The organism is Pseudomonas sp. 15A4 (genome assembly GCF_016925575.1).
Classification (GTDB): Bacteria; Pseudomonadota; Gammaproteobacteria; order Pseudomonadales; family Pseudomonadaceae; genus Aquipseudomonas.
Map to the genome: position 1 here is coordinate 237,116 of NZ_CP068986.1, position 230,686 is coordinate 467,801.

Annotated in this window: 165 protein-coding genes, 2 tRNA genes, 25 pseudogenes and 1 riboswitch (2 of these 193 cut by a window edge); of the genes and pseudogenes, 92 read left to right on the forward strand and 100 right to left on the reverse strand. The window is 61.0% G+C overall.

What is annotated here, in order from left to right; translation table 11 throughout:
• The 3 genes in view from JN403_RS01095 to JN403_RS01105 are tightly spaced (at most 46 nt apart) and all read left to right on the forward strand, a layout consistent with a single transcriptional unit that may run on beyond the window.
• A protein-coding gene (locus JN403_RS01095; RefSeq protein ID WP_205484848.1) for a methyltransferase domain-containing protein crosses the window boundary here: on the forward strand, window positions 1-496 show its 3' portion. Its footprint begins 254 nt before the window's first position; the window shows 496 of its 750 coding nt (coding positions 255-750); the start codon falls outside the window, past its left edge; it ends in the stop codon at window positions 494-496.
• 46 nt (window positions 497-542) lie between these two features.
• Window positions 543-1,172, forward strand: a complete 630-nt coding sequence (locus tag JN403_RS01100) for a DUF4136 domain-containing protein (protein ID WP_205484849.1) — start codon at window positions 543-545, stop codon at window positions 1,170-1,172.
• Between the two features lie 42 nt (window positions 1,173-1,214).
• The gene (locus tag JN403_RS01105; RefSeq protein WP_205484850.1) at window positions 1,215-1,781 is read left to right on the forward strand and encodes a DUF4136 domain-containing protein; all 567 of its coding nucleotides are present in this window, start codon (window positions 1,215-1,217) and stop codon (window positions 1,779-1,781) included.
• A 267-nt stretch (window positions 1,782-2,048) separates the two neighbouring features.
• Here the strand turns inward: JN403_RS01105 and pbpC are convergent.
• Window positions 2,049-4,384 (reverse strand): annotated as a pseudogene (pbpC, locus tag JN403_RS01110) (peptidoglycan glycosyltransferase PbpC).
• Window positions 4,385-4,545: 161 nt separating this feature from the next.
• Between pbpC and JN403_RS01115 the strand changes: the two are divergent.
• Window positions 4,546-4,839, forward strand: a complete 294-nt coding sequence (locus tag JN403_RS01115) for a hypothetical protein (RefSeq protein WP_074890469.1) — start codon at window positions 4,546-4,548, stop codon at window positions 4,837-4,839.
• A 148-nt stretch (window positions 4,840-4,987) separates the two neighbouring features.
• Here the strand turns inward: JN403_RS01115 and JN403_RS01120 are convergent, their stop codons facing one another.
• Entirely contained in the window at window positions 4,988-9,910 is a 4,923-nt protein-coding gene (locus JN403_RS01120) for an alpha-2-macroglobulin (protein WP_205484851.1), read from the reverse strand.
• Between the two features lie 139 nt (window positions 9,911-10,049).
• Between JN403_RS01120 and JN403_RS01125 the strand changes: the two genes are divergently transcribed.
• Window positions 10,050-11,390: an MATE family efflux transporter gene (locus JN403_RS01125; RefSeq protein ID WP_205484852.1), complete on the forward strand. Its 1,341-nt coding sequence runs from the start codon at window positions 10,050-10,052 to the stop codon at window positions 11,388-11,390.
• On the opposite strand, the gene JN403_RS01130 is transcribed toward JN403_RS01125, so the two are convergent.
• The 5 genes from JN403_RS01130 to JN403_RS01150 all read right to left on the reverse strand — a co-directional run bounded on the left by JN403_RS01130 (window position 11,380) and on the right by JN403_RS01150 (window position 16,636).
• Window positions 11,380-12,273: an alpha/beta hydrolase gene (locus JN403_RS01130; RefSeq protein ID WP_205484853.1), complete on the reverse strand. Its 894-nt coding sequence runs from the start codon at window positions 12,271-12,273 to the stop codon at window positions 11,380-11,382. The genes JN403_RS01125 and JN403_RS01130 overlap by 11 nt on opposite strands.
• Before the next feature lie 90 nt (window positions 12,274-12,363).
• Window positions 12,364-14,277, reverse strand: a complete 1,914-nt coding sequence (speA, locus tag JN403_RS01135) for an arginine decarboxylase (RefSeq protein ID WP_205484854.1) — start codon at window positions 14,275-14,277, stop codon at window positions 12,364-12,366.
• Window positions 14,278-14,460: 183 nt separating this feature from the next.
• The gene (locus JN403_RS01140) at window positions 14,461-14,832 is read right to left on the reverse strand and encodes a translation initiation factor Sui1 (protein ID WP_122533743.1); all 372 of its coding nucleotides are present in this window, start codon (window positions 14,830-14,832) and stop codon (window positions 14,461-14,463) included.
• A 163-nt stretch (window positions 14,833-14,995) separates the two neighbouring features.
• The gene (locus JN403_RS01145; RefSeq protein ID WP_205484855.1) at window positions 14,996-15,541 is read right to left on the reverse strand and encodes an NUDIX hydrolase; all 546 of its coding nucleotides are present in this window, start codon (window positions 15,539-15,541) and stop codon (window positions 14,996-14,998) included.
• A gap of 3 nt (window positions 15,542-15,544) precedes the next feature.
• The gene (locus tag JN403_RS01150; RefSeq protein WP_205484856.1) at window positions 15,545-16,636 is read right to left on the reverse strand and encodes a DUF2333 family protein; all 1,092 of its coding nucleotides are present in this window, start codon (window positions 16,634-16,636) and stop codon (window positions 15,545-15,547) included.
• 347 nt (window positions 16,637-16,983) lie between these two features.
• On the opposite strand from JN403_RS01150, the gene JN403_RS01155 reads away from it, so the two are divergent.
• The 13 genes and pseudogenes from JN403_RS01155 (at window position 16,984) to JN403_RS01215 (ending at window position 34,010) form a co-directional block, all read left to right on the forward strand.
• Window positions 16,984-18,699 (forward strand): diguanylate cyclase, encoded by a 1,716-nt coding sequence (locus JN403_RS01155; protein WP_205484857.1) that lies wholly within the window; start codon window positions 16,984-16,986, stop codon window positions 18,697-18,699.
• Between the two features lie 63 nt (window positions 18,700-18,762).
• The gene (locus tag JN403_RS01160; RefSeq protein ID WP_205484858.1) at window positions 18,763-20,547 is read left to right on the forward strand and encodes a protein-disulfide reductase DsbD; all 1,785 of its coding nucleotides are present in this window, start codon (window positions 18,763-18,765) and stop codon (window positions 20,545-20,547) included.
• Between the two features lie 152 nt (window positions 20,548-20,699).
• Window positions 20,700-21,152, forward strand: a complete 453-nt coding sequence (aroQ, locus tag JN403_RS01165; RefSeq protein ID WP_065987726.1) for a type II 3-dehydroquinate dehydratase — start codon at window positions 20,700-20,702, stop codon at window positions 21,150-21,152.
• A gap of 80 nt (window positions 21,153-21,232) precedes the next feature.
• On the forward strand, window positions 21,233-21,688 hold the full coding sequence (gene accB, locus JN403_RS01170) for an acetyl-CoA carboxylase biotin carboxyl carrier protein (RefSeq protein WP_074890450.1): 456 nt from the start codon (window positions 21,233-21,235) through the stop codon (window positions 21,686-21,688).
• Window positions 21,689-21,705: 17 nt separating this feature from the next.
• Complete coding sequence (gene accC, locus JN403_RS01175) at window positions 21,706-23,055, forward strand: acetyl-CoA carboxylase biotin carboxylase subunit (RefSeq protein ID WP_172610592.1); 1,350 nt, start codon at window positions 21,706-21,708, stop codon at window positions 23,053-23,055.
• Between the two features lie 300 nt (window positions 23,056-23,355).
• On the forward strand, window positions 23,356-24,234 hold the full coding sequence (gene prmA / locus JN403_RS01180; protein ID WP_172610591.1) for a 50S ribosomal protein L11 methyltransferase: 879 nt from the start codon (window positions 23,356-23,358) through the stop codon (window positions 24,232-24,234).
• 54 nt (window positions 24,235-24,288) lie between these two features.
• A pseudogene (locus JN403_RS01185) lies at window positions 24,289-25,679 on the forward strand (DUF3426 domain-containing protein).
• A gap of 277 nt (window positions 25,680-25,956) precedes the next feature.
• Window positions 25,957-26,969: pseudogene (gene dusB, locus JN403_RS01190) on the forward strand (tRNA dihydrouridine synthase DusB).
• On the forward strand, window positions 26,966-27,286 hold the full coding sequence (gene fis, locus JN403_RS01195; RefSeq protein WP_007907419.1) for a DNA-binding transcriptional regulator Fis: 321 nt from the start codon (window positions 26,966-26,968) through the stop codon (window positions 27,284-27,286). The pseudogene dusB and the gene fis overlap by 4 nt, the downstream one beginning before the upstream one ends.
• 77 nt (window positions 27,287-27,363) lie before the next feature.
• On the forward strand, window positions 27,364-28,971 hold the full coding sequence (purH, locus tag JN403_RS01200) for a bifunctional phosphoribosylaminoimidazolecarboxamide formyltransferase/IMP cyclohydrolase (RefSeq protein ID WP_205484859.1): 1,608 nt from the start codon (window positions 27,364-27,366) through the stop codon (window positions 28,969-28,971).
• A gap of 167 nt (window positions 28,972-29,138) precedes the next feature.
• Window positions 29,139-30,434, forward strand: coding sequence for a phosphoribosylamine--glycine ligase (gene purD / locus JN403_RS01205; RefSeq protein WP_205484860.1), 1,296 nt, complete (start codon window positions 29,139-29,141; stop codon window positions 30,432-30,434).
• Window positions 30,435-30,559: 125 nt separating this feature from the next.
• On the forward strand, window positions 30,560-33,346 hold the full coding sequence (locus JN403_RS01210; protein ID WP_205484861.1) for a hybrid sensor histidine kinase/response regulator: 2,787 nt from the start codon (window positions 30,560-30,562) through the stop codon (window positions 33,344-33,346).
• Between the two features lie 67 nt (window positions 33,347-33,413).
• Entirely contained in the window at window positions 33,414-34,010 is a 597-nt protein-coding gene (locus JN403_RS01215; RefSeq protein WP_205484862.1) for a MarC family protein, read from the forward strand.
• Between the two features lie 24 nt (window positions 34,011-34,034).
• Here JN403_RS01215 and JN403_RS01220 read toward each other — a convergent pair whose 3' ends face one another.
• The 11 genes and pseudogenes from JN403_RS01220 to JN403_RS01270 all read right to left on the reverse strand — a co-directional run bounded on the left by JN403_RS01220 (window position 34,035) and on the right by JN403_RS01270 (window position 42,539).
• A complete protein-coding gene (locus tag JN403_RS01220; RefSeq protein WP_205484863.1) occupies window positions 34,035-34,703 on the reverse strand; it encodes a hypothetical protein in 669 nt (222 codons plus the stop codon).
• Entirely contained in the window at window positions 34,696-35,442 is a 747-nt protein-coding gene (locus JN403_RS01225) for a hypothetical protein (protein ID WP_205484864.1), read from the reverse strand. Before JN403_RS01225 ends, JN403_RS01220 begins: the two co-directional genes overlap by 8 nt.
• Window positions 35,443-35,511: 69 nt before the next feature.
• A complete protein-coding gene (locus JN403_RS01230) occupies window positions 35,512-36,039 on the reverse strand; it encodes a hypothetical protein (protein ID WP_205484865.1) in 528 nt (175 codons plus the stop codon).
• A 35-nt stretch (window positions 36,040-36,074) separates the two neighbouring features.
• On the reverse strand, window positions 36,075-36,293 hold the full coding sequence (locus tag JN403_RS01235; protein ID WP_205484866.1) for a hypothetical protein: 219 nt from the start codon (window positions 36,291-36,293) through the stop codon (window positions 36,075-36,077).
• 260 nt (window positions 36,294-36,553) lie between these two features.
• Window positions 36,554-38,280: pseudogene (cobJ, locus tag JN403_RS01240) on the reverse strand (precorrin-3B C(17)-methyltransferase).
• A complete protein-coding gene (locus tag JN403_RS01245) occupies window positions 38,280-39,014 on the reverse strand; it encodes a precorrin-2 C(20)-methyltransferase (protein WP_205484867.1) in 735 nt (244 codons plus the stop codon). Before JN403_RS01245 ends, cobJ begins: the two are co-directional and overlap by 1 nt.
• Window positions 39,011-39,637, reverse strand: a complete 627-nt coding sequence (locus JN403_RS01250; RefSeq protein ID WP_108119017.1) for a precorrin-8X methylmutase — start codon at window positions 39,635-39,637, stop codon at window positions 39,011-39,013. The genes JN403_RS01245 and JN403_RS01250 overlap by 4 nt, the downstream gene beginning before the upstream one ends.
• Window positions 39,630-40,982: a precorrin-3B synthase gene (gene cobG, locus JN403_RS01255; RefSeq protein ID WP_205484868.1), complete on the reverse strand. Its 1,353-nt coding sequence runs from the start codon at window positions 40,980-40,982 to the stop codon at window positions 39,630-39,632. The genes JN403_RS01250 and cobG overlap by 8 nt, the downstream gene beginning before the upstream one ends.
• A 216-nt stretch (window positions 40,983-41,198) precedes the next feature.
• A complete protein-coding gene (locus JN403_RS01260; protein ID WP_205484869.1) occupies window positions 41,199-41,573 on the reverse strand; it encodes a hypothetical protein in 375 nt (124 codons plus the stop codon).
• Entirely contained in the window at window positions 41,566-41,940 is a 375-nt protein-coding gene (locus JN403_RS01265) for a hypothetical protein (protein ID WP_205484870.1), read from the reverse strand. The genes JN403_RS01260 and JN403_RS01265 overlap by 8 nt, the downstream gene beginning before the upstream one ends.
• Window positions 41,937-42,539: a hypothetical protein gene (locus JN403_RS01270; RefSeq protein WP_205484871.1), complete on the reverse strand. Its 603-nt coding sequence runs from the start codon at window positions 42,537-42,539 to the stop codon at window positions 41,937-41,939. Before JN403_RS01270 ends, JN403_RS01265 begins: the two co-directional genes overlap by 4 nt.
• A 256-nt stretch (window positions 42,540-42,795) precedes the next feature.
• On the opposite strand from JN403_RS01270, the gene cbiE reads away from it, so the two are divergent.
• From cbiE to JN403_RS01375, 21 genes and pseudogenes are all read left to right on the forward strand, one after another.
• Window positions 42,796-43,998 carry a precorrin-6y C5,15-methyltransferase (decarboxylating) subunit CbiE gene (gene cbiE / locus JN403_RS01275; protein WP_205484872.1) on the forward strand — a complete coding sequence of 401 codons (1,203 nt, stop codon included), beginning with the start codon at window positions 42,796-42,798 and terminating at the stop codon, window positions 43,996-43,998.
• Entirely contained in the window at window positions 43,998-45,095 is a 1,098-nt protein-coding gene (locus JN403_RS01280) for a cobalt-precorrin-5B (C(1))-methyltransferase (RefSeq protein WP_205484873.1), read from the forward strand. Before cbiE ends, JN403_RS01280 begins: the two co-directional genes overlap by 1 nt.
• Window positions 45,096-45,106: 11 nt before the next feature.
• Window positions 45,107-45,829 carry a cobalt-precorrin-6A reductase gene (locus tag JN403_RS01285; RefSeq protein ID WP_205487202.1) on the forward strand — a complete coding sequence of 241 codons (723 nt, stop codon included), beginning with the start codon at window positions 45,107-45,109 and terminating at the stop codon, window positions 45,827-45,829.
• A 143-nt stretch (window positions 45,830-45,972) separates the two neighbouring features.
• A complete protein-coding gene (locus tag JN403_RS01290) occupies window positions 45,973-46,263 on the forward strand; it encodes an addiction module antidote protein (protein ID WP_122533764.1) in 291 nt (96 codons plus the stop codon).
• A gap of 77 nt (window positions 46,264-46,340) precedes the next feature.
• The gene (locus JN403_RS01295) at window positions 46,341-46,766 is read left to right on the forward strand and encodes a DUF2946 family protein (protein WP_205484874.1); all 426 of its coding nucleotides are present in this window, start codon (window positions 46,341-46,343) and stop codon (window positions 46,764-46,766) included.
• Window positions 46,767-46,815: 49 nt separating this feature from the next.
• On the forward strand, window positions 46,816-47,292 hold the full coding sequence (locus tag JN403_RS01300; RefSeq protein ID WP_205484875.1) for a copper chaperone PCu(A)C: 477 nt from the start codon (window positions 46,816-46,818) through the stop codon (window positions 47,290-47,292).
• A 26-nt stretch (window positions 47,293-47,318) separates the two neighbouring features.
• Window positions 47,319-47,795 (forward strand): DUF2946 domain-containing protein, encoded by a 477-nt coding sequence (locus tag JN403_RS01305; protein WP_205484876.1) that lies wholly within the window; start codon window positions 47,319-47,321, stop codon window positions 47,793-47,795.
• An 83-nt stretch (window positions 47,796-47,878) separates the two neighbouring features.
• On the forward strand, window positions 47,879-49,252 hold the full coding sequence (locus JN403_RS01310; RefSeq protein WP_205484877.1) for a PepSY domain-containing protein: 1,374 nt from the start codon (window positions 47,879-47,881) through the stop codon (window positions 49,250-49,252).
• A gap of 264 nt (window positions 49,253-49,516) precedes the next feature.
• Window positions 49,517-52,981, forward strand: a complete 3,465-nt coding sequence (locus JN403_RS01315) for a DUF6543 domain-containing protein (protein ID WP_205484878.1) — start codon at window positions 49,517-49,519, stop codon at window positions 52,979-52,981.
• A gap of 247 nt (window positions 52,982-53,228) precedes the next feature.
• Window positions 53,229-54,494, forward strand: coding sequence for an urea ABC transporter substrate-binding protein (urtA, locus tag JN403_RS01320; RefSeq protein WP_122533769.1), 1,266 nt, complete (start codon window positions 53,229-53,231; stop codon window positions 54,492-54,494).
• Between the two features lie 185 nt (window positions 54,495-54,679).
• A complete protein-coding gene (gene urtB / locus JN403_RS01325; protein WP_122533771.1) occupies window positions 54,680-56,269 on the forward strand; it encodes an urea ABC transporter permease subunit UrtB in 1,590 nt (529 codons plus the stop codon).
• Complete coding sequence (gene urtC, locus JN403_RS01330; RefSeq protein ID WP_122625656.1) at window positions 56,269-57,348, forward strand: urea ABC transporter permease subunit UrtC; 1,080 nt, start codon at window positions 56,269-56,271, stop codon at window positions 57,346-57,348. The genes urtB and urtC overlap by 1 nt, the downstream gene beginning before the upstream one ends.
• Entirely contained in the window at window positions 57,345-58,199 is an 855-nt protein-coding gene (urtD, locus tag JN403_RS01335; RefSeq protein ID WP_205484879.1) for an urea ABC transporter ATP-binding protein UrtD, read from the forward strand. The genes urtC and urtD overlap by 4 nt, the downstream gene beginning before the upstream one ends.
• A gap of 129 nt (window positions 58,200-58,328) precedes the next feature.
• On the forward strand, window positions 58,329-59,027 hold the full coding sequence (urtE, locus tag JN403_RS01340) for an urea ABC transporter ATP-binding subunit UrtE (RefSeq protein ID WP_205484880.1): 699 nt from the start codon (window positions 58,329-58,331) through the stop codon (window positions 59,025-59,027).
• A 53-nt stretch (window positions 59,028-59,080) separates the two neighbouring features.
• Entirely contained in the window at window positions 59,081-59,926 is an 846-nt protein-coding gene (locus JN403_RS01345) for an urease accessory protein UreD (protein WP_205484881.1), read from the forward strand.
• 196 nt (window positions 59,927-60,122) lie between these two features.
• The gene (locus tag JN403_RS01350; protein WP_065987752.1) at window positions 60,123-60,425 is read left to right on the forward strand and encodes an urease subunit gamma; all 303 of its coding nucleotides are present in this window, start codon (window positions 60,123-60,125) and stop codon (window positions 60,423-60,425) included.
• Between the two features lie 61 nt (window positions 60,426-60,486).
• Window positions 60,487-61,038, forward strand: coding sequence for a GNAT family N-acetyltransferase (locus JN403_RS01355; RefSeq protein WP_205484882.1), 552 nt, complete (start codon window positions 60,487-60,489; stop codon window positions 61,036-61,038).
• A 26-nt stretch (window positions 61,039-61,064) separates the two neighbouring features.
• Entirely contained in the window at window positions 61,065-61,601 is a 537-nt protein-coding gene (locus JN403_RS01360; protein WP_205484883.1) for a GNAT family N-acetyltransferase, read from the forward strand.
• On the forward strand, window positions 61,598-61,903 hold the full coding sequence (locus tag JN403_RS01365) for an urease subunit beta (protein WP_065987755.1): 306 nt from the start codon (window positions 61,598-61,600) through the stop codon (window positions 61,901-61,903). The genes JN403_RS01360 and JN403_RS01365 overlap by 4 nt, the downstream gene beginning before the upstream one ends.
• Before the next feature lie 141 nt (window positions 61,904-62,044).
• Window positions 62,045-63,745, forward strand: coding sequence for an urease subunit alpha (ureC, locus tag JN403_RS01370; RefSeq protein WP_205484884.1), 1,701 nt, complete (start codon window positions 62,045-62,047; stop codon window positions 63,743-63,745).
• Window positions 63,746-64,001: 256 nt separating this feature from the next.
• A pseudogene (locus JN403_RS01375) lies at window positions 64,002-65,134 on the forward strand (HAMP domain-containing sensor histidine kinase).
• Between the two features lie 225 nt (window positions 65,135-65,359).
• Here the strand turns inward: JN403_RS01375 and JN403_RS01380 are convergent.
• Both JN403_RS01380 and cbpA read right to left on the reverse strand, forming a co-directional pair.
• Window positions 65,360-65,656, reverse strand: a complete 297-nt coding sequence (locus tag JN403_RS01380) for a chaperone modulator CbpM (RefSeq protein WP_205484885.1) — start codon at window positions 65,654-65,656, stop codon at window positions 65,360-65,362.
• A gap of 2 nt (window positions 65,657-65,658) precedes the next feature.
• Window positions 65,659-66,618 (reverse strand): curved DNA-binding protein, encoded by a 960-nt coding sequence (cbpA, locus tag JN403_RS01385; protein WP_205484886.1) that lies wholly within the window; start codon window positions 66,616-66,618, stop codon window positions 65,659-65,661.
• A 294-nt stretch (window positions 66,619-66,912) separates the two neighbouring features.
• On the opposite strand from cbpA, the gene JN403_RS01390 reads away from it, so the two are divergent.
• The gene (locus tag JN403_RS01390; RefSeq protein WP_205484887.1) at window positions 66,913-68,178 is read left to right on the forward strand and encodes an Hsp70 family protein; all 1,266 of its coding nucleotides are present in this window, start codon (window positions 66,913-66,915) and stop codon (window positions 68,176-68,178) included.
• Window positions 68,179-68,456: 278 nt separating this feature from the next.
• Here the strand turns inward: JN403_RS01390 and JN403_RS01395 are convergent, their stop codons facing one another.
• Together JN403_RS01395 and JN403_RS01400 are read right to left on the reverse strand one after the other, a co-directional pair.
• Complete coding sequence (locus JN403_RS01395; RefSeq protein ID WP_122533783.1) at window positions 68,457-69,467, reverse strand: hypothetical protein; 1,011 nt, start codon at window positions 69,465-69,467, stop codon at window positions 68,457-68,459.
• Between the two features lie 188 nt (window positions 69,468-69,655).
• Window positions 69,656-69,946: a PsiF family protein gene (locus JN403_RS01400; protein ID WP_205484888.1), complete on the reverse strand. Its 291-nt coding sequence runs from the start codon at window positions 69,944-69,946 to the stop codon at window positions 69,656-69,658.
• A 151-nt stretch (window positions 69,947-70,097) separates the two neighbouring features.
• Here JN403_RS01400 and JN403_RS01405 point away from each other — a divergent pair, with 151 nt between their 5' ends.
• Window positions 70,098-70,982, forward strand: a complete 885-nt coding sequence (locus tag JN403_RS01405) for a DMT family transporter (RefSeq protein ID WP_205484889.1) — start codon at window positions 70,098-70,100, stop codon at window positions 70,980-70,982.
• A 26-nt stretch (window positions 70,983-71,008) separates the two neighbouring features.
• Here the strand turns inward: JN403_RS01405 and JN403_RS01410 are convergent, their stop codons facing one another.
• Window positions 71,009-71,245, reverse strand: coding sequence for a hypothetical protein (locus tag JN403_RS01410; protein WP_037015625.1), 237 nt, complete (start codon window positions 71,243-71,245; stop codon window positions 71,009-71,011).
• A 58-nt stretch (window positions 71,246-71,303) separates the two neighbouring features.
• Window positions 71,304-72,193 (reverse strand): annotated as a pseudogene (locus JN403_RS01415) (triacylglycerol lipase).
• Between the two features lie 186 nt (window positions 72,194-72,379).
• Here JN403_RS01415 and osmE point away from each other — a divergent pair.
• A complete protein-coding gene (gene osmE, locus JN403_RS01420) occupies window positions 72,380-72,718 on the forward strand; it encodes an osmotically-inducible lipoprotein OsmE (RefSeq protein ID WP_122533787.1) in 339 nt (112 codons plus the stop codon).
• 283 nt (window positions 72,719-73,001) lie between these two features.
• Window positions 73,002-73,535 (forward strand): ferritin-like domain-containing protein, encoded by a 534-nt coding sequence (locus JN403_RS01425; protein WP_172610559.1) that lies wholly within the window; start codon window positions 73,002-73,004, stop codon window positions 73,533-73,535.
• 280 nt (window positions 73,536-73,815) lie between these two features.
• Here the strand turns inward: JN403_RS01425 and JN403_RS01430 are convergent, their stop codons facing one another.
• Window positions 73,816-75,885 carry an AsmA family protein gene (locus JN403_RS01430; RefSeq protein WP_205484890.1) on the reverse strand — a complete coding sequence of 690 codons (2,070 nt, stop codon included), beginning with the start codon at window positions 75,883-75,885 and terminating at the stop codon, window positions 73,816-73,818.
• A gap of 316 nt (window positions 75,886-76,201) precedes the next feature.
• Between JN403_RS01430 and JN403_RS01435 the strand changes: the two genes are divergently transcribed.
• The 7 genes from JN403_RS01435 (at window position 76,202) to JN403_RS01465 (ending at window position 81,207) form a co-directional block, all read left to right on the forward strand.
• Window positions 76,202-76,423, forward strand: a complete 222-nt coding sequence (locus JN403_RS01435; protein WP_205484891.1) for a hypothetical protein — start codon at window positions 76,202-76,204, stop codon at window positions 76,421-76,423.
• A gap of 248 nt (window positions 76,424-76,671) precedes the next feature.
• On the forward strand, window positions 76,672-77,304 hold the full coding sequence (locus JN403_RS01440) for a TetR family transcriptional regulator (protein ID WP_122533792.1): 633 nt from the start codon (window positions 76,672-76,674) through the stop codon (window positions 77,302-77,304).
• Window positions 77,305-77,513: 209 nt separating this feature from the next.
• Window positions 77,514-78,014 carry an urease accessory protein UreE gene (gene ureE / locus JN403_RS01445; RefSeq protein ID WP_122533793.1) on the forward strand — a complete coding sequence of 167 codons (501 nt, stop codon included), beginning with the start codon at window positions 77,514-77,516 and terminating at the stop codon, window positions 78,012-78,014.
• Window positions 78,011-78,685, forward strand: a complete 675-nt coding sequence (locus tag JN403_RS01450; protein WP_205484892.1) for an urease accessory protein UreF — start codon at window positions 78,011-78,013, stop codon at window positions 78,683-78,685. The genes ureE and JN403_RS01450 overlap by 4 nt, the downstream gene beginning before the upstream one ends.
• 58 nt (window positions 78,686-78,743) lie before the next feature.
• Window positions 78,744-79,358, forward strand: coding sequence for an urease accessory protein UreG (gene ureG, locus JN403_RS01455; RefSeq protein ID WP_122533795.1), 615 nt, complete (start codon window positions 78,744-78,746; stop codon window positions 79,356-79,358).
• A 29-nt stretch (window positions 79,359-79,387) separates the two neighbouring features.
• Window positions 79,388-79,963, forward strand: coding sequence for a HupE/UreJ family protein (locus JN403_RS01460; protein ID WP_205487203.1), 576 nt, complete (start codon window positions 79,388-79,390; stop codon window positions 79,961-79,963).
• Between the two features lie 107 nt (window positions 79,964-80,070).
• Entirely contained in the window at window positions 80,071-81,207 is a 1,137-nt protein-coding gene (locus tag JN403_RS01465; protein ID WP_205484893.1) for an AGE family epimerase/isomerase, read from the forward strand.
• A 167-nt stretch (window positions 81,208-81,374) separates the two neighbouring features.
• On the opposite strand, the gene JN403_RS01470 is transcribed toward JN403_RS01465, so the two are convergent.
• The 8 genes from JN403_RS01470 to JN403_RS01505 all read right to left on the reverse strand — a co-directional run bounded on the left by JN403_RS01470 (window position 81,375) and on the right by JN403_RS01505 (window position 91,344).
• Window positions 81,375-82,145, reverse strand: coding sequence for an SDR family oxidoreductase (locus JN403_RS01470; protein ID WP_205484894.1), 771 nt, complete (start codon window positions 82,143-82,145; stop codon window positions 81,375-81,377).
• Window positions 82,146-82,916: 771 nt separating this feature from the next.
• Entirely contained in the window at window positions 82,917-83,633 is a 717-nt protein-coding gene (locus tag JN403_RS01475) for an ABC transporter ATP-binding protein (RefSeq protein WP_065987777.1), read from the reverse strand.
• Window positions 83,630-84,505, reverse strand: coding sequence for an ATP-binding cassette domain-containing protein (locus JN403_RS01480; protein ID WP_172610552.1), 876 nt, complete (start codon window positions 84,503-84,505; stop codon window positions 83,630-83,632). The genes JN403_RS01475 and JN403_RS01480 overlap by 4 nt, the downstream gene beginning before the upstream one ends.
• On the reverse strand, window positions 84,505-85,800 hold the full coding sequence (livM, locus tag JN403_RS01485; protein WP_205484895.1) for a high-affinity branched-chain amino acid ABC transporter permease LivM: 1,296 nt from the start codon (window positions 85,798-85,800) through the stop codon (window positions 84,505-84,507). Before livM ends, JN403_RS01480 begins: the two co-directional genes overlap by 1 nt.
• 2 nt (window positions 85,801-85,802) lie before the next feature.
• Entirely contained in the window at window positions 85,803-86,717 is a 915-nt protein-coding gene (locus JN403_RS01490) for a branched-chain amino acid ABC transporter permease (RefSeq protein ID WP_037015668.1), read from the reverse strand.
• A gap of 184 nt (window positions 86,718-86,901) precedes the next feature.
• Window positions 86,902-88,038, reverse strand: a complete 1,137-nt coding sequence (locus JN403_RS01495; protein WP_122625637.1) for an ABC transporter substrate-binding protein — start codon at window positions 88,036-88,038, stop codon at window positions 86,902-86,904.
• 356 nt (window positions 88,039-88,394) lie between these two features.
• Entirely contained in the window at window positions 88,395-89,678 is a 1,284-nt protein-coding gene (locus tag JN403_RS01500) for an FAD-binding oxidoreductase (RefSeq protein WP_205484896.1), read from the reverse strand.
• A gap of 175 nt (window positions 89,679-89,853) precedes the next feature.
• The gene (locus JN403_RS01505) at window positions 89,854-91,344 is read right to left on the reverse strand and encodes an aldehyde dehydrogenase family protein (RefSeq protein ID WP_205484897.1); all 1,491 of its coding nucleotides are present in this window, start codon (window positions 91,342-91,344) and stop codon (window positions 89,854-89,856) included.
• A gap of 156 nt (window positions 91,345-91,500) precedes the next feature.
• On the opposite strand from JN403_RS01505, the gene JN403_RS01510 reads away from it, so the two are divergent.
• The 4 genes from JN403_RS01510 (at window position 91,501) to JN403_RS01525 (ending at window position 95,993) form a co-directional block, all read left to right on the forward strand.
• Complete coding sequence (locus tag JN403_RS01510) at window positions 91,501-92,406, forward strand: LysR substrate-binding domain-containing protein (RefSeq protein ID WP_205484898.1); 906 nt, start codon at window positions 91,501-91,503, stop codon at window positions 92,404-92,406.
• Between the two features lie 306 nt (window positions 92,407-92,712).
• Entirely contained in the window at window positions 92,713-93,912 is a 1,200-nt protein-coding gene (gene pncB / locus JN403_RS01515) for a nicotinate phosphoribosyltransferase (RefSeq protein ID WP_122533803.1), read from the forward strand.
• Between the two features lie 60 nt (window positions 93,913-93,972).
• Complete coding sequence (gene nadE, locus JN403_RS01520) at window positions 93,973-94,800, forward strand: ammonia-dependent NAD(+) synthetase (RefSeq protein WP_205484899.1); 828 nt, start codon at window positions 93,973-93,975, stop codon at window positions 94,798-94,800.
• Between the two features lie 164 nt (window positions 94,801-94,964).
• Window positions 94,965-95,993, forward strand: a complete 1,029-nt coding sequence (locus tag JN403_RS01525; RefSeq protein WP_205484900.1) for a DUF1338 domain-containing protein — start codon at window positions 94,965-94,967, stop codon at window positions 95,991-95,993.
• On the opposite strand, the gene azu is transcribed toward JN403_RS01525, so the two are convergent.
• Entirely contained in the window at window positions 95,994-96,440 is a 447-nt protein-coding gene (gene azu / locus JN403_RS01530; RefSeq protein WP_122533806.1) for an azurin, read from the reverse strand. It lies immediately after the preceding gene.
• Window positions 96,441-96,865: 425 nt separating this feature from the next.
• On the opposite strand from azu, the gene JN403_RS01535 reads away from it, so the two are divergent.
• Window positions 96,866-97,078 carry a hypothetical protein gene (locus JN403_RS01535; protein ID WP_205484901.1) on the forward strand — a complete coding sequence of 71 codons (213 nt, stop codon included), beginning with the start codon at window positions 96,866-96,868 and terminating at the stop codon, window positions 97,076-97,078.
• 159 nt (window positions 97,079-97,237) lie between these two features.
• Here JN403_RS01535 and JN403_RS01540 read toward each other — a convergent pair.
• The 3 genes and pseudogenes from JN403_RS01540 to JN403_RS01550 form a co-directional block, all read right to left on the reverse strand.
• Window positions 97,238-98,133 (reverse strand): annotated as a pseudogene (locus JN403_RS01540) (transglutaminase family protein).
• Entirely contained in the window at window positions 98,133-100,634 is a 2,502-nt protein-coding gene (locus tag JN403_RS01545) for a circularly permuted type 2 ATP-grasp protein (RefSeq protein WP_205484902.1), read from the reverse strand. Before JN403_RS01545 ends, JN403_RS01540 begins: the two are co-directional and overlap by 1 nt.
• A 138-nt stretch (window positions 100,635-100,772) precedes the next feature.
• Window positions 100,773-104,065, reverse strand: a pseudogene (locus JN403_RS01550) (transglutaminase family protein).
• A 353-nt stretch (window positions 104,066-104,418) separates the two neighbouring features.
• Between JN403_RS01550 and JN403_RS01555 the strand changes: the two are divergent.
• A complete protein-coding gene (locus tag JN403_RS01555) occupies window positions 104,419-104,676 on the forward strand; it encodes a hypothetical protein (RefSeq protein WP_205484903.1) in 258 nt (85 codons plus the stop codon).
• Between the two features lie 327 nt (window positions 104,677-105,003).
• Here JN403_RS01555 and JN403_RS01560 read toward each other — a convergent pair whose 3' ends face one another.
• On the reverse strand, window positions 105,004-105,624 hold the full coding sequence (locus JN403_RS01560) for a hypothetical protein (RefSeq protein ID WP_240356777.1): 621 nt from the start codon (window positions 105,622-105,624) through the stop codon (window positions 105,004-105,006).
• A 183-nt stretch (window positions 105,625-105,807) separates the two neighbouring features.
• Here JN403_RS01560 and JN403_RS01565 point away from each other — a divergent pair, with 183 nt between their 5' ends.
• The gene (locus tag JN403_RS01565) at window positions 105,808-106,296 is read left to right on the forward strand and encodes a type VI secretion system tube protein Hcp (RefSeq protein ID WP_205484904.1); all 489 of its coding nucleotides are present in this window, start codon (window positions 105,808-105,810) and stop codon (window positions 106,294-106,296) included.
• 49 nt (window positions 106,297-106,345) lie between these two features.
• Here the strand turns inward: JN403_RS01565 and JN403_RS01570 are convergent, their stop codons facing one another.
• The 8 genes and pseudogenes from JN403_RS01570 to rnr all read right to left on the reverse strand — a co-directional run bounded on the left by JN403_RS01570 (window position 106,346) and on the right by rnr (window position 116,082).
• Window positions 106,346-108,655 carry a YgiQ family radical SAM protein gene (locus JN403_RS01570; RefSeq protein ID WP_205484905.1) on the reverse strand — a complete coding sequence of 770 codons (2,310 nt, stop codon included), beginning with the start codon at window positions 108,653-108,655 and terminating at the stop codon, window positions 106,346-106,348.
• Between the two features lie 168 nt (window positions 108,656-108,823).
• A complete protein-coding gene (dnaB, locus tag JN403_RS01575) occupies window positions 108,824-110,221 on the reverse strand; it encodes a replicative DNA helicase (RefSeq protein ID WP_065987793.1) in 1,398 nt (465 codons plus the stop codon).
• Between the two features lie 149 nt (window positions 110,222-110,370).
• Window positions 110,371-110,817, reverse strand: a complete 447-nt coding sequence (gene rplI, locus JN403_RS01580) for a 50S ribosomal protein L9 (protein ID WP_122533812.1) — start codon at window positions 110,815-110,817, stop codon at window positions 110,371-110,373.
• Between the two features lie 19 nt (window positions 110,818-110,836).
• Window positions 110,837-111,732: pseudogene (locus tag JN403_RS01585) on the reverse strand (hypothetical protein).
• A gap of 38 nt (window positions 111,733-111,770) precedes the next feature.
• The gene (gene rpsR, locus JN403_RS01590) at window positions 111,771-112,001 is read right to left on the reverse strand and encodes a 30S ribosomal protein S18 (protein ID WP_037015707.1); all 231 of its coding nucleotides are present in this window, start codon (window positions 111,999-112,001) and stop codon (window positions 111,771-111,773) included.
• Between the two features lie 28 nt (window positions 112,002-112,029).
• Window positions 112,030-112,452 carry a 30S ribosomal protein S6 gene (gene rpsF / locus JN403_RS01595; RefSeq protein ID WP_065987796.1) on the reverse strand — a complete coding sequence of 141 codons (423 nt, stop codon included), beginning with the start codon at window positions 112,450-112,452 and terminating at the stop codon, window positions 112,030-112,032.
• Between the two features lie 265 nt (window positions 112,453-112,717).
• On the reverse strand, window positions 112,718-113,467 hold the full coding sequence (gene rlmB / locus JN403_RS01600; protein WP_205484906.1) for a 23S rRNA (guanosine(2251)-2'-O)-methyltransferase RlmB: 750 nt from the start codon (window positions 113,465-113,467) through the stop codon (window positions 112,718-112,720).
• Window positions 113,464-116,082, reverse strand: a complete 2,619-nt coding sequence (gene rnr / locus JN403_RS01605) for a ribonuclease R (RefSeq protein WP_205484907.1) — start codon at window positions 116,080-116,082, stop codon at window positions 113,464-113,466. The genes rlmB and rnr overlap by 4 nt, the downstream gene beginning before the upstream one ends.
• 213 nt (window positions 116,083-116,295) lie before the next feature.
• On the opposite strand from rnr, the gene JN403_RS01610 reads away from it, so the two are divergent.
• A tRNA-Leu gene (locus JN403_RS01610) sits at window positions 116,296-116,382 on the forward strand.
• Window positions 116,383-116,576: 194 nt separating this feature from the next.
• Window positions 116,577-116,663: transfer RNA gene (locus JN403_RS01615), tRNA-Leu, on the forward strand.
• Window positions 116,664-116,737: 74 nt separating this feature from the next.
• Here the strand turns inward: JN403_RS01615 and JN403_RS01620 are convergent.
• The 12 genes and pseudogenes from JN403_RS01620 to JN403_RS01675 all read right to left on the reverse strand — a co-directional run bounded on the left by JN403_RS01620 (window position 116,738) and on the right by JN403_RS01675 (window position 131,835).
• Window positions 116,738-118,672, reverse strand: a complete 1,935-nt coding sequence (locus JN403_RS01620) for a methyl-accepting chemotaxis protein (protein WP_172610538.1) — start codon at window positions 118,670-118,672, stop codon at window positions 116,738-116,740.
• Between the two features lie 149 nt (window positions 118,673-118,821).
• Window positions 118,822-120,114, reverse strand: coding sequence for an adenylosuccinate synthase (locus tag JN403_RS01625; protein WP_122533816.1), 1,293 nt, complete (start codon window positions 120,112-120,114; stop codon window positions 118,822-118,824).
• A 54-nt stretch (window positions 120,115-120,168) separates the two neighbouring features.
• Window positions 120,169-121,356 carry an ATP phosphoribosyltransferase regulatory subunit gene (locus tag JN403_RS01630; protein WP_205484908.1) on the reverse strand — a complete coding sequence of 396 codons (1,188 nt, stop codon included), beginning with the start codon at window positions 121,354-121,356 and terminating at the stop codon, window positions 120,169-120,171.
• Between the two features lie 290 nt (window positions 121,357-121,646).
• The gene (hflC, locus tag JN403_RS01635; protein ID WP_122533818.1) at window positions 121,647-122,516 is read right to left on the reverse strand and encodes a protease modulator HflC; all 870 of its coding nucleotides are present in this window, start codon (window positions 122,514-122,516) and stop codon (window positions 121,647-121,649) included.
• A pseudogene (hflK, locus tag JN403_RS01640) lies at window positions 122,516-123,696 on the reverse strand (FtsH protease activity modulator HflK). The gene hflC and the pseudogene hflK overlap by 1 nt, the downstream one beginning before the upstream one ends.
• Before the next feature lie 96 nt (window positions 123,697-123,792).
• The gene (gene hflX, locus JN403_RS01645) at window positions 123,793-125,094 is read right to left on the reverse strand and encodes a ribosome rescue GTPase HflX (protein WP_172610535.1); all 1,302 of its coding nucleotides are present in this window, start codon (window positions 125,092-125,094) and stop codon (window positions 123,793-123,795) included.
• Between the two features lie 12 nt (window positions 125,095-125,106).
• Window positions 125,107-125,367 carry an RNA chaperone Hfq gene (gene hfq, locus JN403_RS01650; RefSeq protein ID WP_019691505.1) on the reverse strand — a complete coding sequence of 87 codons (261 nt, stop codon included), beginning with the start codon at window positions 125,365-125,367 and terminating at the stop codon, window positions 125,107-125,109.
• A 104-nt stretch (window positions 125,368-125,471) separates the two neighbouring features.
• Window positions 125,472-126,443, reverse strand: coding sequence for a tRNA (adenosine(37)-N6)-dimethylallyltransferase MiaA (gene miaA / locus JN403_RS01655; RefSeq protein WP_205484909.1), 972 nt, complete (start codon window positions 126,441-126,443; stop codon window positions 125,472-125,474).
• Window positions 126,443-128,374, reverse strand: a complete 1,932-nt coding sequence (gene mutL / locus JN403_RS01660) for a DNA mismatch repair endonuclease MutL (RefSeq protein WP_205487204.1) — start codon at window positions 128,372-128,374, stop codon at window positions 126,443-126,445. The genes miaA and mutL overlap by 1 nt, the downstream gene beginning before the upstream one ends.
• 50 nt (window positions 128,375-128,424) lie before the next feature.
• A complete protein-coding gene (locus tag JN403_RS01665) occupies window positions 128,425-129,867 on the reverse strand; it encodes an N-acetylmuramoyl-L-alanine amidase (protein WP_205484910.1) in 1,443 nt (480 codons plus the stop codon).
• Window positions 129,868-129,880: 13 nt separating this feature from the next.
• Window positions 129,881-130,351 carry a tRNA (adenosine(37)-N6)-threonylcarbamoyltransferase complex ATPase subunit type 1 TsaE gene (gene tsaE / locus JN403_RS01670; RefSeq protein WP_205484911.1) on the reverse strand — a complete coding sequence of 157 codons (471 nt, stop codon included), beginning with the start codon at window positions 130,349-130,351 and terminating at the stop codon, window positions 129,881-129,883.
• Window positions 130,339-131,835 (reverse strand): NAD(P)H-hydrate dehydratase, encoded by a 1,497-nt coding sequence (locus JN403_RS01675; protein ID WP_205484912.1) that lies wholly within the window; start codon window positions 131,833-131,835, stop codon window positions 130,339-130,341. The genes tsaE and JN403_RS01675 overlap by 13 nt, the downstream gene beginning before the upstream one ends.
• Before the next feature lie 62 nt (window positions 131,836-131,897).
• On the opposite strand from JN403_RS01675, the gene queG reads away from it, so the two are divergent.
• A complete protein-coding gene (gene queG / locus JN403_RS01680; protein ID WP_240356779.1) occupies window positions 131,898-133,019 on the forward strand; it encodes a tRNA epoxyqueuosine(34) reductase QueG in 1,122 nt (373 codons plus the stop codon).
• A gap of 9 nt (window positions 133,020-133,028) precedes the next feature.
• Here queG and JN403_RS01685 read toward each other — a convergent pair whose 3' ends face one another.
• Window positions 133,029-133,640, reverse strand: coding sequence for a trimeric intracellular cation channel family protein (locus JN403_RS01685; protein ID WP_205484914.1), 612 nt, complete (start codon window positions 133,638-133,640; stop codon window positions 133,029-133,031).
• Between the two features lie 116 nt (window positions 133,641-133,756).
• Entirely contained in the window at window positions 133,757-134,293 is a 537-nt protein-coding gene (gene orn / locus JN403_RS01690) for an oligoribonuclease (RefSeq protein ID WP_065987811.1), read from the reverse strand.
• 113 nt (window positions 134,294-134,406) lie between these two features.
• Between orn and rsgA the strand changes: the two are divergent.
• Window positions 134,407-135,437: pseudogene (rsgA, locus tag JN403_RS01695) on the forward strand (small ribosomal subunit biogenesis GTPase RsgA).
• A 118-nt stretch (window positions 135,438-135,555) separates the two neighbouring features.
• On the opposite strand, the pseudogene motB reads toward rsgA, so the two are convergent.
• Window positions 135,556-136,610: pseudogene (gene motB, locus JN403_RS01700) on the reverse strand (flagellar motor protein MotB).
• 3 nt (window positions 136,611-136,613) lie between these two features.
• Window positions 136,614-137,465, reverse strand: coding sequence for a flagellar motor stator protein MotA (gene motA, locus JN403_RS01705; RefSeq protein WP_037015764.1), 852 nt, complete (start codon window positions 137,463-137,465; stop codon window positions 136,614-136,616).
• 213 nt (window positions 137,466-137,678) lie between these two features.
• On the opposite strand from motA, the gene JN403_RS01710 reads away from it, so the two are divergent.
• The 4 genes from JN403_RS01710 to JN403_RS01725 all read left to right on the forward strand — a co-directional run bounded on the left by JN403_RS01710 (window position 137,679) and on the right by JN403_RS01725 (window position 143,062).
• Entirely contained in the window at window positions 137,679-139,214 is a 1,536-nt protein-coding gene (locus JN403_RS01710) for an HDOD domain-containing protein (RefSeq protein WP_205484915.1), read from the forward strand.
• A gap of 46 nt (window positions 139,215-139,260) precedes the next feature.
• Window positions 139,261-140,076 (forward strand): rhodanese-like domain-containing protein, encoded by an 816-nt coding sequence (locus JN403_RS01715; protein WP_205484916.1) that lies wholly within the window; start codon window positions 139,261-139,263, stop codon window positions 140,074-140,076.
• Window positions 140,077-140,128: 52 nt separating this feature from the next.
• Complete coding sequence (gene asd, locus JN403_RS01720) at window positions 140,129-140,998, forward strand: archaetidylserine decarboxylase (RefSeq protein ID WP_205487205.1); 870 nt, start codon at window positions 140,129-140,131, stop codon at window positions 140,996-140,998.
• A gap of 279 nt (window positions 140,999-141,277) precedes the next feature.
• A complete protein-coding gene (locus JN403_RS01725; RefSeq protein WP_205484917.1) occupies window positions 141,278-143,062 on the forward strand; it encodes a molecular chaperone in 1,785 nt (594 codons plus the stop codon).
• A 42-nt stretch (window positions 143,063-143,104) separates the two neighbouring features.
• Here JN403_RS01725 and serB read toward each other — a convergent pair whose 3' ends face one another.
• Window positions 143,105-144,322: a phosphoserine phosphatase SerB gene (gene serB, locus JN403_RS01730; protein WP_205484918.1), complete on the reverse strand. Its 1,218-nt coding sequence runs from the start codon at window positions 144,320-144,322 to the stop codon at window positions 143,105-143,107.
• Window positions 144,323-144,451: 129 nt separating this feature from the next.
• Here serB and JN403_RS01735 point away from each other — a divergent pair, with 129 nt between their 5' ends.
• Entirely contained in the window at window positions 144,452-145,981 is a 1,530-nt protein-coding gene (locus JN403_RS01735) for a histidine kinase (protein WP_205484919.1), read from the forward strand.
• A 53-nt stretch (window positions 145,982-146,034) separates the two neighbouring features.
• On the opposite strand, the gene JN403_RS01740 is transcribed toward JN403_RS01735, so the two are convergent.
• From JN403_RS01740 to JN403_RS01780, 9 genes and pseudogenes are all read right to left on the reverse strand, one after another.
• Window positions 146,035-146,742: a PqiC family protein gene (locus JN403_RS01740; RefSeq protein ID WP_163022205.1), complete on the reverse strand. Its 708-nt coding sequence runs from the start codon at window positions 146,740-146,742 to the stop codon at window positions 146,035-146,037.
• A gap of 180 nt (window positions 146,743-146,922) precedes the next feature.
• Window positions 146,923-149,190 carry a DNA topoisomerase IV subunit A gene (gene parC, locus JN403_RS01745; RefSeq protein ID WP_205484920.1) on the reverse strand — a complete coding sequence of 756 codons (2,268 nt, stop codon included), beginning with the start codon at window positions 149,188-149,190 and terminating at the stop codon, window positions 146,923-146,925.
• A 10-nt stretch (window positions 149,191-149,200) separates the two neighbouring features.
• Window positions 149,201-149,682: pseudogene (locus JN403_RS01750) on the reverse strand (TIGR02281 family clan AA aspartic protease).
• Between the two features lie 33 nt (window positions 149,683-149,715).
• Complete coding sequence (locus JN403_RS01755) at window positions 149,716-150,693, reverse strand: esterase-like activity of phytase family protein (protein WP_205484921.1); 978 nt, start codon at window positions 150,691-150,693, stop codon at window positions 149,716-149,718.
• A complete protein-coding gene (gene parE, locus JN403_RS01760) occupies window positions 150,693-152,597 on the reverse strand; it encodes a DNA topoisomerase IV subunit B (RefSeq protein ID WP_205484922.1) in 1,905 nt (634 codons plus the stop codon). Before parE ends, JN403_RS01755 begins: the two co-directional genes overlap by 1 nt.
• Before the next feature lie 91 nt (window positions 152,598-152,688).
• Complete coding sequence (locus JN403_RS01765; RefSeq protein WP_240356781.1) at window positions 152,689-153,306, reverse strand: YqiA/YcfP family alpha/beta fold hydrolase; 618 nt, start codon at window positions 153,304-153,306, stop codon at window positions 152,689-152,691.
• Between the two features lie 143 nt (window positions 153,307-153,449).
• Window positions 153,450-154,259 carry a 3',5'-cyclic-AMP phosphodiesterase gene (gene cpdA, locus JN403_RS01770; RefSeq protein ID WP_172610521.1) on the reverse strand — a complete coding sequence of 270 codons (810 nt, stop codon included), beginning with the start codon at window positions 154,257-154,259 and terminating at the stop codon, window positions 153,450-153,452.
• A gap of 121 nt (window positions 154,260-154,380) precedes the next feature.
• Window positions 154,381-154,833: a DUF1249 domain-containing protein gene (locus JN403_RS01775; RefSeq protein WP_065987826.1), complete on the reverse strand. Its 453-nt coding sequence runs from the start codon at window positions 154,831-154,833 to the stop codon at window positions 154,381-154,383.
• Window positions 154,824-155,440 (reverse strand): annotated as a pseudogene (locus tag JN403_RS01780) (NUDIX domain-containing protein). The gene JN403_RS01775 and the pseudogene JN403_RS01780 overlap by 10 nt, the downstream one beginning before the upstream one ends.
• A gap of 219 nt (window positions 155,441-155,659) precedes the next feature.
• Between JN403_RS01780 and JN403_RS01785 the strand changes: the two are divergent.
• The gene (locus JN403_RS01785) at window positions 155,660-156,406 is read left to right on the forward strand and encodes an RsiV family protein (protein WP_205484924.1); all 747 of its coding nucleotides are present in this window, start codon (window positions 155,660-155,662) and stop codon (window positions 156,404-156,406) included.
• On the opposite strand, the gene cytX is transcribed toward JN403_RS01785, so the two are convergent.
• Window positions 156,375-157,664: a putative hydroxymethylpyrimidine transporter CytX gene (cytX, locus tag JN403_RS01790; protein WP_205484925.1), complete on the reverse strand. Its 1,290-nt coding sequence runs from the start codon at window positions 157,662-157,664 to the stop codon at window positions 156,375-156,377. The genes JN403_RS01785 and cytX overlap by 32 nt on opposite strands.
• A 143-nt stretch (window positions 157,665-157,807) precedes the next feature.
• Entirely contained in the window at window positions 157,808-159,709 is a 1,902-nt protein-coding gene (gene thiC, locus JN403_RS01795; protein WP_205484926.1) for a phosphomethylpyrimidine synthase ThiC, read from the reverse strand.
• Between the two features lie 171 nt (window positions 159,710-159,880).
• A riboswitch (TPP riboswitch) is annotated at window positions 159,881-159,985 on the reverse strand.
• A 182-nt stretch (window positions 159,986-160,167) separates the two neighbouring features.
• Here thiC and JN403_RS01800 point away from each other — a divergent pair.
• The gene (locus tag JN403_RS01800; RefSeq protein WP_122625610.1) at window positions 160,168-161,607 is read left to right on the forward strand and encodes a TolC family outer membrane protein; all 1,440 of its coding nucleotides are present in this window, start codon (window positions 160,168-160,170) and stop codon (window positions 161,605-161,607) included.
• Window positions 161,608-161,905: 298 nt separating this feature from the next.
• Here the strand turns inward: JN403_RS01800 and waaA are convergent.
• Window positions 161,906-163,179: pseudogene (gene waaA / locus JN403_RS01805) on the reverse strand (lipid IV(A) 3-deoxy-D-manno-octulosonic acid transferase).
• 162 nt (window positions 163,180-163,341) lie between these two features.
• On the opposite strand from waaA, the gene JN403_RS01810 reads away from it, so the two are divergent.
• The 4 genes and pseudogenes from JN403_RS01810 to JN403_RS01825 all read left to right on the forward strand — a co-directional run bounded on the left by JN403_RS01810 (window position 163,342) and on the right by JN403_RS01825 (window position 166,719).
• Window positions 163,342-163,674: a multidrug efflux SMR transporter gene (locus JN403_RS01810; RefSeq protein ID WP_122533844.1), complete on the forward strand. Its 333-nt coding sequence runs from the start codon at window positions 163,342-163,344 to the stop codon at window positions 163,672-163,674.
• Between the two features lie 63 nt (window positions 163,675-163,737).
• Window positions 163,738-164,912: pseudogene (locus tag JN403_RS01815) on the forward strand (FAD-dependent oxidoreductase).
• On the forward strand, window positions 164,909-165,718 hold the full coding sequence (locus JN403_RS01820) for an aldo/keto reductase (RefSeq protein ID WP_205484927.1): 810 nt from the start codon (window positions 164,909-164,911) through the stop codon (window positions 165,716-165,718). Before JN403_RS01815 ends, JN403_RS01820 begins: the two are co-directional and overlap by 4 nt.
• A gap of 36 nt (window positions 165,719-165,754) precedes the next feature.
• Window positions 165,755-166,719 (forward strand): annotated as a pseudogene (locus JN403_RS01825) (metal ABC transporter ATPase).
• Between the two features lie 7 nt (window positions 166,720-166,726).
• Here JN403_RS01825 and JN403_RS01830 read toward each other — a convergent pair.
• The 7 genes and pseudogenes from JN403_RS01830 to msbA all read right to left on the reverse strand — a co-directional run bounded on the left by JN403_RS01830 (window position 166,727) and on the right by msbA (window position 175,052).
• Window positions 166,727-167,539, reverse strand: coding sequence for a hypothetical protein (locus JN403_RS01830; protein ID WP_205484928.1), 813 nt, complete (start codon window positions 167,537-167,539; stop codon window positions 166,727-166,729).
• Window positions 167,540-167,604: 65 nt separating this feature from the next.
• The gene (locus JN403_RS01835; protein WP_205484929.1) at window positions 167,605-168,315 is read right to left on the reverse strand and encodes a hypothetical protein; all 711 of its coding nucleotides are present in this window, start codon (window positions 168,313-168,315) and stop codon (window positions 167,605-167,607) included.
• Complete coding sequence (locus JN403_RS01840) at window positions 168,315-169,289, reverse strand: glycosyltransferase (RefSeq protein ID WP_205484930.1); 975 nt, start codon at window positions 169,287-169,289, stop codon at window positions 168,315-168,317. The genes JN403_RS01835 and JN403_RS01840 overlap by 1 nt, the downstream gene beginning before the upstream one ends.
• Window positions 169,290-169,362: 73 nt before the next feature.
• Window positions 169,363-170,786 (reverse strand): annotated as a pseudogene (gene hldE, locus JN403_RS01845) (bifunctional D-glycero-beta-D-manno-heptose-7-phosphate kinase/D-glycero-beta-D-manno-heptose 1-phosphate adenylyltransferase HldE).
• A gap of 151 nt (window positions 170,787-170,937) precedes the next feature.
• Window positions 170,938-172,341 (reverse strand): PIG-L family deacetylase, encoded by a 1,404-nt coding sequence (locus JN403_RS01850; protein ID WP_205484931.1) that lies wholly within the window; start codon window positions 172,339-172,341, stop codon window positions 170,938-170,940.
• Between the two features lies 1 nt (window position 172,342).
• Window positions 172,343-173,239, reverse strand: a complete 897-nt coding sequence (locus JN403_RS01855; RefSeq protein WP_205484932.1) for a GNAT family N-acetyltransferase — start codon at window positions 173,237-173,239, stop codon at window positions 172,343-172,345.
• A pseudogene (gene msbA / locus JN403_RS01860) lies at window positions 173,233-175,052 on the reverse strand (lipid A export permease/ATP-binding protein MsbA). The gene JN403_RS01855 and the pseudogene msbA overlap by 7 nt, the downstream one beginning before the upstream one ends.
• 121 nt (window positions 175,053-175,173) lie before the next feature.
• Here msbA and JN403_RS01865 point away from each other — a divergent pair.
• A complete protein-coding gene (locus JN403_RS01865; RefSeq protein WP_172610505.1) occupies window positions 175,174-175,842 on the forward strand; it encodes a toluene tolerance protein in 669 nt (222 codons plus the stop codon).
• Here the strand turns inward: JN403_RS01865 and JN403_RS01870 are convergent.
• From JN403_RS01870 to JN403_RS01880, 3 genes and pseudogenes are all read right to left on the reverse strand, one after another.
• Window positions 175,829-177,289, reverse strand: coding sequence for a hypothetical protein (locus tag JN403_RS01870; RefSeq protein WP_205484933.1), 1,461 nt, complete (start codon window positions 177,287-177,289; stop codon window positions 175,829-175,831). The two genes, JN403_RS01865 and JN403_RS01870, sit on opposite strands and share 14 nt — an antisense overlap.
• A 37-nt stretch (window positions 177,290-177,326) precedes the next feature.
• Window positions 177,327-178,235, reverse strand: a complete 909-nt coding sequence (locus JN403_RS01875) for a glycosyltransferase family A protein (protein WP_205484934.1) — start codon at window positions 178,233-178,235, stop codon at window positions 177,327-177,329.
• Window positions 178,228-179,981 (reverse strand): annotated as a pseudogene (locus JN403_RS01880) (carbamoyltransferase). The gene JN403_RS01875 and the pseudogene JN403_RS01880 overlap by 8 nt, the downstream one beginning before the upstream one ends.
• A 391-nt stretch (window positions 179,982-180,372) precedes the next feature.
• On the opposite strand from JN403_RS01880, the gene JN403_RS01885 reads away from it, so the two are divergent.
• On the forward strand, window positions 180,373-186,420 hold the full coding sequence (locus JN403_RS01885) for a membrane-targeted effector domain-containing toxin (RefSeq protein ID WP_205484935.1): 6,048 nt from the start codon (window positions 180,373-180,375) through the stop codon (window positions 186,418-186,420).
• A 4-nt stretch (window positions 186,421-186,424) separates the two neighbouring features.
• Here the strand turns inward: JN403_RS01885 and JN403_RS01890 are convergent, their stop codons facing one another.
• The 8 genes and pseudogenes from JN403_RS01890 to glnE form a co-directional block, all read right to left on the reverse strand.
• Complete coding sequence (locus JN403_RS01890; RefSeq protein ID WP_205484936.1) at window positions 186,425-187,876, reverse strand: lipopolysaccharide kinase InaA family protein; 1,452 nt, start codon at window positions 187,874-187,876, stop codon at window positions 186,425-186,427.
• Window positions 187,877-187,982: 106 nt separating this feature from the next.
• Window positions 187,983-188,711: pseudogene (locus JN403_RS01895) on the reverse strand (lipopolysaccharide kinase InaA family protein); the annotation flags it as partial.
• Window positions 188,708-189,442, reverse strand: coding sequence for a lipopolysaccharide kinase InaA family protein (locus JN403_RS01900; protein ID WP_122625592.1), 735 nt, complete (start codon window positions 189,440-189,442; stop codon window positions 188,708-188,710). The gene JN403_RS01900 and the pseudogene JN403_RS01895, both read right to left, overlap by 4 nt.
• Window positions 189,442-190,248, reverse strand: a complete 807-nt coding sequence (gene rfaP, locus JN403_RS01905) for a lipopolysaccharide core heptose(I) kinase RfaP (RefSeq protein ID WP_122533862.1) — start codon at window positions 190,246-190,248, stop codon at window positions 189,442-189,444. The genes JN403_RS01900 and rfaP overlap by 1 nt, the downstream gene beginning before the upstream one ends.
• Entirely contained in the window at window positions 190,245-191,369 is a 1,125-nt protein-coding gene (locus JN403_RS01910) for a glycosyltransferase family 4 protein (RefSeq protein WP_205484938.1), read from the reverse strand. The genes rfaP and JN403_RS01910 overlap by 4 nt, the downstream gene beginning before the upstream one ends.
• Complete coding sequence (gene waaC, locus JN403_RS01915; protein WP_205484939.1) at window positions 191,369-192,433, reverse strand: lipopolysaccharide heptosyltransferase I; 1,065 nt, start codon at window positions 192,431-192,433, stop codon at window positions 191,369-191,371. Before waaC ends, JN403_RS01910 begins: the two co-directional genes overlap by 1 nt.
• Before the next feature lies 1 nt (window position 192,434).
• Window positions 192,435-193,469, reverse strand: a complete 1,035-nt coding sequence (gene waaF, locus JN403_RS01920) for a lipopolysaccharide heptosyltransferase II (RefSeq protein WP_205484940.1) — start codon at window positions 193,467-193,469, stop codon at window positions 192,435-192,437.
• A gap of 126 nt (window positions 193,470-193,595) precedes the next feature.
• Entirely contained in the window at window positions 193,596-196,547 is a 2,952-nt protein-coding gene (gene glnE, locus JN403_RS01925; RefSeq protein ID WP_205484941.1) for a bifunctional [glutamate--ammonia ligase]-adenylyl-L-tyrosine phosphorylase/[glutamate--ammonia-ligase] adenylyltransferase, read from the reverse strand.
• Window positions 196,548-196,931: 384 nt separating this feature from the next.
• Here glnE and aceE point away from each other — a divergent pair, with 384 nt between their 5' ends.
• From aceE to msrA, 4 genes and pseudogenes are all read left to right on the forward strand, one after another.
• Complete coding sequence (gene aceE, locus JN403_RS01930; RefSeq protein ID WP_205484942.1) at window positions 196,932-199,577, forward strand: pyruvate dehydrogenase (acetyl-transferring), homodimeric type; 2,646 nt, start codon at window positions 196,932-196,934, stop codon at window positions 199,575-199,577.
• Window positions 199,578-199,723: 146 nt separating this feature from the next.
• Entirely contained in the window at window positions 199,724-201,391 is a 1,668-nt protein-coding gene (gene aceF, locus JN403_RS01935; protein ID WP_205484943.1) for a dihydrolipoyllysine-residue acetyltransferase, read from the forward strand.
• 366 nt (window positions 201,392-201,757) lie between these two features.
• A pseudogene (locus JN403_RS01940) lies at window positions 201,758-204,448 on the forward strand (EAL domain-containing protein).
• Window positions 204,449-204,577: 129 nt separating this feature from the next.
• A complete protein-coding gene (gene msrA / locus JN403_RS01945) occupies window positions 204,578-205,240 on the forward strand; it encodes a peptide-methionine (S)-S-oxide reductase MsrA (protein ID WP_205484944.1) in 663 nt (220 codons plus the stop codon).
• Between the two features lie 338 nt (window positions 205,241-205,578).
• Here the strand turns inward: msrA and rlmJ are convergent, their stop codons facing one another.
• Entirely contained in the window at window positions 205,579-206,418 is an 840-nt protein-coding gene (gene rlmJ, locus JN403_RS01950; protein ID WP_172610490.1) for a 23S rRNA (adenine(2030)-N(6))-methyltransferase RlmJ, read from the reverse strand.
• A 331-nt stretch (window positions 206,419-206,749) separates the two neighbouring features.
• Between rlmJ and JN403_RS01955 the strand changes: the two genes are divergently transcribed.
• A complete protein-coding gene (locus JN403_RS01955; RefSeq protein WP_205484945.1) occupies window positions 206,750-207,007 on the forward strand; it encodes a hypothetical protein in 258 nt (85 codons plus the stop codon).
• Between the two features lie 120 nt (window positions 207,008-207,127).
• On the opposite strand, the gene JN403_RS01960 is transcribed toward JN403_RS01955, so the two are convergent.
• On the reverse strand, window positions 207,128-208,231 hold the full coding sequence (locus JN403_RS01960; RefSeq protein ID WP_122625583.1) for a GlxA family transcriptional regulator: 1,104 nt from the start codon (window positions 208,229-208,231) through the stop codon (window positions 207,128-207,130).
• Window positions 208,232-208,690: 459 nt separating this feature from the next.
• Window positions 208,691-210,067 carry an L-serine ammonia-lyase gene (locus JN403_RS01965; protein WP_205484946.1) on the reverse strand — a complete coding sequence of 459 codons (1,377 nt, stop codon included), beginning with the start codon at window positions 210,065-210,067 and terminating at the stop codon, window positions 208,691-208,693.
• Window positions 210,068-210,542: 475 nt separating this feature from the next.
• Here JN403_RS01965 and JN403_RS01970 point away from each other — a divergent pair, with 475 nt between their 5' ends.
• From JN403_RS01970 to yccS, 12 genes and pseudogenes are all read left to right on the forward strand, one after another.
• Window positions 210,543-211,490: a choline ABC transporter substrate-binding protein gene (locus JN403_RS01970; RefSeq protein ID WP_205484947.1), complete on the forward strand. Its 948-nt coding sequence runs from the start codon at window positions 210,543-210,545 to the stop codon at window positions 211,488-211,490.
• Between the two features lie 69 nt (window positions 211,491-211,559).
• Window positions 211,560-212,405: a choline ABC transporter permease subunit gene (gene choW / locus JN403_RS01975; RefSeq protein WP_205484948.1), complete on the forward strand. Its 846-nt coding sequence runs from the start codon at window positions 211,560-211,562 to the stop codon at window positions 212,403-212,405.
• Window positions 212,402-213,582, forward strand: a pseudogene (gene choV / locus JN403_RS01980) (choline ABC transporter ATP-binding protein). Before choW ends, choV begins: the two are co-directional and overlap by 4 nt.
• A gap of 199 nt (window positions 213,583-213,781) precedes the next feature.
• Complete coding sequence (gene betI, locus JN403_RS01985) at window positions 213,782-214,375, forward strand: transcriptional regulator BetI (RefSeq protein ID WP_122533875.1); 594 nt, start codon at window positions 213,782-213,784, stop codon at window positions 214,373-214,375.
• 74 nt (window positions 214,376-214,449) lie between these two features.
• Window positions 214,450-215,922: a betaine-aldehyde dehydrogenase gene (gene betB, locus JN403_RS01990; protein ID WP_205484949.1), complete on the forward strand. Its 1,473-nt coding sequence runs from the start codon at window positions 214,450-214,452 to the stop codon at window positions 215,920-215,922.
• 149 nt (window positions 215,923-216,071) lie between these two features.
• Window positions 216,072-217,769: a choline dehydrogenase gene (gene betA, locus JN403_RS01995; protein WP_240356782.1), complete on the forward strand. Its 1,698-nt coding sequence runs from the start codon at window positions 216,072-216,074 to the stop codon at window positions 217,767-217,769.
• A gap of 392 nt (window positions 217,770-218,161) precedes the next feature.
• Window positions 218,162-219,603: pseudogene (locus JN403_RS02000) on the forward strand (TldD/PmbA family protein).
• The gene (locus tag JN403_RS02005; protein WP_205487207.1) at window positions 219,603-220,928 is read left to right on the forward strand and encodes a metallopeptidase TldD-related protein; all 1,326 of its coding nucleotides are present in this window, start codon (window positions 219,603-219,605) and stop codon (window positions 220,926-220,928) included. Before JN403_RS02000 ends, JN403_RS02005 begins: the two are co-directional and overlap by 1 nt.
• A gap of 257 nt (window positions 220,929-221,185) precedes the next feature.
• Complete coding sequence (gene mdtD / locus JN403_RS02010) at window positions 221,186-222,628, forward strand: multidrug transporter subunit MdtD (RefSeq protein WP_205484950.1); 1,443 nt, start codon at window positions 221,186-221,188, stop codon at window positions 222,626-222,628.
• Between the two features lie 86 nt (window positions 222,629-222,714).
• A complete protein-coding gene (gene dbpA, locus JN403_RS02015) occupies window positions 222,715-224,094 on the forward strand; it encodes an ATP-dependent RNA helicase DbpA (protein ID WP_122625577.1) in 1,380 nt (459 codons plus the stop codon).
• Window positions 224,095-224,307: 213 nt separating this feature from the next.
• Window positions 224,308-225,485: pseudogene (locus JN403_RS02020) on the forward strand (NAD(P)/FAD-dependent oxidoreductase).
• A gap of 321 nt (window positions 225,486-225,806) precedes the next feature.
• A complete protein-coding gene (gene yccS / locus JN403_RS02025) occupies window positions 225,807-228,014 on the forward strand; it encodes a YccS family putative transporter (RefSeq protein WP_205484951.1) in 2,208 nt (735 codons plus the stop codon).
• Here yccS and JN403_RS02030 read toward each other — a convergent pair.
• Entirely contained in the window at window positions 227,995-228,732 is a 738-nt protein-coding gene (locus JN403_RS02030; protein ID WP_122533881.1) for a transporter substrate-binding domain-containing protein, read from the reverse strand. The two genes, yccS and JN403_RS02030, sit on opposite strands and share 20 nt — an antisense overlap.
• 205 nt (window positions 228,733-228,937) lie before the next feature.
• On the opposite strand from JN403_RS02030, the gene JN403_RS02035 reads away from it, so the two are divergent.
• The gene (locus tag JN403_RS02035; protein WP_122534360.1) at window positions 228,938-229,396 is read left to right on the forward strand and encodes a GNAT family N-acetyltransferase; all 459 of its coding nucleotides are present in this window, start codon (window positions 228,938-228,940) and stop codon (window positions 229,394-229,396) included.
• An 80-nt stretch (window positions 229,397-229,476) separates the two neighbouring features.
• Here the strand turns inward: JN403_RS02035 and JN403_RS02040 are convergent, their stop codons facing one another.
• The 3 genes in view from JN403_RS02040 to JN403_RS02050 are tightly spaced (at most 39 nt apart) and all read right to left on the reverse strand, a layout consistent with a single transcriptional unit that may run on beyond the window.
• A complete protein-coding gene (locus tag JN403_RS02040; protein WP_122533882.1) occupies window positions 229,477-229,773 on the reverse strand; it encodes a winged helix-turn-helix domain-containing protein in 297 nt (98 codons plus the stop codon).
• Window positions 229,774-229,804: 31 nt separating this feature from the next.
• A complete protein-coding gene (locus tag JN403_RS02045; protein WP_122625575.1) occupies window positions 229,805-230,323 on the reverse strand; it encodes a M48 family metallopeptidase in 519 nt (172 codons plus the stop codon).
• 39 nt (window positions 230,324-230,362) lie between these two features.
• Window positions 230,363-230,686: the 3' portion of an EAL domain-containing protein gene (locus JN403_RS02050; protein ID WP_205484952.1), read on the reverse strand. It continues 1,818 nt past the right edge of the window; the window shows 324 of its 2,142 coding nt (coding positions 1,819-2,142); its start codon lies off the right edge, out of view — the gene reads right to left on this strand; the stop codon is at window positions 230,363-230,365.

Below are 230,686 nucleotides of genomic sequence, written 5' to 3' on the forward strand. Positions count from 1 at the left end.
CGCGGGGCAGACGGCGAACTTCATTCAGGCGCCGTGGCAAGCACTGCCCGACATTCTGACCGAGCGCTACGACCTGGTGATCTGCCATGCAGTCCTGGAATGGCTGGACGAGCCGTTCACGATTCTGCCGGTGCTGCATCAGTTGACCAAACCCGAAGGCTGGCTGTCGCTGGCTTTCTACAACCGCGACGCGCTGATTTACCGCAACCTGCTCAAGGGCCACTTCCGCAAAATGCGCAAGAACACCCTGGCCGGCGAAAAACAGAGCCTGACGCCCCAGGAGCCTCTTGATCCCCGCGAATTGGCGGCGCAACTTGGCACCCTGTGGCGAGTCGAAACCCAGAGTGGCGTTCGGGTTTTTCACGACTACATGCCGGTCGAGTTTCAGGCCAGAGCCGACCTTGCGGACCTCTTGGAAATGGAGCTCGCCCACCGTCGCCACCCGGCCTTCGCCGGACTGGGACGCTACCTGCACTGGATGTGCCGCCCCTTATAACAGACGCTGGTTTACTCGCTGCTTAACGCACGCTGCGGAGACCCTCATGAAACGCCGTCTCGCTTTGCTTTCTCTCTGCCTGGGCCTCGCCGCCTGCCAGAGCCCCAATCCTTATCGCGCCGTGTCTGCGGCCATTCCACCGGCGCCGCCTCAGGCCGCCAATGCCATCGACATGAGCGCCTACCCTGCGGCGCCGCGCGACTATGGCCGCTATCGCAATTGGTCCTGGCTCAACGGTCAGTTGCCGCCGGGCACCCTGTGGGCTGACTCGGCTCAGCTGGCTGAAGCCGTCAGCAACGGGCTGGATCAACGGGGTTTGCGGCCTTCGCAGAACCCGCAGGCGGCGGACTTGCGCGTCGCGGCTGATGCCCATGCCGAAACCCGGATTCGTCAGGTGCGCGACGACTATTACGATCCGTACTACGGCGGTTCAGGTGTGGGCTACTACGGCGGCAATGGCTACCGTAACGGTTACGGCGGTTATGCCAGCGTCCCGATCGTGCGCACCTATCAAGAGCAGGTGGTCGTGGTGCGCATCAGCCTGTTCGATGCCCGCAGCGGCCAGCCGGTCTGGAGCGCGAGTGCCGAAACCGCCAGCGGCGGCGACCAGTCAACCCGCGCCAAAGCTCTGCGCCAGGCCGTACAACAAGCCCTGACGGCTTACCCGCCGTCCTGATTTCACGCCCGTTGGCGTTTTGTTTTCACGCTGGAGAAACCCATGTATCGCCGCATTGCTGTCCTCTGTGTCGCCCTCCTGCTCGGCGCCTGCCAGACCGATCGGGTCAACCGCGACTTCGACGCCCAGCGCGATTTCGGCGCCTACCGCTCTTGGGCGTGGAAAGAGCCGGGTTTGCAATATCAGCCGAACGACCCGCGCATCAAGAGTGACCTCACCGAGCAGCGAATCCGCCAGGCAGTCGGCGATCAATTGGAGCAGCGCGGCCTGCGCATGGCAGCGCCCGGCGTGAAAGCGGACGTCCAATTGCAGGCATGGCTGATCGTTGAGAACCGCCAGCAGACGGTCACCACCAACTACGGCGGTGGCGGTTATTGGGGCAACCCGTGGGGCGGCTACTGGGGCGGGCCGATTGGCACCGAGACGCGTAACGTCGATTACAAGGTCTCGACCCTGCAGATCGACATGCTCGACGGCAAGGACGGCAAGCTGGTCTGGCGTGGCAGCACCGAGCAGATGGTCAGCGACAGCAACGCCAACCCTGCTGCGCGCGAACAGGCGTTGCGCCAGACGGTGCAGAAGATCCTGCAGCAGTACCCGCCGCATTGAGGGTTGAATTACCCACTTGCAAGTGACTCATGTGCCTGGCCCATACCTGCTGTAATGGCATGCCACTTCCGCCCAGCCAACGCACGTTATGTGGGAGTGAGCTTGCTCACGAAGACGGCATTACGGCCGCCGAAGATTTAGTGGATGTAGCACTCATTCGCAAGCAAGCTCGCTCCCACAATCAGTGCTTCAGCAGATACATCTGCGGCGTCCGCCGACATCGCGCTTTCTCGCTGCAGACACATCTCAAGTGGAAGGTACCCTGCCTCAATCCACCACACTGAACTCCACCCGGGCGGTCTGTCCGCTTTCATCCAGCACGCTGAGTTGGTAGCGCCCCAAGCGGGTAAAGGTGTGGGTGTAGCTGTCCTGACTGGCGGTGTCGCCCACCGGCGTGCCATCAATGAACCACCAACGTCGACCACTTCCGCCCAGCGCTGACAGCGTGAGCCGCAACAGCTGCTGACTGCCGGCTGGCAAGCGCAACTGATCGCCCTCTCGCACGCCCACCACCGACAACGGCGGTGCCAGGCTCAGCCCCTGGGGCGGGCATGACGGGTCTACCTCCGGCAAACGTGCCTCGCGTCGCTCATTCTTCGGCAGCCAGGGCTCAAGCGGCGCAGGCCAGAGGGCGATGTCTTTGGGTTGAGCCTGTGGACAACTTGCCGCGACACGCAGGCCCTTATCGTTCAGCCAGACTTTCTCCGTGAGCCCCAACCCCAGCGGCTGATCGGTCGCCTGCAAGGTCGGCGGCGTCGTGCCATCCAGAGTCCAGGCGAAACGCTGACGCCGGCAGTTCGGATCGCTTTTGCTCATCGGCTGCCCCAACGGCCAGCAGATCGCCGCAACGCCTACGTTGAGCGGCACCGGCAACACGGGCGGCAGGATGTTGCGCTGGGCGTCGCGATTCACCAGCAGATCGTGAACCTGAAGCATCAGCGGCGCTGCCGACGCCAAGCCGAACTGGCCCGGCACCGGCGTCCCGTCGGGCCGGCCGATCCACACGCCGATCAGAAACCTCGGCCCGACGCCAATCGACCACGCGTCACGAAAGCCGTAACTGGTGCCGGTTTTCCAGGCCAGTTGCGGACGCTGCACAAGCTCGGCATGGGGATCGAGATCAGGCCGCGACTGGCCGCTGAGAATGCGTCGGATGATCCACGCCGCGCCCGGCGACATCATCGGCCGGTCACGCAGACGGTCATCGGGCTGCAAGCGAATGTCCGCGCTGCGCCCACCCCGGGCGAAAGCGCTGTAGCCGCCGACCAGGTCTTCCAGCCGACTGCCTGCACCGCCCAGAATCAGCGCCAGATTGGGTTCGGCCAGAGGCGGCAGGGTCAGCGGTACGCCGCCGTTGCGCAACTCGGCGGCGAAGCGTTTCGGGCCGTAGGCTTCCAGCAGCTGCACCGCCGGCAGATTGAGCGACATCGACAGCGCCGAACTCGCCGCCACCGCACCGTTGAACCCTGAGGAGAAATTGCCGGGACGATAGTCGCCATAGCGCCGCGGTACGTCCTGCAGCAAGGACTCGGAATGGATCAGGCCGGCGTCGATGGCCTTGCCGTAGAGAAAGGGTTTGAGCGTCGAGCCGGGGGAACGTAGCGCGCTGACCATGTCGACATGACCGAAGCGTTTTGCATCGCCAATGTCCACCGAGCCGACGTAGGCGCGCACGGCCATGTTCTGCGCCTCCACCACCAGAATCGCCGCGGACGTGCGCTCAGGCAAACGCGCGCGCCAGCCCAGAAGCAGGTCTTCGAGACGTCGCTGCAGACCGGCGTCCAGCGTGGTACGGATCAGCGGCGGGCTGTTCGGGCGGTTCAGGCGCCGGGCCAGCAACGGCGCCAGGCTCGGTTCCTGACGAGGCGCGAGCAGCAGCGGTTCTTCCAGCGCTTCATCAACCGCACCTTCGGGCCACGTGCCGAACTCGGCCAGACGCCGCAGCACTTTGTCCCGTGCGGCCTGGGCGCGTTGCGCGTGGCGATCCGGACGCAGACGACTCGGCGCCTGAGGCAAAACCGCCAACAGCGCCGCGTCGGCACGGGTCAGTTGTTGCGGGGACTTGCCCAGGTAGGCCCAACTCGCGGCGGCCACGCCCTGCAAGGTGCCGCCAAACGGCGCGCGATTGAGGTACATCACGAGGATGTCCTGTTTGGACAGGTGCCATTCCAGCTGCGCGGTGCGCCAGAGCTGTCGGAGTTTGCCCGCCAGCGTGCGCGAATGCGGGTCAAGCAATCGGGCCACCTGCATCGACAGCGTGCTGCCCCCGACACCACGTGGCCGCCGCTGAGGTTTTGCCAGGCGGCGCGCGCCAGCGCCATGGGGTTCACGCCAGGATGTTGATAGAACCAGCGGTCCTCGTAGGTCAGCAGCGCTTCGAGGTAATAGGGCGACACCTGATCGACCGTCACCGGGTAGCGCCAGACGCCATTGGCATCAGCGAACCGCCACAGCGGCGTGCCGTCTTCAGCGAGCACCACTCGGGCCAGATCGTCCTTGGGCAGGGGAAGCGGCCAGATCCGGTCAGCGAGCCAGAGCAGCAGGCACACGCTGAGCAGGCTGCCGAGGAGCCAAGCGCACGCGCGGGCAAAGCGTCGCCCCATTCGCGAGCAAGCTCGCTCCCACAATCCCGAGGAGGTCGGCCGTAGCAATAATCGGGTGATCTTCACAGAAAGCCTTTACCCGACAGGGAACTCGCCCGGACAATCGACAGCCAAAGCGAGCAATGCCGTTTTTGGTCCACGCCCCTCATCAGGAAGCAGATATGCAGGTAGAAAGCGTTTTCGAATGGCTCGGCCAAGTGATTGGCGCCGTGATCCGCTTCGTCGTCGACGGCTTAAGCTGGTTGTTCAACATGTTCACTCACGCGGGCGGCAATTTCGTTGATGGCCTGTCGCGCACGCTGGGCATGGACACTTCAATCGTCAGCATCGTGGCCCTGATCGTCGGGTTGATGCTGCTGTATTCAGCGATCCGCGCCTTCATGCGCGCCTCGATCATCATGGGGATCATCTGGCTGTTTCTGGGGTTGTGGCTGTTGAGCTGGATTATTCATTGATCGCGTTGATGCTGATCGTTCCCGCGCGGCGCTGATCGTTCCCACGCTCCGCGTGGGAACGCAGCCCAAGACGCTCCGCGTCCCCTGACGCAGAGCGTCGACCCAGGTGCTACCACGCAGAGCGTGGGAGCGATCATCAGCGTAATCCCTATTTCTTGCCCTTCACCACCAACTGCGCCGGCGCTTCGCCCAATGCCTGCCAGTTCGGCCGATACATCGACTCCACTTGCGGCGGCGGCACGCGGTACACGCCCGGCGTCACAGCCCGCGCCAGATACAGCAGGTGCACCGTGTTGAAACCCTCCAGATCCACCGCCGCCACATAACGATCGCCACGGAATTCCTGATGCTTCACCCCAGCGTTTTCCATCGATTCGCGCCACTGTTTCACCGACTCACTGGCGTCTTCCAGACTGGCCGAACTCTGCGCCAGATTCTGGTTTTCGATCTCCAGACCTGCGGGCAGCAGATCCACTACCAACGCATCCGGCACGCGCTCCTTGGCCTTGATCTCAAGGTGCACCAAGACCAGTTCACCGCTCTTCAGCCCATTGAGGTTCAGCGCCGCGCCGTCCATGCCCAGGTAATCACGGCTGATCGACAGATTCTCCCCGGCCGCAGGCGGCTGGGATGGATACCCGGAGATCGTCATCTGCTGATACAGCGTGTCGCCGCCGGTGTTCTGCACCGTCAACGGCGCGGCCAGCACTGAGCTGTCGAGTTTGACGCCCGGCTGATCGTTGCTCAGCTCGCGATTGTTGCTGCCGCTGGTCAAGGTCGCCGCCCATTTGGCTTCAGGTTTGCCGAGCAGATCGCGACCGGCGAGGAACAGGGAATTGCGCTCCTGGGTCGACAGATAGCGGTTCGCCGCGACCTGATCAGACAGCGCAAACAGCCGCTCTTCGACCTTGTCCGGTGCCAGTTTGTTTTCTTCCAGCAGTGACAGAATCAACGCCTGATCACGCAACGGGCTGCCGTAATCGGCGAGCCAGTCGTTGACCTTGCGACCCGCCGCCAGCCCTGCGAGCAAGGCCTGATCGGCGCGTGGCTTGTCGCCCATTTTCTCCAGCGCGATGGACAGCTGCACCAGCGGCAGGCCCGATCGCGCGTCGCTGCGGCGATCGAACAAGCTGCGCAGCGCACCCAGCGGCGCCTGCTGACTGCGCGACAGCACCAGACCGGCGTAGGCCTGCACGGCGAAGCGGGTGTGCTCAGCGTTTTCGCTGTAGTTGACCTCGATATGATTGCGCTCCTGCAAGTAACGCAGCAGCCGCTCGTTGGCTTTCTTCAGCGCATCCGGCGGCACGGCAAAGCCTTGGTCGCGGGCGCGCAGCAGGAAATCGGTGACGTACGCGGTCAGCCAGTATTCCTCTTCGCCGTCCGCCGCCCACAGGCCGAAGCTGCCGTTGTAACGCTGCATGCCGATCAGTCGCTCGATGCCCAGTTCGATCTTGCGCTTGCGCTCGGCATCTGACTCGCCTTCCAGGCCCAGACGCTTGAGCGTCGCGGCGTCAGCGTACAGCGACGGGTACAAGCCGCTGGTGGTCTGCTCCAGGCAACCGTAGGGATAGGCTTTGAGCGCGCGAATCTGTTCGCCGAGGTTGAGCGGCGGACGGCTCGACACCGACAGCAGCGCCTCGCGCCCCGCTGGCTCGAATGCCTCAAGGGCGCCCTCCGGCAGGCTCCACGCCTGATCCTTGAGCACCGCGCGGTATTGCTTGAGCATCGCCGGGTACGCAGGGCGCACGCCGATAGTCCATTCGCGGCTGAACGCCGGCAGGTTCTCACCCGGCAGGACCAGGCCGTTGACCGTGACCCGGATGACGCCCTGACCAAAACCGCCCAGCGCCTTGACCGGAATCTGCAACGTGGTGCGTTGCCCCTGATTCAGGCTGATGGCTTTGGCGCCGTCACCTTCAGCCAGACTCAACTGCCCTTCCGCCACGACTTGCACGTTGAGCTTCTGCGCCTTGCCGGACAGGTTCGACAGGTCCAGCGCCACCTTGGTCTGGTCGCCCCCCGCCAGGAAACGCGGGGCTGACAGCTCGGCAATCAGCGGCGCCGCCACCACGGTTTTGGCTTCCGCCATGCCGTAGCGCTCATCGGTCCAGGCCTGGGCCATGATCCGTAGCTCACCGTTGAAATCCGGGATGTCGACGCTCACTTCCGCGTCGCCCTGCTCGTTCAGGGTCACCGGCGCGCTTTGCAGGGCGACGATGGTGACGCTGGTTTCCGGCCGCTTGCCGCCTTTGGCCAGCGCCGCGTCGCCGCCGAAGGCCAGGCTGGCGAGACGATTACGCCCGGCCTCGATCAACTGCCCGTAAATGTCCAGTTGATCGGCGCCATATTCCTTGCGCCCGAACATCGCTGCGAACGGATCCGGCGTGGCGTACTCGGTGATATTGAGAATGCCCACGTCCACGGCCGCGACCAGCACATGCACGCTCTTCGGGATCGTGCCGTCTGCATTCTTCGCGTTGACGTTGAGCTTGAGCGGCTGCTTGGGCCGCATTTTTTCAGGTGCCGTGACGGTCAGCGCCAGCTTGCGCTGCGAGCGGTCCAGCGGCAGGTGCAGGACGCCCACGGCCCGCTTCGGCGTGACGTTGGCTTTGCGTTCGCCTGGACGAATCACCAGCGCGCTGACGTAGAGGTCATGCCGCGCCCATTTCTTGTCCATCGGGATGTCGTAGGTTTTACCTTCGGCGGGCACGTCGATCTCTTGCCACCACAGCGGCCCTTCGCTCGATTCCACCAACAGATAGCCCTTGCCCGCCGACGGCGGCGTCACCGTCACTTTCGCGGTGTCGCCGTCGGCATAGGCCGGTTTGTCCAGCGCCAGCTTGACCTGATCGGGACGCACGGCGCCGCCTTCGGCGTTGTCCTGCCAGCGGTAACCGGCCCAGAAACGCACACTGCTGATCAGGCCGGTGGCGGGATCCTCGACTTCGACGCGGTACGGGCCCCATTCGACCGGGAAGCTGATTTTCGCCGTCGAGTCCTTCTTCACGCTGAGGGTTTCTTCAGACAGGTTGAGAAACTTCTCGTTGAAGTGGTAGCTCCAGCCATCGCTGTCGGAATAGTTCCAGTAGTAATCGCGGCGCTCGCGCACCAGCCTCACCTTGAGGTTGTCGGCGGCCAGCTTGTGGCCCTGGGCGTCGGCCATCAGCACTTCGAACTCAACCGGGCCATCGCCGTCAGTGGCTTCGCCGTCGAACAAGCCACGCAGGCCCGGCATTGCGTCAGCGGGCCAGACCGGCTGGGTCAGACGCCGCGTGATCGGACGCCCACCCGACTCCTGCAAACTGGCTTGCAGCGCCAGCTCAAGCGGCGAACGGGCCTTGGCCCATTGGCTGTCGATGCTCAGGTCGAGCTTGCCGTTGGCATCCAGCGTGCTGTCTTCGATTTCCAGGTCCTGCTTGAGGTCTTCCTCGGTCACCGAACCAAACTGATAACCCGGCAGGCCGGGCACCGCTTCACGCAGCGGGCGCACATACAGCTGACCGTTCAGGCGATTGCCCGACGCGGGTGCGCCGTAGAGGTAACGACCGGTAATCGCCACATCGAACGGCGCATCGGGCGCCAGCGGGGTGTCGCTGCCCTTGAGTTCCAAGGCCATGCGTTCTGGCAGGAAGTCCTCAACCTGGAATTCATACAGCTGCGGCTTGCCGTCACCCAGATCAAACACCAGTTGCCAGCGACCCGTCGGCGCTTCTTCCGACAGCTGCAATTGATATTGATACAGCCCGGTGGCGTCAGCGTCCCACACGAACTTGCGACTGACCTGCTCATCCGGTCGGCGCACTTCCACGGTGATCGGCTGAGGCTTCACGCTCTTGCCGTCGCTGTCACGCAGCAAACCGTTGAGCAGCACCACTTCGCCCGGGCGATAGAGATCGCGCGGGCCGAAAATAAAGAATTGCAGCGGGTGGGCCTTGGGGCCGGTGATGTCGAATTCCGCCAGATCCAGCGCGGCGCTGTTGAGACGCAGCATGCTGCTCTGCTCGCCTTGATGGGCCAGCAGCACTTCAGCCTTGGCCGGCAGTGGCAGCTCGGCGTGGCCGGCGTTGTCGGTCTTGCCTTGGCCGATCACACGGCCTTTCTCGTCATACAGCTCGACGTCGACGCCGCTCAGGGCTTTGCCGCCTTCCAGCGCCTGGGTGAAGACGTCCAGGCGATTGGCGTAACGGTGCGCCGACAGACCGATGTCGCTGAGGGTGAACAGCGTGGCAGGTTGGGTGTAGTTGTAGGTCCCGGAGGCGCGCATCACGGCGAGATAAACGCCCGGTTGCTGCAGCGGTTTGAGGCCCGAGATCGGCAGCAGCACGGTCTCGCGGGTGTTGCGCGCAGGATTCAGGTCGAAACGGCCGCTGTAGACCAGATCGGCCAAGGGCAACAATTCTTTGGATTGGTAACTCTCCAGACTGGACGAGCCTTCCCACGAACCCAGAAACGCCGGCAATGACTCAGGCTTGATGCGGAAGAATTCGACGTCGACTTTATCGACGTTGAGGGCAATCACCGGCAGGCCTTCCGCGAGCCGGGTCGGCAGCAGGCTGCCGCGACTGGCGAATCCCACGGTCGCTTGCAGGTCAGCCGTTTCGATCCGCGCGGAATACTCCGCTGCCAAGGTGTTGTTGTTCACCGCCACCAGCCCCGGGTCGATGGTCAGCACCAGCTTGCGCTTGGGCTCGAGGTGACGAAGGCGCAGCTCCATGAGGTTGTCCGACAGCTCCCAGGCCCCATCCACCTTGCCGTCCTTGCTGTCGACCACGTGCACTTTTTCAGCGAATTTCTGATCGGGGCTCAACGGCACCGAGAAGCTCAACGACAGCGTGCTGGCGCCATCGAGCTGAACTTCGGAGACGTCCACCACCGTCAACTCGCGCCCGGCGTAACGCTTGCTTAGCGCGGGAATGTCCACTGCCGGTTTGGGCTTCGCCGACTCGGTGCTTGACGAAGCCACCGCAGCAGGAGGTGTGGCAGCAGCAGGCGCGGGTTTATCGGACGAAGAGGAATCGCAGGCACTGAGCAGTACCAGCGCGCAGGCCAGGAACAATCCTTTGTTTAGCATGAGGCACTCATTTGGACGACAGCGATGAGGGAGCAGAACTTATAGCACCGCTTTGGCAATCGTAAAGTGCGGCGCGCAGATAGACCGTGGGTTTGTGCGTTTGTTCTCGCTACACTCGCGCGCTTGCCCGGGAGCCTTCATGTCCAACTTTTTCAACGACTGGCGTCAGCGTGCGACGCATCGGCAAGTGTGGGCGCTGGCGGCGCCGATGATCCTGTCGAATATCTCCGTGCCGCTGGTTTCACTGGTGGACAGCACGGTCATCGGCCATCTGCCCCACGCCCACCAGCTCGGCGCTGTGGCGGTCGGCGGCACGCTGTACAGCTTTCTCGCCTGGGCCATGGGTTTCCTGCGCATGGGCACGACCGGTTTCGCGGCCCAGGCCGCCGGGCGCAACGACGGCGCGGCGCTGCGTCAGGTGCTGTTGCAGGGCTTGCTGCTGGCGATGGGATTTTCCGTGCTGCTGGGGCTGATCGGCCTGCCCTTCCAGCACTTGGCGCTGGAAATGATGCAGCCCTCGGACGATCTCAACGAGCTGACCCGCGATTTCTTCCATACGCGGCTGTTTGGATTGCCGGCAGCGCTGGCGAGCTACGCGCTGGTGGGCTGGTTCCTCGGGCTGCAGAACGCCCGAGCGCCGCTGGCCATTCTGCTGACCACCAACCTGGTCAACATCGCCCTGAACCTGTGGTTCGTCATGGGCCTGGACTGGGGCGTGGTGGGCAGCGCACGTGCGTCGGTTATCGCCGAATGGACCGGCGCCCTCCTTGGGCTCGCCCTCACCCACAGAGGTCTGCGCGCATACCCGGGGCAGCTGGCAGTGTCCGCGCTCAAGCGCTGGCAGAGCTGGCGACCACTGCTCACAGTCAATCGCGATATCTTCATTCGCAGCCTGATCCTGCAATCGGTGTTCTTTTTGATCACGGTGCAAGGCGCGCGACTGGGCGATGCCACTGTGGCCGCCAATGCGCTGCTGCTTAATGGGCTGCTGCTGATGGCCCACGCGCTGGACGGACTGGCCCATGCCGTCGAAGCCCTCTGCGGGCACGCCATCGGCGCACGGGATCGCGACGCGCTGCGGCGCTCGTTGAATGTCTCCGGAGGCTGGTCGCTGATGTGCAGCGTCGCGTTTGTAGGGCTGTTCCTGCTCGGCGGGCACCTGTTCATCGAGATGCAAACCGACATCACCGCAGTGCGCGACATCGCCTTCGTTTATCTGCCCTATCTTGCCGTGCTGCCCTTTGTAGCGGTCTGGAGTTACTTGCTCGACGGCCTGTTCATCGGCGCCACCCGTGCCCGCGAGATGCGCAACGCGATGGTCGTCACTGCATTGATCACCGCACCGTTCGCCTGGCTGGCAAGCGGGTTCGGCAATCATGGTCTGTGGCTGGCGTTTTTGCTTTTCATGGCATTAAGGGCGCTGACGCTGGGGTATCTGGCGTTGAAGCTCAACCGCAGCGGCGCCTGGTTCAATGGCTGACCGAGACGCTCGACACCTGCGCCTGATCCTGGGCGTGGATAAACGCTGCGACCTCCTCCAGTACCGGCGCCAAGCTGCGTAATGGGCGGGCAAGTGCACCCACTAACGTGCGGTGACTGGTGCGGGAAAAATACACCTCACGCACTGACACGCCCTGAGCGCGCAAACGACTGGCCATGCCCCCCGTATTGCGTTGCGGGTTCACTTCCGTGTCATCGGCGGAAGCGATCAGCAACGCCGGCGGTGACGCGGCGCTGACATGGTTGATCGGCTGCGAGTCGGGCGGTGAATTCGGGAAGTAAAACACTGGCTTCACTTCCGGGTCTTCGATGGGCAGAAAATCATAGGGCCCGGCCAGACCGATCCAGCCCTTGATGATGGAAGGTGTCGTGCCCGCCGCCGCCAGCCACTGCGGATCCAGAGCCAGCATCGCCGCGTTGTAAGCCCCGGCACTGTGGCCCATCACGTACAACTTTGCCGGATCACCGCCGAACTGACGAATGTGCGCGTGGGTCCAGCCCACCGCTTGGGCGCTGTCCTGCAGCAGCTCCTGATAATGCACTTGCGGGTACAACCGGTAATCGGCAAGTACCGCAACGATGCCCCGGGACGCCAGCGCCTCACCGACGAAGGCGTAATCACCCCGCGATCCGCTGATCCAGCTGCCGCCATAGAAAAACACAACGATGGGCGCGTCCGGCGCTGCATCTTTGGGCGTGTAGATGTCGAGTTTATTGCGCGGGTCCGGGCCGTACGCCAGATCGGACGTTCTGCTGAACGTGTCGCCCGGGTTAAACGCGTTGAGCACCTTCAACGGCGAGCAGGCCATCAACAAGGTCATCAGCCAGGCGGCGAACACCGCTTTGAGCGCCAGTTTGATCATCGTTCATGCTCCCGAAACAGTGAAAGACGCCTGACGGTGGAGACAACGAAAACGGGCCACAAGGGCCCGTTTTTGGAAGTCGCTACATCATCACGACGACAGGTAGGAAGACCGCGTCAGACCCAGACGCAAGGCGTCCAGAAACTGGGTGCGCTCGCGCGGGGTGATCTTGGCGCTGGCGACTTTGTCCCGGTAATGGGTCATCAGTTCTTCCGGCGACAAGTGCACGTAGCGCAGCATGTCTTCGATGGTGTCGTGGGTTTCGATCCCGGCCGAATACGCGCTGCCATCCTGGTTCTGATAGATGTTCACCGAGTCGGTGTCACCAAACAGGTTGTGCATGTCGCCCAGAATTTCCTGATAGGCACCGACCAGGAACACGCCCAGCAAGTAGTCCTCGCCTTCGTTCAACGAGTGAACCGGCAGGCTGGTCTCGATGCTCTGCTCGTCGACGTACTGATTGATCTTGCCGTCGGAGTCGCAGGTCAGGTCTTGCAGCACGGCGCGACGCAGCGGCTCCTCGTCCAGACGATGCAGCGGAATGATCGGCAGCACCTGATCGATCGCCCAGGTGTCCGGCAGGCTCTGGAACACCGAGAAGTTGCAGATGTACTTGTCGGCCAGCTTGTCGTTGAGTTCGTCGAGCACCTGACGATGAGAGCGCTGACGGGCTTTCAGCGAGTTGTGCAAACGGCGGCACACCGCGAAGTAGCACTGCTCGCCCAAGGCTTTTTGCGCCAGGGTGATCTTGCCATCGGAATACTGGGTAGCGATGTCACTCATGTAGTGCGTGGCGCGCCAGTAGGTCTCGGTGACCATTTCGATGTCGGTCGGGCCGAGCAGGTCGATCAGCCACTGCAAGGTTTCCGGCAGGCTTTCCTTGTCGGTGATTTCCGGCACTTCGTCGTTGTGACGCTCGACGTCCGTGACCTGGATCACCAGCATGGCGTGGTGCGCGGTCAGCGAGCGGCCGCTTTCCGAGAAGATGTGCGGATGCGGCAGGCCCTGCGCGTCGCAGAACTCCTTGAGCATCCCGACCACGACACCGGCGTAATCGTCCATGTCGTAGTTGATCGAACTGGCGTTGCGCGAATGCGTGCCGTCGTAGTCGACACCCAGACCGCCGCCCACGTCGATGTGATCCACCGGCAGGCCAAGGTTGCGCAGCTCGCCGTAGTAACGAATTGCCTCCTTGAAACCATGCTGGTAGTCGGCCAGGTTGGCGATCTGCGAACCCATATGGAAGTGCAGCAGACGAATGCCCTGATCAAGCCCTGCCTTGGTGAAGCGGTCGACGACCGACAGCAATTGCGCGGCCGACAGCCCGAACTTGGACTTCTCGCCACCGGTGTCGGCCCACTTGCTGGAAGCCAGGGACGACAGGCGCACGCGAAGACCCACTTGCGGCGCGACTTTCAGCTCGGCGGCTTCTTCGATGACCAGTTCGACTTCGGATTCTTTCTCGATGACGATAAAGACGTTGTGGCCCAGCTTCTGACCCATCAAGGCCAGACGAATGAACTCGCGGTCCTTGTAACCGTTGCAGACGATGGTGCCGCCCTTCGGCGCCAGGGCCAGCACGGCCATCAGCTCAGGCTTGGAGCCGGCTTCGAGGCCGATGGAAACGTTTTGCGTGGCGATGATATTTTCCACCACCGCCTCTTGCTGGTTGACCTTGATCGGGTACAGCGCGGTGTATTTGCTCTGGTATTCCAGGCGGGCGATGTTCTCATCGAATGCACCGGTCAGTTGGCGCACCCGGTCCTGCAGAATGTCTGGGAAACGCACCAGCAATGGCAGGGACAAGCCGCTCTTGCGCAGCTGATCGACCTGCTCGTAAAGATCGATGGGCGAGCTGGTCGGCCCGTTGGGGCGAACTTCAACGCGGCCGGCCTCATTGATTGCGAAATAACCGGCCCCCCAATGACGGATCCCGTAGACACTGCGGCTGTCTGCCACGGTCCATTGGCTGCCATCGTCTTTGCGTGTGCGTCGTACGGACATCAAAGTCCCCTATAGAAAAGTCATAAAGCCCCGGCCTGACCGGCTGGGCGCAGTGTAGAGCGTGGAAATGACGGTTTGGCGCCTGCTCGCTGTGGGGCAATAGACCCGCATTGCGCAGCAGAGTTTGCAGGGATGACTGCGGCCAGACCGACGACAAAAATAAACGGGCTTGAAACCGTTGGCTCAACCGCCTGACTTTTTCGCCTTGAAACCCTGCTTGACCAACTCGGCCAACAGCGTTTCGACGTGGTCACCCTGGATTTCGATCACGCCATCCTTCAGCGCGCCGCCGGTTCCGCAACGTTGCTTAAGGGTCTTTGCCAGGTCCTTGAGCGCGTCCTCGGCCAGCGGAACGCCGGTGACGGTCGTGACGGTCTTGCCGCCACGGCCTTTGCTTTCACGGCGCACGCGAGCGATGCCATCACCTTCCGGGATGAGTGTGCGTTTGCAGGTGCAGGCGTCGACGGGCTGACGGCAGTCGGGACAATGCCGACCGGCGTCGGTTGAAAATACCAGGCCACCGAGGGCGGCGAAGGATGCGGCTTTTTTGGCCACCGGCAATCCTCTTGTTGAGGAGCGAAGTCTGGCCGACGGGAGCCGACCGCGAAGCCCCACTCAGGCAGGGGCAGCGCAACCGGATCGCGAGGGCGGTCCGGCGTGAAAAGTCGCGCAGTGTAACGGCAAATGTCGCAGATGCTAAGTGCAAATATGCGCCAATTTACGGGACATTTGCGACGCCTTCCAAATAGCGCTTGAAGGCGGCCAGCGAGTCAGGGCAGTAAGGCTTTTCGGTGGTTTGGCGCAGTACTTGCTCGATGCGCAGAAAGCGCGCTTCCAGCACCTCTTCCGGCTGCAGTTTCAGCGGCCCGTCCCAAACCGCCGAGAACACCGCGCACCACAGTCGGTTGTCCGGCTGATCGAAGAAGAAACGTTCATGAGGGATAAGCGGTACGCCAGGAACGCCCAGTTCTTCCTCGAGCTCGCGCGCCGCCGAAAGCTCGTAGCTTTCATCGGCCTGCACCATGCCGCCCGCCGCCACATCCCAATACCCGGGATAGATCGCCTTGCTCAGCGTGCGTCGATGCACACACAGCTCGCCCGCCGAGTTGAACAGAAGAATGTAGGTGCCGCGTCCGATAAGTCCGCGCTCACGCAGCTCTGCCCGGGGCAGCGCGCCGAGGACTTGATCGTGACGATCAACCCAGGCAATCAGCTCGGCATCGGAGGCCGCACGGTGCGCAGCCTCTTGATTGGAAACATTCACCGATCAGCCTTGGGACAGCAGCTGACGCAGGTCAATCACCGCCGCGTTGGCACGGGACAGGTAGTTGGCCATGACCAGCGAGTGGTTGGCGAAGATACCGAAAGGGCTGCCGTTGAGGATCATTGGGCTCCAGATCGGCTCTTGCGAGGCCTCCAGTTCACGAATGATCTGACGCACGCTCACGGTTGCATTCTTCTTCGCCAGAACATCGGCAAAATCGACCTCGATCGCGCGCAGCAAGTGCGACAGCGCCCAAGCCTGACCGCGTGCTTCATAGAAGACGTTGTCGATTTGCATCCATGGGGTTTCGACAATCTCTTCGTCAACCTGCGGGACTTCTCCCGGCTTGACCGTGACCGTGGACTGCGCCTCGGTTTTCAGGGTGCTGTTCAGTTTGACCCGACCCACGCTGGCGGACAGCCGCTGGGACAAGGAGCCCAGACGTGTACCGACGTCGCCCAGCCAGTTGTTCAGGTTGTCGGCACGTGTGTAGAACAGTGCGCCCTTCTGATTCGGGTCAGACAGACGCGCCTGGTAGCGGCTCAACGCAGCGATGCCGTCGCGGTATTGGGACTCGCTGGAAGGCAGCACCCAGCTTTTGTTGTCGAAGTTGAACAGCGGCTCGGCGCGCGCCAGGTCGCCATCTTCGGCGGATTGGGACTGAGATCGAGCGAAGTCTTTGCGCAAGGCACGGCTCAGGTCCCGGACCTGAACCAGCACGCCGTATTCCCAGCTCGGCATGTTGTCCATCCACAGGCCAGGCGGCGAACGATCGTTGGAAATGTAACCGCCCGGTTTATCCAGCAAGGTAGACGCGACGGTCTTGAGGGTCTCGACCGTGGTGTAGCCCAGCACCATCTGCTTGCCTTCACTTTGCGCAGCAGCCTGGGCTTGCTGCTGGACTGGAAACAGGGGCGGCTCGCTGCTCCACCAGATGCCGAGCACCACGGTGACAACCAGATAAATACCCACCACAGCCCCGACGGCGCGACTGAACAACAGGCCGCCCCAATAACCGCGCGACGCCTTGCCCATGGGCTTTTCGTCAGCGCGTTCAGTTCCCGCGCTGCCCGAGCGCTTCTTCCAATCCAGCATGGCCTTGTCCTTTCAATCACGGAATTCAGTGCTTCTGACCGCAACCTTACAGCAAGGTGCGTTTGGCAGGAATGTGGTGGCAAGTGCATTTGTTTAGCAATCGAGTCAATCGGACTCTTAATCCTGCATCGCCTTTTCCGATGCCTCCCGGGCCTATGCCGGTCCTGCCTTCCACCTGGCGGTTCGCATTCGCTGCAGACAAACCAGGCACTTCAAAAGCTAAATATTTGACGGCCATAACCGTCAAAAATAACGAGAAATTGACGTGCGGCATCCTGACTTGAGAAAACTAGTGCTAGCATAGCGCCAGCATTGGTATGGGGGTTCCCCATTAAAGAAGTCAGAGCATGACCGAAGCAGCAGATCCGAGCCGCGACCGACTCAAACACCACTTTGCCCAGCGGGTAATCCATCAGGCTCGTCAGATCCTTGAGGTGTGGCAACGCCTGCAGCAAAGTGAATGGTCGGCAGCGGACATGGCTGAACTCATCGAGGCCAACCGGCGGCTGTTGCGATTCGCCGAACGTTTCGAGCAAGCCGAACACACGCAACTGGCTACTGCGATCGACTTGGCATTGCTTGACGTCGAGGCCAACCGTGGACGGTTGAGCAGCGCCCTGATTACCGACCTCAATCGCCTGATGCAACGCCTGTCCCGCACCGGCCTCCGGCATGGCGACCGTCTGGAGCAAACAGCCCTGCCGCCCCTGCGAAAGCCAATCTACCTCGCGCTGCAGGATCATGAACGCAGCGAGCGTCTGGCCAGGCAGCTGGAATTCTTCGGCTTGAGCGCGCAGTCCTTCGCAAGCATTGAGGCCTTCCACATGACCATGGCCGAACGCTTGCCCGCCGCCGTCGTCATGGATGTGGACTTCGGTGGCGCGGGCCAGGGCCTGAAGCTCGCTACCCGGATGCAGGAAGGACTGGAGCAAAAACTACCGCTGCTGTTTTTCAGCCATCACGAGACGGACACGCCCACGCGCCTTGCCGCCGTGCGCGCCGGTGGCGAAGAGTTCCTGACCGGCACGCTTGAGGCGTCCAGTCTGCTGGAGAAGATCGAAATTCTGACCCGGGTCGCGCAATACGCACCGTACAAGGTGCTAATCATCGACGACTCCCGCGCCCAGGCGACGCACACCGAGCGCTTGCTCAACGGCGCCGGCATCGTCACCCGCACCCTGCTCGACCCGATCAAGACCATGTCGGAGCTGGCCGACTTTCAGCCTGACCTGATCATCCTCGACATGTACATGCCAGCCTGCACCGGCACCGAGCTGGCCAAGGTGATCCGCCACAATGACCGCTACGTCAGCGTGCCGATCATTTACCTTTCGGCCGAAGACGATCTGGATAAACAGCTGGATGCGATGAGCGAGGGCGGCGACGACTTTCTCACAAAGCCGATCAAGGCTCGCCACCTGATCACCACCGTGCGCAATCGCGCGGCACGGGCGCGCAGCCTTAAAGCGCGCATGGTCCGCGACAGCCTGACCGGCCTGTACAACCACACCCACATACTGCAATTGCTCGAAGATTCCAGCTTCCGCGCGCGGCGTGAGAACAAGCCTCTGAGCTTTGCCATGCTGGACATCGACCACTTCAAGAGGGTCAACGACAGCCACGGCCATCCCATGGGCGACCGCGTCATCAAAAGCCTGGCGCTGTTCCTCAAGCAGCGTCTGCGTAAAACCGACTACATCGGTCGCTACGGTGGTGAGGAGTTTGCCGTGGTCATGCCGGACACTGATCTGGCAGACGCCCACGGTTTGCTCGACGAAATCCGCCAGCGTTTCGCCGAAATTCATTACCCTGCGCAACCTGTGGATCTGTTCTGCACGTTCAGCGCCGGGGTCGTGGAGATCGCCGAAGACGACGACGCGCTGATGATGGCGTCGCAGGCAGACGAAGCGCTGTACCGCGCAAAAAGGCAGGCCGCAATCAAGTGTATGGGCTGGCGGAGCGCGTTGCAGCGTCGCCATCAAACAAACACCCCCAGCCGGACACTGTTTGACCGCTGCTTCCTACCTCATTTTCAGACCGAAGTTCAGACCGAAGAACGCTAGCCCTCCCTGCACGCCCGCAGCCACTCCGCTATCATGCGCGGACTTCTGTGATGCGAGACCGCCATGCGCCGCCTGCTTTGTCTGTTACTGCTGATCTGTGCCCTGCCCGCCGTCGGCGCGAGCTTTCTGGAGAACAGATCAAGTCCCACACTGGGCGGCGCATCAGTCGACAACAGCAAGGATTTTCTCCCGGTTCGCCAGGCGTTCCAGTTGAACCTCAGCGACACCACTCCGGAGTCCATCAAGCTGCAGTTCGTCGCCACCGAAGGCTACTACCTGTATCGCCATCGCTTTCAGTTCCGCACCGAACCCGCTGACATCGGCCTAGGCGCCGCGCAACTGCCGGATGGCGAAAAGAAACACGACGAGTATTTTGGCGACGTCGAGGTCTATCACGGCATCCTCGACGTCAACCTGCCGCGCAAAGCCGGGGACACCCGCCCTTTCACGCTTGTCGTCACCTATCAAGGCTGCGCAGACAAAGGGCTCTGCTACCCGCCCGAAACCGAGCGACTGAGCATTGGCGGCGCGAGCCCCGCAGCGTCCGATACCCCACTCGCGGGCGATGTCACCAACGTCGAATTCAGCTGGAAACAACTGGCCCTGTTTTTCCTCGCCGGCATCGGTCTGACATTCACGCCGTGCGTGTTACCGATGCTGCCGATCCTGTCGGGTGTCGTCCTGCGTGGGCAGATCGGCGGGCTGCGCGGTTTCTCTTTGTCCCTGGCCTACGTGCTGCCGATGGCGATCTGCTTCGCCATCCTCGGCGCACTGATGGGCATCTTTGGCGCCAGCCTCAATCTGCAAGCACGTCTGCAATCGGCGTGGGTCCTCGTGCCGTTTGCCGGGTTCTTTGCGCTCTTCGCTATCGCCATGTTCGGCGCGTTCGAGCTGCGCCTGCCCCGTGCCCTCAATGACCGGCTGGACCGCATCGCCGGCAATACCCAAGGCGGGTCTCTGTGGGGAGCGGCAGTTCTGGGCGTGGTGTCGAGCCTGTTGGTGTCGCCCTGTGTCTCGGCGCCGCTGGCCGGTGCACTGCTTTATATAAGCGCCAGCGGCGATGCCATTGGCGGGGCCTTGAAGCTGTTCGTCCTGGGGCTGGGCATGGGCGCGCCGCTGGTGCTTGTGGCAACGGGCGGCGCGGCGTGGCTACCGAAAAGCGGGCCGTGGCTGGTCTCGGTGAAGAATGCGATCGGCGTGCTGTTGCTGGCGCTATCAATCGGCTTGCTCAGCCGCGTGATTCCGGGGCAAGCCACGCTGCTGTTGATCGGGCTGCTGGGGGCCGGCGTTGCGATCTTTCTAGGCGCGCTGGAGTTCGGCGAAAAGACCACGCGCGCGCGCCTCGCTCAATTGCTCGGCTTGCTCTTGCTGGTTTACGCCCTCGCGTGCTGGTACGGGGCGCTGAGTGGTCAGACGGACCCGCTGCGACCGCTGGGTCAATCCCGGATCATTTCAGCTTCTGCTCCACCTGCGTCAGAAAGCCACTGGCAGACCGTGACTCAGCCCAGTGAACTGGACCAAATCCTTGCGGAATCCAAAAGCGCGGGCCAACCCGTTCTGGTCGACTGGTACGCCGACTGGTGTATCAGTTGCAAGGTCATCGAGCACGAGGTTCTCTCTGATCCGAAAGTCGTTAGTCAGTTGGGCGGTTTCAGGCTAATCCGCTTCGACATGACCGACAGCAACGCCGAGCAACGCGCCTTGCTGGATCGCTACAAACTGTTTGGCCCTCCCGCACTGCTGTTCTTCGGAAAAAACGGCAACGAGCTTGGAAACGCGCGTGTCGTCGGCGAAATCGACGTCGAAGCGTTCGCAGAGCGGCTTTCTAGAGCAAATGACCAAATTTAGCGCCAGAGTCACAAACTTCGCGCGAACATCGGGCATCGTGCTGAATATTGTGGGTAACTGGACAGTCCATCGTACTTTCCGGCATAGTCGCTGCCCATCAGCGGCTCACTCTGTGCGTGAGCGTCGAAAACGCGAACAACAAGGAACACTCGATGGCGACTTTTCTGGTTCTTCACGGACCTAACCTGAACCTGCTGGGTACCCGCGAACCGGGGATCTATGGCTCGATCACGTTGGCCGACATCAACCAGGATCTGGAACAGCGTGCGCGCGAAGCCGGTCACCATCTGATGTACCTGCAGAGCAACGCTGAATACGAGTTGATCGACCGCATCCATGCTGCACGCGATGAAGGCGTGGACTTCATCCTGATCAATCCGGCTGCTTTTACGCACACAAGCGTTGCGATACGTGACGCGCTGCTGGGAGTGAGCATCCCATTCATCGAAGTGCACCTGTCAAACGTGCACAAGCGCGAACCTTTCCGCCATCACTCCTACTTTTCAGATGTTGCTGTAGGCGTGATCTGCGGCCTTGGCGCCAGCGGTTACCGACTGGCCCTGGAGGCCGCCCTGGAACAATTGGCCAAGCGTTCGGAGGCGTGAACGGCACAGTCCCGTACTGAGCCAGACCGCCGGAACCGGCTACCAAATCCCCCTGACCGTCCCTTGGGAGTTGATGATTAATGGATATCCGTAAAGTCAAGAAACTGATCGAATTGCTGGAAGAGTCCGGCATCGACGAATTGGAAATCCGTGAAGGCGAAGAATCCGTACGGATCAGCCGTCACAGCAAGACTCCAGCACAGCAGTACTACGCGCCGGCTCCGGTCGCCGCTCCGGCTCCTGCCCCTGTTGCAGCGCCAGTGGCCGCCGCCGCTGAAGCACCTGCTGCTCCACAGCACGCCGGCAATGTCATCAAGTCGCCAATGGTCGGTACGTTCTACCGCACCCCGGCGCCTGGCTCGCCAGCGTTCGTTGAAGTCGGCAAGACCGTCAAGAAAGGCGACACCATCTGCATCGTTGAAGCGATGAAAATGATGAACCACATCGAAGCCGAAGTCAGCGGCACGATCGAATCCATCCTGGTAGAAAACGGTCAGCCGGTTGAGTATGACCAGCCGCTGTTCACCATCGTTTGAACCGGGGAGAGCCTGCGATGTTGGAAAAAGTCCTGATCGCCAACCGCGGCGAAATCGCCTTGCGCATCTTGCGTGCCTGTAAAGAACTGGGCATCAAGACCGTCGCGGTCCATTCCACGGCAGACCGTGAGCTGATGCACCTTGGCCTGGCAGACGAAACCGTCTGCATCGGACCGGCGCCAGCCAACCTGTCGTATCTGAACATTCCGGCCATCATTTCGGCTGCAGAGCTGACCGGCGCCACGGCGATTCACCCGGGCTACGGTTTCCTCGCGGAAAACGCAGACTTTGCCGAGCAGGTCGAGAAATCCGGCTTCGCGTTCATCGGCCCGAAAGCCGAAACCATTCGCCTGATGGGCGACAAGGTGTCCGCCAAGGACGCCATGAAGCTTGCCAAGGTGCCGACCGTTCCCGGTTCCGACGGCCCGCTGCCGGAAGACGAAGAAACGGCATTGCGCATTGGCCGCGAAGTCGGCTATCCGGTGATCATCAAGGCCGCTGGCGGCGGCGGTGGTCGCGGCATGCGTGTGGTGCACAAGGAAGAAGACCTGATCGAAGCGGCCAAGCAGACCCGTGCCGAAGCGGCTGCCTGGTTCAGCAACCCGATGGTCTACCTCGAGAAATACCTGACCAACCCACGTCACGTGGAAGTGCAGGTGATTTCCGACGGCCAGGGCCAGGCGATACATCTGGGCGACCGCGACTGCTCCTTGCAGCGCCGTCACCAGAAGGTCCTGGAAGAAGCGCCCGCGCCATTCATCGACGAACAAGCCCGCAAGGACGTGTTCGCGGCCTGTGTCAAAGCATGCATCGACATCGGCTACCGTGGCGCCGGCACGTTCGAGTTCCTGTACGAGAACGGACGCTTCTACTTCATCGAAATGAACACCCGTGTTCAGGTGGAGCACCCGGTTTCGGAAATGGTCACCGGTATCGACATCGTCAAGGAGATGCTCAGCATCGCCGCCGGCAACAAGCTGTCGTACACCCAGGATGACGTGGTCATCACCGGGCATGCGCTGGAATGCCGGATCAACGCCGAAGATCCGAAGACCTTCGTCCCGAGCCCGGGCCTGGTCAAGCATTTCCACGCGCCAGGCGGCAATGGCGTGCGTGTGGATTCGCACCTGTACAGCGGCTACAAGGTTCCGTCCAACTACGACTCGTTGATCGGCAAGCTGATCACCTGGGGCGCCACCCGCGATGAAGCCATGGCGCGCATGCGTAACGCCCTGGATGAAATCGTGGTCGACGGTATCAAGACCAACATCCCGCTGCACCGTGATCTGACCCGCGATGAAGGCTTCTGCGAAGGCGGCGTCAACATCCACTATCTGGAACACAAACTGGCTGCTGACAAGCATTGATCCGCCAGTAACGTGCTGCAGACCAACAAAGCCGCTTTCGAGCGGCTTTGTTGTTTTTCGGTCGGGCCCTGGATTTTGGGACGCGCCCATCCTGTGGGACCGGCTTTAGCCGGGAAGAGGCCTGGGTGACCGACATCACCTTCGCGGTGTGACGCTTAACGCATTCCGGGCTAAAGCCGGTCCCACTTTCCCAGCCTCACTGCCACACCCTCTTTGTTGTTTCCCCGGGAACCCCGTAAACTTGCCGGTCTTTCGTGGCCGTCGGCCGCTTCTCATTTTTCAACTCGAAGGTCACCCGCCATGCCTTGGCTGCAAGTCCGTCTCGCCATTAGCCCAGAACAAGCCGAAACCTACGAAGACGCCCTGCTCGAAGTCGGCGCCGTATCGGTGACGTTCATGGACGCTGAAGACCAGCCGATCTTCGAGCCAGAGCTGAACACCACGCCACTGTGGTCGCACACGCACCTGCTGGCGCTGTTCGAAGCCGACACCGATGCCGATCACGTGCTCGCTCACCTGCGGCTGCTTACCGACGCCGAGCTGCCGGAGCACACCCACGAAGTGATCGAAGATCAGGACTGGGAACGCAGCTGGATGGACAACTTCAATCCGATGCGCTTCGGCCAGCGCCTGTGGATCGTACCGAGCTGGCACGCCGCGCCGGAACCCGAAGCGGTCAATCTGTTGCTCGATCCGGGCCTTGCATTCGGCACCGGTACCCATCCGACCACCGCGCTGTGCCTTGAGTGGCTCGACGGCCAGGACCTCGCCGGCTGCAACGTGCTGGATTTCGGCTGCGGTTCCGGCATCCTCGCCATCGCCGCGCTGTTGTTGGGCGCTGAACAGGCGGTCGGCACCGATATCGACGTCCAGGCCCTCGAGGCCTCGCGCGATAACGCCGGTCGCAATAACGTCCCGGCCGAGAAATTCCCGCTGTACTTGCCTGAAGACCTGCCCCAGGTGCAGGCCGACGTGCTGGTGGCCAACATCCTGGCGGGCCCGCTGGTTTCTCTGGCGCCGCAGTTGGCGAGCCTGGTCAAACCCGGTGGCCGCCTGGCGCTGTCAGGCATTCTTGCCGAGCAAGGCGAAGAAGTCGCTGCTGCTTACGCCGACGCGTTCGAACTGGACCCGATTGCCAACCGCGAGGGCTGGGTACGGATCACCGGTCGTCGCCGCTGACAGCCAGTTGTCCTAAGATCCAACCATCAGGCGCTCTTTAACCCGGATACCCGCATGACCGACAGCTTCGTCACTCAGTGCCCGCATTGCCAGACCAGTTTCCGCGTCAGTCACGCTCAGTTGAGCGTGGCCCGAGGCATGGTGCGCTGTGGCTCATGCCTGCAGGTGTTCAACGCTGCGAAGCAGTTGCTGGAACAACGCGGCGGGACGCCCCGGAAGCGCCGCTCACTTCCGCGCCAAATGCCGAAAGCGCTGAGAAGAAACCGGAAATCCTCGCGACTCAGTCACTCGTCGTGGCCCAACCAGCGTCACTGCCGGTGAAACGTGAAGAGCGTGATGTGGACCTGGACAGCCTGGATCTGGACGATCTCGACGTGGAATTGGCCCGTCTCGAACAGCGCGAGATTCAGCGGCCCGAGTCTTTCGGGCGGGTCAGCAAGGCGCGCGACCACGACGAAGTCGAGTCCTTCAGCGCCCGACGCGACGAGCCTGACGTCGCGCAGGAGTCGTGGGCCCACGGCATGAGCCACGACGATGTCGACCGGCTGCCCGAACTGCGCGCCGAAGTCGTCGAGGAACACGAAGCGCATACCGACCACACGATAGACGAAGGCCCGCTGGAAGAGCCCGTCAATCAACAGGACCGCCATCGTACCGAGCCGTCATTCTCGCGGACGCCTGACGATCTGGACGACCTGAATGACGAGCCGGCTCGCCCCCACTCGTTCAAGCATCAAGCAGAACCCGACGATGAACCGTCGTCGGAACGCTTTTCCGCCCTGGATACCCACGACGATCAGGATCACCTCAGCGCACGTCACGATGATGATGAGCACGACGAGGCCCCGCGCGCTGCTACCGACGGCAAGCGTGGCGGCCGCAACGAGCCGGGCCTGCGGGACAGAGCGCTGGTCGACATTACGGATGACCCGCTGCAGCTGTCCTGGCAAAAGCCCAAACCGCGCCGGGTTCGACGTCTGCTGTGGGTGCTGTTCGTCCTGATTGCGCTGGGCGCACTGGCCGGGCAATACATTGCGTACCACTTCGAAGAACTGGCGCGGCAGGATCAGTACCGTCCCCTCTTCATGGAGCTGTGCCCGACCCTCGGCTGCAAGGTCCCGTCCAAGGTCGATATCAAACTGCTCAAGAGCAGCAACCTTGTCGTGCGTAGCCACCCCGAATTTCAGGGGGCTCTGGTCGTTGACGCGATCATCTATAACCGAGCGTCCTTTTCACAGCCCTTCCCGCTGCTGGAACTGCGCTTTGCCGATGCGACGGGTCAGTTGATTGCCAGCCGTCGATTCAAACCGGGTGAGTACCTGAGCGGCGAGCTGGCGGGCAAGGACGAGATGCCGCCGCAGACGCCGATTCACATCGCACTGGACATCCTCGACCCGGGCCCAAAGGCGGCGAACTACAGCCTCAGCTTCCGCTCGCCGGAGTAAAGACGCCACGCACACCGGTTTCTCCGCACCGAAATGCAGCACCCTGCGCGGGAAGAGATGCCCGAATTTCGACGACGCTTTTATGACAATTCCGTCCTAAACCTAAACGTTTGCGATAAGAACGGAGCTGTTCAGATTTTATCCAATTCAGCCTTTATCCAGTCATCGAGAGCGGGTATCATGCCCACCCTTTTTCATACTCTGGGTCCCGTCTGAATTGGCGCTGAAGCACTTTTCGGACCAGACCTCGTGATTCGGCCCCACAACAGGTCACCCTATGTCGGCGGTACGCATCGGCCCTTACACATTGCAAAACGGCTTGATTCTCGCCCCGATGGCGGGTGTCACCGACCAGCCCTTCCGACAACTCTGTCGCCAGCTCGGCGCAGGCCTGGTGGTCTCGGAAATGGTCACCAGCGACATGAGCCTCTGGAACAGCCGCAAGTCGCGGTTGCGCATGATTCACGAAGGCGATCCCGAGCCCCGCTCGGTACAGATCGCTGGCGGGGACCCGCAGATGCTTGCGGACGCAGCACGCGCCAACGTCGAACTGGGCGCGCAGATCATCGACATCAACATGGGGTGCCCGGCAAAAAGGTCTGCAACAAGGCCGCCGGCTCAGCACTGTTGAAAGATGAACAGTTGGTGACCGAAATCCTGCACGCAGTGGTTGCGGCAGTCGAGGTACCGGTCACGCTGAAGATTCGCACCGGCTGGGACCGGGCGAACAAGAACGGTCTGACCGTCGCCAGAATTGCCGAACAAGCCGGCATTCAGGCACTGGCGGTGCACGGGCGAACCCGTGCCGATCTCTACACCGGTGAAGCCGAGTACGACACCATCGCCGCCATCAAGCAGGCGGTGTCCATCCCGGTGTTTGCCAATGGCGACATTGATTCACCGGAAAAGGCCCGCTACGTCCTTGACGCGACCGGCGCCGACGGGCTGTTGATTGGCCGGGCCGCCCAGGGGCGCCCATGGATTTTTCGCGAGATAGAACACTACCTGCAGACCGGAGAGAAACTTCCGGGCCTGCCCGTCGGTGAAGTGGAACGCATTCTGCTAGAGCATCTGGCTGCGCTTCACACGTTCTATGGCGACGTGATGGGCGTGCGAATCGCCCGCAAACACGTCGGCTGGTACCTCGCAACGTTGCCGGGCGCCAGGGAGTTTCGCGCCCTTTTCAACCGTTTGGACGATACAGAAGCACAGTGCGCCAACGTTCGGGAGTTCTTTTCCCAGCGCGATAAATCCCGCCCAGCAGGGAACGAAGAAGAGGTGGCCGCATGACGATGATGACTGAGACTTTAGTGAGTGGAACAACACCCGTGAGCGACAACGTCAATTTGAAACAACACCTCAATACGCCGAGCGAAGAGGGTCAGACCCTGCGCGGAAGCGTCGAGAAGGCGTTGCACAACTACTTCGCTCATCTGGAAGGTGCGGCCGTCACTGATGTCTACAACCTGGTGCTCTCGGAAGTCGAGGCGCCGTTGCTCGAGTGCGTAATGAACTACGTGAAGGGCAATCAGACCAAGGCCTCCGAGCTGCTGGGGCTGAATCGCGGCACCCTGCGCAAGAAACTCAAGCAGTACGACCTGCTGTAAGCATCCGAAAAACAAGCGACCTCACTTCAATGCGGTCGTTTTTTTGCAAAATTCTTTTGCTTTTGATGGAAGTTGAGATGACCGACCAGACGACCCGCCTGCCGATCCGCCGCGCCTTGATCAGCGTATCCGACAAGACCGGCATCCTTGAATTCGCGCGTGAACTCGAAGCCCTCGGTGTCGAGATCCTCTCCACTGGTGGTACGTTCAAGCTGCTCAAGGACAACGGCGTTGCCGCAGTAGAAGTCGCCGACTACACCGGCTTCGCTGAAATGATGGACGGCCGGGTCAAGACACTGCACCCGAAAATCCACGGCGGCATCCTGGGCCGTCGCGGCATCGACGACGCCATCATGAGCGAACACGGCATCAAGCCGATCGACTTGGTCGCCGTGAATCTCTATCCGTTCGAAGCGACAGTTTCCAAGCCTGGCTGCGACCTGCCGACCGCCATCGAGAACATCGATATCGGCGGCCCGACCATGGTGCGCTCCGCCGCTAAAAACCACAAAGACGTCGCCATCGTCGTCAACGCGAGCGATTACACCAACGTGCTGGAAAGCCTCAAGGCTGGCGGTCTGACCTACGCGCAGCGCTTTGACCTGATGCTCAAGGCCTTCGAGCACACCGCAGCCTACGACGGCATGATCGCCAACTACCTGGGCAGCGTCGACCAGTCCGCTGAAACCCTGAGCACCGAAGGCCGCAGTGAATTCCCGCGCACCTTCAACACTCAGTTCGTCAAGGCCCAGGAAATGCGCTACGGCGAGAACCCGCACCAGAGCGCGGCGTTCTACGTTGAAGCCAAGCCTGCCGAAGTGGGCATCGCCACCGCGACCCAATTGCAAGGCAAAGAGCTTTCCTACAATAACGTCGCCGACACCGACGCGGCGCTTGAGTGCGTGAAGAGCTTCGTCAAACCCGCGTGCGTGATCGTCAAGCACGCCAACCCGTGCGGCGTTGCAGTAAGCCCGGACGCGGAAGGCGGCATTCGTCAGGCCTACGAGCTGGCCTATGCCACTGACAGCGAATCGGCGTTTGGAGGCATTATCGCTTTCAACCGTGAACTGGATGCCGAGACGGCCAAGGCCATCGTCGAGCGTCAGTTCGTCGAAGTGATCATCGCCCCGAGCGTCAGCGCCGAAGCCCAGGCCATCATTGCCAGCAAAGCCAACGTGCGCCTGTTGACCAGCGGCCAGTGGGACGCAGAACGCGCGCCAGCCTGGGATTACAAGCGGGTCAACGGCGGCCTGCTGGTGCAGAGCCGCGACATCGGCATGATCGGCGCCGACGACCTTAAAGTGGTCACCCAGCGCGCGCCGACCGAGCAGGAAGTCCACGACCTGATCTTCGCCTGGAAAGTCGCCAAGTACGTGAAGTCCAACGCCATCGTCTATGCCAAGAATCGCCAGACCATCGGCGTCGGCGCGGGCCAGATGAGCCGCGTGAACTCCGCGCGCATTGCCGCGATCAAGGCCGAACACGCCGGTTTGCAGGTGCAGGGCGCTGTCATGGCTTCCGATGCGTTCTTCCCGTTCCGCGACGGCATCGACAACGCGGCCAAGGTCGGCATCACGGCAGTGATCCAGCCAGGCGGTTCGATGCGCGATGCTGAAGTGATCGCCGCAGCGGACGAAGCGGGTATCGCGATGGTCTTCACCGGCATGCGCCATTTCAGGCACTGAGTGCAGCGGCAAGCATCAAGCTGCAAGCGGTAAGTAAAAGCAGATTCGCGTCGCTTTACTCGCCCTTGCAGCCCTATTAATTCAGAGCAATGAGCCGTGATTAAGAGTTGTGCTATCCGCTTTTACTTGCCGCTTGTAGCTTGCAGCTTCTCCGAAGGAGTCCTTCTTTGAATATTTTAATCATTGGCAGCGGTGGCCGTGAACACGCTCTGGCCTGGAAGGTCGCGCAGGACGCTCGTGTCGAGAAAGTCTTCGTCGCCCCGGGCAATGCTGGCACTGCCACTGAAGCCAAGTGCGAAAACGTTGCCATCGACGTACTGGCGCTGGAGCAACTGGCGGATTTCGCCGAGAAGAACGTCGCGCTGACCATCGTCGGTCCGGAAGTCCCGCTGGTGGCCGGTGTCGTTGATCTGTTCCGCGCCCGTGGCCTGAAGTGCTTTGGGCCGACCAAGGCCGCCGCGCAGCTGGAAGGCTCCAAGGCATTCACCAAGGATTTCCTGGCGCGCCACAACATTCCCTCTGCCGACTACCAGAACTTCACCGAAATCGAACCTGCTCTGGCGTACCTGCAGGAAAAAGGCGCGCCGATCGTTATCAAGGCCGACGGCCTTGCAGCGGGCAAAGGCGTCATCGTCGCAATGACCCTCGCGGAAGCGGAAGACGCCGTGCGTGACATGCTGGCCGGCAATGCCTTCGGCGACGCAGGTTCACGCGTGGTGATCGAAGAATTCCTCGATGGCGAAGAAGCCAGCTTCATCGTCATGGTCGACGGCAAGAACGTGCTGCCCATGGCCACCAGCCAGGACCACAAACGCGTCGGAGACGGCGACAGCGGCCCGAACACAGGCGGCATGGGTGCGTACTCCCCGGCCCCGGTGGTCACCGCCGAGGTTCACCAGCGCGTGATGGATCAGGTCATATGGCCGACCGTCAGGGGCATGGCGGCCGAGGGCAACATTTACACCGGTTTCCTCTATGCTGGTCTGATGATCGACAAGGCCGGCAACCCGAAAGTCATCGAGTTCAACTGCCGCTTTGGCGATCCTGAAACCCAGCCGGTGATGCTGCGTCTGCAATCGAGTCTGGTGGCGCTGGTCGAAGCCGCTCTGGCGCAAACGCTGGATACAGTGGATGCTCAGTGGGACCCGCGACCGAGTCTGGGGATTGTGCTGGCAGCTGGCGGTTACCCGGCCGACTACGCCAAGGGCGACGAGATTCACGGGCTGGACGCTGCGGCCGCGTTGCCCGGTAAAGTGTTTCACGCCGGCACGGCGTTGCAGGATGGCCGCATCGTGACCTCCGGGGGTCGCGTGCTGTGCGCGACAGCGCTGGGCGACACCGTTGGCGATGCCCAGAAACAAGCGTACGCACTGGCTGCAAAGATTGACTGGCAAGGTTGTTTTTACCGCAAGGACATTGGCTACCGCGCCATTGCCCGGGAACGCGGCGACGATCTGGCATGAACCTCGGCCCACTGACGGCTCTTCTGGAGCAGCCAGTGGGACCGGCTTTAGCCGGGTAGGGCCAGGATGAGCAATCAGCCAGTGCGCCAGAGTTAAACAGGCTTCATTCACGAAGGGATTTCGCCGTGCGCTGGCTCAGGATTGCCACTCGTTTGACCGTCACATTGCTGACCCTGCTCTGGATATCCTCGGCCACCGCCGAGGTCAGTGCAGGCTGGTCAACCCTTGTCGACGATCAGGCGAACCTGAACCTCAGCGACATTCGCTCCCCTCACTACGAATCCCAGTTCAGCCCGGTCGAACTCGACAAGGTGCGCGCGACTAACCGCGACGCCGCCCTGTGGCTGCACTATCGCCTGCCCCCGACCACCCATGAACAACTGGTGCGGATCTTCGCGCCCGACCTGGCGACGGTCGATATGTACGTGCTCGACGGCGACACCCTGATCGATCACTCGCGCTCCGGTAACCGGGTGCCGCGAGAAGCCCAACCCCTGCCGTCACTGGACTTTCTGCTGCCAGTGCCCCACAGCGACAAGCCGCTCGACCTGTATTTGCGCCTCAAGTCCGAGCAGGAACTGCGCCCGAACATCACCTTGCAGTCAGCGGTCTCCAGCGCTGCAGACGAGCGCCGACCGCTGCTGCTCGGTCTGTTCTTCGGCTCACTGGCCATGTTGATCGTGCAGAACATCACGCGGTTCGCCCAGTCCCGCTCGATCAGCAGCTTGTGGCTGGCAGCCTGTGAAGCATTTCTGGGGCTGAGCGCGTTGCTGTTGCTCAACCTTCAGGCGCCGTGGCTGCCGCGCTGGCACCTGGCGCAGACGCCGAGTGCTCACCTCGCCCTGCTCCTCGCTGCCGCGACGGGGCTGATGTACACGTACTGTTTCTTCATTCAGCGCGGGGTCGAGATGCTCAACCGGCTGCTGATGGGCGTGCTGCTGGTGGTCGGCTTCGGCGCGCTGCTGGTGCTGTTCGTTGAAACGCTGCCGCTGAACATCATGACGTTCCTGCTGGTGGCACTGACCACGGTCAGCATCACGCTGGTTTCGATCTACCACCTGCAGAAAGGTTACTCCCCTGCCCGGCCGTTCGTGATCGCCATGATCGCGTTCAATCTCGGCAACCTGGTGGTGCTGCCGGCCATGCTCTGGCTGACGAGCATTCCTGCGCAGACCCTGATCATCGGGGTGCTGGCGGTGTTTTGCCTGTGCGGCTTGCTGATGAGCATCGCCCTCAGCGAGCGTCATCGCAGCATCACCGAAGACAACTTCAGCATCAGCCGTGAGCTGGCGGCGAGCACGGCAGAAATCAATGCCAAGGCCGAGTTTCTGGCGAAGATCAGTCACGAAATTCGCACCCCCATGAACGGCGTTCTAGGGATGACCGAGCTGCTGCTGGGCACGCCGTTGTCGGTCAAACAGCGCGATTACGTGCAGACCATTCACAGCGCCGGCAATGAACTGCTGACCCTGATCAACGAAATCCTCGACATCACCAAACTGGAGTCCGGGCAGATCGAGCTGGACGACGTACAGTTCGATCTCAACGCAATGATCGAAGACTGCCTGAGTATCTTCCGCGCCAAGGCGGAGCAGCAAAGTGTCGAGCTGATCAGCTTCATCCAGCCCCAGGTACCGCGCGTTATCAGCGGTGACCCGACACGCCTGCGGCAGACGCTGCTCAGTTTGCTGGAGAACGCATTAAAGAAGACCGACGAGGGCGAGATCCTGTTGGTCGTCGCCCTCGACTCTCGCGGTGGCAAGCCACGACTGCGCATCGCCGTACAGGACAGCGGCACGCCGCTGACGCCCAAGGAACGGGACGCGCTGCTGCACGCCGAGCTGCATAGCAAGAACTTCCTGGCGGCCAGCAAGGTCGGCGGTCACTTGGGGCTGGTCATTGCCCGGCAACTGATCCTGTTGATGAACGGCGAGTTCGGCATCCAGAGCGGCACCAATCAGGGCAGCACGCTATGGCTGAGTCTGCCTCTGGATGCGGAACGACTGGAGCAGCCTCCCGCCGATCTGGACAGCCCGCTCCAAGGCGCGCGGGTTCTGGTGGTCGACGACAACGACACCTGTCGCAAGGTGCTGGTCCAGCAGTGCAGCGCCTGGGGGCTGAACGTCAGCGCCGTGCCATCCGGCAAGGAGGCCCTGGCGTTGCTGCGAACAAAAGCTCACTTGCGCGACTATTTCGATATTGTCCTGCTCGACCAGAACATGCCCGGCATGACCGGCATGCAACTGGCCGCCAAGATCAAGGAAGACCCGAGCCTGAACCACGACATTCTGCTGATCATGCTCACGGGCATCAGCAACGCGCCGAGCAAGATCATCGCGCGCAATGCAGGGGTCAAACGCATCCTCGCCAAACCGGTCGCCGGGTACACGCTGAAGACAACACTGGCGGACGAGCTCAATCAACGCAACAAAGGCAATGCGCCCTTCTCTGCCGTACCCGGGTTGACCAGCGATATTAACGTGCCCAGCGACTTCCGCATTCTGGTCGCCGAAGACAACAGCATTTCCACCAAGGTCATTCGCGGCATGCTCGGCAAGCTCAACCTGCAGCCGGACACCGCCAGCAATGGCGAAGAAGCGCTGCTGGCGATGAAGACCCAGCGCTATGACCTGGTGCTGATGGACTGCGAAATGCCGATCCTCGACGGCTTTTCGGCGACGCAGCAGTTCCGCGCCTGGGAAACCGGCAACCAGCGCATCCGCACCCCTGTGGTGGCGTTGACCGCGCACATCCTGGCAGAGCACAAGGATCGCGCGCGCCAGTCCGGCATGGATGGCCACATGTCCAAGCCGGTGGAGATGTCACAGTTACGCGATCTGGTCGAATACTGGGTGGAGCAACGCGCTCGGGATGACGCCACCCGCGGCGAAGACCGTTATGAGCAAAACTGACCGCCAAGTGGCCGTGACGGGCTGATAGACTTGGCGCCGTCCCAGTCTGCTGCCATGAGCTCAAACCATGCTTCACGTGCTGTTCAGCGTTTACCTGAAGATGCTGGTGCTCTATAGCCCATTCTTCGTCCTGTCCTGTTTCATTTCCCTGAGCCGCGGTTATTCGCGCAAGGAACGTCGGCACCTGGCGTGGAAAATCGCCCTGGCGACTCTGGTTTCCAGCGTCTTGCTCTACCTGTTCGGACGGGTGATTTTCGGGGTCTTCGGCATCACCGCCGACGCCTTCAGAATAGGCGCCGGCAGCGTGCTGTTCATCTCAGCCCTGGCCATGGCCCAGGGCAAATCCGGCGTGCAGACCGACAACGTTCAGCAGGACGTTGCGATCGTACCGCTGACCATCCCCATCACCGTCGGTCCGGGCACCATTGGCGCGCTGCTGGTCATGGGCATCAGTCAGCCGCACTGGGATGACAAACTCACCGCCATCGTCAGCATCGCGCTGGCCAGTCTGACCGTCGGCGTCATTCTTTATCTGTCCAACAGCATCGAGCGGATTTTGGGGGATCAAGGGCTACAGATCGTCAGCCGCCTGATGGGTCTGTTCGTTTGTGCCCTCGCCGCCCAGATCATCTTTACAGGCATCAAAGGTTACTTGATCACCTGACGTGGGTACGACCGGGCGCAACCATCACGCAGACGGGGCTGCAGGCTTGCCTGACTTCAGTGCGTCGAAATACAGACGCGAGTACCGCTCCAGCGTACCCAGGACCTTCTCGCGGTAAGGCTCGAATGCTTTTTTATCGTAGAGATACGAGCCGCCATCAACATGGATGACCATGGTGAGCCGAGGTGCAGTTAACCAACCGTCAACGGCCGTTTCTACAATCATGTTCAGACCACAGACCATGACCTCGATGTGTCCGTCTGACGCTTTTCTGCACGGCACCACCTGAAAAGCTTCAGCCTTGCCCGTACTGAACCAGTCTTCGAAGAATGATTGGACCTCGCTACTGTGCAACATGGCTTCCAATGCCGAGCGACCCTGTGCGCCCAACTGAGGACTTCCCGTTGCCTGGATACTGCTTCTCACGACCTCAGGCAACTCTCGCCTGTGCTGAATGCGGATGACATTGCTCTCCAGCACACCGCCCAGTTTGAAACCATTGTTAAACAGACCCGCCTGATAGCGCTCTATCCATTTCTTCCACGCATGCTGGCGATCAAATTTCCGGCCAGCACGTGTCTCTGTGTAATTCAGGCAATCGAGAATGTCGTTCCTTTCCCGGTCTGACACCTCTGACGAAAAGGTCACCAGGCTCTGGCCAGTCAGTACCGTATTCGCGCGGGCCTCACCCATGTGACCCACCTTCGGGCTCTCCGGGCTCGACAGGGCAAAGTGGCAGAATCAAGCCATCACGCCTTCCCTCCAGAAATGTCTCGACTTTGTCCCGGACCCGTTTGAACGCGACGAGGTCCAGATCCCGTCTCATGAAACGAATATCGATAGACCCCGTGATCTCGCTGCTGGCAAACGATTGATCGAACAGATCATTTTGTATTTCAGCGGTGGTCTTGAACGCTATGACGCAACTGAAGAGCACCTCGCCAGCTGCTGCATAGCTCAGCATCAGGTGCACGAAAGTCGCTTGAGGCAATGGCACCTGCGCGGAATCAACGGCCGGCAACTCGTTCGCAGGTTTGTCAGTCCACGCTTTCAATGCGTGTGTTTTAAACAATATCTGCGTAGCTGCGTCAGGTTCGATCACAGCCAGACGCCTGAGCATTTGCCTCACATCATCCGCAGCCAAATCCGGCAGGCGGCGGCAAAGCTCATGATCTAGCACGCGGCTAATATTAAAGCGCTCTTCGGGTCCTGGCCTGATTGTGCTGGTGCGCAAGTCTGACAGCATCCACTTGAGGTTGCGCATAGCATTATCATGTTCATTCGACCACTGAACAGGCGAGTCCAACCGTGCGTATTTGTCATCGGCATACAGCTGCGAAAACAGTAGTGAGTCAAGTATGCTTTTTCGCACCGAAGACTCAATAGCTGTAGCACTGCAAACAAGGTGCCCTGAAACTACTGCGTTTTTCATTGAACATTCCATTGCTCTACTCCAATTCAGCACATAAAAAAGGGCCGCCCGGCAGCCCCTCCTACAGGTTTACTTTTTCTTCAGGCTTTCGAAAAATTCATCGGCCTCGGCGCCCATATACGCATTAATTTTATCTTTATTACGCTCAAAAGATGCCTGCGAGAATTGCACACCTTTCGCCAGACGCTTAACACTCATCTTCGAGATAGACCACTTCCAGAACAGCGCGCCGCCCGCGTCCGTATGATAGTTGGCATGTACGGAAACCAGGTACGTCATAGGAATACCTTCCGACGACTCGATGCACGGAACGACACGGAAGCTCGATGTATTCCCCGACTTCGCATTTCTTTCAAACAGCTTCATCAACGAGTCGGTTTTTTGAAGCCTGTCGAGAGCGAAATTCATCAGCGCTAACACGGTCGTCGCATTAGGACCTGCGATAGAGCTGACAAGCTCCATGACAATCGAATCCATAGTCAGCGACTTATTGCTGGTTGTGTATTCGCCATATTCGCTACCGCCCAAGGTCAACCAGCCCGCGTGACGCAGCGCCTCTGTGTACTCCCTAAGCCACTGTACTGGGTCGGATTCCACGTTGCTCTTGGAGTTAGCAACGGCTTCACCAAACTCTACACCCAGTAAAACAGCATCGCGATTTTTTTGCTGACTCCATCAGCGAACGCCACCATCACCGGTGATTTCTTGCTGATTTCCGCGATACTGTCGCTTTTATCTTCAGCTGCACTGCGAGTAGAAAGAGCACGCGGATGAATACGCGGAGGCAAGCTGTTCAAATAAGCAATGGTTTCGAGTTCAGTGGGGAAGACGGCATTAATATCAGTTGTCATAATTGCAATCCTTGCAGTGAGTTAGTTATTGCGATCTCGCTGACCGCACACGAAACTTAGTTGTGACGCGTCGGCACTGCAACAAAGAACACGTTACGACTTACGTCAAAGACTGACTTAACAATAAATCCAGAGCGCAAACAGGCGCCAGGGCTGGCTCTTCATTGCATTCGTTACTTCGGATGTGAAGAAAGAAGAACGCTCCCGCCTTATCAGCCCACGCTTGTTCCAGTGGGAGATAAAAGTCGGCAGGAGCGATATCAGGCGATGCCCGGCTTGGCGCCGTACCAACGCGGCGTGTAGACCCACGACTCACCATTGGCGCGAGGGAATACACAGGTGAGCGACGACCCCACCAGCACCATCGTGCGCATGTCGACGTGCTCCGGCGTCAGCTCGCCGAGGGTGATGACCCGCAACGTCTGCGCTGGCCGCCCCACGTCACGTCCCAGGGTCACCGGGGTTTCCGGGCCGCGATGCTGGCGCACGATTTCCAGGGCACGCCCCAACTGCCAGGGCCGGGCGCGCGAGATCGGGTTGTAGAACGCCAGGGCCAGATCGGCCTGACAGGCGAGATCCAGGCGCTTCTCGATGATCTCCCAGGGCTTGAGGTTGTCCGACAGGGACATGACGCAGAAGTCGTGGCCCAACGGGGCACCGGCCAGCGCCGCGGTTGCCAGCGATGCCGACACGCCCGGCAGTATGTGCAAGTCCACCCGGTGCCAGTCGGGATTACCCGATTCGTGCAGCGCTTCCAGCACCGCAGCAGCCATGGCGAATACGCCGGGGTCGCCCGATGAAACCACCACCACCGAACGGCCTTCAGCGGCCAGCTCGAAGGCATGCCGGGCGCGCAGCATTTCTTCGCGGTTGTCGGTGCAGTGCAACACTTGGTCGGCGCGGAACGGCCCGGCCATGCGTACGTAAGTCTCGTAGCCGAGCACGTCGTTTGCGCGTGCCAGCTCGGTCTTTACGGCGGGAATCATGAAGTCGGTAGCGCCCGGACCAAGGCCGATGACCGCCAGCCGCCCCCGTGCACAGCCGATTTGTGAAATGTCCAAAGGTTGCGGCGCGACGGCAATGGCGATGCCCGCCGCCGGGGTCAGCGGTGGCAACAGTTGCGGCAACACTTGCTGGGTCATGTCGGGGGCGTGCCAGCAGTGGTAAAACGCAGCGGTACGCCCAGCACGTCGGCAGCCGCGTGCAGCGCAGGATTGGCCATTTCGGCCTTGCTGGCCAGCAAGCAGCCCAGCGCCTGAACGGCAATGCGCGAATCATGCAGCGCGGCTTTCACGGCATCGGCCACTGCCTCGCCGGAATCGGCCAGATCCCCGCTCAGCGCCACCAGCACGTTGCGTGGGTAGATCAGCAATTCGTGGTCGCTGAGTTCTCGCTCGGCATAGCCGACGTGGATCGTCAACTGCGCCTGATCATCCTCAGGCAACTGCGCTTGCGCCAACCACGGCGCCGCGCCCTCGACGCGCACGCTTTCACCCGACAGCAAGTCGCTGACGAAGCGCTTGCCCAGCTCCAGATCCCCCAACGCATAGCCAGCAGGCGGATTGAGCAGGCAGGTGCCGAAACGCAACTCGCCGCTGGTGGTAATAGCCGCTGCAGTGTTCAGCACGGCCGCGATTTCCCGGGCCATCACATTGACGCCTCCCAGTCCTCCCAGCAGCGGCACGACTGCGCTGCCATCTTCAGCGACGGCCAGCACCGGCGGCTCTACGCCCTTTTCCAGCAGCACCGGCGCCAGCGTGCGAATGACGATGCCCGCTGCGCACAACGCGATGATCGGCGTGTCTTGCTGATACAGCTGGCGCAGCGTCGCGCCAAATTCTGAGTAGCTGCGGTCGGCGTCTTCGACGCGTCCGGCCAGCCCGTAAATCAGCGCTTGGGGGTACAGCTGCTGAATTCGTCGCGCCGTCGCCAGCGCGCCTTTGCCCAGAATGACAATGGCCGGGGCGTTGAGAGGGGTTGTGCTCATCAGCCCTGCCACCGTTCACCGGGGACAATGATCAGCGAGAAATACGGCGACGACATCGGGTCAACCTCGGCCAGCGGCACGATCTTCTGATTGGCCATGGTTGCGCGCTCGACGTACAACGCGCGATCCGCCAGGCCGGTTTCAATCAGCACCTGACGCACTTTCGGCAGGTTGCGCCCCAGTTTCATGATCACCGCAGCGTCGGCATCCTGAAGCTTGCGTTTCAGCTCGTCGGCAGACAACACACCGGACAGCACCGACAGGCTTTGATTGCGGTACACCAGCGGCGCGCCCAGCACCGACGCGCCGCCGAGCATCGAACAGACGCCCGGGATGACTTCGGCGTCGTAGTGATTGGCAAGACGATCGTGCAGGTACATGTACGACCCATAGAACATCGGGTCGCCTTCGCAGATCACCGCCACGTCGCGTCCGGCGTCCAGATGCGCCGCCACTTCGGCGCTGCTGCGGTCGTAGAAATCGCTGATCACTTGCTCGTAAGACATGTGAACCGGCAACGCCTCGGTGGTCACCGGGTACACCAGCGGCATCAGCGTCTGAGCCTGCTGCAAATGGCCTTCGATGATGCCGAACGCGTTGCCCTTCTTGCCCTTGGCGACGAAGTACGCGACCACCGGCGACTCTCGCAGCAGGCGCAGCGCCTTGACGGTAATGAGTTCCGGATCACCCGGCCCCACGCCCAGGCCAATCAGACGACCGCGTGGTGCCATCATTCGATCTCCGTGGCGAGTGAGTTGACCGCCGCGGCAGCCATGGCGCTGCCACCGCGACGGCCCTGCATGATCACGTAAGGCACGCCGCGACTGTCGGCAGCGAGCATGTCCTTGGATTCAGCGGCGCCGACAAACCCTACCGGGAAACCCAGAATCAGCGCAGGTTTCGGCGCGCCGGCGTCGAGCATTTCCAGCAGATAGAACAGCGCAGTCGGTGCGTTGCCGATCACTACAACCGCCCCTTCAAGGTGCGGGCGCCAGAGCTCCAGTGCCGCCGCCGAGCGGGTGTTGCCCAGCTCACGGGCCATCTCGGGCACGCGTTCGTTTTTCAGGGTGCAGATCACCTGGTTGTTGGCGGGCAGCCGCGTGCGCGTGACCCCTTCGGCCACCATGTGCGCATCACACAGAATCGGCGCACCGGCGGCCAGCGCGCGGCGACCTGCCGTGCCCGCGCCGGGCGAAAAGCGCAGGCCTTCCACTGCATCGACCATGCCGCAGGCATGAATCACCCGTACAGCGAGTTTTTCCAGGTCGGCCGGGATGGAGTCGAGCCGGGCTTCGGCACGAATGATCGCGAAGGAGTTGCGGTAGATCTCCTGGCCGTCGCGGATGTAATCAATCATGGGTGTTGCTCCGTGAGTCGGCGGTCAACAACGCGCCGACTGCTTCAATAGTGAGGTCACGTGCATGCAGATCGCCGAACCCGGACATTCCTGCATGACGAAAATAAAGGTCGTAACGACCGGGCAACGCTGCCAGCAGGGTCACCGGCATCACGTGGGCAGCGGCGCATGAACGCACGCAGCCGGTCAGATGCACTGCGCGGCTGACGGCGTTTTCTTGCAGCAATGCGGCCAGACGCAGCCCGTCGGCCTTGGTGTCGGCCAAGCCTTTTGCGCAGGCCGCGGAGCCGGTGCAGGCGACAATTTTGGTCAGCGACTGAGCAGCATCGACGAGCAAGCCCGCGTTGCTCAAGCCATCCATCACGGCTGCCGACTTGGCTGTCGGGACATTTCGCAGCATCAGGCTTTGCCACGGTGTCATGCACAACTGACCGTCGCCAAACGCAGTCGCCAATCGGGCGGCTTCACGCAACATGGAAGGCCGCAGACGCCCCAACGGCACGCCCGCGCCTACAGCCACGATGCCGGCTGATGCCTGGGAATAGGTGCCGATGTGCGCAAAAGACCGTGCAGGCGCGCGCCGCCAGTTGGTTACTTTTCGATCAATCACCAGTCGCTGCGGCAAATGCCCGGCAACGTGTTCGATGAATTGCGCAACGGTTACTTCTTTCAGCAAGTCCCGCATGCGTGCCTGATCGGGGCGAGCGAGAGCCAGGAATGTTTCCAGTACCGCAACGACCAACGCGTGCGCTGCATCCGGCGCCACCGCAGCCACCGGCGACTCGGTGGCCGAACAGCCCGCCAGCCCAAATCCCAGCAGCGTCTGGCCGTCGACCTGCAACGCGGACAGCCAGAGATCATGGGGATGCTCAAGCATCGCCAAGCCCTCGCCGCCGTCCAGCGACAGCGCGAACTTGGGCGACAGTTCATGGAAACGCGGGTGGTGCTCAAGAGAATGCAGGATTTGCCCGGCCAGCGGACGCACATCCAGCAGCTGCTGCGGATCGAGGCCTGCGGTGGGGCTGAGCATCAGGTTGCGCACGTCGTCACTGACGGGATTGCTCGGCCCCAGACCGGCATCGAGCAGGCTGGCAATCAGCCCGTCGTGGTCGGCGCCGATGCCGCGAATCTGCAGATTGCCGCGATTGGTCGCCTCGATCACGCCACCTGCGAACCCCTCGGCGGCACTTGCCACGGCCAGCGCCTGATCCGCTGAAAGCACCCCGCCCGGCAGCTTGATCCGGCAGATCCCGCCATCCAGCGCCGGGACGATACGCAGCAACCCCGGACAAGCCGAGGGGCGAAGGGGCGTAGCGGATAGGCGAGCGGACAACGGCTCGGTCAATGGGTCACCTGGTGCGAACGGGCGGACGCGTAGAGAAACGAAAAGTTACAGGGGCCGTATTATGCCTGCTTTGGCGGCGGGCATGAAAAGACGGTCTGTCGGATCGTTCATCCCGCAGATCTGCAGGCGCCCGGCTTGCCGCGAGTGGCGGGGCTGAAATCGCCGAACGCCCGCAAGCCGGACAGCTAAGGGTGGTGATTGTGATTGCCAGGTTTGCTACCAGAGCTTACCCAAGAGCGCCAATGCAGAGATGCCAGCGATGAATGCTGTCAAAGCAACTCTTTCGGGAATACAAATCCATCGGCGCTGATGGTCAGAGATGCTCTTTACCTCATTTATATCCACCATATCTTGTTGTCGCATAAGTTCGGTTGACGTCAGCGCCAGGTTCACAGCTACAAGCCGATAGCGTCGACCGACAAACCCCGAGTTATCCCAACAGCGCTTCGCATCAATCACGACACGACAGTTTTTTAGCCGTTCCTCTATTTCAGGAAGGATGAAGTATTTCACGTACACGTCTACGCAAAAGCTAACAAGGCTTATAACGCCAGAGACGATGACGACTCCCCCTAAAAGGTCGTCATTCATCGTCAACCAACTCATACAGCCAGTTACTAAAGTGCTCCCCCACTTTGCTACCTCCTGCTCCCCCCAACCATCCGCCAGTAGCTCCACCTGCGATACCACAAACAACCAGGCTGGCACCGCGACTGGGCCCGGCCATCCTGAAGCACATAGATACTGCTGCCTTCGCGCCAATACCTCCAATCGTAACCGACGTTGGAATCCCCACCATCATCTTCCCAACCTCCACAAACTTGGCCTTCGTGCACTGCTGCTCACGCCCGGCAGAACACGCTTCGCCGATCTCCATCAAACCCGCGCTGACGTCCAGCGCGACACCTATCGCCGTCCCGCCGCTTAACGTGCGGGCCACATTGTTGATGCGCTTCACGTTCCTGGCGTAGTTAGCGACTTCCCCGTGAGCAGGAAGCGCTTGCTGGAGATGCCCAGCATCTTCTTGATCGTTGAGTTGTTCTTGAGCCCCGTACCCCAGCGCCCAATACCCCGCAACTGGCCATCGAGGACGTTGAATAACGTCTGCCGCCGAGCCACAAACTGGTCCTTGGTCAGACTCCCGGCACGCCAGCGCTGGTAGGCATCGTTGATATCTTTCAAGGTGCTCTCGACCTGACTCAGGTGCGCGCTCCAGGCCGAGGTAACGCTGCCAATGCCGATAGAGCCGTAGGACATGATGCTTTGCAGCACATCGTAGTTTTGTATCAGAACCCTTGCGCTGGCGTGGTCGGTGGCGATCAGGGACTGGCGCACGTCACGGGCGTAGGACGCCAGCAGATTGTCCTCGGGCGTACACATGCGGGTGGAATCGTCGCCCACGACAATCAGCTGCCCCGGCAAAACGATAGAAAAGGGGCTGATGGCAGGATTGAGCTGATCAAACTTGGTCCGGGCACCACTGCCATTTGGCAAGTTGTCTCGGAACGAGGAGAGATTCTGTTTTTCGTCATTGATGAACGCGTAGGCCCCGGACATGCGCTCAGCATCCTGTTCGGCTTGATGAGCGGCGCACGATAGGTTTGGGGTTTGAACGTTGTCATTAAACGTTGCGTGTAAATCGGCGTGATTACGGCAATTTCAGAAACGCCCCACAAGCAAGCTCCCAACCGCCTACAAAATAAGGCTGATTGTCCCCAGCACGACGAGGCTACCTCAGCGAGGTATCATGCAGCCCTGGTGTTCACAGGCCGATATGACAGGCCTGTCGCACGTATTTGGTTGAGGGCAATTCATGTCACCGTGGCTGACAGTCGTGGGAATCGGTGAGGACGGCTATAAAGGTCTGGGCCGAAACGCTCGGCACGCGCTGTTGCAGGCGCGGCAGGTGTTCGGCGGCGCACGGCAGCTGGCCTTGCTGCCGCCGTGCATCCAGGCCGAGCAGCGCCAGTGGCCGAGCCCGTTTTCCCTGAGCCCGGTGCTGGAACAACGCGGCGCCCCGGTCTGCGTGCTGGCCAGCGGCGATCCCATGTTGTTCGGCGTCGGCGCAAGCCTGTCGAAACACGTCCCCCTCGCTGAGATGCGGGTAATTCCCGCGCCCTCTTCTTATTCGCTGGCGGCGGCCCGTCTGGGTTGGGCGTTGCAGGACGTGGTAACGCTGTCAGTCGTTGCCCGTCCCGTCGCCGCATTGAATGCCCACCTGCAAAACGGGCTGCGGCTGCTGGTGCTGAGCAACGACGGCTCCAGCCCGGCGGCCATCGCGGCGCAGCTCAGCGACCGCGGCTTTGGCCCGAGCCGTATGATCGTCCTCGAACACTTGGGCGGCAGCGCCGAGCGACAGATCGAAGGTACCGCGGGTGAGTGGAACGCCACCGATATCGCTGCACTGAATCTAGTGGCCATTGAATGCCGCGCCCAGCCTGATGCACTGCGTCTGTCGCCACTCGGCGGTCTGCCGGACGAGGCGTTTCGGCATGACGGCCAGCTCACCAAACGCGACGTGCGCGCGATTACTCTGGCCCGTCTCGCGCCCGTTCCCGGTGAGTTGCTGTGGGACGTGGGCGCAGGCTCCGGCTCCATCGGCATCGAGTGGATGCGCGCGCACCCAACCTGCCGCGCCATCGCGGTCGAGGCCGATGAGGGACGGCAACACCTGATCGAATTCAATCGCGATGCGCTGGGCGTGCCCGGTCTTCAACTGATTCGCGGACGCGCCCCCGATGCGCTTGAGGGCCTTGAGCAGCCGGACGCCATCTTCATCGGCGGCGGCGTGACGCGTGAAGGTGTGCTGCATGCCTGCTGGCAAAACCTGCGCTCGGGCGGGCGGTTGGTGGCTAATGCGGTCACGCTGCAAAGCGAGGCGATGCTGGTGAACTGGCGCGAGCAGCATGGAGGCGAACTGACCCGCATCCATCTGGCCCACGCCAAACCGCTGGGCGAATTCGACACCTGGCGTCAGGCGCTGCCGATCACCCTGCTCGAAGCGATCAAACCCTGATGCGCGACGAAACCGCCGAACAACCCGCTCCGCTGCGCAGTGGCTTGACCACCGGCAGCTGCGCCACGGCGACGTCACTCGCCGCCGCGCGCCTGCTGCTGGCCGGCGAAACCAACGATGCCATCGACATCACGTTGCCCAAAGGCAAGTGCGTGCAAATGCGCCTGGAATTCTGCCGGCTGATTGCAAACGGCGCCGAGGCCGGCACGCTCAAGGATGCAGGGGATGACCCGGACGTGACCCACGGCGCGCTGGTGTCTGCCCAAGTCAGGCTGATCCATGAGCGTGGCGTGCGATTTGTGGCGGGCGAAGGCGTCGGTACCGTCACCCGCCCGGGTCTGGTGCTGGGTGTCGGCGAGCCGGCGATCAATCCGGTGCCGCGCAGGATGATGGCCGAACACCTCACGCAACTGGCGCAAGAGGTCGGCTACGGGGGCGGGTTTGAAGTGACGGTCTGCGTCGAAAACGGCAGCGAGCTGGCGCTGAAAACGATGAACCCGCGGCTGGGGATTCTCGGCGGCCTGTCGATTCTGGGCACCAGCGGCATCGTCCGGCCCTTCTCCTGCGCGGCGTACATCGCGTCCATCCACCAGGGCATCGACGTCGCCCGCACCAACGGTTACCAGCACATCGCCGCCTGCACCGGCAACGCCAGCGAAGACACGATGCGTCGGGTGTATCAAATCCCCGACATCGCACTGATCGAGATGGGCGACTTTGTCGGCGCCGTCCTCAAGCACCTGCGCAAAACCCCGGTGGAGCGGCTCAGCGTCTGCGGCGGCTTTGGCAAGATCAGCAAACTGGCGGCGGGCCACATGGACCTGCACAGCCGCCATTCCAGTATCGATCTGGTTCAGCTCGCGCGATGGGCCGCCGACGTGGGCGCGGACGCCGAGCTGCAACAACGCATTTGCGGGGCCAATACCAGTCAGCAAGCGCTGGCCATGGCCTCGGCCGTCGGCATCGCGCTGGGTGATGCGGTGTGTCAGCACGCGCTGAATTTCGCCCGCAGCGTGGTGCCGACACAGGTTCAGGTCGAGGTCTTTGCCATCGACCGACAGGGCGGGATCGTCGGCCACGCGGGAGGCTTCATTTGAAACCACACACCATAAAACGCGTGTTGTTGCTCGGCGGCGTCACCGAAGCACTGGTGATCGCCCGCACACTTGGCCCTCAGCATATTTACAGCCTGGCAGGCGTGGGCCGCGTGCCCACCGACTTGCGCTGTGAAGTCCGTGTCGGCGGGTTCGGCGGCGCTGAAGGGTTGGCAAACTTCGTACAGCAGACAGGCATCGATCTGATCCTGGATGCGACTCACCCCTACGCTGCGCAGATCAGCCAGAACGCAGTGGCTGCTTCAAAGATGACCGGTGTCCCCTGCTGGGCATTGCGTCGCCCGGCGTGGCAGGCAGGGCCGGACGATGACTGGCGCGAAGTCGCGGACTGGGCAGAATTGATCGCCGCCCTCGCTCCCTTTCAGCGCCCCCTGTTCACCTTGGGCCGCGAACCTTTGCAGCATCTGCACGAGATTCCACCCCATCAGTTCTGGACGCTACGGGCCCTGGACATTTACGCCGGCAATGAACGCTGTGAAGTCATCGGCGCGCGTGGGCCTTTCCTTCTCGAAGAAGAGCGCGAGCTGTTCGAGACTCGCAACATCGACGTCCTCATCAGCAAGAACAGCGGCAGCACGGCGACCGAGCCGAAGCTGGAAGTGGCACGGCAGCGCGGGGTGCCGGTGCTGGTGTTGAAACGGCCGGTGCTGCCGGAGGTGGATCGGGCGTTGTGGAGTGTGGGCGAGGTGCTGGATGCGTTGCGGGACGTTGGCTGACGCATGCCAAAGATGCCGTGAAAATCGTCCGGGTTTGCGGATCGGTCCGACTTCCACCGTCGGACTCGCCTGACATCGGAAATGTGCTCTCCGGTATACCTTCCCGTGTGTTTTGCGGAACGCCTCACGGCGAGGGAACAATGATGAAAGAAGAATTCAAACCGTTCGACGCAGCGGAATACTTAGAGACGGTTGAAGACATGGCGGGCTATCTCGATGCCTGTCTCGATGAGGACACCGGTGACGGCATGCTAGTCCGACTGGCCCTGAAAGACATTGCGCGCGCATATGGGATGACGCAGATTGCACGCGACACGGGTTTAGGCCGCGAAAGTCTGTACAAGGCATTAGGCAGAGGCGGCAACCCCGAATTCGCCACCATCATGAAAGTCATCAAAGCCCTTGGCCTGAAACTCCACGCCTCCACCGCCTGAACCCTTCCTGAACCAAACCCGCCGCGCGACATAACGTCGCGGGCGGGATTTTTACATCTGGCGGCCGATCAGGCTAAATGGCCGACATGAAAAAACAACAAGATCAAATCATCACGCAGAAGCGGCGGCGGGCCTTTGCCTGGGTAGCCTGTTTCGCGTTGCTGTTCGGCGTACTGGCGATGCCGATGACGCCCACCATGCCGCGCCCCGAGGGTGAGCGGCTGGCTTGGGGAAGCGCCTGCATTGGCGCTGCGTCGCGACTGGCCATTACGCCCGTTGAAGTCATCAATAAACAAATGCCCTATCACCCCGGCATCGCGTTCGTGCGGCATTGCGACTGCTGCACCCACGCCACGCCATTGGTTGCGGTGCCGACCCGCGTCGGTTTAGGCCTCTTTGCCCTCATCGAACCGGTGCGCTTCCCTGTCGCGGTATTGGTGCTGCGCGCGCCGCCCCGTCAGCACTGGCCTGACCGTAATCCTCACGCATCGCCCAAGGTCTGATGTCCCGATCGTGCCGTCGCGTACCTGAATGAACCGGAGACCTGCGTAGATGCTGAACAAAATCCTCCTGCTGATCGCCCTCGCGCTGCCAGCCGGTTTCGTTGAAGCGCAGGATTACACCAAGGGGCAACTGACCGTCGCGCAGCCATGGTCCATGGCGCTGCCGCCCAACGCGCCCACCGTCGCGGCCTATTTTGTGATCACCAACAACGGTCCTGACGCCGACAGTCTGGAAGCGGTCGACAGCCCCATCGCCGGTGCCGCCCAGTTGCATCAACACGTGAGCCAGGACGGCCTGATGAAGATGCAGCACGTCGAGACGGTGAATATCCCCGCCGGTGGCACCGTGACCTTCGCCCCCATGGCCTATCACGTCATGCTGCTGGACCTGAAAGACCGCACCCGACTCATCGACGGCCAGACCTTCCCGCTGACCCTGCACTTTCAAAAAGCGGGCGACCTGACCGTTGACGTCGTGGTACTGAAACAACCACCGGTTGCTGCCGCTCCGGCCCACGCCCACTGACCCGCAGAAGACCGACACCGCCCACCTTGAACCGCCTGCCCGCGATTCGCGCCAGATCCGCCCCCGCCCCTCGTCATCCGCAGGGCGCCTGGCTGAGCCTGTTCGCCATGCTGATGATCTTCATCGGTCCGCTGATCTCGCAATCCATGCCGATGGAGCATCACAGCGGCATGGCGATGCCTGCGCCGACTTCCATGTCGATGCATGGCGAGATGGACATGTCGGCGTCGATGGACATGTCCATGGACATGGGCGCAGACGAGCACAGTAGTCACGTCAAGGCCGAGCAAAGCGCCGGCGTCGATCACGTCATCTGGGCCAAGTGCGGGTATTGCACGCTGCTGTTCAGCTGCCCGGCGCTGACCAAAACCGTGGCCGTCCTGGCGCCCGTCCCGCCGAGACCCGCCGACTTCTACAACGAGGCCACTCAACTCGGCCACGCCCAGCGCAATGTTTTCCCCAACGCCCGCAGTCGCGCCCCGCCCTTTTCGTCAGTCGCCTGAACACCAAATTTAATCGCACCCGCTGACGGCTTTATGGCCGTCCGCGGGTTGCGCCGTGTTTTCCCTGACGGGAGCGTTGCACCATGTCCAAACCGAATGTGTCTTTCTACAACCTGGCGTGGCGATGGCATTTCTATGCCGGCCTGTTCGTCGCGCCATTCATGATCCTGCTGGCGGTCACCGGGATCATCTACTTGTTCAAGCCGCAGCTTGACGCGCTGATGTACAGCGACCTGCTGACGGTCAAACCCGCTCACCACTCACTCAGTGCCGACGACCTGCAAAAGCGCGTGCTGACGGCTTATCCGCAGGCACAGGTGAGCAAATACCTGCCGCCGCTGAATGCCGAGGGCAGCGCGCAGTTCGTGGTCAAAAATGACGGCCGCGAGGTGAACGTGTTCATCGATCCGTACAGCGGCACGGTGCTTGGCACTCAGGACGCAAAGCAAAACCTGCAAGCCATCGCGCGCGAACTGCACGGCGAACTGATGATCGGCACGGTTGGCGATCGGCTGGTAGAACCGGCCGCCGGCTGGGGCATCGTGTTGGTGGTTTCAGGTGTGTATCTGTGGTGGCCGCGAGGTCGATCACCGGCCGGCGTGCTCTGGCCTCGCGTCAGCGCGCGAGGTCGCCTTCTCTGGCGTGACCTGCACGCGGTGACCGGATTCTGGGGGTCGATGGCGCTGCTGTTCATGCTGCTGAGCGGCATGACCTGGACCGGCATGTGGGGAAAGGTCTACGCCGATGTCTGGAACACTTTTCCGCCGGCCATGTGGAATGACGTGCCCAAGTCGGGCAAACAGGCTGGCGCCTTGAACAGTGCCAGCGTGCAAACGGTTCCGTGGGCCATGGAAAATACGCCGATGCCGGTGTCGTCGGGGGATCACGCCGAGCACATGAATCACGCGCACATGTCCAGCGCTCCTGCGGCGCCGGGCATTTCCCTTCAGCAAGTGGTGGACATCGCCAGGGCGCGCAATGTCGAACCGGGCTACAGCATCACCCAACCGAAAACGGCTGACGGCGTGTTCACCGTTTCCGTGTTCGCTGATGACCCGCGCAACGACGCCACGCTGCATGTGGATCAGTACACCGGCAAAGTGCTGGCGGATGTGCGTTACAGCGATTACAGCACCGTGTCCAAAGCCACCGAGCTGGGCGTGATGCTGCACGAAGGCAAAATGTACGGCTGGGTAAACCAGCTGCTGATTCTGTTCATTTGCCTGATGGTGCTGCTGAGTTCGGTGAGCGGAATCGTGATCTGGTGGAAGCGTCGCCCGCAAAACGGCTTCGGTGTTCCGCCGTTGCGTCATGACCTGCCGCGCTGGAAAACTGCAACAGTAGTGATGATCCTGCTGGGCCTCGCGTTTCCGCTGGTGGGCGTTTCAATGCTGGCGGTGTGGCTGCTCGATCGAATAGTGCGTTCGCGCTTTGCCAAAACAGCAACAACAGCTTAGATTGCGTCTCGCGGGGCCTGGAACCCTCTTTGGGTGGTTTAGTGATGAATTCCTCCTCATTTCGGGTTTCAGGTTCCGCACCTGTTTTTTCTGTTCGTTAAATGCCCACCTCCTCCGCGAAAAATCCTACCTGCCTGGTTGCGTTTCCTTCACGTCCAGAGCTGTCCCCACCTACAGACGCACGCCTCACGCCTTGACTACATGAAACGAGTCGCCGAACCCGTCGGTTCTGCGAGTCATCCCTCATGTATATGAACAGGCGCCATGAATTCCACGAACGTTACCGCCACACCCCTGCTCGACGTCGACAGCTCTGCCTTGACGGTTTACACCCTTCCCGATTTCAATCTGGCCCTGGAGCAGACGCTCACTGACTGCCTTCGCCTGAGCCACCCCGAGCTCGCGTTTGATTACGCCAGTGCATGGCTTGTCTGCCAGGAGCGAAGCATCGAACCCGGCGTCACGGAAGTCACCACCCACCGCCCGCTGCTTGCCAGCCTGACAGGACACTTTACCGGGTTCTTTCGATGGCAGAACGTCGTGTCTGCCGGGCTTTACACCACTGAGTTTCCTTCGGCTGAAACGTCCCCCATTGGCGGGCTGGACCGCGACGCACTGGCTGCTCTTTATGCAGCCGTCACGCAAGATCTGCCCGATCGCTATAAACAAACACTCTCGGATCACTGGGCAGAGGTTCAGCCCTCCGGAAAAACGCGGCGTGAGGACTTCCTCGCGGACCGGGTCAAACTGCTCAGGCTGGAAGGCCAGATGCGGGTCGAAAAAGGCGAGTTTCGTCCGCATCTGTTCAGCATGCTCAACGCCACACTGGATTACGGCATGGACACCTCGGCTGATCCCCTGCAGAAACACGACGTGTTCAACCTGTGGCTGGGGACAAGCTCTACTGCACTGTTTCCCCTGACCGGGGCATTTGTGATCACCGAGCAACGCACCGATCAGGTGCCGGCAAGCGACGACGAGTCAGTCGGCGAGGTCGTTCTTTACACCCCTTCCGGCAGTCTGGAACGTTTCGATTCAGTGCATCAGCTCACCGACACCCTCACCCGTCGCCTTGCCGACAAGACCCAACGCCGCCAATTGCTGGGCCATCTCAGGCTGGACGACGTCGTCGCAATGGCGCTTCCCAATGCTGACAGTGAGCAGCCCCCTATACGCTGGGGCTTGCAAAAGCTGGGCGATAATTTCATGAGCCTGCTGCTGACGTCGCAGGTCATCAAACAGAAGGCAGATTTCGATCACGCGGTGAACATCGCTCAGTCCCTGAGTCTCAATCCGCCGTCTTTTCAGCGCCTCATTCTTGAGTTGATGGCCTCGGATCAACTGTTCGACAACCACCGCATCGAGCGACAGCTGGACTGTGATGTGGTCCGCGAGCAGATGCCCGACTGGTGGGGAAAAATGAGTGAGGAGCAGCAGGTCGAATGGACCCGCGATGCGACGGCTTACGCTCAGTCTGTCCGGTCCATCCGGCGCATCAGCCTGGACCACTTCAACACGCCGCAAACTGACGGCGCCCACGTCATTACCGCATACGTCGATGCAACGGTCACCGCCGCACTGGCAGAGAAAAACATTCAACTGTCGTCCCGACAGATTCTGGTAACGGCAATATTCCACCAGCCGATTCCGGCGCGCTTTTATCCTATCGTCGTGATGGAAACCGAGACTCACTCGCAAACCTTCTCGCTGAACGCACTGGCCCACGACAACACACTGCGGGCGACAGCTCAGGATGCCAGCGAGCTGGGAGTTGCAGACGAACACGGTGCAGAGATACCGGGACTCTCAGAGGCGTTCGTGAAAGAGCTGCTGACGCGAATCGACATTCCAAAGCGGCTGGATGACTACCTTGCCGAACACCTTGATCACTCCGAGTACGCTGTGCAGTTGAAGCAACAGCACCGCGAGTTGTTGTTGGCACGACTGGGCATGGCGTATAGGGAGAGTCAGCTCAACGGATTTCCCGAGAATCGTCTGCGCTGGATCAAAGCGGCACTGGACGGTCCCGATTCGGAGCAGCGTCCGAAGGTGGACGGGGTCAGCATCGAAGTACGATTACTGCACATCGGTGGGGTCAAGATCCCGGACATCATGCTGATTGCCCCGGTCGGCAGATTCGACAAGGGGCCTCTGGCCCTTTGCACCCTCAATGCGCCAGATAACGTGGTGTTCCGCGCCTTCAACAGCATGTTCCACCTCACACAGACTTTTCTGGAACACGACACGTACAAATCCTACATGGCGAGGCTGCTGCCCCTGTCGGACAGGCGCCAGGCTCGGCAGATGCTCGATTATGAGGAGTGGCTCAAGCACTGGCGCCTCCCTGACGTACTGACGTCGCTGCCAGGGCCGGTTCCCGTTCCGTCCCACTTGACGCATCCGGTAGTGTTTGTGCCGCAGAAGGGCGATCTGTTCGACGAGTACTTCGCCGTCAGGATCCGCCAGTTGAAAGAGCAGGCGAAATCGCTGCTGACCCCGCCCGGCGATGGCGGGTCCCGCTGGCAAAACTTCGACATGGCCGTGAGCGTGTCGCTGTTGCTGTTGCCCGCGCCCGTCATGATTCCCATCGCGCTCGGGATGGGCCTGGCTAATGCCTGGAGCGGCTTTCAGAAAGTGGACGAAAACGACTGGGACGGTGCCGCACAGGAATTCCTCGACGCCGCCGGATATCTGCTGACGGCGGGTATCGGCAAGGCCAGCGGCGCCGTCGTGAAGGGCCATCAACTGACGATGATAAAACGTCCCCATCTGGTCCGCCGCACCGGACGCGGAGGACAGGTGCAGATCGGCTATCTGATGTCGCCCGCCGGAGCGCCCTACTTTGCCGAGTCCGGCATGATCACGCGGCTGGACCCGAATAAATTCACCGAGATTACCCTCGGTTCCGAAACCGGTTACGTGAGTCGACGCTTCAACCTGTTCGGACGGTCTCGCCTGTATCGCCTCCATCCACGGGACCCCGCGCTGCTGATCCATGAAGACGAGTACGTCGTGCGATCAAGCGCCGGGAGCTGGAGGAAACTTTCGCAGCCGTTCGCTCGCCTGAGCCCGCAGGCCGATCGACAGGCCCGACATGAGCTGAGGCTGTTGCTCACCGGATGGCCGTTCCCGTCTGAAGGCATCACCATCGTTGAGCCATCCCTTGATGAACCCCGGTTCCTGGCCCTGGCCGAGCGAGCGCGAGCAGAGCTGTACCCTGACTTGTTGGACTACATAGAAGGCGGTTCTGCAGAGATCAACCAACTCCTGAGAAGCGGAGCGCGAACGCCCAAGACGAAAGTGTTTCTCAACCAGTTCTACCGCCTGCGGTCCTGGAAAGGCGATGCATTCCGTGCCGCGCGCATCACGGACGAGGGTCTGCAGCAGCTGCGCCGCGAGCTGGGTGCAGTATTTGTCGACGCAGGGGTGCAGTCGGCTTCCATCAGCCGGGGAAATGCCGTGCGATGGAGCCTCGACGCGTTCGTAGCGGACCAGGCACCGAGCAATACGCATCCGGTGTTTCTGATCTTCGCGCCGTCAGTACCGAAGAAGAACATGTTCTCGGGCTTTCTTGCCGACCACGTCGCCATCCCGCCCGGCACCCGCGTACAACTCAGAGCGTTTCATGAAGTGAACGGACAGGCATTCGCCTACTTCACCGCGCCGGACACGATGGTGTACGAAACCTTTGATCTATTTACCGGGGAGCGCGAGCTTTTCGTGAGATAGCCGCGTTATCCGGGTGCCTCAACCCCCACCCCGCGGCACCGAACGGTGTCGCACCACTTGAGCGCGCAGGACGCACCAGCCGCCGTACACCGATCCACGTTGGTGCGCGGCGCCTGTCGCAGGCGACGTTTTCATTCCATTTTGCGACGTAAGCAGCCTTGGCCCAGCGTTTGCTAAAGCCTAAGCAGACTCAACTCTGCACCGCCAACAGCCGTCATCTAAAAAAATCAAAGAATGGAGCTAGCCAATGAAGCGTCGTAGTTTGCTGAAAGCGTTCACTTTGTCTGCATCGATCGCAGCGATGGGTTTGACCTGGACCGCTCAGGCGGCCGAGACCATCAAGGTCGGCATTCTGCATTCTTTGTCCGGCACCATGGCCATCTCCGAGACGTCGCTCAAGGACATGGCGCTGATGACCATTGATGAAATCAACGCCAAGGGCGGCGTCAACGGCAAGATGCTTGAGCCTGTGGTGGTCGACCCGGCGTCGAACTGGCCGTTGTTTGCGGAGAAAGGGCGTCAGTTGCTGACCCAGGACAAGGTCGCCGTGGTGTTCGGCTGCTGGACCTCGGTGTCGCGCAAGTCGGTGTTGCCGGTCTTTGAAGAGCTGAACGGCTTGCTGTTCTACCCGGTGCAGTACGAAGGCGAAGAGATGTCACCGAACGTGTTCTACACCGGTGCTGCGCCTAACCAGCAGGCCATTCCTGCGGTTGAATACCTGATGAGCGAAGACGGCGGCGCGGCCAAGCGCTTCTTCCTGCTGGGCACCGACTACGTCTACCCGCGCACCACCAACAAGATTCTGCGCTCGTTCCTGCACTCCAAAGGTGTCGCGGACAAGGACATCGAAGAGGTCTATACCCCGTTCGGTCACAGCGATTACCAGACCATCGTGTCGAACATCAAGAAGTTCGCGGCGGGCGGCAAGACGGCGGTGATCTCCACGGTCAACGGTGACTCCAACGTGCCGTTTTACAAAGAGCTGGGCAATCAAGGCCTGAAAGCCACCGACGTACCGGTGGTGGCGTTCTCGGTCGGCGAAGAAGAACTGCGCGGCGTCGACACCAAACCGCTGGTGGGCAACCTGGCGGCGTGGAACTACTTCGAATCGGTGAAGAACCCGGTCAACACCAAGTTCGTCGCCGACTGGAAGGCCTACGCCAAGGCGCACAACCTGCCGAACGCCGACAAGGCCGTGACCAACGACCCGATGGAAGCCACGTACGTGGGTATCCACATGTGGGCCCAAGCGGTCGAGAAAGCCAAGTCCACCGATGTGGATAAAGTCCGCGAAGCCATGGCCGGCCAGACCTTCGCCGCGCCGTCGGGCTTCACCCTGACCATGGACAAGACCAACCACCACCTGCACAAGCCGGTGATGATCGGCGAAATCAAGGCCGACGGTCAGTTCAACGTGGTCTGGCAGACCAAAGAGCCGATTCGTGCCCAGCCTTGGAGTCCGTTCATTCCGGGCAACGACAAGAAGCCTGACTATGCGGTGAAGAGCAACTAAGAAAAACAGGGTAAACGGTCGGTTGAAATGTTCCGGCTGAACCTATCCCTGTGGGAGTGAGCTTGCTCGCGAATGCGACCTGACCAAGACGAAGATGGCGTCTGGCATAACGCGATCGCGAGCAAGCTCACTCCTGCAGGTTCCCCGTCTGACGTTACGTCATGCGGGTGCTCCCAGGACTCGATATGCCCAGATACTTCCACCACCTTTTTCTCGCGCTGTGCCTGTGGCTGCCCTTCGCCGCCCACGCCAGCGATGCCGGCGACTTTGTCGCGGCCGACTCCTCCGCGCGCGCCCAACTGCTGGAAACCTGGGCCGCCAGGCCTGATCCGGCGCGCGTCGAGTTGTTGGTTGCCCTGCAGGATGGCCGCGTTGCTGCCGACAGCAGCAACCGGGCGTTCATCCAGAACGGCGACAGCTTCATCGCCGTCGACCCCGACGCTCCCGCGCTGGCCGATGCACCCAACCCCGATGCGCCCCAAGCCATCAGCCTGAACAACCGCCTTCGCGGCCTGATCAACACCGCGCTCGCAAGCCATCAGTTGCTCGCTGCCGACCCCAAGGTTCGCCTGGCCGCCGCGCAAATCCTGCAAAAAAGCGCCCGCCCGGCGCAGCTGCCCTTGCTGGTGCAACAAGTGGCGAGCGAACAGGACGATAGCGTTCACTCGGCGCTGAACCTGGCGCTGGCCAATCTGCAGCTGGTCGACGTCAGCCCCACCGTGCGCCTCGCCGCGGTGCGTCTCCTCGGTGAAACCGGTGATCCGCTGGCCCGCACCCGTCTCGAAACCCTGCTCGAACCCAGCGTCGAAACTGACCCCAGCGTGCGTCTGGCGGCGGAGACGAGTCTGGCTCAGGTCAAACGCAAATTGATGTTCGGCGAGATCCTCGGGCAAGCCTTCGCCGGCCTGTCACTCGGTTCGATTCTGCTGCTGGCGGCGCTGGGACTGGCGATCACCTTCGGCCTGCTCGGCGTGATCAACATGGCCCACGGCGAGATGCTGATGCTTGGCGCCTACGCCACCTACGTCGTGCAGATGATGTTTCAGCGTTACGCCCCCGGCGCGCTTGAGTTTTATCCGCTGGTGGCGCTGCCGATCGCGTTTTTCGTCACCGCCTGCATCGGCATGGCGCTGGAGCGCACGGTCATTCGCCACTTGTACGGTCGCCCGCTGGAAACGCTGCTGGCAACATGGGGCATCAGCCTCATGCTGATTCAACTGATTCGCGTCGTGTTCGGCGCGCAGAACGTCGAAGTGGCGAACCCGGAATGGCTGTCGGGCGGCATTCAAGTGCTGCCCAATCTCGTGCTGCCCTGGAACCGCATCGTCATCATCGCCTTCGCGCTGTTCGTCGTTGTGCTGACCTGGCTGCTGCTGAACAAAACCCGCCTGGGCCTGAACGTGCGCGCCGTGACCCAGAACCGCAACATGGCCGCCTGCTGCGGCGTGCCCACCGGGCGCATCGACATGATGGCCTTCGGGCTCGGCTCCGGCATCGCCGGGCTGGGTGGCGTGGCGCTGAGCCAGATCGGTAACGTCGGTCCTGACCTGGGCCAGAGCTACATCATCGACTCCTTCCTCGTGGTCGTGCTCGGCGGCGTCGGTCAACTGGCCGGCAGCGTCACGGCGGCCTTCGGGCTGGGCATCGCCAACAAGATTCTCGAACCGCAGATCGGCGCCGTACTGGGCAAGATCCTGATCCTGGCGCTGATCATTCTGTTCATTCAGAAACGTCCGCAAGGCCTCTTCGCACTCAAAGGACGGGTGATCGACTGATGAATCAGCCATTGATGGTCACTGCCGCGCAACGCGCCGGCACCCAAGTAACGGTCGCGGTCGGCGTGGTGATCCTTGCCCTGCTTATCGCACTGCCGTTGCTCTCCCTGCTGCCTGAAAGCAACAGTCTGCAAGTCTCGGCTTACACGCTGACCCTGGTAGGCAAAATCCTCTGCTACGCGATCGTTGCGCTGGCACTCGATCTGGTCTGGGGTTACGCCGGTCTGCTGTCCCTGGGCCACGGGCTGTTCTTCGCCCTGGGCGGCTACGCGATGGGCATGTACCTGATGCGTGAGGCGTCGGGCGATAGCCTGCCGGCGTTCATGACTTTTCTGTCGTGGACCGAACTGCCGTGGTACTGGGTCGGCACGCAGCATTTCCTCTGGGCCATGTGCCTGGTGGTGCTGGCGCCGGGGTTGCTGGCGCTGGTGTTCGGCTTCTTCGCCTTCCGCTCGCGGATCAAGGGCGTGTATTTCTCGATCATGACCCAAGCCCTGACCTTCGCCGGGATGCTGCTGTTTTTCCGCAACGAAACCGGCTTCGGCGGCAACAACGGCTTTACCAACTTTCGCAGCATCCTGGGTTTCAGCATCACCTCCCAAGGCACCCGCGCGGTGTTGTTTCTGCTCACGGTAGCGTTGCTCGCGGGCAGTCTGTTCGTCGGCTGGCGTCTGGCGCGCAGCAAGTTCGGGCGCGTGTTGACCGCCGTGCGTGACGCCGAAAACCGCCTGATGTTCTGCGGCTACGACCCGCGCGGCTTCAAGCTGTTCGTGTGGGTGTTGAGCGCCGTGTTGTGCGGCTTGGCCGGGGCGTTGTACGTGCCGCAGGTCGGCATCATCAACCCCAGCGAAATGTCGCCGACCAACTCCATTGAAGCGGCCGTCTGGGTCGCTCTGGGCGGTCGCGGCACGCTGATCGGTCCACTGCTCGGCGCCGGTGTGGTCAATGGCATGAAGAGCTGGTTCACCGTGGCCTTCCCTGAATACTGGCTGTTCTTCCTCGGCGCGCTGTTCATCGTGGTGACGCTGTACCTGCCCAAAGGCGTGATCGGCCTGATCAAGAAAAGGGGCGACCAATGAAAAGCACTCCGACGCCCGCATTCGATCCAGTGCTCGATCCGAACAGCGATGCCGGCACCAGCCGCGACGCCATCGGTCTCGGTCAGGTGGCTGGCAAAGGGCTGAACACGCTGCACGGCACGATCCTCACGCTGGAAGACATCAGCGTCAGTTTCGATGGCTTCAAGGCCCTCAACGATCTGAATCTGTACATCCGTGTCGGCGAGCTGCGTTGCATCATCGGCCCCAATGGCGCGGGCAAGACCACGCTGATGGACGTGATCACCGGCAAGACCCGCCCGAGTCACGGCAAGGCCTGGTTCGGCGAAACCCTCGACCTGACCAAGATGAGCGAAGTGCAGATCGCCCAGGCCGGGATCGGCCGCAAGTTTCAGAAGCCCACGGTGTTCGAAGCGCTGAGCGTGTTCGAGAACCTGGAGCTGGCACAGAAGACCGACAAATCGGTGTGGGCCAGCCTGCGGGCAAAACTCAATGGCGAACAGCGCGACCGCATTGACGAGGTGCTGGAAACCATTCGCCTGACGGCATCGATGGCGCGCCCCGCCGGGCTGTTGTCCCACGGTCAGAAGCAGTTTCTGGAGATCGGCATGTTGCTGGTCCAGGACCCGCAGCTTCTGCTGCTCGATGAGCCCGTCGCCGGCATGACCGACGCCGAAACCGAATTCACCGCCGAGCTGTTCAAGCGCCTGGCCGGCAAACACTCGCTGATGGTGGTCGAGCACGACATGGGCTTCGTCGGCACCATCGCCGACCACGTTACCGTCCTGCACCAGGGCAGCGTGCTGGCGGAGGGGTCGCTGGAAGACGTGCAGGCGGATGAACGGGTGATTGAGGTGTATCTCGGAAGGTAATGCGCTCCCTTGTAGGAGTGAGCTTGCTCGCGATTGCGGTGTATCTGACACATGAGCGTTGACTGATCCACCGCAATCGCGAGCAAGCTCACTCCTACAGGTCATACCTATTTGCTTGAGAATTCAGCCATGCTCCAAGTTGAAAAGCTCCACCAGTTCTACGGCGGCAGTCACATCCTTCGCGGTCTGTCGTTTGACGTGAAGATCGGCGAGGTCACCTGCCTGCTTGGTCGTAACGGCGTGGGCAAGACCACGCTGTTGAAAGTGCTGATGGGGCTGCTGCCGGCCAAAGAAGGCGTGGTGCAGTGGGACGGCAAGCCGATCACCGGCTTCAAGCCTCACCAGCGCGTGCATTCCGGGATCGCCTACGTGCCCCAGGGCCGGGAGATTTTCGGCCGACTGACCGTTGAAGAAAACCTATTGATGGGCCTGTCGCGGTTCCCGGGCTCAGAGGCCAAGGAAGTTCCGGCCTTCATTTACGAGCTGTTCCCCGTGTTGCTGCAGATGAAGCATCGGCGTGGCGGTGACTTGTCCGGCGGCCAACAACAGCAACTGGCCATCGGTCGCGCTCTGGCCAGTCGCCCTCGCCTGCTGATTCTCGACGAACCCACCGAAGGCATTCAGCCCTCGGTGATCAAGGAGATCGGCGCGGTGATCAAAAAGCTCGCGGCCCGGGGTGACATGGCGATCCTGCTGGTCGAGCAGTTCTACGACTTTGCCGCCGAGCTGGCGGATCAGTACATCGTGATGTCCCGCGGCGAGATCGTGCAGCAGGGGCGCGGCGAAAACATGGAGGCCGAAGGCGTTCGGGGTCTGGTCACCATTTAATTAATGCGCCGATCAGCTAAGGTACGGTCCTTCGATAAAACGATAATCGACTTATGAATCTTCCTGCCCACACCGCCCTGTTCACCCCCAGCTGGCATGCCGAGCTGGAGCTGGCGTATGGGCGTTTCGGCGACAGTACGCGCCCGACCCAGCGACGCCACAAAGGTCCGTTGCGGGTGCAAAAGCATCTGTACGCCGAAGGCCCGCAGGTCTGCCAGCACATCATCGTTCACCCGCCGGGCGGCATTGCCGGCGGCGATCGTCTGGACATCAGCGCCAGCGTCGGCGCCAATGCCTGGGCGCAACTGACCAGCCCCGGCGCCGCGAAGTGGTACCGCGCGGCTGGGCCGGCCTATCAACAGCTGGACATCAAGGTCGCTGCAGGCGGCACGCTGGAGTGGCTGCCGCAGGAGAGCATCGTGTTCAGCGAGGCCAAGGCTGAACTGACCACGCGGATCGATCTGGAAGGCGACGCCCGGCTGTTCTACTGGGACGTGGTGGCGCTGGGCCGGCCGGCCAGTGGCGAGCGTTTCGACAAGGGGCATTTTCAGGCGCATCTGGACATTCGGCGTGACGGCAGCCTGCTGTGGCACGAGCGCCAGCGCATCGTCGGCAATGACGGCTTGCTGGATTCGCCCATCGGCCTGGGCGGCAAGCCAGTGTTCGCGACGCTGATCGTGACCGGAGAAATCGACGCTGAATTGATGGAGCGCTGCCGCGATCTGGCGGAGCATTCACCCGTGCGCGGCGACCTGAGCCAGTTGCCCGGCCTGATCATCGCCCGTTGCCTGGCAGACGAAGCACTGCACGCGCGGGCCTGGTTGATCGAATTATGGAAACTGCTGCGCCCTGCCCTGTTGGGCCGGGAAGCGGTGGCGCCGAGGATTTGGAGCACCTAAACGAAACTGGCCATCTGTAGGAGCGTGGCTTGTCCCGCGATCGGCGACGAAGTCGTCGTAAACCGGCCCATACGGTCCTCATGACAGATCGAAGGACGGCCATGACTGCCGCTTCGCGTCAGATCGCGGGACAAGCCACGCTCCTACAGAGTTTGCGGCGATTTCTCTATTCGGAACTTAATAACGGACAAAACCCATGGATCTGACCCCACGCGAAAAAGACAAGATGCTGATATTCACCGCAGGTCTGGTCGCCGAGCGGCGGCTGGCACGCGGTGTGAAGCTCAATTACCCGGAAGCGATGGCCTTTATTTCCGCCGCCTTGCTGGAAGGTGCGCGGGACGGCCAGACCGTTGCCGACCTGATGCACTACGGCACCACCCTGCTGACCCGTGACCAAGTGATGGAAGGCATCCCGGAAATGATCCCGGAGATCCAGGTCGAGGCCACCTTTCCGGATGGCACCAAGCTGGTCACCGTGCATCAGCCCATCGCCTGAGCTGCCCATTGAACCTGAGATGTCCACTGAAACAGCCACACAGGAACCCGTGGAAACGAACATGACCTATTCGATTCGTGACGCTCTGCTGACTGACATGCCAGCCGTGCTGGCCATCTACAACGATGCCGTGCTCAACACCACGGCGATCTGGAACGAGCAGCCGGTGGATCTCGCCAACCGCGAAACCTGGTTCGCTGCGCGCCAGGCCCAGGCGTACCCGATTCTGGTGGCCGTCGATGCCGACAATCAGGTGCTGGGCTATTCGTCGTTCGGCGACTGGCGGCCGTTCGAAGGGTTTCGCCACACCGTCGAGCACTCGGTTTACGTGCGTGCCGATCAACGCGGCAACGGCCTGGGTCCGCTGCTGATGAAAGCGCTGATCGAACGCGCCCGCGCCTGCGACAAACACATGATGGTCGCGGCCATCGAAAGCGGAAACGCGGCGTCGATCCACCTGCACGCGCGCGAGGGTTTTATCACCACCGGGCAAATGCCTCAGGTGGGCACCAAGTTCGGCCGCTGGCTGGACCTGACCTTCATGCAGCTGGACCTGTCGCCCGGCGCCTCTGCTCCACCGTCGCAAGCGCCCGGCATCAAGCCTGACGCCTGAATGCTCATTCTGAAAGGATTTCGCCCATGAATGCCGCCCACTTACGCCGTGTCACGCCAGAAAGTTTTGCCCACTACCGCCCCGGCCTGGTGGCGCTATTGCTCGACGCCGTGCAAGACGGCGCGTCGGTCGGGTTCATGGCGGATCTAGGCGCCGAGGAGGCTGCCGACTGGTGGGACGGTGTCAAGGCTGAGGTCGAGCGAGGCAATGTGCTGTTGTGGGTGGTGGCAGAAGAAAACCAGGTGCTGGCCACGGTGCAACTGGCGCTGTGCCAGAAGGCCAACGGCCTGAATCGCGCCGAGGTGCAGAAATTGCTGGTGCTCAGTCAGGCGCGTCGGCGCGGGCTGGCAACGCAGTTGATGACCGCCGTGGAACAGGCAGCGCAGCAGCATCAGCGCGGGCTGTTGTTTCTGGACACGCTGGCAGGCTCCGATGCGGAAGATTTCTATCGCGCACTGGGTTACGAGCTGTCTGGCCTGCTGCCGGACTACGCCTGCAACCCCGACGGCGAATACAAGGCCACGGCCATTTACTACAAGTTACTGTCGAGGAAGAGCGCATGATTCCTGGTGAGTACCAGATCCAGCCCGGCGACATCGAGCTCAACGCCGGTCGCCGCACCATCACCCTCAGCGTCGCCAACAGCGGCGACCGGCCAATTCAGGTCGGCTCGCACTTTCATTTTTTCGAGACCAACGACGCCCTGACCTTCGATCGCGCCGCCAGCCGTGGCATGCGCCTGAACATCCCGGCCGGCACCGCCGTGCGCTTCGAGCCGGGGCAAGCGCGGGAAGTGGAACTGGTGGACCTGGCCGGGTTGAGGCGGGTTTTCGGGTTTGCAGGAAGAGTCATGGGTGAACTGTAGAACGCGTTCACTTTACAGCCAGGTCAAGCTGCAAGCGCCAAGCCACAAGCGGCAAGCACAGCAGTCCGCGGCGTACACAACATTCGCTTTTACTTGCCGCTTGCCGCTTGAGGCTTGCTGCTTTGATTCGAGGAACGAAGAATGAAGATCAGCCGACAAGCCTACGCTGACATGTTCGGCCCCACTGTCGGCGACCGTGTGCGTCTGGCCGACACCGAGCTGTGGATCGAGGTCGAGCAGGATTTCACCGTCTATGGCGAGGAAGTGAAGTTCGGCGGCGGCAAGGTCATTCGTGACGGCATGGGCCAGGGCCAGGGCGTGGCCGCGGAAGTGGTCGACACGCTGATCACCAACGCGCTGATCATCGATCACTGGGGCATCGTCAAAGCCGACGTCGGCCTCAAGGACGGGCGCATCGCGGCCATCGGCAAGGCTGGCAACCCGGACATTCAGCCCGGTGTGACCATCGCCATCGGTGCTGCGACCGAAGTCATCGCTGGCGAAGGCATGATCCTCACCGCCGGCGGCGTCGACACGCACATCCACTTCATCTGCCCGCAGCAGATCGAAGAAGCGCTGATGAGTGGCGTCACCACCATGATCGGCGGCGGCACCGGCCCGGCGACGGGCACTAACGCGACCACGGTCACGCCCGGCAAGTGGCACATGATGCGCATGCTGCAGGCCGCCGAAGCGTTTCCCATGAACATCGGCTTCACCGGCAAGGGCAACGTCAGCCTGCCAGAGCCGCTGATCGAGCAGGTCAAGGCGGGCGCCATCGGCCTCAAGCTGCACGAAGACTGGGGCACCACGCCTGCGGCCATCGACAATTGCCTGAGCGTCGCCGATCAGTACGACGTGCAGGTGGCGATCCATACCGACACCCTGAACGAATCCGGCTTCGTCGAAACCACCTTGGCGGCGTTCAAAAATCGCACCATTCACACCTACCACACCGAAGGTGCCGGTGGCGGTCACGCGCCGGACATCATCAAGGCGTGCGGCTTCCCCAACGTCCTGCCAAGTTCGACCAACCCGACCCGGCCGTTCACCCGCAACACCATCGACGAGCACCTGGACATGCTGATGGTCTGCCATCACCTGGACCCGAGCATCGCCGAAGACGTCGCGTTCGCCGAGAGCCGCATCCGCCGCGAAACGATCGCCGCCGAGGACATCCTTCACGATCTGGGCGCGTTCTCGATGCTCAGCTCCGACAGCCAGGCCATGGGCCGCGTCGGCGAAGTGATCATGCGCACCTGGCAGACCGCCGACAAAATGAAGCGTCAGCGTGGGCCATTGCCGGGTGACGGCGATGGCAACGACAACTTCCGCGCCAAACGCTACATCGCCAAATACACCATCAACCCGGCGATCACACACGGCATCAGCCATGAGGTGGGGTCTGTGGAGGTGGGCAAATGGGCGGATCTGGTGCTCTGGCGCCCGGCCTTCTTCGGCGTGAAACCGACGCTGATCCTCAAGGGTGGCTCGATTGCCGCCAGCCTGATGGGCGACGCCAACGCCTCAATTCCCACGCCACAGCCTGTTCACTACCGGCCGATGTTCGCCAGCTACGGCAGCTCACTGCATGCCAGCAGCCTGACTTTCATCAGCCAGGCGGCATTCGATGCGGGTGTTCCGGAGCAGCTGGGCCTGAAGAAACAGATCGGCGTGGTCAAGGGCTGCCGCAACGTGACCAAGGCCGACCTTATCCACAACAACTACCTGCCGAATATCGATGTCGACCCGCAGACCTATCAGGTCAAGGCCGACGGCGTGCTGTTGTGGTGCGAACCGGCCGAGGTCTTGCCGATGGCGCAGCGGTATTTTCTGTTTTAAGCGAAGAACTCAATGTCTTGTGGAAGCGAGCTTGCTCGCGAAGGGGCCGGCGCATCCGCCCTCTCTCTCAGCGGCTGAAAAGGCGTCTTCTTGAGCACACTCACTCCACATGGCTGGTTTCCTGCCCGACACTGCTCCAAATGAACGGCACGCCAACGCTTCGGGGAAGCCCACGCAAATGCGTGGTGCTTCCTGCAACAACATGGCGGTACTATGCGCGCTCTCATTCAGCGCCACGCCAGCAAGGTAGTTCCCCATGCGTCTTTCGGACTTCATCGTTCAGAATGTGGATCGCATCGTCGATGAGTGGGAACGGTTTGCGGCCACGCTGACGCCCGCAGCCGCCCAGATGAGTTCAATGGAGCTGCGCGACCATGCCGAGGCAATCCTCCTCGCTGCGGCCCGTGACATGAACACCGCCCAGACCAAAGCCGAACGCATCGCCAAAGCGCAGGGCGAAGCCATCGGCAAAACCCCGACACTCGATCAGGCTGCCTCCAGTCATGGCGAGTTACGGCATATCGTCGGGTTTGATCTGGTGCAGATGACTTCAGAGTTCCGCCACCTCCGGGCAACGGTGGTGCGCTTTTGGGCAGAAAGCCATATGGAGCCGAAGACCAGTCACATCACCGATATGATCCGCTTCAACGAGGCCATCGATGAAGCCCTGGCCGAATCGACTGCCGCCTACGCTGATCGCGTGACACGGTCGCGGGACATCTTTCTCGCCATTCTCGGTCACGACCTGCGCGCCCCTTGCAGGCCATCGGCATGTCGTCCGAAGTGCTGATGCGCAAGACCACGCTGGCAGAGGCCGATCTTGCTTACATCAAGCGCATCAAGAGCAGCAGCCTGTTGATGGGGACTATGATCAGCGATTTGCTGGAATTCGTGCGCAGTCGCCTTGGCGTCACCTTGCCGGTCGAGCGCAAGCCGATGGAGATGACCCTGGCCTGCCGCGAAGCCATTGATGCAGCCACGGCGGGGCAACCCGACTGCAACGCAGTGTTCACCAGCACCGGTGACACCCGGGGCGAATGGGATCAGGCACGTATCGCGCAGTTACTGCAGAACCTGATTGGCAACGCCTTGCAGCATGGCGCGGCAACGCGTCGGGTGAACGTGACACTCACCGGCAGCGAAAACCACGTCAGTCTTTCGGTGCAAAACGACGGCGAGCCGATTGCAGAAGAAGCCATCGGCAGTATCTTCGATCCGCTGGTGCGCTCGGCCAACGAAAAAGCCGGCATTCACAACCCGTCCACCAGCCTGGGCCTGGGGCTGTTCATCGTGAAAGAAGTGGTGAACGCCCATGATGGCAGCATCACTGTTGTGTCGAATGTCGGAGACGGCACGACGTTTACCGTGGAGTTGCCGAAGAAAGCCTAAACAGCGGTGGGGCAGCAAACACAGCCCATATGGGAGTGACCGGGGTGGCGCTCCACCTTGCTCACGAAGACGGGATTCCAGCCACCGGAGATGTAGCGACTGCACCGGCCTCTTCGCGAGCAAGCTCGCTCACACAGGTTCGTGATCAGCAGGAAAATCAGCGAGTCGATCCGATTCCTGATAGCAGGCGCCAGGCCGGCTCCGCAAACTTCCTGTGGCGGCCCTTCACTCGAGAAACCGCCCCAATCGCTGCCTGAGCATGCGATTTTCCGCTCTCACGCGTTCAAGCTCTTCGAGCAGGTTGAGCGCCAGGGCGACGCCGTCCCATTCCAGCTGCAATTCGTGATGCAATTTAACCGCACGCCTGGCGATCGACAGCGCTGCACTGTCGAACAGCCATTCCTCCGGCTGCCGTCCCTGGGGTTCGAGAATGCCGTGCTCGACAATCTCGATGACGTAGGCGGCCGGTAGATCGACCACCTCACAGAACTCCTGCATGTCGATGACCAGGGTGTTGCTCATGATCAGTTACTCCATTGAGCCCTCGGATCGAACGCGGCCTGCGCGGCCAGCTTCTCCCACAGCGCTTTGGTCGCCTCATCGGTGGATTTTGGCATGACGATTTTGAGCTGCGCGTACAGATCACCGCGCTGGCCCTGCTTGTTCAAAAGACCGTTGCCTTTGACCCGCAGCCGCTGCCCGTTCTGACTGTCTGGACGGATGGTCAGGTTGATCTTGCCGGTCAGCGTCGGTACGGCCACCTTGGTGCCGAGCGCCGCTTCCCACGGCGCGATCGGCACCGTGATGATCAGGTCATGGCCCTCGACGTCGAACATCGGGTGCGGCGCCAGACGGATGATCAGATACAGATCGCCCTTCTCGCCGCCGGCCACGCCGGGAGCGCCCTGCCCCTTGAGGCGAATGCGCTCGCCATCGGTGACGCCTGCCGGGATCTTCACGTTCAGCGTCTTGGTAATGTCCGCCATGCGCTGGCCGTTGGCGCTGTGCTGCGGCACCTTGAAGCTGATCTGCTTGGACTCGGTGGAGAGCGTCTCCTCCAGAAACACCGCCAGTTCCATCTCCACATCCTGCCCTCGACGCCCCGGGCTCTGGGCCCGACCGCCTTGCTGACCCCCGCGATTGCCGAAGATGGAACTGAAGAAGTCGGAGAAATCGCCGTCCTCGAAGCCACCGCCACCAAAGCCCGGACCCGCGCCCGCGCCACCGCGGCCCTGCCAGCCAGGCGGCGGTTGGAACCGGCCCTGACTGCCGTATTTGCGAATCTCGTCATATTCAGCGCGTTTTTCAGGATCGCTGAGCGCTTCATACGCTTCGGAGGCTTCTTTGAATTTGTCTTCCGCGCCAGGCTCTTTGCTGACGTCGGGGTGATACTTGCGCGCGAGCTTGCGATAGGCGGTCTTGATTGTCTTCTCGTCCGCCGTCGGCTCTACGCCAAGGATCTTGTAATAGTCTTTGAAGTCCATGTGACGGTCACCCAATTCTGGAATATCCAGCCCAGTTCGCACCGCGTTTCACAGGTGAACGCTGGCTGCGTTGAACGTTGCAAGGTTATCGGCACGCAGTCGCGCGAAATGAAACGCTGTCCAGACCGGCCAAAAGCATTAAGAGTTGCCTGCTAGATTGGGGCTAGACGCCGCAGTTCAAGACGCGCACGCGAAATAGATGCCGGACGGGCGATAAACCGACGTTTCGCGCTACGCATCCGGCGCGCACTCGCATACACTGCGCGGCCGTTTTTTGACTGGTATGCAAAGCAGATGAGCACTCCATCCCCGGCCCGTGCCCTTGGCATCGACTTCGGCACGTCCAACTCCACGGTCGGCTGGCTACGCCCTGGAGTGGAAACGCTGATCGCCCTGGAAGACGACAAGATCACGCTGCCTTCGGTGGTGTTTTTCAACATTGAAGAGCGCCGCCCGGTCTACGGTCGCCTCGCCCTTCACGAATACCTCGAGGGCTACGAAGGCCGCCTGATGCGCTCGCTCAAGAGCCTGCTGGGTTCCAAGCTGATCAAGCACGACACCAGCGTGCTGGGTACGGCGATGCCGTTCAAGGACTTGCTCGGGCTGTTCATCGGCGAACTGAAAAAGCGCGCCGAAGCCGCTGCCGGCCACTCCTTCGAGCAAGTCGTGCTGGGCCGCCCGGTGCATTTCGTCGATGACGACGCTGCCGCCGATCAGGAAGCCGAAGACACACTGGCCGACGTCGCGCGCAAGATCGGTTTCAAGGACGTTTCTTTCCAGTTCGAGCCGATTGCAGCGGCGTTTGACTACGAGTCGACGCTGGACCGTGAAGAGCTCGTGCTGATCGTCGACATCGGCGGCGGTACGTCGGACTTTTCGCTGGTGCGTCTGTCGCCGGAACGTCGTCTGATCGATGACCGTCATAGCGACATCCTCGCCACCGGTGGCGTGCACATTGGCGGTACCGACTTCGACAAGCAACTGAGCCTGCAGGGCGTGATGCCGCTGTTTGGTTATGGCAGCCGGATGAAAAGCGGCGCGTACATGCCGACCAGCACGCACATGAACCTGGCGACCTGGCACACGATTAACTCGGTGTATTCGCAAAAGTCGCAACTGGCGCTGGGCAGCATGCGTTATGACATCGAAGACACCCAGGGCATCGACCGGTTGTTCAAGCTGATCGAGCAACGCGCCGGTCACTGGCTGGCGATGGAAGTGGAAGAGACGAAGATCCAGCTGACCGAAGCGGACCGCCGTCTGGTGCCAATGGACCGCGTGGAGCCTGGCCTGAGCGTCGACCTCACTCGTCAGTTATTCGAATCGTCCATCGATACATTGCTCGAACGCGTGCGCGGCAGCGTGACGAACCTGCTGAATCAGGCAGGGGTTGGCGTCACCGATGTCGACACCGTGTTCTTCACCGGCGGTTCCAGCGGCATCCCGGCCCTGCGCAACAGCGTTGCCGCAATGCTGCCCAAGGCCCGCCACGTTGAAGGCAACATCTTCGGCAGCATCGGCAGCGGCCTGGCGATCGAAGCGAAGAAGCGCTACGGCTGATTCGCGGCTGTCCCGCTTTTTAGTGGGACCGGCTTTAGCCGGGAATGCGTCAGATGTCACGCCGCAAATCTAATGGTGCGCCAATTGGCCTCTTCCCGGCTGAAGCCGGTCCTACTGACTGACCGCGTGCACTCAGTGGGACCGGCTTCAGCCGGGAAGGCGTCAGGTGTCACGCCGCAAATCTTGGGGTATTCAAACCGGCCTCTTCCCGGCTGAAGCCGGTCCTACTGACCGCGTGCCGCCGTGAAACGGGGTGCACATCTTTTGAGCACCAATCGCTAAACCAACTCCGCCCGGCGCAGTTCGCTCTTCAGGTACGCGTAATAAATCGGTCCAGCCACCACCCCCGGCAGGCCGAACGCGGCTTCGAAGATCAGCATCGCCAGCAGCAATTCCCACGACTTGGCGCTGATCTGCCCGCCGACAATCCGTGCGTTGAGGAAATACTCGACCTTGTGGATCACGATCAGATACCCCAACGCCGCCACCGCCACCCAGATCGACAACGACATGCCGACGATAAAGATCAGCGTGTTGGACATCAAATTACCGACCACCGGAAGCAGGCCCAGCAGGAAGGTCAGGACGATCAGGGTTTTGGTCAGCGGCAAGTGAACGCCACACAGCGGCAGGATCACCGCCAGAAAGATCGAGGTGAACGCCGTGTTCAGGAGCGAGATTTTGATCTGCGCGAAGACGATATTACGGAAGGCCTGACTCAGCAGGTGCAGACGCTCGAACAGCGCCGCCGCCAATGGCTTGCGCTTGGTGACATCGGGGATGCGCTGCAGGGCGATGATCGCGCCCAGCACCATGCCGATCAGCAGGGTGACGAACATGTGCGCCGCGCCTTTGCCGAGCAACTGGAGCTCACCGAGGTGCTTGGTCAGCCAGGCGCTGAGCGACACTTGAAACTCGGTGGCGCTGGCCGGCAGGTAGTTGTCGATAAAGGGCGGCAGCTGACCGCGGGCGCGGTCCACCAGAATCATGAATTTATCCAGCGACGCGCCGGGGTTTTCCGCTTCGTGCAGCAAAAAACTGATCGCGCCGGCAAACAGCAACGCCAATACGGTCACCACCAGAGTGCCCAGCAACGCCACCGCCAGCCACCGCGCGCGTTCGCCGGCAATCAGCCGTTGCAGCTGCGGCGTGAGCATGTCGACCAGTTCGTACACCAGCAAACCCGCCAGCAGACTGGGCAAAAGATTGAGCGGCAGCACCAGCAGCAGCCCGCCGAACACGAGAATACAACTGGCCAGATAGACTTGACGGGGCGTAAACGTTGGCATACAGCCTCAAAACGAGCGGCGTGAAGGATGGGCAGTCTGCCAGCGTTCTGAGTGGAGAACCAGCGACGCGAAAGCCCTTGAGAGCTCAAGCGTTGGGAGGCTGCGATTGCAGGCCAGATCATCGGCCGCAATCGCTGAAAGTGCAGGGGCTGGCGCCGGAAATCGATGCCCGCGGTTGGCCTGGAAAATTATTTCTTTTTAAGACAATCGCTCATGAAGGCCTTGCGTGCGTCGCCCTTGAGCGCCTGAGTGCTGGCCGTGGCGTTGCAGGTCTTCATTTTCTCCTGCTGGGTCACGGCAGGCGCAGGCGCGGCCTTTAAACAGGTGCTCATGAATGCCTTGCGATCATCGCCCTTCAGCGATTTGGCCGAGGCATCGGCGTTACAGGTGGTCATCTTGTTTTGTTGCGCGGTGGCAGCAAAACCCTGAGCGCTCAACAGCAAGCCCATCACCAGCAGAGGAATACGCAGCATCGTCATCGGTTCTCTCCGGAAGCGCCACGCACCGGCATGGCTCTAAAGCCAGTGTAGCCAAAGAATGTTGCTGCGTATTTCTGCAAATGCGCAGCGTGCGCTGGACGTGCGGACTGGCAGGCCGATAATGGCGCCTCATTTAACAGCCGGTCCGCTCATGCAATACCTCTATCCACTGCTCACCGTCATGATCTGGGCGGGCAACAACGTCATCACCAAAGCCGCCGCCGGGCGTATTTTCCCGGCCGAGATCGGCTTTTATCGCTGGCTGTTGGCGGGCTTGCTATTCACACCGTTTCTGCTCGGCCCCGTGCTGCGCAATCGGGCGAAGATCAGGCCGATTATTGGCAAAGTCGTAATACTTGGCGTGCTGGGCATGGCGATTTATCAGAGCCTGGCGTACTACGCGGCAAACATCACCACGGCCACGAACATGGGCATCATTCTGTCGCTGGTGCCGGTGATGACTCTGGGCATGTCGATCGCCAGCCTTGGCACACGGCTGACAGCCGGCGCGCTGGTCGGCGCATTCGTGTCATTTGCCGGTGTGTTGTGGGTGGTGTCGCAGGGGAGCTGGAGCTTACTGGTTGCCCATGGCATCAACGTGGGCGATGTCATGATGCTTGTCGCGACGCTGGCGTATGCGACCTACAGCACGCTGCTGAAGAAATGGCAGTTGCGCATGCCGCCGTTGCAGCTGCTTTACCTGCAGATTCTGGTGGCGATCATTGCGCTTTTCCCGCTGTTCCTGGTTTCACCAAAAACCGGTTTAAACGCGAGCAACATTCCGTTGGTGCTCTATGCGTGTATTCCGACTTCAATGCTCGCGCCGTTGCTGTGGATGAAAGCGATTTCCATCCTCGGGCCAAGCCGTACCACGTTGTTTTTCAACCTGGTGCCGATCTTGACAGCGCTGGTTGCCGCACTCGCGCTGGGCGAGCAGCTGGCGTCGTATCACTTCATCGGCGGTGCCCTGACGCTGGGCGGAGTGATCCTGGCAGAACGCTGGACCACACCGCTGCGCAAGGCCGCGATCCGTTAAACCTGCCCGTCGGATGAACCCGACCGTCAGGCCTTGTCGTGATCCTCGGCAGCGTGAATCGACACATCGGTAATGCCCAGCACGTGGGGCAGACCGATGGTGTCTTCACCGGTATCGAACGGATCATCTTCAACGGCCACGTTGTGCTTGAGCGCCAGCTCGTGCACGACCTCGATGATTGGCACGTCGAGGTTTTCAATCAGATCGACATGGTGCTCACCGGCCAGCGTGTACTCGATTTCATAAAGCTCTTTATCGCTCATCGCATCACTTCCTACGCGACCTCACGGGTCGACAGATCACGAACTACGGCCAAATAAGTCAAAGACCGGCGGCTTTGAGGCGCACGGCATGTTCAAGGAACAACCCCACGGGATCGGCTCCCTTGCCCACCAGCCCGAAGTGCTGGTTGACGATGTCGAAATGGTCGAGGGGTAGTCGTCACCGATGACTTTGCCCAGGTGAGAACTGAATCTCCCGACCATGCCATCAGATTGACCTCGCTCTTTCGTGAACGTGCGAGCAAATATTCGGCAGGTGAGATTTGACGTATCGAAGAGGTTTTTACCCCGGTTGGTGCGTCCTGATTGCAGCGTCCCGGACCACGAGTAATAGCGCACGCCGTTGACCTCTTCGTCACCCTCCGCGCCCCAGTGTTCAGGCAGTCCTTGCGGGAACAGCCGGTTGAATCGCGCTACGCCGCTGGTGGTCAGCGAATGGTGCGCGGCGTTGACATCCACCGGCAGGCGCGAGCCGCGATAACCGGTGTCGAGCAGGCTGGTGATGAGGGTCGTGAGACGAATGGCAGCGTTGACCGCACGCCCTTTCATGGTATGAGGCGGGTAATGCTCCTCGAAGTAATCGGCCAGTTCGGAACCATGATTGGGCCCGGCGATTGAGGTGACTGAGGCGACCAGGTCCGGACGAACGCCCGCGACATACCGAATGGTCAGCGCACCCTGACTGTGACCGATCAGGTTGACCTTGGCCGCGCCGGTTTGCGCGAGGATTTCCTCGACGCGCGCCAGCAGTTGCTCTCCGCGAATCTCGGTGGAATTCACCGCCGAGACCATGACCGGAATCACTTGCGCGCCGCCCCGACGCAGGGCCGGTACGATGCCAAACCAATAGGGATAGATCACCAACTTCACGAACCCCATTAATCCCGGCACCAGGACGATTGGGTAACGCGTGGCCTGTTCTTGCGGCATGAGAGAGGCGATTCCTGGGGGGGTATCGTTGATCAAGGCAGTCAGGTGACGGTAGCCGGGAAACATTCATGGAACATGACAACCAACGGTAATGCCCCATCGCCATCAATTTGATCGAACTCTTTTGCCACTTCAACGCTCCTAACAGCAACGGGCCAACAATGGCCTTTTCGCGGAGCGATTCGAATGTTCAAGCAATCCCTGGCAGTAGTGATTTCCATGGCCGCATTGGCTGGTTGTGCATCGACCACCCTGCCGAACCCGGTTGATTACGCGACCTATCGCAATGAGCCGCTGGTCAAGCAAGTTGAAGAAGGCATGACCAAGGAACAAGTCCTGACCATCGGCGGTACGCCATCGACGACTGTTCAACGTCGCGCCCACCCAGGCACCTGCAACAACTATGTGCTGAACCGCGAAGGCCATCAGCAGGCTTACTACGTTACCTTCGACAACAATGGCCGCGTCAACAGCAAGGGTTTCATGACCTGCGAGCAGCGTGATACCAACGAACGCGCCATGTGATCTGACGCCATTCGTTTGAATGGTTGATCCGCCCGCGATCACGAGCGCAGGGGCATCGCAAGGATGCCCCGTATCGCCACGAACGCGGGCGGTCCGCTGTAATGGACCCTTCCCCGGCTCCAGCGACAACCTGCCCCCCGCGTCAAAAAGTCCTCGAACAAAAATCAAACTTTTGCCAGTTCCCACCACTCACACCTTAAGACCCGATCCTGCCGGGCGCCTGCTCTATGCATGGCGCAACAGAGCGCGACGGAAAAAACCGTAAAAGCCCTGGAGAAATCTGATGATCAATCTGCACCCAATGACCGACGTCGCTACCCTGCGAGAGCGCGCGCGCAAAAACGTGGAAGACGGCGCCGTCACTGAAAGCTATAACGCTGACCGTGAAGAGGTCCTGCGTTTGCTGAACGCGTCGCTCGCGACTGAACTGGTCTGCACCCTGCGGTACAAGCGTCACTACTTCATGGCCAAGGGCATCAAGTCCCACGCTGCGGCGGATGAGTTTCTGGAACACGCCAATCAAGAACTCGAACACGCTGACAAGCTGGCCGAGCGCATCGTGCAGCTGGGCGGCGAGCCGGAATTCAACCCGGACCTGCTGAGCCAGAATTCACACGCGCAGTATGTGGCCGGTAACACGCTGAAAGAGATGATCACTGAAGACCTGGTGGCCGAGCGCATCGCGATCGACAGCTACCGCGAAATCATTCAGTACATCGGCGATCAAGACCCGACCACCCGCCGCATCTTCGAAGAGATCCTGGCGCAGGAAGAAGAGCACGCCGACGACATGGCCGACTTGCTCGACGGCCTCTGATACGCACCACGCAATGCAAAAGCCAGGGCACATGCCCTGGCTTTTTTGTGGGTGACTTTCAGGCGGGATGTGTAGGATTCAAGGGTTCATTCGCGAGCAAACTCGCTCCCACAGGGCAGTGATTGACTCGATATCTCAGGCGTGCCGCTGGAATGGTGGGAGTGAGCTTGCTCGCGAAGAGGCCAGTACACCCCGGACATCTCATGTGCCTGGAATGCAGTCTTCGCGAGCAAGCTCACTCCTACACGAGCGGACTATGGCGCTGAATTATCTGCCGTACTTATTTCACTGTCTTCGGCGCCTTGCCCGAGCGCATCTGCTCCAGCAATGCGGTGCACTGGTTAGGCGCATCCCCGCTGCTGGGCGCTACGAGTGCCAGCAATCCCGCCGCCGGTCCGACGGCCGCGCCCAACAGCACCATGCCTGCGCCACGCAGCAACAGCGGACCTGACTCGACACCCGCATTGGGCTTGCTGAACGGTCCGCGCACATACAGCGGCGAACGCAGGGAGAAGACCCGGAAGCCTTTGGACTCCGGCGTCACCTTCATGTCCAGCTGCTCGGTCTTCAGGTTCGCCGTGCCATCGACGTAAATGATCGCGTTCTCGGTATCGAACACAAACACCTTGGTGCTCGCCAAACCGTCCTTGAAGCCGACATCGGTGGCCGCACAGTTGATCTTCACGTCCTTGTCGCCGAACAGCTTGCCTACGACGTAATTGCCAACGTTCAGTCCCGCAATCTCCATCAGGCCACGGCTGACGGCGCCGTCGTTGATCAGCATCTTCAGCTCGCCGTTAGACGTGCCCAGCAACGCTGCCACCGAATTGCCACGACCGCTGAGGTCCGCGTCACCGTTAAGCTCGCCAAAGCTGGTCTTCATCGGTTCGAAGGTCGGGAACAATTGCTTGAGCTTGAAGCCGCGTGCCGACAGCTTTGCGCGTCCTTCCAGTGGCTGGGTGTGACCGTTGAGCTTGATATCCGCGTCGAGCTTGCCACCCGCCACACCGAAACGTAGAGGCTCCAGGCTCAACACGCCGTCGTTAAGCACCACATGGGTATAAAGGTCGGTGAACGGCAGGTCGGCGCTCTGCACGATGCGCTTGCCAGTGAACTCTACATCGGCGTCCATGGCCGCCCAGCGATCGGTCTTGAACTCCTCGACCGGCAGCACTTTGTCCGAGGGTTGCTTGCTCTCGCCGCCCCGGGTTTTCTGCTCGGCGTTGGAGTCGGCGCCGATCAGCGGCTTGAGGTCCGCCATCAGCAACTGATTGGACACCAGCGCGCCGGTGAGCTTGGGACGGGGTTCGCTGGCGACAAAGCCCAGGTCGCCATGGATATCGCTGTCGCCGATCTTGCCGTTGAAGCCCTTGTACTGGAACGACGCACCCGCAGGGTCGTGCAGTTTGGCGATCAGACGGCCATCAGTGGAGTACGGCGGGGAATCCGGCAAGGTGACCCCCGTCAGCGGATACAGATTGCTGAGGCTGTCGCCGGAGAGTTTCAGGCGCAGGTCCAGTTCTCCCAGGTTCTGCGGATCGGTCACGGTGCCCGCGACGGCAACACGCAAGGCCCCTGCACTGACGTCCGCCTGGACCGGGAATGGCAGCGCTGCGTCTTTCAGCGCCAACAGCCCGCCTACCTTGCCGCTGCCGTTGAGTTTCTGGCCGTGGTACTGGCCTTTGGCGGTGAAGCCGAAGGCGTAGTCCTGCGCCGAAGCGCCCTTGTCTTGGACTTTCTTCGCCTCGCTACTGCCGACGATGTCGCTGTACGGAATCGGCTTGCCCAGCATATCGATGACGACATCGACGGCCGTATTGATCTTCTGGTCGTTGTAGCTCACGAAGCCTTTATCGAAGCCGATCGAGCCGATGTCGATCACCCAGCTCGATGGCTTGGCGTTCGGGTCGCTCTTGGGCAGATCAAACACCCAGTTGGCGCGGCCATCGGCCAGACGCTCGATTTTCGCATTGGGCTCGGTCAGGTTGATGCGCGGAATGACGACGCGCTGGGCGAGCAACGGCAAGGGAGACAAGCGTAGATCGACGCGTTTGAGCGTGACCATCTGCGGCGTCTTCGACCATTCCGGGTTGCCCAGTGCGATGTCTTCCGCCGACATGTGCGGCCACGGCACCCAGGCGCGCCAGCCGCCTTCATCCGGCTCACGGTGCCAGCTCACGGCCAGATTGCCGTTGATGGCAAAGGGGCGATGCAGTTCGGCAGACACCTTCTCATTGATGGTCGGCTTGAGCCGGTTCCAGTCGAAAGTCGCGATCACAATGATCAGAATCACCAGCAACAGCAGCAGGATTGCGGCTGTCCAGGCGAAGATTTTACGGCCTCGCGTCATTGCGTTGTCTCCCCAAAAACCGACGCGCCGTCCAGGGCGCGTCTCGTACGTCGTAACGGTTCGACTAAGAAAACCCGCGTGGGTTTGATGAAATCTGTATTCAGGGTCAGAAAAGTTCCGCCCCCTGCCCATACCGTACGTCCAGACGGGCTCAGCGATCGACCTGAAACACGTTGAAAGGCCCGCCGTGCAAGGGGTCGTAATTCGCATCATTTCTGTCGATGGTCACCATCAGCCCGCTGAACTTCTTTATCGAGGGGGCAGGGGTAAAATCGCCAGCACGTTCACACAACCCTTTACACCCGAGCATCCTTCCATGAAACGCCAATTGATTGCCCTGACCCTTTCCCTAATTGCCTCGAGTGCGTTCGCGATGCCTGCCAGCGAACAAGCGATCCTCGGCGAGGCGAAGGCGACGCAGCATTCCGGTTTGCCGACCGTTGCGCAGGACGGCCCGGATCGCTTGATCAATCAATACCAGCGCGTCGCAGACAACGGCCCGGATCGGCTGATTCAGCAGTATCAGCGCGTTTCCTGAGCGACACCCGCTGGGATCAAGAGCTTCCCGGCTAAAGCCAGTCCCACGGAAGACACGCGCACCCCGTAGGACCGGCTTCAGCCGGGAAGAGGCCTGTCAGATCACCCAAAAATCGGCACGACAAAAAACATGAGAACAGCCCGGCCCCGATCGTCGGGCTTTTTATTGCCCGACGCAAAACCGGGTTCGACGTCACGCAAACGCATTTGCTAAAGTTGCGGCCCATGCCTTCATCAGATACACGCCCCATGCTGCCCCGCGCCGAACAGAAACAGCAGACCCGCCACGCCCTGCTTGATGCAGCCCGGGGCCTGATGGAGAGCGGGCGGGGTTTCGGCAGTCTGAGCCTGCGCGAAGTGGCGAAAACCGCCGGCATCGTGCCCACCGGTTTCTATCGGCATTTCGATGACATGGACCATCTGGGCCTGGCGCTGGTCAGTGAAGTTGGCCAAACCTTCCGCGAAACTATCCGCCGCGTGCGCCACAACCACAACATCGACAGCGGCATCATCGACGCGTCTATCCGCATCTTTCTGGATGTGGTCGCTGCCAACCGCTCGCAGTTTCTGTTTCTGGCGCGCGAGCAATACGGCGGCTCGCTCAAAGTCCGTCAGGCACTCGGCGCGCTGCGCGAAGGTATCATCGCCGACCTCGCGACCGACCTGGCATCGATGCCCAAATTCCAGCACCTGAACACCGACGACCTCTCGGTCATGGCCGACCTGGTGGTGAAGAGCGTGTTCGCCATGCTTCCGGAACTGATCGACCCGCCGCCCCCGGCCCTGGCCAAGCACCTCACTCCCCGGGCGAAAATAACCCAGCAGCTTCGCTTCATCTTCATTGGCGCCAAGCGCTGGCAGGGTTTGGGCAGTACCGAGTGAATCGCGAAGCTTCGACGCGCTGCTTCAGTCTCTGATCAGCGCATCCCCGCACCACGGCGGTGCATCGCCACAACCGGCGCACCGATAAATCGCACCTTCGTGATCAGCCCTCCCTGACTGCACCGTATTCTGGCAATTTCTGTCCTGCGCGCCTGTTGGCAAGCCACTTGCTCTAGCACCTTGCATCGCACATTGCTGGAAGCTTTCTGATGCTGGTGATTCATCAACGGACCGAACCTCAGGCTGAATGGGCCGCAGAGCTGCATTTGATATTTGAGGCGCGCAGCAAAAGCCGACTGCGCTGTTTCAGTGCCGAGGGCGAAGACGTGGGGCTTTTCCTCGAGCGGGGTCAGCCCCCGTTGCGAGACGGCGACTTTCTCAAGGCTGAAGACGGCCGAATCGTCCGCGTCTGCGCGCGCCCTGAGCAGTTGCTGCACGTGACGTGCAGCAGCGCGTTCGAGCTCACTCGCGCGGCGTATCACCTGGGCAACCGCCATGTGGCGCTGCAAGTGGGTGATGGCTGGCTGCGCCTGCTCGACGACTACGTGCTCAAAGCCATGCTTGATCAACTGGGCGCCACCACCGAATCCCTCGAAGCGCCCTTCCAGCCCGAGCACGGCGCCTACGGTGGCGGCCATCATCACTCCCGCGCCGGAGAGGAAGACTTCAACTACGCCCCACGCATTCATCAGTTTGGCGTACGCACGTGAATGCGGCCTGGGCGCTGCTGCGTCTGGCGAGCCCCCAGCTGCCAATCGGCGGCTACAGCTATTCCCAGGGCCTGGAAATGGCGGTCGAGCAATCGACTGTCCACGATTCAGCCAGCGCCGCCCGCTGGATCGGCGATCAATTGCTGCTCAACCTCGCGCGATTCGAAGCGCCGCTTCTACTGGTGCACTGCACGGCGGCTGCCCAAAACGACTGGGCGGCCTTACTGCAATTGAGCGAGGCACACCGTGCCAGCCGCGAGACCCGTGAGTTGCATCTGGAAAGCCGACAGATGGGCTATTCGCTGCAGCAACTGCTCAACGGCCTGCCGGAAATGGATCAGCCCGCGCGGGACTTTCTACAGCGTGTGGGCGAGCCGCATCTGGCGCTGGGTTGGGCACTGGCTGCGCGCGCCTGGCAGATCGGTCCTCAGGACGCCCTCGCCGCCTGGCTATGGAGCTGGCTGGAAAATCAGTTGGCAGTGCTGATGAAGACCCTCCCGCTGGGACAGCAAGCCGCCCAGCGCCTGACCAGCGAATTATTGCCGCTGCTGCAAAACGCCCAGCAACACGCGACCGCTCTGAACCCTGACCACATCGGCAGCGCGCCATTTGGTCTGGCGCTGGCGAGCATGAACCATGAGCGGCAGTACAGCCGCCTGTTCCGATCATGAGGTGGCCGCCATCGGCGCAGCACCTCGAACCGCACAACATGCTTAACGGAGAGAACGAATGAACAGCCAACCTTTACGCGTCGGCATCGGCGGTCCGGTCGGTTCCGGCAAAACCGCGCTGACCCTCGCGTTGTGCCTGGCCCTGCGCGATCGCTACAACCTGGCGGTGGTCACCAACGATATCTACACCCGTGAAGATGCCGACTTTCTGGTGCGCAACGAAGCCCTGGCTCCAGAGCGCATCATCGGCGTGGAAACCGGCGGTTGCCCGCACACGGCGATTCGCGAAGACGCTTCGATCAATCTGGAAGCCGTCGACCAGCTTAATCGTCGCTTCGAGGGGCTGGATCTGATCATCGTCGAGTCGGGCGGCGACAATTTGTCTGCGACGTTCAGTCCGGAGCTGTCGGACCTCACCATTTATGTGATCGACGTGTCGGCAGGCGACAAGCTGCCGCGCAAGGGCGGACCCGGCATTTGCAAATCCGATCTGCTGGTGATCAACAAGATCGACCTCGCGCCGCTGGTGGGGGCATCGCTGGAGATGATGGACCGCGACACGAAGAAGATGCGCGGCGACAAGCCGTTCGTGTTCAGCAACCAGAAAACCGGTCACGGCCTGGAGCAGATTATTTCGTTCATCGAGCGTCAGGGCCTGCTGACTGCTGCCTGATTCGTACCTCCACAGGACTCAAGGAATTCATTCATGAACGGCAAAAAGTATTCGGCGCGTTGGCGCTGCTCCTCGTACCGGCAATCGCCTTCGCTCACCCCGGCCACGATGAAAGCGGTCTTGTGGCCGGTATCAGCCATCCCTTGGGCGGCATCGATCACCTGCTGGCGATGATCGCTGTCGGGCTGTGGGCTGCACAGCAAAAAGGCGCCGCGCGCTGGGCGCTGCCGTGCACATTTGTCGGCACCATGCTGATCGGCGGCTTGCTCGGATTTGAAGGCCTGGAACTGCCTGCACTGGAAAGCGGGATTGCGGCATCGGTGTTTGCGTTGGGCCTGGCGGTGGCACTGGCGGTGCGTCCGCCACTATTCACCGCCGTGGCGGCGACTGCACTGTTTGCGATGTTCCACGGCGTGGCCCACGGTCTGGAACTGCCGGAGATGTCGAGCCCGTGGGGTTACGCCCTCGGTTTCGTCGGCGCGACCGCTGCGCTGCATGCGGCGGGTTATGCCGTGGTGCGGTTTCTGCCGACAGCGGCGGCGCCGGTTGTTCGGATCGCAGGCGCACTGTCGGCCGCCACCGGCGTCTGGTTGTTCGCAGGGTAAGTCAGCGTCTGCTGCGCTCGAGCGGGGATCAATCGATCCCCGCTGCCCCGCCCGCCTCACCTCCTGCTACCATGTCGCGCAATTTGCCCTTGCCGTGACGCCATCCAATGCCTGACGCTTCCCTTCCCACCGCCAAGTCTGAACTGTCCGCCCTGTTCACTGAGCTGCAGCAGCACTTCATGCGTGTGGTCGTGCCGTTGTGGCAGGGCCCGGGATGGAATGCCGAGATGGCGCTGCCGTTCGAGGCGGTCGACGCTCAGCATCGGCCTCTGCCGCCCCAGCGCTACCGGGCCATGGCCTGTGCGCGTCAGCTGTTCCTGTTTTCAAGCCTGATCGATCACCCCGACGTGCCCGACGCCGCCACTCGGGCGGCTGCGCTGTTTCGTTCGCTGCAACAGCATTTTCACGATGCCGAGCACGGCGGCTGGTTCTACAGCATCGATCCACAAGGCGCGCCGCTGGACCGCCGCAAGGATCTCTACACCCACGCGTTCATCGTCTTTGCCTGCGCGCATTACTGGGGCAAGGTCCGCGAGCCGTTGGTGGAATCAGTGCTCAACGCCGCGCTGAACGTGGTCGGCGAACGCTTCGCCGATGGCGATGGCCTGTATGAGTCCGTGCTGGCCGAGGATTGGTCTTCGCTGAACGCCGGCCCGCTGCAAAACCCGCTGATGCACCTGGCCGAAGCATTTCTCGGCACGCTGGCCGTACGTGATGACGCTGACACGCAGGCGGCGCTGGATGCGCTGGTGGAAGGCATGCAGCGACGTTTTGTGGATGTCGAACACGGGGTAATGCTGGAGAAACCGCTGGACGCTGTGGATAACTGGTCCGAGCCGGGGCATCAGTTTGAATGGTTCTACTTGCTGGCGTCGTCCGCGCGGCTGCGGGGCACACCGCTGTACCGTTCGCTGGAGACTGCGTTCGCCCACGCCGAGGCACAGGGCGTCGGTCAAACGACCGGCGCGGTTGCGGCGATGCTGGAAGTGGACGGTTCGGTGAAAGACGGCACGCAGCGCATCTGGGCCCAGGCCGAATACCTGCGCGCGTTGACCTTGCGGCCTGATAGCGAGCACCTGCTGGCGCGTCAGTTGAAGGCGCTGCAAGCGCAGTTCCTGCACCCCACCGGCTGGAACGAGTGCCTCGACAGCCAGGGGCAGATCAGCCGCAGCGACATGCCGTCGACGACGCCGTACCACTTGGCGACCTGCTACATCGGGCTGGCCGAGTACTTCAGCGGCTGATCTGATTTCCCTGGAATGATCGTCCCCACGCTCTGCGTGGGGATGCAGCCTAGGACGCCCCGCGTCCCAGCCGCCGGTGACGCGGAGCGTCGGTCAGCGCATTCCCACGCGGAGCGTGGGAACGATCAGCGGAGCGCGGGAACGATCATCACGATCGGTAGAACTACTTACTTATCCCCACGACTGCGATCAATCGCGAACCCGGCCCAAGTCTGGCTCACGGGCATCAGTTCCAGGCTGTTGACGTTGACGTGGGCCGGGGTGTTCATGATCCAGAAGATAGTGTCGGCGATGTCTTGGGGCTGGATAGGCTCTGCACCCGCATAGGTCGCGTCGTACTTGGCCTGATCGCCACCGAAACGCACCAGCGAGAACTCGCTCTCGCACAACCCCGGTTCAAGGTTGGTCACGCGCACGCCGGTGCCGACCAGGTCATTGCGCAGGTTCAGCGAGAACTGTCCGACGAATGCTTTGGTGCCGCCGTAAACGTTACCGCCCGGGTACGGATAATTCCCCGCTACCGAGCCAAGGTTGACGATGCTGGCACCGCGGCCGTAAGCGATCAGACGCGAAAGCAGCGTGCGCGTCGTGTAGACCAGCCCTTTGATGTTGGTGTCGATCATGGTGTCCCAGTCATCCAGATCGCACTTGGGTGCAGGGTCGATCCCCAGCGCCAGACCCGCGTTGTTGATCAGGCCGCGGATCTTCGCGAACTCCGCCGGCAGGCTTTCCACAGCGCGCTCCACGCCCGCGCGATCGCGCACGTCCAGTGTCAGCGTGTGCACCTTGGTCTGCTTCGACAGTTCGGCGCTCAGCGCCTGCAAGCGGTCTTCACGGCGACCGGTCAGCACCAGCGACCAGCCCGCCTCGGCAAAACGACGGGCGCAGGCTTCGCCAAACCCGGAAGTGGCCCCGGTAATGAATACGGTAGAGGTCATTTCTTTCTCCTGACTAACGATGCGGGCTTATCAAGCCAAGCGGGAATGTCACGCAAGCAGCGTTGCGTGTAGGAAGGTTCTGGAGAATGCCCGCGCAGACAGGCCGGGATCAAGCACCATCAGCAACATCGTCATACGACTGCTTTGCTGTATAAAAAATAACCAATCGCTCCAAGTCCTTATGCCGTATGGCCTGCAGACACTTTTGCCCATCTTATCCACAGTCAGGCAACCCTTTTTTGGGGGCAACTCAAAATGCCAAGAGTCCCGGCATACGGGACATGTGGGCAACTCGAACGATGTTTTTACTTGACCGGCCATGGGCCATCTGCCGTCGACTTCGCCCAGGACTTGGGCGCATGGACAGGAATACGCGGGCGAGGCCACAGATTGCGCTACCTGCGGCGGTCTTTCCAACGGTTGCGCACAGACTTATCCACAGGCAGGCGCCGAATAAAGACTGTATAAAAAAACAGCCACAAGAACGTTGACAAACCTCATTAAAATACCGGCCGAAACAACTGGTCAAATATTGATCAACAGGCTGTAAGCCCCGTAAATAAAGGCCTCCAGCTAGCTGCTCCCAACTTATTCACAGTCACTTCCACAGTAAAACTGAACAAGTCAAAAGCGTGACAAAACAGCGATTTGCAGCGGCTATATGTCGCGTTTTCACTGCTCTTCAAAATTGTTTTCCACAATTCGGCTTTGCCATAAAAAAGCCCCGAAAGTTATCCACCCGGGGCTTGTTTTTACAGCAGTGATCAGGAATCAGTGACCGCCGAGATAGGCGTTCCTGACCTCCTCGTTCGTGAGCAATTCCTTACCCGTGCCCGTCAGACGAATCTCGCCGTTGACCATCACGTAAGCGCGGTCTGACAGCTTCAGCGCATGGTTGGCGTTCTGCTCGACCAGGAAGATGGTCATGCCGGTCTGCGCCAGTTCACGCAGCGTCGCGAAGATCTGCTTCACGATGATCGGCGCCAGACCCAGGCTCGGCTCGTCCAGCAGCAGCAACTTGGGACGGCTCATCAGCGCGCGAGCGATGGCGAGCATTTGCTGCTCGCCGCCGGACATGGTCATCGCCCGCTGATTGCGACGCTCCTTGAGCCGCGGGAACATCTCGAACATACGCTGCATGTCTTCGCTGGCATGTTTGTCGCCAATGGGGATGGTGCCCATCATCAGGTTTTCTTCCACTGACATGTCCGGGAACACGCGGCGGCCTTCCGGCGACTGCGCGATGCCGTTGGACGCAATGTAGTGCGACGACTTGTGGGTGATGTCGGTGCCCTGATAGATGATCTGGCCACTGGCCGCGCGCGGCTGGCCGAAGATCGACATCAGCAGCGTGGACTTGCCCGCGCCGTTGGAGCCGATCAGGCTGACCGTCTCGCCCTCATCAATGTGCATCGAGACTTTCTTGAGGGCCTGGATTGGCCCGTAATACACATCGATCTCTTTCAGTTCGAGGATCGGCTTGCTCATACCAACTCCTCTTCATCAGCGCCCAGATACGCCGCGATCACTTTCGGATCGTTGCGAATCTGCTCCGGTTTGCCCTTGGCGATCACGTTGCCGTGGTCGAGCACGACGATGTCGTCGGAAATGCCCATGACCATGCCCATGTCGTGTTCGATCAGCACGATGGTCATGTCGTGATCGTCGCGCAGGTGGCGAATCATGCCGCTCAACGCCTCGGTTTCCTGCGGGTTCAAGCCAGCGGCGGGTTCATCCAGGCAGATCACCTGAGGGCGCGTGCACATGGCGCGGGCAATCTCAAGACGACGTTGCTGGCCGTAGGAAAGCTCACCGGCCAGACGGTTGGCGCAGTCCACCAGATCCACCACTTCGAGCCAGTAGAACGCCGTGTTCATCGCGTCCTCTTCGGCCTTGCGATAGGCCTTGGTGTTGAGGATGCCGGCCAGCATGTTGCGGTTGACCCACATGTGCTGTGCGACCAGCAGGTTCTCGACGACGGACATTTCCTTGAACAGGCGAATGTTCTGGAAGGTACGCGCCAGCCCTGCACGGTTTACCAAGTGCGTGCCGCCAAACATCTTGTAGTACAGCCGGCTGCCGAAGCGCTTCGGCGACGCGAAGTCCGCGGCGCGAAATTGCTCTCCGAGCAACTGAATGACGTTGGTTTTCTTGCCTCGCGCATTGAGCTCGATACGCCCGCCGGTGGCTTTGTAGAAGCCGGTCAGGCAGTTGAACACGGTGGTCTTGCCGGCGCCGTTCGGGCCGATCAGGGCGAAGATCGAGTTGCGCCGCACTTGCAGGCTGACGTCGCTGAGGGCCTTGATGCCGCCGAAGTGCATCATCAGGTTTTCGACGGACAGAACGATTTCTTCGCTCATTACGCGCCCTCCACTTTGGCCAGCACGCCTTTGCGTGGCTGCACGCCGGTACGGCTGATGCGGATCAGGCCACGGGGACGCCAGATCATCATCAGCACCATGAGGATGCCGAACAGCAAGACGCGGTATTCCGCGAAGCTGCGCAAGAGTTCCGGTGCGACGGTCAGCACGAATGCCGCGATGACCACGCCGACGGTCGACCCCATGCCGCCGAGCACGACGATGGCGAGAATCAACGCCGACTCGAAGAAGGTGAACGAGGTCGGGTTGACGAAGCCTTGATAGCTGGCGAAGAACACGCCCGCCAGACCGGCCGTCGACGCGCCGATGGTGAAGGCCGACAGCTTGACCAGCACGTGATTCAGGCCCATGGAGCGGCAGGCGATTTCGTCTTCACGCAGGGCTTCCCACGCGCGGCCGACCGGCATGCGCGTCAGGCGGTGCTTGACGTACAGCACAGCCAGCACGACCAGGAACAGCACGGTGTAGATGAAGATGAATTTCAGGTCCGGGTTGTATTCGAAGCCGAAATATTCGTGGATCGGGATGCCGCCGTCTTTCGCTCGACGCCCGAATTCCAGACCGAAGAAGGTCGGCGCAGGCACCGGCACGCCGTTCGGTCCGCCGGTGAACGACAGCCAGTTGTTGAGCACCAGACGAATGATCTCGCCGAAGCCCAGGGTCACGATCGCCAGGTAATCCCCATGCATGCGCAGCACTGGAAAGCCGAGGATGCACCCGGCAAGCGCCGCCGCAATCGCTGCCAGCGGCAGCGCCGACCAGAACCCCAGGCCCAGATACTGATAGCCGAGCGCCAGGCCGTATGCGCCGATTGCATAGAAGGCCACATAACCCAGGTCGAGCAGACCGGCGAGGCCCACCACAATGTTAAGGCCCAGTCCCAGCAACACGTAGATCAGACCGAGGATGACCACGGTCAGCACGTACTTGTCGGCGAAGATCGGGAAGATCACCGCGATCAGGATCATCAGCGGAATGATAAAGCGCAGCCGTGTCTTGTAGCCCGGCGGCAGCACGTGCACGCCGGAGCCCGAATTTTCAAAGCTCTGCGCGATGGCCACGCCCTTCGGCGTCTGCAGGAACAGGCTCATGAAGAAACGACCGACAACGACCACGCCCACCAGCACGGCCACGCGTCCTGGCTGCAGGTTGAAGCCATAGCCGTCCAGCACGATGCCGACGATCGGACCGAACACGATCAGCGCCAGCAAGCCGGCGATTACCGCGTCGATCAGGCTTTGTTTGATATCAATGGGTTTAGTAGGTGCAGACATGGTTATACCTTCGCCACGAGTGGGCGACCCAGCAGGCCTTGGGGACGGAAGATCAGAATCACTACCAGCAGGCCGAAACTGAACACGTCTTTGTAGTCGGAATTGATCAGACCGGAGAACTGCGACTCGGCAACCCCGAGGATCAGCCCGCCGAGCATGGCGCCCGGCAACGAACCAATGCCGCCCAGTACCGCCGCGGTAAACGCCTTGATGCCAATGACGAAGCCGGCGAAGAAGTCGAATGTGCCGTAGTTCATGGTGATCAGCACGCCAGCCAGTGCCGCCATGGCCGCGCCAATGACGAACACGTAGGAAATGACTCGGTCGGTGTTGATGCCCAGAATCGAGGCCATCTTGCGATCCTGCTGCGTGGCGCGGCACATCCGGCCCAGCTTGGTGTACTTGATGATGTAGGTCAGTACGCCCATGCCGACGAAGGCGGCGATCAGGATGAAGATTTTGGTGTAGGTGATCTGTACGAAACCGCTGCCGACATCGAAGCGCATGGCGCCTTCGAGCAGGGTCGGTACGCCTTGCTGGCGTGGGCCCTGAGCGATCTGCGCGTAGTTCTGCAGAATCAGGGAGATGCCGATCGCACTGATCAGCGGCGCGAGACGGGTCGAGTTACGCAGCGGTTTGTACGCCACTCGCTCGATGACGAAGCCGTACACACCGGTCACCACAATGGTGAAGATCAGTGTGCCGAGAATCAGAAAGGGGAATGACTCAACGCCGAAGAACGACAGCACGGCGAGACCGATGGCTGCGAGGTAGGCGGAGATCATGTAAACGTCGCCGTGGGCGAAGTTGATCATGCCGATGATGCCGTAGACCATCGTGTAACCGATGGCGATCAGGCCATAGACCGAGCCCAGTGTCAGGCCGTTGACCATTTGCTGCAGGAAAATACCGTCCATCACGCACGCTCACGAACTTGAAAGGCCGACCTGGCGCGCGCGACCATTCCCTCGTGAGGAATAGAGCGGCGCACACAGTGGCAACAGAAGAAATCCGGCGCCGCCGTCAGACAGCGCCGATTACCGGATCAGGCTGTTTCCCGGCTCACCCCCGGGAAACAGCAGATCCGACTAAGCGCTTAACTCACTTCTGCTTTTCGAGCTGGTGGTATTTGCCGTCCTTGTCCCACTGGTACACCACGTAGTCAGAGACTTTCAGGTCGCCCTTGGTGTCCCAGGCTTTCTCGCCCATGACGGTTTTGACCGGGTGGGCTTTCAGGAACTTGGCAGCGTCTTCGCCTTTGTTCGACTTGGCGCCATTGAAGCCAGCGGCCAGGGCCTGAACCGAAGCGTAAGCGTAGAGGGTGTAGCCTTCTGGCTCGTAGCCGGATTTGCGGAACTGCTCAACCACGGCCTTGCTGTCTGGCAGCATGCGCGGGTCGGCGCCGAAGGTCATGTACACGCCGTCGACGTATTGCGCGCCGCCAGCGGTGGTCACCAGCTCGTCGGTCACAACGCCGTCGTCGGACATGAACTTGACGTCTTTCAGGCCTTGCTCACGCAGTTGGCGGACCAGTGGACCGGCTTCCGGGTGCAGGCCGCCGAAGTAAACGACGTCAGCGCCAACGGAGCGGATCTTGGTGACCAGGGCGCTGAAGTCTTTCTCGCCACGGGTCAGACCTTCTTCCAGCACCGGCTTCACGCCGCGAGCGGTCAGCTGCTTGGCGGTGGCGTCTGCCAGGCCTTTGCCGTAGGTGTCTTTGTCGTTGATGACGGCAATTTTCTTGCCCTTGAGCACGTCGACGATGTAGTCGCCGGCCACGATGCCTTGCTGATCGTCACGGCCGCACATACGGAACATGGCGCTCAGGCCGCGCTCGGTCACGGTCGGGTTGGTGGAGCCAGGGGTGATCGCGATGATGCCGGCTTCGTCATAGACTTCCGACGCAGGAATGGTCGAGGAGGAGCAGAAGTGACCGACAACGCCGGCAACTTTGTCGGACGCGGCCTTGTTGGCAACGGCAACGGCCTGTTTCGGTTCGCACGCATCGTCGTAGGCGGTCAGGACGATCTTATCGCCGTTGACGCCGCCCGCAGCGTTGATGGCATCGGCAGCTGCTTGAGCGCCCTTCATGTATTGCTCGCCAAACGAGGCGTTGGCGCCCGTCATCGGACCTGCAACGCCGATCTTGATGTCGGCTGCCTGCGCAAATGAAGCCGCACCCATGGCAGTAGCCACTGCGAGTGCGAGAAAGCCTTTTCTGTAGAACGTCTGCGACATGAGTTGGTGCTCCTGGGTTTTTTAATTAGCACTGCGACCACAGAGCTGCTGCGAGCAAGTGGCGTGCCATCGGTTTTTTATTCTTGAGAAACTGGTCGTTTTGTTGCTATCCGACTGATTTCTGCCCTTTTTCATAGGGCGTGCAACCGTCTAAACCGCGCAAGGTGCAACCTCACGACTTCAAAAGAGCAACCCTGGCGGCACGGGCGCGCAACCGCTTCATCCGCACCTGTACAACCCTGTTGTAACAGCACGCGTCACCGAACTGCACACCGTCGGTGCGGTTCCGCTACGGGCCGCACCATTTGAGGGTAGTGGATGTAGGAGAAAGCGTTGTTTTGGAGAGAGAATTCTTCTCAGATCACGATTCTGAGGCATTGGCCCGCATGGTATAGCGAGAAGCCAGCCTCGTACAAAGAGCTGCGCAGTCCGACGGCCGCCAGCGGCTGCATTCGCGCAAAGGGGATGGGTAGGACACTGGCGTTGCCGCTGCACAGATAATCGGCGAAAGCTTTGCCAACGACTGTCCCTGTGGTGTTGCCCCGGCCGTTGTAACCGGTGACAGCGACCAGTCCTGGTGCAGGCTCGAACATTCGCAGGAGGTGATCGGGCGTGAACGCGATGCAGCCGGTCCACGTGCATTCCCACTCAACCGGTTTGAGGTACGGGAAATAATGCTGCTGCACCCGATCAGCCCACGCCTTGAGAAACCAGCCGGGCTTCTGATTGCCATTGCCCAGACTGCCCAGCAACAGCCGGCCATCGGCATCGCGACGAATGCTGCTGAGCACTTGCCGCGTGTCCCAGGAGCCCTGCCCGCCCGGTAAGATCTGCTGCGCCGCGTCTTCGGCCAGGGGCGCCGAGGCCACTTGATAGTAGTAGCCGGGAAAGAAGTTACGCCGAAGCTCGGTCCACTCGCCCTCGGTGTAGGCGTTGGAGGCGATGACGACTTGCTCGGCAAGCACCGCGCCGTTTTCGGTGACCACGCACCAGCGCGCACCTTGTCGCTCAAGGCGTTTGACCGGCGAGTGATCGAAACGCTGGCCACCCAATTGCGTGACGGCCGCCGCCAGCCCGCTGGTGTAGGCCATCGGGTTGATGGTGCCCGCGCGGTGATCGAGTAAAGCGGAGGTAATCTCGGTGGTGCCGGTCGCTTCCTGGCAGGCTTTGCCGGTGAGCAATTCCACAGGCGCGCCGCGACGTTTCCATTGTTCTTCACGGCTGCGCAAGTCCTGCTCGCCTTTGGCGTTGTGGGCCATGTGCAGTGTGCCTTTGCGCGTCGCCTGGCAGTCGATGGCGTATTTTTCGATCAGGCTGAACACCAGCGACGGTGCATTGCCGAGCATGGTGTTGAGCTGGCTGCCGACTTTTTCGCCGAAGCCGGCTTCGATTTCGTCAGGCGGAATCCACAGGCCGGCGTTGACCAGTCCTACGTTCCGGCCGGACCCGCCCTGCCCGGTGCGATGGGCTTCGACGACAGCGACGGTCTTGCCCTGTTCGAGCAAATGAATGGCCGCCGACAAACCCGTGATGCCTGCGCCGATGACACACACATCGACAGTCACTTCCCCGCTCAACGCGGGCGCTTCCGGCCTTTGCGGCGTTAGCGTTTCCCACAGACATTCTTCGCGTAACGGCATCGCAAAACCTCGGAAAGAGACAACGATGATTCGAATTGATCGTTCCCACGCTCCGCGTGGTAATGCAGCCGATGACGCTCCGCGTCACTACAAGCAGGCGCAGAGCGCCTGGGGATGCGTACCCACGCAGAGCGTGGGCACGATCATCTATCAGAACGCGCTCGATCAGATGGCATCAATCAAACGTAATCCCCTGCGCCAGCGGCAGTTCGCGGGAGTAGTTCACCGTGGCGGTCTGGCGACGCATGTAGCCCTTCCACGAATCCGAGCCGGACTCGCGACCGCCGCCGGTTTCTTTCTCGCCACCAAACGCGCCACCAATCTCTGCACCACTCGGGCCAATGTTGACGTTGGCAATGCCGCAATCGCTGCCCAACGCCGAAATGAATTGCTCGGCCTCGCGCACGTCAGTGGTGAAGATGCAGGACGATAAACCTTGGGGCACGTCGTTGTTCAGGCGCACCGCCTCGCTGAATTCCTCGTACCCGACCACGTACAGAATCGGCGCGAAGGTTTCGCTGCGCACGACATCGCTCTGCTCCGGCATTTCGACGATCGCCGGCGAGACGTAGTAAGCGTTCGGAAATTTATCTTGCAACTGGCGCTTGCCGCCAAACACCTTGCCGCCTTCGCTTAGCGCCTGCTCCAGCGCCTCCTGCATGTTTTCATAGCTTTGCTTGTCGATCAGCGGACCGACCAGATTGCCTTCCAGCGGATGCCCGATACGCACCTTGGCGTACGCCGCTTTCAGGCGCTCGACGAACTCGGCCTTGACCGACGAGTGCGCAATCAGACGACGCAGGGTGGTGCAACGCTGACCGGCCGTGCCGACAGCGCTGAACAGCACCGCGCGCACGGCCAGATCCAGGTCGGCACTCGGGGTCAGAATCATCGCGTTGTTGCCGCCCAGCTCCAGAATGCTGCGGGCGAAACGTGCAGCGAGCTTCGGCGCCACTTCGCGGCCCATGCGCGTACTGCCAGTGGCGCTGATCAACGCGACGCGGGCGTCATCGACCAACGCCTCACCGGCTTCGCGGCCGCCGACGATGCATTGGGTGAGGTACTGCGGGGCGTCGGAAAATTCAGCGGCGACTTTATCGAACAATGCCTGGCAGGCCAGCGCGGTCAGCGGGGTCTTTTCCGACGGTTTCCAGATCACCGAGTTACCGCAGACCAGCGCCAACGCGGTGTTCCACGACCAGACCGCCACCGGGAAGTTGAACGCGCTGATGACGCCGACGACGCCCAGCGGGTGCCAGGTTTCACGCATGTGGTGGCCCGGGCGCTCGGACGCGATGGTCAGGCCGTACATCTGCCGCGACAAGCCGACGGCGAAGTCGCAGATGTCGATCATTTCCTGCACTTCGCCCAGCCCTTCCTGAGTGATCTTGCCGGCTTCCCACGACACCAGCTCACCGAGATCGGCCTTGTGCTTGCGCAGGGCTTCGCCAAACAGGCGGATCAGCTCGCCGCGACGGGGCGCAGGCACTTTGCGCCATGCCTCGAATGCGTGGTCGGCGCGAGTGATGCGCTGCTCGACTTCGGCAGCGCTTTCCCAGCTTACCGACGCAACCTGGCTGCCATCGATCGGCGTGTGAACAGGCTTGTCGCCCTCTTGATAAAGCGCGGCATCGACACCGAGTCGGGTAAGCAGGTCGTTGAGCATGGTTTCTCCTGAAACTGATCGTAAGCGCGAAAGCGGAATGCCAAATACTGATTATTTCGTCAGCCTCTAGTAATAGCTGGCCGGCGACACTGCAACAAACGACGATTAAGCGAGATATCATTCCGTTTTTTCATGCTGATGCTGAACGAGCCGATTATGCTGAGCAAACGCCATCTCCCGTCGGTCACCGCGCTGCAATGTTTTGAAGCGGTGACCCGTCACCTGAGTTTCACCCGCGCGGCCGAGGAACTGAACCTCACTCAGAGCGCCGTCAGCAAGCAGGTCGCCCAGCTCGAAGAATTGGTGCAGCACCTGTTGTTTCGAAGGGTTCGTCGGCGCCTGCAATTGACGCCAGCCGGCGCGCTGTACCTGGGCGAAGTGCGCAAAGTGCTCTCGCAGATGGAAATGTCGACGCACTTCCTGCGTTCCTACGGCGGCGAAACCGAAGTCTTGCGCGTGTCGACACCCTCGACCTTCGGCGCCCGCTGGCTGGTGCCGCGGCTGAAAGGCTGGCGCTTGCGTCATCCGCACATTCATCTGGACTTGGTCAACGAACAGGAGAGCGATGACCTGGCGCAGAGCCGCTGCGACCTGTCGTTCTATTTTGGCGGTGGCGCCCGACCCGGTGCCGAGAGCGTGAAGCTGTTCAGTGAAGAACTCGTCCCGGTCTGCGCTCCAGGCAGCGTGCCTGAGGAGCCCTTCACCGACCCTACGCAATTGACCGATCTGGTCCTGCTGCAAAACGCGCATCGTCCCCAGGCCTGGCATGACTGGTTCGAAAGTCAGGGCTACCAGACCGAACACAGCTATCACGGCCCCCGCTTCGAGACGATCTATATGTGTATTCGTGCGGCGCAAGTGGGTTGCGGCGTCGCGCTGCTGCCCCGGTTTCTGGTGGAAGAAGAGCTGGCGGACGGCAAACTGATCATCCCCTGGCCCCACGCATTGCCGAGCCAGGACGCCTATTACCTGGCGTACCCGGAGCACGCGGCCGAAGTGCCAAAGATTCGCGTGTTTGTGGAGTGGATGCTCGAACAGCTCAACGAACCAACGCCGCAGTAAAAACATTCCCGGCTAAAGCCGGTCCTACTGACGTCGCGCAATCTCATAGTAGGACCGGCTTCAGCCGGGAAGAGGCCAGTTTGCATACGATCACATCTGCGCCGTGACCACCGACGCCTTCCCGGCTAAAGCCGGTCCCACGATCGCTGAAACATTTCTGCCCCTCTTCCACGACGACTGGCATTATGTCGGCCATCGTCAATAACAAACCGGACGTACCGCCACAGCGCTACCGCAAGGTTGTATGCGACACCCAATTGAATCCCGGGCCGCACCTTGGCGGCCGCTGCTGGCTGGAGCGACACAATGAGTGAGAGCGCTTTCGCGGACCGCATCGTGCAGAACCTGCTCGATACCGACCTCTATAAGCTGAGCATGATGCAGGCCGTGCTGCACAACTACCCCAACGTCGAAGTGGAGTGGGAGTTTCGCTGCCGCAACGGTGAAGATCTCCGGCCGTACCTGACCGAAATCCGCCATCAGATCGAGCAGCTCTGCGAACTGTCGCTGAGCGTCGAGGAGACCGGTTTCCTGGAACGCATCAACTTCATGAAGCCCGACTTCCTGCGTTTCCTCGGGCTGTTCCGCTTCAACCTGCGCTACGTCCAGACCACCATCGAAAACGACGAACTGTGCATCCGCCTTTCAGGCCCCTGGCTGCACGTGATCCTCTTCGAAGTGCCTGTCCTGGCCATCGTCAGCGAAGTCCGCAATCGCCATCGCAACCCCGAAACCCTGCTCAGTCAGGCCCGCGACCAGCTGTACCGCAAATTCGACTGGCTGAATGCAACCGCCACTGCCGACGAACTGGCGGAATTGAAAGTGGCTGACTTCGGCACGCGCCGGCGCTTCTCCTACGCGGTGCAGGAGGACGTCGTTTCGGTGTTGAAAAAGGATTTCCCCGGCCAGTTCGTCGGCACCAGCAACGTGCACCTGGCGCGCAAATTCGACCTTAAACCCCTCGGTACCATGGCCCACGAATGGATCATGGCCCATCAGCAACTTGGCCCGCGCCTGATTGACAGCCAGATTGCCGCGCTCGATTGCTGGGTGCGCGAATACCGCGGCCTGCTGGGTATTGCGCTGACAGACTGCATCACCACCGATGCCTTCCTCGGCGACTTCGACCTGTTCTTCGCCAAACTCTTCGACGGCCTGCGCCACGACTCGGGCGATCCTGTGCAGTGGGCCGAAAAATGCATCCGGCACTATCAGAAGCTGGGCATTGAGCCGATGAGCAAGACGCTGGTGTTCTCTGATGGCCTGAACCTGCCGAAGGCGCTGGAAATATTCCGCGCGCTGCGTGGTCGCATCAACGTCAGTTTCGGGATTGGCACCAACCTGACCGCCGACATCCCGGGGATCCAGCCAATGAGCATCGTGCTGAAAATGACCGCCTGCGCCGGCCAGCCCGTCGCCAAGATTTCCGACGAGCCCGGCAAAACCCAGTGCAAGGACCCGGAGTTCGTGTCCTACCTGCTCCACGTATTCAAGGTGCCATCCTGAGTCGAGCACCGACCGCCGCCTCTTTTCCATGCCATTCCTTTTTTGCTCAAGGAGTCAATCATGCAAGACGTACAGCGCGAGATCGCCCGGCAGCTCAACGTCCAGCCGCCTTTCGCCAATGACGGAGCGCTGCAGGCGGAAGTCAGCCGCCGCGTGCAATTCATCAAGGACTGCCTGAATAACGCCCGCCTGAAAGTGCTTGTACTGGGCATCAGTGGCGGCGTGGATTCGCTGACAGCGGGTTTGATGGCCCAACGCGCCATCCGCGAGCTGCGTGAAAGTACAGGCGACGATGCCTACACCTTCATCGCCGTGCGCCTGCCGTATCACATCCAGCACGACGAACATGAAGCCACGGCATCGGTGGATTTCATCAACCCGGACGAGCGCCACACGGTGGACATCGCGCCCTCGGTGAAAGGGCTGGTTGATCAGATCAAAGCCTTCGAAGGCCAGGCCGCCAGTGCCGTGGATTTCGTCAAGGGCAACATCAAGGCCCGGGCGCGGATGGTCGCGCAGTACGCCATTGCCGGCGTAAAAGGCGGTCTGGTCATCGGCACCGACCATGCGGCTGAAGCGGTCATGGGGTTCTACACCAAGTTCGGCGACGGCGCTTGCGACCTGGCGCCGTTAAGCGGTCTGGTGAAGAACCAGGTCCGCGCAATCGCGCGCAGCTTCGGCGCGCCGCAAAACCTGGTCGAGAAAGTCCCCACCGCCGACCTCGAAGAACTGGTCCCCGGCAAACCCGACGAAGCGGCCCACGGCATCAGCTACGCCGAGATCGACGCCTTCCTCCACGGCGAACCGGTAAAGCAGGAAACCGCCGAGATTATTGTCAGCACCTACCGCAAGACCCAGCACAAACGGGATCTGCCGTACGCGCCATAACGCGTAGCAACGAATGCGTCCGATGGGTTTTGCATAAAAAATTCATCGGGCGGCAAACGCGCTGCATTCAAAAACGGAATGAACCCGTTATTTCTTTTCGCTTGATGGCGCTCGTCATCACGGCTTACATAGCGCTCTGACTTCCCCGCCCAGAGCCGCTATCCATGACTCCTTTCCAAGGCCTCTTCACCCTCGTAGCGTCCACCGTTGGCCAGCCCGCTGCGGCGTGGCTCGAACATCGCGTCGAGGTGCCACAAGCATTGGGTGGCTTCTCGTGGTCTGACGAGGCGGTCCATCGGGCCTGGCTGGCCGAAGCGTTAAACCTCTGCCTGTTCCACAAGCTGGTAGAGGCCGTGCCCGCTGGCCTTCGCTATGTGGACGAGCAATTCGAGGGCGGCCGCAAGGTGGTGTTCGACCATGGCGCCATTCGCACCGTCGATTGGGCAGACAACGGTGAATTACCGCGCGGGCGTCAGGCCTTCTCGCGCCTGCTGGAGCCGCTGGGCTTCACCGATGTGCGCACTTACCCGCTGACCAAACTGAATATGACCGGCTGGGGCTATCGCCAGATGGACCTGCCGGAAGACATCGCGCAGTTCTTCGTCTCCGAACTGCACCCCGGCCGACTCAGTCAGCCGTTTCAAGAGGCGGTCAGCCGTGTCGTCGGTTCGAGCCGCGACCCGTTGAGTCCTGAAGACCTGAGCATCCTCAATCGCCTGCGCACCACCCGGCATTGCAGTGTCGCCGAAGCCACCCGTCTGCTGCCGGCGCTGTATCGAGCGTTTGACCGCCAGCACGGCGTCGTTCGGGAAGATGACTATCGCCAACTGCTCAGCGAAAGCGCGGAAATGGCGTGGATCGCCACCGAAGGCAACAGCTTCAATCACCTGACGGATCGGGTGGTGGATCTGGAAGCGACGGTGGCCGAACAGCATCGGCGCGAGCGACCGATGAAGGACAGCATCGAGGTGTCAGGTTCGGGAAGGGTCATGCAGACCGCGTACAAGGCCTGCACGGTAAACCGAGGGCTGTTGAACGCCGAGGGCGCCGTGGTGACGCACAAGGTGCCGGGCTCATTCGTGGAGTTCATTCAGCGCAAGATCGACCCTGACAACGGCAAGATCGATCTCAACTTCGACAGCAGCAACGCCCAGGGCATCTTCAAGATGACCGACTCGAAGCAGGCCCAATGATCACTTCAGCGTGACAGTGCCTTTCATCATGCCGATGTGGCCGGGGAAGGAGCAGAAGAAGCCGTATTTCTCGGCCGGATCCAGTTTGGAGACGTCGAAGGTGACCGAATCCGACTCGCCTCCACCGATGACTTTGGTGTGTGCAATGACGCGCGTGTCACCGTCCTTCAGATAATCCTTATCGATGCCAACGCTCATGCCGTCAGTGGCGATCTGCGACATGTCATCGTATTTGCTGATGACCACGTTGTGGCCCATGACGGCCTTCGGCAGGCTGCCGGAGTGTTTCAGGTTGACGGTGAACTGCTTGCAGCTCTTATCGATTTCAATGGCCTTGGTGGTGAACGTCATCTGATCGGTGGAATCGACCTCGACCGAGCATTCGGCCGCCAGCAGGTGCCCACTGGCCAAAGTCAGAACGGATGCAGCGACAAGCTTGCGAATCATGGTGCGTCTCCTGGTGGGGTGGCCTTTGATTTCGTATACAAAGACAGCCCTGAATTAGAACAATTCAACAACCGTTATTGCCGGTCATCTCTGCGAGGCCTCTATCAGGGCCATCGAGACAATCAAACAGTCAGCGCTAAGATGGCTGCATAAGATCGCCCTGTCACCCACCTTCAGGACGATCCCATGCAATTTTCCAGCATTTTCCGCAGCCTGCTTGCCGCTTACGCCTGTGGCGCATCGGGTAGTTACGACCGCGCCAGCCAGGCTTACGGCGTCTATCAACGCGCTGTTTCCAACGGCTGAGACCTGTACCGGCGGGAGACTGACCGGCATCGATGACCGGGTGAGGAAAAATACCACGCCGGTTTTGCACCATTCTCAGGCAGAATGTGCTGACTTATCGTCTGCCTCGAGGACTGCCCATGGCCAAACCCAACTATTCCTTCGCCAAACGCCAACGTGATCTGGCAAAAGAGCAAAAGAAAGAGGAAAAAGCACAGCGCAAGCAGGCCGAGAAGGCTGAAGCAGAGGCTGGAGAAGGTACAGCCGTAGACGGCGAAAACGCTGAAGGCGCTACCGAAGCTGAAGGCTCCGTCGAAGTAAAAGGCTCCGCTGAAGAAAAGCCTGCCGAGTGATCGTCTGATTCAGCGCAATGGGATGGATGAACGCGAAAGCCTGTAGGCGTGAGCTTGCTCCCGACGAGGCTTTTACCGTGATCCATCCATTGGCTGACAATCCTGCTCGCACGACATGGCGCGCGTGCTCACCTCCCCCAACGGCGTCTCTTCATCCGCCTACTTCGCAATCGGCATTACCGTCACGCGCACTTCCGGGTCGTGGCTCCCGCCCCCAAGAATCACCCCCGCAACGGCGACACGTCCGAAAAATCCCTCCCCCACGCCAGACTGATGTGCTCAAGCGCAGGCTGAACGTTGTTGGTCGGATCGAAATCCACCCAACCCAGCACCGGACAGAACACCGACACCCATGCGTGTGAGGCATCGGCACCAATCAGCCGTGGCTGCCCGGGCGGCGGCTGGGTGAGCAGATAGCCGCTGACATACCGCGCCGCCAGACCGCGCGAGCGTACGCACGCCAGCATCAGGTGAGCGAAGTCCTGACAGACGCCACGGCGGGTTTCCAGCACTTCCACCAGCGGCGTGGCCACTTGAGTCGCCTCGCCATCAAAGGTGAATTCTTCGAATATCTTCTCCATCAGCGCCTGCGCGCACAGCAGCATCGGCCGCCCGGCGGGAAAGCAGCTGGCGGAAAACTCGACGAACGTCTGCTTCAGGTGAACGTACGGGGATTCGAAGCGATAGCGACAGGCCTCAAGGATGTCCGGTGCCATTCTCGACGCGCTGTAGGTCAGCTGGTGCTGCGCCTCATCCCACGAAGTGGAAACATTGAAATCCAGCCGCGGCCGTTCCAGCACTTCAATACGCAGGCGCGCGTTGACTTGAAGCTCATCGTGCGGGCGTTCGAATGCCAGGCGCGTCAGCGGATTGCCAAACACGTCCAGCTCATCGCGACGCGTGGTGGGCGTCGGGCTGATGATCAGGTGCTGCTCCAGGCAACGCTGCCAGGGACTGCGCCGCGGCCACAGATGCGCAAGCTGTTGGGCCAGGGAAACCGGGCTGTCGTACTTGTAGTGCGTGTCGTGGAGGATCTGATAATGGGCACTGTTCATCAGACCGACACCGTGCGCTGACTGACATCGTCGACGTGAGCAAAATGACGCAGCGCAAGTCGGTCAGAAACATGGCCGCTGGTCTCACCAATGGTCTGCAGCAAATCCGCCAGCCCGTCCAGCGCTGCCTTGACGCTGCTTTCACCGAACAGCCCTTCTTCCAGGCAACCCAGATCGAACACCGCCAGCCGCTGAATGAGCGCCGTGAGGCCGTTGTCCTGAGGCACGCCGAAATCCTCATTCATGCGTTTCACTGAGCGGGCCACCAACTTGAGCTGAAACAGCACCGCGTGGGGGTTCTGATCGTCCAGCACCAACAGGTCGAGCACCGGGATCAGCTGCGGCAGGGCCAGATAACGCGAGCGGTAAGTGATGCCGCTGTTGCCCAGTTCCAGGAGCCCGTCCAGGGCGTCCTGATGAAACACTGCCTCGCTGCGCAGGAATGCTGCCAGCGTCGTACAGAGAAACTGCAAGCGCTCGATGCGCCGCCCGATCATCAAGAAGCGCCAGCCCTCGTCGCGGGTCATGTCGTCCAGAGCGAAACCGGACAGCGCCGCCAGTGACATCACCAGGCGGTTGAGAAAGTCCAGCAGCTCGCCGAAATCAGGGCTCTCGGTTTCTAGATTCATGGCTTCGCGCTGCAATTCCACCAGCGCCTGCCAGTTCTCGCGGGACAACTTGCCGCGCACCTGGGACGCCGCCCACTGCAAGCGCTGCAAGTTGGAGCGCAGGCTGAACGGCCAGTCGTCACCCAACAACGCTTCAAGCAGACGTTCATGTAGCTCGCGCGGCTCCTCTTCGTCTTTGAGAGGAAGCAAATTAAGTCGCTCGGCCAGCTCGACCGCTGCTTGCAGGGCGACCGGATCATCGCCGTCGACATAGCGCGTGAGCATGATCCGCAGCAGGCGCGCGCTGTTGTCGCAGCGCTCGCAGTAGCGGCCGAACCAGAACAGGTTTTCCACCACACGCGACGGCAGATACGGGTCGCGACGAATCAGGTCGTGCACCCCCAGCGAGTGGCGGTTTTTCCACGGTTCGCTGCCCAGTGGGCGCTCGCCGAGAATCCAGGTGTCCTTACTCGCCCCGCCGCGCTGCATCGACACCACGTCCGCGTCGGCGTCGGCGGCCACACGGGTCAATCCGCCCGGCAGGACGCGATAGCCATCGGCCGTCGCCACTGCGTACACGCGCATACCGATGGCGCGGGGCTGCAGCTGACGGTCCTCGCCGTGCCAGACCGGCGCGTGGGACAACTGCGCCAGTTCCTGCGCGACGTAGGCATAAGGCCGGGCCTGCATGCGCGCGGCCAGGGCCTTGCGCTGTTCGTCGCTGAGGTCACGGCCGAATACCGGGGCGAAACTCTGGGACGGAAACGCGGGTTTGATGAGCAGCTCAGGCATCTTCTCCAGGGCTTGGGCCAGCACCGGGGGCTCGCCGCACCACCACGTGGCGATCGACGGCAGCAGCAGCTCTTCGCCAAACAGGTGTTCGTTGATCTTTGGCAGAAACCCGAGCAGCCCGGGCGATTCCAGCACGCCGCTGCCAAGGGCATTGGCGACCAACACCCGGCCCTGACGCACGGCTTGCAGCAGGCCCGGCACGCCCAGCGCCGAATCCGTGCGCAGCTCCAGCGGATCGCAGAAGTCGTCGTCCAGACGGCGCATGATCGCGTGTACACGACGCAGGCCGCTGAGGGTTTTCAGGTACACCGTGGCGTCGCGTACGGTCAGGTCGCTGCCTTCCACCAGTGGATAGCCCAGCTGACCGGCCAGATAAAGATGCTCGAAATAGCTCTCGTTGAAACGCCCGGGCGTCAGCAACACCACCAACGGGGCTTCGTGGCTGGTCGGTGCCTGACGCGCGAGAGTTTCCTGCAGCGACCGAAAGAAATTCGAGAGGTGCTGGACCTGCAGATCCCGGTACAGCTCGGGGAATGCCCGCGACACGATCAGACGGCTTTCCAGCGCATAACCGGCACCCGACGGCGCCTGAGTCCGGTCGGCGGTCACCCACCAGCGGCCATCGGGCGTGCGCGCCAGGTCAACCGCGTACACATGCAGAAAAGTGCCTTCAGGCGGTTTTACGCCTTGGCATGGCCAGAGAAAATTGTTGTGGCCGAACACCAGTTCCGATGGCAGCAGACCTTCGGCGATCAGTTCCTGCGGGCCGTAGAGATCGGCCAGCACGGCATTGAGCAGACGCGCGCGCTGGGCGATGCCGGCCGCCAATGGCTGCCATTCTTCCATTGGAATCACATGGGGCAGCATGTCCAGTTCCCAGGGCCGATCGGCACCCTTGGGGTCGGCGTAGACGTTGTAGGTGACGCCGTTTTCCTGAATCTGCCGGGCGAGCAGCGCCTGACGCTGGATCAGCTGCGCAGGTGTGCTGCGCTGGAGATGCTCGTACAAACGCTGCCAATGGGGCCGAACGGCGCCGCTGGCATCCAGCATCTCGTGGTAGGTACCCGGGGTGAGCGGATAGTGGTCAAGCAGGTCAGGCATGGAAGGCTCGGCAGACAACAAAGGGACTCGAATCAACTGCGCTCAGAGTAGCGCAGACAACATGACACGCAGGCGCCGCTTTCCACGTTTTATACGTGCGGCGCGGCGACCTGATCTCACGTCAGGTCGCCGGCGCGGCTACCGATGCAGGCGTAAATCCAGGGTCATCGGCAGTTCATCGTTGAGGGTCAGTGCAGGAACCTGCAGTTTGCCGGGGCTGTGGCCGACCCGGAAGAACCGCGCCAGACGTCGGCTTTCCGCCTCATTGGCGTTCACCGGCAGGGTTTCGTAATTGCGCCCGCCAGGGTGGGCGACATGGTACTCGCAGCCCCCAGCGAGCGCTGCATCCAGGTGTCGAGGATGTCGAAGACCAGCGGCGCATGGACCGGGATCGTCGGCTGCAAGGCATTGGTCGGCTGCCAGGCGCGGAAACGTACCCCTGCGACGAATTCCCCTACGCGCCCGGTCGGTCGCAGGGGTACCGGCACGCCGTTGCAGGTGAGCATGTAACGCTGCGGCGGCAGGCCGGTGACCTTCAGCTGCAAGCGCTCAAGGGATGAGTCCACATAACGAACCGCGCCACCCGCTGCACCCTCCTCGCCCAGCACGTGCCACGGCTCCAAGGCCTGGCGCAGCTCCAGCTCGATACCGCTGACGGTGTAATCGCCGACCTTCGGAAAGCGAAACTCCAGATGCGCCGCGAACCACTCCGCGCGCACGGGACAACCCGCGTCGTTGAGTTCGGCGATGACATCGGCGAAATCCTGCTGGATGAAATGCGGCAGCATGAAGCGGTCGTGCAGCTCGGTGCCCCAGCGCGCCAGTTTCGCCGGTGCATAAGGCTCGCGCCAGAAACGCGCGACCAGTGCCCGCAGCAACAGCTGTTGCGCCAGGCTCATGCGCGCGTGGGGCGGCATCTCGAAGGCACGCAGCTCAAGCAGGCCCAAGCGGCCGGTGGCTCCGTCGGGCGAATACAGTTTGTCGATGCAGAATTCCGCGCGGTGGGTGTTGCCGGTCACGTCGATCAGGAGGTTGCGCAGCAGCCGGTCCACCAGCCACGGCGCGCATTCTTCGCCCGGCTTGGGCATTTGTGAAAAGGCGATTTCCAGCTCGTACAACGAGTCGTTACGCGCTTCGTCGACCCGCGGCGCCTGCGAGGTCGGCCCGATGAACAATCCGGAGAACAGGTAGGACAGCGACGGGTGGTTATGCCAGTAGCTCAACAGGCTGCGCAGCAGATCCGGCCGGCGCAGGAAGGGCGAATCGCCCGGCGTCGCGCCACCGAGGACAAAATGGTTGCCGCCGCCGGTGCCGGTGTAGCGCCCGTCGATCATGAATTTCTCGGTGGTCAGTCGGGTCAGGCGCGCTTGCTCGTAGAGAAACTCGGTGCGTTCCACCAGCTCATCCCAGGTGGACGAGGGCTGTACGTTCACTTCGATCACGCCCGGATCCGGGGTGATGCGGAAGTTCGCCAGACGCGGATCGCTCGGCGGTTCGTACCCTTCCAGCAACACCGGGCAGCGCATGTCTTCAGCCGTCGCTTCGATGGCGGCGACCAGTTCCAGATAGGCCTCAAGGGATTGCAGCGGCGGCATGAACAGATACAACCGTCCGCCCCGCGCCTCGGCGCTCAATGCGGTGCGGGTCAGCCAATCGGCGGACTCGTCGATCTCGGGTTCGCGGTCGACGCTGGGGTCGCCCTGCTCTGCCAGGCTGTCCAGTCGCGACTGAACCTCGTCGCGGTCGGGCAACTCGGCAAATGCCTGGTTGTGGTCGCTCGGGTGTATGTAGGGGTACTCGGCCGCCTTGACCCACGGCTGCGAGGCCAGCGGCAAGCGATAGCCTAGGGCAGAATCTCCGGGCACCAGGCGGCAATGCTCGTCACGCAGGTACCAGCGACCACTCTGCCATTGATCGTCGGCAGCGGTTCGCGCCAGTGGCAGAACGTGGCCAATGACGGTGTCCAGCCCTTGGGAAAACACGTTGCGCAGGCGCGCACGTTCGAGGGGGTCCTCAAGGCGCGAAGCGTCGGCGCTGACGTTTTTGGGTAGCGCGCCCTCACGCCACAGGTAATAAAAACGGTCTTCGTAGGCCGGGAAAACGTAACGCGCCGGCAGCTTCAGCCGCTCGGCCACGCTGCGCAGGAAACTGCCCGCCATCTCGCTGTCGGCGCCGTAGTCCCGGGTTTCGTCAGCGACCAGCGCATTGTTGCGCCACACGGGCTGCCCATCTCGGCGCCAGAAGCAGTTCAGTGACCAGCGCGGCAGTTGCTCGCCGGGGTACCACTTGCCCTGACCGAAATGAACGATGCCCTGGGGCGCGTAATGGTCCCGCATGCGCCGATACAACTCGGCGGAGAGCAGACGCTTCTTCGGGCCCAGTGCGGCGGTGTTCCATTCATCACCATCACGGTCGTCGATGGACACAAAGGTCGGCTCGCCACCCATGGTCAGGCGCACGTCGCGTGCCATCAGATCGTTATCGATTTGCCGGCCCAGCGCCTGAATGTCCTGCCACTGCTCTTCGGTATACGGCTTGGTGACGCGCGGCGCCTCCCAGATACGCTCCACCGACATCTCGTGGGTAAACTCGGTGTTGCAGGGCTCGACCATGCCACTGATGGGCGCCGCTGAAGATGGTTCGGGGCTGCAGGCCAGCGGAATGTGCCCCTCACCGGCAAACAAGCCGGACGTCGCGTCAAGGCCCACCCAGCCAGCGCCCGGCAGATACACCTCACACCAGGCGTGCAAGTCAGTGAAATCGACGTCGGTGCCGGAGGGTCCATCCAGCGCTTTGACATCAGCCTTGAGCTGAATCAAATACCCGGACACAAACCGCGCAGCCAGCCCCAGATGACGCAGCAACTGCACGAGCAGCCACGCCGAATCACGGCAGGAACCAGAAGCGTTTTCGAGGGTGTATTCAGGCGTCTGAGTGCCCGGTTCCATGCGGATCAGGTAACCGATATCGTTGGCCAAACGCTGATTAAGGCCGACCAAAAAGTCGATCGCCGGAATCGGCGTGCGGTCGATGCTGTCCAGGTACGCCTGAAACCTTGGGGTCAGCGGCAGCTTTTCCAGATAGGGCTGCAGCTCGTGATGCTCTTCGCGGGCATAGGTGAACGGGATCTTCTCGGCGTAGGGCTCAAGGAAGAAGTCGAAGGGATTGAACACTGCTATTTCGGCGACCAGGTCCACTTCGATGCGCAGCTCGCTGGTCTTTTCCGGGAACACCAACCGCGCCAGATAATTACCCTGCGGGTCCTGCTGCCAGTTAATGAAGTGGTTTTCAGGAAGGACTTTCAGCGAATACGACAATACCCGCGTACGACTGTGAGCCGCCGGGCGCAAGCGGACGATTTGCGGCCCCAGCTCTACCGCGCGTTCGTAGCGGTAATGCGTGACATGGTGCAAGGCAATGTGAATCGACACGGCGTGCCTCCTGCGAGCCTGGACGGTAACGGAGCTGCGCAAGACTTATGCCACCCCGGCAAATCAGGCGCCTCCGGCCTGGAGGTAGCATGTTCAGCCAAGCACAGCACCAAAATCGCGCCCGCTTCAACGAATGGTGCAAGGGTCGCACGGAAATGAGGCGGGTGGGGTTATTTGCACCGTTCCGCCTTCAATCGGCGTAGGCGTGCCTTGTGAATCCCTTGAAGACGCGACCTTTTATGGCGGATTACAAGCAGGCTTTCCCTCATTGCTCGGTGACGATCTGAATTGAGAATTAACAAACCAAGCAGTGGAAATGACACCGCCGATAAGTAGATAATTTTGCTCGGACGATGCCCGATCATTGGCAATACCAGCGAGAGGCAAGCCAAAAAAGAATTGCAACTCCCCAAACCCATATCGGCCGTCCCCTTACTAGAAAAATGTGGCAAATGCACATCAGCGCCGTTGCGGTTATCATCACAGCAAATCCGAACATCAAGCATTTCTCCAATACGGCGCCTTGGCAGAAAGCGTCAAAATACAACACCGACGTCGTGGCGAATGAAAAAATCGCTGTAAATATCCCTGCGATAAAAACAGGGAAGTAACGCCGCATAAAGATTAAAAACTCAACGGACCTCATGGCTGTATGATCTCCTCGTGTACAGCGACGCCTATAGTGCGAATATTGCCTGACAACACACTTCCTCCAATCGCAAGTCTTCCAGCAACGAGATCTTTAATTTGCGTTCTGAGACCATCACCTACCTGACTTGGTGTGTACCGCTTTGGGAGTCTTTTGGAGACGCGCTGCAGCTGAATCATTTTTGCGCTAAGACTTGGATGTTTGAGGTTCAATAGCTCGGTTGTCAATTGATAGCGCTCTTGCCGACTTAGCCCGTTCAACGCTTGTCGCATTGACTTACCCGTCGTTTTCAACAAGGCTTTTTTAGTATTTGAGTTCCTACTATTGAAACGCTGCCTCCAGCTAAACTAATGGCATCGAGCATGCTCATTACCGCCTGATACCACTCACTTGAATCAAGAGCATCGTTGGCGGACGGAGTTGTTGACTCAAAAATCACCCGAGTAACTCCAACCATGCACTGAGCAGAACCCGCTATGGCCGTCGACCATCCCAGCACAGTCAAAACTCCGCTGCTGCCCATCGAAAATGGAACCAACGCGCTTCCACTAATCACGACTATCCAGCTGAGTACGGCACCTACACAAGCCACGCCGGTAACGATGCTCTCCTTGACCATCTCTGATTCACGCGAATTTGACTCCAGCGTCCTTACAAACTCCTGCGCACCCATGTACCGCGGCGCTTCTCGCAAGATCACCCGCTTTACCGCTACGCTGCAAATTGGCTGAAACTCCCTGAGCGTGACAACATTGAAATCGCTGTCGATAAAGACTACGCCAGCCCCCACTATCGCTGGATCAGCATCAATGACACGAAACAGCTTGTTAAGATCAATTGTGTTTTCAACGCGATCTCTCGTCCGGCTTCGCGCGACTGAAAAACCATCCCGTACCGATAGGCCGCTCATGCTTACTCTCCCGTCTTGGCTGAAGCGAGCGAGAATACGTAGTGAACAAACCGACTGCTGTAGGAAACCTCCCTACCTTCTGTGTGACGGGTCTCGATCCGCCTTCACCCCCTTGCGATCAACGCACTAGTAAGAAAAGGTGCCTCCGACAATTCGTCTAAAACTGTTTTTCCGGGAGCATTCATGGCTATAGATATGTTTTTGAAATTGGGAGATATCAAGGGTGAGTCCAGGGATAGCGCTCACAAGGAAGAAATCGACATCCAGACGCTGCAATGGGGCATGTCGCAGACGGGTTCGATGCACCAGGGTGGCGGGGGTGGCGCGGGCAAGGTCAGCATGCAGAACCTGAGTTTGAACAAGGCGCTGGACAAGGCGTCACCTAATCTCATGATGGCCTGCTCAAGCGGAATACATTATCCGGAAGCCACTCTCACTGTACGCAAGGCCGGTGGCAGCGCTCCCGTGGAATACATGGTCATCACGCTCAAGGAAGTAATGGTTGCCTCCTATCAGACCGATGCTGGCAACAGCGATGAAACGCTGAAGGAAACCATCGCGCTAAACTTCGGCAAAGTCGAAGTCAGTTACCAGCCACAAAAATCCGATGGCACCAAAGATGGCGGCCCGGTCAAATTCGGCTGGAATATTCGCGAGAACGTGAAGATGTAAAAGCAAAACGCCAGCTCGAAAGCTGGCGTTTGGTTTATTTCGTGATCACTTACCGTGGAAAAACCGGCTGGCGTGAAGGCTTCTTGCTTTTGCCGGCTTTACCACCCTTGGCGGCATCAGCGCGTTCCTTTGCGGCGTCCCTGTTACGAGCAGCCGCCGCAGCCTTGGCCTCTTCGCGCTTGTCCCAAGGCTTGCTGCCGTCGCTTGCGCGCTGAGGCAAGCCGGTGTGCTGCGTCAGGATCTTGGTGGTCCTGGCAACCTTGTGGCTACCAGCCGGCGTCGAGTTCTTGCGTCGCGCGCTCTGATAGGTGTCGGTTTCCGGCTGGTGCAGCGGGATCAGCTGATGCTTGCCCGGCCCGATCAGATCGGCACGGCCCATACGTTCAAGTGCCTCCCGCAGCATCGGCCAGCCCTTCGGATCGTGATAGCGCAGGAACGCCTTGTGCAGACGGCGTTGCTCTTCGCTCTTGACGATGGTGACCGAATCGCTCTTGTACGTGACCTTGCGCAGCGGGTTCTTGCCAGAGTGGTACATGGCCGTCGCACTGGCCATCGGCGAAGGATAGAACGCCTGCACCTGATCCGCGCGGAAGCCATTGCCCTTGAGCCACAGCGCGAGGTTCATCATGTCCTCGTCGGTCGTGCCCGGGTGAGCCGCGATGAAGTAAGGAATCAGGTACTGCTCTTTGCCCGCTTCCTTGGAGTACTTCTCGAACATGCGCTTGAACTTGTCGTAGCTGCCAATGCCCGGTTTCATCATCTGGTTGAGCGGACCTTCTTCGGTGTGCTCAGGCGCAATCTTCAGGTAACCGCCAACGTGGTGGGTCACCAGCTCCTTGACGTACTCGGGCGATTCCACCGCCAGGTCGTAACGCAGACCGGACGCGATCAGAATCTTCTTCACGCCGGGCAGTTCACGGGCGCTGCGGTACAGCTGAATCAATGCCGAGTGATCCGTGTTCAGGTTCGGGCAGATTCCCGGAAACACGCAGGACGGCTTGCGGCACGCGGATTCGATTTCCGGGCTCTTGCAGGCGATGCGATACATGTTCGCCGTCGGACCGCCAAGGTCGGAGATCACGCCGGTGAAGCCGGGGACCTTGTCACGGATTTCTTCGATCTCGCGGATGATCGAATCATGGGAACGGTTCTGAATGATCCGGCCTTCATGCTCGGTGATGGAGCAGAACGTGCAGCCGCCGAAGCAGCCGCGCATGATGTTCACCGAGAAACGAATCATGTCGTAGGCCGGAATCTTCTCCTTGCCGTACACAGGGTGCGGAATGCGCGCGTATGGCATGCCGAACACGTAGTCCATTTCTTCGGTGGTCATCGGAATGGGCGGCGGATTGAACCAGACGTCCACCTCGCCATGCTTCTGGACCAGCGCGCGGGCGTTGCCCGGGTTGGTTTCCAGGTGCAATACGCGGTTGGCGTGGGCATAGAGCACCGCGTCGCCGCGCACTTTCTCCATCGACGGCAGACGTATGACCGTCTTGTCGCGGGTCATGCGCGGGCTCGCCAGGATCTGCACGACCTTCGCTTCGTTCGGATCCTCGACGTCACCCTTTTCCTGCTCGATGGCACAGGCCTGGGTGTCTTGAGTGTTCACGTACGGGTTGATGATCTTGTCGATCTTGCCTGGACGGTCAATGCGCGTTGAGTCGACTTCGTACCAGCCTTCCGGCGTATCACGACGAATGAATGCCGTGCCGCGCACGTCAGTGATGCTTTCGATGGTTTCGCCATAGGACAGGCGAGTCGCCACTTCGACGATGGCCCGCTCGGCGTTGCCGTACAGCAGGATGTCAGCGCAGGCATCGATCAGGATCGAGTTGCGAACCTTGTCCTGCCAGTAGTCATAGTGAGCGATGCGGCGCAGCGATGCTTCGATGCCACCCAGAACGATGGGCACGTTCTTGTAGGCTTCCTTGCAGCGCTGGCTGTAGACCAGACTCGCACGGTCCGGACGCTTGCCCGCCATGCCGCCTGGGGTGTAGGCGTCATCGGAGCGGATCTTTTTGTCGGCGGTGTAACGGTTGATCATCGAATCCATGTTGCCGGCCGCGACGCCGAAGAACAGGTTCGGCTCGCCGAGCTTCATGAAGTCGTCTTTTGACTTCCAGTCGGGCTGCGCAATGATCCCGACGCGGAAGCCCTGGGACTCCAGCAGCCGGCCGATGATCGCCATGCCAAACGAAGGGTGATCGACGTAGGCATCACCGGTGACAATGATGATGTCGCAGGAATCCCAGCCAAGCTGATCCATTTCTTCCCGGCTCATCGGCAGGAAAGGCGCTGGTCCGAAACATTCGGCCCAGTACTTCGGATAGTCAAATAACGGCTTGGCTGCTTGCATATCGATGACCAGTGTTCGTGTCTGGGGGCGATTTTCGCTTGGAAATTCGCGGGCGCGGAGAATAGCACAAATTTTGATCAAGTCCGACGACAGTAGTCGGATTAATGATCGGCATGACTCTGGACTCTGGTGCCCTTTCGGCATCAAAGTCCCGGTCCAGAGCCCTACTTATTCATCATCATCAAAGTTGTAACTGCCCGGCGCGAGGTTCTCGAAGCGGGTGTACTTGCCGATAAACGCCAGCCGGATAAACCCGATCGGGCCGTTACGCTGCTTGCCGATGATGATTTCGGCAATGCCCTTGTGTTCGGTCTCGGGGTGATACACCTCATCCCGGTACACGAACATGATGACGTCGGCGTCCTGCTCGATCGCTCCAGATTCCCGCAAGTCGGAGTTCACCGGGCGCTTGTTGGGACGCTGTTCGAGGGAGCGGTTGAGCTGGGAAAGCGCAACCACCGGGCAATTGAATTCCTTGGCGAGCGCTTTCAGGGAACGGGAGATTTCGGAAATCTCGTTCGTCCGGTTATCGCCACTGGAGCCAGGAATCTGCATCAATTGCAGATAGTCGATCATGATCAGGCCGATATCGCCGTGCTCGCGGACCAGACGCCGCGTACGCGCACGCATCTCCGACGGACTGATGCCGGCCGTATCGTCGATGAACAGCTTGCGATCATTCAGCAGGTTGACCGCCGATGTGAGGCGCGGCCAGTCATCGTCATCGAGCTGACCCGAACGCACCTTGGTCTGGTCGATACGGCCCAGCGACGACAGCATACGCATGATCAGCGATTCGCCTGGCATCTCCAGTGAGTAGACCAAAACCACCTTGTCGCTGCGCAGCACCGCGTTTTCCACGAGGTTCATCGCGAAGGTGGTCTTACCCATCGACGGACGGCCTGCAACGATGATCAGGTCAGACTGCTGCAGACCGCTGGTTTTTTCATCAAGATCAGCGTAGCCCGTGGAAAGACCGGTGATGCCGTCGCCGATGTTGAACAGCGTATCGATGCGGTCAATCGCACGGGTCAGCAGGTCGTTGACGCTAACCGGCCCGCCTGTCTTGGGCCGCGCCTCGGCGATCTGGAAGATCTGCCGTTCGGCCTCGTCGAGAATTTCTTCGGCGGTACGCCCTTCCGGGTTGAACGCACTGTCAGCGATCTCGGTGCTGATGCCGATCAACTGGCGCAGCGTCGCGCGCTGACGAACGATCTGGGCATAGGCCTTGATGTTCGCGACGGACGGAATGTTCTTCGCCAGTTCCGACAGGTAACCCAGGCCACCGACTTGCGAGGTCTGGCCTTCCTTGTCGAGCTGCTCTGCCAGGGTCACGACGTCGATCGGCTGGTTCTGATCCGCCAGCTTGGCAATGGCGCGGAATATCAGACGGTGGTCATGACGATAGAAATCGCCATCCGACACCTGATCAAGCACGCGCTCCCAGGCGTTGTTGTCCAGCATCAGACCACCGAGCACGGCCTGTTCGGCCTCGATGGAATGCGGCGGCACCTTCAGGGCAGCGGTTTGCAGGTCATATTGCTCGGGAGCGGAGATGTCGTTCATGGCCACACGGAAATCAGGGGGTTGAATCAGGATACTCAGAAATGACAAAGGGCACGACCTGCGAACAGGAACGTGCCCAATGCTAACCGACCGAGGAGCGAGTCATCAGCCAGTCAGACTTCTGCACCGAAGCGCAGAAACCATACTGCTTAAGCAGCTACAACAACAACGCGTACGGTAGCTTCAACGTCGCTGTGCAGGTGCACGGCTACGTCGTATTCGCCAACGTTACGGATGGTGCCGTTCGGCAGACGAACTTCGGACTTGGCCACTTCAACGCCAGAGGCGGTCAGTGCGTCAGCGATGTCGTGAGTACCGATCGAACCGAACAGCTTGCCTTCGTCACCAGCGGTGGCAGTGATGGTCACTTCCAGCTCAGCCAGTTGAGCAGCACGAGTTTCAGCAGAAGCTTTCTTCTCGGCGGCAGCTTTTTCCAGCTCTGCACGACGCTCTTCAAACGCGGCCACGTTGGCAGCGGTTGCAGCGGTTGCTTTGCCGAAAGGCAGCAGGAAGTTACGACCGTAGCCAGCCTTAACGTTTACTTTATCGCCCAGGTTGCCCAGGTTGGCGACTTTTTCCAGCAGGATGAGTTCCATTTGGTAAAACCTCTTAACTTTAACCTTCACCGTTCGCAGAACCGTTATCGGCGTCTTTCGACGCCAGACGGCCGCGAAAATCAATCAGGCTGTCGACAATGGCAAACACCACCAGCAACGGATAGATCAGCTGCATGAACAGCAATAGCGTGACGTACAACCCTACCAGCCAGAACCGTGTCAGGCGCTTTGCAGCCACCAGACCGTGAATCAGGGCCAGCCCCGCGAACATGAGCGGCACGCTGCACAACGGTGTCAGCATCGCCAGTTGAGGACCGAAGTTCGGCCCCACCAACATGCACACCAGCAGCACCAGCATCGGTGCCCGCGGGAGTTTCAGGCTGCGAAATTCGCGTCCGAAACCGCCCGGGTTATACAACAACGCCTGCCAGTACCGCCCAAGGAGCAGGCATACCACGCTGACGATCTGCAACAACGCTGCAATCAGGCCATTGAGGACGGGAGTAATCAGTGCCCCCAGACGCGCTCGCTCTTCTACCGACATCTGCTGGTAGACATCACCAAAGACGTGGGGCAGGAGCTTTTGCAGCTCCCCCGCCATGGCTTCGATGGGCTCGCGAAACACTGCGCCCAGAACCACTGCATACAACAATCCAACCGCCACGCTGACCAGCAGCACGCGGACCCAGGACTCGCTGGCACGCAACACGGCGGCCAACCCCAGGAACCCAGCAACACCATCAGGGTGCGGGGTTCACCGAAATACCACCAGACCAAAGCCGGCAGCAGAGCCCAGGCAAGGACGCCTAAGGCGTCACTCATCCCGCGTCGCAGGAGCACAAGGCAACCTGCGGCAGCACTCAACCAGAACAACAGCGGCAATGCCGCACATCCAACCACTACGAGAGTGGCCTGCATGCGGCCGCGCATGATGAATTCAGCCATGGCGCGCATGCGATCTATCCCTTACTGCGTTTGTCGACTACCTGGTCTCAGCGGCCGTGGCTGTCGGTGTAGGCCAACAGGGCCAGGAAGCGGGCGCGCTTGATAGCGGTAGCCAGCTGACGCTGATAACGAGCTTTGGTACCAGTAATGCGGCTAGGAACGATCTTGCCGGTTTCAGATACGTAGGCTTTCAGGGTGTTGAGATCTTTGTAATCGATCTCCTTCACATTTTCAGCTGTGAAGCGGCAGAATTTACGACGACGGAAGAAACGTGCCATGTAATGGGCTCCTCAAAAGGTCCGTGGATTACTCGTCAGCGTTATCGCTGTTGTCGCTGTCATCACCATCGGCGCCATCGGCGTCGGAGTGCTCAGGACGGTCGCGACGCTCACGGCGCTCACTGCGGTTTTCTTCAGCCTTGAGCATTTCGGACTGGCCAGTAACAGCTTCGTCGCGACGGATGACAAGGTTACGGATCACGGCATCGTTGTAACGGAAGTTGTCTTCCAGCTCGGCCAGAGCCTTGCCAGTGCACTCAACGTTCAGCATCACGTAGTGAGCCTTGTGAACATTGTTGATTGCATAGGCCAGTTGACGACGGCCCCAATCTTCCAGACGGTGGATCTTGCCGCCGTCTTCTTCGATCAGCTTGGTGTAACGCTCTACCATGCCGCCGACTTGCTCGCTCTGGTCCGGGTGAACCAGAAAGATGATTTCGTAATGACGCATGAATGCTCCTTACGGGTTGTAGCCTGCCGCCAAAGCGGTCAGACAAGGAGTGAATAACACTGGTTTATCTTGCACAGGGACAGGCACATGAGCGCCTGCCATGACAGCAAGGGGCGCAATTGTAGAGAAGGGGTCGGAGGGGCGCAAGGAGATTGGTGAATATTTGAACAATGGCTACAAGCTACAAGCTACAAGCTACAAGCTACAAGCTACAAGCCGGAGCGTGATTGGCTCGAGCTTGCAGCTTGCAGCTTGCCACTGACAGCTACTTCTTGGCAGCGGCGCGTTGGCGCAGGGCTTCGAACAGGCAGACGCCTGTCGCGACCGAGACGTTGAGGCTGCTGACGCTGCCAGCCATTGGCAGGCGCACCAGGTAGTCGCAATGCTCGCGGGTCAGGCGGCGCATGCCTTTGCCTTCGGCACCCATGATCAGGATGGTCGGGCCGGTCAGGTCCTGCTGGTACAACTCCTGCTCGGCCTCACCTGCGGTACCGACAACCCACAAGCCGCGCTGTTGGAGTTTTTCCAGCGTGCGCGCCAGGTTGGTCACGGCGACGAGAGGAATGACCTCCGCTGCACCGCATGCCACTTTCCGAACGGTCGGCGTCAATGTCGCAGACTTGTCCTTGGGCACGATCACCGCCAGAGCACCGGCTGCATCGGCCGTCCGTAGACATGCGCCAAGGTTATGGGGGTCGGTGACGCCATCCAGAACCAGGATCAGTGGCGGACCCTCAGTGCGATCGAGCAACTCGTCGAGCATCGCCTCGCCCCAGACCTGGCTCGGGCTGACATCCGCTACGACGCCCTGGTGAACACCTTCTACCCAGGCATCCATTTCGCGGCGCTCGGCTTGCCCCACCGACACGCGGTTTTGCGCAGCGAGCTCGACGAGCACTTGAACCCGTGGGTCGCTGCGCCCTTCAGCCAGCCAGACCTGCTTGACCCGCTTGGGGTGATGACGCAACAGCGCCTCCACAGCATGAACGCCGTAGATTTTTTCCAGCTGACTCATGACTTGGCCTTAGGTTTGCGCACGCTGCCACCGCCTGAAGCAGAGGCCGAGCCCGACTTGGACGATCCCTTGCGATGTTTGCTGGTTTTACCGGAAGCGCCAGCAGGATCACTCGTCGACTTTCCCGACGATGCCTTGCTACCACCCTTGGCTTCAGTCAGCAGCGCTTTCTTCATTTCACGACTTTTGCGCACTTCTGCGTTCTTGGCAGCCGCATCACTAGGCCGATAAGCCTCGGCAACAGGCTCTTTCGCAGTGCGGCGACCGGACTTGGAAGCAGACGACGATTCCTTGGAATCCTTGCCCTTCTCTGCCGCGGCAGGCTCGGACGTCCGACGCTTACGGCCGATCGGCGCGCTGGTGGTTTTCTCGGACATTTCGAAGTCGATCTTGCGCTCATCAAGATCAACACGCATGACGCGTACTTCAACGGTGTCGCCCAAGCGGAAGCTACGGCCTGTGCGCTCGCCGGCCAGGCGATGATGGACCGGATCGAAGTGGTAGTAGTCACCCGGCAATGCGGTGACGTGCACCAGGCCTTCGACGTAGATATCGGTCAACTCGACGAACAGACCAAAGCCGGTGACAGCCGTGATCACGCCCGGGAACGACTCGCCAACGCGGTCCTTCATGAACTCGCATTTCAGCCAGTTCGTGACGTCGCGGGTTGCCTCATCGGCACGGCGCTCGCTCATCGAGCACTGTTCGCCCAGTTGCTCGAGCATCGCTTCGTCGTATGGGTAAATGCGGGCCTTCGGAATTGCTGCAGCGCCAGCACGGCGAACGTGCGGCGTTTCCTGCTTGGAGCGGATCACACTGCGGATCGCGCGGTGAGTCAGCAAATCCGGGTAGCGACGAATCGGCGAGGTGAAGTGGGTGTAGGCTTCGTAATTCAGGCCGAAGTGGCCGTGGTTATCCGAGCTGTACACCGCCTGGCTCAACGAACGCAGCATGACGGTCTGGATCAGGTGGTAATCCGGACGGTCCTTGATGGTTTCGAGCAGCGCTTGATAGTCCTTCGGCGTCGGGCCGTCTTTGCCCTTGTGCAGGGAAAGACCCAGCTCGCCAAGGAAGGCACGCAGCTTTTCCAGGCGCTCAGGCGGCGGACCGTCGTGCACGCGATACAGCGCAGGGATCTCGTGCTTCTTGAGAAACGCAGCAGTCGCCACGTTCGCAGCGAGCATGCATTCTTCAATCAGCTTGTGCGCATCGTTTCGAGTGGTCGGACGGATCTCGGCGATTTTGCGCTCGGTGCCGAAAATGATCCGGGTTTCCTGGGTTTCAAAATCGATGGCACCGCGAACATGCCGGGCGCCCAACAGCACTTTGTACAGCGCATAAAGCTGCTTCAGGTGCGGCACGACGTCGCCATACTGCTCGCGCAGCTGCTTGGCTTCGGCGGCTTTTGGATGCTCCAGCATCGAGCTGACCTTGTTGTAGGTCAGGCGTGCATGGGAGTGGATCACGGCTTCGTAGAAAACGTAGTCGGTCATCTCGCCGGTTTTGGAGATAGTCATCTCGCACACCATTGCCAGACGATCAACCAGCGGATTCAGCGAGCACAGCCCGTTGGACAGCTGCTCAGGAAGCATCGGGATCACGCGCTCCGGGAAATACACCGAGTTGCCGCGCACCTGAGACTCAGCGTCGAGCGCCGAGCCAAGCTTCACATAGCTCGATACGTCGGCGATCGCCACGTAGAGCTTCCAGCCGCCGGAGAACAGGCGCAGCTTGCCGGGCTTGGCTTCGCAGAAAACGGCGTCGTCGAAGTCGCGGGCGTCTTCACCGTCGATGGTGACGAATGGAAGGTGACGCAGATCGACGCGGTTTTCCTTGTCCTTCTCCTCCACTTCCGGCTTCAGCTTCGCGGCTTCTTTGAGCACCGCCTCTGGCCAGACGTGAGGGATGTCGTAGGTACGCAGCGCGACATCGATCTCCATGCCGGGCGCCATGTAATTGCCCACCACCTCAACCACGTCGCCCTGCGGCTGGAAACGCGGAGTCGGCCAGTGGGTGATTTTCACCTCGACGAACTGACCGACCTTCGCGCCGTTGTTACGGCCAGGGGTGATCAGCACTTCTTGCTGGATTTTTGGATTGTCCGGCTGAACGAAACCGATGCCGCTTTCTTCGAAATAGCGACCCACTACGGTTTCGTGCGCGCGGGAAATGACTTCGACAATCACGCCTTCGCGTCGACCGCGACGGTCCAGACCCGAGACGCGCGCCAGTGCGCGGTCACCGTCGAACACCAGACGCATCTGCGCAGGGCTCATGAACAGGTCGTCGGAGCCATCATCCGGGACCAGGAAACCAAAGCCGTCACGGTGACCGCTGATGCGACCCAGGATGAGGTCCAGCTTGTCGACCGGTGCGTACGTGCCACGGCGGGTGTAAATCAATTGGGCATCGCGCTCCATGGCACGGAGCCGACGCCGCAAGGCCTCGATCTGATCTTCAGTCGTCAGGCCAAACTCTTCCACCAACTGCTCCCGGGCAGCAGGCGAACCGCGCTCGGAGAGGTGCGCCAGAATCAGCTCACGGCTAGGGATGGGGTTTTCGTATTTTTCCGCTTCACGAGCGGCCTCGGGATCGAGGGACTGCCAATCGGCCATTAGAATGAATTCACCTTATCTGTATGTAATTAGTTTGGCATATACCAGATTGAAACGCGAAGACAGCGTTTGCTGGGGCTTTTCGCTATTTCAAATTATTTTCGCACGGGGGCTTTACAGCTCTCAATCTCCTCCGTAAGATGCGCCCCACAACGACGGCACTGCCAAGTTGTAGTTGAAATCAAACGAAATATCGAATGAAATCAACGAACTGCCCAGATGGTGAAATTGGTAGACACGCCAGCTTCAGGTGCTGGTGACCGCAAGGTCGTGGAAGTTCGAGTCTTCTTCTGGGCACCAATTCAACGAAACCGAGCTTAGGCTCGGTTTTGTGCATTTTGCGGTTTGAAAAGTCAAGCGTTGTAAAAATATCCGTTAGCGTAGACCACATCTCGTGCTCTGCCCCTCGCTGCAAATGCATCCCCCGCCGTGCCTCCAACAAATTCAAAAATTCAGTTGCACTCCCGCGAAAAATCTAATTAAATCAGCGCCATGCCCAGATGGTGAAATTGGTAGACACGCCAGCTTCAGGTGCTGGTGACCGCAAGGTCGTGGAAGTTCGAGTCTTCTTCTGGGCACCAAACAAACAAAACCGAGCCAAGTGCTCGGTTTTTTGTTTTCCGGGGGCTGCAATAACCCCCATCCGTGAAGGTGACTAGGCGCGGAACTGCCCGAGGCTGGCCTTGAGCTGCGCGGCCAGCCTGTCCAGCGTCTTGCCGCTGGCGGTCGTCTCGACCACGGCCTGGGCAGCCTTCTCGGCTTGAGCGTGAATGACTTCTACACGCCCCCGCACCGCTTGCGCGCCCTGAGCCTGATGTTCTGCGGCCCGAGTGGCCAGACCAATCGCCGCATGAACCTGCTCGACAGACACCTGCACAGACTGCTGCAATCGCGCGCTGTCTTTCAGCACCGCAAGCCCTTCTTTGGCCTGACGCCCGGCGAGACCAATCGTCGCCACGGCCTCTCGCGCCCCGGACTGCAGCTTGGCGATGTGTTCCTGGATATCCCCCGTTGAGCTTTGCGTCTTGCTCGCCAACGCGCGCACCTCATCGGCGACAACGGCGAAACCTCGACCGGTCTCGCCGGCGCGCGCTGCTTCAATGGCAGCGTTGAGGGCAAGCAGGTTGGTTTGCTCGGCGATGCCATGGATCACTTCCAGCACCACTTCGATCTGCTGGCTTTGCTGCGCCAGCCGCTCGATGACCTGGGCACCCGTCTCCACCTGCCCGGCCAGCGCCTCGATCAAACTGCCCACCTGATTGGAGGTGCGGGTGTTTTCATCCGTTGCCTGGCGAATGTCCACGACCTGCCGCAATGCTGCCTGCATCGCCTGGCTCTCGGCCTGGGCCTCGTCTGCCATCTGTGCCAGCGCTTGAAGGCTGGCAGCCACCTCATCGCGCTGCAATTCGGCCGCAGCGCCGGCGCCCGCGTTGCGCTTGCTCATGGCGCCAATCTCGACGCCCGTCTGCTGCGCCACATCCCCCGCCTCTCGAACGATCGGCTGCAACTTGTCGACGAAGCGGTTTACGGCCGCAGCCATGTCGCCTATCTCATCGTTGCTGTTGAGTTTGACGCGCTTGGTCAAATCGCCTTCGCCTGCCGCCAGATCGTCCAGCGCACGGTTGAGCAACTGCAAGCGCAGTACAACGCGGCGCCCCAGCACGATGGCCAAGGCCACCAGCACGCCGAGCCCCACCAGAGACAGCCCGACACCGATTCTCCAGCGCAGCGTGGTCGCGGCCTCCTGGACAGCGGAGCTGGTATTGGTTGCCATCGCAGTAGCCGACGATTGCGCCGTTTGCAGACGCGAGCGCAACGCGGCAGAGCTCTCGGCCGCCGCGCCGCCCAGGCTTTCCGAAACCAACTGATCACCGCTGCCGATCAACGCAATAAAGCGCTTGTCCAGCGCTGCCAGATTCTCTTCCACAGAGGTGGTCGACACACCCATGCGGACTTTGCCGATCTCGACGCCATTGGGGCTGATCGATGCTTCTACGTAATACACAGATGGGTCTTTCTGCGCCGCGTTCAGGACCTTGTCCATGGCGCGCTCACCTTCGCCTTTCGCCAGCAGAGCTTTGATGGATTCGTTCTCGCGATTCAGATAACGCGTCAAGTGCTCGCCCTGAGCGTCGTCGTAGACCACGAACAGCACATTCGGATTGCGTTGCGCACGGCGCGCGAACTCCGACAGCGTCGGCGTATCGCCATCCCACATCGCCCGTGGCGCGACCGCAGCCAGCAGCTCGGCCATGTCCGTCGCTGAATCCTGAAGGTCCTTCTCCAGCGTCGCACGCAGTTGCTTCTGTTCATCTTTCAGACGCGTCGACAGGCCGGCGCTCAGGCGCTGACGTGTATTTTGCGAAAGACTGTCCAGACTAGACGTTACGTCGCGGCTCGCCTGCTCCAGCTCGCCGGTCAAGTGTTGCGAATCTACACTCAGCCGCGCTGCCAGCTCAGCCTCAAGCGCCGTGACGGTGCTCCGTGTGAGGGCGACGGCAACCAGCACTTGCACCAGAAGCGCGATACCAAGAGCAATGAATACGGGTCGCAGCAAGCGACTGCGTAGAAGAGAAGTAACAGCCGACACAGGAATTCCCCCACAACACACGCCATTAAAATGATGGCATCGTTTTATACGTGGAATCACAGCAAGGGTCGTGCCGCAGTGCCCGACAGTTTTCAGGGGCAAAACAAAGGGCCGCCGAGGCGACCCTTTGTTTGTGTTTCAACGACTTATCAATCGAACGGATGACGCAGAACGATCGTCTCGTTGCGGTCAGGCCCCGTCGAAATAATGTCGATCGGTGCGCCGACCAGTTCTTCAAGGCGCTTGATGTAAGCGCGAGCGTTGGCAGGCAGCTCTTCCAGGGTCTTGGCACCCAGGGTCGACTCGGACCAGCCCGGCACTTCTTCGTACACCGGCTCCAGGCCGATGTAGCTGTCGGCGTCGGTCGGGGCGTCGATCACTGCACCGTTCTCGTTCTTGTAGCCCACGCAGATGTTGATGGTCTCGAGACCGTCAAGCACGTCCAGCTTGGTCAGGCAGATGCCCGAGATGCTGTTGACGTCGATGGCGCGACGCAGGATAACGGCGTCGAACCAGCCACAGCGGCGCGCACGCCCGGTAGTTGCACCGAACTCGTGACCGCGCTTGGCCAGGAACGCGCCGACGTCGTCGAACAGCTCAGTCGGGAACGGACCCGAACCCACGCGAGTGGTGTAGGCCTTGGTGATGCCAAGGATGTAATCCAGGTACATCGGGCCCATGCCCGAACCAGTGGCGATGCCGCCCGCAGTGGTGTTCGAACTGGTGACGTACGGGTAGGTACCATGGTCGATGTCCAGCAGCGAACCCTGGGCACCTTCGAACATGATGTCTTTGCCGGCGCGACGCATTTCGTGCAGCGTGGCGGTCACGTCGAGCATCATCGGCTTGAGCAGCTCGGCGTATTCCATGCACTCATCGAGTGTCTTCTGGAAGTCGATCGCTGGCTCTTTGTAGTAATTGACCAGGACGAAGTTGTGGTAATCCAGCAGTTCGCCCAGCTTGGCGGCGAAGCGCTCGCGGTGGAACAGATCACCAATGCGCAGGCCACGACGCGCAACCTTGTCTTCGTAAGCCGGGCCGATGCCGCGACCGGTCGTGCCGATCTTGTGCTCGCCACGGGCTTTTTCGCGGGCCTGATCAAGGGCCACGTGATAGGACAGGATCAGTGGGCAGGACGGGCTGATGCGCAGACGCTCGCGCACCGGAATGCCCTTCTCTTCCAGCTTGGTGATTTCGCGCATCAGTGCATCAGGCGCGACGACCACACCGTTGCCGATCAGGCACTGCACGCCTTCGCGCAGGACGCCGGACGGAATCAGGTGCAGGACGGTTTTTTCGCCGTCGATCACCAGTGTGTGGCCAGCGTTGTGGCCACCTTGATAGCGCACTACCGCGGTTGCATGTTCGGTCAGCAGATCAACGATCTTGCCTTTGCCCTCATCACCCCATTGGGTGCCCAGGACTACGACATTCTTACCCATAACACTTGTCCTCATTCGCGCAAACTTGGTGCCGGCAGCGGCCGGCGGGGAAACTCAAGAGGCCAGCGGCATTACCTGCCAACGCTCGCCCTGCTGAATCAATTGCCGATCGCAGTCAGCGTCTTGCGCCGCTGAAACCGGTTGGCCTGGCAAGGCCTGAACCACACGCTGACCCTCTGCGCGCAGCTGACAGACCTTTTGCCACAGCGCTGCATCAGTGCTGTCCGGCATCCAGATACCGCCAGACGGTAGCTCGATCTGCGCCTGGCCGCGTGTCACCAGGGTTTTCAAATCGGTGGAAAACCCTGTCGCCGGGCGCGCGCGACCGAAGTCGGCACCAATGTCATCGTACCGACCGCCCTGGGCAATCGACTGACCAACACCCGGAACGAAAACCGCAAACACCACACCCGTGTGGTAGTGGTAGCCGCGCAGCTCACCAAGGTCAAAGTACAACGGTAGCTCAGGAAACCGGGCCGACAGACGTTCGGCGATTTCCAGCAGATCGTCCAGCGCTTCGATGACCGGCGCCGGCGCATTCGCCAGACGGTCGCGGGCCTGTGCCAGCACGGTACGGTCGCCACACAGATCCACCAGCGCGCGCAGCATGCTGGCCAGATCGGCCGGCAGACCTTCGGTCAAGGCTATGACCTCGTCGATGGCTTTGCGCTGCAGTGCATCAAACAGCTGTTGCTCGACTTCACCGGACAACCCGGCAGCGCGGGCAAGACCGCGGTAAATCCCGACGTGGCCAAGGTCCATATGGACGTCCGGCACATCAGCCAGTTGCAGCATTGCCAGCATGAGGCTGATGACTTCAACGTCGCTGCTTGGGCTTGCGTCGCCGTACAGCTCGGCGCCCAGCTGGATCGGGCTGCGCGAGGACGAAAGCGCACGCGGCTGGGCATGCAGCACGCTGCCAGCGTAGCAGAGACGACTTGGGCCTTCGCGACGCAGGGTGTGGGCGTCGATGCGGGCGACCTGCGGCGTGATGTCCGCGCGGAAACCCATCTGCCGCCCCGATTGCGGGTCGACCACTTTAAAGGTGCGCAGATCCAGATCCTGGCCCGCACCGGTGAGCAGTGATTCGAGGTATTCGATGTGCGGGGTCACGACAAACTCGTAGCCCCATCTCTGAAACAGATCCAGCACCTGACGACGCGCGACTTCAATGCGCGCAGCTTCCGGCGGCAGTACTTCTTCGATGCCATCCGGCAGCAGCCAGCGGTCAACCGTTGCCATTACGCCTTTCCCCTATGATCCGGGCGGCCGGCCCTTGGGCAAGCCTTGAGTGAAGCAGACAGCATTCTGCGGACGCAGTGCAAGGGAATGCCCCCTGCCCGATGCGCCGCACTATCGTGAACACCGTCCTCGAAAAAACTGCCGCGCACGGAACACGCCACGGCCAATCAATCGTGCAGACGCAAAAAAGCCGGGAATTTCCCGGCTGCCGCATCATACACACGTTTTGTCGCGCGATCACCCCGACGGGCTGTTTTGCCGCCCGGCGGAGTGGTCAGGTGCCGATGCGATTACGGCTTGGATTTTTGCAGGTAGCGGAAGAACTCGCTGCCTGGGTCCAGCACCATCACGTCGCTTTTGTTTGCGAAGCTTTCACGGTAGGCGCGCAGGCTACGGTAGAACGCGTAGAACTCCTGATCCTGACCGTAGGCCTTGGAGTAGATCGCAGACGCTTGAGCATCCCCATCACCGCGCGCCTCTTCAGACTCGCGATATGCTTCAGCCAACAGAACGCGACGCTGACGATCGGCGTCGGCACGGATGCCCTCCGCCAACTCGTTACCCTTGGCGCGGTGCTCACGGGCTTCACGCTCACGTTCGGTGCTCATGCGCTCGAACACGCTGCGGTTCACTTCCTTCGGCAGGTCGATGGCCTTGACCCGAACATCGACAACTTCGATGCCCAGCTCTTTGCCAGCCATGGTGTTCAGCGACGCAGTGATGTCAGCCATCAACGCGTCACGCTCACCCGAAACCACCTCGTGCAGCGTGCGCTTACCGAACTGGTCACGCAGACCGGACTCGAGACGACGGGAGAGACGCTCATCGGCGATTTGCTTCAGGCCTGATGTCGCGGTGTAGAAACGCTCAGCGTCCTTCACGCGCCACTTGGCATAGGCATCAACCATCACGGCTTTCTTTTCCAGCGTCAGGAAACGCTGAGTCGGCGCATCCAGGGTCATCAACCGACCATCGAACTTGCGCACCTGATTCACGTAGGGAATCTTCACATGCAGGCCCGGCGAAACATCCGCTTGAACCACGCGACCGAATTGCAGCAGCACCGCGCGCTCGGTCTGAGCGACGATGTAAAAGCTGTTCCATGCGACCACGGCCAACACGACGCAGACAATCAGGGCAACCAGAGATTTATTGCTCATCAACGAGTCTCCCTAGTGCGCGTGTCGCGTTGTTGTTGCATGTCCGCTGCCCGCGAGCCCGGATCTGCCGGTGCAGCGGCAGCGCCGCCAGTGGCAGACGAGCTGGAACCGTTACGGCTGCTATCAATCATTTTGTCCAACGGCAGGTAAAGAAGGTTGTTCTGACCTTTCTCGCCAGTCACGAGCACCTTGCTGGTGTTGCTGAAGACTTCCTGCATGGTGTCCAGGTACAGACGCTCACGCGTGACTTCCGGTGCCTTGCGGTACTCGGCAACCAGCTTGGTAAAGCGATCCGCTTCACCCTTGGCCCGAGAGACCACTTCGTCACGATAACCGTTGGCGTCTTCGACGATACGCTGAGCCTGACCGCGTGCTTCCGGGATCACACCGTTGGCGTATGTTTCAGCCTGGTTGCGTGAGCGCTGCTCGTCTTCACGGGCGCGGATCACGTCATCGAACGCTTCCTGAACTTCGCGCGGCGCCGCAGCGCTCTGCACGTTAACCTGAGTCACGGTGATACCGGTGCGATAGGTATCGAGGAAGCGCTGCAACCGCTCCTTGATTTCGCTGGCCATCAACTCACGACCTTCAGTCAGCACCTGATCCATGGCAGTCGAACCGACCACATGGCGCAAGGCACTTTCAGTTGCGTGCTGGAGGCTGACTTCAGGCTGATCAACGTTCAGCACGAAATCCTGCAGATTGGTGATCTTGTACTGCACGGTCAGTGGTACTTCGACGATGTTCTCGTCTTCGGTGAGCATCTGGCCCTGCTTGCTGTACGCACGTTCACGGGTCACGTTTTCGAGGTACTTGCGATCGAACGGCGGGAAGTAGATGTTCAGACCCGGCCCGACAGTTTCGTAGTACTTGCCGAAGCGCAGCACAACGGCCTGCTCCTGCTCGTCGACCACATAAATTGCGTTGTACAGCCAGATGGCGAGCAGCACGACCAGACCGACGCCTAGCAGGCCGAGGCCACCGCCCTTGCTCGATCCACCGCCGCTGCCGCCACCATCGCCACTGCGTTTTTACCACCACCGAACAACCCATTCAGGCTTTCCTGCAGCTTACGGAAGGCCTCGTCGAGATCCGGTGGCCCCTTGCGGTCGCCGCCCTTGCGCTTACCACCCCAAGGATCCTGATTATTCGAGTTGCCACCCGGCTCATTCCAAGCCATAGCGCTCTCCATCTGATAAAGCAAAGACGCGCCCACGGCGCGCCGACCAATGCTACAGAATGCCCGTCGAAGCGGTACAACCGCTTTGTCAGGCTTTTATTGCAAAGTGTGTTGCTCGATGAATTCCAGCGGCTGCAGTCCTTCGCGACTCACCAGGCGATTGAATTCAACTCGGGGTAACCGTACAGCCAGAAGACTCTGGCCTTCTTCGTCATGCTCTTCGCTCTGCACCGCACCCAGATTGAAAAACTGGGCACGCAACCGGGCGAACTCCTGCGTGAGGCGCAGCGTCCCCACAAAGAGGTCATTGCCCAACACTTCGGCGATGGCTTGCTTGAGCAAATCCAAACCGCGACCGTCACGGGCAGAGACCCAGACCCGTTGCGGCTTGCCATCGGCATCGCGTTGAATCTGCGGCTCAACCCCTTCGAGCAGATCGAGTTTGTTATACACCTCGAGCATCGGCAAGTCCTGGGCCCCAATCTCGCCCAGCACCACCATGACCTGCTCGATCTGCTCGAGGCGATCGGGCTCATGAGCGTCGATCACATGCAAGAGCAGATCGGAGTTGCTCGACTCTTCGAGCGTAGCCCGAAAGGCCTCGACCAGCTTGTGCGGCAAATGGCGGATGAAACCCACCGTGTCAGCCAGCACAATCGGCCCAAGGTCTTTGAGTTCAAGGCGGCGCAGGGTCGGGTCGAGGGTCGCGAAGAGCTGATCAGCCGCATAGACGTCGGAGTCGGTCACCGCATTGAACAGCGTTGACTTGCCGGCGTTGGTGTAGCCAACGATCGAAACCGTAGGGATGTCGGCGCGGGAGCGGCCACGACGGGCCTGGTCACGCTGACTGCGGACTTTTTCAAGCCGGCCCTTGATCTGACGCAAGCGTACCCGCAACAGGCGTCGGTCCGTTTCGAGCTGGGTTTCACCCGGACCGCGCAGACCTATACCGCCGCCCTGACGCTCAAGGTGAGTCCAGCCACGTACCAGCCGCGTACTCATGTGCTCAAGCTGGGCCAATTCGACCTGCAGCTTGCCTTCATGGGTGCGTGCCCGTTGGGCGAAGATGTCGAGAATCAGGCCCGTACGGTCAAGCACGCGACACTCGAAAACACGTTCGAGGTTACGTTCCTGACTGGGTGTAAGGACATGATTGAAGATGACGATATCTGACTTTTCGGTTTTGACCAGGTCGCGTAATTCCTCGACCTTGCCGCTGCCTACCAGATACTTGGCCGTTGGCCGATGCCTTGGCACGTTGACGAACGAGACAATGTCGGCGCCAGCCGACAGCGCCAGCTCCCTGAACTCCTGCGGATCTTCGCGCGCCTCAGGGTCCTGACCATCCAAGTGAACGAGGATCGCCCGCTCACCACCACTGTGGCGCTCAAAGAACAAAGCAGACTCCTATCAGGCGTTACCTGGCTCGGCGTCAGCCTGCTCGGATTCGGTAGCGCTAGGCAGACGAATCGGGCGGACGGGAACGACAGTCGAGATGGCGTGTTTGTAGACCATTTGGCTGACAGTGTTCTTCAGCAAAATAACGAACTGGTCAAAGGATTCGATAGTGCCTTGCAGCTTGATACCGTTTACCAGGTAGATCGAAACCCCAACCTTTTCTTTACGCAAAGTGTTCAGGTAAGGGTCTTGTAGCGAATGCCCTTTTGACATGTGCCGCACTCCTTTAAGGATCAATAGAATAAATTCGAAAACATTGGCTTGGGCCGCTACCCCCCGAAGGCTATCCCCCAAGGATAGACGGCTATTGCAAGGACTCAGCTCAATATGGAGACCGACCCCAGGTATTTCAAGGCGCGTGGCAGATTGTCGCAAGCCAGGCTGTCCAACCAGTGCAAATCCTGCCAGCTGCGCAACCAGGTGAACTGCCTCTTGGCCAGCTGGCGCGTGGCAATGATGCCGCGCTCCTGCATTTCATCCCGAGTCAGCCTGCCGTCCAGATGATCCCAGACCTGGCGATACCCTACAGCTCTTATAGACGGTAAATTCGAGTGCAGATCACCCCTCGAACGTAGCGCTACGACTTCTTCAACGAATCCTTCATCAAGCATTTGCCTGAAACGCACAGCAATTCGGTCGTGGAGCACCTTGCGATCCGTCGGTGCGATCGCGAGATTTGCGACAGTATAGGGCAATTGATGACGCCCCGAAGCGCTCGCTTGAGCACTTTGCGCACTTTGTTGTTCACGGTGCGCGGTCATGCTCATTCCGCTCACCCGAAAGACTTCCAGCGCGCGAACCAGCCGCTGAGGATCGTTGGGGTGAATTCTCGCTGCCGACACCGGATCGATGCTCGCGAGCTCATCATGCAGTGCCTGCCAACCCTGACTGGCCGCTTGTGCTTCAATTTGCGCCCGAACCTCAGCATCCGCCGCGGGCATGTCGGCCAGGCCTTCCAGTAGAGCCTTGAAATACAACATCGTGCCGCCCACCAGCAGGGGAATTTTTCCCCGGGCGGTAATTTCCGCCATGGCATGCAGGGCATCGGTTCGAAAATCGGCCGCAGAGTAGTTCTGGCTCGGGTCGAGGATATCGATGAGACGGTGCGGGTACGCGTCCAGCAGCGCCTTTGATGGCTTGGCGGTGCCGATGTCCATGCCCCGATAAACCAGCGCGGAATCCACACTGATCAGCTCACACGGCAGCACTTTGGTCAGCTCGATGGCGAGATCGGTTTTCCCGGCGGCGGTGGGCCCCATCAGAAAGATGGCCGGAGGAAGCGCACTCATCAGCGACCGCGCAGGAACAGTTTGTCCAGATCATCCAGACCCAGCTGGGTCCAGGTGGGACGTCCGTGGTTGCATTGACCGCTGCGTTCAGTGTTTTCCATGTCACGCAGCAGGCCGTTCATTTCCGGAATGGCGAGCCGGCGATTGGCGCGAATCGCGCCATGGCACGCCATGGTACCGAGCAGTTCATTCATGTGCGCCTGGACGCGATCGCTGGTGCCGTACTCCATCAGATCGCCCAGCACATCGTGCACCAGTCGATTCGCCTCAGCCTGCTTGAGCAGTGCAGGTATCTGCCGTATCGCGAGCGTCTCTGGCCCCAGGCGCTGTAATTCGAAGCCCAGTTGCTGGAACGTCGTCATATGCTCTTCGGCGCAGTCGGCCTCACGCTGGCTGACCGCGATGGACTCCGGCACCAGCAGCGGCTGACCGCTCAGGCCTTCGCTGGCCATGGCGATCTTCAAACGTTCGTACATGATCCGCTCATGGGCGGCGTGCATGTCCACCAGCACCAGGCCGTGGGCGTTTTCCGCGAGGATATAAATGCCCTTGAGCTGAGCGAGGGCATAACCCAGCGGCGGCACATCGCCTTGGGAGTCGGGCAACGCGACGCTGCCTGCGCCCGCCGGAGACTGCGCGCCGGGCAGCGGGGCAAAGAATTCGGTGTAAGCGGCACGCGCCTCTTCAGCCGGAAGCACCGACGACGGCCGCGGCGTGTATTGATATTGGTAACCCGCACCACTGCCAGAGCCGGGCGCAGATCCTGCGGGCGGACTCCAGGTCTGACCTTGCGGCGTTTCCAGCACGTTGTTGGCCAGACGCATTTCGCCCTGGGGCCCGAACTCGCCGGCATCCGGGCCAGTTGGGCGCACCAGCGCGGTGACCGATGTGGTGCCAGCGAGCTGATCTTCAGGTCGCACATCACCGAGGGCCCGATGCAGGGTACCGTAGAGAAAATCGTGCACCATGCGTCCGTCGCGGAACCGAACTTCGTGCTTGGTCGGATGGACGTTAACGTCGACGACCGCCGGATCGACTTCAAAAAACAGCACGAAGGTCGGATGTCGGCCGTTGAACAGCACGTCGCGGTAAGCCTGACGCACCGCGTGGGCAACCAGCTTGTCGCGCACCGCACGGCCGTTGACGAAGAAATACTGCAAATCGGCCTGGCTGCGCGAGAACGTCGGCAGTCCCACCCACCCCCACAACCTCAACCCGTTGCGCTCGACCTCGATCGGCAGCGCCTGCTCTAGAAAACCGGGCCCGCAAATGGCCGACACCCTTCTCGCGCGCGAAACGTCGTCGCGAGCTTCGTGCAGGCTCAGGACGGTCTTGCCGTTGTGGCGCAAATGAAAGGCCACGTCGAAACGCGCCAGCGCCATGCGCTTGATCACTTCCTGGAGATGATCGAACTCGGTTTTCTCGGCTTTGAGAAACTTGCGTCGCGCCGGGGTGTTGAAAAACAGGTCGCGGACTTCCACGGAGGTGCCGACCGGGTGCGCAGCGGGCTGAACCCGAGAAGCCATGTCGCGGCCTTCGGTCTCGACCTGCCACGCCTGATCAGCGTCGCGTGTGCGCGATGTCAGGGTCAAACGGGCCACCGAGCTAATCGACGCCAGCGCCTCGCCCCGAAAGCCAAGGCTCATGACGCGCTCAAGGTCTTCCAGATCGCGGATCTTGCTGGTGGCATGTCGGGCCAGCGCCAGGGGCAGGTCATCCGAAGAAATGCCGCCGCCGTCGTCGCGAACACGTAGCAGCTTGATGCCGGCCTGTTCAACGTCGACATCGATGCGACGCGCGCCGGAATCAAGGCTGTTCTCGAGCAGCTCCTTGATCACCGACGCAGGCCGTTCGACGACCTCGCCCGCTGCAATCTGGTTGGCAAGCCGCGGGCTCAACAGCTGGATACGCGCGGCTTCTGCCGCAGGTATATCGGAGATTACGCTGACATCCAGTTCCTGATCACCGAGCAACAGGTCGGTCACGGCTCACCTGCCAGTTCTGCGCTGGGGATTCTCAATTGCTGGCCGACTTTCAATTCGTCAGAGCTTAGATGATTGGCTGTACGCAGCATTGGCATGGTCATGTCGTAGCGCGCCGCGATCATGCTGAGCGATTCGCCGGGCCGGACCGTGTGCTCGCGGGCGCCCATGGCCAGCTTGCCGTTGTCCCGTAACCAGGCGATGTAGGTGCCTTGGGGCGGATTCTGCTGGAAGAACTGCTTCACGCCCGCGGTGATGGAGCGCGCCAATGCCTGCTGGTGACTTGCGCCTTCCAGCTTGTTCGCTTCGGCCGCGTTGGAGATAAAACCGGTCTCAACCAGAATCGAAGGAATATCCGGCGACTTCAGCACCATAAAGCCCGCCTGCTCGACGCGAGACTTGTGCAGCGAGGTCACGCGGCCGATGTTGGTCAGCACCTTCTGACCGACGTTCAGGCTTGAGGTCAGCGACGCAGTCATCGACAGATCAAGCAGCACGCCAGCGAGCATGCGGTCCTTGTCATCGAGGCTCACGGCCCCGGCGCCACCGATCAAGTCGGAACGGTTTTCACTGTCCGCCAGCCAGCGTGCTGTCTCCGAGGTTGCGCCGCGCTCGGACAAGGCAAACACAGAAGCCCCGAAGGCCGCCGATGAAGGCGCGGCGTCGGCGTGAATGGAGACGAATAGATCAGCGCCCTTGGCGCGCGCGATTTCCGTGCGCTTACGCAGTGGGATGAAGTAATCGCCGGTACGGGTCAATTCAGCGCGATAGCCCTTCTCGCCGTTGATCTGGCGCTGCAGCTCCTTGGCAATCGCGAGCACGACGTTCTTTTCTTTCTCACCACGGCCGCCGGACGCGCCCGGGTCTTCACCGCCGTGACCGGCATCAATAACGACGACGATGTCGCGCTTGCCGTTTGGCACAGGGGTGAGTTTGATCTCAGGCTTGGACGGGCTGATCGGCACCACCGCCGGCGTCGCAGGCGCGGCGGTGGCCGGGGTATCAGCAACAGACGGCGGCGGATTGGCATCGGCGGCATTGTCGTACAGGTCGACCACCAGACGGTTGCCGTATTGCTGGTTCGGCGCGAGGGTGAAGCTCTTGGGCGTCACCGCCTTTTTCAGGTCGATGACCACGCGCAGGTCGTCAGGCGTGCGTTGCGCCGAGCGCATGCTGGTGATCGGCGTGTTGGCCGTCGGCACATTCAATGCGCCGCCCAGGGTAGCGCCGTTGATGTCGATGACCAGACGATCAGGGGACTGCAGCGTGAAGACACTGTGCTGAACGGGGCCAGACAGGTCGAAAACCAGTCGAGTGTTATCCGGAGCACGCCATAAGCGGACACTTCGTACCTGTGAAGCGGCCAACGCGTCGACAGCCAGTGTCGCCAGCAGCAGTCCAATCACAGTAACCAGCGCGCGCATGCGCATACCAAACCCCATATCTATTGAATGTCTATTTAAACGAAGGCGCCAAAGCTGCACACCACATCTCGCCACGCGAGCTTTTTGGGCTCAGCGTCAACGCTCGACCTTCATCGAGCGGCCTTATGGTAATGATCAGGTCAGGCTTTGGCAAAAGGCCTGCACCCAGATTGGGCCATTCGATGAGACAAAGGGCATCGCCTTCGAAATAGTCCCGGATGCCGAGGAATTCTAGCTCTTCTGGGTCAACAAGTCGGTAGAGATCAAAGTGATACGCGCGGTTTCTCCCAATTTCGTAAGGTTCTACCAGCGTGAACGTCGGACTTTTTACCGCACCAGTATACCCAAGGCCGCGAATGATCCCTCGGGACAGCGTGGTCTTACCTGCCCCCAAGTCGCCCTCCAGAAAAATAATCCCATTGCTTTCAGTTACTTGGGCTATACGTGCGCCGAAGTGGGTCATGGCCTCTTCACCCATGAGCTTCAGGGTTAGCTCAGACACGGTTGGTGCTCCTCCAGAAGCTGACGAATAACAGGAATCAGATCAGCGGCAGCGAGCCCTCGCCCGCTGGCGCCGCATTGCTCACCGGCGAGGGCGTGCAGCCAGACGCCCAGACAGGCAGCGTCGTAGGCGCTCATCTTTTGCGCCATCAACGCGCCGATGACACCCGACAGCACATCGCCCAGCCCGCCGGTGGCCATCGCCGGATGGCCGTGATCGGCCAGTGCGAGGTCACCGGCAGGGTTGGCGATAAGACTGCCGCTGCCTTTTAGAACGCATACAGCGTTAAATTTTTTAGCCAGCGCCCGCGCCGCAGCCGGACGATCGGCTTGAATATGTTTGGTATCGGTGCCCAGCAGCCGCGCGGCTTCGCCAGGATGCGGGGTGATTACGCTGCCCTCGGGCAGTTGCACCGTGCCGGTCGCCAGCTCATTCAATGCGTCGGCGTCCCAGACCTGCGGCAATGTCGCGTTGGCAGCCGCCGACAACAGGCTTTTCCCCCAACTGTGCTGACCGAGGCCCGGACCGACCACCAGCACCGACGCGGGCTCGATCAAGGCTCGCAACTGGTTGGCCGAGCTGATACCGGCGCTCATGACTTCGGGGAATCGCGTCAGCGCGGCGCTGACATGTTCCGGCCGCGTTGCCAGCGTGACCATGCCCGCGCCGGTGCGCAGCGTGCTTTCGGTGGCGAGCAATGCAGCGCCGCCGAAGCCCCGATCGCCGCCCACCACCAGCACGCGGCCGAACATGCCCTTGTGCGCGGTGCGTGAGCGAGGCGCCAGGGTGGGCAGATTGAAAGTATCCAGCCGTCTGACGCTCACTGGCGTCTGCCGGATGATCTCGGCGTCCGCCTGCAAGTCATCGAACACCAGCTCACCCACCAGCTCGGGCGCATCGCCGGTGAACAGCCCGACCTTGAGGCCGATGAAGGTGACGGTGAGATCGGCGTGAACTGCGCAACCGAGGGTTCGTCCGGTATCCGCGCAGAGTCCCGAAGGGAGATCGACGGCCACGACCGGCAATCCACTGTCGTTGATGGCGTCAATGGCTGCTGCATAAGGCGCGCGCACGTCGCCCGTCAGTCCGGTGCCCAACAATGCATCGACGACAATGCCGGCCAGCGCCTGCTGTTGCCATGGCTGGATATCGACGTTGGCAGCAACCGCCTCTTCATAGGCGGAACGGGCATCGCCGGCCAGCGCGTCGCTGTCACCCACGGCCAGCACGTTAACCTGCCAGCCGGCACGCCGGGCCAGCGCAGCGACGAGATAGCCGTCGCCGGCGTTGTTGCCGCGACCGGCCATCACCGTTAGTTGTCTACTCTCGGGCCAGCGACGACGTATTGCCCGCCATGCCGCATGGGCGGCACGTTGCATCAGCTCGAAGCCGGGCGTGCCGGCGGCAATCAGGCGCGCGTCGAGGTCGCGCACTTGGGCAGCGCTGTACAGTGCGTCGGGAAATGAGGGTTTGCTGTGCAACATGCGTCTTTGGGCTCCGATGTCTGGCAGAATTATACGCACCTGCGCCCCGGTGTCCTCTTTGCATGTCCGCGATAACTGTAGATCCATCCACAGCCTCAGTGCCTTTAACGGAAGCCGGGCTGACAGACCTTGCCCAATCGATCAAGGCATGGGGGCGCGAGCTCGGCTTTCAGCAAGTCGGGATCTCGGGACTGGACCTGGCCGAGCACGAGCAGCACCTGGAGCGCTGGCTCGACGCCGGGTATCACGGCGAGATGGACTATATGGCAGCGCATGGCAGCAAACGTTCGCACCCGGACGAGCTGGTGCCAGGAACGCTGCGTGTGGTGTCGTTGCGCATGGACTATCTGCCCGGCGACACGCAGATGGCTCAGTTACTGGGACAGCCCGAGAAAGCCTACGTGTCCCGTTACGCGTTGGGCCGTGATTACCACAAGCTGATTCGCAAGCGCGTGCAGCAACTGGCGGAGCGCATTCAGCAGGCGATCGGGCCCTTCGGGTTTCGCGCGTTCGTCGACAGCGCGCCGGTGCTGGAAAAGGCCATCGCCGAACAGGCCGGGCTGGGCTGGATCGGCAAGAACACCCTGGTGCTCAATCGCAAGGCCGGCAGTTATTTCTTCCTCAGTGAGCTGTTCGTCGACCTGCCGCTGCCGGTAGACGCGCCACACACCACCGAGCACTGCGGGCGCTGCACGGCGTGCCTGGACGTATGCCCGACCAATGCGTTCGTCGGGCCCTACGTGCTGGATGCGCGCAAATGTATTTCCTACCTGACCATCGAGCTGAAGACGTCGATCCCCGAAGACTTGCGCCCGCTGATCGGCAATCGGGTGTTCGGCTGTGATGACTGTCAGATCGTCTGTCCGTGGAATCGCTTCGCCCGTCCGACCGATCAAACAGACTTCAAACCCCGCCACGGCCTTGATAACGCGGAACTGACCACGTTGTTTTTGTGGGATGAAACGACATTTCTCAGTAACACCGAAGGCTCACCGTTGCGGCGTGCCGGGTATGAGCGCTGGTTGAGAAATCTGGCCGTGGGGCTGGGCAACGCACCGTCTACCATTGCGGTGATCGAAGCGCTGAAGGCACGGCTGGAGCACCCGTCAGAGATGGTGCGTGAACATGTGGAATGGGCGTTGCGGCAACATGAAGCCAGGTCCGCAGCGCGCTTGCCGTCATAGCGCGCCGGCTCAATGCCCGTCCTTGTAAATAAACTTGGGCATTTCCCAGCGAAACCGAATCGCCAGCAACCGCAGCAACAATCCACCAAACAGCGTGATCAGCGTGCCCTGCTCCACCGGCAAGCCGGCGTACTGACACAGCAAAAAACACCATGCGGCGGCAAACGACACGCTGGCATACAGCTCGCGGCGGAAGATGAGGGGGATGTCGTTGCAGAAAATGTCCCGCAATATCCCGCCAAACACGCCGGTGATCACCCCGCTCACGGCGGCGACGGTCATGCTCAAGCCCATATCCAGCGCGGTCATGCAGCCGATCAGGGTGAACGCCACCAACCCCAAGGCGTCGAGCACCAGAAACAGTGAGCGCAGATGACGCATCAGCGGAGCGATGAAAATCGTCACCAGCGCTGCGACACTGGTGAGGATCAGATACTCCGGGTGCTTGACCCAGGTCAGCGGGTAATGCCCCAGCAGCACGTCGCGAACCGACCCGCCGCCCAACGCCGTGATGCACGCGATCAGCACCACGCCGAACCAGTCCATGCCGCGACGGCCTGCGGACAGCGCGCCGGTCATGGCTTCGGCCGTAATAGCGATCAGGTAGAGCATCAACAACATGGCGGCAGTCCCTGCGAGAAAGGGGCGCAGTCTAACCACTCAGTCGGGGCACCAAAAGAGAGCGTTAACTTTGCGCCCTCTCCAGGCGACCGCGATTGGCCGCCGTCGCCCTGTCATCAAGACTTGATGAAGTGCTCGCGGTAGAAACGCAGTTCGGCAATCGACTCACGGATATCGTCCAGCGCCAGGTGCGTGCTGCCCTTCTTGAACTTGAGATCCGGCGACCAGCGTGCGGCCAGTTCCTTGAGGGTTGAGACGTCGAGGTTGCGATAGTGAAAGTAGTTTTCCAGCGTCGGCATGCGCTTGTACAGGAAGCGACGGTCCTGACAGATGCTGTTGCCGCAGATGGGCGAACTGCGCTCGGGCACCCACTGCTTGATGAACTCAAGCGTCATGGCCTCAGCTTCGTCGTTGGAGATTTTGCTTTCGCGCACGCGCTGAGTCAGGCCGGAGCCACCGTGCTGACGGGTGTTCCACTCGTCCATGCCGTTCAGCAGCTCGTCGCTCTGGTGAACCGCGATGACCGGGCCTTCGGCCAGGGTGTTGAGCTCGCTGTCGGTGATGATGGTTGCCATCTCGATGATGACGTCGTTATCAGGGTCCAGACCGGTCATTTCCAGGTCGATCCAGATCAGATTCTGTTTGTTCTGCATATGTCGGCTCCTCAGCGTTGGCGCGCAGTTTAGCCCACCCGGGCGTGCTAGACTCGCCCGCGCTTTATCAAATCAGCACCTTTATGCGTCTTCAAACGGAACACTGAACACCCATGGCCAAACGCCAACTCAATCGCCGCCAGAACTGGCGCATCGAAAAGATTCAGGGCGAACGCGCAGCGCGTGCCGCCAAACGTGAATCAACCGCTCTCGAAACGCTGGAAGGCGGCGATCTCGGTCCCGAGCAAACGGGTCTGGTCATCGCGCATTTTGGCGTGCAGGTAGAAGTCGAAGCGCAGGACGGCGAGCTGCAGGGTCAGGTTTTCCGCTGCCACCTGCGCGCCAACCTGCCGGCGCTGGTCACCGGCGACCGCGTCGTCTGGCGCGCCGGCAATCAGGGCATCGGCGTCATCGTTGCGCAGTTGCCCCGCGATACCGAGCTGAGCCGCCCGGACAGCCGAGGCCAGCTCAAGCCGGTCGCCGCCAACGTTGACCTGATCGTCATCGTTTTCGCACCGATGCCCGAACCCCACGCCAACCTGATTGATCGTTATCTGGTTGCCGCTGAGCACGCGGGTATTCGGCCGTTGCTGCTGCTGAACAAGTTTGACCTTATCGACGATCAAAACGCGCCTGCGCTGAATGCGCTGCTGGCCGTTTATCGCACGCTGGGTTATCCGGTGCTGGAAGTGTCGGCCCACCACGGCGACGGCATGCAGCAATTGCAGGACCAGCTGGATGGCCACATCAGTGTGTTCGTCGGTCAGTCCGGCGTCGGTAAATCCTCGCTGGTCAACAGCCTGCTGCCGGAAGTCGGCACGCGCGTCGGGCCGCTGTCGGAGTATTCGGGCCAAGGCACGCACACCACGACCACCGCGCGTCTGTTCCATTTCCGCGCGGCGGCGACCTGATCGACTCACCGGGTATACGTGAATTCGGCCTGGGCCACGTCAGCCGTGCCGACGTCGAAGCGGGCTTTATCGAGTTCAACGACCTGCTCGGCCGATGCCGCTTCCGCGACTGCAAACATGACCGCGAACCCGGTTGTGCCTTGTTGCAGGGCCTTGCAGACGGCCGCGTGCAACAGCAGCGCATGAACAGCTATCGCTCGATCATCGCGAGCTTGCCGGAAAGCAGTTACTGATTCAGCGGTAGTGGCCAATCCGATTTAGGTCTTCCCGGCTGACTGCAGTCCCAGCGCTTGAACTGCGCAAACAAAAACGCCGCGATCATCGCGGCGTTTTCGTGCCTGCAACCCAGTATCAGTTCTTGGTTTCGTCGATCTTCAGCTGGCCCTGATCGAAGATGTTCAGCTTCTGCCGAATCTCGTGGGGCTGGGCGTAAGCCTGTGGATCAACGGCAGGTGTGGAGGTCGATGCCCCCGGCGGGTTGGCCGGTCCGGCATCGCCAGGCACAGGTGCTGGCGAAGCGGCTCCCGGTGCATCCGGCGTTTGCGGTGCCTCACCTGAATTCTGCGCACCCTCGATACGCTGCTGCGCTTTCTTGGTCATCACCACAATGTCGATGCGACGATTGATCGGATTTTGCGGGTGCTCCTTGTCATACAGTGCCGAAGACGCATAACCCACTACGCGCGCCACCTGCTGATCCGGATACCCTCCTGCGAGCAACGCCCGGCGAGCGGCGTTCGCTCGACCCGACGACAGCTCCCAGTTGCCGAAGCCGTTGTTGCCGACAAAAGGCGTCGCGTCGGTGTGACCACTAACGCTGACTTTGTTCGGCACCGCTTTGATGGTGTCGGCCATGGCCAGCAAGATGTCTTCAAAATACGGTTTGAGCTTCGCACTGCCGATGTCGAACATCGGGCGGTTTTCGGCGTCCGTGATCTGAATACGCAAGCCGTCCTGAGTGATCTCTAACAGAATCTGGTCCTTGAACTTCGCCAGTTGCGGATTCTCGTTGATCTTGGTCTGCAACTCTTGCAACAGCATCTCCAGACGGTCCTGCTCGACCTGCTCGGCGGCGGCGTCCTGTTGATCAGCGTCGACCGGCACGCGATCCGGCGCAGGCGTGGATTTCACCTCCGGGTTCAGCGTCTGGTCAGGGGACATTTCCGGCGACCCCCCAGATCAATCACATAGGGCGAGCCGCTGTCGGAAAACCCTACAGGGTCTTTGAAGTAACCGGCGATGGCGATCAATTGCTCGGGCGTGGCCGACGACATCAGCCACAGCACCAGGAAGAACGCCATCATCGCCGTCGCGAAGTCGGCAAATGCGATTTTCCAGGCGCCGCCGTGATGCCCTCCGCCGTAGCGCTTTACACGCTTGATGATGATCGGCTGATTATTTTCCATGGATCAACGACCGCGAACAGCTTGTTCCAGCTCGCTGAAGCTGGGGCGATGGGCCGGATAGAGAACCTTGCGACCGAACTCCACGGCCAGCGAAGGCGGAACGCCAGACGCCGACGCTACGAGCGACGCCTTGATCGATTCATAGACGTTCATTTCTTCCTTGGCATCGTGGGCCAGGGAAGTGGCCAGCGGGCCAAAGAAACCGTACGCCGCAAGAATACCGAAGAACGTACCCACCAGCGCCGCACCGACGTGCATGCCGATCGCGGCTTTGTCGCCGGAACCCAGGGAGGCCATGGTCACGACGATACCCAATACTGCAGCAACGATACCGAAGCCTGGCATGGCATCGGCGACACCGGTTACTGCGTGGGAAGGATGCTCGAGCTCTTCTTTCATGCTCAGCAATTCCATGTCGAACAAGCCTTCCAGCTCGTGGGGCGCCATGTTGCCGGAGGACATGATGCGCAGGTAATCGCAGATGAAGGCGATCATGCGGGTATCTTTGAGCACGCCAGGGTATTTAGCGAAGATCGGGCTGTTCTCGGGCTCTTCGATGTCGCCTTCAATGGCCATCATGCCTTCGCGACGACTTTTGTTGAGGATCTCGTAGACCAGCCCCAGCACTTCTAGGTAGTAGCCGTGGGTGAACCGGGTGCTGAACATCTTCAAAGACTTCTTGATGACCAGCATGGTCATATAGCCCGGGTTGGCTTGCAGGAATGCACCCAGCGCCGCACCGCCGATGATCATGACCTCGAAAGGCTGGATCAACGCAGCGATCTGACCGTGGGACAGTACGTATCCGCCGAGAACGCTCGCGAAAACGACGATGATGCCGATAATTTTTGCCATAGGTAGAAAATACTTACTGAGTCGGGTTCATGGTCATTGTGCGAGAAGCGCTTGAAACTCTTGTCCTGCTTATCGGCATGAATGCGCCAGACTATAGTCAGATCACAGGAAAATGCTGATCGATGCATAGCCCAGGACGTTGCGTCCATGAGGGCCAGCATGATGCCAGTACCCTACATTGATCAAAACCTCCCAGCCGTACGGGTGTTGTGAATGCAATCAGATAAAGCTTCTTCGCTCCCTGTTCCGCGCACCCTCGATACCTGGATAAAGCAGCTCGACGGCATCGCCTTGCCGGTGCCCGCCGTGGCGTATAAACGCGTGCAGGCGGCCTTGACCGATAGCCGCCGCTCGCTGCGCGATATCGCCGACCTCATGCAGGACAGCCCGGCGCTGGTGCTCAATGTATTGCGCGAAGCCAACTTGAACAGCCCCGCCACCGCTCAGCCTGCGGAGAGTCTGGAAGTCGCCATCAACCGATTGGGGCTCGCGCGCACTGAAGCGCTGCTGGCGCGGCTACCCTGCGTCGATGCACGGGATATTCCGGTGGCGTTGCGTCAAATACAGCTGATCAGTCAACACGCCATGCAACAGGCTTACGGCCTGTTCGCCAATCAACTGGCCCGGCTGTGGCAGGACATCCATCTCGGCAGCCTGCTGTTTCTGTCGCCGCTCTGGCCGATGGCGCTGGCGCACCCCACATTGCTGGAAGCGTGGGAACTACGGGTTATCCACAAGGGCGAGTGCGCGAAGACTGTGGAAAACACGCTGTTTGGCGTGCGGCTGGTGGATTTGTGTCTGGGGCTGGCACAGCATTGGCGCCTGCCGATCTGGGTGACCCAGGGTTACGAACTGCTGACCTCACAGCAACGCAATCTGGTAAGCGTGCTGCGCATCGCCCACAGCAACGACGACCCGCTCAAGCAGCAACAGCAACTCGACGCCGACCTCCCGCTGCGGCGCTGGCTCAACCAGCCCGCCAATACAATTTTGCTGGCCAACGGTGTCGCGCTGTCGGCGCACCAGGCGTGGGACACGCCGCATAGTCTGCGCTGGCAGCTATTGACCAGCCTGTACCTGCAGCAGCCACTCGACGAGCTTCAGCAGCAGGTTCATCAGAACGCGGCGGCCAGCGCTCGTCAGCATTCCGGCCCGGATATCTGGCACCCGGCGCAGGCGTTGCTCTGGCCGTGGAATAGCCGTCGGGTTCATAAAGGCCTGCTGCCCGCCCCGCCGCCATCGCCCGATGCCTTGCAGCTGTGGCGCAAGCACTGCGCCGATCTGCTGAAAGAACCCGGCATTTTTATCAACGCGATGCACCTGACCACCTGCGCCCGGGATGCGCTGGTGGCAGCAGGCATGCAGCGGGTGGTGCTGTTGATGACCGATCGCAAGACCGACAGCCTGCGCGTGCATCAGATCGCGGGTGTAGACAAGTCGGCCGCCGCGCTGCTGGTCCCCTACAAGGACAGCACTGTGTTGCAACGCCTGTTAGCCCAGCCCACGCAGTTGCGTCTGACGCCGGCCAACAACGCCCAGTTTTCTGCGTTGCTCCCGGCGCAACTGCGCAATTTGTTCAGCGGCGAAAACCTGTTGATCCGCTCGCTCGCCAGCAATGGCCGCGTGGTGATGATGGTGATGGCCGATCAGGGCGGCGGACCGTTTTCCGAAGTTTCCGTCCAGGCTTTCGGCAAAACCGGCCAGTGCATCGAGAAAGCACTCACCACCTTTAGCCATCGCAATGGCTGACGGCTGAGCTACAATTCGCAACCTTTTCGCGATCCGGAGACGCTAGATGTCTGCCTTTTCAAGCTTGCCGCTGGTCATCGAGCCCGCAGACCTGCAAGCACGCCTCAGCGCGCCAGAGCTTATCCTGGTCGACCTGACCAGCCCGGCCCGCTATGAGGCCGGCCACATTCCCGGCGCGCGATTCGTCGATCCGAAACGTACGCAACTGGGCCTGCCGCCTGCGCCGGGGCTGCTGCCCTCGCACACGCAGCTCCAAGCGCTGTTCGGCGAACTGGGGCACAATCCCGACGCTGTGTACGTGGTCTACGACGACGAAGGCGGTGGCTGGGCCGGCCGGTTCATCTGGCTGCTGGACGTCATCGGACACAAAAAGTATCACTATATCGACGGCGGCCTGCTCGCCTGGCAAGCCGAGGGCCTGCCACTGTCGACAGAGGTGCCAAAAGCCGTCGGCGGTCCGGTTTCGCTGACCTTGCACGACGAGCCCACCGCCACTCGCGAATACCTGCAAAGCCGCCTGGGCGCCGCTGACCTGGCGATCTGGGACGCGCGAGCGCCGACGGAGTACTCAGGCGAAAAAGTCGTCGCTGCGAAGGGAGGCCACATTCCCGGTGCCGTGAACTTCGAATGGACCGCCGGCATGGATCAGGCGCGCAACCTGCGCATCCGCAAGGACATGCCGCAGATCCTCGAAAACCTGGGCATTACCCCGGAGAAAGAAATCATTACCCACTGCCAGACCCATCATCGCTCGGGCTTCACCTATCTGGTGGCCAAGGCGCTGGGTTACCCGAGGGTAAAGGGCTATGCAGGCTCGTGGGGCGAGTGGGGCAACCATCCGGACACGCCGGTCGAAAAATAAATAGGCGCCCATGTTGCGTCGATTCGTATTCCCTTTTTCAAACGTTTTAGGAATTTTGATGAAACAGCGTCTATTTATCCTTTTCCAGTATCTGCTTCCCCATCATTTGCTGTCGCAACTGGCGGGCTGCGTGGCCGAATGCCGCGTTCGCTGGTTCAAAAACGCGTTTACCCAATGGTTTGCGCGCCGCTATCAGGTCGACATGTCCCAGGCTCAGGTCGAGGACATCACCGGATATCAGCACTTCAATGACTTCTTCACCCGTGCCCTCAAGCCGGGCGCTCGCCCCCTGGACCCGACACCGGGGGCGATCCTCAGCCCTGCGGACGGTGCGGTCAGCCAGTTGGGCCCGATCGAACACGGCCGAATTTTCCAGGCCAAAGGCCACAGCTACAGCGTGCTGGAGCTGCTGGGCGGCGATGCGCGTCTGTCCGCGCCGTTCATGGGTGGCGAGTTCGCGACGGTTTACCTGTCGCCGAAGGATTATCACCGCGTTCACATGCCGCTCGCCGGCACCCTGCGCGAAATGGTCTACGTACCAGGCCGCTTGTTCTCGGTGAACCAGACCACGGCGGAAAACGTGCCGGAACTGTTCGCCCGTAACGAGCGCGTCGTGTGCCTGTTCGACACCGAGCGCGGTCCGATGGCCGTCGTGCTGGTCGGCGCCATGATCGTTGCCTCGATCGAAACCGTGTGGGCGGGCCTGGTCACGCCGTACAAGCGCGAGCTCAAGACTTTCCGCTACGACGAAGCAGCGCGCGCCCCCATTCACCTGGAAAAAGGCGCCGAGTTGGGTCGCTTCAAACTGGGCTCTACCGCCATCGTGCTGTTCGGGCCCAATCAGGTGAAATGGTCCGAGCTGCTGGCCGCCGGTTCGCCCGTTCAGATGGGTCAGGGCCTCGCGCTGCCATTGCAGGCCTGATTCTTGCCTTAACTCATACCTGAGGGGCGTGATGCTGTTTTTCTGGCGCGAACTGTCATCGACAGTCGTGTTTTCACGCCTTACTCAGGATGACGCGTCTGGCCGGGGTACACCGCCCCAGACTGCGACAGTTGCAGGATGCTGCTAGAGTCCCCTGTCAGTGCTGTAGGAAACTTCGCTTTCAGTGGACGTAAACGTGCTTTTTCGCTCGGCGAGGGTCCTTGACCCAGAGTTCCACGCCGCCGTTCAGGCCTGTGTTTGTTGGAGTTTGCCTGTCACATGAGTTATTTAAGCCTCCCACTGTTGTTGCGCGCACCTGTGCCGACGCAGTCGAGCCTGTCGTTCTGTGACGCGACGCCAAAAGACATGAAGCGCTGGATCGCCACGCTGCCCAAGGCCAATCTCGGTGAAATGGCACGCCAGCTCTATCAAGGGCTCGGCGAGCTGAACCAGTTGCTCACTCCCAGCGACAATCGCATGCAGCTCCTTGAACTGCTTCGCCCGGAAGTCTTTTTCGTGTGCAGGCACCTGGAGCGTCACTTCCTGAACCAGTCGGTCGTTCTCGAAGAGCGTCCGCGCAAGGTCGCGAACCTGTGTCAGGCCCTGCAGAACCACCTTGCCATTGGCTACAAACAGATCATCGCCCGGGTCGCCGTAAAGCTCACCAAGGACCGCATCAGCTTGCTGACCACGGCCCTTCAGCGCGCACTCAGCTGCCTGAACGGCCCGCTGATCCGCGCCAACCAGCTTTACTGCCCGGTGCAGGACGGCCTGTGGCTGGAGATGCATCAGATTTACCAGATCGCCCGCCAGCATCAATTGCAGAACGTGCCGGTTGCCGACAGCCTCGCCCACAACACCCAGGCGATGAGCGTTGAACAGACGTACACCGTTGCGCTGCTGATGGGCTGTTCGCGCTGCAATCAGATGCGCCAGCACAACATCGGCAAGCTGGCCGAGGCGCTGGATGCGTGGAGCGCGATGGTCACGCTGCAGCAGCCGCTGACCAGCGACAGCCTGTACGCGGTGTCGCCCGGCACGGACACGGCGCCGCGCTACGCCGCACTGTACGACGACAATCAGCGCCCGAATTTGCTCGGCATCGACCCCCGCCCTCTGTCGGCTGCACTGGAGCGCTACACCGAAACGGCCGTCGAAGAGCGCTCGAAGTCTGCGCTGAAAGTGCCGCCAGGGTTGTCCATCGACGTCTTGCAACACCTCGCGGCCGCTTGGGGCGATGTGTCGGAACGCGCGTTTCAGCGCACGCCAGGGCAAGGGACCCTGACCGTTTGCGTGGGCATGAGCGCTTTGCACTATTACGTCGGCGGCCAGCAGTCCTTCAGCGACCTGCTGCAAATGTCGACCCTGTCCCGAGTCGTCGATTACACCCTGCAGCCCTTGAAGCCGGTGAAGCATGATCCATGGGCGCAGACGGCAGACGCGCAGCGCCATGGCACGTCCGACAGCATGTTGCCGTTCGAGGAAATCGAATACAGACGTGACGATGCCGACGGCAGCGGGGCGTCCGACGGGCAAAAGAGTTTCCCGACGTACGCCCTGCATATCGTCAATCACAGCCCTGGCGGCTACTGTCTCGCCTGGCCGAAAGAAGTACCTGATCAACTTCAGGCCGGAGAGATGATCGGCATTCAGGACCATGGCCACGGCTGGAGCATCGCGGTGGTGCGCTGGGTGCGGCAGGTCCGTGGCGGTGGCATGCAGATGGGCGTCGAACTGATCGCGCCCTTCGCCCAGGCCTGCGGCATGCAGCTGACACGCGCCGAGCAGAGCAGCCAGTTTTTGCGCGCGCTGCTGTTGCCGGAAGTTCGCGCCATCGATGTACCCGCAACGGTAATCGCACCCAGGCTGCCGTTCGAGGATGGCTCAAAGGTGCTGATCAATACCAGTGGCGAACAGCGACGCGCGAGCCTGAGCAATCGCCGTGCGACGACGGGCAGCTACAACCAGTTCGAGTATCAGATTATTGAAGGGCCGAAAAAGGCCGCCGCGCCAGACGGCGGGGGCCCTGAGCAGGAATTCGACTCGCTGTGGACGGTGCTGTAAGCCATCGAGGCATCCCTTGCAGATGCCTCAACGTCCACGCCTTTAAGCGCTGCGCCCTTCCCGGTCGCGGAATCCCAGCAAATACAGCACGCCATCCAGACCCAACGTGGAGATGGCCTGCTTCGCCGACTGCTTGACCAACGGCTTGGCACGAAACGCCACACCCAGCCCGGCTATCGCGAGCATCGGCAGGTCATTGGCGCCATCGCCCACTGCGATAGTCTGCTCCAGACTCAACCCTTCCTTGCCGGCGAGTTCGCGCAGCAGATCGGCCTTGCGCTGGGCGTCGACAATCGGCTCGATCGCGTTACCCGTGCACTTGCCGTCTACCACCTCCAGTTCGTTGGCGAAGATATAGTCGATGCCCAGTTTGGCCTGCAGCTGGCGAGCGAAATACGTGAAACCGCCCGACAGGATCGCGGTTTTATAGCCCAGTCGCTTGAGCTCGGCGAACAGCGTTTCAGCGCCTTCGGTCAAACGCAACGAGGCGCCGATCTCGTCCAGCACCTTCACATCCAGGCCTTTGAGCAGCGCCAGTCGCTCTTTGAAACTGGCGCGGAAGTCCAGTTCGCCGCGCATGGCGCGCTCGGTGATTTCCGATACGCGCTCGCCGACGCCGTGGGCTTTGGCCAGTTCGTCGATGACCTCGGCTTCGATCAGCGTCGAATCCATGTCGAACACCGCCAGACGACGGTTGCGGCGGAATAGAGAGTCCTGCTGGAACGCGATATCGACGTTCAGCTCCTGGGCAACATGGAGGAATTCGGCCTGCATCTGCTGAGGATCGACTGGCTCGCCGCGCACGGAAAACTCGATGCAACCCTTGCTCTTCTCGGTGGGCATGTCGAGCGGCATACGCCCGGAAAGACGGTCGATGCGGTCGATGTTCAAACCATACTTGGCAGTGATCGCGCTGACCGTCTGCAGCTGCTCGGCGGTGACCTTGCGGGTCAGCAGCGTCACGATATGCCGCGCCTTGCCCTGGCCGTCGACCCAGTGCTGATAATCAGCTTCTGACACGCGGGTAAAGCGCACTTGCTGACCCAGTTGGTCGACGGTCACTTGCACGTTCTGGCGCACTGCCGCGCCTGCCTCGGTGTCGGGGATTTCGACCAGGAGGCCGAACGACAGCGCGTCGTGAATCACCGCCTGACCGATGTCGAGAATGTTCACGCCGCCTTGGGCCAGCACACCGGTGATGGCCGCAGTGAGACCCGGACGGTCTTCACCGGTGATGTTCATCAGGACGATTTCGCGCAAGGCGCACCCCCGCAGTGGAAAAAACCGCATTCTACGCACTTTCAGTGACCGCCGGGCACAGCCAGCGCTTTGCCGCCACAGGGTCGCTCGCTATACTGCGCCCCAACTTCACCACGAGAGCCGTGCTCAGTGAACCGGCCCACGCCAGTAAAAACCGATAATTTCTTCTTGCTGATCTTCCGGGCATTGCGTCATCGACGTGTACCGATTGCTTTGCGCATCGCCAGCCATAACGTGATCCTCGTCGCGCTGGCTCTGGTGATCTACGCCTGCGTCATGGGTTTGCAATTCAAGCAAGCCATGCACGAACAGGCCGACGCATTGGGGCAAGCCCTGACCACGCAGACCGCCACGTCCGCCACCGAATTGCTGGTGTCCAACGACATCCTCAGCCTCAATGTGCTGCTGGGCAATCTGGTGAAGAATCCGCTGGTGGCCCACGCTGCTATTTATAGCCCCGACAACCGCATTCTTGCCGAAGCCGGTCAGCGTCCGAAGAACGGCTTGCTGGGTGAGGCGGAAGGTCTCTACGAGATCAAGATCACCTTCCAGGATGTGGTCGCCGGCACGCTGCGTATCAGCCTGGACATGGCCCAGTTCCAACAGCCGCTGACCATCAGCTTGCAGAGCATGGCGATTCTGGCCGGTATCCTGCTGGCACTGGCACTGGCCTTGAGTCTGCGCCTTGGGCGTCATATCTCCACGCCGATGCTGCAGCTGCGCATGTGGCTGCGCTACATCGATCCGTACACGCCGGCCACTGATCGTCAGGACGAAATCGGCGATCTGGCGCGTCAGTTGAAGACCTCCTACGCGCCGCCGGAACCGGAACCGGCGCCCATTCCCGAGCCTGCACAGGTCGAGGACGAGGAAGACACTTCGCCGGAGTTCGACAGCAGTGACCTGAGCGACCCTGACTTCGATGACGTGCCAAAGCCGCGCGCCACGGTGATCCCGGCACGACGCATCTCTGCCGAGGAAGATGAAGAAGACGAAGAGGATCCGTTTGCGGACCTTCGCGACCACTCCCCTGCCGCACCAAAACCCGCACAGCGTCCGATCCTTCCGGTCGTTCCATCGCAGCCTCAGTACAGCGCCGTGCTGGCCGTGCAGCTGGGTTCGCAGGAGCAACTGCGCCGTCTGCCGCGCACACGCCTGACCGAGCTGCTCGAGCGCTACCGTGACTGCATTGATCAGGCCGCGTCTCTTTATGACAGCGAGCTGCACACCCTGAACGATGGCAGTTCACTGATGGTTTTCAGCACTCAGGACAGCGGCGATGACTACCTGACCAATGCGATCTGCTGCGGCGAGTTGCTGCGCGCATTGAGCCACGCGTTGCAGATCGAAGTCGCCGACAGTGGCATTACCCTGCAATTGCAGCTGGGCCTGACGCTGGGCGAAGGCTTGCACGGCATGAACCAGATCGATCTGCTGCTGACTGAAACCGCGCAGGACGCCCTGGCGCTGTCGCAGCACAGCCGCAATCTGCTGTTGGTGGAGCGCAAGATCAGCGAAGACCCGACCATCCGCCAGCGCGCCCGCATTCGCCCGATTGCAAGCCCGGAAGGTGCAAGCTGTGTGGAGCGTCTGATGGAGCCGTACCCATCGATGCTGGAACGCCAACTGGCGCGCATGCACGAGGCGCGCAAGGCCTAAGCGTCGCCCACAAAAAAGCCCGCATTGCTGCGGGCTTTTTGTGGGCGCCAATCTTAGAAGCGGAACACTTCAAGATCGGTGCGGATCGGTGATGCCATCGGGATCTTGGGCTTGTCCTGATCGGTGCGGGTTTTCGCCGGCGCCGTGGCCTTTTTAGGCACATCCGCCACCCAGGGTTGATTGGCGATTGGCTTGACGGCCACGCTCAGCTTGTCCGCCAGGCGCTGCAGCAAAATCCCTTGCGCCCTGACCTGTGCAGCTGAAGAGCCTGCGTGCGGTTCTTCCAGATGGATCAGCTTGCTGTCGCGAACGTTTCCGCGGCGGTCAAGCAAACGCCACTGTGCATCCAGTACCGCTGGCTGCTTCTCGCCCGAATCCAGACGAGTGATGGATAGCACCACCTGGGCATCCGGCGTGAAGCTGGCCGCTGCGGGGGCCATAACCACACGTTGACTGTCGAGTTTCCAGGCCAGTTGGCGCAGAAGCAGTTGATCGATGTCAGCAGACAGGCTGCCGGCCCAGCGACCATCGGTGGATGCCTTGAGGCTGCCATCGGGTTGGCGCTGCAATAATGTTTCACGTTGCAGATAGTCGGCAACTGTCACAGGGCCCAGCAAAACGGCGACCCCGCCGCTGTGTTTCGGTTGCCCAGGATCGCCGCTGTCCAGTTGATAGAGCGACGTGGGCTGATGAACGCTGCACCCGGCCAAACCTAGAACGCCGGTCAACAACAGAACACAGGGAACACGTAGAAAATTCATCATCCCGTCCAAGTGGACGCCGTGTAACGCGTCCACGCTGTTAAATACTTTGAAAACATGAAGGCATTCCGCCATGGCGGCGCCGGAGGACGTCATATCATCCGTGAATATGCGCGTTGACTCCAGCGATTCTGCGTCGCTCTCGTGACGAAACGAAGAGCGACCGCCGAACCAACCGCTTTAGCCTGCGGTTTCCACCAACAGCGCATCGACGCGCTGGAATCCACGCGGAAGTTTGTTGCCCCGTCGTCCGCGTTCGCCTTTGTAGTGCTCCAGGTCGTCGGGTTTGAGCGACAGGTTGCGTTTGCCGGCCTGCAGCACCAGCGTGGCACCGTCAGGGACAACGGCCAGGTCGGTCACGTACTCTTCTCGACTGGCAACGCGCTCGCCCGGAATGCCAATGATCTTGTTGCCTTTGCCCTTGCCCAACTGCGGAAGATCGCTGATTTTGAACACCAGCAAACGGCCTTCGGTGGTCACGGCGGCGAGCCAGTTGTGTTCACGATCCGGCACCGGACGCGGCAGGATCACCTTGGCCCCGGCCGGCAGGCTCAACAACGCCTTGCCTGCTTTGTTCTTGGCCTGCAGGTCTTCACCCTTGACCACGAAACCGTAGCCGGCATCGGACGCAACCACGTACAGCGCGTCATCTTCGGGCAACAGCACGCATTCGAATGTCGCACCGGGCGGCGGCGTCAGACGACCGGTCAGCGGTTCGCCTTGGCCACGGGCCGATGGCAAGGTGTGCGACGGCACCGAGTAACTGCGACCGGTGGAGTCGATAAACACCGCAAATTGGTTGGAACGACCCGGCGCCAGGGCCTTGAAGCCATCCCCGGCCTTATAAGAGAGCCCGGTGGCATCGATTTCATGACCTTTGGCGGAACGAACCCAGCCTTTTTCCGACAGCACGACCGTCACTTTCTCGTTCGGCAGCAGATCGTGTTCGGTAAGGGCTTTGGCTTCGGTACGCTCGACGATAGGCGAACGACGGTCGTCGCCATAGGTTTCGGCATCCTTGATCAGCTCGGTGCGTACCAGTTTCTTCAGCTTGGCCTCGCTGCCCAACAGGGCTTGCAGCTTGGCTTGTTCCTTGAGCAATTCATCCTGCTCGGCGCGCAACTTCATTTCTTCCAGTCGCGCCAACTGACGCAAACGGGTGTCGAGAATGTAATCAGCCTGGATTTCGCTCAGGGCGAAACGCGCGATCAGCGCGGCTTTCGGGTGCTCCTCGGTGCGGATGATGTGAATCACTTCATCCAGGTTGAGGTAAGCGATCAACAAACCATCCAACAGGTGCAAGCGACGCTCAACCTTGTCGAGGCGGAATTGCAGGCGGCGACGCACGGTCTGTACCCGGAACTCCAACCATTCGACCAGCAGGGCGCGCAGGTTTTTCAGCTGCGGCTTGCCGTCCAGGCCAATGATGTTGATGTTGACCCTGTAGCTCGACTCCAGGTCGGTGCTGGCGAACAGGTGCTGCATCAGCGCATCGTGGTCGAAATGCTTGCGGGCGCCCGGGATGATCACGATCCGGCACGGGTTTTCGTGGTCGGATTCGTCACGCAGATCAGCGATCTGCGGAGCCTTGGACGGCTTGGCCTGCATCATCGCCGCGATCTGCTCCAGCACCTTGGCACCGGACACCTGATGCGGCAGCGCGGTAACAATGATGTCGCCGTCTTCGATGTGGTACACGGCGCGCATACGCACCGAGCCCTTGCCGGTTTCGTACATTTTCAGCAGATCGGCGCGGGGCGTGATGATTTCCGCTTCGGTCGGGTAGTCCGGGCCCTGGATGTGCTCACAGAGCTGTTCGACCGTTGCCTTGGGCTCATCGAGCAAACGCACACAGGCTGTCGCGACTTCACGCAGGTTGTGCGGCGGTACGTCGGTGGCCATGCCCACGGCGATGCCGGTGGTGCCATTGAGCAGAATGTTCGGCAGGCGCGCGGGCAAAACAGCGGGTTCGTCCAGAGTGCCGTCAAAGTTCGGCACCCAGTCCGCGGTGCCCTGCCCCAGTTCGGAAAGCAGCACTTCGGAGTAACGCGACAGACGCGCTTCGGTGTAGCGCATGGCCGCGAATGACTTGGGATCGTCCGGCGCACCCCAGTTACCCTGGCCGTCGACCAGCGTGTAGCGATAGCTGAAGGGCTGCGCCATCAGCACCATGGCTTCGTAGCAGGCCGAGTCGCCGTGGGGGTGAAACTTGCCGAGCACGTCACCGACGGTACGTGCCGACTTCTTGTGCTTGGCGTCAGCGTCCAGGCCCAGCTCGCTCATCGCGTAGACGATGCGTCGCTGCACAGGCTTCAGGCCATCACCGATATGCGGCAACGCCCGGTCCATGATCACGTACATGGAATAGTTGAGATAGGCCTGTTCGGTGAAGTCAGCCAGCGATCGGCGTTCTACGCCATCCAGGCTGAGGTCAAGGGAGTCGCTCATGCGGGCCTCATCATTTTGTCGTCTGGCGCAGCAACAATGTGCCGCCGCGCTGTGTGAATTCGAGTTGTTTCACGGCGCTCATACCCAGCAGCACCTGTTCACCGTCCAGACCGGGCACCACCAGGGCGCGCACGTTGTTCAGGACGATGTCGCCAATCTGCAACCGTTGCAGGGTGGTCCGGAATGCATCGGTGCGTCCGTTGGCCGTGCTCACCTGAACGCGCTCGCCGCGTTCGAGGCGCAGCGTCTGCGCGACGCTCTCCGGCACGGCGACATTGGTCGCACCGGTGTCGAGCATGAACTGCACGGGGCGGGTATTGATCTGCCCGGTCATGACGAAATGTCCGTCACGATTGCTCGCCAGTTTCACCTCGACGTAACCGTCTCCGTGTTCGGAGGCGACGATGGTATTCGGATTTTCCTGACGCTGCTCCCACTCGCCAAAAACCGCGTCGCCAGAAACAGCGCCGCCGCCCAGGCGATGATCAGCATCAGCCGCCCGGCGCGTTTGCCGGGGAGCCTGGGTCAAGGCTTGCCGCTCCAGCCACCCTCGGGCGCGGCAAAGCGCCAGACGACGGGACGTTTTTCGCCATCGGCGCGGACACCGAAGTTGTTGTCCGTGCCCACCCATGCGCCTTTTTCGTCGACGATCAGCGCTTCGGTCAGGCCGTATTTCTGGTCATACAGCCGGTTGGGCTGAAGTGCCTCTTTGGCAAACGACCAGCAGGCTTCCAGCTGACCGGTCGCCAGCGTGCGGCGGCAGATTCGGTAAGCCGCGCGCTCCAGGGTGAACAGCTTGCCCTTGTACAGCGAGATGTCGGCAAAGTCCTTGGAAACTGGTTTGCCACCCAACTCGGGCGGCAAAATATCATTGCCGGACTCGACTCGCAGAATGCAACTGGCGTCACAGGCCCAGCCGTCCTTGCCGAGCCTGGCGGTCAACAGGCCACGCTTGTCACGCTCGGCGGCGAGCCATAGCTGATCGCCTCCCGGGTTGACCGCGATGCCTTCGAAGATGGCGTTGAAATGCTGCAGCATCCCGGCCGACTGCGCTTCCTCGATGACTTTTCTGGGCAGTTCCAGCCAGACCGGCGCGCCTTCAACCGGCACTTTCAGGACGGTGGCATAGGCTTCGCTGACGATGTAACGGTTGCCCGCCGCGTCGCAACTCACGCCTTCGAAATCCAGATCGCCGCCCCGGATCAGCGCCGAGGCCTTGGCCATGTTGCGCAGCGTCGCCGACAGCCCACTGTCCGGGATCGGCGGGATTTGCAGCGTCTGCGCCTTGGCTTTCCAGACCGTTGCCGAGGTGTCGAGGCTATAGAGCAGCGTGTCGTCGCGATCCGAAACGGTCCACAGCACGCCATTGCAGGACGCGAGCCCGGACAGGTTGCCGCCGATCATGTCGTCGACCGGGTGCTCCGACAGCAGCTTGAGCTCGGGCAACGGCGCAGCGAAAACAGGCGTGGCGATCAACAACAGCGCTGCAAACCAACCCCGCATCAGACCAGCACCTCGGCCAGATTGCCCTTGGATTCGAGCCAGCTCTTGCGGTCGCCCGCGCGTTTTTTGGCCAGCAGCATGTCCATCATTTCCGACGTGGCTGCGAAGTCATCCAGGGTCAGCTGCACCAGGCGACGGGTGTTCGGGTCCATGGTGGTTTCGCGCAACTGCGGCGGGTTCATCTCACCCAGACCTTTGAATCGGGTGACCTGGGGCTTGCCGCGTTTCTTCTCGGCCACGAGCCGGTCGAGAATGCCGTCGCGCTCGGCTTCGTCCAGGGCGTAATAAATGTCTTTGCCCAGGTCGATGCGGTAAAGCGGCGGCATGGCGACATAGACGTGACCCGCATCCACCAGCGGGCGGAAATGCTGGACGAACAAGGCGCACAGCAGCGTCGCGATGTGCAGGCCGTCGGAGTCGGCGTCGGCGAGGATGCAGATTTTGCCGTAGCGCAGCTGGCTCATGTCCGCAGCGCCCGGATCAACCCCGATCGCCACGGCGATGTTGTGCACTTCCTGGCTGGCGAGTACTTCGCCGCCATCGACTTCCCAAGTGTTCAGGATTTTCCCGCGCAACGGCAGGATCGCTTGAAATTCCTTGTCCCGTGCCTGTTTGGCGGAGCCGCCCGCAGAGTCACCTTCGACCAGGAACAGCTCGGAGCGCATCGGGTCCTGACCCGCACAGTCCGCCAGCTTGCCCGGCAGTGCCGGGCCTGACGTGATGCGTTTGCGCTCGACCTTCTTGCTGGCCTTGAGACGACGGCCGGCGTTGCTGATCGCCAGTTCGGCCAGTTGCATGCCCAATTCCGGGTGCGCGTTGAGCCACAGGCTGAAGGCATCCTTGACCACACCGGAGACGAACGCTGCCGCCTCACGGGACGACAGCCGCTCTTTGGTCTGGCCGGAAAATTGTGGCTCTTGCATCTTCATCGACAGCACAAAAGCGATGCGCTCCCAGACATCTTCGGGCGCCAGCTTCACGCCGCGCGGCAGCAAATTACGGAACTCGCAGAAGTCTCTCATCGCGTCCAGCAGGCCCTGACGCAGCCCATTGACGTGAGTGCCGCCCTGGGCGGTCGGGATCAGGTTGACGTAGCTTTCCTGAACACTGTCGCCGCCCTCCGGCAACCACAGCAGCGCCCAGTCGACGGCCTCTTTGTTGCCTGCGAATACGCCACAGAACGGCTCATCGGGCAGGCGCAGAAAGTCAGACACCGAATCCTGCAGGTACGAGCGCAGGCCGTCCTCGTAATGCCACTCGACTTTCTCGCCGGTGCCTTTGTCCTCGAAACTGACCAGCAGGCCCGGGCACAGAACGGCCTTGGCCTTGAGCACGTGCTTGAGGCGGCTGACCGAGAATTTCGGGGTGTCGAAGTATTTGGGGTCCGGCGCGAAGTACACGCTGGTGCCGGTGTTGCGCTTGCCGACGGTGCCAACCACGGCCAGTTCGCTGGCCTTGTAGCCATCGGCAAAGGTCATTTCATATTCGTTGCCATCGCGTTTGACCCGTACCCGTACCTGGGTCGAGAGCGCGTTGACCACGGAAATCCCGACGCCGTGAAGGCCGCCGGAGAACTGGTAGTTCTTGTTGGAGAACTTGCCGCCGGCGTGGAGCTTGGTGAGGATCAGCTCGACGCCCGATACGCCCTCTTCCGGGTGGATGTCCACGGGCATGCCTCGGCCGTCGTCGGAGACTTCCAGCGAATTGTCGGCATGCAGAATGACCTGCACGGAGCGGGCGTGGCCTGCCAGCGCTTCGTCGACGCTGTTGTCGATGACTTCCTGCGCCAGGTGGTTGGGGCGTGAGGTGTCGGTGTACATGCCCGGCCGTTTGCGGACCGGGTCGAGGCCCGAGAGGACTTCGATGGCGTCTGCGTTATAAGAGCTAGCGCTGGGATTGGCCATGGGGTCTCGTCATCAAGTCGTTCATGAAATTTCGGAATAGCACTGGTTTTTAAAAGACTGTTCTACATATTTGTTGCAGTAATGGCTCGGGTCAAAGCCCGCTCAGGTCAACGCCCTGGAGCAATGCGGGAGCGAACCCGGCGAAGCTCAACAGCGCTGGAATCTTTGCAGCGAAATCCTGAAACCCGTGATCGCCACCCGCTTCGATGCGCAATGCACAGGCCCGATAGAAGCTCTGGGCACGGCGGTAATCCAGCGTCTCATCGCCCGTTTGCAGCCACACCTGAATCCGCTGCGGATCCTGTGGAGCAGGCACTTCCAGCTCGGCCAGCGCCGTCACGTGGTCGTGCGTGAGCTCCCAGCTCTCGCCGGTATAAAGGTTTTGTTGGGTGCCGAGAAAACCATCGAAGAGCTGATGCGGATTGACCGCCGGGTTGATAAGCACAGCCTTGAGGCCGTGGCGCTCAGCCAGGTGAGTCGCATAGTAGCCTCCGAGCGAGCTGCCGACCAGCAGCGGCCGACCGAGCTCCTCGATCGCGGCCTCCAGTTGAACCAGCGCCTGACGCGGATGGTGATGAAGCTCGGGCACGCGCAAGTATTGGCTCAGCCCCAGACGCGCCATCAGCGTCGTCAGCTGCGTGGCTTTCTGCGACTGGGCCGAGCTGTTCAGGCCGTGAATATAAAGAAGCGTCGATTGATCCTGGTTCACGCAGTTGCCTCCCAAACGGCAATCGATACATCCCGGACGGGCTGGCCTGTCGGCGCTCATCAGGGCAAAGCCACGCAGTTTACAGGGTCAACTGCGCGAAGACTCGCCTGTTGATGAATCGCTGCACATTAAGGAAATGTCGTTCAATAGCCCGCGCCATTGATGTCGACGTCAAATAGGTCAGGGGCGATGCGGGAAACACCGGTGTCGATCCTGCCGTCGTCGTGAAGACGCAACCAGCGGTAGCCCGGCGCGAGGTCATCCAGGCCGAAATCCACGCTGTTCGGCGCGAACTGAATGCAGGTTGAAGGCGACGCCATTAGCCGAACGCCGTCGCGAAGCTGATCGAATTCCTGATGCACGTGCCCCCACAGCACCGCACGCACCTGGGGAAACCGCTCCAGCACAGCGAACAGCGCCTCGGGATTGCGCAAACCAATGGGCTCCATCCACGCCGCACCGATGGGCACCGGGTGATGGTGCAGACACACCAGATGATGCCGCTCCGGCGCTTCGCTCAAGGCTTGGGCGAGCAGTTGAAGCTGGCCGTCTTGCAGATAACCGGGAACAGACCCGGAAACAGCGGAATCCAGCATGGTGATCCGCCAGTGCCCGATGTCGACGACAGGCTCCAGAAAGTCGCTGTTCTGCGCGGCAATCGCCATTTCCCTCAGCTCATCGTGATTCCCAGGAATCCAGCGCGTGGGGGCGCTCAGCCGATTACTCGCGTCGCGGAACGCCTGATACGACTCAACCGTGCCGTCCTGAGACAAATCGCCGGTCGCCAGCACCAGATCGATCGCCGGCTGCTCGCCGAGCACACGTTCAACAACCGCATCGAGACTGGCGCGCGTGGGCATGCCCAGCAGCGCGCCGTCCGCTTCGGCGAACAGGTGACTGTCGGTCAGTTGCACGACCAACACGGATGAGGGATGAGAGGATGCGCTCGACAATGGCCATCTCCTTGGGCGGATGTGGCCGGATTATGGTGTGAGATCGGTGCGGCGGCAAACCTGGAAAGAGGGTCTGGTTCTCATCTGCATGCAGAAGGTCCAGTCGCAGCGGCGCGCCGTCTCAGCGCACCGCCTCAAACTCATGCCCGCAGGCCAGGCAATGGCTCAGCCACTCACCGAGAAACACGTTGAGCTGGGCCTTCTCATCGGGCTGGTGCATGTCGGCGTTGGGATAGGGATAGATACCCTGAAAACGACGCGCATGTTCGGCGCCGATGACTTCGGCCATGCGCGCGTCGTGGTATACCTGCACTTCCAGCACGGGCACCGGCAGCCAGGGCAGGCTGTGTTCCTGACGGACTTGCAGCGTGGTGGTGTACGGGCAATCGAGGATGACCTCGACCGCCAGCACGCCCAGCATCTGGTCGCCTTGGGTGACGGCGACACGGCGTGAGCGTTGTTGATTGCGCATATCGGGCAGCAAACGCATCAAGCGCGCGTAGTTCGCCTCGCAGGCTGCTTGCAGCCCGGCGAGGTCGACACGATAGCGCTCGCGCAGAAGATTCACGACCATAGCCCCCTTACTTCGGCGCGATTGAGCGCCAGCCACTGCATTGCAATGATAGTTGCGGCGTTGACGATGCGCCCGTCCTTGACGGCTTGCATCGCATCGTCGAATGACCAGACCGAGACCCGGATGTCCTCGGCCTCTTCTACCAGACCGTGCAACCCACCTGCCCCTCGCTGTCGCATTTTCCCAGGTACAGATGCACGAACTCGTTGCTGCCGCCCGGCGATGGAAAGTATTTGGTGATCGGCCAAAGGGCGTTGAACGTCAGCCCAGCTTCCTCTTGTGCCTCGCGGTGAGCAACCTCTTCGGGCTCCTCTTTCTTATCGATCAGGCCGGCGACCATTTCGATCAGCCACGGGTTATCGTGCTTGCCAATAACGCCGACGCGGAACTGCTCGATGAGCACCACTTCATCGCGTTTGGCGTCGTAGGGCAGCACGCACACCGCATCATGGCGAACGAACAGCTCACGCTTGATTTCCGGGCCCATGCCGCCCGCGAACAACTCATGGCGCAGTTGAAGACGGTCGAGCTGGTAAAACCCCTTGAAGCAGGTCTCACGGTGTGTAATTTCGTGCTTCGTCGGTGTCGATCTGTTGCTATCCGTCATAGATTTCTCACTGCTTGAGCACTGTGTCCGGGCCCATCCTAACGCGCTGTGGTGCGGGATGCAGCCCTTTGAATTGGCAAAACCGGTCACCGGGGTAGACGACTGCCGGGGAAAGCACTCTAATCCGCCCGATGGCGAACTGATTGCGCCACCCACAGTCGAAGGACGTTGCCGTTACCTCCCACGTGACGCCCCCTTATGCCGATGCCAAGGATCAACATGTCTTTTCTGAAGATCATTTCACTGGCCTGCGTGGCCCTGATTTTGGGCGCCTGCCAAAGCCTGTTCCAACCCAATCTGCGCAGTCCGCTGACCGTTCAGCGTGACGCCTCCGAGCTGATCAAGCCCGGCTGCACCACCGATGATTGCCCGCTGGTGAACATCGACACCGTGCATTTCCCTGACGAGCCAAAGCTTGACGAGATCGTCCAGCGCACGCTGCTGCAACTGACCCGCAGCGACAGCGATGGTCCGGTGCCGCCGACACTGAAGGCGTATCAGGAGCAATACCTGAGCCGAGCGCCGGCGCGCAACAGCAGCTACCTGCAGGCCAAGGTACGTGAGCAGCATGACGGAATCGTGGTCGTCGAGCTGTCCAGCTATGTTGATTCCGGCAGCGGCCAGGGTAATCCGGGGCGCGCATTCATCAACTACTCCCGCCAGCAGCAGCGCGTGCTGACACTGGCCGACATGCTGGTCCCGGGTCAGGAAGCTGCCTTCTGGGACAAGGCCCGTCTGGCGCATCAGGCCTGGCTGATCAGCAGCAAACTGGACAAGGACACCGAGTTCCAGAACACGTGGGCTTTCAAGCAAACTTCCAACATCGCTCTGACGTACGGTGCGGTGATTCTCAAGTACCCGGTGACAACCATCGCTCCTTACGCCATGGGCCATATCGAGCTGAAGATCCCGTATCCGCAGCTGAACGGCATCATCAAGCCTGAGCTGTTTCCTGGCCGGAGCTGATCGCCTTATTGAATATCAGCTGTAACACGCCAGCGACAATCAGCGCTGGCAGTGTTGCACCGATGTCCGGATACAGGTTAGCCAGCAGATGGTAGGTGCAGATCCCGCCGATCCACGCCAGTAGCGTCATCCAGCGCAAGCCCGCTGTTGCAATGCCGTGACGGCGGCGGCGCAGGATGAAGTGATCCACCAGTACCACGCCGAATAGCGGCGCGAACACGGAAGCGATCATCAGCAGGAAGTTCTGGTACTGCGCCAGCGGTGCGAAGCAGGCGATCAGTGTGCAGATGATGCCGATGGCCAGCGCCAGGTGTTCGACTTTGGCCTTGAGCAGGATCCCGCTCGACACTGCAGCGGAGTGGATATCGGCGAACGCGTTTTCCGACTCATCCAGCAGGATGAGCAGCAACGGGATCCCCATCCCCGCGCCAGCCAGCGCCAGCAGCAGCGCATTGGCTTCACCGCTCGGCGCGAAGGCCAGGGTGTACGCCACGCCAAGGGACATCAGCCAGACATTGCCGATCAAGAAGCCCAGCGCGATGCCGCCGAAGACACCGGCGGCGCGCTTGCCGAAGCGGGAATAGTCCGCAATCAGCGGCAGCCACGACAGCGGCATGGCGATGGCAATGTCGAAGCCGACGGCAAACGGCATCGAACCGTCGCCCGCGCGTGACCACAACGCAGTCAAATCAGCCTTGCTGAACAGATTGAACGTCAGCCAGGCGCATGCCGCCAAGAGCAGCCAGATGCCCCATTTGCGCAGGATTTGCCGGACGAAGGCCAACGGACCGCTCACGGCGAGCAAGGTCGCGAGGGCGCCGAACACGATTGTCCAGAGCATCGGGCTGGCCCAGAGGCTGCCTTCGGAGAAAGCGCCCGCGCCTAACAGGCTGGCGGCGTCGCGCATGACGATGATTTCGAACGAGCCCCAGCCCACCAGTTGCAGCAGATTGAGGATCGCCGGAACGCCTGCGCCCTTGCTGCCGAGGCTGAGCTTGAGCGCCGCCATCGACGACAGACCCGTGTCGCTGCCAATGACGCCAACAGCAGCGAGCAGCAAGACGCCGACCAGCGTGCCAAGAAGAATCGCCAGCATGGAGCCGGACATGCCCAGCCCCGGCGCAAGCAATGCGCCGGTCTGCAGGACCATGAGGCCGATGCCGAGGGAAAACCACAGAGAGAACAGATCGCGCCCGCCAAACACCCGCTTTGCGGCGGGTACGGGGGCGTCGGGTGAATAGGTGCCGGGTGTGTTCACGTTTTTTATCTCGAAGAGACTAATTGCTGATCGTTCCCACGCTCTGCGTGGGCACGCATACCTGGACGCTCTGCGTCCTGCGTGACGCAGAGCGTCAGAGGCGGCATTCCCACGCGGAGCGTGGGAACAATTACGATTGCCGCTCAGACCTTTTTATAAAGCTGGCTGCCTTCCTGCCTGAACCGCTCGGCCTGCTCGCGCATGCCTTGGTCCACCGACACGTCTACCGCGCTGATCTTCTGGTTGGCGGCGTATTCGCGCACTTCCTGGGTGATTTTCATCGAGCAGAATTTCGGCCCGCACATGGAGCAGAAATGCGCGACCTTGGCCGAGTCTTTCGGCAGCGTCTCGTCGTGATAGGCGCGCGCGGTGTCCGGGTCCAGCCCGAGGTTGAACTGGTCTTCCCAGCGGAATTCAAACCGTGCCTTGCTCAGGGCGTTGTCGCGAATCTGGGCACCGGGATGACCTTTCGCGAGGTCCGCTGCGTGGGCGGCGATCTTGTACGTAATGATCCCGGTCTTGACGTCGTCCTTGTTCGGCAATCCCAAGTGTTCCTTGGGCGTGACGTAGCAGAGCATTGCGCAGCCGAACCAACCGATCATGGCCGCGCCAATGCCCGACGTGATGTGGTCGTAACCCGGCGCGATGTCGGTGGTCAGTGGGCCGAGGGTGTAGAACGGCGCCTCGTCGCAGCACTCCAGCTGCTTGTCCATGTTCTCTTTGATCAACTGCATCGGCACGTGGCCCGGGCCTTCGATCATGCATTGCACGTCGTGTTTCCAGGCGATCTTGGTCAGCTCGCCGAGGGTTTCCAGCTCACCGAACTGCGCTTCGTCGTTGGCGTCGGCAATCGAGCCCGGGCGCAGCCCGTCGCCGAGGGAGAAGCTGACGTCGTAGGCCTTCATGATTTCGCAGATGTCGTCGAAGTGGGTGTAGAGGAAGTTTTCCTGGTGATGGGCCAGGCACCACTTGGCCATGATCGAACCGCCGCGGCTGACGATCCCGGTCACGCGCTTGGCGGTCAGCGGCACGTAACGCAACAGCACGCCGGCGTGAATGGTGAAATAGTCGACCCCCTGCTCCGCCTGTTCGATCAACGTGTCGCGGAACAGCTCCCAGGTCAGGTCTTCGGCGGCGCCACCGACCTTTTCCAGCGCCTGATAGATCGGCACGGTGCCGATGGGCACCGGCGAATTGCGAATGATCCACTCGCGGGTTTCGTGAATATGCTTGCCGGTGGACAGGTCCATGACCGTGTCCGAACCCCAGCGAATGCCCCAGGTCAGTTTCGCCACTTCTTCTTCGATGGACGAGCCCAGCGCGCTGTTGCCGATGTTGCCGTTGATCTTCACCAGAAAGTTGCGCCCGATGATCATCGGTTCAAGCTCAACGTGGTTGATGTTGGCGGGGATAATTGCGCGACCACGGGCGATTTCTTCGCGCACGAACTCGGGGGTGATCTCTTTGGGAATGCTCGCACCGAAGCTCTGGCCGGGATGCTGCTGGGTGAGCAGACCGGCGGCGCGGGCTTCCTGCAGCTTCATGTTTTCGCGGATGGCGACGTATTCCATCTCGGCAGTGATGATGCCCTGACGCGCGTAGTGCATCTGGCTGACGTTGGAGCCCGCCTTTGCCCTGCGCGGATTGCGCACGTGGGCGAAACGCAGCTTGGTCAATTCGGCATCGGCCAAGCGCTGCTGGCCGAAGTTCGAGGTCAGTCCCGGCAGGCGTTCGGTGTCGGCGCGGGACTCGATCCATGCCGAACGCACGTCGGCCAGGCCTTTGCGCACGTCGATGATGACGTTCGGGTCGGTGTACGGGCCGGAGGTGTCGTACACGCAGACCGGTGCGTTGAACTCGCCGCCGCTGTTTGTTCCAGAGAACCCTGTAGGCGTGACGTCCAGGCTGATCTCACGCATGGGCACACGGATGTCAGGACGCGAGCCCTGAACATAGATTTTCTGCGAGCGGGTAAACGGTTGAACCGACCCCGAATCGACTTGGGCGGATTCACTCAGATTGGCGTTTTTTAGTGTTGTACTCATCACGGGCTCTCCAGACATCATCCAGCAGCGGAATGAATTGTCGGAGCTTGAGCCTGATGAATACGGACGGATGCACCCTGAGACGGCATGGATGCTGAGAATCGAAGAGGCACGGACTGTTCAGATTTTGAACAAAGACGACCCCGGACGACACTCAAGAGGACTCGCCGGGAGACGAGAAATCTTGTTCCCTACGCAGGCGTTAACCTGATCAGGTTCAACGGGATCCGGATTATCCGATCTCAGCCTCATATCAAGGCACCCCGACAAGAACGGCGTCAGTCTAGTCGCGGCGCAGGCCCAACGCCAAGCGTCAAATTCAAACGCGCGTTAAATGGCTGATTTGCCCGATTGTTGTCCCTACCCGCTGGAACTACACTCGCTACGCGTCGCCAAAGCCATCTGGATCGGACGCAACGTCACCGTCTTCATACCGTTTGAATTACTAGGGAATGTCTATGCTGCGCAAACTTTCACTGGCCATTGCCGTGTCGTGTGCTTCGAGTGCGATGGCCGGGGCAGCAGACATGCCGCTGCCCACCAGGACCGGTTTGGTCAGTGTGTATCAGGAAGCGGTCAACAATAACGCCGACCTGGCGGCAGCCCGCGCCAGCTACGACGCGCAGAAGGAAATCGTGCCTCAGGCACGCGCCGGCCTGCTGCCGAACATCTCCGGTGGCGCCGACATCAATGACACCCGCACATCGATCGACCAGCCCTCGGCCGTTATCAGCCGCAGCGGCACGGTCTATCGCGCGACGTTGAGTCAGCCGATCTTCCGCGCTGACCGCTGGTTCCAGCTCAAAGCCGCGAAGGACGTCAACGAGCAGGCCATTCTGCAGCTCTCGGCCACCGAGCAGAATCTGATTCTGCAAAGTGCCGAAGACTACTTCGCCGTGCTCCGCGCACAGGACAATCTGGCCTCGACCAAGGCAGAGGAAGCGGCCTTCAAGCGCCAGCTTGATCAAGCCAATGAACGCTTCGATGTCGGCCTGTCGGACAAGACCGATGTGCTTCAGGCGCAAGCCAGCTACGACACCGCCCGCGCTGCGCGGATCGTCGCCAAGCGCCAGGTCGATGACGCCTTTCAGGCGCTGATCACCCTGACCAACCGCGATTACAACTCCATCGAAGGCATCGTGCACACCCTGCCGGTGCTAGCGCCTACACCCAACGACGCGAAAGCCTGGGTCGACACCGCAACCCAGCAGAACCTGAATTTGCTGGCCAGCAACTACGCCGTCAGCGCCGCGGAAGAAACCCTGCGTCAGCGCAAGGCAGGCCACGCACCCACCGTCGATGCGGTGGCGCAGTACGAGAAAGGCGACAATGACCCGTTGGGCTTCACCAACCCCAACTACACCGGTCAGAGTTTCCACGGCAGCGTCGAGCAACGCACCATCGGCCTGCAAGTGAACATCCCGATCTACAGCGGCGGGCTGACCAGTTCTCAAGTCCGCGAGGCTTATGCCCGCCTCGGTCAGAGCGAACAGCAGCGTGAAGGCCTGCGCCGCCAGGTGGTGGAAAACACCCGCAACCTGCACCGCGCGGTGAACACTGATGTCGAGCAGGTGCAGGCGCGCAAACAGTCGATCATCTCCAACCAGAGCGCGCTGGAAGCCACAGAGATCGGTTATCAGGTGGGGACCCGCAACATCGTCGACGTGCTCGATGCACAGCGCCAACTGTACGCATCGGTCCGCGACTACAACAACACCCGTTACGACTACATCCTCGACAACCTGCGCCTGAAACAAGCCGCCGGCACGCTGAGCCCTGGGGATTTGCAGGATCTGTCACGCTTCCTGAAAGCCGACTACAACCCCGACAAAGACTTCCTGCCGCCGGATCTGGCGAAGGAAGCGGCGAAGAACTTTGAGCGGCCGACGGAGCGGTGAATGTCGCGCGGTCGCGTAGCTATTACTGCACTTGTGGGAGCGACCCGGGTGCCGCTCCACATTGCTCTCGAAGAAGGCACTTCAGCCGCTGAAGATTTGGCGGATGTACCGGCCTCTTCCCGAGCAAGGTGGAGCGCCACCCCGGTCGGTCCCACAGGTAATCAATCGGCAGACACAGCGGTGGTGTTGGCAAGTTTGATGAGTCGGATTGGTGGCGTCCCGAGACTCCGCTGTCGCGCGGTAAATACCGTACTTGTGGGGAGTGAGCTTGCTCACGAAGACGGTATTTCAGGCGCAATCAGTGCAACAACCTTCCAATCCCATCCAGCAACTTCTGCAACGCACCCTGATTCGCCTTCATCACGGCCAGCCCGGCATCGGCCATTGCCTTTGCTTTGTCAGGCTGTTCGATCAACCCCGGACCGCGGCGGCCAGTGCAGCCGCGTCACTGACCTCCTCCAAAGCGCCGGCATGACGCAGCATCGCGGCGATTTCGAGGAAGTTGAACAAGTGCGGGCCGCTGAGAACGGGCTTATCCAGCGCCGCTGGCTCCAGCAGATTATGGCCACCGTTGGGGACCAGGCTGCCGCCGACGAACGCGATGTCCGTCAGCGCATACAGAAACAGCAACTCCCCCATGGTGTCCCCGACCAGAACCGAGGTTTCCGGCGTCACCGGCTCGGCCGTCGAACGACGAACGCTGGCGAATCCCTGCTGCTGGCTCAGCTCAAACACGCTATTGAACCGCTCGGGGTGGCGGGGCACGAGGATCAACAGCGCATCGGGATGGGCTTGCATTAGCGTGCGATGGGCCGCCAATACCACTTCGTCTTCGCCAGCATGGGTACTGGCGGCAATCCAGACCGGACGCTGCAAGGTCTGCCATTGCTCACGCTGCTGAGCGGCGCGCTCCAGCAATTGCGGATCAATGGTCAGGTCAAATTTGATCGAGCCCGTCACGGTCACGCACTCGGGCCGAGCGCCCAGATCACGGAAGCGCTGGGCCTCGGTTTCGGTCTGCACGGCAATCAGGTTCATCTCCGCCAGCATCGGCCGAGTCAACCTGGCGAAGCGTCCGTAGCCGCGAGCCGAACGCTCTGACAACCGCGCATTCGCCAGCACCGTCGGAATGCCGCGTTTCGCACACTGGTGAATGTGATTGGGCCACAGCTCGGTTTCCATGATCACGCCAATCTTCGGCTGGATGTGATCGAGAAAGCGCCCGGCGGCCCACGGAAAGTCGTAGGGCAGATAGCAGTGCTGGACGCGCGGCTCGTTGGCGAACAGCGACTGAATGCGCTCCGAGCCGGTCGGCGTCATGCAGGTAATGGTGACCGGCAGTTGCGGATAGCGGGCCAGCAACGCGCGAATCATCGGCGCGGCGGCGATGCTCTCGCCCACCGACACCGCATGTACCCAGATTCCGCCGCGCTGCATGGCAGGCAAGCCAATGGCGAAGCGCTCGCCGACCCGTTGCGCGTAGGCCGGCGCCTTGCGCGAACGCAGCCACAGGCGCAGGGCGATCAAAGGGAGGCCGAGATGAAACAGGATGCTATAGAGGGTTCTATTCATGGGCGCGGAGTTTATCAGCCAATTGCTGTCAGATTTCCATCGAGCTTCGCACATATCTTGGCCGGCGATTTCCGCTAGCCACCACCGCTCCCCACTTGAGGGTTCGGTTGTTACACGCCGGGTAAGCCGCTTTAATGACGGCCATTGAAAAGGAGCGACACCATGTCTGCGTACTACCTGCTGGCCATCGCCATCTGTGCCGAGGTCATCGGCACCGTGTCCATGAAAGCCGTCAAAGGCCTGAGCACGCCGATCCCGCTGCTGCTGGTAATCGTCGGTTACGGCATTGCGTTCTGGATGCTCACGCTGGTGGTGCGCACCATCCCGGTTGGCGTGGCCTACGCCGTGTGGGCGGGCATGGGCATCGTCATGGTCAGCATCGCTGCGCTGTTTATCTACGGCCAGAAACTGGATCTGCCTGCCATTGCCGGCATGGGTCTGATCGTCGCAGGTGTCGTGGTCATCCAGCTGTTCTCGAAGACGGCCGGTCATTAAGGGGGTTACTGAAAACAGCCTTCCCCTATAATGCCGGCATTCGTTTCGCCATTTGAGGTGCCCATGTCATCTGCTATTTCCACTGACGTCCTGATTGTCGGCGCGGGCGTTGCCGGTCTCTGGCTCAACGCGCGGCTGCGGCATCAGGGCTTTTCGACGGTGGTGGTGGAAAAGGCCAGCCTCGGTGGCGGCCAGACATTCAAATCCCAGGGGATCATTCACGGCGGCGCCAAGTACGCGTTGCACGGCGCGCTGTCCGGTGCGTCCGAAGCCATCGCCGACATGCCTCGTCGCTGGCGTGAAGCCCTGGCCGGTAAAGGCGAGCTGAACCTGTCGGGCGTACGCCTGCTGTCCGAAGCTCACTACCTGTGGTCGCCCGGCACCATCGCCGGCAATCTCACCAGCTTCTTCGCCAGCAAAGCCGTGCGCGGTCGCGTTGATCAGGTCAAGGGCAGCGACCTGCCACCTGCACTCCAGGATCCGCGCTTCAAAGGCAAGGTGTACCGTTTGGCCGAATTGGTCATCGACATCCCCAGCCTGGTGAAAAAACTGGCTGAGTTGGCGGGCGACAGCTTGCTGGCGGGCCAGGACATCCAGCCGCTGCGCCACGAAGGCGAACTGATCGGGCTGCGTGTCGACGGCCGCGACATCCACGCCCAGCGAGTGGTGCTCAGCGCCGGTGAGGGCATGGCTGATCTGCTCAAGGCGCTGAACGTGAGCCAGCCAACCATGCAGCGCCGTCCGCTGCACATGGTGCTGGTGAAGGGCCCGACGCTCAAACCGCTGTACGCCCATTGCCTGGGTGGCGGGCCGAAGCCGCGAATCACTGTCACGACCCACCCGGCGGCCGACGGCCAGTGGGTCTGGTACTTGGGCGGCGACATCGCCGAAGCCGAAGGTGTTGCCCGCAATCCCGCCGAACAGATCGCCGCCGCGAAAAAGAACTTGCGAACCTGCTGCCCTGGGTTGACCTCAGTCAGGCGCAGTTTGCAACCTTGCGCGTGGACCGCGCCGAGCCGCAGCAAAGCGGGCTGGTGCGCCCGGACAACGCCTTTGTCGACGAGCAGGGCCGGTTACTGGTCGGCTGGCCCACCAAGCTGGCGCTGGCCCCTGACTTTGCCGACCGCGTGCTGGCCTCGTTGTCCCGCGACGACATCCACCCCACGCCGCAACCGCCGCACACTGACTTCCCCAAGCCGCCACTGGCCATTCCTGTCTGGGATCAACTGTTGCCATGAACACCCTGCACGATCTGCATCGGCCGCTTGGCACCCTTGGCATCAACGTTTCCCCCTTGGGCCTGGGCACGGTGAAGCTGGGCCGCGATCAGGGCGTGAAGTACCCCAATGGCTTCACCATTCCCGACGACGTCGAAGCGCAGATGTTGCTGAAGCTGGCGCGGGATCTGGGCATCAACCTGATCGACACCGCCCCGGCGTACGGTCGCAGCGAAGAGCGCCTCGGCCCGCTGCTGCGCGGGCAGCGCAAGGACTGGGTGATCGTCAGCAAAGTCGGCGAAGAATTTGAAGCGGGCCAGTCTCGGCACGACTTCAGCGCCGCCCACACGCGCCTGTCGGTGGAGCGCAGCCTTCAGCGCCTGGAAACCGACTTCATCGATCTGGTGCTGGTGCATTCGGACGGCAACGACCTGCACGTGCTCAACGATTGTGCCGTCTATCAAACGCTGGACGCGCTCAAGCGCGAGGGCAAGATTCGCGGGTTCGGCTTCTCCGGCAAAACCGTCGAAGGCGGGCTGCAGGCCTTGCAGGGCGGCGACTGCGCGATGGTCACGTACAACCTCAACGAACAGAGCGAAAAACCGGTCCTCGACTACGCTGCTGCACACGGCAAAGGGGTATTGGTCAAAAAAGCGCTGGCCAGCGGGCACGTTTGCCTGAGCCCCGGTGTCGACCCTGTGCGTGCCAGTTTCGAGTTGCTGTTTGACCATCCCGGCGTCACCGGTGCTATCGTCGGCACCATCAATCCGCTGCATCTGGCCCATAACGTGGCAACCGCCGCTGCCGTGATCCGTCGTCAGCCCTGAGACGTACGGCCGACCCCAACGCAAGAAGGAGCCGATATGCCGCGAACCCTGATTCGGAAAAACCCCAGCAACTTCAAGACCCTGCCGTTATTCGTCGAAGCCACCCCGGAAAGCCTGACCTACCAGAGCATCGGGATGCCGCTGAATTTCACCCAGACCCTGGCCCGGCGTCGCAAGATCGACGTGGAGAACAGCGAGCGGTTCTCCACCGAACTGGCCAACCTCGGCGTCTCGGTGCGGCTGACCCTGCGCTGGCAGAACCGCGATTACTGGGTGCTGGTTCGCCAGCGCCGTCAGGACCGTGGCGATGTCGTGCTCAAGCTGATTTCCGGCTACGTGCCCGCCCACGAACTCAACCTGCCGTTGCACACGGCAGTGCAGGAAGTCGCCGAGGAATGCCTGATCGAGACGCCCCAGGGCTGGCTCGGCGGGCGCTTCAATGAAACCTGGCTGCCAGCCCCTACGCGGCAGCACTGCATTACCGCGAAGCGATGCCCTTTCGACTCACGCCGCTTTCCGGCGCGGCGCTCCCGGTACGCTGCGGCAGCCTGACCCTGATTGAAAGTCCCCGCGCCTACGTGCACTTACCGACCGCGTCATTGCAGTTGATCTACGACATGCGCCTGGAGGTGCCGAAAGAGGCTCGTCCGCTGAGCCTGTTCCACGTCGATGAGAGCCTGGAGAACAACGAGCTGGTGGCGCGCCTCAATCGCAGCAAACCGGATCTGTACCTGATGCCGCTGGAAAACGGCTCGCCCCTGCCCGAGCTGTACACCCTGAAGAACGACAAGCTTTCGCCCGCCGGGACGCGAGGGCTTTATCTGGCCGAGAGCTTCGCTCCGCAAGAAGGTTGGGTGGTGCGCGAGGAGCGAATTCGCTGGAAGGACTGGCTGGTGCAGCAGGGCCTGACGCCGAAGAAGAAGCCCAAGTCAGGTCTGACCAAGCTGCGAATCAAGGCACGGCGGCTGGTCAGACTGGTTCGTGGCGGCCTGCACAAATAGCCGCTGCTTAGCCCTTCTCGGTGAGGCGTTTGTCACGCCAGGTGCGCAGCCGGGCGAAGAAGTGGAAATAGCGGTTTTCGCGTTTGCCCATCCCGCGCTTCGGTGAGAACGACTCCTCGGCGAAGGCACCGGTGATGCGCACTCGTGAGGCAGTGGTCGGCAGCGTGCACACCCGGGCATCTGCCTTAAGTAGCGCGTATTTGAGCAAGCGCTCCGAGTGCAGCTTGCGGCCTGTCGCCTCGCAGAATTCGAAGATGCGCTCAATCCGCTTGCCATAGGCCCGATAGACGTCGCGGCCACAAATGGCGAAGCGGTCATTCAGCCCGCCCCACCACTGCCAGTCCGGAATATAGGCGTTCAGCCGCCGAGCTTGCGGCGAATGAAAGACATAACCCGGCAGCGGCGAATGGAAGAAGTTGTCCGGACGCACGAACACCACGAAGTCTGGATCGAACGACTCCATCATGCCCGTCACGGTGTGCAGGGAATTGAGCTGATAGATCAGGTTGCGCAGGGAAACGTGCTCGTCCCCCCATGTGTCACCCATCGCCTTGACCCGCTCGAAATCCCAGCGATCCAGCACGCCGTCTGTGGATTCGAGAACGCCTGTCATCGCTTGGAAAACGTCGTAATTCTGCGCTTTGAGCTCGCCCTTCTCCGCCGAACGCTGGTTGTGCACTTCGTCGATCTTGTAGAGGTGGTAGAAGCATTTGACGTTGCTGCCCTTGGGCAACTGGCCAAGGACGTTTTCCTCGATGGAGGGAAAACAGATTTCCGAGTTGCGCGGGATACCAAAAAACGCGACCGCAATGTTCAGCACTGACAAACTCTCCGGGATCAATGGCGATGTGCCTGGACACGCGCGCTAGCGGCGGACGGCCTCGTTCATTTGCTAAATAGCAGCTTGCGCCACCAGCTGCGGGGCTTGAGGGCGATCACTTCGACGTCTGCGCCCAGCAACCATTCGCGCTCATAGTCCCAGGCATGGCCGCCCCAGAGCTTGCCGGCTTCATTGGAAAAACCCAGGGTCATGAGCCTGTAGCTGTAGTGGGCATGGGCGCGTAGCCAGTCGAGCAGCACCAGCACGTTGAACCCCGTGGAGGGCCCGACGAAGCGCTTGCCATTGGGACGATTGACCGGGTAAAGCTCGGCCAGCGCGGGCAATGGAATGCGGTCCCAATACAGCGCAACCTCAGGCATCGGGCACAGCGGCACGGCGCAGCCCACCAGCAGCGTGAAGCGGCGCGAGTCAGGCCGGGCAAGGAACTTCTGTACGTCAGCGGTGGCAGGCAGGCCGAAGAAGTAACGGTCCGGCGCATTGAAGCCGTGGACGAACAGGTTGACGCTTTCTGGCTTCAGCAGAGCGGCCTTGGTGCACAGGTTGAAGCTGACCACCACATCGTCAGCGCCTACGCCCAACGCATCGAAATCGGCCTGAGTAATGGCGGGGTTGTTGGCGATCAGGATGACCCGTGAAGCGTTCGCCAGGCACTGGCGCAGTGCGGCCGGAAGCGCGCCGAACACGTCCTGATCAGCGCCCGGCAATACAAAGGGCTCATTCGGCGCGGTACGATCGTGGCCCGCCGGCAACGTCATCAGGCCGGCACCTGCATGCCATGGCGCAATTTGACCCAGGCACGGGTCAGCGCCGACGGACGTTGCCACGGGCGCATAGGCCGCTGAATTTCATCGGCCAGATCGCGACCCACGCGGGCAAAGGCATAGCGTTCTTCGGCGAATCGCTGCCCTTCGCCCGCGATACGCGCAGCGAGATCAGGGTCGCTCTGCAGCAGGCGGATGTTCTCGACGGCTTCGTCTTCGGAGCGGTAGAACATGACGTTGCGCCCCTCTTCGAAACCCAGCAGATCGTCCTCTTCGCCCTGACTCCACGCGAGCAGCACACAACCGCAGGCCATGGCTTCGAAATTCTTGATCATGAACTCGCCCATGCCGATGTCGGCACTGACGAAAATCCTGATGCGATTGAGGGTTTCGAGGTATTCGGCGCCAGAGGCCGTGCGCGTCACCAGCACGCCGGCGCGCTGCGCAAGGTTTTCCACCAGCTGTTTACGCTGTGAATATTCACGGCTTTTCAGGCTGCCCAGAAAGCCCACCGGAATGTCCCGGGGCTGGCCGAGGTTGCGCAGCATTTCCTGGTCGTAGCCCTTGGACACGAACACCGCATCAAGGCCTTCGCCGCGCATTCGCCGCGCGACAACCGCACCGGAAACCAGTGCGCGACTCCACGGCAGCTGCCGGTACAAGCGTGAATACATGCCGTGGTATTTGCTGGCGCTCATGTAGTTCTGATACGCATCGTGCTCAAGAAAGATCAGCCCCGGAATGCACTTGAGCACCGCGCGCTGGCGAGCAAGCCGTTTGACCCGGGAGAAGATCACCACCCGGTCGTAACGCTGATAATCGACCGAGGCGAGAAATGGCCCGAGATTCAGCTGCTGTTGCTTGCTCAGGCGAAAGATGACGCAGTCGTCGCAATGCTGCCGCACGGTTTCGTACAAACCGTCCAGTATGACGCGCTGTTCATCCATCACCAGTAACATGACTTTCATACGTTCATATACCGAACTGCGAATACAAAAATGGCAGCGGCAAGGGGTGCCACTTTGCGCTGCGGGCGTCGGATCAGTCTTGGCTGCGGATCTTGTCGACGATGGCTGTCGTCGAGCTGTTGGCAACCAGTCCCAGCACTTTCACGGTGCCACCATAAGAGGCGACGATGTCAGCGCCGACGACCTGGTCAACCGAGTAGTCCCCGCCTTTCACCAGCACGTCCGGACGCACATGGGCCAGAAGGTTTTCCGGGGTGCCTTCCGGGAAGCTGATGACCCAATCCACCGCGCCCAGACCGGCCAGCACGGCCATGCGCCGATCAACGCTGTTGATCGGGCGGCCCGGACCTTTCAGGCGACTCACCGACGCATCGTCATTGACCGCCACGATCAGACGATCGCCCTGCGCGCGTGCCTGCTCCAGGTAGGTGACATGGCCGGCGTGGAGGATGTCGAAGCAGCCGTTGGTGAAGACGATGGTTTCTTTGTGGGCACGGGCGTCGTCGATGGCCAGCAGCAACTGATCGAGCGTTAGCACGCCGCGCTCAGGACCCTCGGCACGCTGGATGGCGCGACGCAATTCGGGCGCGCTGATCGCGGCAGTACCAAGCTTGCCTACGACGATGCCCGCGGCAAGGTTCGCCAGGGCGACGGCGTGAGGCAATTCCTCACCCGCTGCGATGGCCGCGGCCAGGGTGGAAATAACCGTGTCGCCGGCGCCGGTCACGTCGAAGACTTCCCGGGCGCGGGCCGGAAGGTGCAGCGTCGGCTGGTCCGGGCGCAACAGCGTCATGCCGTGTTCGCCACGGGTGACCAGCAGCGCACCGAGATCAAGGTCCTTCATCAGCGCGGCGCCTTTGGCGACCAGCTCTGCCTCGTCGACGCAGTGGCCAACGATCGCTTCGAATTCACTGAGGTTGGGGGTGATCAGACTGGCGCCGCGATAGATCGCGAAGTCTTTGCCCTTGGGGTCGGCCAGCACGGGGATACCACGGTCCCGGGCTGCCTTGATCAGGACTTGATGGTTCTTCAGTGCACCTTTGCCGTAATCGGACAGGACCAGCACTTTGATGCCGTCGAGCAAAGCATCGACCTCACGACTCAGGGCGTCGGGGTCGGTGGCGAAGGGTTCTTCGAAGTCGATACGCAGGAGCTGCTGGTGCCGGCTCATGACGCGCAATTTGACGATGGTGGGCTGGTGGGCGATGCGTTGGAAGCAAGCGGTGACACCAGCGGCCTTGAGGCTGTTGCTCAGGCTGTCAGCGGCTTCGTCGGTGCCGGTGACACCGACCAGGGACGCCTTGGCGCCCAGCGCTGCAATGTTCAACGCCACGTTGGCAGCACCGCCCGGACGGTCTTCGATCTGGTCGACTTTGACCACCGGAACCGGCGCTTCAGGGAGATTCTGGAAGTGCCACCGTGCCAATAGCGGTCGAGCATGACGTCGCCGACAACTAACACTTGAGCCTGATCAAAACGCGGCATGGACAACTTCATCGAACAACCCGTGGCAGAAATGGACAAGGACGGAATCTTAGCACAGCGATCAGCGCTGGCTGGCCGGTTGGCCTCGAATCCCTTAGTGCTTAAAACAGCGCTTCGAATGGCGCTTCAAAGGGTGCAACAAACGGCGTGTCGACTGGAGCCATCAGGGGCGCGGAAAGCGGCGGACCCAGAACACCTCATGCCGGCGCACGGCCTTGCGGAAGAATTCGTCGTCTCCCGTCAGCGGCCATTCGCGACCGGCCAGCCAGCGTTGAATCTGCCGACGCAGGCGCTTCTTCAAAGGTGGCAGGCCCTGTAGGTCATGCTGCATCCCCAGGGCCATGGCCTTATCAAGCTGCACGTCCGAACTGAGCGACGTACTCCAGAGCTGATCAACCGACGGTGCTTCAACGAATGGCGGCAGGGCGACACCTTTACCGGCCAGCCCCATGGGCCAGCGATCGTTGTCGTGCAGGTGGTTGGCGTAGAACAGCGCCACCTGGGGCGTATGTGCGCTTCTGCTTACCGCCTCATACAGCGCTTGAGTCGTGGCGATGTGGTCGGCGTGAGGGTCGAGTTCCGGGTGCGGCATGACGATCACGTCAGGCCGATAAGCGTCGAGCAGCGCTGCGAGATCGGCCACAAGATTGTTCCAGGTGGGCGCGCCGTCCTGATCACCCGGCAACGGCAAAGGATTGTGCTGCCGCGCACTGCGGATGTCGGTCTCTGAGGAGTCGCGAGAACCAAACGGCTGATCCGGCGACTGGGCCATGGCCGGCAGTTGCAAGCAGTAGTAACCCAGTTGCACGCATTGGCTCTGGGGCACACCGCCCCACAACGGAATCGCCAGACTGTCCCACGTGCGCAGGCGGCCCTTGAGCCGCGCGGCGTCGGCGCGGTTGAGCCCCAGTTGTTCGTAGCGTTCGGCCTCGATTTCGCCCTGAGTCAGGGTGACGATGCTGCAATCGGCGGCCTGGCTGTACAAGCCAAACGCTGCCAGCTCGGCGTCGTCCGCGTGGGGCGCAAGGATCATCAACCGTTGCTGGCGGTAATCCGGGTTGCTCAGCACGTACAAACGAGCTGCGCTGGAGATGCGGCAGAACCCGCCCTTCAGGCGCAGCGTGCTGTCTGCGACCACGTCTCGCTGACCGGTGAGGTTCACGTAGCGACGCCCGGCAAAACCTCGCTCGAAATCCTGGCGATCGTCACCTGCCAACACATACGGGTCCAGCCAGCGACCCAGCCAGGTGCTGCGCAGATCGAGCTCCAGCAGCAGCGTTTCGCCTTCGGCCAACGGCTCGCTCAGCTGCAGCATGCCGTTGACGACAGAGACCGGCTGCGCCTGGGCCGCGTCGGGAAACTGATAGTGGTAATCGCTCTTGGGCGAATAAAACAGATGATCGGAGAACCAGGCTTCGTGGGCGATCCAGGCGGCGACGATCAGCAACGGCACCAGCCACCACGCGACCCAGATACCAATGCCGATCAGCAGCACCAGACCGATGATCAGCGCCAGACGCTTGTTGCGCCGATGTCTTTTCAGAAGCTGCTGCTTGCGCCCGGACATGTCATCCAACCTTGTAGACAGGCACCGTCTGGCACCAGCGGTCTTTGTATTCGCGATCAGAGCGGCCGAAGGAATAGCGCAACGGCTTGTTCACCGCCCTCGCATCGGCCCAGGCATTCTGGGTGTTGACGAAGCTCAGCACGCTGCCAGCGCTCAACGCCTGGTGGGCCGGATCGACACCGCCGTTGATGTACTCGACGGACACCCAGTGCGGCGACTCGACCCTGTACAGGACCTGAGCGGCAATGGGCTTGCCTTCCAGCAGGATCATCGAGCCGGTCATGAACTCGCGCATCAGCTCGAACACGTTGGCCAGGTGATCCTTGCCCGGCACGTCGAAGCCCCAGCGCGCATGGAACAGGCCTGAGTAAATGCGCGCTTGTTCCTCGGACGTGAAATCCAGCATCGGCTGCACGACCCCGCCCGCCTCCTCAAGCAAACGCTGCTCACGGCGCTGGTTGTAGCGGAATTTCTTGGAATAGTCCTCAGGGGCGCGGGCGATCGCCAGGCTCTCGGCTTGCGGCTTGAGGGTGTCGATCTGATTGGCGTTCAACTCGGACACATAGCCCATGCGCTGGCGCACCGGCACTGTCACGCCCGGGGCGATCGGCAAAATGATTTCCGCGTTGCCCAGATCGAACACCCGCCGATCACGCTGCTTGAGCACTTTCTTGGCCAGCGCCAGATCCCGGCCCCAGCAGGCAACGGCAGCGACAACGTTGCCGTCTTGCAGCCACCCCAAATACCGAACCGGAATGTCAGCCAGCCCGGCCAGACGCTCGATCACCTGCGGATGCGTGGCAACGCTGCCGCCGAACTGCTGCCACGCGGTGGCGTAGGTCGTTGCATCGATCGGGGTCCAGCCTCGCTCACGCCATGCGCGCAAGTGACTCAGCATGCATCGACTGCCCGGTCGATTTCGGCAGGCTCGTCTTCTTCGAACTGCTTGGCGTGCAGGCGTGTGTAGTAACCGTTCTGCGCCAGCAGCTCCTCATGGGAGCCGCGCTCGACGATGCGCCCTTCGTCCATCACCAGAATGACGTCGGCTTTTTCGATGGTGCTCAGGCGGTGGGCGATCACCAGCGTGGTACGGCCCTGCATGACCTTCTCCAGCGCCTTCTGGATGTGGCGCTCGGACTCGGTATCCAGCGCCGAGGTGGCTTCGTCGAGAATCAGCAGCGGCGCATTTTTCAGCAGCGCGCGGGCAATCGCCAGACGCTGGCGCTGGCCGCCGGACAGCAGCACGCCGTTCTCGCCGACGAGGGTCTGGTACTGCTGAGGCAACTTGTCGATGAACTCGTCGGAATAAGCATCGGCCGAGGCTTTTTGATCTCTTCCAGCGGCACGCCCGCCAGATCGCCATACGCGATGTTGTTGGCGATGGTGTCGTTGAACAGCGTGACGTTCTGATTCACCAACGCGATCTGCCGACGCAGGCTGCGCAGGGTGTAGTCCTGAGTTTCGACGCCATCAAGGAAGATCTTGCCCTGCACGTGATCGTAGAAACGCGGAATCAGGCTCGCCAAAGTAGATTTGCCGCTGCCGGAGCGGCCCACCAGCGCGACCATCTGGCCGGCTTCGGCGACAAAACTGACGTCGTTCAGCACCCGCTTTTCCGTCCCCGGGTAGGTGAACGTAAGATTTTTGACCTCCAGACGGCCCGAAACCTTATCGCGTTCCACGGTACCCAGGTCCTGTTCGGTCTGCTCATCCAGCTGCTCGAAGATGCTCTCCGCACCGGCGACGCCTTTCTGGATGGTGGAACTGACTTCAGACAACTGACGGATCGGCTTGGGCAGCAGGCCGGCCATGGTGATGTAGGCCACCAGATCGCCAGCCGACGAATCGCCGCGCAGATAAAGGACGAGAAACATCACAATAGCCATGCCGCTGTAGGTCACCAACTGCAGCATCGGCGTGTAAACGGCGCCGGTCTTGGTCATCGCCAACTGCTTTTTGGTGTTGCTGCGGCTGGCCTTTTCGAAGCGGGCCTTTTCGTAGTCTTCGCCGCCAAAGCTGCGGACTACCCGGTAGCCGTGAATGGTCTCGGACGCCACGTGGGTGACGTCGCCCATGGCCACCTGAATCTTCTTGCTCTGTTTGCGAAACTTCTTGCTGGTGCTGTTCACCATGACCGCGATGAGCGGCAGTATCGCCAGCATCACCAAGGTTAGTTTCCAGTTCATCCACAGCAGCGCGCCAAACAGGAAGATGACCGTCATGCCTTCGCGAATCACGACCTTGATCGCGTCAGTGGCAGCGCCGGTGACCATGGTCACGTTGAAGGTGATGCGCGAGATCAGGTGCCCGGAGTTGCTGTTGTCGAAGAAGCGGTTGGGCAGCGTGAGCAGTTTGTTGAACAGCACGACACGCAGGTCATGCACCAGCCCGAGGGAGACACGGGCTAGGAAGAAGTTGCCCAGATACGAGCCGGCACCTTGCCACGCCGCGATCAGCACGATCATCAGCGGTACCGCCTGCAGCAACTGCAGATGGCCGATATAGGGGTTGCCGGGGAATAGACTGGCTTCGGGATTGGCCAGGCCATCGACGAAGTATTTGAGGATGTAGGCGAGCATCGGCTGGGTGGATGCAAAGATAAGAAAGCCGACAATACTCAAGCAGAAAAGGCCGATGTACGGCCGCACATAGGTCAATAGACGAAAGTAAATCGCCAGGGTCGTTTTAGCTTGAGGATCAGGACTGCTCATGGGAATCCGCACGAAAAAATTAGGCGGGCATGGTAGCACAACCCATATTTGTCGACCCCTGCCGCGACCCAAGCGGAGCCGACTCGGGTAACATGCCGCATTTGTTCAGGTAAGTATGCCGATGCACCCAATGGAACACAGCGCCTATCTGGCCTTGCGAGAAAACGCCACCGTGCTCGAAGCGGACGGATCCGGGGACAAGGTTCTGTTGCTTGAGGACGGCACCATTCTCAAACTGTTCCGCCGCAAGCGCCTGATCAGCTCGGCCTTGCTGTTCCCCTACGCGCAGCGCTTCGCCGACAACATTGATGCCCTCAAGAAGCGCGGCATCCCCTGCCCCGACGTTATCGCCACTTACCGAATTGCCAGCATCAGCCGCGATGCCGTGCGCTACACGCCGTTGCCCGGCCTGACCATCCGCCAGGTATTGAAAGAGCACGGTGAAAGCGCGCCGCTGCGGGCTGAGCTGGGTACGTTTATCGCTCACCTGCACGATCGCGGGGTTTACTTTCGCTCGCTGCACCTGGGGAACGTAGTGCTCACGCCGGCCAATGAACTCGGCTTGATCGACATCGCGGACCTGCGCTGCCAGAAACTCGCGTTAAGTGACAGCAAGCGCCTGCGCAACTTCGCCCACTTATTACGTTACGAACAGGACAAGCAGTGGCTGCTTGGCAGTGATCAGGGCGCGGCATTTTTGCAGGGTTATACCCAGGGTATGCCAACTGACAGACAGTCGACGATGACCGAGCGCCTGCAACTGCTACTGACGGCCCCTATCGACCGATAGCCAGAACGGTTGCGCCCTTGCGATTGGCAAAGTGCGCCAACACCCTGAGATGGCGTGCTTCTAGCCACTCGACGAGCCATGGCTCGTTCCCTTTGGCGTCGATGAGGAAGTATTGATACTCGTCCGCGTGCTGCGGGGACATCGCTTGCTCCCGAGTCAATCCGGGAATCACATAACCTCGGCCGGCGTAATAGCTGATGCGCCCGTCGTCAAAGAAGGCCGGAGCGCTCGCCTCGACGTGGGTCGACATCCAGCGGCCTGCCTCCACGTAATGGGTCTTCCCGCCACCGGTCGTTATCACGTTTGAGAGCATCACGAGCAGCGCTACAACAACAAGCGCCTTGCCGAGGCGCGGGAACTGCCCAACAAACGATGCCAATCCCATTGCCATCAACGGCACAAAAAGCAGACTCAGAAAGCTCATGTAGCGGCTGTTCATGAACTGCTCTTTGACATAAAACAGCACCAGCACGATCAGGTAGAGCAGCGCCGCCCACGCGAACGGCCGATAATCGCGCCAGTATGCACCCAGCACGCCCCAGTTCCTGCGCAGCACGAACGGCAACGCGAAGGGGCCCATCAGTTTGACGAAAGTGATCAGCATGGAGGCCAGGATGCCGAAGAAAATGATGCGTCCCGCTTCGTCCTGCGAATACTTGTTGATCAGCGAGTTGGCAAACTGGTTCGACAGCAGATCAAAGGACGCCAGGACAGTGTGGGGATTGAGCATATCCAGATAGATCATCAGACGTCCGGACAGGAACGCGCCTGAGACCGCGACCGCGATTAAGCCAAGCGCTGGCAGCAGTGCAAACTGAAACACCTGCTTGCGGCTGGCGCTATCCCTTAATCTCGGCAATTGCCAGAGCGCCAATGCCGGAATCAGCAGCAGTGCCTCAAGCCGGAACAGCATGGCGCAGAGAATAGCCACGTGGACAAAAGCTGCGCGCAGCCAGCCGCCACGGGCATCCCAACGCAGTGCGAGCCAGATCGCAAGCGTGCAGAAGAACCAGAACCCGCATTCACGAATGATGTCGTTGCGAAATGAGTTAACGGCTGGCATCGCCAGCATCACCAGGCAGGCCCAAGGGGCGAGCGCTGCCGAACGCTGACGAACACAATCCACCATCAAAGCGCTGACGCCGGCGAAGAAAAGGCCACACCAGAGGTAGGCGCTCAGTTCCAGAGGCAGGTGCAGCACGCTGTGGGTGCCGGCCAGCAGGAGGGAGAACCACGGCCAGTCAAAGGATTGCCAGGCAGCTTGAGTGCCGTGCTCGGCGACTCGTTGCGCGGTATCGATGTACAGGGCTGCGTCACGGCCGACTGTTGCGGTGCCCAGGACTGCAATCAACGAAAGGAGGATGCTGCCCAGGAATGCCAGCCGAACCGGATGCTCGCGGACCCACCCAGAGACATGGGCGCCGGTTTTAACAACTGCCGCTTTCATTACCTTTCCTCAGCTACATGCGCAAAACTGAAACCGGTTATCGAAACAACGAACGCAAGGCTTTGCGTGTATATGACCAGCGCGCGAACGTACGCCAGTGGGCCTTCAACGCCATGAAATAAAACTTCCTGGCCAGCGTGTACTCGCCGTGGGAATAACAGTCGCGAAACAATGAAAGGCAACGCTGCGCCATGAATGCCTGACGCAGGTCGTGAAACTCAACCGGCATCCGCTGGACCGAGAACACCTCGCACACCACTTGCACGGCGCCGGCCGCAAGGCTCTGACGCAAGTCATGACGCATGCTGTCGGGGTGTTTGTGAATGAACGCCAGCGGCTGATCCAGCACCGTGCAAGGAAAGCGGGCCAATACCTGAGCGAAGACGGGAAGATCTTCGACATTACGCAGATGCTCAGGATAGTTACCCGGCGCAAAGACGTCACGATGCATGGCACAGGCACCGTTTGAAATGGAGATTGTCTTGTCCAGCAAGTAGCCTTTGACTCTCTGTCGCGCAGTCGCCGGTAGTGGCCTGGCAACCTGCAAACTGCGTCGGCCATCGACGAATACCGACCAGTGCGCGCCGATCACTAAATGAGTGTCGGGGTGGCGTGCGATATGACGGGTAATCCCCGCCAATGCGCCGGGCGCCATTTCATCGTCTGCGTCAAGAAACACGAGGTATCGACCCGTGGCTTCTTCTATCCCGAGATTGCGCACTGATGACAAGCCACCATTGAGCTTGTGCAGTACCCGAAAGCGCCCGGGGTTCTCAGCCGAAAGCCCCGCGAGCACCTCTAATGTATCGTCGGTTGAACCGTCATCTATCACCAATAGATCAGCAGCAGCATCGTCGATTTGCGCCAATACCGAATCCACTGCGCGACGCAGGGAATGGGCATAGTTGTATGCGGGAATGACGACGCTGATCAGTGTTTCAGTCAAGTCCAGACCCTTCCACGCCGTCTTTGACTACCAGGATGTCTTCCATGATCAGGTACTCGAGGTCAGAGCCGAAGAACATGTTCAACGCATCGGTCGGCGAGCAAATCATCGGCTCGCCGCGGCGGTTGAGCGAAGTATTGAGCGAAACGCCGTTGCCCGTCAGGTTTTCGAGCGCCTTCATCATGTCGTAGTAACGCGGGTTGTATTCGCGCTTGAGCACCTGGGCGCGGGAGGTACCGTCTTCATGGACGACTTCCGGCACACGGGTTTTCCACTCTTCAGCTACTTCGAAAGTGAAGGTCATGAACGGCGCCGGGTGATCGATCTTGATCATCTGAGGAGCGACGGTGTCGAGCATCGACGGGCAGAAAGGCCTCCAGCGCTCGCGGAACTTGATCTGATGGTTGATGCGATCGGCAACGCCGGCAATGCTCGGACAGCCGATGATCGAACGACCACCGAGGGCGCGAGGACCAAATTCCATGCGGCCCTGGAACCAGGCGACCGGGTTGCCCTCGACCATGATTTTGGCGATACGCTCGGGGGTGTTGTCGATCTGGCGCCAGGCCGGCTTGCTCGGGTGTCGGGCGCAGGCAGCGATAACGTCCTCGTTGCTGTAGGACGGGCCGAGGTAGACGTGCTCCATCTTCTCGACCGGCACGCCACGCGCGTGGGAACGTAGGCGGCGGCGCCGACAGCAGTGCCGGCATCACCCGACGCTGGCTGAACGAACAGCTCTTTGACGTCAGGGCGCGCGATGATCTTCTGGTTCAGTTTGACGTTCAGCGCACAGCCGCCAGCGAAGGCGAGCTTGCCGGTTTCCTTGAGGATGTCACCCAGATAGTGGTCGATCATCTGCAGCGACAGCTTCTCGAACAGCGCCTGCATGCTGGCGGCGTAATGGATGTACGGCTCGTCGGCGATGTCGCCTTCGCGCTTGGGACCCAGCCACTCGATCAGTTTCGGCGAGAAGTAGAAGCCTTTGCCCTTCTCTTTGTAACGACGCAGGCCGATGACGTTGGCGTATTCGGTGTTGATCACCAGTTCGCCGTTTTCAAAGGTGGCCAGGCGGGAGAAATCGTATTTGGTCGCGTCGCCGTAAGGTGCCATGCCCATGACTTTGAATTCGCCGTCGAGCATCTCGAAGCCGAGGAATTCGGTGATCGCGCCATACAGGCCACCGAGGGAATCCGGATCGAAGAATTCCTTGATCTTGTGGATCTTGCCGTTTTCGCCATAGCCGAAGAAGGTAGTGGCGTACTCACCCTTGCCGTCGATCCCGAGGATCGCGGTTTTCTCCTGAAAACCGGAGCAATGGTAAGCGCTGGAGGCGTGGGCCAAGTGGTGCTCGACAGGCTCGATTTTGATCTTTTTCGGATCAAAACCCAGCTGCTCCAGGCACCAGACGATTTTGTTGCGATAGCGCTTGTAGCGGCGGTTGCCCATCAGAATCGCGTCGAGGGCGCGGTCCGGTGCATACCAATAGCGTTTGGCGTAGTGCCAGCGCGCTTCGCCGAACAGGCTGATGGGTGCGAAAGGAATGGCGACGACATCAACATCCGAAGGCTTGATGCCTGCTTGTTCGAGGCAGAACTTCGCTGATTCATAGGGCATGCGGTTCTTGGCATGCTTGTCGCGAACGAAACGCTCTTCTTCGGCCGCAGCAACCAGCTTGCCATCGATGTAAAGGGCTGCGGAAGGATCATGGCTAAGTGCGCCGGACAGGCCAAGGATCGTCAATGCCACTAGGGTCTAGCCTCTTAAGTCTGCATGCAGGCATCACGCGCCTGACAAATAAGGTGTGTCTGGCGCAAAGGCGGCAGACAGCTAAAGGGCGGGATTATAGCGTAATGGCTCTGGAAGTGGTCGCAGGGAATGAAGTGCCGCGCGATGCGTCTGCAGGACTGCCTTCAGCCGGGAACAGGCCAGCGTGAGCGCCATCGTTGTTGTGGCATGGCACCTGGCCCCTTCGCGGCTGAAGCCGGTTCTACAGGTTCGATGCCCATTCAGTGCGATAACTATTTAGCACCACGCGCCCCGGCGTTCTGATTGATTGATCGTTCGACGAATCATCGGGCTGCTTGCCCGCTCTCGCGCAACCTCATTGCGCGGAGATCACTCAGGAATGCTACACGCCATGGAAACATTTTCACCCAACCCGCCTGCGCTTGATCGGCTGACAACGCTGACGACCGTACTCGACGCCGAGCTTCAGCATCTTCCGGATGCAGAGGCGTATCTCAATACCCCGCCTCAGCCAGTGAGCCCGGAGCAGAAAGAGCTGTTGCACTCGGCAATCACCCGCTTCTGGGCCGAGGCGAGCGCGCGTGAGATTTCGCGGCGCGAGCTCTTCGTGACCTGCCTCGAATTGACCCTTCGCGATGACCTGCTGCTGAACATCGAAGAGGGCGAACTGCACCGCGACTATGGGCGCTGTCTGCCGGGCATGGACGCCCAGGAGCACGTCGTGTTCAGCGCGCTTGAACTTCGACTCGATGCACAGCGTGGTGTCGAACTGGCCGGGGCGCTTGTTGCAACCGCTCAGCCGGGGCAGACCTTGCTCTGGTTGCCCGGACAGGCCGTAGAAGGCTTTGTGTCAAACGCCGCCTTACAGCAAGAACTCGCCCGTCGCGTCAATCACCCACTCCTGCGCCTGCCTTTGCTGCGCTTGATGCAAGACAGCACGCGCGACGCCTGGCTCGAGATTGCCTCGGGCGGCGACGTGTTTCTGGAGCCGTCGACCCCTTCGGACTTTCAGCTCATCCCCATCAAAGGCTCGCCCTACGATCACGTCTTTGATCGCTTGCTGGCAAAGCAGCGTGTGGACATCGACGAGCTGTTCGACGCGGCGCCCAGCCTGTCGACTCAAACCCTCCAGACGCTACTCGAAGACCTGCTCCACCAGCCGAAATCCTGGGGCCCCGACGGGGCTGTTGCCGCTGCGCAGGATCGTCGCGCCCGCCGCGACGAGCGCCGCGCACGCCCCGACTGGCTGGAAATGGCCAGCGCCGAACAGCGCGAGCGATACGCGGCCGGGATGATGGATTACGAGCGCGCACGCAGTGCCTTGCTGAGCGTGATGGACAGCGGCGCGTCGCCGGAACAGTTCGCGCGAAGCCACCTCCGTGCGCGGCTGGCCAATGAGCTGGGCATTGATATCAATCCCGATCATGTCCTGATCAGCACCGAACGCGCTCTGCCAATGACGGCTGAAACCTACACCGTCAGCCGATCACTGACGCAACTGGCACTATACGGCCTGCATCCGGGCGACACGGCGCAGTATTCTGCGTTTCAGACCCGAAGCCAAATCACCTACGCCGACCAGCCGCTTGAGCCCGAAAACAGCGGGCTGACCCCGGCTTACCTCGCCCGTGTCATCAACGAGCTGGACTTGCGAAGCCGTTTCGCCCCTGCGCAACGCCAGGCCCTAGGCTCGCCAACCACTCAGCGCCTGATGAGCGAAGCGATGCACCATCAGCTCATCGCGCAGGCCCGTGGGGCCGAGCTGCAAGGCCATATCCAAGCCTCGGACCTGGCGCTCATCGAGTCGCTGAACCCAGATACCGTCGCCCCGCGAAATCCCGCCGTTGCCGTGCAGCAGATCAAGCTGAATGGCCATGACACCCTGAGCAGCGTGCTGCTATTGCGCAAGCTCGATGCATCGGGTCTGCCGGACGGACTGCTGATGTTCACCCCGGACAGCCCTCGGCATCAGCATTTTCAGCGCTTCGACAACGAACGTCAGTTGCTCGGCGAGCTTGTGAGCTGGAGCCGCTCCGCCGAGATGAGCCACTTCCTGCTGGGACAGATCACCGCGAACAGAAGGGACGCCCTGAAAGACCAACTGCATGATTTAAGCGAAAAGCCGGCGCCTGCTCAGGGATGGCTCAGCTACGCAACCCTCCCCGATTACAACAGTGGCTTGCGTACACTGGTGTCCGCGCGCGTTGACGTCATGCTCTCCGAGCAACGGCTGCACACTCCGGATTGGTTCCTGCGGGCATCGGCCGAGCAGCGTCAGCAAATGGTGGCACTGGAAGATGCACTCGTGGCGGCGGGTAAAATCTACCAGGCCGCTCCGCACACGCAGGTCATCGACTTCGATGCTTACGTCCACCAGACCGCCAGCCGCAAGATCAACGCGCTGCTCAGCCTGCCTCCGGGAACGGTGGACCCTGACCGGATGATCGTTCACACACCTCGCGAAACCCTGTCCTACACGCACATGCTGCGCGACGGCTACGACGACACACTTGGCCTGCTCAACGCGGCAGCCGATACCACCGCCACGTTCAGCGGCCCCGAGGGCGTCGATCTCACACCACTGACCCCGGAGAACGTCGCCGGCTCGGTCCGCGGTCAATGGGTCGCCGATCAGTACATCGCGATGATTCGCGGGCAACTGCTGGCGCCTGGAAGCGAGGACTACAATTGGCGCCGTCAACAGAGCCTGCTACTGACGCAATTGCAAATGCGCGCCGACGCCTTGCGCAGCTTCCTTGAAGGCCACATCGACGCCTCGCAATTGCACTGGCTCACCCTCTCCATCGTCAACATGCACCAGAGCAGCCCGGCGGACCGCCTGCGCTACCCCATCTATCCACTGCAATTGAACGTGGACGTCATGGCCATCGCCTCCCGTGCAGAGGTCATTCACGGCTGCTTCCTGCTCGCACCGCCTGACGCGAGTACCCTGGAGCAGGTTCTGCTGTATACACCGCAGGCACCGGACGGCCGCGCTTTCCGATCACTCAGCGCGTTCAGTAACACGCTGCTGAGTGCCGGCATGGGCGATTACTACCTGAGCCGCGCCCGGGTCAAGGCGGGCATGCCGCTGGCGTTTGCCCTGGCTGAATTGAAGAAAGGCGGGGGCCGCAAACCTGCGCTGCCAAGGGAGCCATTCAGCAATCTGTACGACGTGTGCTTCGATCAGGTGATCGAGCGCAAGATCCAGGATGTCGCGGACACCCAGACCGGTCGCGCAGACATGCTCCGCCGACAGGTCTGGAGCAGCCTCGAGCTGATCGCCACCGCCGTCACCTTGCCCTTCCCGCCCGCGAGCTTTGCCGTCGGCATGATCATCGCGAGCGCTGAGGGTTATCGCGCGCTAGAGGCCCTCGACGAGCGGGATCACGCCACCGCCAGCTTCTACGTGCTCAGCGCCTGGCTGAACACGGCGGGGGCTGCGGGCGATCTGCACTCGGGAGTGAAAGGACTGGGCGGTGCGCTGAAGGACCTGACGGGCCGAAAAACGGCCGGCCGGTACGCCCGCTCGGTTGCCCATGCCACCGACGAGACGCTGCAGCCCGTCGCGGTAGAGAACGAACTCTTCTGGGCCGCGCCTCAAGCCGCCAACCGACATGTTCCGCTGTACCGGACCCGCGCGCTGATCCCGGAAACCCTTCAGCCCACCGGGCGCTATGCGCAAACCGATGTCACCGGCGTATGGAGGGCACTGCAGCAGGACACCGCGCCAGTGCCGGTCGGGAATACCCCTGTCCATCCGTTGCACGCCGTGGATGTGTCTTTGGCGGACGCCCTCCCGTTGAATCGCCCGCATGGGCAAGGGATCAGCGTGGTTCGTGGCAATTGTTACGTTGTCATGCAGGGCCAGACCTACCAGGTCCAGTACGACGTCCGGTTGGCCGTATGGCAGATCGTCGATCCGCATAACCCGTTCGCCTTCTTTGGCCGGCAAACGGTACATCTCAACAGCCAGGGCCAGTGGCAACTGCTTGAGCCAGCGCGGTTGCAGGGCGGCGTTCTGCCTTCGTTCAGCCGGCTGGACGAAACCCCTGCCGGCCCCTCCACGGCGGTGGGCGACTTGAGCGATTACGAAATGCCGGAATCGCTGCAGCCCTACGTCTTCGGCATCGTCAGCCCAAAGCAGGCTGAACACTTTGAAGAAGGCCCGTTTGGTCTGCATGAGTTTTTCGACGACATTTTCCAGGGCGGGCGGTCGACTTACAGGACGTTGCGTCAGAACCTTTACCGCGATGCGAAGGCATTCTTCGATCAGCCGTCTCTCCCGGGCAAACCTGAGTTGCCGGTGCTGGAAGAGGGCGCGACAGCCCAAGGCTTCTTCGATGCAGTACTTGAGAAATCCAACGGGTTGGTGATTGGCGAAGCACCCACGTCCATCGCCAGCAAGCAGCTGCTCATCGACAACATGCCGTTGCTGGCGCAGCGCAAGGTCGAGGTGCTGTACATCGAGCATCTGCAAACCGACCAGCACACGCACAAGCTGCAGAAATACAGGGCACTCGGCAGCAAGACGCGCAGCGGCTCGCACATGATCAAGCACTACCTGGATACCGTGAACGAGGGCGCGCTCAAGAACGGCAGCGACAAATACGATTACTACCACCTGATCAAGGCGGCCCACCGACACGGCATCGACGTTCGGCCGTTCAGCTCCTCGGTCAGCTATGACTACGCTGGCAACGAAGTGGCATCCGCTGCAGGTGACGCACTCGCGCCGCAAAAGATGGCGGTTTTCTTCGGTAACAAAGTCATCAGCGGCGATGTGCAGACGCGCCCCGGCAGACGCTGGGTCGCGCTGCTCGACCACCGCACCGCCAACACCTGGCAGCAGCAGCCAGGCATCAGCGAACTGCAAGGCGTACTCAGCCTGCGCGTCGAAGACGTGCCATCGGGCGCGCCGATTCAGATATCCGTGGACAGCGATGCCGTCATCAGCAGCGCTGCGTCGCGCGCGGACTTCAAGGCACAGATCGGCAACCCGAACATCGACAATGGTGCTGGGGCATCCTCACCCGTCAGTCCTTCCGGCACATCAATGGACGATGCGCTGTATGGCTTCTTCGAACGACGTTCACCCATGGAGTGGGGCCTGGACCCCAACCGCCGCGCCATCGTTTCCCACCGCAGAAGCGAAGGGAACCCCTATGTCGGCGATCACGGTTTTGAATGGAATCCGGCCGGCTATTGGACCCGCGCCGATGCGGCCACCTGGAGCAACGACTACCCACTGGGCGCCATTCAGCAGTCGCTGATCGACAACCGCTACCAGATGCCTGCCGACATGCAGAGCATCTTTCATGACCTGGCCAACTTCCGTCACAGAGGCCTCAACCCTGATTACTTTTTCCTCGAAAGTCATCTAGTGGACGTGCGTGAAAAGTTCTTCGAGCTGGCGAACACGCTGCAAAAAGATGCGCGTTCGGTGCTCAACCTCGCCCTCCCTGAACGCGTGATTCTGCCCGAGGTAAAGGCCGACACGCCGTTGAGCATGTTCATCGAGGAGCTATACGAAAACACATCCGGTGTGGTCATCGGCGAATCCCATTCGGCACGCGCCAGCAAGCGCTTCATCCTCGACAACATGGAGCATCTGGCGCGCCAGGACGTAAAGACGCTGTACATGGAGCATTTGCTGACGGATGTCCATCAGGCCGATCTTGACCGCTTCGCCGAGACGGGGCTGATGAGCAAGCGTCTGCTGCACGACCTCAAGCGCATGGACCATACGTTCCGAACCGACCCGACAGGCCTCTACTCGTTTGAAAGGCTGGTGGTCCAGGCCAGGCGGTACGGCATTGAAATCCGCGCGATCGACTGCGCCGCCAGTTACTTCACCCGTCATCTGCCAACTCACTCCGGCACCACGCGCCAGCAGGTGCTCAGCTATTTTGCGTCTCGCACCATACGCAAGCATCAGGAGGTGATGGGGTCGCACAAGTGGATGGCGCTGGTGGGTGAAACCCATGCCAGTACCTTCAAGAACAGCGTGCCGGGCCTTGCCGAGCTGGAACAGGGGATTGGCGTGCGCGTGATGGATGTGGCGCCGGGCAAAGGCCACGGCATCATGATTGACCCGGGCGAGCAGGTGCCGGCGGGGCTGGGGCACGAGGCCGTGCGGGTGAAGAATGACTTCCGCGTGGAGATCGAACTGGCGCCACGCCCTCAGTTGGCCGCGCCCGTCGGCGGTAGGCTGCACAGCCCGGGCATGTTCATGCTCGACGAGTCCGCACCCTTGCGCCCAACGATCGTGCATCGCTCAAGGGACCGCACCCTCAAGCACACCCCTGTGCGGTTCAATACCGCGGGCAAAGCCTACGTCGAGCGCGAGTCATGGCCGCAGGTGCATCGTCAACCGTTCGACAATGTGCAAGCACTGATCGACGCACTGGTGGAGATGAACCTTAAGCACGCGGACTGACGGGTCACTCAGGGGTTTTTAAAACCGTCGGGATGCGCTGTTCCAGCAACTGGTGCAGCGCGCTGTCGACTGGCCAGTTGCGCATGAAGCGTGCGCGATCTTTAGCGAACGCCGCCGCGAACGAGCTCTGGGAACTGTGCTGACACATGGCGTCCAGATCGATGAGCGACCAGCGGTCGTTGTGCCAGAACACGTTGTGGCCTTTGAGATCGCCGTGGCTGATGCGCTCGCGGATCATCTGCGCAAACAGAGTGTCCAGCGCCTGCAACTCAGCTTCTGGCGCATCGCCAGACGCTACGTAGGGCGCGAAGCGCTCAATGATGTCGGGCCCCGGCAGGAACTCGGTGACCAGATACGCTTCACGGCGCAGCCACATGAAGCGTTTTTCCAGCAGCGCCAGCGGTGTGGGCGTTGCGATGCCGAGGAACCGCAACCGATTGCCTTCACGCCACGAGTGCCAGGCACGGGACGGACGCCAAAAGCGCTTGAGCCAGTGGGCCAGGTTCTTGATGTTGTAGCGCTTGATCACCAGCTCGCGGCCGGCGACGTCTACCTTGGCGACGCTGGCCGCACCACCGGTCTTGTACAGATGACCGCCATCGACCAGCGCGTCGGCCTGTTCCAGTACCGGCAGCATTCCGGCGACTTCCTCGCGACGAATCGCACGCAGGGCAAACGGCCCGTCTTGGACGCTGAACAGGCTGCATTCACGGCCGATCTTGATCAGGTAATCCCGCAAGCGCCAACTGCGCACCTTGTCGATCTGCTTTTGCAGCGCTTCGACCGGCAAGCCGTGCTCGCCGTTGCTCAGCAGGTAATAGACGAGTAATTCTTCGGTGAACGGCTCCAGCGACTTGGGCAACTGGGCGAAGAACACGCCGAGATTTTCCAGCACTTTCTGACGGGACAGCGGCTTGCCCGCTTCTTCGACGCGAATGCCCGCGCCATCGATCAGATACAACGTGGAGCCCTGACGCAGCAGGTTGTCCAGGTGCAGGTCTTCCTGCCACAGCCCTTTGGCGTGCATCTGGCCCACAGCGGACAGCGCATCGCCGAGCACTGACTGTTGCTCATCGGCCAGCGGTGGCAGGTTTTCCACTGATTTCCAGGTATCGCCCAGGCTCTGGGCTTGATCCAGAAACTCGAACAACAGCCAGCCGCCCTCGCCTTCCTGCAGCCCGTCGGCCAACAGCAACGGCGTTGGCAAGCCCTGTTTCGCCAGCGCCTGTACGCCGTCGCGTTCACGCTGGAAATGCCGAGGGGCTTTGGGGCCAACCAGCAATTTCGCCAGCACCGTCCGCCCGCGCCAGATGCCGGCGCCGACGTACCGCTGACCGGGCAAGACGCGCAGCAGGCTGAGCAATTGCAGCTCGGCAGGGCCGGCCGCATCCTCCAGCGCAATGTTCATCGGCAGCGCCGGGGTGCGACCGGCGTTTTTCAGTTCAGACAAACGCATCGGCGCCCTCTTTGATCAAGCCCAAATCCAGATCGCAGATCTGACAGGCAGTAAATCTCGTGTGCATCAAAAACCAGAAGTCACCGCTCACGGCGCTTGTGACTCCCCGTTTGGCGACACGCTGCCACCAGGCGTCGACCAGCCCGCTGTCGGTCGGGGCCTGCAGATACGTTGCAAGCAGCTCACGGATTTCCGTTTCGTTCCAGACCGGTGCGCGGCGCAGCAAGGGCTCGATGTCCTTGACCCGGTCGCGTTGGCCGAAGATCGACTTGCGCGTCTTCTCAAGGTCGATCAACTGGGCCAGATACTCTCCGCCGCGCGCCCGCATGAAAATATGCTTGGGGTAGAAACAGCCATGCACCTGCCCGGCCTTGTGCAGCGTGCGCGCCAGTTGCCCGCACGCCTGCAGAATCGCCAGCCGCTCGGTCGCCGGCCGCTCGTGCCAGTCCTGCAACAGCGTGTCCAGATCGGTCCAGCCATCCAGGGCGCGGGTCATCAGAATCGCGCGGCGCTCGCCGTCGACTTTTCGGTCCGCGTAAAACACCGCATGCAGCGCCGGAATGCCCAGCTTCTGATACAGGCTGATGTTGCGAAACTCCCGGGAAAACGAAGGCTCGCCAAACGGGTGATGCAGGGTGTACGTCAGGTAATTGCTCTGGCGCTTGAGGTAATAACCGGAGCCTTCCAGCTCCAGGCGAAACACACTGCTCCAGCCGCCGCGACCGGTGTTGGGCTCATCCACCGCGTCGAGCTCGACGTTCCACAACGCATCGAAGTCCGCCAGACCGTGCCGCCCCAGCAGGCCCCGGTCGGCGTCAGCAATGAAAACACTCATTCGCGACCCTCAAAAAAACTGACGATGTGGCGGATGCGCTTCTTGTCAGAATCATTCAAGCGTTCACGACCACGGTATTGCAGGTAGAACCGCAGGCGCTGGGTGGCCGACAGGTGATATTTGGCAACCTTGTCCAGGCAGGCGAGGTCCTTGGTGATCCGGTAGCGCAGCATGAAGCTGACCCAGAACGCACCGTTGGGGCAGTCGATCAGAAACACCGTCGCCTGATCGTCCACCAGCAAGTTGCGCCACTTCAGATCGTTATGGGTGAAGTGATGATCGTGCATGGTCCGGGTATAGCGCGCGACCTGCTGGCTGACGCCGTTGACCCACGCGCGGCTGTCCAGGCGCGTGTCGTTGGCCCGTGCCAGTTCCGACAGGTCTTCGGTGCGCGGCAATTCGCGGGTGATCAATGCGCCGCGATCATACGCAGCGCCATTGCGCTCCAGGCCCCAGGCGACGACTTCTGCCGTCGGGATGCCCCACTTGGCGAAACGCTTGAGATTCTGCCATTCGGACTTGACCCGTGGGCGCCCCAAATAACGACGCAAACCCTTGCCGGCCGCGACGTAGCGCTTGACGTAGTAGTTCACGCCACCGCGTTCGACGCGGATGACTTCGGAGAGTGGATCACGGGTCAGGCGCTCGCCTTTGAGGGCGAACACCGCGTCGAGGGTACCGAAGTCTTCCGTCAGCGCGGCGTAGCCAGACTCCAGCTTCCAGCCCGCCATCAGAGCGCGTCCCCGTAGCGCAATTTGCGCTGATAGAGCTTCTCGGCCTTGCCTTCGAGCCAGCTCAACAGCGCCGATTCCTGCGCCAGAATCTGCCGCAGCGGCTGCTGGAAATAGCCCTTGAGAAACCGCAGTTTGTCGCGCCGGGTCAGGCCGATGTCCATCGCCGAGAAATACAGCGCAGCCAGGTCCTTGTTGCGCCAGCGCTGGGTAATCGCCGGGCGCGTCTGGGCGCGGTGCAGGTCGATCACCGAAAGCCTGAAATCTTCAGGTGTGACCGGCTTGTCGGTGTGCAGCAGAAAATGGCAGATGTAGCAGTCGCGGTGGTTGACCCCGGCGCGGTGCATCATTCCGACCAGCCGCGCCACTTCAGCGATGTACGCGCGCTTCATGCGGGGTTCGGGCGGCTCGTTGCGCCAGTTCAGGCTGACGTCTTCCAGGCTCTCGGTCGGCGCCAGCTCTTCGGTGATGATGAACGAGTGCTGCATGGCCGGATTATTGCCGCGCTCGCCGTAGGCCACGGCAGTCATGGTCGGGACACCGACTTCATGCAGACGGTTGACCGCGTCCCACTCCTGCCCTGCGCCGAGCACCGGCAATTTGGCGGTCAGCAGGTTTTTCGCCACTTCACCCCAGCCAATGCCGCGATGGATCTTGACGAAATAACCGCGCCCGTCGACTTCGGTGCGCAGCGTCCGCCGGTTCTCGAGTTCGCGATAGACCTGGCCTTGCAGCGCCTCAACGGCCTCGAACGCATCGCGCCCCGCCCAGAGGCGCTTGAAGGGTTCAGCAAGGATCAGTTTCATCCGTGGTGCTCCGCCAGAATCACATCCGCAGCGTGCTGCGGCATGCTGTAAAGATCAGCCGTGTCGGCGAATGCCAGCCCGTTGCGGCTCCAGGTGCTGCGCGCGGCGTCATCCATGAGCATGCGGGCCAGGTACTGATTGAGCTGGTTCTGGTTGAACGGCTCATCAAGCACCAGGCCGCTGTCGGCTTCGGTAATGTAATGGGCATATCCACACACTGCGCTGACCAGCACCGGGAGTCCTGCCACCAGCGCTTCAAGCAGCACGGTGCCGGTGTTTTCGTTGTACGCCGGATGTATCAACAGGTCGGCGCCCAACAGAAAACGTGGGATGTCGCTGCGTCCCTTCATGAAGGTGACGTGATCATCCAGGCCCAGCGCCGTGCTCTGCAGCTGGAATACCTTGGGGTCGTCCTGGCCGATTACAAACAGGCGTGTGCGTTTTTTCAATTCAGCAGGCAGCGCCGCGAGTGCCTTGAGGGTGCGATCGACGCCTTTTGTCTTGAAGCCGGAACCGATCTGCACAAGCAGCAAGTCATCGTCGGCGAACTTGAATTCGCGACGGAACTCAGCGCGAATCTCGGCCGCATTGGCCGGCGCGCGCCGGTCCAGGGAGATCCCCGGCGGCAACAGATGAAAGCGCGCAAGCGGCGTGTCGTAGTGCTTGATGAACAGCGGCTGCTGCACTTCGGAAATCATCAGGACTTCGGTCTTCGCGTCTTTGGCGAACACCGCGCGCTCGTAGTCGGCGAAGTGACGGTAGCGGCCCCAGTATTTGTACAGGCCATGGCGCAGGTTCTGCGCTTTGTCTTCGTAGCAGCCGTCGGCGGCGTAATACACGTCCAGGCCGGGCATCTTGTTGAAGCCGATCAGCCGGTCCACGGGACGTTTGGCCAGGTCGGCGTTCATCCAGTCGGTGAGCTTTTCGTTGCGGCGGTGATTGGAGATCGCCTTGACCGGCGCCACCAGCACTTCGAAGCCAGGCGGTACGTCACCCTCCCAGATCAGCGTGTAGACGCGGATTTTATGGCCGCGCTGCTGACACTCCAGGGCGATGCGCATGAAGTCACGCTGCAGGCCGCCGAACGGGAAGTATTTATAAAGCACGAATGCCAGTTGCATCAGGGATGTTCCTTTGCCAGCAATAGCGCGCCTAAGTGGTTCGCTACCCGCTCGGGATTCAAGCGAGTAAAGCACATGGGCCACTCGCGTTCGGTATCGACCTGACGCTGATCTTCAGGCGTCGGTCGGTAGGTGCATTTCTTTTGCAGGCACGGCGCGCAAGCGGGGTAATCGGCCGCCAGATGAACCTGCGACCGGCCGTACGCGCCGGTCAGGCCCGGATTGGTCGGGCCGAACAGCGACAGGGTCGGCACGTCCAGCGCGGCGGCCAGATGACCAAGACCGGTGTCCACCGCGACACAGCCCTGAGCGCTCGCCAGTACGCGAGCAACCCCTGCCAGATTGAGTTTGGGCAACACGACGGCATTATCAAGGCCATCGGCAATACGCTCGGCCCGAGCCTTCTCGGCCGGATTGCCCCACGGCAGTCGCACCTCAAACCCCTGGCCGATCATGCGCTCGGCCAATTGCCGCCAATACAGCTCGGGCCAATGTTTGGTGTCCCACGTGGTGCCGTGCAGAAACAGTACGAAGGGCGCGTCGTTTGTGGCAGTGAGCAGGCGGCTGCGATCGAGGCCGTAATTACCCAATCCCGCAGGCACCTGATAGCCCAATGCCTGGGCGAACAGCTGACGCAAACGCTCGACCGCATGCTGGCCGCGGGCAACGGCATAGGGGCGATCATAGAAACGAGCGGCCAGGGGCTCGCGCGCGGAAGTCTTGTCCAGGCCGGCGATGGGCGCCTTGACGTAGCGGGTCAGCCAGGCGCTTTTCAGCAGGCCCTGGGCGTCGATCACCAGGTCGTAGCGAGTGTCTCGCAGGCGCTGCTTGAACTGGCGCCATTCGCCATTTTTGAGGGTCTGCCAGAGGTTCTTGCGCCAGCGACGGATGGCCACCGGGATCACGTTGGCGACCGCCGGATGCCAGGTCGGAATCTCGGCGAAGCCCTCTTCCACCACCCAGTCGAACTGGATGCCCGGCAGCGCGTCCATGGCGTCGGTCAGCGCGGGCAGGGTGTGAATCACGTCGCCCAGTGACGAGGTTTTGATCAGCAGTACCCGCAAGTCAGGCGACCTCGACCGGGGCGGCGCCAATACGGCCGAGGGCCTGGATCACCGAATCCGGCTCCAGCAGTCGCAGGCAGTTGTAATGGCCGAAGCGGCAGGTGCGCTCGAAGCACGGGCTGCACTCGATGCCGAGGCGGACGATCTCGACTTCATCGGCCAGCGGCGGCGTGAACCCCGGCGAGGTCGAGCCGTACACCGCCACCAGCGGGCGATTCAGCGCAGCGGCCACGTGCATCAGCCCGGAATCGTTGGAGACCACGGCGTCCGCGCAGGACAGCAGATCAATGGCTTCAGCCAGTGAGGTGCCGCCGCTGAGGTTCATGGACTCTTCGCGCAGGCCTGGAATCAGCCGCTCGCGGATGCTTTCACCCACTGCATGGTCGTTCTTCGAGCCGAACAGCCAGACTTGCCAGCCTTCACGGATCTTCGCTTCGGCGACCATGGCGTAATGCTCGGACGGCCAGCGCTTGGATTCACCGAACTCGGCGCCAGGGCACAGCGCGAGCACCGGCCGATCAAGGCTCAGGCCGAACTTGCCCAACGCCGCGTCGCGGCTGGCGGTTTCGATTTGCAGGCTGGGCTTGGGATACGGGCGCGGCAGCTCGGCGCCTTTGTCGTAAGCCAGCGCCATGAAGCGCTCAATCATCAGCGGATAACGCTGTTTGTCGAGGGTGCGCACGTCGTTGAGCAGGCCATAGCGAAATTCGCCACGCCAGCCGGTGCGTTTGGGAATACCGGCGAAGAACGGCACCAGCGCCGACTTCAGCGAGTTGGGCAGCAGAATCGCCTGATCGTACTGACCCTTGAGGGATTTGCCGATGCGCCGGCGCGTGGCCAGCTCCAGCGCGCCATGGCCGAGCGGGAAGCTCAAGGCCGTGCGCACTTCAGGCATGCGCTCAAGGATCGGCCGGCTCCACTCGGGCGCCAGCACATCGATTTCGCACTGCGGGTGACGCTGCTTCAGGCACTGGAACAGCGTCTGCGCCATCACCATGTCACCGACCCAGCTGGGCCCTACGATCAGAATTCTCATGCTCTTCCAAAAACGACCAGAAACGAGCAGGGAGGCCCACCAAACAGCGTGATGCATGCACACGCCGCCTGACGCCTCCCTGTCATAGCTTTATATAGATCCGTTAGATCCGAACCCTGCCAGCAATCAACTCAGCCCCAACTGTGCCCAGATCCGCATCACTTCACGCCGTTCGGTGGCGAACTGGTCGCCAGCCACAACACCCGGATCGTTCTGCAACGCCTGTCGATGAGCGGCCGAGCGGTAGGCCTTGTACGCCTCACGCAGCAGACCGGCATCAGCGGCGGCCATCAGACCGACCTCTTCAAGGCCTTCGAGAATACGGATGTTATCGGTGTAACGAAGCAGCGCGGGATGCTCTCTGGACCACGCCAGGGCCGCGTATTGCACCATAAATTCAATATCGACGATACCTCCGGCGTCCTGCTTGAGGTCGAACCGCGCCGTCGGTTCGAACGCATTCGCCCCCTTGCCTGCCGCCGTTGTGCGGGTGCCGAGGTTGTCGCGCATCTTGGCGCGCATCTCGCTGACCTCCTGGCGCAACTTTGTCAGATCACGCTCGCGGCCCAGTACCGAAGCGCGCACGGCCTCGAACTGCCGGCCGACATCGGTGCTGCCCACCAGCACCCGCGCGCGCACCAACGCCTGATGCTCCCACGTCCAGGCCTCGTTCTCCTGATAGCGGGAAAACGCACCGAGCGAACTCACCAGCAGCCCCGCCGCGCCAGAAGGACGCAACCGCATGTCGACTTCGTACAACTGGCCGGAGTTGGTCTGGGTGGTGATCAAATGAATGATCCGCTGACCGAGCCGGGTGAAGAACTGCGCGCCATCGATCGGCTTGGCGCCGTCGGTTTCAGCCTGGGGATCGCCATCGTGGATGAACACCAGGTCCAGATCCGAGCCGTGCCCCAGCTCAATGCCGCCGACCTTGCCGTAGCCGACGATGACAAAACCGGGATCACACAATGTGCCATCCGGTCGACGCGGTGCACCATGACGGGCAACGGTGTGGCGCCAGGCGAGCGCCAGCACTTGTTCCAGAATCGCCTCGGCCAGCCAGGTCAGGTAATCACTGACTTTCATCAGCGGCAGGCTGCCGGTGATTTCAGAAGCGGCAACCCGCAGACGGTGTGCCAGTTTGAAATGCCGCAGCGCTTCCATTTGCTGTTCGAGATCGTCCTCGGGAATGCGCGTCAGACGCTCGCGCAGCTCGGCAGCAAGTTCGGGCGCCTGGGGCGGGCTGAACAGCCGACCTTCGTTCAGCAGCTCATCGAGCAGCAACGGGAAGCGGGCGATCTGCTCGGCAATCCAAGGGCTGGCCGCGCACAGGGTCAGCAATCGACGCAGCGCGCCGGGGTTCTCGGTGAGCAACACCAGATACGCAGAGCGACGCGCCACCGCTTCCACCAGCGGCAGAACCCGCTCCAGCACCAGATCGGGATTGTCGTGCTCGACCGCCTGGGCGAGCAGGCGCGGAATAAAGGCATCAAGCCGTTCGCGCCCCAGACGCTGCATCGAACGCAGCTGCGAACTGTTGCGCAGGTTGCTCAGATTTTTCAGCGCCTTCTGCGCGTCGGCGAATCCGCCCTCTTGCAATTGGAGGCAGGCGCTTTCTTCGTTCTGGGACTCTTCCCACAGCGGCAGCCACTCGCCGCCGACGATTTCTTCACCGTGGTCCTCCTGGCCTTCTTCCTCGTCGGGGTCGGCGATGACCTGCCGGAAGTGCCACCCGACCCGCTCGCGCCAATGCATCAACTGCTCATGAAAGCTCGCCCAATCGGCAAAGCCCATCATGAAGGCGATGCGGGCTTTATCCTGCGGGTCGTCGGGGAGCATTTGCGTCTGCCGATCGGCAATCGCCTGAATGGCGTGCTCGGTATAGCGCAGAAACTGATAGCCCTCACGCAGCTCATCAATGACCGCAGCGGGCAAATAGCCTTGGCCTTCAAAGGTTTTCAGCACCTTGAGCAACGGCCGTTGCTGCAGACTCAAATCGCGCCCGCCGTGGATCAGCTGAAACGCCTGGGCGATGAACTCCACTTCGCGAATGCCGCCGGATCCCAACTTGATGTTCTCGGCCATGCCCTTGCGACGGACTTCCTGCTGGATCAACTGCTTCATGGTGCGCAGCGCTTCAATGGCGGAGAAGTCCAGATAGCGGCGATAGACGAACGGCCGCAGCATGTCGAGCAACTCGCTGCCCTTCTCCTGATCACCGCCCACCACCCGCGCCTTGATCATGGCGTAACGTTCCCAGTCGCGGCCCTGATCCTGGTAGTACTGCTCCAGCGCGTTGAAGCTGAGCACCAATGCACCGGAAGACCCATACGGGCGCAGGCGCATGTCGACGCGGAAAACGAAGCCGTCGACGGTGACCGGGTCCAGCGCCTTGATCAATCGCTGACCCAGGCGGATGAAAAACTCCTGGTTGTCCAGCGGACGTTTGACGCCTTGGGTTTCCCCACCTTCGGGGTAGGCAAAGATGAGGTCGATGTCGGACGACAGGTTCAGCTCTACGGCTCCCAGCTTGCCCATGCCGAGGATCACCATCTGTTGCGGTTCGCCAGTCCGACGGCCGGTCGGCGTGCCAAACTGCTGGCAATGCCGCTCGTACAGCCACTTGTAAGCCAGATCGATGCAGCCATCTGCCATGTCCGAGAGATCACGGCAGGTTTCCACCAGATCGGCCTGCCGGGTCAGATCCCGCCAGATAATTCGCACTTGCTGGCGCGTGCGTTGACGACGTAGATTACGCCCCAGCTCATCGTCGCTGGCAGCCTGAATGACTGCATTGGCGATGTGCCCAAGCAGCTCGCCGGGCGCAAAACTACGCTCCAGCTCACCGGATTCAGCGAGGTCGAGCAGCATCAGCGGATCCCGTGAAACCTGATCAGCGACGAAGTCGCTGGCCGCACACACACGATCAAACGCCGACAGCCGCGCTTCGGGCCAGGCCTGAAATTGATGCCTGGCTTCATCCGTCAGGGAATCGAGAGCGGTACGCCAGGACTGGCCCGCGCGAGTGACCAACGGCAGAAGGACAGCCGGCAGCTCGGCCAGCAGGGGAAGGCTCATGGTCTATCCTTGATCGGCGTTCAAATGTCAGGCTGCCCTGGCGGTTGCATACACGGCACGGACAGACTGTCGAACAAAGGTTAAAAATTGCTCATGGCTGGCAAATCTTGATTGCCAGCATGTTCCGCCAAGTGATTCGTCAGATTTTTACACCGAGAACATCGCTTTAATGGACACTGCACCACGAGTGAAAACGTCGCTCAGCTGTAGTTTTACTACTGTATATACAAGTCAAAAAGCTGAATTAGCCCGAGATTTGTAGTAAAACTACACAACACCGGGGACCCATCCGGTCATCCAAGAATTTATATCGTCTGCCCACAAGGCCAGTCGCAACAAACTCAGGCAACCGATTCTGGAAGCCTTTCCGCCCTGGAGCAAGCCATGCAAGACCTCGATCCCGTCGAAACCCAGGAATGGCTGGACGCCCTGGAATCGGTTCTCGACAAAGAAGGCGAAGACCGTGCTCATTATCTGATGACCCGTATGGGTGAGCTGGCCACACGTAGTGGTTCGCAGCTGCCTTACGCCATCACCACGCCTTATCGCAACACCATCCCCGTTACCCACGAAGCACGCATGCCCGGCGACCTGTTCATGGAACGCCGCATTCGCTCGCTGGTACGTTGGAACGCTTTGGCGATGGTGGTCAAGACCAACATCGGCGACCCGGATCTGGGCGGCCACATCTCCAGCTTCGCTTCCAGTGCAACCCTGTACGACATCGGCTTCAACTACTTCTTCCAGGCCCCGACCGACGAACACGGCGGCGACCTGATCTACTTCCAGGGTCACGCATCGCCAGGCGTCTACGCCCGTGCGTTCATGGAAGGTCGCATCACCGAAGACCAGATGAACAACTTCCGTCAGGAAGTCGATGGCAACGGTCTGTCGTCCTATCCACACCCGTGGCTGATGAAAGACTTCTGGCAGTTCCCGACCGTTTCCATGGGTCTGGGTCCGATTCAGGCGATCTACCAGGCGCGCTTCATGAAGTACCTGGAGCACCGCGGTTATATCCCTGAAGGCAAGCAGAAAGTCTGGTGCTTCCTGGGCGACGGCGAGACCGACGAGCCGGAATCCCTGGGCGCCATCGCCCTGGCCGGTCGCGAGAAGCTCGACAACCTGATCTTCGTCGTGAACTGCAACCTGCAGCGTCTGGACGGTCCGGTTCGCGGCAACGCCAAGATCATCCAGGAACTGGAAGGCGTGTTCCGCGGTGCTCAGTGGAACGTGACCAAAGTCATCTGGGGCCGTTTCTGGGACCCACTGCTGGCCAAAGACGTTGACGGCATCCTGCAACGTCGTATGGACGAAGTCATCGACGGCGAATACCAGAACTACAAAGCCAAAGACGGCGCTTTCGTGCGCGAACACTTCTTCAACTCGCCGGAACTCAAGGCGATGGTTGCAGATATGTCCGACGACGAAATCTGGAAGCTCAACCGTGGCGGGCACGACCCGTACAAGGTCTATGCTGCGTACCACAACGCGGTGAACCACAAAGGTCAGCCGACCGTGGTTCTGGCCAAGACCATCAAGGGTTATGGCACCGGCGCCGGTGAAGCGAAAAACACCGCGCACAACACCAAGAAGGTCGACGTCGACAGCCTGCGTCACTTCCGTGACCGCTTCGACATCCCGATCAAAGACGATCAGCTCGAAGCCCTGCCGTTCTTCAAGCCGGAAGAAGGCAGCGCCGAAGCGCGTTACCTGGCCGAGCGTCGCGCTGCACTGGGCGGCTTCGTTCCACAGCGTCGCGCGCAGAGCTTCAGCCTGCCGACTCCGCCACTGGAAACCCTCAAGGCCATCCTTGACGGCTCCGGCGATCGCGAAATCTCCACCACCATGGCCTTCGTCCGCATCCTGACCCAACTGGTCAAGGACAAGGAAGTGGGTCAGCGCATCGTTCCGATCATTCCGGACGAAGCCCGTACGTTCGGCATGGAAGGCATGTTCCGCCAGCTCGGCATCTACTCTTCCGTAGGCCAGCTGTACGAGCCAGTCGACAAAGAACAAGTGATGTTCTACCGCGAGGACAAGAAAGGTCAGATCCTCGAGGAAGGCATCAACGAAGCCGGCGCAATGTCTTCGTTCATCGCGGCAGGTACTTCGTACAGCAGCCACAACCAGCCGATGATTCCGTTCTACATCTTCTACTCGATGTTCGGTTTCCAGCGTATCGGCGACCTGGCATGGGCTGCAGGCGACAGCCGCACCCGTGGCTTCCTGATCGGCGGCACCGCCGGTCGTACCACCCTGAACGGTGAAGGTCTGCAGCACGAAGACGGCCACAGCCACATCCTGGCGTCGACCATCCCGAACTGCCGCACCTTCGATCCAACCTACGGCTACGAGCTGGCGGTGATCATTCAGGACGGCATGAAGAAGATGTTCGAAGAACAGCAGGACGTCTTCTACTACCTGACCGTGATGAACGAGTCCTACACGCAACCTGCCATGCCGGCCGGTTCCGAGGAAGGCATCATCAAGGGCATGTACCTGCTGGAAGAAGACACCAAGGAAGCTGCGCACCACGTGCAGCTGCTGGGTTCGGGCACCATCCTGCGTGAAGTACGCGAGGCGGCGAAGATCCTGCGCGAGCAGTTCAACATTGGCGCGGACGTCTGGAGCGTCACCAGCTTCAACGAACTGCGTCGCGACGGCCTGGCCGTAGAGCGCAGCAACCGCCTGAAGCCGGGTCAGAAGCCACAGTTGAGCTACGTTGAAGCATGCCTGAACGGCCGTAAAGGTCCGGTGATCGCTTCGACCGACTACATGAAACTGTTCGCTGACCAGATCCGTCAGTGGGTTCCGACCAAGGAATACAAGGTTCTGGGCACCGACGGTTTCGGCCGTAGCGACAGCCGCAAGAAGCTGCGCAACTTCTTCGAAGTTGACCGTCACTTCGTGGTGCTGGCCGCCCTGGAAGCCTTGGCCGATCGCGGCGATATCGAACCTAAAGTCGTGGCGGAAGCCATTGCCAAGTTCGGCATCGATCCTGAAAAGCGCAACCCGCTGGACTGCTAAGGTCTGCGTAACGATCGAATAGAGCGCTGAAATGTGCGCGAAACAGCCGCCAATGCGGAATTTACTTCGGTAAATGAGCATTCAGGCTGTTTCGTCGCAGATGAATCAGCGCAGTCGAGGAACAGGTTCTCCTAAGGAGAGACATTGTGAGTGAGTTAATTCGTGTACCCGACATCGGCAACGGTGAAGGTGAAGTCATTGAGTTGATGGTCAAGGTCGGTGATCGCATCGAAGCTGACCAGAGCGTGCTGACGCTGGAGTCGGACAAGGCAAGCATGGAAATCCCTGCGCCTAAAGCCGGTGTCATCAAGGCGATGAAAGTGAAGCTGGGCGACCGCCTGAAAGAAGGCGACGAGCTGTTTGAGCTGGAAGTGGAAGGCGAAGCGGCGGCCGAGCCTGCTGCTGCACCTGCTGCTGCCGCGCCTGCCCCTGCTGCTGACAAGCCTGCCGAGAAGCCAGCCGAAGCCGAACCTGCGCCAGCTGCAGCGGCTGCACCTGCTGCGTCGGATACCGTTCAGGACATTCACGTTCCGGACATCGGTTCGTCGGGCAAGGCTCGCATCATCGAGCTGATGGTCAAAGTGGGCGACAGCATCGAAGCTGATCAATCCTTGATCACCCTGGAATCCGACAAAGCCTCGATGGAGATCCCGTCTCCGGCCGCTGGCGTCGTCGAAAGCATCAGCGTCAAGGTCGAAGACGAAGTCGGCACTGGCGATCTGATCCTGAAATTGAAAGTGGCCGGTGCTGCACCGGCTGCCGCACCTGCACAAGCTGCTGCCCCGGCTCCGGCCAAGGCTGAAGCGGCTGCTCCGGCGGCCGCGTCTGCTGCTCCGGCTGCGAAAGCTGAAACCGCGCCTGCTGCCGCACCCGCCGCTGCACCTGCGAACAACGGCGCCAAGGTTCACGCTGGCCCGGCTGTCCGTCAGCTGGCGCGCGAGTTCGGCGTTGAGCTGAACGCTGTTTCGGCAACCGGCCCCCACGGTCGTGTGCTGAAAGAAGACGTGCAGGCGTACGTCAAATCGATCATGACCAAGTCCAAGGACGCGCCTGCTGCTGGCAGCGCTGCCGGCGGCATGGGCATCCCGCCGATTCCGGAAGTCGATTTCAGCCGTTTCGGCGAAACCGAAGAAGTGCCGATGACGCGCCTGATGCAGCTGGGCGCAACCGGCCTGCATCGCAGCTGGCTGAACATTCCGCACGTCACGCAATTCGACCAGGCCGACATCACCGACCTGGAAGCCTTCCGTATCGCGCAGAAAGCCGTGGCCGAAAAAGCCGGCGTCAAGCTGACCATTCTGCCGCTGCTGCTCAAGGCCAGCGCGCACATGCTCAAGGAGCTGCCGGACTTCAACAGTTCGCTGGCGCCAAGTGGCAAAGCGATCATTCGCAAGAAGTACTTCAACATCGGCTTCGCGGTGGATACGCCGGAAGGCCTGTTGGTCCCGGTGATCAAGAACGTCGACCAGAAGAGCCTGCTGCAACTGGCGGCCGAAGCGGCTGAGCTGGCGGAAAAGGCACGCTCCAAAAAGCTGTCAGCCAACGACATGCAAGGCGCCTGCTTCACCATCTCAAGCCTGGGCCACATTGGCGGCACCGGCTTCACGCCGATCGTCAATGCCCCGGAAGTGGCGATCCTTGGTGTGTCCAAGGCCACCATGCAACCGGTCTGGGACGGCAAGGCTTTCCAGCCTCGCCTGATGCTGCCGCTGTCGCTGTCCTACGATCACCGCGTGATCAACGGCGCCGCCGCAGCGCGCTTCACCAAGCGTCTGAGCGAATTGCTGGCGGACATCCGCACGATTCTGCTGTAAGCCGTACAACGCCCGTTTTTCGCGAAACGGGCCTTCGCTTTCTCGAGCTGCCACGCTCGTACCTCAACCCCGCTGACTGGCGGGGCTTTTTTTGCCTTTAAAAAGAGGACGCCGCGCGGCCTCAAGCGCCTACAGTATTTAATCCCGCGGCCGATAGCTGATCATGCACACATACCAACCGCTCGACCCTCACCCTGACAATCCGATCAATTACCTCCAGTAAATCAACCGTCTGCCGACAGATTTATAGCACTAAGCCATCGCGCTCACTTGTCAGCCCGTTCGCCATGATGCAACCTTGCGGCACGCGACTTAAAGACGGGCTCCTTGCCCGTGCGCGACAGCACCCTGAAAGCGAGTTCCTTCATGAAAAGCCAACCTGATGCTGCCGGTAGACCGGCGGCCGAGGTCGTGACGCAATTACCGGTGCCTTCGCGGCTCGGCATGCTGCGTTTCGAGCGGCTGAATGAACCCAGCTGGGCCATGCTCTATCTGGATCCGAACTGCGAGAAGCAATTCAGCATGCCCGCCGTGGAACTCTGCGCGCTGGTGGGCACGCCGTATGCCAGCCTCATGGAGCCCGAAGCGCGCTATCAACTGCACGACGCCGTGCAGCTGCAACTGGGGGCGGCGCCCATTACCTGATTCGCTACACCCTGCACACGACGCGCGGCCCGTTGGGTCTGGTGGAGATTGGTGAGGCTTACAAGCAACACAATCGGCACTTGCTGCGCGGCTATCTGATGGTCGTCAATGAGCAGGTCGAGGCCGGCGAACTGGCGATCAGCCCGGATCTGGAAGTGCAGAACTCCCGTCTGCAGATCGCGCTGGAGCTCAATCAGCGCGCCCAGCACGAACAGTTGCATCATCTGGAACGGGTCCGCGGCCAGCAAAGTTTGATTCTGCGCCTGGCACGCCATCGCTACAGCTCGAACAATTCGCTGCAGGAAGCGGCAGAGCTGATCACCAAAAGCGCCTGCGAGATCTACAACATCTCCTGCGCCAGCCTGTGGAACCTGAACGGCAAGACCCTGGAGCCGATTGCAGAGTATCGCCGCGATACCAGCACGTTCCCCAAAACCAACGCGATCGATATCAGCGAATTCCCCAGCTACCTGGATGTGTTGCATACCAGCCGCGCCATCGACGTCAACGATGTCGAGCAGGATCCGCGCACCAAAGAGCTGGTTCAGCGACTGCGCACCCAGGACATCACCGCCATCCTTGATGCCGCCGTGCGCATCGATGGCCAAGTGGTCGGCGTGCTGTGCCTTGAGCAGACGGGTGCCCCCGGGAATGGCAGTCTGATGAGATCGCCTTTGCCGGTGAGCTGGCCGATCAGTTTGCCCACGCCATCAACAACCACAACCGCCGCACCGCCACCAGCGCCCTGCACCTGTTTCAGCGTGCCGTGGAGCAGAGCGCCAATGCGTTTTTGCTGGTCAACCGCGACGGCGTGGTCGAGTACGTCAACCCGAGTTTCACCGAGATCACTCAATACCCCGCCGACGAGGTCCACGGGCAGCAACCTCGGAGCTGCCTGCGCTGGAAAACCTCAGCGCGCTGCTGCTCGACGCGAACTCCAGCCTGGTCAACGGAAACAGCTGGCAGGGCGAGTTCAAGAGCCGGCGCAAAAACCTGGAACCCTACTGGGGCCAGCTGTCGATTTCCAAGGTGTACGGGGATAACCGCGAGCTGACCCATTACATCGGCATCTACGAAGACATCACCCAGGCCAAGCTCTCCCAGCAGCGGATCGAGCGCCTGGCGTACACGGATAATCTGACCAATCTGGGCAACCGTCCGGCGTTCATCCGAACCCTGGACGAGCACTTCGCCCGCGACGTCGAAACACCGATCAGCCTGTTGCTGGTGGACATCGACAACTTCAAGCGCATCAACGACAGCCTCGGCCACCACACCGGGGACAAACTGCTGATCAGCCTCGCCCGTCGGCTGCGCAACAGCCTGAGCCCGACCGGCATACTGGCGCGATTCGCCAGCAACGAATTCGCCGTGCTGCTCGACGACACCAGCCCCGAAGAAGGCCAACGCGTGGCCAGTCAGGTGCTAAGCACGCTGGACAAGCCGATGTTCGTCGATAATCAGTTGATCAGCGTGACCGGCTCGGTAGGGCTGGCGTGCGCGCCGATCCATGGCCGCGACCCGCAGACGCTGATGAAAAACGCGGGCCTGGCGCTGCACAAAGCCAAGGCCAACGGCAAGCATCAGGTGCAAGTGTTCACGGAGGCGCTGAACGCCGAGGCGAGTTACAAGCTGTTCGTCGAGAACAACCTGCGCCGCGCCCTGACTCAGAATGAACTTGAGGTCTTCTACCAGCCCAAACTGTGCCTGCGCAGTGGCCGTTTGCTGGGCATGGAAGCGTTGTTGCGCTGGAACCATCCGGAAAAAGGCATGATCCGCCCGGACCAATTCATCAGCGTTGCCGAAGAGACCGGCCTGATCATCCCGATCGGCAAATGGGTCGCGCGCCAGTCCTGCCGCATGAGCAAGCAATTGACTGCGGCTGGCTACGGCAAGCTGCATGTGGCCATCAACGTGTCGCCTAAACAGTTTTCCGATCCGGAGCTGGTTTCTTCGCTGGCCGGTATTCTGCGTGACGAACAGCTCGACCCGTCGTTACTGGAACTGGAATTGACTGAAGGTCTGCTGCTGGAGGCAACTGAAGACACGCGCCTGCAGCTGGAGTCGTTGAAGACCCTGGGCCTGACCCTGGCGATGGATGACTTCGGTACAGGCTATTCGTCATTCAGCTATCTGAAGAAATTCCCCATCGACGTGATCAAGATCGACCGCAGCTTCATTCGGGACATTCCGGACGATCAGGACGACATGGAAATCACCTCGGCGGTCATCGCCATGGCTCACAACCTCAAGCTGACCGTGGTCGCCGAAGGCATCGAGACGGCGGCACAGCTGGCCTTCCTGCGTCGTCATCGCTGTGATGTCGGTCAGGGCTATCTGTTCGACAAGCCGATTCCGGGCGAAGCGCTGATCGAAACCTTGCGTCGCTACCCCCGCGGCCCGCTGGCCTGAGCCCCCTTCCCCGCATCACATCAGTGCGGCACACTGACGCCCTGCATTTGCATCAGCCGATTCTGACCCCATATACGGTTTTCACTGACAACGCATGTTGGTTGTCCTGCCCCAGAGAGGATGTGCCTCATGGTCTTGCGCTCGGAAATTCTTGTGAATAAAAACGCTCTCCCTACAGCCCAGCAGGCACTGCCCGGGCGCGAAACCCCCATGGCCCTGCCTGAAACTCATTTCGTCAACGGCACTCCCCTCCTGGGGCCGTTCTTCAACGACGTCGAATTCGCCATCTTTGGTCTGGGATGTTTCTGGGGAGCAGAACGTCGCTTCTGGCAACGTGATGGCGTCGTCAGCACCGTCGTGGGTTACGCAGGCGGATTCACGCCGAACCCGACGTACGAAGAAGTCTGCTCGGGTCTGACCGGCCACGCCGAAGTGGTGCTCGTGGTGTATGAGCCTGCGAAGGTCAGCTATGAGCAACTGCTGGCGATGTTCTGGGAATTGCACAACCCGACCCAGGGCATGCGTCAGGGCAACGACATCGGCACCCAGTACCGCTCGGTGATCTACGCGACAACCCCTGAGCAACTGCAGGCGGCCAAGGCCAGCGCCGAGGTGTATCAAGCCGAACTGGCCAAGGCCGGTCTCGGGGAAATCACAACCGACATCGACCAGGCGCCGACCGTGTACTTCGCCGAGGCGTATCACCAGCAATATCTGGCGAAGAATCCCCAGGGCTACTGCGGTATCGGCGGCACCGGCGTCTGCATGCCGCCGAGTCTGGCGGGTAACTGAGTTACCCCATAGAGGGATCGGCCGCGTTGGACCCGATGGCATCCCTAGTATCGGCAAAGGCTGCCTTGGCCGGGGAGGCAGACATCGCCGATCCTCCGGCAGATGAACGAATTGTGGGAGCGAGCTTGCTCGCGAATGGGCCATTACATTCGCTAAATAGTCAGCGGTTGAGATGCCGCCTTCGCGAGCAAGCTCACTCCTACATGAACGGTGTCCGCTGCATCACTTCCTGGCCACTTCCCGGCTAAAGCCGGTCCTACCGACCGATCGCGTATCCCTTGTAGGACTGGCTTTAGCCGGGAAGACGTAAGCCGTCACGCCGCAGGAACCAAGAGCGGTTACTCCGCAATCAACCAATCCATCTTCCAGTCGCCCTGGGTCTGGCCGAGCTTCTTCGCCAGCCATGGCATCAACTCGCGCAGCTCTTCTTCCAAACCCCACGGCGGATTGGCGATCGCAAGGCCGGAGCCGTTGAGGCTGTTGGGTGTGTCCAGCGGGTGCACGAACAACTCGACCCGCAGCAGCTTCGGTGCGCCAGTCTCGGCCAGTTCCTGATAGAAACGCTTGAGGGCGCGCTGGTCCTTGATCGGGTACCAGATGGCCGCAACGGTCTGGCGCATCCGCGCGATGGTTTCCTTGAGGGCGACGGAGCAGCGCTTCATCTCGTCGAGCTGCTCGAACGGCGGGTCAATCAGCATGACTGCGCGCTTCTCGTGAACCGGCAGCAAGGCCCGGGGCACATGCCAGCCTTCGCCCAGGTGCACGGCGACGCGGCGGTCATATTTCATGTTGTCTTTGAGCAGCGCGCCGTCTTCGGGGTGCTTTTCGTTGAGCAGCACGCGGTCCTGTTCGCGGGTGAGGCGGCGGGCCAGTTCGGGCGAGCCGGGGTAGTAGCGCAGTTCGCCAGTCTTGCGGTTCATCTGGCGAATCGCGTCGATGTAACCGGCCGCCATTTCAGGCACGTCATCGGCATCCCAGAGACGGCCAATGCCTTCGATCCATTCGCCAGTGCGCGTTGCCTGATCGCCCTGCAAGTCATACAGGCCGATGCCCGCGTGGGTGTCGAGGTAAGCGAGTGGCTGCTCCTTGCGCGACATCAGCGCGATCAAGCGAGTCAGAACGATGTGTTTGAAAACGTCGGCGTGGTTGCCGGCGTGGAAGGCGTGACGGTAGTTCATGGCGGCTCCTGGAAGGCTGCGGAGTTTATCAAACCATCCGCCGTCGCGCAGACCGCTCATACCCTGCCGATCGAGGGAGCCTAAACGACAGGCAAAAAAATCCCCGGTTAAGCCGTTACAAAACCGGGGTGAGGCATTTGCGCGAGCCAGAGGGTGATCAAACCGTAGTCTGCGCAACGTAAGTGGGGCGATTATGCCAAATGAACTAAACGGTTACATAGCCGAAAACGACACGCTGATGCGTATGCCAGACATCTGTGACGCCAGCGCTTGCCGAGCTCACGCGCGCACCACCAGAATCAGGTCAACCTCAACAAACGGAGCGCACGTCATGATGCACGCAGACCTCATCGACCAGGACGACTTGATCAGCCAACTCAGAGCGATCGGTCTTGAGGTGCCCTCCGGCCTCAGCGCAGAACAGGCCTGTGCCCAAGCGGTACGCGGCCTCAATGACGACCGCGCTCGGGCATTGCGGCAACTGGTGGAGAAACTGCTAAGCGGCAGCGCAACGATTTTGCCAGCCGTGCGCCAGGCGATTGATCAGCAGTTGTTGCCGGCGCTGGCGGCTTACAAGCAGAGTGCCTAGAGGCGTGACGCATTTTGTAGGAGTGAGCTTGCTCGCGAGAGGCCGCTACAGCCGATACAGATCTATCGTCCATACGACTGATCGCGAGCAAGCTCACTCCTACAGGAGACCGTTGCGCTCTTACAACCGCACACTCGCAAACGTCGACTCATTACGCGCCTGACTCAGCGCCGACAGTGGGCCGGACAACGGCGCCAGGACGAGCGACTGCGGAATCGGCAGCATTGCCACTTGCTGGGTAGTATTGGAGCCCACGCGTTCGTCGCGCGGCGGGATGCCGAAGTACTCGCGATAGCACTTGGAGAAGTGCGGCGTAGAGACAAAGCCGCAGACCGAAGCCACTTCGATAATCGACATCGGTGTCTGCTTGAGTAATTGCCGCGCGCGGATCAAGCGCAGCTTGAGGTAATAGCGCGACGGCGAGCAGTGCAGGTATTTCTGGAACAGCCTCTCCAGCTGACGTCGGGACACGGCGACATACACCGCGAGTTCGTCCAGATCGATCGGCTCCTCCAGGTTGGCTTCCATCAGCGCGACGATTTCCTGCAGCTTCGGCTGGTTGGTGCCAAGCATGTGCTTGAGCGGCACGCGCTGGTGGTCCTGTTCGTTGCGGATGCGTTCGTAGACGAACATTTCCGAGATCGCGGCGGACAGCTCACGGCCATGATCGCGGCTGATCAGGTGCAGCATCATGTCCAGTGGCGCGGTGCCGCCGGAACTGGTGAAGCGGTTGCGGTCAAGGGTGAACAGGCGCGTGCTCATGGCGACGCGGGGGAAAGCTTCCTGCATCGCGGCCAGACATTCCCAGTGCACGCTGCAATCGAAACCGTCCAGCAAGCCCGCGCAGGCCAGTGCCCAGCTGCCGGTGCACACCGCACCAAGACGACGGGACTGACGCGCCTGGCTCTGCAGCCAGCTGACGTGTTCGCGGGTAACGCTGCGTTGGATGCCGACGCCGCCGCACACAATCACGGTGTCGAGCACCGGCGCCTTGTGCATCGCGGCGTCCGGGGTGATCTGCAGACCGTCGCTGGCCCAGACCTGGCCGCCGTCAGCGGTCAGCGTAGTCCAGCGATACAGCTCGCGACCTGATAACTGATTCGCCATACGCAGTGGCTCGACCGCTGACGCGAGGGAGATCAATGTGAAGTTGTCCAGCAGCAGGAAGCCGATGGATTGGGGCGCACGGTTCTGGGGTTGGGCCCCGGAGTTGAACGTAGTCATCACACTTCTCCTCACGCGTAAAACGGTTGAAGGCCTCAGCAGAGGCTCTCGTTGTCTCGCCCTCATCTGCGGAGAGCTTGGTCATTGCAACGCAATTGCCATGCCTAAATTTGAATGAGCATTCAACAACTCCCGATAGCGACGTCGCGAAGCGTCTATTCGGGAGCGACACAACGATTCAAATCGCGACCTCGTGACGGCTGAGCCATAAGCGTTGCGGGAGGTATGAGCACTTCCGTAGCACTTTGTGTGAACCATCGAATCGGCAGGCGGTCCGGGAGTGTCACCCGATGCACAGAGTGATCGAGCGTCGGTGATGGGCCTTGGATACAGATGGCATCCCGCCAGCTCAAGAGTGAGCGCGCGCCAAAACGTAGCGGGCTCAGTAGGACGTGTGCGAAAAGCGAGCAGGCGGCTACGGGCGCACCTGCGTTTATCCCGAGACCGGGCGTTACCGACTCAACATTCGACGGCGCTGACCGCCAGCCCGCCTCGCGAAGTCTCTTTGTATTTGTCGTGCATGTCGGCGCCGGTGTCGCGCATGGTGCGAATGACCCGGTCCAGCGAAATGAAGTGCTGGCCGTCGCCGCGCAGGGCCATTTGCGCGGCGTTGATGGCTTTCACCGCAGCGATGGCGTTGCGCTCGATGCACGGCACCTGAACCAGTCCACCCACCGGATCGCAGGTCAGGCCGAGGTTGTGTTCCAGACCGATTTCAGCCGCGTTGCACAGCTGCTCCGGGGTGGCACCCAGGATGTCCGCCAGGCCGGCGGCCGCCATGGCGCACGCGGAACCGACCTCGCCCTGGCAGCCCACTTCGGCGCCGGAGATCGACGCGTTCTTTTTGCACAGAATGCCGATAGCCGCCGCGCCCAAGAGGTAATCGACCACGTTGGCTTCGCTCACTTCGTCGCTGAATTTGACGAAGTAATGCAGCACCGCCGGAATGATCCCCGCCGCGCCGTTGGTGGGCGCCGTGACCATTCGCCCTCCGGCGGCATTTTCTTCGTTGACCGCCAGCGCAAACAGGTTGACCCACTCCATCGCGCTTAGGGTCGAGCCGATCACGTTCGGCTTGTTCAGCTCCAGCAGGCTGCGATGCAGACGCGCCGCACGACGACGCACGTTCAGGCCGCCCGGCAGGATGCCTTCGTGCTTCAAACCCAGTTCCACACACGCCTGCATGGCCCGCCACAGATGCATGAGCCCGGCGCGGATTTCGTCTTCGCTGCGCCAGACTTTCTCGTTTTCCATCATCAGTTGCGACACCCGCAGGTCGTGGGTTTCGCAGAGCATCAACAATTCGTCGGCGCTGGAGAAATCATAAGGCAGCACGGTTTCGTCGCGATCCAGCACGCCACTGGCGGCCTGGGCTTCGTCGACGACAAAACCGCCGCCCACCGAGTAGTAAGTGTCGCGATGAAACTCGCCGTGCTCGTTAGATACGATCAGCGTCATGGCATTGGGGTGGAACGGCAGGTTTTCATCGACGAGCAACATGTCGCGCTGCCAGATAAAAGGGATAGGGTGATCGCCATTGAGTTTCAATGTGTCGGTTTCACGCAGTTCGGCGATGCGCTGGCCGATCAGCGCAGGATCGATTGCGTCGGGCCATTCGCCCATCAGGCCCATGATCACCGCGCTGTCACTGCCATGACCGACGCCGGTTGCCGAGAGCGAGCCGTAAAGCCGCACTTCAACGCGGTTCACTTGCCCCAGTTGTTCGCGTTCGCGCAGACCCTGAACGAACAGCGCCGCCGCGCGCATGGGGCCGACGGTGTGTGAGCTGGAAGGGCCGATACCGATCTTGAACAGGTCGAACACGCTGATAGCCATTAACCGCAAACCTCCGAAAACAGGGCTCCCGGCGCGCCGCGCGGCCGGCGATGGAGCTGCTACGCTCAAGCAGCAATCCACCGAGATGGCGGCATCATCAGCCTTTTGTTTTGCGGGGCGGCGTTTCACACCGACTCACCCATGCCCACCAACGTCGCCTCTGCTTTTACCGGTGCCTGAGCACGATCGGCTGCCGATTTCGGCACTTTTTGCCGTATCGTCACTCTGCTTTTGTCCCGGGAATCATTCGGCGAGCAGGGAAAAACCTGTAAGCGACGTCACTGATGCTGGATACGACTCCCTGTGTACTGGATACGACGCCCCCTGTAGGCGTTTGTTTTTCCCTGTTACATGATCGTTGTCGACTCAATCGCCAGACGCAGTGATGGAGCTGTTTTCCCAACTTGACTCGCCGACACCAGAAAACGCATCAGCTGCGGTTGATGCCGAGAAGAAAACACCAAAGGAGTCCGACATGAAAGCTTCACACAGGCTGTTACTGGGCGTTGCGCTGAGTCTTCCCCTCCTGGCCCAGGCTGCAGAGCCTGCCGCTTGCCAGACGGTCAATTTTTCCGATGTGGGCTGGACCGACATCACGGCGACCACCGCCGTCACCAGCGTCGTGCTGCAGTCGCTGGGCTACAAAACCAAAACCACGATGATTTCCGTACCTGTGACCTACAAGTCGCTCGCCGATGGCAAGAACATGGATATTTTCCTCGGCAACTGGATGCCGACCATGGAAAACGACATCAAGGCCTACCGCGACGCCGGCACCGTCGAGACCGTCCGCGCCAACCTCGAAAACGCCAAGTACACCCTCGCCGTTCCCCAGGCCCTGTATGACAAGGGGCTTCACGATTTCGCCGACATCGTCAAATTCAAGAAAGAGCTCGACGGCAAAATCTACGGCATCGAGCCGGGCAACGACGGCAACCGCCTGATCCAGAGCATGATCGACAAGAACGCCTTTGGCCTCAAAGACGCAGGCTTCAAGGTTGTCGAATCGAGCGAAGCGGGGATGCTGTCCCAGGTCGACCGCGCCTCGCGACGCAACACCGACGTGGTGTTCCTGGGCTGGGAACCGCACCCGATGAACACCCGCTTCAAAATCAAATACCTCACCGGCGGCGATGACTTCTTCGGCCCTGACTTCGGCAAAGCCACGGTCTACACCAACGTGCGCAAGGGCTACACCACCGAGTGCAGCAACGTCGGTCAGTTGCTGAAGAACCTGTCGTTCACCTTGCCGATGGAAAGCACGCTGATGGGCAATATCCTCGACGACAAGAAAAAGCCTGAGGTCGCCGCCAAGGCGTGGCTGAAGGCCAACCCTCAAGTACTCGACACCTGGCTGGCGGGCGTCACCACCGTGGACGGAAAACCTGGCCTGGAAGCCGCAAAAGCCGAGCTGACGAAGTAACTCGACAGGCAGGCGGGTAACGCCCGCCTGTTGTCACTCTTTTCATCCCGCACGCGGACAACCGACACCATGCTGACTGATCATAAAATCCCTCTGGGCGAGTACATCGCCGGCTTTGTCGAATGGCTGACGCAGCACGGCGCCAGCACCTTCGACGCCATCGCTTCGTCACTGGAAACCATGATTCACGGCCTGACCGGCGGCCTGACCTGGTTCAACCCCTTCGTGCTGATCGGCCTGGTTGCCCTGCTCGCTCACTTCATTCAGCGCAAATGGGGCCTGACCGCCTTTGTGATCGTTTCCTTTCTGCTGATCCTTAACCTGGGGTACTGGCAGGAAACCATGGAGACCCTGGCCCAGGTGCTGTTCGCCACGGCGGTCTGCGTAGTGATCGGCGTGCCGCTGGGCATCATTGCCGCGCACAAGCCGATGTTCTACACCTGCATGCGCCCTGTGCTCGACCTGATGCAGACGGTGCCCACATTCGTTTACCTGATCCCGACCCTGACCCTGTTCGGCCTCGGCGTGGTACCGGGGCTGATTTCGACGGTGGTGTTCGCGATCGCCGCGCCCATCCGCCTGACCTATCTGGGCATCTGTGATGTCCCGCAAGAACTCCTCGACGCCGGCAAAGCCTTCGGCTGCTCGCGCCGTCAACTGCTCTCCCGTATCGAACTGCCCCACGCCATGCCGAGCATCGCGGCCGGCATCACCCAGTGCATCATGCTGTCGCTGTCGATGGTGGTGATCGCCGCGCTGGTGGGCGCTGACGGCTTGGGCAAACCTGTGGTCAACGCACTGAACACTGCTGATATCGCTCTGGGCTTCGAAGCGGGCCTGGCGATCGTATTGCTGGCGATCATGCTCGACCGGATCTGCAAACAACCGGACGCCAAAGTGAGGGCCGACGCATGAGCATCATCAAATTCGATCAGGTTGACGTCGTCTTCTCCAAAGACCCGCGTGAGGCACTCAAGCTGTTGGACCAGGGCCTTACGCGGGCAGAAATCCTCAAGAAAACCGGCCAGATCGTCGGCGTTGAAAAAGCTACGCTGGAGATCAACAAAGGCGAGATCTGCGTGCTGATGGGCCTGTCCGGGTCGGGCAAATCCAGCCTGCTGCGTTGCATCAACGGCCTGAACACTGTCAGCCGCGGCTCGCTGTTCGTCGAGCACGAAGGCAATCAGATCAACATCGCAGCCTGCACCCCTGCCGAGCTGAAAATGATGCGCACCAAGCGCATCGCGATGGTGTTTCAAAGTTCGCCCTGATGCCCTGGCTGACGGTGCGCGAGAACATCAGTTTTGGTCTGGAAATGCAGGGTCGCCCCGAGAAAGAGAGGCGCGCGCTGGTGGACGAAAAGCTGGAACTGGTCGGCCTGACCCAATGGCGCAACAAGAAGCCGGACGAGCTATCGGGCGGCATGCAGCAGCGTGTCGGCCTGGCTCGCGCCCTGGCGATGGACGCCGACATTCTGCTGATGGATGAGCCGTTTTCGGCACTCGATCCGCTGATTCGTCAGGGCTTGCAGGATGAACTGCTGGCGCTGCAGAAGAAGCTGAACAAGACCATTGTCTTTGTCAGTCACGACCTGGACGAAGCGCTCAAGCTCGGTACCCGTATCGCGATCATGAAGGACGGCCGGATCATTCAGTACAGCGTGCCGGAAGAGATCGTGCTCAACCCTGCCGACGAATACGTCCGTACGTTTGTCGCCCACACCAACCCGCTCAACGTGCTGTGCGGTCGCAGCCTGATGCGCCCGATCACCCAGTGCACGCGCATCAACGGTTCTCAGGTCTGCCTGGACCCGAGCGACGACACATGGATTGATCTGTCCGACGGCAACGCCATCACCGGCGCCCATCAGCATGGCGCGAGCCTTGATCTGCAAAGCTGGGCACCGGGCCAGTCGGTGGAAACCCTCGGCCGCAAACCCACCGTTGTCCACTCTGATATCGGCATGCGCGATGCCCTGCAGATTCGCTACCACACCGGCAACAAGCTGGTGCTGCAGGAGAACAACCAACTGGTCGGCATCCTCGGCGACAGCGAGCTGTACCACGCATTGCTGGGCAAGAATCACGGCTGAGAGGCAGCTGCAAGCTCCAAGTTTCAAGCTGCAAGAAGAAGGCCGCCACGGCTCGACTCTTGTAGCTTGGAGCTTAAGGCTTGCAGCTGCTTTTCCGCGCTCCTCACTTTTTGTTGATTGAACGTTCAATTAAAAAGCTTTACAGTGGACGCCGTTTCCAGCCACTCACGTTCACCCTGCACATCAAGGAGCCCCACAGATGCCCAAGGTCGGTATGCAACCCATTCGGCGTCAGCAGTTGATCCAGGCCACCCTCACGGCGGTCGATCAGGTCGGGATGGGCGATGCCAGCATTGCGCTGATCGCCAAACTGGCAGGGGTCTCCAACGGCATCATCAGTCACTACTTTCAGGACAAGAACGGCCTGATCGCAGCGACGATGCGCCACTTGATGAATGCGCTGATCGCCAGCGTCGCCGAGCGGCGCCGGGCATTGAACGACGACAGCCCGCGGGCTCACCTGAAAGTGATCATCGAGGGCAACTTCGATTCCAGTCAGGTCAACGGTCCGGCGATGAAAACCTGGCTCGCCTTCTGGGCAACCAGCATGCATTCGCCCTCGCTGCACAGGCTGCAGCGGATCAACGATCACCGTCTTTATTCCAACCTCTGCTGCCAGTTCCGTCGCGCATTGCCGTTGGATGAAGCACGCAGCGCAGCCCGCGGGCTGGCGGCCTTGATCGACGGCCTATGGCTGCGCGGCGCGCTTTCCGGCGACGCCTTCGATACCGAACAAGCGCAACGGATTGCCTACGAGTACATGGACTTTCAACTGGCAAAAGCGCCGAGCTGAAGCAGCCGGCACCACGACCAAGGCAGCGCACGGCGCACTCGGTCGTCACCCACCCAGACTACTTCGAGGATTTTATGGCCCGTTTCGAACTGCAAAAACTCTACATTGATGGCGGCTACGTGGACGCCAGCAGCAACGCGACCTTCGACGCCATCAACCCGGCCAATGGCGAAGTCCTGGCCCAGGTGCAGCGCGCGACCAAAGAAGACGTTGAACGCGCGGTCGTCAGCGCCGAAAAAGGCCAGAAAATCTGGGCCGCCATGACTGCCATGGAGCGCTCGCGCATTCTGCGTCGTGCCGTCGACATCCTGCGTGAGCGCAACGATGAGCTGGCCGAGCTTGAAACCCTGGACACCGGCAAGGCGATCTCCGAAACCAAATACGTCGACATCGTCACCGGCGCCGACGTGCTGGAGTACTACGCCGGCCTGGTGCCTGCCATCGAGGGCGAGCAGATTCCGCTGCGTGACACCTCATTCGTCTACACCCGCCGCGAGCCGCTGGGCGTCACCGTCGGCATCGGCGCGTGGAACTACCCGATCCAGATCGCCCTGTGGAAGTCCGCCCCTGCGCTGGCAGCCGGCAACGCGATGATCTTCAAGCCAAGCGAAGTCACCTCGCTGACCACGCTGAAACTGGCCGAAATCTACACCGAAGCCGGTGTGCCGGACGGCGTGTTCAACGTGTTGACGGGCGCCGGCAGCGAGGTCGGCAGCTGGCTGACCGAGCACCCGCGCATTGAGAAGATCTCGTTCACCGGCGGCGTGCAGACCGGCAAGAAAGTCATGGCCAGCGCGTCAAGCTCGTCGCTCAAGGAAGTGACCATGGAGCTGGGCGGCAAGTCCCCGTTGATCATTTTCGACGACGCCGATCTGGATCGCGCCGCCGACATCGCGATGATGGCCAACTTCTACAGCTCGGGTCAGGTCTGCACCAACGGCACTCGCGTGTTCGTGCCGAGCGCCCTGAAAGCTGCCTTCGAAGCGAAAATCCTTGAGCGCGTCAAACGCATCCGCGTCGGCAACCCCCAGGACGACAACATCAACTTCGGCCCGCTGGTGAGCTTCGCGCACATGGAAAACGTGCTCGGCTACATCAACAAGGGCAAGGAAGAAGGCGCGCGCCTGCTGATCGGCGGCGACCGTCTGACCGAAGGCGAGCTGGGCAAGGGCGCGTTCGTCGCGCCGACCGTGTTCACCGACTGCACCGACGAGATGACCATCGTCAAAGAGGAAATCTTTGGCCCGGTGATGAGCATCCTCAGCTACGACAGCGAAGAAGAAGTGATCCGCCGCGCCAACGACACCGAGATGGGTCTGGCTGCGGGCATCGTGACCAAGGACCTGAACCGCGCGCACCGCGTGATTCATCAACTGGAAGCCGGTATCTGCTGGATCAACGCCTGGGGCGAGTCCGACGCGAAGATGCCGGTCGGTGGCTACAAGCAGTCGGGCGTGGGCCGGGAAAACGGTATCAGCTCGCTGGCGCAGTACACCCGGATCAAGTCTGTGCAGGTCGAGCTGGGCGACTACGCGTCGGTGTTCTAGAAGCAGTTTTAAGCGGCAAGCGGCAAGCCTCAAGACAAAGCAACTGCAGTCCTGGTCTGCCGCTCACCCCATCAATCTCGCAGGCGCCGTCTCGCTGCTTTTTCTTGCAGCTTGAGGCTTGACGCTTGCAACTCCCAAGGAGATTTATCTTGGAATACGACTACATCATCATCGGCGCCGGTTCGGCCGGTAATACCCTGGCAGCCCGTCTTACCGAAGACGCAGGCGTCACTGTGCTGTTGCTTGAAGCAGGCGGCCCGGACTATCGCGCCGACTTCCGCACGCAGATGCCGGCCGCGCTTGCGTTCCCGCTGCAGGGCCGTCGCTACAACTGGGCCTACGAGACCGAGCCAGAGCCGCACATGAACAACCGCCGTATGGAATGCGGTCGCGGCAAGGGCCTGGGTGGCTCTTCGCTAATCAACGGCATGTGCTACATCCGCGGCAACGCCATGGACTACGACGGCTGGGCAAAAAACCCGGGGCTTGAAGACTGGTCTTACCTCGATTGCCTGCCGTACTTCCGCAAGGCCGAAACCCGCGACATCGGCCCGAACGACTACCACGGCGGCGAAGGCCCGGTCAGCGTGACCACGCCTAAAGCCGGCAATAACCCGCTGTTTGCCGCAATGGTGGAAGCAGGCGTGCAAGCCGGTTATCCGCGCACCGACGACCTCAACGGTTATCAGCAGGAAGGTTTCGGCCCGATGGACCGCACCGTCACGCCGTTCGGCCGTCGCGCCAGCACCGCCCGTGGCTATCTGGACGAAGCGAAGAAGCGCTCGACCCTGACCATCGTCACTCACGCACTGACCGATCGGATTCTGTTCGACAACAAGCGCGCCGTCGGCGTGGCCTACATGGTGGGCGACAGCGACACCCGCATTGAAGCCCGCGCTCGCAAGGAAGTCCTGCTGTGTGGCGGCGCCATTGCTTCGCCGCAGATCCTGCAGCGTTCCGGCGTCGGCCCCGCGCCGCTGCTGAAGAAGCTCGACATTCCAGTCGTTCACGACCTGCCGGGCGTTGGCGAGAACCTGCAAGACCACCTGGAAATGTATTTGCAGTACGCATGCAAAGAGCCGGTCTCGCTGTACCCGTCGCTGCTGTGGTGGAACCAGCCAGCCATCGGCGCCGAGTGGATGTTCCTCGGTAAAGGGATCGGCGCCAGCAACCAGTTCGAGGCGGGCGGTTTCATTCGTTCGCGCGAGGAATTCGAATGGCCGAACATTCAGTACCACTTCCTGCCGGTCGCGATTAACTACAACGGCAGCAAGGGCGTGCAGGAGCACGGTTTCCAGGCGCACGTGGGTTCGATGCGTTCGCCAAGCCGTGGTCGCGTGCAGGTGAAGTCGAAGAACCCGCGCGAGTACCCGAGCATTCTTTTCAACTACATGGCGTCCGAGCAGGACTGGCAGGAATTCCGCGATGGCATTCGTCTGACACGCGAAATCATGCAGCAGCCGGCGCTGGACCAATACCGTGGCCGCGAAATCAGCCCGGGCATCGACGTGCAAAGCGACGAGCAGCTGGACACGTTCATCCGTGAGCACGCCGAGACGGCGTATCACCCGTCCTGCTCGTGCAAAATGGGCACCGATGAAATGGCGGTCGTTGACGGTCAGGGCCGTGTGCACGGGATGGAAGGGCTGCGTGTGGTGGATGCGTCGATCATGCCGCTGATTACCACAGGCAACCTCAACGCGCCAACGATCATGATGGCCGAGAAGATTGCCGACAAGATCCGCGGCCGCGCCCCGTTGCCGCGCAGCACTGCCGATTACTACGTCGCAGGCGATGCGCCAGTGCGTGGCAAGCCGATGCGCGAAGTGGGCCCGTTGGCGCAGTAATCACCGCCGTTACTGCAGCAGGCTCCCCGGGAGTGCTGTGCAATCGTCCAGCACACCCGGTCCATGTGGGAGCGAGCTTGCTCGCGAAGAAGGCATTTCAGCCGCTGAAGATTCAGTGGATGTGCCGACCTCTTCGCGAGCAAGCTCACTCCCACAGTCCATTTGCCAGCAGATACATTTGCGGCGCCGATTTGTCAGTGGGACCGGCTTCAGCCGGGAAGAGGCCGGTGGATACACCCTCGATTTTGCGGTGTGACACCTGACGCATTCCTGGCTAAAGCCGGTCCCACAATGGCGCGTTGCGCGCGTTGTCCTTCCCTCCCCCGCTGCAGTGACCATCCGCGCTATGATTCGGGCCGTTGCCTGTCCGAATCGTCAAGGAGCCTTCCTGCATGTTCGACTTTTCCGCTCAGCTCAAGCAGCGTTTCGCCGCCCTGCAGAGCAGCGCCCCGTTTTTTCCCTGCGTTACGTCAAACAGACCAGCCAGCATCTGTCGGTGCGCAAGAACGTCGCCGAGCCGCCACAGCTCAGCATCGACGAGGGCGCGATGCTGACCGTGCGCGTCAATGGTGTCGAAGCCTACGCGGCCACCAACGACATCTCCCAGCGCGGACTTCAAACGGCGCTGGATCAGGCGGAAACTCAAGCGCGGCAACTGGCCCCGCATTCGCTCCTTGACCTGCGCGACCATGCTGTCGCCACCGCCCACGCCGATTACCTTTCGCCCAATCTGCAAAATGCGTTTCCATCGCTCAGTGATTGCTACGCCCTGCTCAACGCCGAATCGGCGTCGGTGCCGAGGGACGAACGTCTGGTCAACTGGCAGGTGAGCCTGGGGCTTGAGAACGTCGAGCAGATTTACCTGAACAACTTCGGTGCCGAAATCCGTCAGGCCCAGCGCTTCGTCTTCCCTGGCCTGACCGTCACGGCCTACGACGGCCTGGACAGCCAGACCCGCAGCCTCGGCCGCGAGAATTTCGGCCAGCAAGGCGGCGCGGAAGTCATCGCGTCGTGCGGGATCATTGGCGCGGCCGTCAGCGTCGCCGATCAGGCCCTGCAACTGGTTATGGCCCCGAACACGCCCTCCGGCCCGAGTGATCTGCTGCTGACGCCCGACCAGATGACCCTGCAAATCCACGAATCCATCGGCCACCCGCTGGAGCTCGACCGCATCCTCGGCGATGAGCGCAACTACGCCGGGACCAGCTTCGTCAAAGCCAGCGACTTCGGCAGCCTGCAATACGGCTCAAGCCTGCTCAACGTGACCTTTGATCCTGAAATCCCCGAGCAACTGGCGAGCTACGGCTTTGATGACGACGGCACGCCGGCGAGCAAGCAATTCCTGATCAAGGACGGCTTACTGGTAAGGCCTCTGGGCGGCGCGCTGTCGCAATACCGCAGCGGCATGGAAGGCGTCGCCAACAGCCGCGCGTCCAGCTGGAACCGCGCGCCCATCGACCGCATGGCCAACCTCAATATCGAGCCAGGCGACAAGTCGATGGCGCAGCTTATTGGCGGCATCGAGCACGGCATTTTGATGAGCACCAACCGCTCCTGGTCGATCGACGATGCGCGCAACAAATTCCAGTTCGGCTGCGAGTGGGGCCAGTTGATCGAGAACGGCGAGCTCAAGGGCGTGGTGAAAAACCCGAACTACCGCGCGATCTCCGCGCAGTTCTGGCGCAGCCTCAGCGCGGTCGGCGACGCCAGTACCTTCAAGGTCCTCGGCACGCCCAACTGTGGCAAAGGTGAACCCAATCAAGTGATCCGCGTGGGGCACGCCTCGCCCGCTTGCGTGTTCGCGAGCGTTGATGTTTTCGGAGGTGACGCATGATGTCCCATCAAGCGCAATTCAAGGCCCTGGCGGAATGGCTGCACGGGGCGGTTACCGCCGACGAGCGTTACACCTTGAGCTACGACGCCGAAGCGTCGGACTTCATACGTTTCAACCACGCCAAGGTGCGTCAGGCCGGCCATGTCCAGCAAGCCAGCGTGACCTTCAAGCTGATCGCCGCTGGCCGCCACGCCAACCTGAGCCTTACGCTGTCGGGCGATGGCGAGGTGGATCAACAACGCCTGAGCGACGCCCTGCTTCAACTGCGCGAGACCCTGACGCTGCTGCCGGAAGACCCTTATCTGCAACTGAACGAAGAGGCCTGGCAGAGCAGCAACGTGCAAGAGACGCCATTGCCAGACAGTGCACATGTGGTCGAGCAGATCGCACAATTGGGCGAAGGACTGGATCTGGTCGGCATCTACGCGGCCGGTCCGATCTATCGCGGTTTCGCCAGTTCAAGCGGTGCGCTGGGCTGGCACCAGGCCAACAGCTTCAATTTCGACTGGAGCCTGTTCCACCAGAACGGGCAGGCAGTGAAAGCCAACTACGCCGGGCACACGTGGACCGACGACGGCTTTGCGCGGCGCTTCGCCCTGGCCCGTGAGCAACTGGCGTTTCTTGGTCGCCCGGCGCACGCCCTCGCCCCCGGGCAATACCGCGCTTACCTGGCGCCTGCCGCGCTGGAGGAAGTCATCGGCATGCTGTGCTGGGGAGGTTTCTCTGCACAGTCGCTGGCCGACAAGACCAGTCCCTTGCAGCGGCTGTACGACGGCCACGCCACGCTGAATCCGTTGGTGAGTTTGAGCGAGCAGGTCAGCGGCTCGTTGTCCCCTGCGTTTTCCGGTGAAGGTTATCCGCGCATGGACCTGTCGCTGGTGGCCGAAGGCGTGGCCCGGGATCGCATGATCGACTCGCGCAGCGCCGCCGAATACGGCCTTGTCGCCAACGGCGCAGGCTGGGGCGAGTCACCGAGCGCGCTGAGCATGGCGAGCGGTTCGCTGGCGCTGGATGAAGTGCTGAAAGCGCTGGGCACGGGCCTGTACATCAGCAACCTGTGGTACCTGAATTTCTCGGACCGCACCGCCGGGCGCATCACCGGCATGACCCGCTTCGCCACGTTCTGGGTCGAAGACGGGCAGATCAAGGCGCCGGTCAACACCATGCGCTTCGACGACAGTATCTTCAGCCTGCTGGGCACGGCACTGGAACAACTGACCACAGAAAGGGAACTCCTGCTGTCGACGAGCACCTACAGTCAGCGCCAGACCGCCTCGAGTCTGCTGCCCGGCGCGCTGCTGAGCGGGTTGACGCTGACGCTGTAATGCATCGGGCTGTCTGGCTGCTGGCGGGCAGACACTGAGCTCTGTGTGTGTGCGTGTGTGGGAGCGAGCTTGCTCGCGAATGCTGGCAATCAGGCTGCAGAAATGGGGCGGTTGTCAGGGCGTCTTCGTGAGCAAGCTCACTCCCGCAGGCTGAGCGTTCCAAGCAGTGAGAGCTTCTGCCGAGGCCGTGCTCCCAGCAGTTACATCTGAGAATTAATTGGCCCGTTTCCCGCAACCCACAAGGACCCTCGATCCACATGCCGACCTCTACCCCGCAGCTGGACGCCCGCACCCTGCGCTGGATGCCATGGGTCATCGCCATCGCCTTTTTCATGCAAAGCCTGGACGGCACGATCCTTAACACCGCGCTGCCGTCCATGGCCGGCTCGCTGGCGGAAAACCCGCTGCGCATGCAGTCGGTGATCATCGCTTACATGCTGACCATCGCCCTTCTGATTCCGGCGTCGGGCTGGATTTCCGACCGCTTCGGCATCAAGCGCATCTTTTTCAGCGCCATCCTGCTGTTCAGCTTTGGCTCGTTGCTGTGCGCGGTGTCCAACTCCCTCGGCATGCTGGTCGGCGCACGGGTGATTCAGGGCCTTGGCGGTGCGTTGATGATGCCGGTCGGCCGGCTCATCGTGTTGCGCGCCTACCCCCGGACCGAGCTGGTTCGTACTCTAAGTTTCATCACCATGCCCGCCCTGCTTGGCCCGCTGATGGGCCCGACGGTCGGCGGCTGGCTGGTGGAATACCTGAGCTGGCACTGGATCTTCCTGATTAACCTGCCGGTGGGGATTCTCGGGTGCTTCGCCGTGCGCAAGTTCATCCCAGACCTTCAGGGTGGCGGACGGACGCGTTTTGATCTGGTGGGGTTCGGCTTGTTCGGCGCGTCGATGGTGCTGATCACCATTGCAATGGAAGGTCTCGGTGAACTGGACCTGCCGCACTTGCGGGTGGTGATGTTGCTGTTCGGCGGCATGGCTTGTCTCGCCGCGTACTGGTTACGCGCCAGTCACGTAGAAGCGCCGTTGTTCTCCGCTCAGCTGTTCAAAACCCGCAGTTTCGCGGTGGGCATCATGGGCAACCTGTTTGCCCGCCTGGGCAGCGGCGCCTTGCCGTTCCTGCTACCGCTGATGCTGCAAGTCGCGCTGGGTTACTCGCCTTCACATGCGGGCATGAGCATGATTCCCCTGGCGCTCGCGGCGATGTTCGCCAAGCCGCTGGCGACCAAAGCCATCGAGCGACTGGGTTATCGCATCGTGCTGACCGGTAACACGCTGCTGCTGGGTGTTCTGCTGGCGAGCATGGCGCTGGTCACGGCCGACACGCCGTACTGGCTGCTGCTGGTTCATCTGGCGTTTCTGGGAGGGGTCAACTCGCTGCAGTTCTCGGCGATGAACGCAGTGACGCTGATCGATCTCGATGACGCCAGTGCCGCCAGCGGCAACAGCTTGCTGTCGGTGGTCGCGCAGTTGTCGTTGAGTCTCGGCGTCGCCTGCGCGGCCGCGTTGCTGGGCGGATTCAGCGACGATGTGGCAACGGGGCAAGTCAGCGACGTGCTCGGTGCGTTCCAGCTGACCTTCCTGTGTGTCGGCGTGCTGGCGATGCTGGCAGCGTCGATCTTCCTGCAACTGTCGCCACGCATGGCCCCCGAGGCACCGGCACGCAAACCACAACCGGAGCCCGAGATCGAGGCGTGACGTCCTCACCATTTATCGCGCGCGGCCCCAAGGCAGGGGTCGCGACCTGATACACTGCGCGACATTTTGTTTTGCAGGCCCGTCCCGTGACTAACACCGCTTTTAACTCACTGCCCCTTTCCGCCGCCATGCTGGCTAACCTGGAGTCCCTTGGTTATGCCGAGATGACGCCGATTCAGGCGCAGAGCCTGCCGGTGATCGTCAAAGGGATGGACCTGATCGCCCAGGCCAAGACGGGCTCTGGCAAGACCGCTGCATTCGGCATCGGCCTGCTCAATCCGATCAATCCGCGCTACTTCGGCTGTCAGGCACTGGTGCTCTGCCCCACCCGTGAGCTGGCCGATCAGGTGGCCAAGGAAATCCGTCGTCTGGCGCGTTCCGAAGACAACATCAAGGTGCTGACCCTCTGCGGCGGCGTGTCTTTCGGCCCGCAAATCGGCTCGCTGGAGCACGGGGCACACATCATCGTCGGCACGCCAGGACGCATTCAGCAGCATCTGCGCAAGGGTTCGCTGGTGCTGGACGGCCTCAACACGCTGGTGCTGGACGAAGCCGACCGCATGCTCGACATGGGTTTCTACGACGCCATCGCCGACATCATCGAGCAGACGCCCAAGCGTCGCCAGACCCTGCTGTTCTCGGCCACGTACCCGGTCGGCATCAAGCAGCTGTCCTCGAAATTCATGCGTGATCCGCAGACCGTCAAGGTTGAAGCGCTCCACGCCGACAGCCAGATCGAACAGATCTTCTACGAAATCGCGCCAGAGCAACGCCTCGAAGCGGTGGTCCGCGTACTCGATCATTTCCGTCCGCAGTCCTGCGTGGCGTTCTGTTTCACCAAGCAGCAGGTTCAGGAAGTGGTCGATCACCTGACCGCCAAGGGCATGTCTGCCGTCGGCCTGCATGGCGACCTGGAACAGCGTGACCGCGACCAGGTGCTGGCGATGTTCGCCAACCGCAGCACCTCGGTGCTGGTGGCCACTGACGTCGCCGCGCGCGGTCTGGACATCGATGGTCTGGACATGGTGCTCAACGTCGAGCTGGCGCGGGATTCGGAAATCCACATTCACCGTGTCGGCCGTACCGGTCGTGCGGGTGAGACCGGCATCGCCGTCAGCCTCGTCGCGCCCGGCGAAAGCCAGCGCGCCCGCGCCGTTGAAGAACTGCAGAAAGCGCCGCTCAACTGGCAGCAATACGACCAGCTGGAGCGCAAGGAAGGCGGCAAGCTGCTGCCACCGATGACCACCCTGTGCATCGGTTCCGGCCGCAAAGACAAGCTGCGCCCTGGCGACATTCTGGGTGCGCTGACGGGCGAAGCAGGCATTCCCGGCACTCAGGTGGGCAAGATCGCGATCTTTGATTTCCAGGCCTACGTCGCCGTGGAACGCGGCATGGCCAAGCAGGCACTGGAGCGTTTGAACAACGGCAAGATCAAGGGCAAATCGTTGCGCGTGCGGATTCTTTAATCCGCCCAGTACCGAGTCGCCCCCTGATCGCGAGCAAGCTCACTCCGACAAGGCCGTGCAACCCCCTGTAGAAGTGAGCTTATCGTTCCCACGCTCTGCGTGGTAACGCCGGGCCGGGCGCTCTGCGCCCTAGGGTGACGCCGAGCGTCACGGTATGCATACCAACGCAGAGCGTTGGCACGATCTTCTTCCCGATATTCCGAGGACACCGCTTTGCCCGTTACTGACGTTGTGATCATCGGCGCCGGCGCCGCAGGTTTGATGTGTGCATTCACGGCAGCCCAGCGTGGGCGCAAGGTCATGCTGATCGATCACGCCAACAAGCCGGGCAAGAAAATACTCATGTCGGGGGCGGTCGCTGCAACTTCACCAACATGTACACCGAACCTGCCAACTTCCTCTCGCAGAACCCGCATTTCTGCAAATCGGCGCTGGCCCGCTACACCCAGTGGGACTTCATCGAGCTGGTGGGCAAGCACGGTGTGCCATACCACGAGAAGAAACTCGGCCAACTGTTCTGCGACAACAAGTCCAGCGACATCCTCGACCTGCTGCTCGCTGAATGCGACACCGCCGGCGTGAGCCTGCACATGGACACCTCGGTGCAGAGCATCGAGAAAACCGAAACTGGTTACCTGTTGAAAACCACTCTGGGTGAACTGCGCTGCGAGTCGCTGGTGATCGCCACGGGCGGCCTGTCAATTCCGACGCTGGGCGCCACCGGTTTCGGTTATCAGGTCGGCAAGCAGTTCGGCCACACGCTGTTGCCTACCCGGGCGGGCCTGGTGCCGTTCACCATCACCGATCAGTTGAAAGAGCTGTGCACCGAGCTGACCGGCACGTCGGTCGATTGCCTGGTGAGCTGCAACGACGTCAGCTTTCGCGAGAACATCCTGTTCACCCACCGCGGCCTGAGCGGGCCGGCGATTCTGCAGATCTCATCGTTCTGGCAGCCCGGCGACACAGTCGAAATCAATCTGATGCCCGACCACGACGCCCACAACTGGCTGACCGAGCAACAGGCCGAACGCCCGAACAGCGAACTGAAAACGCTGCTCGGCGAGATTTTCACCAAGAAAATGGCCAACCTGATTGCCGAGCAATGGTTCGTGTCCAAGCCGATGAAGCAGTACACCCACGCCGAACTGGCCGACATCGCCGCAAAACTGGCGAGCTGGCAAGTGGTACCGGCGGGCACCGAAGGGTATCGCACGGCCGAAGTGACCCTGGGCGGCATCGACACCCGTGAAGTGTCGTCAAAAACGATGGAATCACTAAAGTCACCAAGCCTGTACTTTGTCGGCGAGGTACTGGATGTCAGCGGGCATCTGGGCGGCTTCAACTTCCAGTGGGCCTGGGCCTCGGCGTACGCGGCCGCGCAGTACGTCTGAGCATTCATTGCAGGCAAGCTCACACCGGCGCAGACGCACGGGATCTTTGTAGGAGCAATCGGAGTTTACGACGGTCGCGAAGAGGCCGGGCCAGGCGATACACATTCAGTGCCTGACCATCCGCCTTCGCGACCGTCGTTACCTCCGATGGCTCCTACAAGTGCGCGTCGCACATGACAGGGTTACAGTCAGGGTTAGGGTGCGTTTTGGAGCATTGGCATCCGCTGCCGGAATAAATTTTGCCTGCCGGATGTACAGCGCGCATCCGGCGCTGTACATATCCCTCAGCAAAATCAATCGCGAACAAGGCCGTCAGCGTTCATGGCATCGACATCGTTGCGCAACACATTCCGCCGTCTCTGGGCGCTGGACAAGTTTTCCTACAGCGTGCGGGTTTTCATCGCGCTGACCGGCAGCATGGCGCTGTGCTGGTACCAGAACGAGATGTCCCAGTTGATCCCGCTGTTCCTCGGGATTATCGCCAGCGCCCTGTCGGAAACCGATGACAGCTGGCAAGGCCGCCTCAATGCGCTGGCCGTGACGCTGGTGTGTTTCAGCATCGCGGCGTTGTCCGTGGAGTTGCTTTTCCCCTACCCCGTGGTGTTCATCTGCGCGTTTGCCTTTGCGGCGTTCTGCCTGACGATGCTCGGCGCCCTGGGCGAGCGCTATGGCGCCATTGCCTACGCAACGCTGATTCTGTCGGTCTACACCATGATTGGGGTCGATCAGCGCGGCGGCGAAGTCACCGATTTCTGGCACGAACCCATGCTGCTGGTCGCCGGCGCGGCGTGGTACGGCCTGCTGTCGGTGCTGTGGCAGATGCTGTTTTCCAATCAGCCGGTGCAGCAGGCGCTGGCCCGACTGTTTCGCGAGCTGGGCCTGTACTTGAAGCTCAAGTCAGAGCTGTTCGAGCCGATCCGCACTCTGGATATCGAAGCCAAGCGCCTGGAGCTTGCCAAGCAGAACGGCAAGGTCGTCGGCGCGCTCAACGTCACCAAGGAAATCATCCTCAACCGCGTCGGCAGCGGTCGTCCCGGCTCGAAGGTCAGTCGTTACCTGAAGCTGTACTTCCTGGCCCAGGACATCCACGAGCGCGCCAGTTCATCGCACTATCCCTACAACTCCCTGGCCGAGGCGTTCTTCCACAGCGATGTGCTGTTTCGCTGCCAGCGCCTGCTGCGCCAGCAAGGTCGCGCCTGCCGTGACCTGTCGGCGTCGATCCAGCTGCGCCAGCCGTTCATCTATGACGACAGCTTCGCCCACGCGCTGAACGATCTGCGCGCGTCCCTCGAACACCTGCGCATCCAGAGCAACCCGGCGTGGCGCGGGCTGCTGCGTTCGCTGCGAGCGCTGGCCAATAACCTTGGCACCCTCGACCGGCTGCTCAGTGATGCGAGCAATCCCGACGCCTTGGCCGACGCCACCGACAGCAGCCTGCTCGACCGCTCGCCGCGCAACCTCAAGGACGTCTGGACGCGCCTGCGCCTGCAACTGACGCCGACCTCGCTGTTGTTCCGTCATGCCCTGCGCCTGCCATTGGCACTGGTCATCGGCTACATCATGGTTCACTTGATTCACCCGTCCCAGGGGTACTGGATCATCCTCACTACGGTGTTCGTCTGCCAGCCAAGCTACGGCGCCACCCGGCGCAAACTCGGACAGCGCATCATCGGCACGGCCATTGGCCTGACGGCGGGCTGGATTCTGTTCGACCTGATCACCACGCCGGTGCTGCAATCGATGTGCGCAGTGCTGGCCGGCGTGGTGTTCTTCGTCAACCGCACCACGCGCTACACGCTGTCTACCGCAGCGATTACGGTGATGATCCTGTTCTGCTTCAATCAGGTCGGCGACGGTTACGGCGTGTTCCTGCCGCGCCTGCTGGACACGCTGCTGGGCAGCCTGATCGCCGGCCTGGCGGTGTTCCTGTTCCTGCCGGACTGGCAAGGTCGTCGACTGAACAAGGTGCTGGCCAACACGCTGTCGTGTAACAGCATTTATCTGCGCCAGATCATGCAGCAATACGCGAACGGCAAGAGCGACGATCTGGCCTACAGACTGGCCCGACGCAACGCCCATAACGCTGACGCGGCGCTTTCCACCACGCTGGCCAACATGCTCATGGAGCCCGGACATTTCCGCAAAGAGGCCGACGTGGGTTTTCGCTTCCTGGTGCTGTCACACACGCTGCTCAGTTACCTGTCGGGCCTGGGCGCGCACCGGGACGCCCCGCTGCCGCCCGAAGTGCGCGAGCAACTGATCGAAGGCGCCGGTGCCAGCCTTGCCGCCAGCATCGACGAAATCGCCCGGAGCCTGGCGATGCGTGAACCGGTGGCCGTGCAAAGCGATGCCGAGGAAGCGCTGGCGACCAGCCTGGAACAGATGCCGGAAGAAATCGATGAAGGCCAACGGTTGGTGCAAACCCAACTGGCGCTGATCTGCCGTCAACTTGGACCATTGCGCACGCTGGCAGCGCACTTGATCAAAGAGCCGGTCAAGGAGCCCGAGATCACAGACCGTGTAGCTTGATGAGCTTGTCGTAGGTGCCGTCGGCTTTCATGTCAGCGATGGCCTTGTCGAAATCCAGAACGATCTGCTGATGATCCGCCCGCTTGACGCTGACCAGCATATGCAGACTGTTTTCGCTGAGTGATTTGGGCAGGAATTCAACGTTGGTCCGCACGTCTGCAGGCTCACGGTTGAGGGCAAACCGCGCCGCGTACTCGTCTTCCACCGTCAAATCGACCCTGCCTGCAGCAAGCATCCTGGCAGCGGTCGAAAAATTCGCCACCGGGATTTTCTTCAGCTCGGCGTCGGCGTCGAATTCCGGCGAATAGGCATAGCCGCGCACCACTGCAACGGAGTAGCCGTGCAATTGCGACAGGGTTTGGTAGTCGACTGAGGCATCTTTGCGCTTCAGAAAGCGCAGGCGGTTGATCAGATACGGCGCGGAGAAAACCCCGATGCGCGTGCGGTATTCGCTGTACCAGGCGTTGATGACGATGTCATACCGCCCTTCGCTCAACCCGTGAATTGCCCGGGCCCAGGGCACCTGCTCGTATTCAGTGTCATAACCGGCGCGGCCCAGCGCCGTGCGAATCAGGTCAGTGGAAAGCCCGTCGTGCAGCAATGACACGTCGGCATAAGGCGCCCAGGCATCGCCGGCGAGACGCAATGTCTGCGCGACCGCGCCCTGGGCTATCAGCATCATTCCCAACAGCCCTGCGGCGCACAGCAAACGCGACATGCTCAGCTTCCTTGTGGCAACTGGCCTTCAGTGAAGACTCATTTTGCGCTTTGCACAACTCCTGACACTGCGATGTTTGTGCCGCAGTTCAACAAAATGACGCATCGTCGACTGAATCAGTCCCGAGCCCTGCTCGCCGCGAATTTGGGCTTGCGCCGATATGCGTTTAGTATCCGGCATCCACTTCTTCTCGCAGGCCGGCGTCATGTCTATCAACTGGATTTGCAAACACCATACCGACCTTGGAAAAGAGCAGCTTTACGCCATCCTGCAACTGAGGGCGCAGGTGTTCGTGGTGGAGCAGAAATGCTGGTATCTGGACGTCGATGGCCAGGATTTGCTGGGCGACACCTGCCATCTGATGGCCTGGCAAAATGACCAGCTGGTTGCCTACCTGCGCCTGCTGGACCCGATTCAGCAGAACGGTGACGTGACCATTGGCCGGGTGGTGACTGCACCATCGATGCGCAACAAGGGCATGGGCCATGAATTGATGGTCCAGGCGCTGGTGCACGCGGAACGCCAATGGCCGGACCAGCCGATATTTCTCTCGGCCCAGGCGCACTTGCAGGGCTATTACAGCCGTTACGGCTTCAATCCGGTGGGCGAGGTGTATGTCGAGGACGGCATTCCGCACATCAGCATGCGTCGGGACCTGGACTGACTCCGTCTCAGGGGCGCCGATGTCCCTCGCAGGACCGGCTTTAGCCGGGAAGCTCTTGAATCAACGCCCCTGACACGACGTCACGGATACCCCAGCACCGTCTTGATGGTTTGCAGATTGCCGTCGATCCAGCGGCGGTCAATCGCGCCCCAGTCACGGATCCGGTAACCGCCGGCATGATTGCGCGCGCCATCGAGCTGTTCGAACTCACAGACAATATCCAGATCGGCCAGCGCCGCGATGGTGTCCTGAGCGGTGCGACGGGGCATGCCGGTGACATCGGTCAGGGCCGGTACGCTGCTGGCGACGCCACTGTCGATCAGATACGCCACATACAGGCGGCGATAGAAACTGCTCTTGGTCTTGCTGACTTCCATCGAAACTTCCTTGAAATGCGTTAACGCCTGATCAGCGCCCGGCCGTCTGCATGTCCCGCCAGGTCAGGTAGATGCGCAGGTCGAATTCCAGCTGGTGATAGCCGGGCTGCATGTGCTCGCACAACTGATAGAACGCCTTGTTGTGGTCTGACTCTTTGAAATGCGCCAGTTCGTGGACCACGATCATCTTCAGAAACTGCGGCGCGGCGTCCTTGAACAACGCCGCCACGCGGATTTCCTTCTTGGATTTGAGCTTGCCGCCCTGCACCCGCGACACCGTAGTGTGCAGGCCCAGTGCGCGATGGGTCAGGTCCAGGCGGTTGTCGAACAGCACTTTGTCGATGTTCGGCGCGTTGCGCAGGTATTCCTGTTTGAGCGCCAGCGCGTAGGCATACAGCGCCTTGTCGCTCTGGATTTCGTGGCGATCCGGATAGCGCTGCTGCAGATAATCCGTCAGCCGGTCCTGCGAGATGAGCTGCCGAACCTGATCCTGCAGACCCTCGGGGTAGGCCTGCAGGTATTTGAGCGGCATGGGCGTGGTGACAGTCATGGTCGGATCGGGTCGCGGGAAAAACGCGAGTCTACCGCGTCAGTCCTGCCCGAGCAGCTGTAACGCGACCGGCAGATCGACCGGCTCGACAAAACGCTCGGCCTCCAATGGCGGCATCGGATGGGCAATCAGGAAGCCCTGAATGATCTGACAGCCGTTGTCGACCAGCCACTCAAATTGCTCGTAGGTCTCGACGCCCTCGGCAATCACCTCGATATCGAGCATGCGACACAGGTCAATGATGCTGCGCGCGACGGCCAGATCCCGGGACGATCCCAGCATGCCGCCAATAAAGTGCCGATCAAGTTTCAGGGTGTCCAGATCAAGATTGCGCAGGTGGGCAAGGGAGCTGTCGCCTGCACC

Excerpts from the sequence above, each read along its gene's own strand:
- JN403_RS01380 (WP_205484885.1), bottom strand. The coding sequence starts at position 65,656 with ATGAGCAACACCCTGGTCATCGACATGCAGGAGTTCTGTGAGGTGGTC.
- cbiE (WP_205484872.1), top strand. The coding sequence starts at position 42,796 with ATGTCACCGTGGCTGACAGTCGTGGGAATCGGTGAGGACGGCTATAAA.
- JN403_RS01555 (WP_205484903.1), top strand. The coding sequence starts at position 104,419 with ATGCCCGATCATTGGCAATACCAGCGAGAGGCAAGCCAAAAAAGAATT.
- JN403_RS01500 (WP_205484896.1), bottom strand. The coding sequence starts at position 89,678 with ATGCCGTTACGCGAAGAATGTCTGTGGGAAACGCTAACGCCGCAAAGG.
- nadE (WP_205484899.1), top strand. The coding sequence starts at position 93,973 with ATGCAAGACGTACAGCGCGAGATCGCCCGGCAGCTCAACGTCCAGCCG.
- urtE (WP_205484880.1), top strand. The coding sequence starts at position 58,329 with ATGCTCCAAGTTGAAAAGCTCCACCAGTTCTACGGCGGCAGTCACATC.
- JN403_RS01835 (WP_205484929.1), bottom strand. The coding sequence starts at position 168,315 with ATGACGTTGCCGGCGGGCCACGATCGTACCGCGCCGAATGAGCCCTTT.
- waaF (WP_205484940.1), bottom strand. The coding sequence starts at position 193,469 with ATGAGAATTCTGATCGTAGGGCCCAGCTGGGTCGGTGACATGGTGATG.
- urtB (WP_122533771.1), top strand. The coding sequence starts at position 54,680 with ATGCCCAGATACTTCCACCACCTTTTTCTCGCGCTGTGCCTGTGGCTG.
- JN403_RS01155 (WP_205484857.1), top strand. The coding sequence starts at position 16,984 with ATGACCGAAGCAGCAGATCCGAGCCGCGACCGACTCAAACACCACTTT.
- JN403_RS01625 (WP_122533816.1), bottom strand. The coding sequence starts at position 120,114 with ATGGGTAAGAATGTCGTAGTCCTGGGCACCCAATGGGGTGATGAGGGC.
- cbpA (WP_205484886.1), bottom strand. The coding sequence starts at position 66,618 with ATGGACTTCAAAGACTATTACAAGATCCTTGGCGTAGAGCCGACGGCG.
- pncB (WP_122533803.1), top strand. The coding sequence starts at position 92,713 with ATGAGTGAGAGCGCTTTCGCGGACCGCATCGTGCAGAACCTGCTCGAT.
- JN403_RS01840 (WP_205484930.1), bottom strand. The coding sequence starts at position 169,289 with ATGAAAGTCATGTTACTGGTGATGGATGAACAGCGCGTCATACTGGAC.
- JN403_RS01570 (WP_205484905.1), bottom strand. The coding sequence starts at position 108,655 with ATGCAAGCAGCCAAGCCGTTATTTGACTATCCGAAGTACTGGGCCGAA.
- JN403_RS01410 (WP_037015625.1), bottom strand. The coding sequence starts at position 71,245 with ATGAGCGATAAAGAGCTTTATGAAATCGAGTACACGCTGGCCGGTGAG.
- accB (WP_074890450.1), top strand. The coding sequence starts at position 21,233 with ATGGATATCCGTAAAGTCAAGAAACTGATCGAATTGCTGGAAGAGTCC.
- speA (WP_205484854.1), bottom strand. The coding sequence starts at position 14,277 with ATGTCCGTACGACGCACACGCAAAGACGATGGCAGCCAATGGACCGTG.
- mdtD (WP_205484950.1), top strand. The coding sequence starts at position 221,186 with ATGCCGACCTCTACCCCGCAGCTGGACGCCCGCACCCTGCGCTGGATG.
- JN403_RS01820 (WP_205484927.1), top strand. The coding sequence starts at position 164,909 with ATGAACACCCTGCACGATCTGCATCGGCCGCTTGGCACCCTTGGCATC.
- JN403_RS01245 (WP_205484867.1), bottom strand. The coding sequence starts at position 39,014 with ATGATGGCACCACGCGGTCGTCTGATTGGCCTGGGCGTGGGGCCGGGT.
- JN403_RS01310 (WP_205484877.1), top strand. The coding sequence starts at position 47,879 with ATGTCCAAACCGAATGTGTCTTTCTACAACCTGGCGTGGCGATGGCAT.
- JN403_RS01755 (WP_205484921.1), bottom strand. The coding sequence starts at position 150,693 with ATGCGGGGTTGGTTTGCAGCGCTGTTGTTGATCGCCACGCCTGTTTTC.
- JN403_RS01545 (WP_205484902.1), bottom strand. The coding sequence starts at position 100,634 with ATGCCTGACCTGCTTGACCACTATCCGCTCACCCCGGGTACCTACCAC.
- JN403_RS01665 (WP_205484910.1), bottom strand. The coding sequence starts at position 129,867 with ATGGGGTTTGGTATGCGCATGCGCGCGCTGGTTACTGTGATTGGACTG.
- glnE (WP_205484941.1), bottom strand. The coding sequence starts at position 196,547 with ATGAGCCTTCCCCTGCTGGCCGAGCTGCCGGCTGTCCTTCTGCCGTTG.
- JN403_RS01260 (WP_205484869.1), bottom strand. The coding sequence starts at position 41,573 with ATGAATGACGACCTTTTAGGGGGAGTCGTCATCGTCTCTGGCGTTATA.
- JN403_RS01510 (WP_205484898.1), top strand. The coding sequence starts at position 91,501 with ATGCTGAGCAAACGCCATCTCCCGTCGGTCACCGCGCTGCAATGTTTT.
- JN403_RS01220 (WP_205484863.1), bottom strand. The coding sequence starts at position 34,703 with ATGGGTGAGGCCCGCGCGAATACGGTACTGACTGGCCAGAGCCTGGTG.
- osmE (WP_122533787.1), top strand. The coding sequence starts at position 72,380 with ATGTTCAAGCAATCCCTGGCAGTAGTGATTTCCATGGCCGCATTGGCT.
- JN403_RS01810 (WP_122533844.1), top strand. The coding sequence starts at position 163,342 with ATGTCTGCGTACTACCTGCTGGCCATCGCCATCTGTGCCGAGGTCATC.
- prmA (WP_172610591.1), top strand. The coding sequence starts at position 23,356 with ATGCCTTGGCTGCAAGTCCGTCTCGCCATTAGCCCAGAACAAGCCGAA.
- JN403_RS01120 (WP_205484851.1), bottom strand. The coding sequence starts at position 9,910 with ATGCTAAACAAAGGATTGTTCCTGGCCTGCGCGCTGGTACTGCTCAGT.
- rplI (WP_122533812.1), bottom strand. The coding sequence starts at position 110,817 with ATGGAACTCATCCTGCTGGAAAAAGTCGCCAACCTGGGCAACCTGGGC.
- fis (WP_007907419.1), top strand. The coding sequence starts at position 26,966 with ATGACGATGATGACTGAGACTTTAGTGAGTGGAACAACACCCGTGAGC.
- JN403_RS01685 (WP_205484914.1), bottom strand. The coding sequence starts at position 133,640 with ATGTTGTTGATGCTCTACCTGATCGCTATTACGGCCGAAGCCATGACC.
- JN403_RS01475 (WP_065987777.1), bottom strand. The coding sequence starts at position 83,633 with ATGAGCAAGCCGATCCTCGAACTGAAAGAGATCGATGTGTATTACGGG.
- JN403_RS01890 (WP_205484936.1), bottom strand. The coding sequence starts at position 187,876 with ATGCGTTTGTCTGAACTGAAAAACGCCGGTCGCACCCCGGCGCTGCCG.
- JN403_RS01300 (WP_205484875.1), top strand. The coding sequence starts at position 46,816 with ATGCTGAACAAAATCCTCCTGCTGATCGCCCTCGCGCTGCCAGCCGGT.
- ureG (WP_122533795.1), top strand. The coding sequence starts at position 78,744 with ATGAACAGCCAACCTTTACGCGTCGGCATCGGCGGTCCGGTCGGTTCC.
- JN403_RS01960 (WP_122625583.1), bottom strand. The coding sequence starts at position 208,231 with ATGACTACGTTCAACTCCGGGGCCCAACCCCAGAACCGTGCGCCCCAA.
- purH (WP_205484859.1), top strand. The coding sequence starts at position 27,364 with ATGACCGACCAGACGACCCGCCTGCCGATCCGCCGCGCCTTGATCAGC.
- JN403_RS01560 (WP_240356777.1), bottom strand. The coding sequence starts at position 105,624 with ATGAGCGGCCTATCGGTACGGGATGGTTTTTCAGTCGCGCGAAGCCGG.
- accC (WP_172610592.1), top strand. The coding sequence starts at position 21,706 with ATGTTGGAAAAAGTCCTGATCGCCAACCGCGGCGAAATCGCCTTGCGC.
- JN403_RS01495 (WP_122625637.1), bottom strand. The coding sequence starts at position 88,038 with ATGTCGCAGACGTTCTACAGAAAAGGCTTTCTCGCACTCGCAGTGGCT.
- rlmJ (WP_172610490.1), bottom strand. The coding sequence starts at position 206,418 with ATGAACTACCGTCACGCCTTCCACGCCGGCAACCACGCCGACGTTTTC.
- JN403_RS01470 (WP_205484894.1), bottom strand. The coding sequence starts at position 82,145 with ATGACCTCTACCGTATTCATTACCGGGGCCACTTCCGGGTTTGGCGAA.
- JN403_RS01355 (WP_205484882.1), top strand. The coding sequence starts at position 60,487 with ATGACCTATTCGATTCGTGACGCTCTGCTGACTGACATGCCAGCCGTG.
- yccS (WP_205484951.1), top strand. The coding sequence starts at position 225,807 with ATGGCATCGACATCGTTGCGCAACACATTCCGCCGTCTCTGGGCGCTG.
- JN403_RS01505 (WP_205484897.1), bottom strand. The coding sequence starts at position 91,344 with ATGCTCAACGACCTGCTTACCCGACTCGGTGTCGATGCCGCGCTTTAT.
- JN403_RS01430 (WP_205484890.1), bottom strand. The coding sequence starts at position 75,885 with ATGACGCGAGGCCGTAAAATCTTCGCCTGGACAGCCGCAATCCTGCTG.
- JN403_RS01235 (WP_205484866.1), bottom strand. The coding sequence starts at position 36,293 with ATGACAACTGATATTAATGCCGTCTTCCCCACTGAACTCGAAACCATT.
- JN403_RS01865 (WP_172610505.1), top strand. The coding sequence starts at position 175,174 with ATGCACCCAATGGAACACAGCGCCTATCTGGCCTTGCGAGAAAACGCC.
- parC (WP_205484920.1), bottom strand. The coding sequence starts at position 149,190 with ATGAGCGACTCCCTTGACCTCAGCCTGGATGGCGTAGAACGCCGATCG.
- urtD (WP_205484879.1), top strand. The coding sequence starts at position 57,345 with ATGAAAAGCACTCCGACGCCCGCATTCGATCCAGTGCTCGATCCGAAC.
- queG (WP_240356779.1), top strand. The coding sequence starts at position 131,898 with ATGTCCGCGATAACTGTAGATCCATCCACAGCCTCAGTGCCTTTAACG.
- betI (WP_122533875.1), top strand. The coding sequence starts at position 213,782 with ATGCCCAAGGTCGGTATGCAACCCATTCGGCGTCAGCAGTTGATCCAG.
- JN403_RS01315 (WP_205484878.1), top strand. The coding sequence starts at position 49,517 with ATGAATTCCACGAACGTTACCGCCACACCCCTGCTCGACGTCGACAGC.
- JN403_RS01630 (WP_205484908.1), bottom strand. The coding sequence starts at position 121,356 with ATGGCAACGGTTGACCGCTGGCTGCTGCCGGATGGCATCGAAGAAGTA.
- JN403_RS01870 (WP_205484933.1), bottom strand. The coding sequence starts at position 177,289 with ATGAAAGCGGCAGTTGTTAAAACCGGCGCCCATGTCTCTGGGTGGGTC.
- JN403_RS01675 (WP_205484912.1), bottom strand. The coding sequence starts at position 131,835 with ATGTTGCACAGCAAACCCTCATTTCCCGACGCACTGTACAGCGCTGCC.
- rfaP (WP_122533862.1), bottom strand. The coding sequence starts at position 190,248 with ATGAAACTGATCCTTGCTGAACCCTTCAAGCGCCTCTGGGCGGGGCGC.
- JN403_RS01295 (WP_205484874.1), top strand. The coding sequence starts at position 46,341 with ATGGCCGACATGAAAAAACAACAAGATCAAATCATCACGCAGAAGCGG.
- JN403_RS01785 (WP_205484924.1), top strand. The coding sequence starts at position 155,660 with ATGTCTTTTCTGAAGATCATTTCACTGGCCTGCGTGGCCCTGATTTTG.
- JN403_RS01115 (WP_074890469.1), top strand. The coding sequence starts at position 4,546 with ATGCAGGTAGAAAGCGTTTTCGAATGGCTCGGCCAAGTGATTGGCGCC.
- JN403_RS01390 (WP_205484887.1), top strand. The coding sequence starts at position 66,913 with ATGAGCACTCCATCCCCGGCCCGTGCCCTTGGCATCGACTTCGGCACG.
- JN403_RS01775 (WP_065987826.1), bottom strand. The coding sequence starts at position 154,833 with ATGGTCGTGAATCTTCTGCGCGAGCGCTATCGTGTCGACCTCGCCGGG.
- JN403_RS01270 (WP_205484871.1), bottom strand. The coding sequence starts at position 42,539 with ATGTCCGGGGCCTACGCGTTCATCAATGACGAAAAACAGAATCTCTCC.
- hfq (WP_019691505.1), bottom strand. The coding sequence starts at position 125,367 with ATGTCAAAAGGGCATTCGCTACAAGACCCTTACCTGAACACTTTGCGT.
- rlmB (WP_205484906.1), bottom strand. The coding sequence starts at position 113,467 with ATGAGTCAGCTGGAAAAAATCTACGGCGTTCATGCTGTGGAGGCGCTG.
- rpsR (WP_037015707.1), bottom strand. The coding sequence starts at position 112,001 with ATGGCACGTTTCTTCCGTCGTCGTAAATTCTGCCGCTTCACAGCTGAA.
- dnaB (WP_065987793.1), bottom strand. The coding sequence starts at position 110,221 with ATGAACGACATCTCCGCTCCCGAGCAATATGACCTGCAAACCGCTGCC.
- JN403_RS02035 (WP_122534360.1), top strand. The coding sequence starts at position 228,938 with ATGTCTATCAACTGGATTTGCAAACACCATACCGACCTTGGAAAAGAG.
- JN403_RS01345 (WP_205484881.1), top strand. The coding sequence starts at position 59,081 with ATGAATCTTCCTGCCCACACCGCCCTGTTCACCCCCAGCTGGCATGCC.
- motA (WP_037015764.1), bottom strand. The coding sequence starts at position 137,465 with ATGGCAAAAATTATCGGCATCATCGTCGTTTTCGCGAGCGTTCTCGGC.
- JN403_RS01405 (WP_205484889.1), top strand. The coding sequence starts at position 70,098 with ATGCAATACCTCTATCCACTGCTCACCGTCATGATCTGGGCGGGCAAC.
- aroQ (WP_065987726.1), top strand. The coding sequence starts at position 20,700 with ATGGCGACTTTTCTGGTTCTTCACGGACCTAACCTGAACCTGCTGGGT.
- JN403_RS01160 (WP_205484858.1), top strand. The coding sequence starts at position 18,763 with ATGCGCCGCCTGCTTTGTCTGTTACTGCTGATCTGTGCCCTGCCCGCC.
- betB (WP_205484949.1), top strand. The coding sequence starts at position 214,450 with ATGGCCCGTTTCGAACTGCAAAAACTCTACATTGATGGCGGCTACGTG.
- ureE (WP_122533793.1), top strand. The coding sequence starts at position 77,514 with ATGCTGGTGATTCATCAACGGACCGAACCTCAGGCTGAATGGGCCGCA.
- JN403_RS01365 (WP_065987755.1), top strand. The coding sequence starts at position 61,598 with ATGATTCCTGGTGAGTACCAGATCCAGCCCGGCGACATCGAGCTCAAC.
- JN403_RS01290 (WP_122533764.1), top strand. The coding sequence starts at position 45,973 with ATGAAAGAAGAATTCAAACCGTTCGACGCAGCGGAATACTTAGAGACG.
- JN403_RS01710 (WP_205484915.1), top strand. The coding sequence starts at position 137,679 with ATGCAATCAGATAAAGCTTCTTCGCTCCCTGTTCCGCGCACCCTCGAT.
- JN403_RS01425 (WP_172610559.1), top strand. The coding sequence starts at position 73,002 with ATGATCAATCTGCACCCAATGACCGACGTCGCTACCCTGCGAGAGCGC.
- JN403_RS01910 (WP_205484938.1), bottom strand. The coding sequence starts at position 191,369 with ATGCAACTGGCATTCGTGCTTTATAAATACTTCCCGTTCGGCGGCCTG.
- JN403_RS01855 (WP_205484932.1), bottom strand. The coding sequence starts at position 173,239 with ATGCTGAGTCACTTGCGCGCATGGCGTGAGCGAGGCTGGACCCCGATC.
- JN403_RS02045 (WP_122625575.1), bottom strand. The coding sequence starts at position 230,323 with ATGACTGTCACCACGCCCATGCCGCTCAAATACCTGCAGGCCTACCCC.
- JN403_RS01885 (WP_205484935.1), top strand. The coding sequence starts at position 180,373 with ATGGAAACATTTTCACCCAACCCGCCTGCGCTTGATCGGCTGACAACG.
- JN403_RS01250 (WP_108119017.1), bottom strand. The coding sequence starts at position 39,637 with ATGATTGATTACATCCGCGACGGCCAGGAGATCTACCGCAACTCCTTC.
- JN403_RS02005 (WP_205487207.1), top strand. The coding sequence starts at position 219,603 with ATGTCCCATCAAGCGCAATTCAAGGCCCTGGCGGAATGGCTGCACGGG.
- hflC (WP_122533818.1), bottom strand. The coding sequence starts at position 122,516 with ATGAGCAATAAATCTCTGGTTGCCCTGATTGTCTGCGTCGTGTTGGCC.
- JN403_RS01725 (WP_205484917.1), top strand. The coding sequence starts at position 141,278 with ATGAGTTATTTAAGCCTCCCACTGTTGTTGCGCGCACCTGTGCCGACG.
- msrA (WP_205484944.1), top strand. The coding sequence starts at position 204,578 with ATGGTCTTGCGCTCGGAAATTCTTGTGAATAAAAACGCTCTCCCTACA.
- ureC (WP_205484884.1), top strand. The coding sequence starts at position 62,045 with ATGAAGATCAGCCGACAAGCCTACGCTGACATGTTCGGCCCCACTGTC.
- azu (WP_122533806.1), bottom strand. The coding sequence starts at position 96,440 with ATGATTCGCAAGCTTGTCGCTGCATCCGTTCTGACTTTGGCCAGTGGG.
- JN403_RS01280 (WP_205484873.1), top strand. The coding sequence starts at position 43,998 with ATGCGCGACGAAACCGCCGAACAACCCGCTCCGCTGCGCAGTGGCTTG.
- JN403_RS01130 (WP_205484853.1), bottom strand. The coding sequence starts at position 12,273 with ATGATCAAACTGGCGCTCAAAGCGGTGTTCGCCGCCTGGCTGATGACC.
- JN403_RS01440 (WP_122533792.1), top strand. The coding sequence starts at position 76,672 with ATGCTGCCCCGCGCCGAACAGAAACAGCAGACCCGCCACGCCCTGCTT.
- urtC (WP_122625656.1), top strand. The coding sequence starts at position 56,269 with ATGAATCAGCCATTGATGGTCACTGCCGCGCAACGCGCCGGCACCCAA.
- JN403_RS01490 (WP_037015668.1), bottom strand. The coding sequence starts at position 86,717 with ATGGACGGTATTTTCCTGCAGCAAATGGTCAACGGCCTGACACTGGGC.
- JN403_RS01400 (WP_205484888.1), bottom strand. The coding sequence starts at position 69,946 with ATGACGATGCTGCGTATTCCTCTGCTGGTGATGGGCTTGCTGTTGAGC.
- livM (WP_205484895.1), bottom strand. The coding sequence starts at position 85,800 with ATGTCTGCACCTACTAAACCCATTGATATCAAACAAAGCCTGATCGAC.
- JN403_RS02030 (WP_122533881.1), bottom strand. The coding sequence starts at position 228,732 with ATGTCGCGTTTGCTGTGCGCCGCAGGGCTGTTGGGAATGATGCTGATA.
- miaA (WP_205484909.1), bottom strand. The coding sequence starts at position 126,443 with ATGAGTGCGCTTCCTCCGGCCATCTTTCTGATGGGGCCCACCGCCGCC.
- JN403_RS01125 (WP_205484852.1), top strand. The coding sequence starts at position 10,050 with ATGTCCAACTTTTTCAACGACTGGCGTCAGCGTGCGACGCATCGGCAA.
- orn (WP_065987811.1), bottom strand. The coding sequence starts at position 134,293 with ATGCAGAACAAACAGAATCTGATCTGGATCGACCTGGAAATGACCGGT.
- aceE (WP_205484942.1), top strand. The coding sequence starts at position 196,932 with ATGCAAGACCTCGATCCCGTCGAAACCCAGGAATGGCTGGACGCCCTG.
- JN403_RS01395 (WP_122533783.1), bottom strand. The coding sequence starts at position 69,467 with ATGCCAACGTTTACGCCCCGTCAAGTCTATCTGGCCAGTTGTATTCTC.
- JN403_RS01740 (WP_163022205.1), bottom strand. The coding sequence starts at position 146,742 with ATGAATTTTCTACGTGTTCCCTGTGTTCTGTTGTTGACCGGCGTTCTA.
- JN403_RS02040 (WP_122533882.1), bottom strand. The coding sequence starts at position 229,773 with ATGGAAGTCAGCAAGACCAAGAGCAGTTTCTATCGCCGCCTGTATGTG.
- parE (WP_205484922.1), bottom strand. The coding sequence starts at position 152,597 with ATGGCCAATCCCAGCGCTAGCTCTTATAACGCAGACGCCATCGAAGTC.
- JN403_RS01360 (WP_205484883.1), top strand. The coding sequence starts at position 61,065 with ATGAATGCCGCCCACTTACGCCGTGTCACGCCAGAAAGTTTTGCCCAC.
- JN403_RS01970 (WP_205484947.1), top strand. The coding sequence starts at position 210,543 with ATGAAAGCTTCACACAGGCTGTTACTGGGCGTTGCGCTGAGTCTTCCC.
- thiC (WP_205484926.1), bottom strand. The coding sequence starts at position 159,709 with ATGAGTACAACACTAAAAAACGCCAATCTGAGTGAATCCGCCCAAGTC.
- JN403_RS01565 (WP_205484904.1), top strand. The coding sequence starts at position 105,808 with ATGGCTATAGATATGTTTTTGAAATTGGGAGATATCAAGGGTGAGTCC.
- urtA (WP_122533769.1), top strand. The coding sequence starts at position 53,229 with ATGAAGCGTCGTAGTTTGCTGAAAGCGTTCACTTTGTCTGCATCGATC.
- JN403_RS01955 (WP_205484945.1), top strand. The coding sequence starts at position 206,750 with ATGATGCACGCAGACCTCATCGACCAGGACGACTTGATCAGCCAACTC.
- JN403_RS01350 (WP_065987752.1), top strand. The coding sequence starts at position 60,123 with ATGGATCTGACCCCACGCGAAAAAGACAAGATGCTGATATTCACCGCA.
- choW (WP_205484948.1), top strand. The coding sequence starts at position 211,560 with ATGCTGACTGATCATAAAATCCCTCTGGGCGAGTACATCGCCGGCTTT.
- JN403_RS01715 (WP_205484916.1), top strand. The coding sequence starts at position 139,261 with ATGTCTGCCTTTTCAAGCTTGCCGCTGGTCATCGAGCCCGCAGACCTG.
- JN403_RS01525 (WP_205484900.1), top strand. The coding sequence starts at position 94,965 with ATGACTCCTTTCCAAGGCCTCTTCACCCTCGTAGCGTCCACCGTTGGC.
- JN403_RS01150 (WP_205484856.1), bottom strand. The coding sequence starts at position 16,636 with ATGCTGGATTGGAAGAAGCGCTCGGGCAGCGCGGGAACTGAACGCGCT.
- JN403_RS01850 (WP_205484931.1), bottom strand. The coding sequence starts at position 172,341 with ATGTCCGGGCGCAAGCAGCAGCTTCTGAAAAGACATCGGCGCAACAAG.
- JN403_RS01435 (WP_205484891.1), top strand. The coding sequence starts at position 76,202 with ATGAAACGCCAATTGATTGCCCTGACCCTTTCCCTAATTGCCTCGAGT.
- JN403_RS01105 (WP_205484850.1), top strand. The coding sequence starts at position 1,215 with ATGTATCGCCGCATTGCTGTCCTCTGTGTCGCCCTCCTGCTCGGCGCC.
- JN403_RS01900 (WP_122625592.1), bottom strand. The coding sequence starts at position 189,442 with ATGGCGGGCTGGAAGCTGGAGTCTGGCTACGCCGCGCTGACGGAAGAC.
- JN403_RS01480 (WP_172610552.1), bottom strand. The coding sequence starts at position 84,505 with ATGAGCGAAGAAATCGTTCTGTCCGTCGAAAACCTGATGATGCACTTC.
- JN403_RS01100 (WP_205484849.1), top strand. The coding sequence starts at position 543 with ATGAAACGCCGTCTCGCTTTGCTTTCTCTCTGCCTGGGCCTCGCCGCC.
- JN403_RS01465 (WP_205484893.1), top strand. The coding sequence starts at position 80,071 with ATGCCTGACGCTTCCCTTCCCACCGCCAAGTCTGAACTGTCCGCCCTG.
- rpsF (WP_065987796.1), bottom strand. The coding sequence starts at position 112,452 with ATGCGTCATTACGAAATCATCTTTCTGGTTCACCCGGACCAGAGCGAG.
- JN403_RS01215 (WP_205484862.1), top strand. The coding sequence starts at position 33,414 with ATGCTTCACGTGCTGTTCAGCGTTTACCTGAAGATGCTGGTGCTCTAT.
- JN403_RS01535 (WP_205484901.1), top strand. The coding sequence starts at position 96,866 with ATGGCCAAACCCAACTATTCCTTCGCCAAACGCCAACGTGATCTGGCA.
- JN403_RS01965 (WP_205484946.1), bottom strand. The coding sequence starts at position 210,067 with ATGGCTATCAGCGTGTTCGACCTGTTCAAGATCGGTATCGGCCCTTCC.
- JN403_RS01800 (WP_122625610.1), top strand. The coding sequence starts at position 160,168 with ATGCTGCGCAAACTTTCACTGGCCATTGCCGTGTCGTGTGCTTCGAGT.
- rnr (WP_205484907.1), bottom strand. The coding sequence starts at position 116,082 with ATGGCCGATTGGCAGTCCCTCGATCCCGAGGCCGCTCGTGAAGCGGAA.
- JN403_RS01225 (WP_205484864.1), bottom strand. The coding sequence starts at position 35,442 with ATGAAAAACGCAGTAGTTTCAGGGCACCTTGTTTGCAGTGCTACAGCT.